Source organism: Mammaliicoccus sp. FSL K6-3158, assembly GCF_038005105.1.
GTDB classification, from domain to species: Bacteria; Bacillota; Bacilli; order Staphylococcales; family Staphylococcaceae; genus Mammaliicoccus; species Mammaliicoccus sciuri.
In genome coordinates this window covers 2,018,499-2,249,184 of record NZ_JBBOSL010000001.1, presented here as the reverse complement: position 1 = coordinate 2,249,184, position 230,686 = coordinate 2,018,499, and the positions used below count along the sequence as shown (strand labels likewise).

The window sequence follows — 230,686 nt, the reverse complement described above, 5'->3', positions numbered from 1 at the left end:
TTGGTTCTAGATTATCAGGTGTGTTATATGTGCTAGATGAGCCTTCTATCGGTTTACATCAAAGAGACAATGATCGATTAATTGATACATTGAAATCTATGAGAGATATGGGTAATACATTAATTGTCGTTGAACATGATGAAGACACGATGAAAGCGGCGGATTATTTAATTGATATAGGTCCAAAAGCAGGTGTACATGGTGGTGAAGTAGTTGCGAGTGGTACACCTGAAGAAGTTATGGCAAATGAACAATCTTTAACAGGTAAATACTTAAGTGGTAAAGAGAAAGTCTTTGTACCGTCTAAACGAAGAAAAATCACGAAACGTAAAATATCTGTTAAAGGTGCGACAAGTAATAACTTGAAAAATGTCGATGTAGATTTCCCATTATCAGTTATGACATGTGTAACAGGTGTTTCAGGTTCTGGTAAAAGTTCATTAGTAAATGAAGTATTATACAAAGGTTTGCAAAAACAATTGTATAACACGAAAACAAAACCAGGTGAACATAAATCTATAAAAGGTGTAAATGAAATTGAAAAAATTATAGATATTGACCAATCACCAATTGGTAGAACGCCACGTTCAAACCCTGCAACTTATACAGGCGTATTTGATGATATTAGAGATGTATTTAGCCAAACGAATGAGGCAAAAGTGAGAGGCTATCAAAAAGGAAGATTCAGTTTTAATGTTAAAGGTGGCCGTTGTGAAGCTTGTAAAGGTGACGGAATCATTAAAATTGAAATGCATTTCTTACCAGATGTATACGTACCATGTGAAGTTTGCGATGGAAAACGTTATAATAGAGAAACATTAGAAGTAACTTATAAAGGAAAAAGTATTTCTGATGTATTAGAAATGACAGTAGAAGATGCTTATCACTTTTTCGAAAGTTTACCTAAGATAAATAGAAAATTAAAAACAATAGTAGATGTTGGTTTAGGATATGTTAAACTAGGTCAACCTGCAACAACTTTATCAGGCGGTGAAGCACAACGTGTGAAACTTGCTTCAGAACTTCATAGACGATCTAATGGTAAGTCTTTATATATACTTGATGAACCAACAACAGGTTTACATGTAGATGATATTAAGCGTTTATTAAGTGTGTTAAATAGACTCGTTGAAAATGGCGACTCTGTTATCATTATTGAACATAATTTAGATGTCATTAAAACAGCAGACTATATTATAGATTTAGGTCCAGAAGGTGGAGATGGTGGCGGTGAAATAATTGCTACTGGAACACCAGAAGACATTGTTGAAGTAGAAGCATCTTATACTGGTAAATATTTAAAACCAATTTTAGAACGAGATCGATCATAAACCAGGAGGGGTTATTTATGAACGAAGTACAATTAAAAATTTTAGACCTTATTGAAGGTGGGAAAATTACTGTTGATGAAGCGGTGAAGTTACTTGATGCAACATCGAATAATCAAAAATCATCATCACCTTTTGATAAGAAATCTAAAGAAAATGTAGAAAATTTATTTGAAGACTTATTAGATAAATTTAAGACAACTGCCAAATCAGGTAAAACTGAATTTGAAAAGCAGTTTAAGGATAATGAAGGATCAGGTCAAGATCCTATTCAACAATTAGATGAATCATTAAGAAATATCATTAGAAATTTCAACAAAAATAACGACCAAAACAAAGATATTTAATTTTAAACCCTAGAAACGATAAAAAGTTTCTAGGGTTTTTATATTTGCTGAAACTGTTGTAATATTGATAATGATTGCAGTTAAGGTTAAAGTTCATTAGAATTAACATATATTAACCTAGAGGTGAACCCTATGATATCAAGTAGTAAATTAATAGAGCAATTTAATTTGGAAGTTATTGCCGGGAAAAATGGCTTACATCGTAAAGTAACAGAAACAGATATATCACGTCCTGGTCTAGAAATGGCTGGGTATTTTTCACATTATTCATCAGATAGAATTCAAGTATTAGGCACAACTGAGTTGTCATTTTATAATTTGTTGCCTGATGAAGAGAAAAAAGGTAGAATGGCTAAATTGTGTAGACCCGAAACACCAGCTATCATTATCACACGAGGCCTAGATGCACCAGAAGAACTCATTCAAAGTTGTAATGAAAGCAATACACCACTTTTAAAAAGTGAGTCTTCAACAACTAAATTGATGGGGCAAGTAACCGGATATTTAGAACGTGAACTAGCACCTGAAACATCATTACATGGCGTACTCGTAGATGTTTACGGTGTAGGTGTATTAATTACTGGTGATAGTGGTGTCGGTAAAAGTGAAACTGCATTAGAACTTGTTAAACGAGGTCACAGACTTGTTGCTGATGATAATGTTGAAATTAAAGAAATCAATAAAAATGAATTAATTGGTAAAGCACCTAAGATCATCGAACATTTACTTGAAATACGAGGTCTTGGTATTATTAATGTTATGACTTTATTTGGTGCGGGATCTATCTTGATGGAGAAAAGAATCAAGTTAAACATCAATTTAGAAACATGGAACAAAGAAAAAATATATGACAGAGTTGGATTGAATGAAGAAACTTTAAAAATATTAGATTCAAAAATAACTAAAAAGACAATTCCTGTTAGACCTGGTAGAAACTTAGCAGTCATCATTGAAGTTGCTGCAATGAACTACCGTTTAAATAATATGGGTATTAATACTGCTGAAGAGTTTAATAATCGTCTTAATGCAGAAATTTTGAAAAATGCACGTAAGGAGAATGAATAATGGAAGTGTTAGGCATTGATCCCGTAGCCATACAATTAGGGCCGCTAGCAATAAGATGGTATGGTATTATCATAGCTTCAGGTATATTAATTGGATATCTTATCGCACAAAGAACTGCTAAAAAAGTTGGAATAAAAGAAGAATCACTTATAGATTTAATTATATGGTGTGTCGTAATGGCAATTATCTGTGCACGTATTTATTACGTAGCGTTTGAATGGGATTATTACAGTCAACATTTAGCAGAGATACCACTTATTATGAATGGTGGTATAGCTATTCATGGTGGATTGATTGGTGCCTTTTTAACAGGTTTCATCATATGTCGTAAAAAGAATTTATCATTCTTCCAAATGGTTGATATTGTTGCGCCAAGTATTATTTTAGCACAAGCGATTGGTAGATGGGGTAACTTTATGAATCAAGAAGCTCACGGTGGACCTGTTTCACGTAGTTTCCTTGAAAATTTACATATACCTGAATTTATCATTAACCATATGCAAATAGATGGTATTTATTACCAACCAACATTCTTATATGAATCTATTTGGAATATAATCGGCTTTGTCATTTTATTACTCATTAGACCTCAATTGAAAATTGGGGAGACATTCTTTGCTTATTTAATTTATTATTCAATTGGTAGATTCTATATAGAAGGTTTAAGAACGGATAGCTTGATGCTTACTGAACATTTAAGAATTGCTCAAGTTATCTCTATTGTAATTATTGTTGTTTCTATTGCTTGTATTATATATAGAAGAGTACGTTATAATCCGAAAAAATTCAGAGATGTTAAAGGTTATTATCATAACTAATGTGAAAGAAGTGTTTACGTGAGAGCATTAAAGACTAAAAAAGTAGATGGTGAGAATCCATTATGGAAAATGTATGAAACAGTACGTTTTATAAAAGTATTTAAAAATGTTATTATCATTGAAATTAGTAGATATTTACCGAGTGTTAAATGGAAACATTTTCTATACAGAAAAGGGCTTAAGATGAAAATTGGACAAAAGACAGCTTTTGCATTTAAAGCAACGCCTGATATTATGTATCCTGAACTTATAACTATCGGTAAAAACTGTGTAATAGGATATAATGCAACCATTCTATGTCATGAATATTTAGTCGAAGAATATAGAATTGGCCGTGTAAACATTGGAGATAATGTATTAGTTGGTGCAAATGCCACTATACTTGCAGGCGTGAGTATAGGTGATAATGCTGTTATAGCAAGTGGTACAATCGTGATGAAAGATGTACCTGATGATATGATGGCATATGGCAATCCTATGGAACTTAAAAAAAGGCGGTGAGTCAGTCGTTGGGAGAAAATTCAAATGTCATACACGTAAAGTTTGATAAAGACTTCTATTATCATAAAGCAATGGAAAAAATGAGAGAACAAGATTTCGGATATGCCGAGTCTTTATTTAAAAAAGCGCTTGAACTATCACCTAATGATTTTGTTATTATACCGCCTTATGCTGAATGTCTTGTAGAGCTGAATAAAAATACCGAAGCAGAAGAAATGATGTTCAATCAAATTGTGAAAGAAAATTTTGTAACGGATTATTATTTTTATTTAAGTCAAATGTATATAAAGACGAATGAACCTAATAAAGCATTTTTATTTGGTTTAAGGTATGTAACAGAAGAGGACGACCAAGATTATTTTGAAGAAATGATTCAAATGTTTGAAGTAAAGTATGATGATCAAACAATTGTGGAAGAAGAAGCGGAAAGATTTGTTATTCAACATATTTTTCAATACTTATTTTCACATGGTAGGTTACAAGAAGCGAATGAATATATTGATAGACAACGTGCTAAAATACAAGAAGATAAGCATATTATGAATTTAAAAGCGATGTCTATGTTATACAATAGTCAATATGACGAAGCGGAGATATTATTACAAACGATATTGGAAGATAATCCTTCTGATATTTACGCTTTATGTCATATGACATTATTGCTTTATAACACGCAACAGATAGAACGTTATGAGCAATATCTGAATCAATTAAGTAAATTACATCCTATTAACGATGAAGAATCTTTTAAATTGGGTGTTGTTCTAAGCTATTTAGGAAAGCATAAACCTTCTAATCAATTATTAGTGCCTCTTCTAAAAAAAGCACAAGCTGCTACGCCACAACTACACCACGCCTTAAGTTACAACTTCTATCATTTAGGTTATTTAGATGAAGCGAAAAGACATTGGCAAAGATTTGAAGATAGTGTACAATATCATAGTCAATTGCCACCTTGGAAAATTGACGAACTAAAAGATATGTTAGATCGTCATGTATTACCTTTATTAAAAGACGAAGACTATCGATATAGATTATATGGCATATTTTTATTAGGATATATGAAACATAGAGAACTCGTTATGTCTCATGAAATATGGGAAGTTCTAGAAAGTTTACCAGACTATGAAAGGTTATATATAACGTATACTTTTCAAGATTTACACTTAAATAAGTTAGGCTTTATTGATAAAGGTATGAAGCTTATCGAACAATCCATATATCAGAAATATGGAAAAGAGATTTTTGTATCATGGATTGAACATGCAGAAATGCTCATTGCAGATAATGAATCGATTGAACAAGTTGAACATTATGTTGCAGCATCCATTTATATTTATTTAAAGATGTTAAATAAAAAAATAACTAAAAAAGAGATTAAAGATACATTTCATATTACTACGTATCGTTTGAATAAAGCGATCAATGCTATTTTGAGCATATAGTTATGAATAGTAATGATTATGATGTACAATTCTACTGAATTAATAAGAGGAGGCAGTTTATAAATGACTACACAAGTAGATTATGATGTAATTATAGTTGGGGCAGGACCAGCAGGAATGACTGCTGCAGTGTATGCTTCAAGAGCAAATTTATCAACTGTAATGATAGAACGAGGTATGCCAGGTGGACAAATGGCAAACACTGAAGATGTAGAGAACTTCCCTGGCTTTGATTTAATAACAGGTCCAGACTTATCAACTAAAATGTTTACACATGCACAAAAATTTGGTGCTAAATATGAATATGGTGACATTAAAGAAATAGAAGATAAAGGTTCTTATAAAGTTGTAAATATGGGTGACAAAACATTAACAGCTCGTGCAATTATCATTGCAACTGGTGCAGAATACAAAAAAATAGGTGTGCCAGGTGAACAAGAATTAGGCGGACGCGGTGTAAGTTACTGTGCAGTATGTGACGGTGCATTCTTTAAAGGGAAAAACTTATACGTAATCGGTGGCGGAGATTCAGCTGTCGAAGAAGGTATTTTCTTAACTAAATTTGCAGACAAAGTTACAATTGTTCACAGAAGAGACGAATTAAGAGCTCAAAAAATCATTCAAGACCGTGCATTTAAAAATGATAAAATTGATTTCATTTGGAACACTACATTAAAAACAATTAATGAAAAAGATGGTAAAGTAGGATCAGTAACATTAGTTTCAACTGAAGACGGATCTGAGTCAGAACACCAAGCTGACGGTGTATTCATCTATATCGGTATGAAACCATTAACTAAACCATTTGAATCATTAGGTATTTTAAATGAAAATGGCTATATCGAAACAAATGATGAAATGGAAACTAAAGTGCCAGGTGTATATGCAGCAGGCGATGTTCGTGAAAAAACTTTACGTCAAATCGTTACAGCAACAGGTGACGGAAGTATCGCAGCACAAAATGCACAAGCATATATCGAATCATTAGAAGACGAAGAACAATTAATATAATTTGAGTAGTGAAGAGGCGAGGACACATGTCCCGCCTCTTTTTTTATGTGGATGGTAGGGTGCGGATTGTGATTATCGGTCCAGAAATGAGATTTACAGGCCGATAAAAATAATTATAGACCTGAAAACAGGATTTACAGGCCGATAAAAATAATTATAGACCCGAAAATAGGATTTACAGGCCGATAAAAATAATTATAGACCCGAAAATAGGATTTTCAGGCCGATAAAAATAATTATAGACCCGAAAACAGGATTTACAGGCCGATAAAAATAATTATAGACCCGAAAACAGGATTTACAGGCCGATAAATAAAATTACCGACCCGAAAACGTAACATCAATATAATCAACTCTATTTCATAAGTGATTACTACCTTTATATAACGGGAAAGATACACTTGTATTGGCCATTTATTTAATGTTTTTTATGGTGTAATCATGTAAGATAAAGGTATATATGATCGTTAAAGGAGAACTGTTATGCAACCTATCGACAAAACTAATGTAAAAAATGAACTTCTTGTAGTTACAGGAATGTCCGGTGCGGGTAAATCAGTCGCACTACAAGCTTTAGAAGATTTAGGATATTTTTGTGTTGATAATTTACCGCCTATATTATTGCAAAAATTTGTTGATTTAATGGACCAGGGTAATCCTTCTTTATCAAAAGTTGCAATTGGTATCGATTTAAGAGGTAAGGATTTCTTTGGAGATTTAAGAGATGAATTAGATTATATACAAAGTGAGAAAAGAGTCTTAGTAGACATTATCTTTTTAGAAGCAAGTGATAAAAAATTAATTTCTAGATATAAAGAAACGAGAAGAACACATCCTTTAAGTGAGGAAGGTAGTTTATTATCTGCAATTGAAAGAGAAAGGGCTTTACTAAGTGATATTAAAGGTATCAGTAACTTTGTGATTGATACGACTGAAATGAAGCCTAAAGAATTGAAACAAGAACTTGTAGAAATATTTGAAGAAGATCCTTCTACAACATTTCAAGTAAGAGTGATGAGCTTTGGTTTCAAACATGGTATGCCTATTGATGCAGATATAGTCTTTGATGTACGATTTTTGCCAAATCCATATTATGTTGAAGAATTAAGACCTATGACAGGTCTCGACGATGAAGTTTATCAATATGTTATGAAATGGAAAGAGACGAATACATTTTATAAAAAGTTTAGTGATCTGTTAATGTTTATGTTGCCTGGTTATAAGAAAGAAGGGAAATCTCAATTGACGATTGCAATTGGTTGTACAGGTGGTCAACATAGATCTGTAGCACTTGCAAAACGTTTAGGGGAAGATATTAAAGAGAACTTTGACTATGTTGTGTATACATCACATCGCGATGCACATATTGAAAGTAAGCCAAGAACATGAAAAGATTAAAAGTCGTCTTAATTGGCGGAGGAACCGGCCTTTCTGTATTAGCAAGAGGGTTAAAGGATTATCCAATAGATATTACAGCCATCGTAACTGTAGCAGATGATGGCGGTAGTACTGGTAAAATTCGTGATGTGATGGATATACCTGCTCCTGGCGATATCAGAAATGTATTAGCAGCACTTAGTGACACAGAACCAATGCTTGAAAAGTTATTCCAATATCGTTTTGAAGAAGAAGAACTTGGTAGTCATTCAATCGGAAATTTATTGTTAGCAGCTATGACAAATATTACGGATGATTTTGGACATGCTGTAAAAGAATTGAGTAAGTTATTGAATATTAAAGGGCAAGTCATTCCATCCACAACGAGAAGTGTCGTGTTAAATGCAGTTATGTCAGATGGTGAAATCATTGTTGGGGAATCTAATATTCCTAAGACTGAAAAGAAAATTGAAAAAGTATTTTTGACACCTCAAGATATTGAACCGATGAAAGAAGCAATAGATGCGATTGAAGAAGCAGATTTAATCGTTATGGGACCAGGTTCTTTATATACAAGTATTATGCCTAATTTAATTTTGAATAAAGTTAAAGATGCCATTGTTAATACTGAAGCAGAAAGACTATATGTATGTAACCTTATGACTCAAAAAGGTGAGACAACGGGTTATTCAGTTAGTGATCATGTTAAAGCGATTCATGACCATGTAGGTGCATCATTCATTGACTTTGTTATATGTCAAAATGAGCGTTTCAATAAAGATATCCTATTAAGATATGAACAGGAAGAAGCTAAACAAGTTGAATTTGATGGTGAGAAGTTGAAAGACATGGGTGTACAGTGTATTCATGATAATGAATTAGTGAGTATCACACCTCATCAATACATTAGACATAACAATAAAGTGTTGGCACAACTCATTTACGAAATTGCCTTAAGAGAAATCAGTACAATCCAATACAAGAAAGATAAATAATCATTTCGTCTAGAGAAAACAGACAAACTTAAAAAATGATATTACATGAAGCAAATGTGGCATGAATGATTGTCAATTTGCTTCATTTTTTTATGGAAATCAAGTAATATAAATGTAAGGGTTTTCAATTTGGAGTGATGGGTCATGAAAAGAGTTCAGATATTAATGGTGATTATAGGCTGTATATTTTTACTCATAGGTTTAATCGCAAATCAGCAGATAGGTATTACTTTTTTAATCATTGGTTTAGCGATGATATTATTTGGCGTTATTAAAGAGCCTTCAAGTAAAACATAAAAAGTTCAAGTTTAAAAACTTGATACGCCCGGCTATTCCGTGTAATATGAAATAGATACAAAACGTATGATATGTCTTTTGGCATATCATTATTTTTATGTGCTTATAAACTAAGAAAGGATGATCTGCTGTGAGCTTTGCTTCAGAAATGAAAAATGAATTAACAAGAATTGAAGTAGATGATTGTTGCGCCAAGGCAGAACTTTCAGCTTTGATTAGAATGAATGGTAATTTAAGCATATCTAATCAGCAATTTGTTATAAATGTACAAACTGAAAATGCAGCGATAGCACGTCGAATATTTTCATTAATAAAAAAATGCTTCGGTGTTGAAGTTGAATTATTAGTGAGAAAGAAAATGAAACTTAAGAAAAATAATATATATATTAGTCGAATAAAAGTAAAAGCTAAAGAAATATTAGATGAACTTGGTATTTTACAAGATGGCATGTTTAAACATGAAATAGATAAAGATATTTTACAAAAAGATTGTTGTAAAAGAAGTTATTTAAGAGGTGCATTTCTAGCAGGAGGTTCTGTTAATAACCCAGAAACTTCTTCATATCATCTTGAAGTCTTTTCATTATATGAAGAACATTCAGCAGATTTAACCGCACTCATGAATCAATATGATTTAAATGCTAAATTATTAGAGCGCAAAAAAGGTTTTATCAGTTATTTGAAAGAAGCTGAAAAAATTTCCGATTTCTTAAGTTTGATTGGTGGCTATCAAGCGTTATTGAAGTTTGAAGATGTGAGAATTATTCGAGATATGAGAAATTCAGTAAATCGATTAGTCAATTGTGAGACGGCTAACTTGAACAAAACAGTGAGCGCCGCCATGAAACAAGTTGAGAGCATTCAGCTCATCGATAAAGAAATTGGTATTGATAACTTGCCAGATCGCTTAAGAGAAGTTGCAAGACTTAGAATAGATAATCAAGATGTTTCAATTAAAGAATTAGGTGAAATGGTAAGCACAGGTAAAATTTCTAAATCAGGTATTAATCATAGATTACGTAAATTAAATGAAATGGCTGATAAAATTAGAAACGGCGAGACAATTCAACAATAAAAGAAGCACCTGGGACAATTCCTGTCTCAGGTGCTTCTATTTTTATGAATTATTTAATATCTTCTGGATGCATAACATCATCGATTAAACCGTATTCTTTAGCTTCTTCAGCTGTTAAGAAGTTATCACGATCTGTGTCTTTTTCAATTTTTTCAATTGGTTGTCCAGTTCTTTCAGATAATATTTTATTTAATTTCTCACGTGTACGTAAAATATGACGAGCTGCAATTTCAATTTCAGTAGCTTGTCCTTGTGCACCGCCAAGTGGTTGGTGAATCATAACTTCACTATTTGGTAATGCATAACGTTTACCTTTAGCACCAGCTGCTAGTAAGAATGAACCCATAGATGCTGCCATACCGATACAAATAGTTTGAACATCAGGTTTGATGTGTTGAATTGTATCGTAAATAGCAAATCCTGCTGTTACACTACCACCTGGAGAGTTGATATATAAGTAAATATCTTTCTCAGAATCTTGAGCTTGTAAGAATAGTAATTGTGAAACGATTGAGTTTGCTACATTGTCATCGATAGCTGACCCTAACATAATAATGCGGTCTTTCAATAAACGTGAATAAATATCATAAGCGCGTTCTCCGCGATTTGTTGTTTCAATAACTGTTGGTATTAAATTCATCAGTTAATCCTCCTTTGAATATCTTAATGACCATATCATACACTACAAAGTCAAACATGGTCAAAAAATATGACCTACTGATGAATATTATAACTTAAATAGCTGATTTATACACTGGGAATTTGTGATATGAGTTGTCAATGTTAGCATAAATGATATAATAGTTTCCGTAATCAACGAGCTGTGTGCAGTGAATTTGTGTGACTTCTATATTAAAATAGTCACATCTTTTTCTGATGAAATACTCCCTTTGAGTTGTATTCATATTGCTTCACTCCTTAATGGTTGATAATTCTATTATATCGACAATATATTAAGTAGATATAAAGTATTTATTAAGACTTATCTCTCCGTAGTGTAACGGATAACACGCAAGATTCCGGTTCTTGAAATGGGCGTTCGATTCGTCTCGGGGAGGCTTTATTATGTAAAGGGTGATTTGGATGGCAATTAAATTTTATGTTGGGACAAATTGTGGTTTATGTGAAGATGCTAAGATTCAAATTGAATTTTTTAAAGAATCGTACGATCATGAAATAAAAATAGATACTATTAATATTGAAGAAGATGATACATTACTTGAAAAATATATGTTAAGGATACCTGTTGTTGAATACGATGGGCAAGTTTTACAAGAAGGGAATATCGATTTCATCACATTGACAGAGGCATATAATCAAATGAAATAATAGGAAACGCTTTTAACTTGCATTCTATATATAAGGGGTGTATTATAAAACTGTAAACAGATATTATTTTTTTGACCCGCATGGGACAAAAAACGTCTAACCCAGGTTAGAAATTGCCCATCTGTTAATCTTTGAGGAGGCGACTTGTTTATGGAAGATTTACTAAAAGTACAACATAGACTAGTTCCTGATTTGATTGACAAGATGTATCGACGCTTTAATATTTTATCGACAATCGAGAAGAAGCAGCCTATAGGTCGAAGAACGTTGAGTGATGTTATGAATGTCACTGAACGGGTATTGAGAACTGAAATAGAAATTTTAAAACAACAAGATTTAATCAGCGTTCGGTCAACTGGTATGAAATTGACTGAAACAGGCGAGCAAACGCTTGATTCTTTATCACATTATTTAACACTTTATTCTAGTTTTAATCATATCGAAGAAGAAATTTTCAATCGATATGGTGTCAAAGCTCATATAGTGAGAGGTAATTCGGATTTAGATGAGATGGTTAAAGCAGAAATGGGTAATGTTACAGCTGAATTACTAGAACAGTCATTATACGATCATGCTTCTGTATCAGTAACTGGTGGTTCAACAATGGCAAGAGTAAGTGAGTCATTACATCCATTAGATAAAGACATTTTGTTCACGCCAGCGCGTGGTGGTTTGGGTGAAAACGTTGTGTTTCAAGCAAATACAATTTGTGCAAGTATGGCAAATCGTACAGGTGGGTCATATAAAGTCTTGTATGTTCCAGACCAAGTGAGTGAAAGTTCATACGAAACTTTGCTGAAAGAACCTGCAGTAATTGAGGTGCTAGATGCAATACGTCGTTCAGATTTTATTATTCACGGTATTGGTGATGCGCTGAAGATGGCGGAAAGAAGGAAGACTTCTGAAGCAGTATTAAGTCAATTGAAACATCATCATGCTGTCGGAGAAGCTTTTGGTTATTATTTTAATGACAAAGGTGAGGTCGTACATCGTGTTAAGACAATCGGTTTGCAACTAGAAGACTTAACAACAAAGACAAACATTTTTGCAGTAGCAGGTGGGACATCTAAAGCAGAAGCGATAAAAGCTTATCTTGAGATTGCGCCTAAGAATACAATTCTTATTACCGACGAAGGTGCTGCAAAAGCAATAATCAATTTGGAATAAAAGGTTATTTAACCTTTTTGAAATAAAAAATTAAAAGGAGGCCATCATAATGGCAACTAAAGTAGCAATTAATGGTTTTGGTAGAATAGGTCGTTTAGCATTTAGAAGATTACAAGAAGTTGAAAATATCGAAGTAGTAGCAATCAACGATTTAACAGATGACGCAATGTTAGCTCATTTATTAAAATATGATTCAACACAAGGTCGTTTCAAAGACGAAGTAGAAGTTATCGAAGGCGGATTCCGCGTAAACGGTAGAGAAATCAAAACTTTCGAAAATCCTAATCCTAAAGAATTACCATGGGGCGATTTAGATATCGATGTAGTATTAGAATGTACTGGTTTCTTCGCTGACAAAGACAAAGCTTCAGCTCACATCGAAGCAGGTGCTAAAAAAGTATTAATTTCAGCTCCAGCATCAGGTGACTTAAAAACTATCGTTTATAACGTTAACCATGACGAATTAGACGGATCTGAAGAAATCGTTTCAGGTGCATCTTGTACAACTAACTGTTTAGCTCCAATGGCTAAAGTATTAAATGATGAATTCGGTATCGTTGAAGGTTTAATGATGACAATTCACGCTTACACTGGTGACCAAAATACTTTAGATGCTCCACATGCTAAAGGTGACTTCCGTCGTGCTCGTGCAGCTGCTCAAAACATCGTGCCTAACTCAACTGGTGCTGCTAAAGCAATCGGTTTAGTAATTCCAGAATTAAAAGGTAAATTAGATGGATCAGCTCAACGTGTTCCAGTAGCAACTGGTTCAGTAACAGAATTAACAGCTGTATTGGACAAAGAAGTTTCAGTTGAAGAAATCAATGCAGCAATGAAAAATGCTACAAATGATTCATTCGGTTACACTGAAGACGAAATCGTATCTTCTGATATCATTGGTATCACTTACGGTTCATTATTTGATGCAACTCAAACTCGTGTTATGACAGTTGGAGATCGCCAATTAGTTAAAACTGTATCTTGGTATGACAATGAAATGTCTTACACTTCACAATTAGTTCGTACTTTAGAATATTTAGCAGCTCAAGCTAACAAATAATTTAAATAATTGAACTAAATAGGTTATGCTTATGAGTAAGCGGGGAGCACAACGCTTCTCCGCTTATTTTTAATCGTAAAGTATTTTCTATTATCTAGAGGAGGAAGACAAGTCATGGCAAAGAAGAATGTTAAAGACGTAGAATTAAAAGGTAAAAAAGTACTTGTAAGAGCAGATTTTAATGTACCAATGAAAGATGGTGCAATTACAAACGATAACAGAATCGTTCAAGCGCTTCCTACAATAAAATACATTATCGAGCAAGGCGGTAAAGTTATTTTATTCTCACATTTAGGTAAAGTGAAAACTGAAGAAGATAAACAAGGATTGTCACTTAAACCAGTAGCAGAACGCTTAAGTGAATTATTAAATAAAGAAGTAACATTTGTACCAGAAACTCGTGGTGAAGCGTTAGAAAGCGCAATCGACGGATTATCTGAAGGCGATGTATTAGTATTTGAAAATACTCGTTTTGAAGATATTGATGGTAAGAAAGAATCTAAAAATGATCCTGAATTAGGTAAATACTGGGCTTCATTAGGTGATGTATTTATCAATGATGCATTCGGTACAGCTCACCGTGAACATGCGTCTAACGTAGGTATTGCATCTAATATTGAAACAGCATCAGGTTTCTTAATGGATAAAGAAATCAAATTTATCGGCGGCGTTGTAAGTGAACCTGAACGTCCGTTAGTAGCAATTTTAGGTGGCGCGAAAGTGTCTGATAAAATTGGTGTTATCGAAAACTTATTAACAATTGCTGATAAAGTTATCATCGGTGGAGGAATGGCATATACATTCTTCAAAGCACAAGGTAAAGAAATCGGCTTATCACTTCTTGAAGAAGACAAAGTAGATTTTGCTAAAGATTTACTTGAACGTGCTGGCGATAAAATTATTTTGCCGGTTGATTGTAAAGTAGCTAAAGAATTTTCAAATGACGCTGAAATTACAGTTGTTTCTGCAGATGAAATTCCTACTGATCAAGAAGCAATGGATATCGGTCCTAAATCAGTTGAAGTATTTAGTGAAGCTCTACAAGGTTCAAATACAGTTGTTTGGAATGGTCCAATGGGCGTATTCGAATTTAGTAACTTTGCACAAGGTACAATTGGCGTATGTAAAGCAATCGCTAACTTAAAAGATGCTACAACAATTATCGGTGGTGGAGATTCAGCTGCAGCAGCGATGGACTTAGGATTTGCTGATGATTTTACACACATTTCTACAGGTGGCGGAGCTTCTCTAGAATATCTAGAAGGTAAAGCATTACCAGGTATCGAAGCAATTTCTGAAAAATAATCATAAAAGGAGTTTATATATCATGAGAAAACCAATTATCGCAGGTAACTGGAAAATGAATAAAACAGTTCAAGAAGCAAAAGACTTTGTTAATGAACTTCCAGCATTACCAGATACTAATGAGGTAGATTCAGTAATTTGTGCACCAACTTTACAATTAGATGCACTTGTTAACTTAACTAAAGAAGGCGTAGCACAAGGCTTACAAATTGGTGCGCAAAATGCATACTTTGAAGATAATGGTGCTTTCACTGGTGAAACATCTCCAGCAGCACTTGAAGATTTAGGTGTTAAGTATGTCGTTTTAGGACATTCTGAACGTCGTGAATACTTCCACGAAACTGACGAAGATGTTAATAAAAAAGCATTAGCTGTATTTTCTCATAATATGACACCAATTATTTGTGTTGGTGAAACATTAGAAGAAAGAGAAGCAGGTAAAGCTGAATCAGTAGTAGGTGGTCAAGTTGAAGCAGCACTTAAAGGCTTCACAGAAGATCAAGTTAAAGCGACAGTAATCGCTTATGAACCTATCTGGGCAATTGGTACTGGTAAATCTTCTACTTCTGAAGATGCTAACCAAATGTGTGCACACGTACGTAACGTTGTTGCAGGTGCTTTCTCTCAAGAAGCTGCTGATGCTTTACGTGTACAATACGGTGGTAGTGTTAAACCAGAAAATATTAAAGAATATATGGCTCAATCAGATATCGATGGCGCATTAGTTGGCGGCGCTTCATTAAAAGTTGATTCATTCGTAGCATTATTAGAAGGTGCTAAATAATGGCTAAACAACCAACAGCACTTATCATTCTTGATGGTTTTGCTAATCGTGAAGAAGAGCATGGTAATGCGGTAAAACAAGCCAACAAACCAAATTTTGATAGATATTACAACAAATATCCACATAACGAATTATCAGCATGTGGTTTAGATGTAGGTCTACCAGAAGGTCAAATGGGTAACTCTGAAGTAGGTCACTTAAACATTGGTGCAGGAAGAATTGTTTATCAAAGTTTAACTAGAATCAATAAATCAATTGAAGATGGCGATTTCTTTGAAATTGACGCACTTAAACAAGCAATGGATCACGTTGTAAAAAATGATTCAACGCTACATTTAATGGGACTTCTATCAGATGGTGGTGTTCACAGTCACTACAAACATCTATTTGCATTATTAGAATTAGCCAAAAAACAAGGTGTTAAAAAAGTTTATGTTCACGGATTCTTAGACGGACGTGACGTTGATCAAAAATCAGCACTTAAATATATTGAAGAAACTGAAAATAAATTTAAAGAGCTAGGTATTGGTCAATTCGCTTCTATTTCTGGTCGTTATTACGCTATGGATAGAGATAAACGTTGGGATCGTGAAGAGAAAGCTTATGATGCAATGTCTAATGGCGTTGGACCTGTATATGCAACTGCAGTTGAAGGTGTAGAAGCTAATTATCAAGAAGGTCTAACAGATGAATTTGTTGTTCCATTTATCGTTAAAGACGAAGAAAAAGGTGTGGAAAACACTGGCGTAAATAGCCATGACGCTATGATATTCTTTAACTTCCGTCCAGATAGAGCAGCACAACTTAGCCAAGTATATACAAATGAAAAATTCGAAGGTTTTGAAATTAAACGTAAACTTGATGATTTATTCTTTGTTACTTTTACAAACTATAGTGATGATGTTATTGCCGAAGTTGCTTTTAAACCAGTAGATATTAAAAATACAATCGGTGAAGTAGCTGAGAAAAATAATTTAAATCAATTAAGAATTGCTGAAACAGAAAAATTCCCTCATGTTACTTATTTCATGAGTGGTGGTAATCATGCAGAGTTTAAAGGTGAAAGAAGAGTATTAATCGATTCACCAAAAGTCGCAACATACGACTTGAAACCTGAAATGAGTGCATATGAAGTAAAAGATGCTTTAATCAGTGAGTTAGATAAAGGTGATTTAGATTTAATTATCTTAAACTTTGCGAACCCTGATATGGTTGGTCATAGTGGTATGCTTGAACCAACAATTAAAGCAATTGAAGCAGTTGATGAATGTTTAGGTGAAGTTGTTGATAAAATTTTATCAATGAATGGTACAGCTATCATTACAGCAGACCATGGTAACTCTGATGAAGTGTTAACAGATAACGAATCACCTATGACAACTCATACAACAAACCCAGTTCCTGTTATTGTGACAAAAGAAGGAGTAGAAGTAAGAAGTGGAGGTCGCTTAGCAGACTTAGCACCAACACTTATAGATTTACTTGGAGTAGAAAAACCAGAAGATATGACTGGTGAATCATTAATTAAATAATAAATTATAAATTTATAAAGGAGTTTTAATTATGCCAATTATTACAGATATTTATGCACGCGAAGTATTAGACTCTCGTGGTAATCCAACAGTAGAAGTAGAAGTATTAACTGAAAGCGGTGCTTTTGGTAGAGCTTTAGTACCATCAGGTGCTTCAACAGGTGAATATGAAGCAGTAGAATTACGTGACGGAGACAAAGATCGTTACTTAGGTAAAGGTGTTCTTAAAGCTGTAGAAAACGTTAACGAAATCATTGCACCTGAAATCATTGAAGGTGAATTTTCAGTATTAGAACAAGTTTCTATCGACAAATTAATGATCGCTTTAGACGGTACACCAAACAAAGCTAAATTAGGTGCTAATGCTATCTTAGGTGTTTCTATCGCAGTAGCTCGTGCTGCAGCTGACTTCTTAGGTCAACCATTATACAAATATCTTGGTGGATTCAACGGTGTTCAATTACCAGTACCAATGATGAACATTGTTAACGGTGGTTCTCACTCAGATGCACCAATCGCATTCCAAGAGTTCATGATTTTACCAGTAGGTGCTGAATCATTCAAAGAAGCTTTACGTTGGGGAGCAGAAATCTTCCATAACTTAGCTAAAATCTTAAAATCTCGTGGTTTAGTAACTGCAGTAGGTGACGAAGGTGGTTTCGCTCCTAAATTTGAAGGTACTGAAGACGGTGTTGAAACAATTTTAGAAGCAATTAAAGCAGTTGGTTTAGAACCAGGTAAAGATGTATTCTTAGGATTCGACTGTGCAGCATCAGAATTCTACGAAAATGGCGTATACGACTATGCTAAATTCGAAGGTGAAAATGGTGCTAAACGTTCTTCTGAAGAACAAGTAGACTTCCTTGAAGAATTAGTAAACAAATACCCAATCATCACTATCGAAGATGGTATGGATGAAAATGACTGGGACGGCTGGAAACTTCTTACTGACCGTATCGGCGACCGCGTACAATTAGTAGGTGATGATTTATTCGTAACAAACACTGAAAAATTATCTGAAGGTATCGAAAAAGGTATCGGTAACTCAATCTTAATTAAAGTTAACCAAATTGGTACTTTAACAGAAACATTCGAAGCAATCGAAATGGCTCAAAAAGCTGGTTACACTGCAGTTGTATCACACCGTTCAGGTGAAACAGAAGATACTACAATCTCTGATATCGCAGTTGCAACTAATGCTGGCCAAATCAAAACAGGTTCATTATCAAGAACTGACCGTATTGCTAAATACAACCAATTATTACGTATCGAAGACGAATTATTCGAAACAGGTAAATTCGAAGGAATCAAAGCTTTCTATAACTTATCAAAATAATTGAGCATATAAATAAAATGGTTCACATAAAGCCCAAAGATGTCGTCACATCTTTTGGGCTTTTTATAGTTGTAATAGAAATTTTGGTAGGTAAGGCAGGTTAGAGTTTGATAGAGAAAATGGATAGAGCAAGGTTGGAGCGGTCGGAGCAGTTGGGGGAGTATCAGAGTATCGGGAGATGTGAGTTAAAGAAGTAGTAAACACACATCATTTCAAAATTTAAAATGATTATATAGGAATGAGCACTTTTGATTACTTAAAAATCATCCAAATCGTAGCTTAACTATCGAATAAAGCCAAGAGATGGTCTAAGTCATGGCTTAACTTTTTAATAAAGCCAAGAGATCCTACTCTACACAATTTAATCCACACACTATATACCTCCCATCTCCCACATCACCCAATAAATTCTTTAACGCTTTAAATCAATAATATTTTATCATTTCATTCTATTTGAAAATGTTCTATAATAGAGGCAATGAATTTTATAGGAGGATCATAATGACGATTAATTTAAAAAGTGCAAAATCACCTTGGTCTAGTTTAGATGGTGTGGATCAATTAACTCTTCATCCTATTAAAAAAGCATTCAATAAAGAAGTCATGATTCCAGGTAGTAAGAGTGTGACGAATCGTGCTTTTATTTTGGCTGGTTTTAGTAAGGGTACTTCTAAATTATCTGGATACTTAAAGAGTGATGACACATACTGGTGTATGGAAACAATTAAAAAACTAGGTGCTACTGTTGAAGCTGTAGGTGATGAACTTCATATTACAGGTATTAATCGTTCAGAGTTACCTGAGAAACAACAAGTATTTATTGGTTCTGCTGGTACAACGGCTCGATTCTTACCAGGTATTTTAGGTACTCAAGAGAAAAGTGAAATCACAATTACTTCAACTGAACAACTTGCTGGTAGACCTCATAAGACTTTACACGATGCGTTAAAACAATTAGGTGTTAAACTAACGTATCTTGAAAAGGAAGGTCAGTTACCTGTGACAATCAAAGGTGCACCAGAAACGGGCGGAAAAGTTTCAATTGCTGGTAATCAATCAAGTCAATTTATAAGTGGTTTATTAATGGCGGCACCTTTATTTAACAAACCAACTGAAATTGAACTTACGACTAAGATTGTTCAAAGCGCCTATGTGGATATTACAATTGAAATGATGAAACAATTTGGCATACATGTAGATGTATCAGATGATTATACACATATGAAAGTAGAACAAGGTGAGTATGAAGCGGCTACTCTACCATTAGAAGCTGACTTATCAACAGCATGCTATTTCATGGCATTAGCAGCACTTAATAAGTCTACGATTAAAATTAATCATTTAAATATGGAAAGTCATCAACCTGATTTAGAAGTTGTCGATATTCTTGAAAAAATGGGTGCAACTGTTGAAAAAGGTACTGATTATGTTGTGATTTCTGGTCCTGAACAATTAAAAGGGAACTTAACAATTGATATGAATGCTTGCTCAGACCAAGCTTTAACAATTGGTAGTTTAGCTGTATTTGCTGATGGTCCAATTACAATTACAGGTGTAGAACATATACGTCATCATGAATGTAATCGTGTAACTGCATTAACAGAAAGTTTAACAAAATTAGGTATTGAAGTTACTGAACATCAAGATGGGTGGACTATCACACCGGGTGATGTTAAGCCAACAACATTAGATACTTATGATGATCACCGTGTTGCAATGTCTTTAAGTTTAATGGGGACTAAAGTAGATGGGATTAAATTATTAGACCCTTCATGCGTATCAAAGACTTGTCCAACATATTTTGAAATGTTAGCATCGTTAGGTATATTGGTTGAGTATCATTAATGAAAACTTGAGTGCATATTGTAAATATGCTATAATGCTACTGTTATAATAGACAGGAGGACCGAGTCCATGCATACATTTTTAATCGTCTTATTAATCATCGTTTGTATTGCATTGATTACCGTCGTATTACTTCAAGAAGGTAAGAGTACTGGTTTATCTGGTGCAATTAGTGGCGGAGCAGAACAATTATTTGGAAAACAAAAACAACGTGGAATAGATTTGATTTTACACAGAGTTACAATTATTTTAGCAATTTTATTTTTCTTATTAATGTTAGCAATTACTTACTTCAAAATGTAGTGGTCCGACTGTATTGTCGGACTTTTTTATTTATATACAAGTAAAAAAACGATACAATAGAACTAGATTATGTTAAAGGATGGTCATTCATGAGAATTCAATTACCTAAACCTTTCTTTTTTGAAGAAGGAAAAAGAGCAGTATTACTTTTACATGGATTTACAGGTAATTCATCAGATGTTAGACAATTAGGACGTTACTTACAGAAAAAAGGGTATACATCATATGCTCCGCATTATGAAGGTCATGGTAGACCACCAGAAGAGATATTGGAATCAAGTCCATATGTATGGTTTAAAGACTGTTTAGATGCATATGATTTTTTAGAAGAAAAAGGATATACTGAAATAGCAGTAGCTGGATTATCATTAGGTGGCGTCTTTAGTTTGAAATTAAGTTTAAACAGAGATGTAAAAGGTATTGTAACTATGTGCTCACCTATGTATATAAAAACTGAAGGCACGATGTTTGAAGGTGTATTAGATTATGCTAGAGAATTTAAAAAGTATGAAGGCAAAACACCTGAACAAATTGAAGAAGAAATGAAACATTTTCATCCTACGAATACTTTGAAAGATTTACAAGAAACAATTCAAGGTGTGAGAAATCAAGTAGACGAAGTATTTGATCCATTGTTTGTTGTACAAGGTAAACTAGATGAAATGATTAACCCTGATTCAGCTAATATTATTTATAATGAATCATCTTCTGATGACAAAAATATTAAATGGTATGAAGAATCTGGTCATGTTATAACAATCGGACAAGAAAAAGAACAAGTATTTGAAGACGTATATCAATTCTTAGAATCATTAGATTGGTCCGAGTAACACACATAATATAAAAGAGAAGGGAGGCCCACTATGAATCTAAGAGAAGAAGTTGAAGAAATCATCAATGATAAAGAATACAGTCCTATGACAGTAAGTGAATTTCAAGATGTAATGGGACTTAGTAATGCTGATTCATTTAAAGAATTAATTAAAGTTCTAGTTGATTTAGAACAGACGGGTCAACTAGAAAGAACAAAAACGGATAGATATAAGAAGAAAAGTAACAAATCAGACCTTGTAAAAGGTACTTTGAGTCAGCACAAAAAAGGATTTGCCTTTTTAAGACCTGAAGATGACACAATAGAAGACATCTTTATCCCACCTAATCAGATTAATAAAGCGATGGATGGCGATGAAGTATTAGTAGAAGTTGTGCCATCTCGTGGAGATCATAAAGGTAAGATTGAAGGTAGAGTTAAAGCAATTACGACACGTAATATTACGCAAGTCGTTGGTACTTATACAGAAGCGAAACATTTCGGTTTCGTATTACCAGATGACAAACGTATTACACAAGATATCTTTATTCCTAAAGGTAAAAATCTTGGTGCAATTGAAGGTCACAAAGTACTAGTAGAAATTACAGAATATGCTGATGGTACACATAATCCAGAAGGTCATGTTAAAGCGATTCTAGGTCATAAGAATGATCCAGGTGTCGATATTTTATCTATCATATATCAACATGGTATTAATATTGAATTTCCTGATAATGTTATTCAAGAAGCTGAAAATGTACCAGATCAAATTAGTCCAGACGAAATTAAAGGTAGAAGAGATTTAAGAGACGAACTTACAATCACGATAGATGGTGCAGATGCGAAAGATTTAGATGACGCTGTCTCTGTAAAAGCTTTAGACAATGGTTTAACAGAACTTACAGTTAGCATTGCTGATGTCAGCTACTATGTAACAGAAAATAGTGAGTTAGACAAAGAAGCATATGACAGAGCAACAAGTGTATATCTTGTCGATAGAGTAATTCCTATGATTCCGCATAGATTAAGTAATGGTATTTGTTCATTAAACCCTCATGAAGATAGATTAACATTGAGTTGTAGAATGGAAATAGACCAACAAGGTGAAGTCATTAGACATGATATCTTTGAAAGTGTTATTCACTCAGATTATAGAATGACATATTCAGATGTAAATGCCATTATTGAAAATGACGATCAAGAAATTCGTGAAAAGTATTCAGAAATTACACCAATGCTTGATTTAGCACAACAACTATCAAAACAATTAATCGCTAAACGTAAAAGACGTGGGGAAATTGATTTTGATATTAAAGAAGCACAAGTATTGGTAGATGAAGATGGTATACCTACAGACATTAAAGTGAGAGAAAGAAATGATGCAGAGCGATTAATCGAAAGCTTTATGTTATCTGCTAACGAAACAATTGCTGAACACTTTAGTAAACTCGAAGTGCCATTTATCTATCGTGTCCATGAGAATCCAAAAGCAGAAAGATTAAACCAATTCTTTGAATTTATTTCAAACTTTGGACTTGCTGTTAAAGGTTCAAGTGAAGACATACACCCTGCAACATTACAGAAAATTGTAGAAGAAGTTGCTGGACAGAAAGAAGAAATGGTTATTTCTACTTTAATGTTAAGAAGTATGCAACAAGCTAGATATAGCGAAGATAATTTAGGTCACTTTGGTTTGTCAGCAGATTACTATACACATTTCACATCGCCAATCAGAAGATATCCTGACTTGATCGTGCATAGATTAATTCGTAAATATTTAATTGAAAAATCTATGAACAGTAAACAAATTAGACATTGGGAAGAAATGTTGCCAGATATCGCTGACCATACTTCTAAACGTGAGCGTAGAGCAATTGACGCTGAACGAGATACAGATGACTTGAAGAAGTCAGAGTATATGATTCAACACGTTGGAGAAGTGTTTACAGGTATTATCAGTTCAGTAGCGAACTTTGGTATGTTTGTAGAGCTAGAGAACACAATTGAAGGTATGGTTCATATCTCTAACTTAACAGATGACTACTACAACTTTGATGAGCGTAATATGGCAATTATAGGTGAGCGCCAAGCTAAAGTATTTAGAATTGGTGACAAAGTCGAAGTTAAAGTAATTAATGTTAACGTTGATGAGCGTATGATTGATTTTCAAATTGTTGGTATGCCAATAGCTGAAAAGAATAGAGAACGTTTAGCAAGAGAAAAAACAATCAAAGCTAAAAAACGTGGTACAGCTAAAGAACAAGATAAACCTAATAAGCATAAAAAAGGTAGAGCTAATGGTAAACAAGGCGGCAATCAAGGTAAACAAGGTAAGAAAGATAAAAAGCCTTATTACAAAGCAAAAGCTGTGAAAAACAAAGCAAGACGAAAGAAAAAATAGAAAGTAGGTGATGGATGTGCCAAAAGTTCAAAGTAAACCATTAGCACAAAATCGTAAAGCAAGCCATGATTACACAATAGAAGATACGGTTGAAGCGGGTATTGTACTTCAAGGTACTGAAATCAAATCCATTCGCCGAGGTAGTGCAAACTTAAAAGATTCATATGCGCGTGTATTTAATGGAGAAATGTATGTATATAACATGCATATCGCGCCATATGAAGAAGGTAACCGATTTAATCATGATCCATTGAGAAACCGTAAATTACTTTTAAAAAGAAAAGAAATCGATAAACTCTTTGGTATTACAAGAGAAAAAGGGTATGCATTAATCCCACTTAAACTCTACATTAAAAACGGTTACTGCAAAGTTCTTTTAGGAGTAGCTAAAGGTAAACGTGACTATGATAAGCGACATGCATTAAAAGCAAAAGAAGCAAAGCGTGACGTTGAAAGAGCAATGAAACAACGATATTAAGTAATTTGTATTGAAAAATCAATCAAAAATTGTTAAGATTAAATATACTTCTGTTAAAAGGAAGTATATTTCTTATTGAGGGGACGTTACGGATTCGACAGGGGTCCCCGAGCTTATGAAGCGTGTCGGAGGGTTGTCTTCGTCATCAACACAACAGTTATAATAACTGGCAAACAAGATAATTTAGCAGTAGCTGCGTAATAGCACTCTGCATCACCTAACCGCATCGCCTATGTGCCGTTAACGTGATTCAACTTAAGTAGGATACGCTCGTCACTGCCGTTTGAAGTCTGACGAGAAGAGATTAATCAAGCTAGCATTGTCTTCGGGTGTCAGTCCCCTGAGACAACGCGAAACCTTAACGACTAGACTACACACGTAGAAACATTTGTATCAGGATCTCTGGACGCGGGTTCAACTCCCGCCGTCTCCATATTTCACCCCATATATGACGGGGTTTGACCTAACAGGTGTCAAAAAGGTGTCAAGAGAATAATTCTCTTACTTTTTGACCCTGTTTTTTTATATTCATCAAGTAAATGTGAGAAAGTATCAAGTATTTGTGAAATTGTTTCATGTCCCAATCCCTTACTAATATATTCAACAGGCCGCAGCTAAAAAGAAACCAGGTTTAAACGCAACAGCATTACCATCATCAAATAATATATTAGCAGGTCAATATATCAACTTCTTCTCAGTAACTAAAAAAGATGGCTACTGGTGGGCAGAGTTTGAATACCCAACCAATACTAAGGCTGGTTTTCTTTATTGTACATTAGGATCTAGTACACACAAAGATGAGAGGTTAGAAAAAGAAACAAAATTATGGTTTAACTTGAAGACTACAAGCCAGAAATAGGTGTGATATAATTTTATAAGAGAAGCATTTTTTGCTTCTCTTAATTTTATTTAAAGGAGCAAAATTAAGTGAAAACTAAAATATTCAGTTTTATATTTGTTATTTTATTATCGTCTTCAACGTTATTTGAAGTAAATGCAGCAGAAATTCCTGTGCAAAATAATGATAATAGTAATTTAAGTACTAGATTTTATGTAGATACATATGCGAGTGGAACATCAAAAACTAAAAACCAAGCTATAGGTTACATAAATTCTTTAGAGGGTAAAGGTTGGGATTTTGATGGATACTATGGATGGCAATGTTTTGATTTAGTAAACTATTATTGGAACTATTTATATGGTCATGGTTTAAAAGGCGCTTATGCAAAGGACATACCATTTGAAAATAATTTTAATGGTGAGGCAACTGTATATAAAAATACACCAAGTTTTATTGCACAGCCAGGTGACTTAGCAGTTTTTAATAGTAATTATGGTCAAGGAGCAGGTCATACTTCAATTGTGACGAATGGTAATATTGATGGTAATTTGTTGAAGTTCCAAAGCTTAGATCAAAATTGGTATGGTGGAGGATTAAACAAAACCGAAGTAGCCCAAAGAGTCAATCATAACTATGATACAGAAATGTGGTTTATAAGACCGATGTTTAATAATAAATCGACAAGTGGTTGGCAACAAAACCAATATGGTACTTGGTTTAAATCAGAGTCAGCAACATTTACATCTAACACTTTAATTATTAAGAGGTATGATGGTCCTTTTAGAAGTATGCCACAGGCTGGAAGTATTACTTCAGGTCAATCAGTAAAATATGATGAAGTATGTTTACAAGATGGACATGTTTGGGTAGGTTATACAGATAGTAAAGGCAAACGTACTTATATCCCAATACGTACATGGAATGGAGTAAATCCACCAAATCACGGAGTTGGTTCGTTATGGGGTACAATAAAATAATTTATTATGGTTTAACTTGAAGACTACAAGTAAAAAGTAGTATTATAGATTTACTCTATTTAGTTTAACCACTAGGTAGTTCATACACACAAACTCCACTTCTTTTACGCAGAGTGGGGTTATTTTTTGTTATAGTATTCATAGCAACCTTTTGGTTACAAATGAAATAGTATAAAACCCTATCTGGTCGTAAACTAGCTAGGGTTATCTATATGAAAGTAATAAATTATTTCATAAAAGAAATTTTCCGAAATTAAAGTTATAAAAAAAGTTAATAGGGTATCTACTTATTATATCTTTTAATTGGGAGTGGTGTTATGAGCCAAGTTTTGATTGCTTTAAAGGGAAATAATTATTTTTTAGCTAATGAGGACTTAACTGAATTATATGATAAAGTAAAAAACATAAAAAATTCTAAGGAGAAAGCTGTATTAGTATTTGGGAGATTTGTAAACAGTGATGAACAAAATTATGATAATGGTAGTCATACAACAGCACTTCTGATGGTGGATAAAATAATAGGATGGAGAACTTTAGATTAATATAAGTCATTCTGTTATTAAATTATGAATCATTCTGAAATTAACTAATTATTTTTGTTTATTAGGTGAAGAAGTGGGTATTTATAACTTGTATCTATAATATATACAAGTATAGTTGAAGGGACCAATTTTATGAAAGAAATTAACTATCAAGATTTAAGTGATGATTTATTGTATGTTTCTACATTATTAAATCAAAAATTAAATGGAGACTTCAATAATGATGTAGAAATAGCGATATTAGAAGATTGCATTACTAAATTAAAAAGCACTATTATACAAAGTCCTGATTTTAAAAGAAAAGTGTGATTGAGTATGCTAAACTAACTTTAGACATATTAAACACATATGACTGCGAGCCTGCTTATATAAATAAGTAGGTTTTTAATTTCAATAAATAATTTTAATGATACAATAATTATAGTTTGAATCTATTATCTCCGTTTTAGATTTAAACTCATATTTAAAAATCCTTTGCAACTCACAAATAAGTGGGGTGTTATTTTAAAAAATGCAAGGTTGGTGTGCTTATGAAATTAGGTAAATATAAAATTGATTCTGTTTGGTCAAGTATTATAGGTGGATTTTTTGTTGTATCAGTATTCTTTCCATTTATGTGGGTTTCTATTTTAGTTTTACTTGTTTTTGCGATTAAGAAAGATAATGAATGATTAATTTATCATTAAACTTATATTATATTTGAAATTCAAGTTGCAAGCGAAATTACCCTTTGTAACACCTTGTGATATATCTGTACTCAATAACACTTTCTTACCATTCTCTGACACCTCTAACTTATTAATCTCACATTCAATCGTTTTATAATATCCATCTTCACAATACTTAATTGTAGCTGGTGCATCATAAAATAATTTTTGTGCGAACACATCGTTCAAATCACGTAAAGCTAATTTATCGAACACAGGCTTATCTACTTTGTTTTGGTCTTCGATAAAACCGTTAATCGTTTTATATTGTTGTGACATCGTCGCGAATGACACCCACTTAATCATCTTAAGTCATTCTGGGATATTACTATTCAAATACTTTTTAGGTATCTTACGATAATCCGTTTCATACTTATAAGGCTCTGGCATACTATGAGTAATGATTTTCAATTTAAACATCTTACGTATAGTTAGTAATTTTATTATTCGAACAAAGATTCTTTTTTTGTAAAGTTGATTTATTCGCTCAAGTGTCAAACGCGTATTAATTTAGTTATGATTAGTGATATTTCTATACAAAGTTAAATTCTTATAAACGTTAAACTTACAACATTTTACTACCATTTACATACACTAAAAAAGGATGCCGTCTGCATTATATAGCCTATAACCCTTGTGGTTATGGGCTTTTTATTTTTCATTTCCTAGTTACGCCCCAACATATAAAAATACACCCAAGATCACATTAGATTTTAGAGTGTAACAATTATAAATATTTTACTATTTCTTTTCGTGTACTAGGGTACAATGGAAATTTTAGTGAAGAATAGAAGGTTCAGCTCAAGCTTCATATGAAAGTTCTAAAGGAATTCAAAATGGAAAAGCAGACAAAGACCAACTAGCAGAAAGGTATCAATCATGGGTTAATACTGGTTTAATGACTTAAGAAGAATTAGTGAATTAACCAACCAACCTCCCACTACGTGAGGTTTTCTTATAAGGAGGAATAATGATAGAAAGGAAAAATTTCTATAAATGTTAGAATTTTGAGTGATATTTATTATGTTTTGTGATACTAATCACAATTGTTTATTCTTATGTATAATGGGGTATATTTTAAGCTAATATAATTTTATAGAAAACATGAGGAGATAACAGTGAAAAATAAAATTAAAAATACATTCGATAAATTAGTTAAAAACGGTCAACTTGAAAAAGGATTACACAAAGCAAACGATATGTATAAAAAGAAAAGTGGAAAAGACTATTCGAAGTATATAGACAAAGGCATGGATAAATTAAAGAAATAATACAAAATTTTGCGATGTAAATTTGTATATGGTAAATTAGCTCTACTTAACATTTATATAGAACTTTAAATCCTATCTAGCAGAAAAACTAGGTAGGTTATTTTATATGCATCTCAATAGTGTACAGTGATATGAAAATTGTGTTATGTTAGCTTTAAAATATTTTTGGAGGTTTGTATATGAAACAATTAGGTTTTAAGCAAGTTGATGTATTCGCGAATGAACCATTTAAGGGAAATCCTGTTGCAGTGATTTTTGATGCTGATGACTTAACAGATGAACAAATGAAAGATATAGCTAGTTGGACTAATTTATCTGAAACTACTTTTGTTTGTAAGCCTGAAGATGAACAAGCAGATTACAAATTAAGGATTTTTACTCCTAACAATGAATTGTCTTTTGCTGGTCATCCAACCATTGGATCTTCTTATGCAGTATTACAAAATGGTTTAATATCTAAAAACAAAGGTTATCTTGTACAAGAATGTGGAGTTGGTTTAGTAAAGATAGATTATACGGAAGAAAGAACATATTTTAGCTTACCTAAACCAAAAATTAGTGATATAGAACTAAAGCAACTAGATGGAATAATAGATAGCTTAGGTATAAATGGTGAAGATGTAATTCACTCTAAAAAAGTTAACATAGGAGCTGAATGGCTAACTCTACATATAAAAAATTCTAGTATTGTTAAAAGAATTGAACCTAATTTTGAGCAAATGAAAAATTACATATACGAAGGAACGACTGGTGTAACGATTTTTGGTGAAAACGAAGATGATAAAGATACAACTTTTGAAGTTCGATCATTTGCACCTAACGAAGGCGTAAATGAAGATCCTGTATGTGGAAGTGGTAATGGGTGTGTTGCAGCAGTGAATGAACTATATGGTTTGATAGTAAATAAAGAGTACTCCAATTCACAAGGAGAATGTATAAACCGAAATGGCAGAGTTTATATTAAGCAAGAAGATGGATTGAAACTTGGTGGAATTTCAAAAATCGTAATTGATGGAAAAATTAGAATAGAGAATTAAAATTTAATGAATAGGATTATATTTGCTTATTTTATAAAAGTGTAGTATTACTATATATAAGCACTTTTTAGTGCTAGTATTTCTTAATACAACTTCCAATACTTGCCCTTTCACTTTATGTGATGGGGGTTTATGATATATTTAATTAGGTGGAAGAGGTTTAACTATATAAGAGGCAGACTGCTACAGGCAGCATCCTCTTTTTTAATCTTCTAATATCTCATCTATATCTTCAATTTCTTTTACATCTACTATCTCTTCTTCAATAATCGAATCTAATCTTTTGCTAATCTCATCTTCAGACCAACCAGTTTCTTTAAGTGGCTTACTAATTTTCATAATATATTCTCCTTAGTGTGTTAGTTAATTATACACTATATCAATTAGATTAATATAGTTTTTAAAATATCTCAATAATACAAACTATTTATAATTTTAAAATATTCATTGTAGCTATATACATTTTGTGCATAATTGGTATATAATGTAAAAAGTTGATGTGATAAAATTTTAAAGGAGAATACATATGAATTTTAAAGGTTTTGAAATTCAAGTAAACTATAAAGGAAATTATGATTTTTTTACTAGTGATAATAAAGCACTTATTCTTAATCAAGATGGTGAAATATCTATATCGTTTAAAGTAATTGGTGATAGTATTTCAATTACTAGTACAAATTATGATACTGAGATTATTATTGATACAGCGAATAAAAAAGTTGAAATAAATATTCCTGATCCATTGGAATTTGAGTAAGTTAGAAAGATTAGCCCACCATAATTGGTGGGCTTTTTTTATGTATTTTTAAAAATTAACATAAAATGTATGATTAATATAGAAGGACTTCAGGAAGTGTTTTAAGATGAGTAGTTTTATAAAAAATGTTATTAAAATTATAATTCTTATTTTAATGATAATAGTTTTAGTTTCTTTTGTTCAAGGTAATATAAATACAGTAATTTTCGGGATATTTTACTTTGTTTTTATTTTTATTCTAATTTATATTGATAAATTTAGCAAAAGGAGAAGATAGTAATGAAAAAGTTATGTCTAAGTATCGTAGCAACTTCTGTTTTGTTAAGCACCTTAAGTACGGGATTACATAGTGCAAAAGCTCAGGTAACACCTATTGAAGAAAAAACTTATATTCAGGGTAATAAAATCTCTTCACAAAATATTAATGATGGAACAACATACTATGTTAAAGAAGAATTTACTGGAGATTACTCAGTTGAGACAAAAATATATAAAAATAATACCTCGACAGCTAATTCTCAAAAAGATATTGTATTGATGGCTAAAAAGAAAGCAAAATCGTACAATCAGGAAAAGCATGGAGTGGTAGTAATAAAGCTAAAAAACTTACTATCGGTGCATTAGCCATTACTATAGCAGCAATTACAAAAGTACCTGCAACTTATGCATGGGTAATTAATATCGCGAATTTCTTTTATCAAAGTACAGCGAGAACAGTTTATTATAAAGCTGTTCCTTATAGAGATGCAAATAGTTCTAAATATAGACCAACTGTTATGACTAAATATACTTTTTATAAAGATAGGGCTCATAAGAAGAAAATGGGCGCTAGAAATGTAGTTTTCAGACCATAATAAGTATTATATTTTTTTATGAAAAAGAATGGATCAGAATATAAATTATAGTTTTTAGTAATTTTATTATACGAACAAATATTCTGATTTTTTGAAGTAAATTTATTCGCTCAAGTGTCAAATATGTGTCAATTGAGTTATGATTAGTGATATTCTTTACAAAGTTAAACTCTTATAAACGTTGTACTTACAACGTTTTACTACCATTTACATATTCTATAAAAGGACGTCGTCTCCAATATATAGCCTATAACCCTTTATGCCTCAGTAAAACCCTCTCAACCGCAATGGTTGAGAGGGTTTTTGTCTTATTATTATGTACTTGTGTTTAATTTTTTAAATTTACTTTTGTAAAAAGTTACCAATACTAATGATAACCAAGATAGAATAATCACTATTTTAATAGACCAAATAATATGTGCATTATTAATATATAAGCTTGCCAATGAACTTACATTTGTAAATATTATAAGACCTCCAACACCTATTGCAAGGACACTAACTGGAAGTGATTTTACTAACCAAGCAGATATAGGAGCAGCTACTACGCCACCTAAGCTTAAGGATAATACTAAAATCCAATTGATTGATGACCAATCTAAAAATATTAAAAATCCTATCGAAGAGGCTACGGTAACAAAAAATTCACTTGCTGAAACTGTACCAACAACGTACCTTGGTTCTATTTTTTTACTTGATAATAACATAGGTGTGTTTACGGGTCCCCAGCCACCACCTCCAATTGAATCAAGTAATCCAGCTACTGCAGCTTGTGGTACTAAAACAAAATTAGATATCTTTTTTACACCAGTAATTTTTGGTTCATCTGGTTTATTTTTAAATAGAAATTGGTAAATGATATAAATACCTAAAGATAATAAGAAAATTGAGATAAATGGTTTGATGAAATCACCATTAATATTACTTAAAAAGAATGCACCTATAAATGCAGCAATTGAACCAGGGATAGCAAGTTTCAAGACTGATGGCTTGTGGACATTTTTAAATTTTAAATGTGATGTTCCAGCTGCGGCAGTAGTTAAGATTTCGGCAAAATGGACTGTTGCTGATGCTATAGCAGGGGCAACTCCAAATGTAAGTAACACTGATGCAGATGAAGCGCCATATCCCATTCCAAGGGAACCATCTACTAATTCTGCTAAAAATCCAGCTAAAGCAAATATAATAATTTTATTCATGTAATAGCCTCCAGTTAATCATTAATTATATTAATCCTATCTGTTTACTAAGGATTAGTATAAATAGTATCTTTTATTTATATTTATGTCAATAATAAATATAGATATGTTAGATGTAGATATTTATAAACTATTTAAAGTATGATGTATTTACAGTTAAATTTACTATAGTAAAACCCCTCTCAACCGCAATGGTTGAGAGGGGTCTGGCCAAACAATTATATTTAACACAAATATTTCGATAAAAAGAATTATAAATTTTAATTTTCTACTATACATATTGTTCATTATGATTATCTATAACGGAACATATGTTGCTACGAAATATATTCATGTTTTAACAATGCCATGATATATGCATCTTTGTATTTACCTTTTGTATAAAATTGTTCTTTAAGTAATCCTTCTATATTGAAACCTTGAGATTCGTATATATGAACTGCTTTTTCATTATCTGTATCAACATATAAATAGATCTTATGCATGTTTAATATATCAAATGCATAGCTCGTTGCTTTTTCGAAAGCAAATTTAGCATATCCTTTACCATTAAACTCTGGTTTAATAATTATTTGAATTTCACAATTACGATGAATATAATTAATTTCGACTAATTCTACTATTCCCACAACTTGATTCTCATCTTCTACAATAAAACGTCTTTCAGATTCGTCTAACAAATGCTTATCAAATAAATATTGAAGTTCTGTTAAAGATTCATAAGGCTCTTCAAACCAATAAGACATGATTGAATATTCATTGTTCAATTTATGGACAAATGGTAAATCACTAACTTCTAGTGCTCTAAGTTTCATATTAACACTCCTATATTTTTCTATTTCTAGTTTAACGAATGATTATAATCATTAGCAAATATATAGGGAATTTAATTTTTTTTGATTCTCTTTATTTAAATGTAATCTATTAATGTAGCTATATCATTGTCAGTTGTTGACCAACTTGTAGCGAAGCGAACTATTTTATGGTTATGATCGTATTTTTCCCATTGTGAGAATTTAACATGTTGGCTCAGTTGTTTGATTTTGTCATTGTGCATTACAAAAAATTGCTGATTCGTAGGTGAGTCTAAGTATAATTGATACCCTTTGTTAATAAAGGCTTGTTTTAATTTTAACGCCATATCTATCGCGTGTTTGCTGATTTTAAAGTATAAATTGTCAGTAAATAGTTCTGTAAATTGTACGCCTATTAATCTACTTTTAGCTAACAATGCGCCATGTTGTTTGATTAATGTCGTAAAGTGTTTAGGTTCGTATTGATTTGTGAATATAATAGCTTCACCACATAATGCACCAATTTTAGTTCCTCCAATATAAAAGATATCTGCAATGTTAGCAATATCCTCTATCGTTAAATCTGCTTCTTCACTTGCTAATCCATACCCTAAGCGAGCGCCGTCTATATATAATGGTATATCGTAAGATCTACAAACGTTGGATAACTCTTTGAGTTCTTGTTTACTATACAATGTGCCATATTCGGTAGGGTATGAGATGTAAACCATTCCAGGGTATACCATATGTTCATGATTGGCATCTTCATAAAAAGTCTCAATATAGTCTTTAACTTGTTGAGATGATATTTTGCCAAGAGTTGAAAGAAGTGTTAATACTTTATATCCACTGTGCTCTATTGCGCCAGCTTCGTGAGTACTTATATGTCCAGTGTCGGCGGCGATTACCCCTTCATATGGTTTAAGTACTGAATTGATAACGACTTGATTAGTTTGAGTACCGCCTACTAGGAAATATATAGAAGCATTTGGAGATTTTATAACTTCTTTAATTTTATCTTTAGCTTCTGCAGTAAATTGATCATTTCCATAACCAGATCCTTGTACATAATTAGTATCGATTAATCTTTGTAAAACCTTCTCATGCGCACCAGCTAAATAATCATTTTCAAAAGAAATCATTTAATTATTCCTCCAATTTAATGTGTTTATTTAAAATATTTTCAATATTATTCATTGAATCTTGAAGTTCTTTAATTTCGTTTTCATCTAAGTCCTTAATTAGTTCTTGAATCTTATCATCTGACGCTTTCTCAACATAATCATTTAACTTCACACCTTCATTTGTTAATGAAAGGTAAAAATATCTATTATCCTGTTCACTACGTTCTCTATAAACTAAGTTTTCTTTTATAAGCTTATTAATAATTCTACTTAAGTAACTTTTATCAATATTAAGTATTTTACAAAGGGATTGAGCAGTAACTTTATCGTGTCTTCCAATTTCACCTAAAGTTCTCATTTCAATTAATGAATATTTTAATTTAAATACATTATTATCGAATATCCCTAGGACTCTAGTGTAGTAACGATTAAAATGTCTAATATCTTTGATAGCCAAAACGTCCACTCCTTAATAGTTGAATTATACAACTATATAAGCATAAAATTAATAGTTGATTTTGTCAACTATTATATGAGCATTGAATAATTTAAGATTAAAATAAATAGAAAAATTGTAAGTTATTTAATTACTGATGTATTTATACTGAGTAATCATATTAAATTTTAAAAATTAAATTTAGTGCTTTCATTTTTGAGAAAATAGGTTATTATTATAGAGAATATGAAACTATTTAAGAAATATGTAATGGGAAAGAATACTGCTTTTTAGTTCTTCAATATAAAAATATATTACATGGCGGAAAGCGGAATGGATGAAATGCAAAAAAGGGAATGGGAAGAATTCCAAAATTACAAGAAAAATAAAGGGAAAAATAAAAAGAGATGGTTATGGGGTTGTGGCGGTTTCTTAGGTATTTTTATTATTTTAGCAATAATTTTTGGGGCATGCTCAATGATGTTCAGTAATGTAGATTTTGAAAGTAATGGGAATAATACCAATACGACTACTAAAAAGTCAGATGATGTAGATGAAAATAATAATGACACAAATGATGATTTATCAGATAGTAACAATGATAATGAATCTGATTCATCAAGTAATGATAATAATGATGATGATGTGAGTAGAGAATTTAAAAATGCATTAAAAAGCGCACAAGATTATCAAGAATTTATGCCTATGTCTGACAAAGAGTTATTTGATCAATTAACTTCAGATGCAGGTGATCAATATACACAAGAAGAAGCACAATATGCTATAGATAATATTGAAAACCATATATCAGATGAAGGTTCAGATGATGAAGATACTGACGATGAATATGATACTGTCACACGTAGTAATGTAATGGACATAGTAGAAGAATATGAAGGAAGTTCATTAGATACTGATACTTATACGTATAGAGAACCTGAAAAGAGAGATGACGGAAGTTGGGGATTTGCATTTTATACTAAAGACGATGAACTTGCAGGTTCATATATAGTAGATGAAGATGGCATTGTCACTAAATATGATGAAGATGGTGTAGAAGAATAAATTGAATTTGTATGATTAATAAAAAAGTCCAAGCTAATTTGATTAGTTAGGACTTTTTAAAGGCTATAACTGTATTTGAAAATGTAGTTGATTAGGGTGCCTGAAATACAGTTTAATGCAGCATTTATTTATATAAAATATTATGCTAATTTTATAAAATAAAAAAGTGAGCAAGTTAGGTAGTTGATGACTAATCTCTTATAAAGGGGTGATGCCTATGGTTATAGTTGTTACTCCTAAAAAGGAATAACATGTCGGACTATGAGATTTTAATGATAGTCTTTACTGTCATTGCTTTAGTCATGATTAAAGAAAACCAAAAAAAATAACCATCACTAACTTTGACCGAGTTTGATGGTTATTTAAGCATTTTTACAAAGTCACTGTCTTTTTAACGTACTCACTTGGGTGATGCACAATATGTGTGTCACCTTTTTTCTATATAAATATTATTATATTTCATTTATGTTGTCTGTTTCAATTGATATGTGGAAGATGTAGAAAAATAAATATAAAAAGTATATACTAATCAATTGTAATTAGATTATAATCAAGTTAATAACATTTTACTTATATAAGGGGGAGAAATATGAAAAAGCTAATTGTTTTATTTTTAACATCATTACTAATTTTAGGAGCTTGTGGAGAGAAAAAAGAAGAATCAATATTAGATCCTGCACCAAAAGAAGCGAAAAAAGACAAGAAAGAAACTAAAAAAGAAGATAAAGAAAAGAATGATTCAAAAGACAAAGAAACAACTAAGGAATCAGAACCTAATACAGAAGAAGAGTCTACTGAAGAAAATATAACTAATGAACAACAGGTCACAGAAGAAGTAAATACTACAGAACAACCACTTCAAGAACAACAAAGTGTTGAACAGCCAGTTGAACAAGAGCAAGTTTCACAGAATCAGTATAGTCAAGCTAATGAATTGAATGATTTTTGTGCTAATGCCTATCCTGAAATACCAGAACCATGTAGAACACCTGCTATTGAAGAAGCTGGAAAACAAAAATATGAAATGGAAATGCAAGCAATGGAAGATAGAGATAATGGCGTAATTTCTGAAGAAGAAAGTATGAGAAGACAAGAAGAAGCAACTCAAATTTTAGTAGATGCTCAAAGAAGTGAATTTGGTCGACCAACTAATTAAAAAATAAATTTTTATAAAATATCTGATTAACAAAAGTCCTAGCTGAATAGTTAGGACTTTTTGTTAAATAAATGACTTTAATTTATTTATAAAGATATTAAAGGATTTCTTAGTAACATTCATACGTACTGAAAATCCGGATTCAGTAGCCATATTCATGTGATTTAATCCAGAATCAAAATTTATATATATACCTAATTCTTTCTTATTTAATTGAATAATTGTAAACCAAAAATCTGGTTCATTAAAGAAATAGTCTGGAGAATTATTGGTGAAATTACTAAGTTTTAAGTTTTGAATATCATCCTCGAATAAAAGGATTTCTTTTTCAATACTAGTATTTTCATAATTTATTATCATCTTGAAAAAGTTATATTTTATATCATCGATAGTTATAGACTTAATGTGTTCAAGTGATAATAGTATATTATTTACTTTAAAATCAATATCCTTTAATGTTATAGAGCTCATAACAATATTTAATACTCCTTTCTGAAAAAGTTTAACCGCTTATAAAATTTGTAAAAATATGTATAACTACTCTTCCTATTATATAATAATCTTATGAGTTTGAAATAAATTAATAGCTCTTAATGAGATAACCTATTGGGGGTGCTACTTTTGACAAATAAAGAATATGTTGAATTTTATATAGATTGGTATTGTATGTTTTATGACTTGTATGAATATGAAGTGAACTTTGGATCTGGCTTATATGGAGATTTTAGAAAAGAATTTCAGCCATATTTTCATATGATTCGAAATGATGTAGAGCATACTAGTTTTTTCGGTGTTAATAAAGAGCAGTCAGAAGAACGGGTAAAGAAAATAAAAAACAATACTAATCATTGTTTATATGAGTTGTATCACATATTAAAAGGCAAAAAAATATATGATTTATTATTTGACCCAAAAGAACATTTTATTGAATTCCAAAGTAACCAACCAAGCTATTGTAATAGAGTATTACATGATTTAGTAAATGATTATTTCAATAGCGAACCTTATTACCCTTATTCTGAGATACTGAATGTACCTGTAACAGATGCAGATCAGGAGATTATTGATGCGTTTAGAAAAGTTTTTGCAGGGGTCGATGTAAAGACTTATCTTTCCATAGATGAATATACGAATAAAACATTTGAATTACATATTACTTTAGATAAAGAAGACGAGAGTCGCCAGAAAATTGAAGATTATGAAAAGGAAAATAATATATTATTATAAGTATTTTCCTAACTATAGATACTAGAGTAATTGAAGAATAAAATGAATGTTTATATTTAACAAAAGTCCTAGCTATTTTATTAGCCAGGACTTTACTTATATTAAAAAACTACTTTTGCTTTTGAAGTATGACAATTGGAATTAATATTAATGAAAGTATGCCACCCCATATAGAAAGGAATGCATAGCTACTATTTGCTACTATCATACCTGATATTGCACCACCTGTTGCTCCGGAAAGTGCGATGAATATATCAATTTTACCTTGTATTTTTGCTCTGTTATTCGGTGTTGTGGAATTTACTATTTGGGTTGTCCCACTAATAAGTCCGAAATTCCATCCGATTCCTAATAATGAAAGGGCTATTGAAAGAGCGATAATAGAGTGTTCAGGTGCTAATGCAGCTAGTATTCCTGACGCTAATAATGTAATAGCTGATGCTATACTCATTTTTGTCAAACCAATTTTATCTACTAATGTTCCAGTTATAAGTGAAGGTAAGTACATTGAACCAATGTGAATACCGATAACCATCCCTATTGATGATAACGAATGTCCATTGTGTTGCATATGAATAGGTGTCATTGTCATTATTGCAATCATAATCATTTGCGTTAAAATCATTACAAATGCGCCAATGATAATACCTTTCTGATTATTATTTAATGGTGAAGTAAGATCATTCTTCTTATTATTTCGTATATATTTTGACACTAAATATGGATCAGGTCTTAACATTATAAATAGAATTGTACCAGCAATAATATAGGCAGCTGCTGCAAGTATAAATGGACCGGATAATGGTGGTAAATTGATAAGTTTTGCAAAATTACCGGTCGTTTCTGCTAAGTTAGGTCCTAATACAGCACCAAAAGTAGTCATAACCATTGTCGTACTAATGGCTTTACCTCTTTGTTTAGGGTGAGCTAAATCTGTTCCAGCATATCTAGCTTGAAGGTTACTTGCAGAACCTGATCCATAAATGAGTAATGATATAAATAGTAACCAAATATTTTCAGTTATTGCTGAAATAATAACGCTGATTGCGCCAAGTCCACCTAAAGTAAAGCCAAAGGATAATCCTATTCTTCTCCCATATTTTTGAGATAATAACCCTACTAAATATGCAGCGCCAGCTGAACCAAACGTAAATAAAGCAGTGGGGATTCCTGTGTATGCATCTGTACCTATTATATCCTTAGCTATTAAAGCACCTACTGTTAAACCAGCAGCTAATCCAGCACCTCCAAATATTTGTGATAAGCTAACAATAAAGAGTATTTTTTTATAATACTTTTGACGTTCGTCTAAATTAGTGCTTAAAATTTCTATATATTTATTGTGTTTATTCATTGCTTTCCTCCCTTATTAAAAAGTTAATGAAATATATACTTTTTTAAAAATTATATATCAATGTTAACAATTAAGATATAGATTAATTATAAAGTATTAGGTATTAGAGGTAATCAATCAAAAAAAGACAAGAAAACTGTTCATAGCAGAATTCTTGTCTAGGTATAGAGTTTATTATTTCTCCAATCTAAATATACTAATGGCTAAGCCGATTAAGACGGTGCCTATTGCATAATCGAGGATGGATTTAAATTTGTGGTTATTAAATAATTGTCTTATGTAGTTAAATAGAAAGCTACAGATAAAGAACCACACAAAAACTGTGATGATAAATAAAGAGGATAAAATAATTATTGTCATTGATCCGTCTTGTTTTGTAATAAATTGAGGTAATATACTCACATAAAATAGTATTGCCTTTGGATTAAAAATTGTACTTAAAAATCCTTGTTTATATGATGATGTCAGACTAATATTCGACTGTATTGTAGGTTCAGTTGTAATGTTAAAAGTCTTTTTAGCATTTAAAATGGTCTTAACGCCTAAATAAGCAATATAAATAGAACCTAATATTTTGATAGCACTAAATACATAATATGATGTTGTTAATATAAAAATTAATCCAAATGCTGCTAAAGCTGAATAAAAAACATGTGCACTTGATATACCTAAACCTGCCATAATGCCATTTTTAGCATTTCCTTTTAAAGTATTATTCAATACAATGAAGAAATCTGGTCCTGGAATAATAATGATCATTAATGCAATAACTACGAAACTTAACCAATTATCCATATATGCAACACCTCTTATTGATGATTTGTTTTAAATAATATAACAAAGAAATATTAAAATAACTATACTATTTTATAATTAAGTGGTATATTTCGCTGAATTTAAAGGATATCTTAGGAGAGTAGTTATATGAATATTGGTGGATATAGAAGCGGTGCTATTGAAGAAGATTTATATTTTTACGTAAAACTTGTTATGATCATATGATTAGTTTTTTATATTAAATTTAAAAGGAGGTTTAACAAAGAACCTAAAGTTAATAAAATTCCTAAAGCAAATATAAATATATTGAAGAAACTTTTGCCTTCCCAGATAAATATGATAATGCTTATAAGTATTAGCGTAATGCCACATATTAAGTACATAGTGCCTCCGTCTGGTCAGAATGAATGTTTTTTGAATAATATTATTTTATCATAAACTGTTAAGATATTAATGTGAAATCCTTACTTTATTTTACATATCCATTCTTATCTAAAAATTAATAAAAATATTCGAAGGGCAATGTGTTTCGACATGTTGCCCTTATTTCATAAGTATATTACTATTATTCCATAACTAATGTTATTTATTAATTGTAGAATTAATTAAAATACTAAAGGTGATTAAATGAAAGCATTCATTTTGTTGATGGCATTTATTTTTGAAGGTTTACTGATATTACTAGGAATAGGCTTTGATCTTTATACTGAACATATCGGGATTAGAGATGCATTTTATGATACATGGATTACGAGTCACTTTCCTACTAAAAGGAATGCGTTAGGTACGTTAACAGCAGTGGCTTTTGCTTATCTTTCTTTAATGACAATGTTTATTATTGTCCATATTGTTTATAGAGAAAAGGGAGAAAAAATTAAAATAATGTCTGCTTTATTTATTTTAGGCACTATGGCTTATGCATTTTATATATTTATAAAAGGTATCAATTATCTAGTTGAATTTGTTTTAGTACATTTATAAATTAAGATAGGAGGCGTCATATGGGTAAAGAAAATAAAAAACATAAAGCTGATAAATTATCTTTTGGAGATTTTTTAGAAGGCTTCTTTTATATAGGAGATATTATCAGAGCAATATTCGTGACAATTCCAAGAGCTATAGGCTGGATATTTAGAATCATATTTCGGTTATTTGACTAAAAACATCGTAAAGGTGTTTTTTATTTTTTTGAGATTATAGCCATTGTATATTCCTTGTTAATACATATAATAACCTTGATATTTTAAGGTAAATTAATTAAATAGAGTGAAATTCCAAAGTATTATTATAAAATATTTGGAATTTGGTATAATAAGTAAAATGAATATTTAAGTAGGAGTAAGTGTTATGAAAAAAATTATATTGTTATGTGTAAGTATTTTATTCTTAGCAACCATTGCAAGTGGTTGTAGTAATGGAAGTACTGATAATAGTGAAAAAGAAAAAGTAAAACAAGAGAATACAGCTTTAAAAAGTAAACAAAAAGAATTAGAAGAGACAAATAAAAAGCTGAAGGAAAAAATAGAGAATTCCGAGAAACATTCAAATAATAATGAGAAATCTAGTCAAAATAGTACTCAAGAAAAATCATACAAACCTGGTACGACAGACAGAATTCCAGTTGATTTAGCGGGTACAGTTGATGGAGATACTGCAAAATTTATTTATAATGGCAGTCAAAAATCATTTAGATTTTTACTGATTGATACACCTGAAACGAAACACCCAAGATTAGGTAAACAGCCATTTGGTCAAGAAGCATCAGATAGAACGAAAGAATTGTTAACTAATGCAAATAAAATTGAAGTAGAGTTTGATGTAGGTGGACAAACAGATAAATATCAACGTTATTTAGCATACATATATGTAGATGGTAAAATGCTTAATGAAATATTGGTCAGAGAAGGATTAGCTAAAGTAGCATATGTATATCCACCTAATACAAGATACTTAGATCAATTAGAAAGTGCACAAGAAAAAGCAAAAGAAGAAAAATTAGGTATTTGGAGTTTAGGAAGTGCATTTGAAGATAATCAAGCAAGTACACAACAACATACAACTGAGCAACCAGCATCAAGTAATACGCAAAGTTCAAATGGAGTAGGAAGTGCTACAACACAAACACCAAATAATACTTCTCAAAATGCAGGGTCAGAATATTATCCAAACTGTACGGCACTTAGAAAAGTATATCCAAATGGCGTACCAAGCACACATCCAGCATACAATGCTAAACTAGATAGAGATAAAGATAACTTTGCATGTGAAGCAAATTAAATTTATTTTTATGTATCTTAGTTAAAGTAGATCATTATGTATAATAACATTATATTTTTTATCTTAAGGTTATTAATCTATTTCTTAGCTATTTGGGGATGTACCACTTTAACTAATTATTTGGAATTAGGATATGTTTGGAGTTTAGTTGTACTATTAATCGTAATGACTTTAATTAGTATTGTTGTTGAAACGGTATCCATTAGAATTAGAAATAATAGATAATTAACCACACTAAAAAACCCCCTTATTTTCACGGAATAAGGGGGTTTGGTGTTGACCATGATGGAAGCTATCATGTTTGTAATATATTGAAATATTATACAATAATGTTAAGTCCAATTCGAAAGCTTTCTTTTCAATTATAAATGTATATATACTGAAATTTAGCGTGTTATGTACCGTTATAAGTGATACAATAGTTTTTAAATTATTTAATGTGAGGTTTGAATGATGACAAATGTATATTTTTTAAGACATGGTGAAACGGATTGGAATTTAGAAGGTAGAACTCAAGGTAGAACGGATATTCCTTTGAATCATAATGGCGAATTACAAGCAAAGGAAAGCGGTGCTGCTTTAAAAGATAAAGAAATTGATGTGATTATTACGAGTCCTTTAAAAAGAGCTAAAAAAACTGCTGAAATTGTGCAAGAACAATTGAATGTAGATTTGATTGAAAGAGAAGCGTTTATTGAATTATCATTTGGTGACGCTGAAGGTATGACGCTTGCTGAAAAACTCGAACGCTTCCCAGATCGAATATATCCTAATAGTGAAGTTGGGGCTAGCATCGAGCGTAGATTTTTAACAGGATTAGCTGAAATACATGATAAATATCATAATCAAAATGTAGTAGTCGTATCACATGGTGCCTTCATTAATGCCATATTATATCATTATTCAAATGGAGAAACAGGGACAGGAAAAATTAAACTTGCAAACGGTGGTATTACATCATTAAAAATATCAGACGATAAAGTAGAAATATTAGAATGTAATCAAGTGAACCACTTGTCTCAATATAAGAAAATTGGTGAGATATAAAGGATGATTGTATGAAAATTAGAATGTTCGATTTAAAAGATGCTAAAGCAGTTAGTGAAATGATTATTCACACATTGAGAACAACTAATGTAAAAGACGAACCTGTTGATGAAATTGAAAAAGTTGTGAGTAGCATGACACCTGAAGCAATAATTAAAAGAGCAAGTTTTACAAATTTTTATATATTTGAAGAAAATAATCAAATAATAGCAACAGGTGCAATAGGACCGTATTGGGATAGCCAAACTGAAAGTAGCTTGTTTACCATTTTTGTATCACCAGATCATCAAGGAAGAGGTATAGGTAAGCTTATAATAGAAACCCTTGAAAATGACTATTATTATAAACGTGCACAATGTATAGAGGTTCCAGCATCTGTTACAGCAGTAGAATTCTATAGAAAGTATGGTTATGATTTCAAGAATGGTATCAAATTTCAAGATGATGAAGGTATTTATAGAATGGAAAAATTTAATAAAACTACCTAAGCTTTAGTTATCTATATTTCTATATTCATAACTTAAACTTATCATTCAAAATACTAAATTTGTCATATTTATTATGATTCATTTGTGATAGTTTGAATATAAAGGAAATATAGAAAGAAAGAGGATATTATGTTTGTTTTTATTTTAACGGAAGTGTTATTGCCGCTTCTTATTTTAATTTTTGTTGGTTTTTTATTACAGAGAAAGTTTGCATTTAATTTAAAACATTTTTCTACACTTATTACTTATTGTTTAATGCCTGTTGCGGTTTTTGCGAATATTTATGATATTACGATTCAATTGGATTTGTTGTTAAAGGTTCTTTACTATATTGTAGTTTATAGTTTAGTTATGATCTTAATTGGGAATTTATTTGCTAAAGTATTGAACCTTCAAAAAGGTGAGAGTGCAGCCTTAAAGAATAGCATTTCTTTAATGAATTCTGGTAACTATGGTTTGCCGGTCAGTCAATTAATTTTTAGTCAAAATCCTATTGGTGTTGCGGTACAAATCTTCGTGCTTATTTTTCAAAATCTACTTACGTATTCTTATGGTATGTATAATTTACTTTCCACTACTAAAAGTTTAAAAGATATTGTCATTTCTTTTTTGAAGCTACCTGTTTTTCATGCACTGATTTTAGGTATTATATTTCAAGTAGGGCATATTAAATTATCTCAAGTGTTTCTAATTCCTATCCACCAAATTTCAGATAGTTTTGCGCCAATTGCTTTAATTTTATTAGGTGCTCAATTAGCGCATATTAAATTGAAATTATTGCATAGAGCGATTATGGGATCGTTGATTGGTAGGTTGATAATTGGACCGCTTATTGCACTTAGTTTAATTTATTTATTCCATATTGATGGCGTTATTGCACAATCTTTATTTATAGCTAGTGCCTTTCCAACTTCAAGAAATACATCAACGATTGCTTTTGAATATGATGTGGAGCCAGAACTACATGCTCAAATTGTATTATTCTCTACATTATTAAGCTCAGTCACAGTTTCAATTGTTATTTATTTGTCATATATACTATTTACTTAAGTAAAAATCGTTTAAATTTATAATGTCCATGCTTACTATGATGTAAGCGCGGACATTTTTTATTTGTATACCATTAGATGAAAAGTGTATATTATTATATTTAAATATTAAGTTGACACTATAAAAAAGTGAGCGTATACTCTTTAAACATGAAAAGGAGCTGTATACGTTTGAAGTTTAATAAAAAGAAAATCAACGTCGTAGATATCGGTATGGCAAAGAAAAGTGTGTTTGCTACTGGTATTGGTAATGCAATGGAATGGTTTGACTTTGCTCTATATTCTTACCTTGCAGTTATCATTAGTAAGAATTTCTTCAGTCCAGTTCAAAATGATGAATTAAAATTAATTTTCACTTTTGCAACATTTGCGATAGCATTCTTACTTAGACCAGTGGGAGGCATTGTCTTTGGTAAAATAGGTGACAAGCTAGGTAGAAAAGTTGTCTTAACATTTACAATTATTATGATGGCAATTTCTACTTTGATTATTGGACTATTACCTACATATGATCAAATCGGAATTTGGGCACCAATTTTATTATTGCTAGCTCGTATTTTACAAGGTTTCTCAGTAGGTGGGGAATATGCTGGTGCGATGGTTTATATCGCAGAGTCTTCACCGGATAATAAAAGAATTAGATTAGGTAGTGGTTTAGAAATCGGTACTTTATCTGGTTATATTGTGGCATCTATCCTTGTTACAGTATTATTCTGGACACTATCGGACGCTCAAATGAATTCTTGGGGTTGGAGAATTCCATTCTTCTTAAGTGCACCAATTGGATTGATTGGTCTTTACTTGAGAACACATTTAGAAGAAACACCAATTTTTGAAAATGATATCGCTGATCAAAAAGATCAACTAAGCGTTATTGAAATTATAAAACAATATAAAAAAGATATCTTATTATGTATTGTGTTTGTAGCCTTCTTCAACATTACAAATTATGTATTATTAGGTTACATGCCTTCATACCTAGATGAAACGGTTGGTATTAGTGATCGTATTAGTACACCGATAACAGCGGTTGTATTACTGATTATGGTACCATTCGCGCTTACATTTGGTAGACTTGGTGATAAAATAGGTAATAAGAAAGTGATATCTTTCGGTTTAATCTTAGGTATATTAGTATCTGTCGTTTCATTCCAATTCTTAAATATTGGTGGACTTGGTTTCTTATTCCTTGGATTACTATTGTTAGGTATCGTATTGTCAGTCTACGAAGGTACAATGCCAGGTTCATTACCAACATTGTTCCATACAGATATTCGTTATAGAACATTATCATGGACATTTAATATTTCAGTTTCGTTATTTGGTGGTACAACACCATTAGTAGCTTCATGGTTAGTACACGTGACAGGTAATAATTTAGCACCTGCATTCTACTTACTAGGTGTGAGTGTCATTGGCCTTATCGTTGTCTTAACATTATTTGAAGATACTTCTAAAAAATCATTAAAAGGATCTTATCCAACTGTAGCATCGAAAAAAGAATTTGTTCATGCTGTAGAAAATCCGAAAGATTCATTATGGTGGCATAACGAAAGTACAAAATCATAATTTATATTAAAGAGTCTGGGACAGAAATGTTCTAGACTCTTTTTCATATTTTTAGAAATAAGGTCTGAATATTGCAAGTGAGGTGTGACAAGCAATGTTGAGGACCCTGTATTTATCAAGACTGACGAAACAAGATAAATAGACGCTTCGTATTTATCAAGACATGCGAAACAAGATAAATAGGCGCCTCTGTTGTTGCAAGACACATCAAACAAGCAACACAGAGCCTCACGTTTATATTGATTTTTCCATATAAAAAAGACTGGGACATAATGTAATGTCTCAGTCTCTTGTAATATCTTATCAGTAGATGACTGAATTGAAATACGCTTGTACCAAGCTTTTTTAACTCTAGTCATCCTTGCCGGGGCGGGACTACGAAATCTTTTTATTATATGTGTAATGAAAGACTTAATTGGGTAAAGTAGTGAAGAAGTAATAGTAAATGATATAGAGTAAGAGGAGCTGATAAGGATGGGAAACGTAGTAAAACGTATTTTAAGATATGTTGGTACAGTTCTAATCATGAGACTTATAAGAAATCTTTTTAGTAAAGGTTCTAATAAACGTTAAAAATTCATGGATTTCTTTAGATTATTATTAAAATAATGTTTAGAGTTTATATACGTCGGGTATTTTATTATTACAAAGCTATTTACCTAGAGTGGTTTTGAAAATATTTATTCGTATATGACATAAGCACTGCACAAATTTGTGTGGTGCTTCTATTTGTTAGATATATATGTATTAAAAAAAGAAGTATATCACGAAATCAATTAAGTGATATACTTCTTTATATTTATTGTACTTTCTATTTTTTAATTGCTTTTAAAATGAATGAAAGTATCAAGATTAAGATGATTGAACCGATTAATGCTGGAATAATTGCAATTCCACCTATTACTGGTCCCATATCTCCTAATAATTTACCACCAATTGCTGAACCGATAATACCTGCGATAATGTTACCAATAATACCGCCTGGAATATCTTTACCTAAAATAACGCCTGCTAGCCAGCCGATTAAACCGCCGACGATTAACATTAATATAAAGCCCATATATGATTACCTCCTATTTTTACACTTCTTTATATATATCCAAAGTGAAGATACGTTAAACACTTATAAAGAAAATATTTGGTAAAATTAAACAATAATTGTAGTAAATAGTTGTTTTTTTAAAATATTGGTATTATTTTATGAGCTTGGAGGATATCTTTAGTCCAAAAATATTGTTTGCCTTGTCCTGTATATGCTGGTACTAATACATCATTTCTAATACAAGCATAGAACCATTCTGGATGGACTCCACTATATAATAAAGTTTGGTATTCAATAAAATCTGCTTCCCAGTTTATATTAAGTTCTTTCATTACAATACACTCCATAAATATTAAGCTTTATGACCTGCAATTAAACCTTTTCTTTCTAATAATGTTCCACTATTTAATAGGCTTGAACCGCGCATAACAACATCCTTACCATATTTCATACGTATAAAATCTAAATGATTTTCGAGCGTCTCTGTCTTAATTTGATACGGATCATCGAATAAAGATAATTGCTTAATTTGGTTCGGAATAAATTTACCAAATGATATAGCCATTGTTCTATAAAGTCTGTCCGGTTCTAACCATTGAGATAAATAATCCCATAATAATTGTGTGATAACATAAGTATTCATAAATCCCGTTTTGTTTGTAAATTGTTTCCGCACACCTCCAACGTCTGCATAACCGACACTCACGCTAATACGTGTAGGGTATAAATTGAGTTTTCTAGAACGAAAGTAAACTTCATCTACTTGTTCATTTAATACGGTCTTAAGTTCATTCATACTGTAATCACGCATAAGTATTTGGGACTTACCTAAAGATTTATCATATATACGATGAGGATTTCTAATGACACTTTCATCAATACCATTAGCATGCAAATGAAGGTCAACGCCAATAACGCCAAAGTCCCGCTTCAAATATTCCACAGGATAGTTAGCTAAGTGTCCAATCGTAAATATACCTTTCTTATTAAGCTTAGCTTCTGTACGTCGATTGATTCCCCACATGTCTCGTAAAGGTTGAATGGCCCAAACTTTAGACGGCACATCTTCATAGCGCCATTCTGATATCCCAAGACTTGTATGCTTAGCATCAATATCCATTGAAAGCTTAGCAAGTAATAAATTAGAGCCAATACCAATCGTGCTACGAATTTGAGTATAATTAAATATACGCTCTTGAAGTTGCATCGCTAATGAAAAGGGAGAATGTGCAAATAAATGATAAGACTCTGATACATCCATAAAGAATTCATCAATACTATATTGATGAAAATCTTCAGGTGCAACATAATCCAAAGCAATTTTGCTAATTTGTGTTGATAATTGTATATAGTTCTTCATAGATGGATTAATAACATAGATATCTTTACGTTGAGGTATTTCAAATAAACGAGAACCTGTTTTAATGCCAATTGCTTTTAAAGGTGGTGTAGCTGCCAGGACAACAGAACCTTTACGCTTCGTATCAGCCACAACAGCAAGCTTAGTCGTTAACGGGTTCAAACCTTTCTCAATACATGAGACAGACGCAAAGAAACTCTTTAAATCCACACATATAATATCCCGATTTAGACAATAACTGTAGTCATACATAAAAATCACCCTAGTCATATTGTACTTTCATTATACGAACATATGTTCTTATTTGTAAAGTATAAACTTGTATAAAAGCACAATATGTTATCATTTTATGATTGTTATGTACTAGATTAAGACTTTAAATCTTGCCATTCTTCCCGTAAAAGACCCATTCTAATAGAGTCGTAATAAGTCCCGTTATAATATCTTACTTTTCTAATTCTAGCTTCCATAGTCATACCAAGACGTTCTCCAATTTTAATCATGCCTTTGTTCGCTGACCAAGTCGTATAACCGACGCGAACAATATCTAAAGTATTGAATAAATGATCAATCCACATACGCATGACATTTGTGCCAATGCCTTTACCCCAATTATCAGATTGATAGATTGAAATACCCATCTCTAGCCACTTAGAAGGTTCATGTTCCCAATAATAAGAGACTGTACCAATAACTTTGTCGTTGTAAATTACAGCCCATCTATTCGGAACATTGATCCAATCATCCTTTTGGAGCAAAAAATCATCATACGACATAGCATGATGAGGAAAATAAGGCGCATCCCATAACTTCCATTCAGGATTTGAGTCCTTAAAAGCCATCTGCCATATACTCTTTAAATCTTCTAATTTAATAGGTCTAATATATAATTTACGATTTTCATCCATGTTATCCCTCTGTTCTGTATAAAATAATTAAAATAATTTTATCATGCAAATTGGAAAAAATATATTTCTTTGAAGTTTACGTTTTGAAAATAAGCTATATGAATTATTAAGAATATGTAGCCAAGCAATATAATCTAATAAAAATGGTTACTTTCCATCGCATAATTTTAAAATACAGTTTTTGACAATTATATTTATAAATTATAAAATATAAAAAGAGAGGTGATCATTATGTCAGAATATGTTACGAGAAATGAATTTGAACAATATGAAAAGCGTGTTGATGAACGCTTCGATACTTTGAACAATAAGATTGATCATTTGCCAAATATCATTCAAGACAAAATAACAATTTCAATGAACAACCTTGAAAGAAGTATTAATGAAACCAATAAGAAAAATAGAAAAGCGGTTATTACATCTGTTCTATCGGGTGTAGGTGTATTAATAACACTAGCAGGGTTAATTGGAAATATATTAGGTGTGTTTTAATAAGAGAGACTTAATATTACAAAATTGTAAGCTTAGAAACCTGTTGTGACAACAATGTTAGGACTATTTCAAGTGATATGATGCTATCATTTTACTTGAAAGGAGAGATAACATTGAAAGGTTTATTAAAAGGTATTGTTTTTCTAGTTATATTTGTTATTTTATGTTGTTGTTTATTAATCGTTATATTTAGTACATCTGGGTCAAGTGAAATTAAAGGTGTATCAGATCAATTAAATCCATTTATGAAAGAAAAATACGCTTATGTAAAGACAAAGCTACCTGATGCTGTTGAAGAACATAATATTAGAAGATATAAGCAAGATATTGTAGATGAAGATGGTAAACGTACAAAAGTGGAATTTATATCATCAGATGAACTTAAAACAAATCACTATTTAAAAATTAATCATAAAGGGACACATGTGGAATCATTTGAAGAAGTTGATAAAAGTGAAATACCAAAGAAAGCTCTAAACGCTATAGAATAAATGAGAACGAGATAATCAATTTATCTCGTTCTTTTATAATTTGTAATAAATATTTAATATAACGAAATATTCTTCAGGTGTATTAATTAATTATAGTTTGTAATACAATATAAAAATAAAATATAAGGGGGATTATTATGAAGTACAAGTTTGGAACAGCAATAATTTTGACGACAAGTGTATTATTTTCTCAATCTGTTGGATATTTAAATGCAGAAGAACATCAAAGTGAACAAACAGAGAACACAAGCAAATCGATTAGTTTTGAACAAGCACAAAAGATGAACCCGAAAGAATTAACAGGCTTGCTGACGGATGAAGATCTCAAATTACATAATAAAGATGCAGAAGAAAATTCTACAGAAATAGAATCAAATCAACATACAAATGAAGCTTATCAAAATGTTAATAATTATATTGCTAAAAATAATATTAAGCCGTCTACAATCACACAAGATTCTAGAATGGATAGCTTGCCGAAGTATGATTATAAATCAGATAAGTTTATCGGTGTGATTATACATGAAACAGCTAATCCTGATAGCACAATAGATGAAGAAATCAATTACATGTATAACAATTATGAAAGCGCGTTTGTTCATGCTTATGCAAGTAGTAGTAAAATTGTTCAAACAGCATCTAGTGATTATTTAGCTTGGGGTGCAGGCGCAAAAGCCAATCCATATTTCTATCAAATAGAATTGGCTCAATCAAGTACATTTGACCAGTTTGCGAAATCGGTCAATAATCAAGCATATTTAACTGCGAAAATGTTACACCAAAATGGACTGAAACCATCATTAGCCGATAATAATGAGGGAACAGGTACAGTTATCAGTCACAATGCCATTAGTCAATATTATGGCGGAACAGATCATACAGATCCAATCAATTACTTTAGTCAGTGGGGCTACGATATGAATCAATTTTATAGTCTCGTTCAAAAGCATTATAATGATTTAAATGAAACAAGTGATAATATAACAGGCGATACACATACTGTTGTTTCTGGAGATACGTTGTATAATATATCTCAAAGAAGCGGCGTAAGTGTAGCTAAACTTAAATCATTAAATAATTTAAGTTCAAATGATATAAGTGTAGGACAAGTATTGAAACTGAAATAATTAAAAACACCTCTGAAGTGCAAGCGTTACTGTAACTTTAGAGGTGTTTTTCTATTTAAATTTAGGTATCAATTTAATATAGAATAGTTCGCCAATAAGCTCGACAAGTGTTTGTGTGACGATAACAGTTGTTACAATTGTTGACCAATTGTCTGGTAGAGATAAAGCTAATGGCAAGACAACTAATGCATTTCTTGTGCTAGAACTAAAAGCAATCGTGCGTTTTAAATCTGAAGGTAAAACAAAGATTTTACCAGAAAGATAACCAATAAAAGGCGCAATAATCATAAAACAAATGTAAACAGGAACAACTATCCATACGACGTGTAAATCATTAAAGATTTTTGAAATTTGAGAGCCTATAACCGTCATTAATACGAGTCCCATAAAAGGAACAGGCAACCATTCTGATAAAGATAAAATGTTCGACATAGTAGCGGACTTTTTACTTAAAACTTGCATAAAAATAGCTATGATTAAAGGTACCAGAATAAGATATACAAAAGTCTTTATAAAAGGTATAAAGTCAATGTATTCCGAGAAATCTTGGTTAAAAAATATTACAAAATATATCGGTAATAAGATGATTTGTAAAATAAATAAAATAGGTGTAGCAATCAACAAAAAGCTTTCATTTCCATGACCTAACTTCGTAAAAACAATCACATAATCAATACAAGGTGTCAGTAATACTAAGTAAATTCCGATTAGAAGCGGTGTAGATGTAATATGAAAGGCTGTGACAATTAGAAAAACAAGAATAGGAATAAAAATAAAATTAGAAATAATAAGTGCCACAAGAAATTTAAAATTTAATGCCTTTTGACGTAAAGATAAAAAAGGAATTTGAGCAAACATACTAAACAATAGAATTGCAATTAAAATAGAAATAAAAGGTTCAAAAATAAGGCTAGCACGGTCAAACAATAGACCGAAACTCACGCCCATCATAATAAATAAAAGATATATATAAATTTGTTTATCCTCTAAAAAAGATTTCAAGTAAGACATCATAACCTCCTGTAAACCACTTAATATAAATCATAGTATGAAGTAGAAATTAATTCAATTGAATAAAAAGATGATGAATATTGTTATAATATGAATACTAATACTATATTTATTGATATTTGTAAGGGGATAAACACATGAAATCTATTTTTATGATGGATGAGCTAAATGATATTGAAGAAACTCAAAAAACAGCAAAATATTTTATAGATAAAATTGAAAATTATATTGATGTTCTGAAAAAAGATTACGAATTAAATGACATGCCAGAACACGTCATATGGACAAGTGATTATGTAATGACGCATGTATTTAAGAAGAATGTACCAGCGTTTACAAATGAAAAAGGTATATTTATGAATATTGAAAAAGAAAGCTGGAAGACCTTTTTAAATGGTCAAATCAAAAGTGACATGTCTGAAAAGACTCAAAAAATATTTAATAACTATTTAGAAAAAGAAATATTGTGCATATTAGGTCATGAAATTACGCACCATTGTGACTTCTTTTTAACAGAATTTGATGATCTTGATATATCATCAGATGACTTATGGTTTGAAGAAGGATTGGTTACTTTCTTACCAAGGTATTATTTATATAATGACAAAGAATTTAAAGAAATTATACAGTATGAAACAGAATTATTTAATTACTACAAATCAAAATATGATGAAAATAATTTAGAATCATTCACATATGAAATTTATAAAAGTAATGATAATGCATATGTCATGTTTCATTACTGGAAAAGCTTTTTAGCAATAGTTGATTTAGTTGAAAACTACTATGAAGGCAACATTCATAAGATGATCAAACAATATCAACAATGGAATAAAGAAGGAAAAAAACAAAAATTAAGTGAATACCTATTTAGGAAATAAGGGAGTATTATATGGATAAAATATATATAAATCAAGATTTAATATTAAGAAATGCAGAAACAAAAGATATAGATGATTATCTTTCAGTTCCTTTTAATAAAGAACTATTAATGATGTATGGATCAACAATGGATTATAGAACTTCAAAATCAAAGGAAAAAGCAGCTTTATTAATTAAAGAAATTCAGAGTGAACCCTACGAATGGGCAATTGTATGCCAAGATAAATTTATAGGGCAAGTTAGATTAGTTATTGATGATATTAATAACAAAGCAAAATTTGCAATAGGGATATTTAATCCAGAATATTGGTCTATGGGAATTGGAACTAAAGTTTCAGCAGCTGTAGTAAATTATGGGTTTGAATATTTGAAATTACATAAAATTTACTTAAGAGTATTGAAATATAATGCTCGCGCAATTAAGGCATATGAAAAAGTAGGATTTATAATTGAGGGAGAAGAACGTGATAGTGCATTTATAAAAGGTGAATACTATAACGATATTCATATGGGTATTCTAAAATCTGAATTTAATATCAATCAATTGTAGCAAGAGACCAATCATACTAATAAATTACAAGAAGAAGCGATGGAAAATGACAAAAGTTATTATAATTAGAGGGAATTCAGGAAGTGGGAAGTCATCTTTAGCAAAAGAATTACAAAACAGAATAGGATTTCAAACTTTGTTAATTTCTCAAGATACGATTAGAAGAGAAATGTTATATGATAAACCTGATAATAAGACAGTGGAACTTATCGATTATTTAATCAGATATGGATTGGAAAATTGTGATTATATGATTATTGAGGGCATCCTTAAAGAGCATAGGTATGGAAATATGCTGAGAAAACATTTTGCAGGCAAGAAAAATGTGTTTACGTATTACTATGATATCTCTTTTGAAGAAACGTTAAGAAGACATAAGAATAAGAAAAATGCTGAATTTGGTAAGGAAGAAATGAGTAACTGGTTTGTTGCTCATGATTACTTAGGTTTAGAAAATGAAAAAATAATAAAAGAACATATAAGTTTAAACGATATGGTGGAAAAAGTGTTGGAAGATATTAATTTTAAAGAATAACAGCAACTTTTCAATAAAAAAATTTAATATTTGCCTATCTTTTATATAGCAACTGGTTTAACGCTTTCATACTTTAGCATAATATTGATTTATTTCGAAAACTGAAACAAAATAGATGAAATATTAGCTGAGATGCTCTAATATGTACAAATATGATAGTGAATAAATCAAGGGAGTAATGAAAATGGAAAGTTTTATATTTAGCGTTATTGGAGTTGTAGTATTAATAGCTTTTATTGTGATGTTAGGCACGACGGTTGTTAAAGCGATTAGAGATACTAGGTTCAGGATTCCGTTGCTAAGTACCATTATATTATTCTTTTTAACTTTAGGTTGTGCTGTTGGAATTGTTTCAACTGAACCTGTCCAAGATAATCATTCAAAAATTAAGTTCGATGACCACGTAGCAGAAGCACAAGCGAATGAATATGTTCAGAAAAAAATGAACCATTCTAAAGAGATTAATTATGACAAGTATAATAATGAAACATACAGCCATAACGAATTGTTAAAAATCACAAATGCTAAGGTTGATAAAATTAGCCATAGTGAAGCAGGTGATAAAATCGTCGAAGTTACAAAAGGTAGTGGGGACGATAAAGTGTCATATTATATTATAGATTATGATCATAAAAAACTTGAAGAAGGCAAAAGCTATACTTTTTATGGTAAAGAAGATTTGAAATATGATGCAAACAGCCAATTACATGGATTTAATGTATGGAAAGTTGAATAGAGATAAGCAGAGTCTAGGACATATTACGTTGTCTTAGACTCTGTTTTTTTAATTCTAATTATCAATTCTAAATGAAAAATATAAATTGGGGCTTGCCAAATAAAAAATCATGTATTATAGTTAAAACGTAGTCATTACGATTTACCTCCGGAAATGAGATGACTACTTTACTTACTTAATATACGATTTCAAAAGAGTGAGACATCATTTGCCGTCTCACTCTTTATATCTAATGATTTATTTCAAAAATTTTAATAGTAAAAGGAGTATATAAAATGGCGAAAAAGTCAAAAATTGCCAAAGAGCAAAAAAGAATTCAAATAGTTGAAAAATACCGTGAAAAACGTGAAGAATTAAAGGCTAATAAAGATTATGAAGGTTTGAAAAAACTACCTAGAGACGCTTCTCCTACACGTATTACACGTAGATGCCAAGTGACTGGCAGACCAAGAGGTGTATATAGAAAATTTGGTATGTCTAGAATCGCTTTAAGAGAATACGCACATAAAGGTCAAATACCTGGATTGAAAAAATCGAGTTGGTAAGATTTTATGCTTATATGGGATAAATAGATAAAAGGTAGGGGAAATGTGTTGAATAAAATACCAGTTACAGTGTTGAGTGGTTATTTAGGATCTGGAAAGACAACGCTGCTCAATAATATTTTGAAAAATAGAGAAGGATTAAAAATTGCAGTCATTGTAAATGATATGAGTGAAATTAATATAGATAAAGATTTAGTCATTCAAGGCGGAGGTATTTCACGAACTGACGAAAAATTAGTAGAGTTATCGAATGGCTGTATTTGCTGTACTTTAAGAGAAGACTTATTAATAGAAGTCGAAAAGATAGCTAAACGAGGAGATGTTGAGCAAATCGTAATAGAATCAACTGGTATTTCAGAGCCGGTACCTGTTGCCCAAACTTTCTCATATATAGATGATGAATTAGGTATTGATTTAACAAGTATATGTCGTTTAGATACGATGGTTACAGTTGTAGATGCACATAGATTTGTTCATGATATGTATTCTGAAGATTTATTGAAAGATAGAGATCAAGGTATAAGTGAAGAAGATGAACGTTCTATTTCAGACTTGTTGATTGACCAAATTGAATTTTGTGATGTACTTATCTTAAATAAAGCTGATTTAGTAGAAGAAAAGGATTTAAAGCAATTGGAAATCGTTTTGAAAAAGTTACAGCCTAAAGCGAAATTTATCAAAACAAGTTTTGCAGATGTACCGCTTCAAGAAGTGCTCAATACAGGTTTATTTAATTTTGAAGATGCAAGTCAATCAGCTGGGTGGATTAAAGAATTAACAGAGGGTGGCCATGCACATCATACGCCAGAAACTGAAGAATATGGTATATCATCATTTGTCTACAAGAGAAGACTGCCATTTCATGCAGAAAGATTTAATCAATGGATGGAAAATATGCCAACGAATATTATAAGAGCTAAAGGTATCGTTTGGTTAGCTCAGTATAATTATGTAGCTTGTTTGTTTTCTCAGGCAGGCTCTTTTGTAAATATTCACCCAATTAAATTTTGGGTTGATGCGATGAAAGAAGAAGAGAAACAAGAAATACTCAGATCTAGACCAGAAGTTAAAGAAAATTGGGATCCAGAATATGGTGACAGAGAAACACAATTTGTGATTATCGGAAGTGACTTAAATAAAGAAGAAATTACAAAAGCATTAGATCAATGCTTATTGAATTCAGAAGAAATCGACACAGATTGGACTAAGCTAAACGAACCTTACCAATGGCAACTAGCAAAAGTATAAGTTAAAAGCATGAGCATAAGTAACTGCTCATGCTTTTTTGTATGCATAAAAATTTCTATGACCTCCCAATATGAGATGCTTAATGTTATGATATTAAATAACTAAATTGTAACTAAAAAGGAGTCATTACAATGATATTAGAAACGGAACGAATCAAGCTCGTACCCCCAGCATATACATATCTTGAAAAATTATTTGAAGTCCATCATGATCCAGCAAATCAAAAATACAACCCAGCAGGTCCAGCAACAACAATACAAGCATTTAGAGAAACATTAGATCAATGGATTAAGCATTATGAAGACCATGGATTTGGATATTACGTCTTGATTAAGAAAGACCACTATCTCCCATTTGGTGTATGTGGGTTGCAGTATAAAGAAATATTAGGACAAACATATTTGAATATTTACTATCGAATAGAAGCTGCAGAAACACAACAAGGACTCGTATCAGAAGCAAGTAGAAAAATAATTGAACATGTCAAAGAATTAACAAATAATCAATATAAAATTGTAGCATTAACTAAAAAAGAAAATATACCTTCAATAAAAACAGCAGAAAAACTAGGATTCAAACATAATCCAGAACTAGATAATTACGACGGAGAAGGCAACGTGTATTACTTTAGTAAATAAGGAGTGGTGGGATGGATTATATATCGAGTTTACGAGATAAAGTCGGACATACTCCAGTTATTTTAGTTGGAGCTTTAGTTCTGATATTTAATAAAGATAAACAAGTATTGTTACAGTTAAGAAGGGATAATGAAAGTTGGGGTTTACCAGGAGGAAAAATGGAACTCGGAGAATCTTTTGAAGAAGCGGCAACTAGAGAAGTATATGAAGAAACTAATTTGGAAATACAAAACCTTAAATTTATTAGAAATTTTTCAGGTAAAGATTATCACATGGTCTATCCGAATGGAGATGAAGCATATACTGTAACAGCATTATTTGAAAGTGAAGAATATGAAGGAGAGCTTAGTGCCGATATTAAAGAAACTCAGAACTTAAAATTCTTTGATTTAGATAAATTGCCTCAAAATATAAGCCCACCAGTAAAAATGAAAGAATTTATACTAAACTATTTATCACAAAAATAAAGGAGTGGTGGGATGGAAGTAAGATTGAGTGATTTTAATAAAGATTGGAGAAATATGTATTTAGAAGAATGTAGAATGATTAAGTCTATATTAGAAGATGAAGTTATTAGGTTTGAACACTTTGGTAGTACATCAATTGAAGGTATGAAAGCAAAACCAGTTATAGATATGATGGTAATTGTAAATAATATAGAAAAAATTGATTTATTTGATGATGAGTTTTTGAGTAGAGGTTACGATTTAGCTGGAGAATGGGGAATAAAAGGAAGAAGACTCATTCGAAAGGGAGGAATTAATCGAACACATCATATACATATTTATGAACAAAGTAACCCTGAAATAGATAGACATTTAATATTACGAGATTATCTAAGAGAACATAGAGAAGCGGCTATAGAATATAGTAACTATAAAGAAAAATTAGCTGAAGAATATAATGAAACAGCTGGTTATAGTAAAGCGAAAAAATCATATGTTAAAAATTTAGAACAACAAGCAATCAGGTGGTATAAAGAAAAATAAAGGAGTGGTGGCATGGAAGTAAGGTTACTAAATAAAAATGATGTAAATGCATTTAGAAGTCTTAGATTACTAAGTTTGCAGACAGATCCATCTGCGTTTGCGTCTTTATATGATATAGAAATAAATTATCCGGTTAGTAAATTTGAACAGCGATTAGAATGTAGTGATGCAAAATTTACTATGGGTGGTTTTGAAGATGAAAACTTGGTTTGTGTAGCTACTTTTTATAGAGAAGCGGTTAAGAAGATGCATCATAAAGGAAATTTAGTGGCGATGTATTGTCATCCTGATTATCGAGGTACAGGTATTGCTGAAAAAGTAGTCGATAAATTGATTATTGAAGCATCCAAGTTAACAGGTTTAAAGTATATTGATTTAAGTGTCCTTTGTAATAATCAACGCGCAGTAGAATTTTATAATAAAGTCGGCTTTGACAAATATGCTACTGAACCAAATGCAATATTTGATGGAAAAGATTATTATGATGAAGTCATGATGAGATATGAAATAGAGTGAAGAGAATAGATAGAGAAATATGGACCGATAAAATAAATTAACGGTCCAGAAATGAGAAATATGGACCGATAAAAATAATTACCGGTCCAGAAATGGGAAATATGGACCGATAAATAAAATTATCGACCCGAAAACGAGATTTGCAGGCCGATAAATAAAAATATCGACCCGAAAACGAGATTTACAGGCCGATAAAAATAAATATCGACCCGAAAACGAGATTTGCAGGCCGATAAAAAAATATCGACCCGAAAAATGTAATAAGCTGAATTGTCTATAAGACGATTCAGCTTATTTTCATCTTATCCGCTTCTACAAACTACATAACAGTTCGTTATTGTTGTTATATTAAATTAATCGAACATAATCAATTGAATATTCAAAATATTGTGTTAAAATAAACACAATTAAACATTATCAAACAAACAAAGGGGATTGATTTGATGAAAAATATTTACAAAGTGGGGATTTATGTATTAGTGTTAGCGTTATTTTTAGCTGGTTGTAGTAGTGGCGGGGATAGTGATGGTGCAAGTGGTGATTCAAAGGATACGCTACGTTTAATTGCACCATCTGATTTAACGACATTAGATTCTAGTTTGGCTGTTGAAGCTGGTGCTTTTGAAGTGATGAATGCGACACAAGAGGGATTATATCGTTTAGACAAAGATGATAAAGCAGAACCAGCGATTGCAACTGGTGATCCTAAAAAATCAAATGATGGGAAGACTTGGACATTTAAATTACGAGAAGATGCGAAATGGTCTAATGGAGATCCTATTACTGCACATGATTTTGTTTATTCATGGAGAAGAGTTGTAGATCCAAAGACTGCATCAGAATATGCGTACATTATGTATGATATTAAAAATGCCGAAGCGATTAACAAAAGTGAGAAAAAACCTGAAGAATTGGGTGTAAAAGCAATTGATGATCATACTTTACAGTTAACGCTCAATCAAGAGTTACCTTATTATAAAGAACTGTTAACGTTTGGAACATTCATGCCGTTGAATGAGAAGTTTGTTAAAAAGCAAGGCAGTAAGTATGGGACGACTGTTGATAAGACATTATATAGTGGACCATTTGTAATGAAGAGTTGGAAAGTTGAAGATAATTACTCGCTTAAGAAAAACAAACATTATTGGGATAAAGATCATGTATCACTTAAAGGTATTAATTATAGAGTCATTAAAGACGAACAAACGGCACTCAATTTATATAATAATGATAAAGTGGATACAACAGAATTGAGTTCTCAAAATGTCGAATCTAACAAAGATAAAGAAGGTTTCAATACGAATTTAGAATCTGCTACTTATTATATTCAAATTAATACGCAAACGAATAAAGACTTACAAAATAAAGATTTACGAGCTGCACTTGCTCAAGCAATCGATAAAAAATCTTACGTAGAACATAATTTAAATGATGGTTCTAAACCGATAGATACATTTACGCCTGAAAAAGTGTTTACTAATGAGAAAAAAGAAGATTATAACAAGTTAGTAAATGCACCTTATACGTATGATGTTAAAAAGGCACAAGCTTCATTGAAAAAAGCTAAAAAAGCATTAGGCAAAGATAAAATTGATATAGAATTTTTAACATTTGATCAAGATAATGCTAAGAAAGATGCAGAGTATTTTAAAGAACAAGTTGAAAAACATTTACCTGGTGTAACAATGTCGATTAAACAACAACCGAACAAACAGAAAATAGCACTGACTAAAAAGGGTGATTATGATGTAGCAATTACTGGTTGGGGACCAGATTATCCAGATCCAATGACATTTTTAGATTTATTCCATAGTGAAACGACTAAAGGTGAAACGGGATATGATAATCCTGAATACGACAAAATTATCAACGAAGGTAAATCTTCGTTACTTCAAGACCCAGACAAGAGATGGCAAGAACTCGCAAGAGGTGAAGAAATGTTATTGAATGATGGTATGGTTATCCCACTTTATCAAAAAGGTAAAGCGCGATTAACGAAAAAAGAAGTTCACGGACGTATCATTCATTACGTAGGTACGAAAGAGTACAAACATGTAAAATTAGATAGATAATTTATTTATTGCTAGGGCATGATTTAATGTCCTAGCACTTTATTTTTCATAAAGTTGAGTAATATTATAAGAATAGTTTTGTATGGATTGGAAATTATGATAAGATATTCCCAATCATTAAATTACATATCATCATGGGAGGATTTTAAATGGATTACTATACTAGAGATTTGAAACAATCAGATATAGAAGATATTCATGCATATAATGCTTTACCTGAAGTGAGTAAATATCAAGCATGGGATCCACAAACATATGAAGAAACAGAAGCATTTGTTGAGATGTTATTAAATCGAGATGAAAATTGGATGTACAATGTCATAGTAGATGCAGACTATGATAAAGTCATTGGCGCAGTGCAATTAGTATGTGATACGAAAAATAATAGTGGAGAACTTGGCTATATCATACATCCTGATTATTGGGGTAACGGTATTGCAACTGATATTGGTAGAACGATTATTAAGTATGGTTTTAAAGTATTGAAACTTAATAGAATTTGGGCATCAACAGATATTCGTAATACAGCATCTGAAATTGTTCTACAAAAGTTAGGTATGAAACATGAAGCCATCTTAAGACAAGATACAAAGCTTAAAGATGGCTACAGAGATTCATTGATTTATAGCATTTTAAAAGAAGAATATTAAAATGAAACAACAAAAGGTTCAGTACGATTTAAACAGTACTCGAACCTTTCTTTAAAGTTTTTCCAAGTAACCATATTCATAACCTCATCATAAGTAAAAAAGCCTACCTCTAAACTTTCATCACTTGTTTGAAGTGTGCCACCTGTATAACGCGCTAAAAATAAAGTATTGAAGATAGAACTTTTCGTATTTTGAAAGAAACCACAAAATCTTGTAATTTCGATATCAGCACCAGATTCTTCTTTAACTTCGCGAATTGCAGCATCATATAAAGGCTCGTCCAATTCAACTTGACCACCAGGCATTTCCCAGCCACGTTTAGGACCTTTAATGAGCAATATTTTATCTTCGTCATTTAATACAATACAAGCTGCAGAAACAATATGTTTTGGAACCATAAGTATCCTCCTATAAAAATTAGATTCTATATAATCAAAAGTTATACAAATATTATTTTATGATTAAATGACTAAAATGTCATATAATTACTTTAAATGTATATAAATATACGTCATTTTATAAAGGAGAGATTTTTATGACTATTAAAGTAGAACAGCTAAATATAAATTTTGATTATGAAGGAGAAAACTATGAAATACATCCTACACTTATCATCCAGGACGAAGAATTGATACTTGTTGATACGGGTTATCCAGGTTTCATGGAAAAGATTGAACTAGAAATTAAACGATTAAATTACAATATAGAAAATTTAAAAAATATTATTATCACACATTATGATGATGACCACATTGGTGCGTTAAAAGCTTTTAAAGATAAATATCCTAATACACAAATTATAAGTAGCTTTGTAGAAGGTAAATATATAGGTGGTCATTCTAAATCAGAAAGGTTGATTCAAGCTGAAGATTTATTAAATAAAATGTCAGATGATGAAAAACCATATGGCGAAGAATTTGTTAATATGCTACAAGAATTAGAACATGTCGATGTTGATGTAGAAGTCACAAATGGGGCACTAATATTAAATAATGAAGTGGAAGTTATTGCGACACCAGGACATACGTCAGGGCATATTTCATTATACATACAATCAGTCAATAGCGTTATTACAGGAGATGCTGCTGTGAAAGAAGGCGAAAGCTTAAACGTTGCAAATCCTGAATATAGTATGAGTATTGAAGACGCGAAAAACTCTCTAAAGAAAATTAAAGATTTAAATGCTGATAAATATTATTGTTTCCACGGAGGATTGTTAGAGAAATCTTGAAGATAATAAATCTATGATTTACACCTATACAAATGGGTATAATTTAGGACAAGGTTATATTGTGAGGTGAGCGTATGATTAATATTATTCAAGCGATTGGTTCTATAGGTACATTTATTATGGCGATTCTATATTTTATATCCGTCATGATTCAAATTCGCCAAATTAAAATATCATTTATTCCTTATTTATCTTTTGATCAGATTATCCTGGAGAAGAAACAAAGTGGTATTAAAGTGATGAATTTAACTTCATCTGATCATGAATATTTAAATACGGCTTTTAAGCTGTTAAATTTAGGCGGGGGTTCTGCTAAAAATATTGAGGTCGTGTTAAAGTTAAATGGTGACGAAGTATTGCAACGTAAACGTATAAATATTTTACCTAATAATCAATTTTATTTAATTCCAATTAACCAAAAAGTCTTTAATGAATTTAAAAATACAATAGAAAATCGTTATTTTGAAACGAATATGACGATTGAGTTAAAGTATGATGGTCAGGTTTCTAAAAAGCGATCTTCTAATGAGTATAGAATTTCAATTGATGATTTTGTAAATATGGATGAAAAAGACTTATATGAAATAACATTTGAAAAATTAGAAGAATAAAGGTATGACATAAACAGGTTTTAAAATTATTTTTTAACCTGTATTTTTTAAGTGAAATCATATTTAGATAGGTCAGTTATAGTTAATAATTATTTGATTTTGTACTATTATTTTGATTAATTCATGCTATGATGAAATTATTAATCATTTGTAGAGGAGAGAAAAAATGAGTAGCCTACTTTTCGCGTTATTATGGGTTGTTATTTCGATTGCCTTTATAACGACTTTGATTATTACAGTCGTTAAATATGCTAAAGAAAAGCAGTATAGTAGCTATTTAGTGAGCACAATTTTACTATTTGTAATAGGTGTGATTAGTTTTGTATGTATATTTGTAAGTCTTTCATTTGATAAAGAATATTCATATCAACAATTATTTAAAGAGGATAAGCCTAAAGCAGTTAAACATGTTTCAGATACACCTAAGAAAGATTTGAAAAATATTAAACTCGGTGAGAAAATTATAGTTGATGGTTTAGAAGTGACTGTTACGAAAGCTGAAGTTGTTCAACCAGATGACGGTTATTCTTATTCGCAAAATGGCAAAATTCTTAAAATCAATTATAAGTTCAAAAATTTAGAAAAAGGTAAAAAATTAATCGATAATTCTAATTTTCAACTTACGATTGATGATGAGGTACAACCTCAATTTAATGGTATGAAAGACAATAAAGGTGGATTTCAACATCAACTTGATAAAGGTGAAAGTAAAACAAGTTATTTATACTATGATGTAGCGGAATCTGATAAATATGAAGTCAAAATGAATTATGAAACTTCTAAGAAAACGTATCATGCTAATTGGCGCATTAATGATAAAGACATTAAAGATAATACATCTGAAGAAAATCCAACTGAAGAAATCAATTCGACACAAGAAGCGCCAACTTATGAACAAAGAACAATTCAACAACCAAATAATAACGCTGATGAAGAGAAGAAAGCTACAGAAGATGAGAAAAAACGTAAACAAGAAGAAGCGGATAAAGCTGCAAAAGAAAAAGCAGATAAAGAAGCAGCAGATAAGAAAGCGGAAGAAGAAAAGGCAGCTAAAGAGGAAGAAGAAAAACGTCAAGAAGAAGCGAATAAAAAAGCCGAAGAAGCTGAACAGAAACAAGAAGAAGCTGCAAAAGAAAAAGCTCAACAAGCAGCTGAACAGAAAAAAAGTGATGAACAAGCAGCAGCTGAACGTGAAAAACAACAACAGCAACAACAAAGAGATCAAGAGGCCCAAAGAGAGAAAGATCGTGCAGCTCAAGATGCAGCACAAAAAGCAAAAGAAAGATCAACAGAGCAAAGACAATCTCAAAATAATTCAAATGAACAAAAAGAACGCTAGTTAAATAAATGAACAATTTATGCGTAACATAAGAAAGAGGTAACTAAATGACGACAGTATATTTCAACCATGATGGTGGCGTAGATGATTTAATTTCATTATTTTTATTATTACAGATGGAAGACGTTAATTTAATTGGTGTAAGTGCAATTGGCGCAGATAGCTATGTAGAACCTGCAACAAATGCTTCTTGTAAGATTATCAACCGATTTTCATCACAAAAACTAAATATTGCAGCTTCGAAAGAAAGAGGGAAAAATCCATTTCCTAAAGATTGGAGAATGCATGCATTCTTTGTAGATGCGATGCCAATATTAAATGAAGATGTTGAAGTAAATTCTACAATTTCTGAAAAAGAAGCATATGAAGATATCATTGAAAAAGTAATGAATAGTTCTGAAAAGGTAACGATGCTGTTTACGGGACCGTTAACAGATTTAGCAAAAAGTTTGAAAGTTGAACCAAGAATTGAAAGTCGTATTGAAAGAGTTGTATGGATGGGTGGCACATTGCTGAATAAAGGTAATGTTGAAGAACCTGAACATGATGGTACAGCTGAATGGAATGCTTTTTGGGATCCAGAAGCAGTGAAGACTGTTTTTGATACGTCATTACCGATTGATATTGTAGCATTAGAAAGTACGAATAAAGTACCTTTAACACCAGATGTACGTAAACGATGGGCGAATGAAAGACAATATGAAGGTGTTGATTTCTTAGGTATATGTTATGCGCTAGTGCCACCATTAACGCATTTTGTAACAAATTCAACTTATTTCTTATGGGATGTATTAACAACAGCTTACGTAGGGAAACCTGAACTCGTTAAGAAAGAATCGCAAAAAGTATCCGTCATTACAGATGGCCCTAGTCAAGGTAGAACATTCAAAAGTGATGAAGGTAGAATGATTAATATCATTAATGATGTTGATAGAGATGGATTCTTTGATTACATGACAGAATTAGCTAAAAAAATATAACACAATAAGCACTTCATTCGGTGTCGTTACGTAAAAATAACGAGTTGAATGAAGTTTTTTTATGAAAAAATTAAAATTTTAAATTGCATAATGATAGGGCTCAACACTGTTCAACTAATAAAATATTGAATTTTCTGATTAAAACCATTTTATTAGGTTATATGATTATATAGACAAAATGGGGAGTGTTTATAATTATGAAGTTTAAAAGAAAGAACGTTAATGTTGTCGACGCCAGTAAAACGAAAAAAACGGTCGTTGCAACAGGTATTGGTAATGCGATAGAGTGGTTTGACTTCGGTCTATACGCTCAGCTAGCCGTCATTATCAGTATGAATTTCTTTGGTAATATGCCGAAAGAAATTCAACTTGCATCAACATTTGCGGTATTTGCTTTTGCATTTATAGTAAGACCGATTGGTGGTATATTCTTTAGTCATTTAGGAGATAAACATGGTCGTAAAGTCGTCCTTTCAACTACAATAATTATGATGGCTTTATCTACACTTGCTCTAGGACTATTACCGACACAACACCAAATCGGTATTTGGGCACCAATTTTATTATTAATTATTAGAATGATTCAATCATTCTCTACTGGTGGTGAGTATGCTGGTGCGATGACATATATTGCAGAAATATCACCAGATAAGACGAGAGGTAGACTCGGTAGTGGACTTGAAATTGGTACTTTATCAGGTAGTATTTTAGCGGCTGCTTTAGTAGGAATTATGTATGCACTATTAAGTGATGATCAAATGGCAGCTTGGGGTTGGAGAATCCCATTCATTATAGCTGCACCACTTGGTATTATAGGTGTGTATTTAAGAAATAATTTAGATGAAAGTCCAGCTTATGAAACAACGCTTGAAGAACAAGAAGAGCTTGAATACTCTTATAAAGATATCTTCAGAAAATATTGGAGAGATATCATAGTATGTTTCGCTGGTGTAGCTTTTTTAAACGTTGCTAATTACATGGTATTATCATATATGCCGTCATTCTTAAATGGCACTTTAGATTTAGGTGGTACGATGAGTAGTTTATTAAGTACGTTAACGATGGCAGCAATGATCCCAGCAGTATTCTTCTTTGGTTGGTACAGTGATAAAGTTGGGAATAAAAACACCATTTTATTTGGATTAATAGGATTTAGTTTATTCTCAGTACTAGCCTTCTGGTTAATGAGTATTCCTTCAATACCAGTTGTTATTTTAGGACTATTTATCATTGCACTGTTTATGTCTACATTTGAAGGTGTTATGCCATCTGTATTACCAAGTATTTTCTATACAAAAGTGAGACTAAGAACATTATCACTTGTTTACAATATTGGTGCAGCGATATTTGGTGGTTTAACACCATTTATTTTAACAACATTAGTCGAAACAACTGGTCAAAAAATTGCACCATCTTATTATTTAACATTGATTAATGTCGTTGGACTTGTCATCTTCTTATTTATGTTTAAGACAACGTCTAATAAGTCATTAAGAGGATCTTATCCAAATGTTGATAATAAAGAAGACTTACAAGAAGTATATGAAAATCCGAAAGATGCACTTTGGTGGAATCACGAAGAAACAAATAAATCATAAAAAAATAAAGGCTGAGACAAAATTTGTCTCAGTCTTTATTTATGTGACTTATATTCAATTAAACAGCTTCTACTTCTAAATTCACGTCAATATTTCCACGTGTTGCTTTAGAGTATGGGCAGAAATCGTGCGCTGCTTTTAAATATTTTTCTGCGTCTTCTTGAGATACGTTTTTTACTTTTGCGGCAATATCTACTTCTAATTTAGGACTTTCAGCATTTTCGTCATCTACTAAACGAACTGTTAACGTAACTTCTGGTTCAGCATCACGAACTTTGTTTTGTTTTAAAATTAAATCAAAAGCACCGTTGAAGCATGAAGCGTAGCCTGCTGCGAAAAGTTGTTCTGGATTAGTGGCATTACCATCTGCTTGTTGTGGTGGTAGTACATCTACATCGATTGCTTTATCGTCAGTGTAAACATGACCTTTACGTCCACCTGTGTTTGTAGCTTTTGTTTCATAATGAGTTGCCATAAAAAAATACCTCCTTTAAAGTATATTATCTATTTACCCGTATATTATTTTTTAAATCATCTATAAATTATAAATTAGCATATATAAATTGTCGGAAATATGAAATAATATACAATATCAAAATAAGAGAGGTCACAACATGAAAGCAATCTTAATAGGTGTCTTGGCAGCTTTATTTTTTGCAGTTACATTTGTCGTTAATCATATGATGGCTAATGATGGCGGAAGTTGGTATTTTAGTTCCTCTTTACGTTTTATTTTTATGCTGCCATTTTTATATTTGTTTGTACTCATTAAGGGAAGAACAAAATTTGTTTTAAAGCATATTCAACAAAAGAAAAAGGCTTGGTTCATATGGAGTACAGTAGGTTTTGTATTATTTTATGTACCTATAACTTTTTCAGCAGAGTATAGCCCGGGGTGGTTGATTTCAGGTACTTGGCAAATAACAATTATTTGTGGCATGATATTGGCGCCATTATTTGTAGAGACAGTTGTGATAAATGGTAAAGAAACAATCGTTAGACATAAAATCCCATGGCGATCATTATTGATTTCAAGCATTATGTTTATCGGTATTATCATTATCCAAATTCCTCAAGCAAGTCAGATTAAATTGAACTTATTTTTATTAGGTTTCTTACCGATATTAATTGCAGCATTTAGTTATCCTTTGGGAAATAGAAAAATGATGCAAGTTGTGAACGGTGAGCTCGGTACAATTGAACGTGTATTTGGTATGACTTTAGTCACATTGCCTATTTGGATTGTTATATTTGTTGTTGGCGTACTTAAAGAAGGATTACCTTCTTCTAGTCAAGTTGTACAAGCATTTATCGTCGCACTATTTTCAGGCATTATCGCAACAATTCTATTTTTCTATGCTACAAATATTGTAAAGGATAACCAAGAACAATTAGCAGCAGTTGAAGCAACGCAGTCATTAGAAGTTGTATTTGCCATTATTGGTGAAATGATACTACTAGGCTTACCGTTACCAAATGGTTTAAGTATGATAGGTGTAGCGCTCATTATAATAGGTATGTTTATATATAGTTTTATCGATCATATTTCTTTTGGGAAATTTTTCAAAAAAATATGACGTGAGGTGTTTAAAAATCCTTTCACAGGGTAAAACATAAATGAATGGTCAATCATTCAATAAAGTTTAATGAAGGGTGATATAAAATGGCAGACGAAAACAAATTCGAACAAGCAAAAGGTAACATTAAAGAAACAGTTGGTAATGCAACAGATAACAAAGACTTAGAAACTGAAGGTAAAAAAGATAAAGCTTCAGGTAAAGCTAAAGAAGCAGTAGAAAATGTTAAAGATAAAGCAAACGAAGTTATCGATAAATTTAAGAAATAAAACATTTTTAACATAAGAAAAGCCATTAGACACGTTGACTGTCTAATGGCTTTTTAGTTACTTTACATCGTCTTTATCGATTTCCCATTTCATTTTGTAACGTTTATCTGATGAACGTAATTGTAATTGTACGTCATATTGATCCGCTTCAGGAACATCGTAGTATACATACCCAGTGTCAGATTCTCCAGGTTTAAGACTGAATGAGAATCCGTCATTTTTGTCATTCATACCATAGTATTTTGAAACTCTGCTTCCATCAGCTGTAACACCGAAGTTAGCATCTCCAACGATTAAGCTAGAGTTATTAATGTTTTCAAGTTTGTAGTTAACTTTTAATATTTTATCTTTTAATGGTTTAGTACCATCAGATGGTGGGTTAACATATTCGGCTCTTTCAACTGTAATCTTAGTACCGATTGCACTAATCCCGTTACCAACTGATGTTTGTCTATCGACGATAGATGAATCGTTATCATCTTCATCTGTATTTTCTTCTGTTGTAGATTCTTCAGTAGTAGACTCTTCAGTCGTTTCTTCCTCAGTAGACTCCTCAGTTGTTTCTTCTTCTGTTGAGTTCTCTTCAGTTGATTTTTCTTCTGTTTTGTTCGTAAACTCATCGATTTGGTCTTTGATTGGACCAGCAGCACATGCGCCTAAAATAACAGCTAAAATAATGAATATAACTAAACATCCACCACAGCCGAATAACCAAGGTTTCATACTAGAGCCATTACCGTCTCCCGATTGTTGTTGCTGATTATTACCATTTGTTTCGTTAAATGGATTATTTTGTTGTTCTGAGGTGTTTTGATTAAAAGGATTCTGATCTGATTGATTAGAATTAGCCATAATATTTCCCCCTTATTCATTACTTTATTTTAATAAAAAATTATTGTTTTCATATAATCGAAATTCTTGTGCGAAAGTTTTCAACTATTGATAAACAATTGTGTTAATTATTAATTGTTTTTAGTTTATAGTAAACTGGGAAATAAATCTAGACTTATTATTAAATTTATAAAAATTTAATAGTACTTTAATATTTAATGATTTTGTAGAATATGAATATTTGTAAATTTTATGCAAAAAGGGGTAATATAGTTATAAAGGAGTGATAAATATGTATAAAAATATTTTGTTTGGCATTGATACAGAAATGAAAAATCAAAAGGTTTTAGAACAAATTAATCACCTTGTCGGAGAAGGTTCTGAAGTTACATTACTTAATGTGGTCGCTGATAAAGACCTACAAGCTTCAGTTAGAATGGGTGTTCATTTAGATGAAATACAAGAAAAACGTCAAGAATCGATGAAGCATATCTTAGACTATTTTCATGAACACAACATTCAATATAAAATTGAATTTGCGAAAGGAAATCCTAAAACAGAATTAGTGCATAGAGCAAATAGTGGTGATTTTGATATTATTGTGTTAAGTAATAGAAAAGCAGAAGACACAGATAAAATGGTATTAGGTAGTGTCAGCCATAAAGTAGCTAAAAGAGCTAAAATTCCTGTATTAATTGTTAAATAGTAAGAGTATATTGATTTAAGTAATAGATTTCTTGAATCATCATGCATCGTTTCATAGAAAAAAGTCCTCGACTCATGTAAAATGAAAATAGAAGCATATTGGAGGAATGACTATGACTGATGGACAAAAGAAAGCGTTTCCGTATATCGTTGCAACGATTTCATTAGAAACTCAAGATGATATTGAAAAAACAGTGCAAGAACTCAATGCTCACAAAGATTCAATAGATATTGTTGAATTTAGAGCAGATACTTTAAAAAATACTTCAATTGAAAACATTAACGAAACATTAGAGCAATTTAAAAGTGCATATCATGATGCGCCAATTTTGTTCACTTATCGTTCAGTAGGACAAGGCGGTCATGGTGACTTTGATCATGAAACATATTACAAGATTATGCAAGATATTATATGTAACAAAAAAGCTGAATACGTCGATATTCAACTCGATACGTATGAAGATAATCTTATGAATTGTATTACAAAAGCTCAGCATCATGATGTTAAAATTATTATTTCACATCATGACTTTAAGTCGACGCCAGATGTTGAAGAAATGTTTGTCACATATGAGAAAATGGCAGAGTTAGGTGCGAATATTGGCAAGTTAGCCGTGATGCCACAAAATGAACGTCATTTATTATCGATGTTAAATGCTATGAATAGAGCTTATCATAAGTTGGATATTGATGTGATCGGTATCTCGATGGGTGAATTAGGTAAGATGACAAGAATTACTGGTGGTATGTTTGGATCTAAATTTACTTACGGTTTTGTTGGTAAAGAAGCAGCACCAGGTCAAATTCATGTTAAAGATATTAAAGAGCAGTTAGCTTTATATCAAAATTAATCACTGCATTATGCATAATAATTATGAAGCGAGTGTAGAAATCTTTTGAGACAATTTTAGATTTCTATCTCGCTTCTTTATTTTATGATACAATTGATAATAATTATCAATGAATTAGGAGTGTAAATAATGGAATTAAAGAAAGCGATTAAAGAAAGAAGAAGCGTCAAAAATTATGATTATGAAATGTATATAGACGAAGAAAAAGTATTTTCTTTAGTTGATTTAGCAACATACGCGCCGAACCATGGTATGAGAGAACCTTGGAGACTTGTGTATATTCATAAAAAACAAATTCCTGAATTTGCTGAAGAAGTTGCTGAATCGGCATTTGTTAATGATTCAGCTAAACAAGAAAAATATATTAATAAAGTTACTAAAGTTGGTGGCATGTTTGTCATATTGTCAAAACGAGACTCAAGACAAAAAGAAAACCTTGAAAATCAAATGGCAATCGGCGCATTTGTACAAAACTTAATGTTACTAATGCATGATGAGGGAATGGGCTCATGTTGGAAAACACCTGCATTTATCTTTAATCCATCATTTAGAAAAACAGTCGGCGCTCATGATGATGAAGATGTATGTGGATTTTTATATTTAACTGAAAAAGATTCAAGTGTTAAAGTGATGGAAAGAAAAAATAAATCATTAATTACTGAATGGTAAAAAGAAAACCCACAAATGAGTTCGTGAGCTCAATTGTGGGTTTTAATATGATTATTTTAAGTTCTCAGCTAAGAATGCTTTAACATCTTCTGGTGTTTTTGCATTTGCTGAATGTAAGTGTGCAAGTTTTTCGTTGTTTTTAAATACTAATAAACTTGGAATACCCATTACATCATTTTCAGTTGCTGCTTCAGGAACTTGGTCACGATTAATTTGATACCAATTGTATTGATTGTATTCATCAATAATTGGATCGATCCACTGATTCATTCTAGTGCAATCTGGGCACCAATCTGCGAAGAATTTAACGACAACTGGTTCATCACTTTGTGTAATCTCTTCAAATTCAGCATATTGACTTATTGTTCTCATATTTATTCTGCTCCTTAGAAATAATAATTATAAGGTAAGTATATCTTATTTCTAATATTTAAAAAAATATTTAACTCATTACTACATGTTCTGTACTAATATTGTTATAATGAAATTAAATAGACATATGGAGGTAAAGACATGATAAAATTTTATCAATATCCTAATTGTACAACTTGTAAAAAAGCAGCAAAGTTCTTAGAAATGAACGGTGCCAGTTTTGAACCGATTGATATTACTCAATTAACACCAACAGCTAAAGAATTAAAAGATATCATTGATGGGACAGACATCAATGTAAATCAATTATTTAATACTCGAGGCGCTAAATATCGCGAATTGGGATTAAAAGATAAAATGGATGATTTATCAGACAACGAAAAGTTTGATTTATTAGCATCTGATGGCATGTTAATTAAAAGACCTTTAGCCGTTTTAGGAAATAAAGTGACACTTGGTTTTAATGAAGACGAATATCGTCAAACTTGGTTATAAAAATAGTTGCTTGAATAATGGCTTTATGTCATGATTATAATTGAATTACATATAGGAGGGGATTACTTTGACAGTGCCTAGTGAGTTAAAATATTCAAAAGAACATGAATGGGTAAAAGTAGATGGAGATATCGTAACTATCGGTATTACTGATTTTGCTCAATCAGAATTAGGGGACATTGTGTTTGTTGAGTTGCCAGAAGAAGGTGACGAATTAACTAGTGGAGATTCATTCGGTAGTGTAGAATCTGTTAAAACAGTTTCTGAACTATATGCACCATTATCTGGTAAAGTCGTTGAAGTAAACGAAGAACTAGAAGACAGCCCTGAGTTTGTTAATGAATCATCATATGATAAAGCTTGGATGGTCAAAGTTGAACTATCTGATAAAGCTCAATTAGATGAATTATTAGATGCAGACGCTTATAGTGAAATGATAGGTGAATAACATAACATTAAACTCCACGATACTGATGTGTCATGGAGTTTTTTTGAAATATTTATTATGAAACTGAACAGCAATACTATCTCATTTGTAGAAGGTGATATTCATGGCGATGATTAAAAAGATTATAATCGTAGAAGGTATTTCTGATAAAAAACGAGTGGAAGAAGTATTAAATGATCATGTTCATATCATTTGTACCCATGGAACGATGGGTGTCGAAAAAATGGATGAGCTACTTGAAGAGATATATGGTTCTCAAGTATATGTCTTAGTAGATCAAGATAAAGAAGGTAAGAAAATTAGAAAATGGTTTAAGAAATATGCAAGTGAAAGTCAGCATATTTATATAGATTCTACATTTTCTGAAGTAGCGCGCTGTCCAAGACAATATTTAGCGAATGTGTTAAACTATCATGGATTTATTGTTAAGAATGATTTTGTATTGAAAGGGAAGTATCGTTACCATGAAACACACAGAAATATTGAACGATATATACAAGCATTTTGATAAAGATATCCATTTATTATTTGGATATACGCCAACATGTGGAACGTGCAAAATATCAGAACGCATGTTAGATATTGCAAACCAAGTGACACAATTACCTATTAATAAGTGTGACTTGAATTTTTACCCAGAATTCTGTAAAGAATTTGAAATCATGTCAGTACCCGTACTTTTTATCATGCATAAAGATCAAGTTATCCGTCGCATTTATGCCTTTCAGTCTGTTCCGTATATTGTAGAGAATATTCAAAAAGTTATTGACGATAAAAACTTATCATGATAGTATGAATTTAATTAAATACGTAATAACTCTTATCAAGAGTGGTGGAGGGATGTGCCCTTTGAAGCCCGGCAACCGTCATATAAATATGAAATGGTGCCAATTCACAAAAAGTGTTAACTTTTGGAGATGAGAGAAAGACAATTTTTGACGCCTTTCTCTTATTTTAAAGAGTGAGGCGTTTTTAATTTAGAGATTAGGAGGCAGCAGATTTGATCGAATTAAATAAAGTTGTTAAAACTTTCAAAACAAAAAAAGGTAACATAACAGCTGTTGACCATGTTGACTTAAACATAGATAAAGGAAGTATATATGGTGTAATTGGTTTTTCTGGTGCAGGTAAAAGTACGCTTATACGTATGTTTAATGGCCTAGAAACACCAACTGAGGGAGAAGTAATTGTAGACGGTGCGAATATCGGTCAATTATCAAAGCAAGACCTCAGATTAAAAAGACAAAAAGTAAGCATGATTTTCCAACATTTCAACTTACTTTGGTCTAGAACAGTTAAAGATAACATCGCATTTCCATTAGAAATCGCTGGTGTATCTAAAAGTGAAATTAATGAGAGAACAAAGGCACTCATTAAAAGAGTTGGATTAGAAGGACGCGAGAATGCATATCCTTCACAATTATCAGGAGGGCAAAAACAAAGAGTTGGTATTGCCCGTGCACTAGCTAATGATCCACATGTCTTATTATGTGACGAAGCAACAAGTGCACTCGATCCGCAAACTACTGATGAAATATTAGATTTATTAGTAGATATTAATAAAGAACTGGATTTAACTATCATATTAATCACACATGAAATGCATGTCATTAGAAAAATTTGTGACCACGTAGCAGTCATGGAGAACGGTAAGTTTGTTGAAGAGGGAGAAGTTATTAACGTATTTAATAACCCTCAAACTTATGTTACACAACGATTCGTTAAAGATGATCTTAAAGCAGATGATTTACAAAGAACTTTACATGACTTTAAGAAAGAACAATCAAATGGTGAAATTTGGAAATTAAACTTCGTTGGTGGAACAAGTTCTGATCCAGTGTTAGCGAAAATTATAAAAACTTATAATATCGATATTAACGTTATCGAAGGTGACGTTAAATTAACTCAAAATGGTACATTTGGACATATGATCGTTCATTTACCTCAAGGAGATTATTCTAAAGAAGCAATTAAGCAAGAATTGAATAATCTAGGCGTGAAAGTAGAGGTGAACGTAGGTGAATAAATCATTTGGAGATATCATAACAGAAATGGTCACGATGCCTAACGTACGATGGGATGCTGTATGGGAAGCATTGTATGAAACGTTATATATGACGATTATTTCTACAGTATTTACTTTAGTATTTGGATTAATCTTAGGAACTTTACTATTTTTAACATCAAGAGGAACATCTAAAAGTTCACGTGTATTCTATTCAATCGTTTCATTTGTTGTGAACCTATTTAGAGCTATTCCATTTATCATTTTAATATTATTATTACTACCTTTTACGGACATCTTACTAGGTACAATTAGTGGACCTAAAGGCGCTTTACCAGCATTGATTATTGGTGCATCACCATTTTATGCGCGACTTGTTGAAATCGGCATGAAAGAAATTGATAAAGGTGTTATTGAAGCGGCAGTTTCAATGGGTGCTACTACTTGGACAGTCGTTCGAAAAGTATTAATAAAAGAATCATTACCTGCTTTAGTATCGGGAATCACAGTTACAGCTATTGCTTTAGTTGGATCAACTGCTATAGCCGGTGTAATTGGTGCAGGGGGGTTAGGTAACTTAGCTTACCTAACTGGATTTACACGAAATCAAAATGACGTCATTTTAATTTCAACAATCTTTATTTTAATTATTGTTTTTGTCATCCAATTTATTGGAGATTTAATTGTAAAAAGAATTGATAAACGTTAAGGAGTGTTTTTTATGAAAAAAGTATTTGGGTTATTATTTATTTCAATTTTAACAGTCGTACTAGTAGCATGTGGTGGCGGTAGTGGCGACAAGAAAGAAAAGAACGAAACAATTAAAATTGGTGCATCACCAGCACCTCATGCTGAAATTTTAGAAGAAGCTAAACCACTTCTTAAAAAAGAAGGTTATGACTTAGAAATCAAGACAATCAATGATTACACAACACCTAACAAATTATTAGATAAAGGTGAACTTGATGCTAACTTCTTCCAACATACACCATACTTAAAAACTGAATCAAAAGAAAAAGGATATAAAATTGAATCAGCAGGTAACGTACATTTAGAGCCAATGGCAGTTTACTCTAAGAAATATAAAAAATTATCTGACTTACCAAAAAATGCAACAGTTTATGTTTCAAACAATCCAGCTGAAGAAGGTAGATTCTTATCATTCTTCGTTAAAGAAGGACTAATCAAAATTAAAGATGGCGTTAAACCAGTTGACGCAACATTTGATGATATTGTAGAAAACAAGAAAAATATTAAATTCAACAATAAACAATCAGCAGAATTTTTACCTAAATCTTATCAAGCAGACGAAGGTGACGCTACAATCATCAACTCTAACTTTGCAATCGAACAAGGATTAAATCCACTTAAAGATTCAATTGCAGTAGAAGGAAAAGATTCACCATATGCAAACTTAATTGCAGTTCAAAAAGGTCATAAAGACGACAAACAAATTAAAGCTTTAATGAAAGTCTTACAATCTAAAGAAATTAAAGACTTCATCAACAAGAAATACGACGGAGCTGTAATCGCAGCTAAGTAATAAGTTTGAAAAAACATCTAGCCATAAGGTTAGATGTTTTTTGTATAATGACTCATCTTTGAACATTATGTTTGTGTATGCTTTCATTTATAGATAAAATTTATTTAATTAAATGAAAAGGTGGTAAATTATGAAGATTATATTAGTTGGTGCTAATGGTACTATTGGTTCAGCAGTGGCAGAAGAGCTTGCGTCAAATGGACATGAAGTTGTGAAAGTTGGACGTAATTCAGGTGACTATCAAATGGATATGTCGAATGTAGAAGATATTAAGTTAATGTTTGAACAAATTCAAAATGTAGATGCAGTTGTTTCTACTGCAGGTGCAGCGAATTTTGATGATTTATCTGACTTAACACCTGAATCAAATGAAGTTGCAGTTACAAGTAAATTACTTGGACAAATCAACTTAGTACTGATCGGACAACATTATATTAATGATGGTGGAAGTTTCACATTAACAACTGGTGTTATTATGGACGAACCAATCAAAGGTGGCGTTTCATCAGCAATGGCTGGTGGTGGTATTCAAGCATTTGTGAAATCAGCTGCATATGAATTAAAACGTGATTTAAGAATTAATAATGTAAGTCCAAATGTAATTGAAGAAGCACTCGAAGATTATGGTGATTTCTTTAAAGGTTATCAAGCAGTCCCAGCTAAAAAAGCCGCTAAAGCATACTTGAAAAGTGTAGAAGGTATTCATTCCGGACAAACATACCGAATTTATGAATAATATTTTATAAAAAGCAGTCGTTCTCCCTTGGTAAATGGAGAGTCGACTGCTTTTTGTTTTGATAAGGATGAAAATATGGGGGAAGCTGCACGAAGACTGGTAGATATCGTGCGCAAGGGTATAAAATTAGGACCAACTGCACGAAGACTGGTAGATATCGTGCGCAAGGGTACGAAAATAGGGCAAAACGCACGAAGACTGAGAGATATCGTGCGAAAGGGGTAAAAATAAAGCCGAACTGCACGAAGACTGGTAAATATCGTGAGATAATCAAAACTTAAATATATCCGTTAAAGAAATAAATAATCAGCATAAATACCGCAATGGCATATAATATGATACCGACAAATCTGTAATTCCTAACGTTGAATGTAGCGATTGTAATAATAGTAGCAGCAGTTAATAATGTGTTTAAGAGACTACTCAAATTAATAACATTGACTAAATTTAATAAAAGTATAAATGCGCATATTGCACTTATAACGAATGCAAATTGTTCATAGCGTTTCATGTAATTTTCCTTTCATAAACTGCATATTTATTTATCATCATTATAGTATATATTGGATAGAAAGGCATTCGGAAGACGTTGAAATAGAATATTTATAAATTGAGAATTAATTGAAATGATTATCATTTGAAAAACATTTCAGAAAAATACTTTATATGAACAGTTTCTTCTATATAAATAAAGCGAAAATGTTTATTTGCCCGTGTAACTACGTTATAATATTAAGGGTAAAGATTCACAGCAAACTTTGACGTTACATTAAAATTATTATAAACTAGAAAAGATAATGTAGGGTTATCTTTTTTAAATGTGAATAAATTCTCTGGAGGGAAAAATAATATGGCATCAATATTAGAAATCAAAGATTTACACGTAGAAATCGAAGGTAAGAAAATTCTTAAAGGTGTAGATTTAACTATCAAACAAGGCGAAATCCACGCAATCATGGGACCTAACGGTACTGGTAAATCAACTTTATCATCAGCAATCATGGGCCATCCTAGTTATGAAGTAACACAAGGTGAAGTTCTTCTTGATGGTGAAAATGTATTAGAAATGGAAGTTGACGAGCGTGCACAAGCTGGTTTATTCCTAGCTATGCAATACCCATCAGAAATTTCTGGTGTAACAAATGCTGATTTCTTACGTTCTGCAATTAACGCTAAACGTGAAGAAGGCGACGAAATTAACTTAATGCAATTCATTAAGCAATTAGATAAACAAATGGATCTATTAGAAATGGACCAAGATATGGCTCAAAGATACCTAAATGAAGGTTTCTCTGGCGGTGAGAAGAAACGTAACGAAATTCTTCAATTAATGATGTTAGAACCTAAATTTGCAATTTTAGATGAAATTGACTCAGGTTTAGATATTGACGCATTAAAAGTTGTATCAAAAGGTATTAACAAAATGCGTGGAGAAGACTTTGGTTGTTTAATTATTACTCACTATCAAAGATTATTAAACTATATTACGCCTGACTTTGTACACGTTATGATGCAAGGTAGAGTTGTTAAATCAGGTGGCGAAGAATTAGCAAAACGTCTTGAAGAAGAAGGTTACGAGTGGATTAAAGAAGAACTTAATATTGAAGACGAAACAATTAACGCTGAATAATATATGATCATGATAGTCAAGTAGGAGGAGTATAAATGGCAACTGAAACAAAGTTAAATATTAACGTTGAAGACTTAGTTAATTATTCAGCATCTCAAAATGAACCACAATGGATGACTGATTTAAGAAAAGAAAGTTTTCAAAAATTAGATACATTAGAAATGCCTAAACCAGACAAAACAAAAATTGACAGATGGGATTTTGATTCATTCAAAACACATGCTGTTACAAGTGAAACATTTGATACTATCGACAATTTACCAGAATCAGTTCGTAAAATTATCGATACTGAAAATGCTACAAACTTAATTGTTCAACATAATAATACACCTGCTTTTACTAAAGTAGATGAAAAATTAGTCGAACAAGGCGTTGTTATTAAAGATTTAAAAACAGCTTTAATTGAAAATAGTGAATTAGTACAAAAATACTTCATGACTGACGCAGTTAAAGTTGATGAACATAGATTAACAGCTTTACACGCAGCATTAGTTAACGGTGGTGTATTTGTATATGTACCTAAAAATGTTGTTGTAGAAGATCCTGTTCAATACGTTGTATTACATGATGATAGTGATGCAAGTTTCTTCAACCATGCGATTATCGTAACTGAAGAAAGTGCAGAATTAACATACGTTGAAAACTATTTATCTACAGTATCTTCAAACGAAGGTCAATTAAACATCGTTTCTGAAGTAATTGCTGGTGCAAACTCAAACATTACTTATGGTACAGTTGATTTCATGGATAAAGGCTTTACTGGTCACATTATCCGTCGTGGTACAGCAGCAGCTGATGCTACAATTGATTGGGCTTTAGGTTTAATGAATGATGGTAGTACAATTAACGACAACACGACTTATTTAATGGGTGATCGTTCAAACTGTAACTTAAAAACAGTCGTAGTTGGTCGTGGAGAACAAAAACAAAACTTTACAACACAAATTATTCAATATGGTAAAGAATCTAATGGCCATATATTGAAACATGGTGTTATGAAAGATAGTTCTTCTTCAATCTTTAATGGTATTGGTTATATCAAACACGGTGGTACGAAAGCAGATGCTCAACAAGAATCTCGTGTTCTTATGTTATCTGAAAAAGCACGTGGAGATGCAAACCCAATCTTATTAATTGATGAAGATGATGTAACAGCAGGACACGCAGCTTCAGTAGGTAGAGTAGATCCAACTCAACTTTATTACTTAATGAGTAGAGGTATTTCTCGTGAAGAAGCAGAACGTTTAGTTATTCACGGTTTCCTTGATCCAGTTGTATCTGCATTGCCAATCGAAGACGTTAAACGTCAATTACGTGAAGTTATTGAATTAAAAGTAACAACACAAATATAAAAAAGGCACAGAAAGGTCTGATAATGTGGCCGAATCAACATTTAATGTAGAAAAAATTATAAAAGATTTTCCGATATTAGAACAACAAGTTAACGGTAGTAGACTCGTGTATTTAGATTCATCAGCCACAAGTCAAACACCTACTCAAGTCACTGATAGCATTGTAGATTACTATAACCGTTATAATTCTAATGTTCACCGAGGTGTGCATACACTTGGTACACTTGCTACGGATGCTTATGAAAAAGCACGAGAAACTGTTAGAAGATTTATAAATGCACAATATTTTGAAGAAGTTGTGTTCACAAGAGGAACTACAACTGCAATCAACTTAGTGGCGCATAGTTACGGTGATGCAAATATTTCTGAAGATGATGAAATTGTCGTCACACAAATGGAACATCATGCGAATATCGTGCCATGGCAACAACTTGCTAAAAGAACAGGTGCTAAACTTAAATTTATTCCAATGTCAGAAAGTGGCGAACTTGAAAGAGACGCAATCGAAAGTACGATAAATGATCGAACTAAAATTGTCGCAGTCGCTCATGTGTCTAACGTATTAGGTACAATCAATGATGTTAAATATATTGCAGAAGTCGCACATCGTCATAATGCTGTTATTGCAGTAGATGGTGCGCAGTCAGCACCACATATGAAAGTGGATGTTCAAGATTTAGATGTAGACTTCTTTAGCTTTAGTGGTCATAAAATGTTAGGCCCTACTGGTATAGGTGTCTTATATGGTAAACGTGATTTATTAGATAAGATGGAACCAATCGAATTTGGTGGAGATATGATTGATTTTGTTGGATTAGAAGATGCAACATGGACAGACTTACCAACGAAATTCGAAGCTGGTACACCGCTTATTGCAGAAGCAATTGCTTTAGCTGAAGCGATTAAATATATTGATGCTATCGGTTTAGATAACATTCATCAACATGAGTATGATCTTGTGAATTATGCTTACAATGAAATGTCTAAAATTGATGGACTTGAAATATATGGACCTACACCTGAAAAAAGAGCTGGATTAATTACATTTAATGTAGAAGGTGTTCACCCACATGATTTAGCAACAGCATTAGATTCTGAAGGCGTAGCTGTAAGAGCAGGTCACCACTGTGCACAACCATTAATGAAATGGTTAAACCAATCTTCAACAGCAAGAGCAAGTTTCTATATTTATAATACTACTGAAGATGTTGACCAACTCATTCAGGCACTAAATGGCGCGAAGGAGTTTTTCTCTTATGAATTTTAACAATTTAGATCAACTATACCGTTCTGTCATTATGGATCACTATAAGAATCCTCGTAATAAAGGCGTTCTTGAAGATGGCTCTCTAACAATAGATATGAACAATCCGACATGTGGAGATCGCATCCGCTTAACATTAGATGTAGAAGATAATGTTATTAAAGATGCTAAGTTTGAAGGTGAAGGTTGCTCTATTTCAATGTCTAGCGCATCTATGATGACTGAAGCGGTTAAAGGTCATACAATTGAAGAAGCATTAGAAATGAGTCAAGAATTCTCAAACATGATGCTTGGTGAATCCTACGAAATTACAGAAGAAATGGGAGATATAGAAGCACTATCAGGTGTATCTAAATTCCCAGCAAGAATCAAATGCGCTACTTTAGCATGGAAAGCATTTGAAAAAGGAACAAAAGAGCAAAATAACGCGTAACTTTTGAAAAATGGGCGAACGCTATTATAAAAGAGGAGTGAAGAAAATGGCTAAAAAATCACCAGAAGTTGGAGATTATAAATATGGCTTCCATGATGAAGACGTTTCTATTTTCCGTTCAGGTAGAGGTTTAACAGAAGAAATCGTTAAAAAAATATCTGAAATGAAAGACGAACCACAATGGATGCTTGATTTTCGTTTGAAATCATTAAAACAATTTTACAAAATGCCAATGCCAATGTGGGGTGGCGATTTAACAGAGTTAAACTTTGATGAAATCACATACTACGTTAAACCATCAGAACGTTCAGAGCGTTCATGGGATGAAGTACCAGAAGAAATCAAAAATACTTTCGATAAATTAGGTATTCCTGAAGCAGAGCAAAAATATCTTGCAGGTGTATCTGCGCAATATGAATCAGAAGTTGTTTACCATAACATGGAACAAGACTTAGAAGAACAAGGTATTATCTTCAAAGATACTGATTCAGCATTACGTGAAAATGAAGAATTATTCAAAGAATATTTCGCAAGTGTTATTCCAGCTGCAGATAATAAATTCTCAGCATTAAACTCAGCAGTTTGGTCTGGTGGATCATTCATTTACGTACCAAAAGGCGTAAAATTAGAAACACCACTTCAAGCTTACTTCAGAATTAACTCTGAAAACATGGGTCAATTTGAAAGAACATTAATTATTGCTGATGAAGGTTCTTCAGTACACTATGTAGAAGGTTGTACAGCACCTGTTTATACGACTAATTCATTACACTCAGCTGTAGTTGAAATTATCGTTAAGAAAGATGCATACTGCCGTTATACAACAATCCAAAACTGGGCTAACAATGTTTATAACTTAGTTACAAAACGTACTTTCGTATATGAGAATGGTACGATGGAATGGATTGATGGTAACTTAGGATCTAAGTTAACAATGAAATACCCATCTTGTTTCTTACTTGAAGAAGGCGCTAGAGGTATGACTTTATCTATCGCACTTGCAGGTAAAGGACAAGTTCAAGACGCTGGTGCAAAAATGATTCATAAAGCACCAAATACGTCATCAACAATTGTTTCTAAATCAATTTCTAAAAATGGCGGTAAAGTTGTTTACCGTGGTCAAGTACACTTCGGACGTAAAGCAACTGGCGCACGTTCAAACATTGAATGTGACACATTAATTATGGATAACGAATCTACATCAGATACAATTCCTTACAATGAAATCATGAACGATAACATTTCATTAGAACACGAAGCGAAAGTTTCTAAAGTATCTGAAGAACAATTATTCTACCTAATGAGCCGTGGTATTTCAGAAGAAGAAGCAACTGAAATGATCGTAATGGGCTTCATCGAACCATTTACAAAAGAATTACCAATGGAATACGCAGTAGAAATGAACCGTCTAATCAAATTCGAAATGGAAGGTTCAATTGGATAATATCAATTAAACTGTGTAAGACAATATTTATAGATAAAATAACCCTGTATAAGTTCTTGGTCATAAGAACTTATACAGGTTTTTTCTATTTCTTAATCTATTTTAGATAATGTGTTTATAAAGTAATCTACGATTTTGTTCGTGCATGCTTGCCTAGGGTATGGTTCGGGCCTGTAGTCTCTCACGCATACTATTCCCTCAGGCGTCAGCACTTAACAAAATCGATGCGAGATATTTAGATATAGAAAATATATACCGTTTTATGTTTTTATGGTATTATTTTTACAAATTAAGGAAATATAAAATAAAGTCTAACTAGGTTATCATAATGAGGTGGTCAACGTTGAATAACTTAAAAGAAATTTTTAAAAATATAACAATGTTAGAAATTATATGCTTTATACCATTTATGTTTTTGTTTTCGTATTTACCTAATTCGAATATGATATGTATAATTTTTAATATAGTTATAGTCATTTTTTGTTGCTTAGGTGCTTCACATTTATTTTGTTTAATCAATGATTATAAAAAGAATAAAGCTAACAAGTAATATGATAATAGAAAAGAAGTGAATTTTGGATTTATAATACTACCAGATAAAGAAAGACCCGTAGAATTTCTACGGGGTTTTCCTATTCCTTAATCTATTTTAGATAATGTAACGGATGATGTTCTATTTCTTAAGTCTACTTCGATTTCTTCAAGGCTTCTACCTCTTGTTTCTGGTAAGTATTTGATGACAAATATCATTGCGAGTATACCGATAACTGCAAAGATTAGAAATACTTGTTCGATTCCCATCACTGATGTGAGTAGTGGGAAGAATTGTGCAACTAATAAACTGCCTATTGATAAGGATAATGTCGCGATACCTGTTGCTGCGCCTCTTGCTCTCATTGGGAATAGTTCTGGTAACATGATCCATAAGATTGGTCCCCAAGTGAATGCGAAGAAGACAATGAATAATGTTAAACATGCGACAATAATCCATGCACCGACTGTTGAGTGTAATCCGATTGTCCATACGAGTGTTGCCATAATAAGTAATGAGCAAACCATGCCGATATTACCTGTAATAAGTAGTTTTTTACGGTCAATTTTATCCATTATATATATTGCAAATATCGTTACAATTACATTGACTGATCCGATGCCGACTGTTCCAAGAATAGCTGTTGCATCTCCTAAACCTGCTTTACTAAAGATTGTTGGTGCATAGTAAATGATGGCATTAATACCGATGATTTGTTGGAGTAGTGCAAATATACAGCCTATAACAAGTACGGGTCTTAGCCAAACAGATTTTAAGACTGTCCATGTACTTTCTGATATATGAATGATTTCTTTCATTTCGTCAATTTCTTTATCAATTTCTGATTGTTTTCTTGTAATGGCCATAACTTTTCTAGCGGCTTTTTCACTTTTATGTTCAAGTAACCATCTAGGGCTCTCTGGCATAAAGTAAACACCGATCATTAAGATGACAGAAGGGACAACTGCTAATCCAACCATCCATCTCCAAGCCTCCATATCTGCAAAAGCATAGTTAACTAAATATGAAGCGAGAATCCCGATAGTAATCATCAGTTGGTTTAATGAACTTAAAGAACCTCTTGTGTCAGTAGGTGCCATTTCTGATAAATAGACAGGCACGATTGCAGTAGAGCCTCCGACTGCTAATCCGATTATAAATCTACCTATGACTAGGATAACCATTGATTGTGCTAATGATAGAATTAATGCGCCCACGATAAAGACAATCGCAATAACAAATACGAGCTTTCTTCGTCCAAGTTTATCCGATAGTGGTCCACTGAATCCTGAACCAAATATTGCACCGACTAACATTGAACTCACGACTAAACCTTCAGTGAAACTTGTGAGTGGTATATCATTTTTTATAAAAAGCAACGCGCCAGATATAACACCCGTGTCATACCCGTAAAGCAATCCTCCTAGAGCACCTAGGAAGAAAATTAACTTCGTTCTATAATTGCTTGCTTCCATTTTATTACCCCCATGTAATTTTAATAACGCCATCAGAAACTTTAGTTAAAATAAAATTTTGAGGTTCGTTGATGATATTTAATTATTTAAGATAACTAAAAAAGTTGTAATTACTCTTTGAATCTGATTTAATTATTAATGTAAGCCTTTTCAAATAGAAAATCAAGTAAAATACGAATAAAAATATTTATTTTAGTTATTATAAATTACTTAAAGTTAAGGAGGGTTGTCGTGAAGCAATCATCTCGGATCAATATTAATTTAATGAAAGATTATAATAAGCAACTTGTTTTAAGGACGATTCAAAAGTATGGACCAATCTCTAGAGTAGAAATTGCGAATAGAATTGATTTATCAAGACCTTCAGTTTCAGAAATTGTTTCAATATTAATTGATGAACAATGGATAGAAGAGAAGGCAATGGAAAGAAAAGTTAGAGGCAGACAACCTATACCACTTGATATTAATAAAGAGAAAAAAGTGATGATTGGTTTAGAAATTGGTGCATATAGAACGAGTATAATTGTCAGTAATTTGAGAGCAGAAATCTTATTTGAGAAACAAATAGAAATGGATTTACGAAAAGGTCCGAATGACATGATTGTTTATTTAGGACAAGAAATTCGTTTAATTGCAGAAGAATATTCAGCACAACAAATTGAAGTACTTGGTATTGGAGTAGGTATGCACGGGTTGGTCGATACTCAAAATGGTACAAATATCTTTGCGCCAAACTTAGGATGGAGAAATATCGAAATTAAATCGATATTAGAATCTCAAACAGACTTGATGGTCGTAATTGATAATGATTGTAATAGTGCAGCACTTGCGGAAATGTGGTTTGGCCAAGGTAAAGAAGAAACAAACTTTATATCGGTCATCGTGGACTATGGTGTAGGTGCAAGTATTATCAATAATGGATCGATTTTAAAAGGCAATCACCACATTACAGGTCAAATTGGACATGTCACGATAGATCCAGACGGTCCATTATGTTCTTGTGGTAACTATGGCTGTTTAGAAACGTTGACTTCAGAAACAGCAATTTTAAAAATGATTAAGCGTCAATTAAAAATTGGTCGTAAAAGTCAATTATTAAATATGCAGTCTGAAATTGATGAATTAAGTATTGAAGATTTTTATGAGGCAGTGAATCAAGGCGATGAATTATGTGTCCAAATTGCTAAAGAAGTTGGTAGGAACCTTGGTTTAGGCTTTGCAATATTAATAAATTTATTTGGACCAAAATTTATTGTATTAGGTGGTAGTTTAACAAAAATTAGTCATCTCTTACTAACAGAAATTAAAGCAATCATTCGGTTAAAAGTAATGGGTGAAGATGCGAAAGAGACTCCAATCGTAACTTCTGCTTTAGGGGACGATTTATATACGATTGGCGCAGCATCTTTAATAGTAGAAGAAATATTCTCACTACCAAAACCAAATAAATGATTATAAGGAGGAATTATAAATGAGTGAATTAAATGAACAAGTCATTATTGTAACTGGCGCAGGAAAAGGAATCGGTAAAGGGATTGCAAAACAACTTGGCAGTAAAGGAGCAAAGATTGTCGTTGCTACAATTGATCCAGAGTTTGGTAAAGAAACAGTAGCAGAAATAATCGATAACGGTGGCGACGCATACTTTGTTGAAACAGATGTATCTAAAGAAGAAAGTATTATTAATATGGTTAATGAAACAGTAAATCATTATGGAAAAATCAACACACTCGTTAATAATGCAGGTATCACAGTGTTTAAATCAATTGAAGAAGCAACAGTTGAAGATTGGGATTCTATTATCAATATTGATTTAAGAGGCACATTCTTATGTTCGAAACATGTCATCCCTGAAATGAAGAAACAAGGTGGCGGTTCAATTATCAATATTTCTTCAAACCATTCAATCGCGACTTTACCAGATACTGATATGTATGCTGCTGCTAAAGGTGGCGTTAATGCGATGACAAGAGGTATGGCGTTAAGTTTAGGTAAATACAATATTCGTGTAAATGCGATATGTCCTGGATTTACGAACACATCACATTTGAAAAATTGGTTTGATTCAATGGAAAACGAAGATGAAGTGAGACAAGGCGTCTTAGATTTACACGCGACATCAAGAATTAATGAACCAGAAGATATTGGTAAATTAGCGCAATATTTAGCATCTGATGATTCTGAAATGATGACTGGTGAACACTTAGTCATTGATGGTGGTTTATCTGCACGTTTATACAACGCAAACGGCTATTAAGTTATAAGGAGGGTCATGAAGATGGATGTATTGTCTATTGGAGAAACGATGGTTGTGTTTGCACCTAAAGGAGTAGGACCAATGAGATATGCTCAAGACTTTTCAACGCATATAGCTGGGGCTGAAACAAATACGCTTATTGGGTTAGAAAAGCTTGGTGTTAAAACTGGCTGGATCAGTCAATTAGGTAATGATGAATTAGGGCAGAAGATTTTAAATTTTGTTCGTGGTGAAGGTATTAATGTAGATTCTGTAAAATTAATATCTGAAGCACCGACTGGCATTTTTCTTAAAGAGAAATTTCGACAAGATCAAACACGCGTCCATTATTATAGAAAAGGTTCAGCAGCCAGTCTAATGTCTGAAGCAAATATAGATGAAAGTTATGTCGCTCAATTTAAATATTTATATGTCACAGGTATTACACCTGCTTTAAGTGCATCTTGTAAAAAAACAATATTTAAACTCATTTCGACAGCAAAATCATTAGGCTTACAAATTGTTTTCGATCCAAACTTAAGACTCAAATTATGGTCTGAAGATGAAGCGAAAGAGACATTAAAACAATTAATCGCTTTAAGTGATATTGTGTTGCCAGGAACGAGTGAAGGGGCATTTTTATTCAATACACAATCTGAAGAAGAAATCGCTCAAAAGATTATAAATTTAGGTGCATCAACAGTAGTTGTTAAATTAGGAAGTAAAGGTGCTTACTATGTACATGAAGATATTTCAGGTTATGCAAAAGCTTCAAAAGAAATAGAAGTCGTTGATCCTGTTGGTGCTGGAGATGGCTTTGCGGCAGGTTTAATTGCAGGTATTATCGAAGGATTATCCATTCATGAAGCATCAGAACAAGCTTGCAATGCAGGAGCACTCGTGACAACGGTTAAAGGGGATGTTGAAGGCTTACCAACTAAAGAAGAAATTGAACAAATGAAACATACAGGTCATGTAGATGATGTGATTAGATAAGGAGGCGTCTAAAATAGATACATTACAAACAATCAAAGAAACTAAATTAATCGCAATTTTACGAAATGCAAATCCCAATGATATTTTACCAATCGTAGAAACATTATATAAAGCAGGTATTCGTGCGATAGAGGTTACGATGAATTCACCTAAAGCGTTAGAATCTATTGAACTGATCTCTAATGAAATGAAGGGAAAAGTTGTAGTCGGAGCAGGTACAGTCTTAGATGCGGAATCGGCAAGGTTAGCTATTTTAAGTGGTGCAACGTTTATACTGTCGCCAACGGTAGATAAAGATACGATTCGCATGAGTAAAAAATATGGTACCGTAAGTATACCAGGTGCTATGACACCAACAGAAATTCTAGAAGCTTATGAATACGGTGGAGATATTATTAAAGTCTTTCCAACAACAAGTTTAGGTCCTGAATATATTAAAGATTTACAAGGTCCACTACCGCATATCCCACTTTTACCAACAGGTGGTGTAAGTATAGACAATGTTACAGACTTTATTGAAGCGGGAGCTGTTGGCGTCGGTTTAGGAAGTGCTTTAGTAAATACGAAAGTAGAAACGAATAAAGCGTATTTTGAGGAACTAGAACAAAAAGCACAAGCATTTTATAACAAAGTACATTAAAGAGGAGTGCTAACATGAAGATTGTAGACTATGAGTTGTTTCAAGTACCACCGCGTTGGTTGTTTCTAAAAATTACAACGGATGAAGGTATCGTCGGATGGGGCGAACCTGTAATTGAAGGTAAAGCTCAGACTGTTGGTGCAGCGGTTGATGAATTTATGCAACAGTTGATTGGCAAAAATCCTTTAAATATTGAAGATCATTGGAACATGATGTATAGAAGTAGCTTTTATAGAGGTGGTCCAATTTTAATGAGTGCCATTTCAGGTATAGACCAAGCATTGTGGGATATTAAAGGTAAATATTATAACGCGCCTGTTCATGAATTATTAGGTGGGGCATGTAGAGAATCTATGAAAGTATATTCATGGGTTGGTGGTGATAGACCTCAAGATACTGCAAACGCTGCTAAAAAAGCTTTTGAAAATGGTTTTGAAGCAATCAAAATGAATGCAACTGAAGAATTACAGTATATAGATAGTTATGACAAGATAGAAAGTGTTGTTCAACGTGTTGCTGGTATTAGAGAAGCGGTTGGCAATCAGTTAGGTATTGGAATTGATTTTCACGGGCGTGTTCATAAACCAATGGCTAAAGTATTAGCTAAAGAATTAGAGCCATACAATCCAATGTTTATAGAAGAACCTGTATTAAGTGAAAATATAGAAGCGGTTAGAGAAATTAGTCAAACGACAACTATTCCAATAGCGCTTGGTGAAAGGCTATTTTCTAGATGGGATTTCAAACCTATTTTAGAAAGTGGATTTGTCGATATCATTCAACCTGATTTATCACATGCTGGTGGTATAACGGAATGTAAAAAAATTATTTCTATGGGAGAAGCTTATGATGTAGGTGCTGCACCTCATTGTCCACTTGGACCTATTGCTTTAGCATCATGTTTACAAGTGGATGCAACTTGTCACAATGCTTTTATACAAGAACAAAGCTTAGGCATTCATTATAATAAAGACAGTGATATTCTAGATTATATTACGAACAAAGAAGTATTTGAGTTTAAAGATGGATATGTAGATATTCCTAAAAAGCCTGGCCTTGGTGTAGAAATTGATGAAGCACATGTTAGAAAAATGGCGGAAGTCGGGCATGATTGGCATAACCCAATTTGGAGACATAAAGATGGAAGCATTGCAGAATGGTAAATATAACGTTTGTTCATAACATGATTAAAGGCTGAGACAATGACGTCTCAGCCTTTAATTGATTTCTCTATATTCATAAACTTGAAGTGGATTGAACTTTATTAAATAATGATCATACCATGTGCTTAATCCATATTTTTGTTTGTAATGTTCTAAAGCTTCATCTATATACCCTTCAGATACGTCTAAATAATTACTCAGTTCAAATTTATTATGGACGCCTGATTGGTACGCTTGCACAATACTTTTTAGAGGTATAATTTTTTCAAATCCTAATCTTCTTGCTTTATGCTCAAATTTCCATTTCCATAATTCACTTGTATCGAGAATATCTCCATAAGATATATCATGATGGGCTAACTCTTCTCCTAGCACTTCTAACTTTTCTTTGTTAGATAAATCATCTTTCAATAAAATTAATCCATCTACATATAAACCTTTCAGTTGATTCGGAAGGTTACTTGTTTCTTTAATCACGATGTGTTCATTATTGATAAGTGTTTTTTCATATCTATTCAAATTATCCCCACCATATTTTCCGTTTAATAAATCATTTGTTTTGATGCTTTAGAAAATCAACATATTCTAATACTTTCTTCAATTCTTCTTCTGTTAATTCTCCATCTAAATGTGCGGCAATCGTTTCTGCAGTAGAGTTATAAGTTTGTTTAGCTTCCCCGTCTAAAATATAACTGACACTTACATCAAATAACTTTGCCATTTCTTCTATTTTCTTCATCTTTGGTGCTTTTCTTCCTGTTTCCCAATATGAAATGGATTGTTTTGAAACTTGTAACGCATCTGCTAATTTTTGTTGCGTCCATCCATTTTTCGTTCTTAATAAACTTATTTGTTCAGAGAGTTTATTTTGAGACACCATAAGTTTCCCGCTCCTTATATGATTGATACTATTATTATAACCTATAGTTATATTTTATCAATAATTTTGCAGAAAAATATAACTAAAAGTTATTGACGTCAACCGAAAGTTATATTATAGTGTAACCAAGGAGGTGATACACATGGTTAAAATGAACTTCAAAACAGATAAAGTGAATTTGAATTATTCCGAAGAAGATAACAGAATCCCAATTGAACCAGACAAAGTTAAACAATTTATCGCAATGATAGGTGGGTTCTTAGGTGCACTATATTTAGCATTGAATGCATCTGGTTTTTCGGTAGAATGGTTGAACCCTCAAAAGTTAAATGCATGGATGAACGTATTAAACACAGGGATACCTATTGTATTTGTGCTTTATGGTATTTGGAAAAACACATTCATTTTTACAAATCAATCACGTGAACAAGAAAAGTTCTTAAAACAATCTGGTAAAAAATAAAAATGAGAAAGGATGATTGAATGTTAACAGCTATAACATATTTAACTAAAAAAGGATGGGAAATTTCATCAGACCCAAGAACGTACAATCAATATCCAAAAAACTATGGATATAGAAATTACACAGAAGATGGCATAAATTATGATGCCTATTGTAGTGGTTATCATAGAGCATTTGATGTCTATAGTAATGAAACGAATCAAATTCCAGCAGTTACTAGTGGAACAGTTATATTAAGTGAACCATTTGGTAATTTCGGAGGCACAATTGAAATTAGAGATAATAATGGCAATGATTGGATTTACGGGCATATGCAAAGAGATACATTGCAATTTTCTAAAGGTGATAAAGTCATTCAAGGTGACATTATTGGATTACAAGGCAATAGTAATTATGACAATAATCCGATGAGTGAACATTTGCATATCCAATTACGTCAAAAAGGTGAAGACATTTCTAAAGAAGTAACAAGAGTGTGTAGTGGTATGCCAATTGAAAATTATGACATATCCAAACTCAATCAAAAATTAGATCAATCTAACAATAAAGGAGCCGTTAAAATGAGTAGAAAAATTATGATTGTAGCAGGGCACGGGTATAATGATCCAGGCGCAGTAGGAAATGGAACAAATGAAAGAGATTTTATTAGAACGAATATCGTAGACAGAGTAGCAAATTATTTAAAACAAGCAGGCCATAAAGTTGCAGTATACGGCAAAGACCAAGATATGTATCAAGATACAGCATACGGTGATCAGGTCGGAAATAAAAAAGATTACGGATTATACTGGGTTAAATCACAAGGTTATGAAATTGTAGTAGAATTTCATTTAGATTCAGCAGCCGCATCAGCTACAGGAGGTCATGTTATTATTCCAAGTGGATTAGCAGCAGACAGTATTGATAAAGCATTACAAGCAGCCGTGAAAAAACATGTAGGTACTATTAGAGGCATTACAGAAAGAAGTGACCTATTACATTGCAACGTAGCTAAAGCAGAATATATCAATTATCGATTAGTAGAGTTAGGATTTATTACCTCAACAAAAGATATGAATTACATTAAAAATAATTTAAATGCATATACAAAATCACTAGCAGAAGCCATCAATGGAGGAGCCATCAATACGAATCCAACAACCTATACAGTCGTAGCCGGAGATACACTATGGAGTATCAGTCAAAAAACAGGCGTTACCGTAGCAACATTAAAGAAATTGAACGGATTAACATCAGATGTCATACAAATCGGACAAGTATTGAAGTTAAAATAGGAGACAAAACGATGAATAAAAAAGCAGAAAAAAATACCTTAACCATAAAATTTATACAATGACGGCCATCATTAAATAAAATTATGTAAGGTATCCGAATAAATTAAATATAACACAAAACCCTCGCTATCAACAAACAAATAGCGAGGGTTTTAAATGTAAAAAATTGTATAAAAAGTAATTGACAGAATATTATGAACTAAATATATTATTCTTAAGACGTCTTGAATTTTGAAAAATGGGAGTGTTTATTAATGAAAAAATTTTTTATAACATTATTATTAACAATTATAATTGCTTCTGGTGCAGGGATTGTTAAAGCATACCAAGTTAATGTTGATGGTGGTACATGGAATTATGGTGTTTCAAGTCAATATGTATGGTCTAATTATTACCATGGAAAGAAAACACATTATACGAGTGTAAGAGGGCGTTATTGGGCTACTTCAGGTTATACACCTAAAGGAAGATGGTCTAAGGTATCGGCTCAAAAACGACCAGGTTGGCAAATTTGGAAAGTAAATAAAGCATATTACGGCTTCTATTAATGAATTTTATTAATGAGGCTATTAAATGAAGAAAATTACAAAGATAACTATATTTCTTATATTCTGTATTATAACTTTTATATTCTTAAATTTTTATAATTATATAGATGATATTAAATTGCCAGGATACAACAAGGCATTAGTCATAGAAAAGTGGGACAAGAAACATAATAAAGAAGAAATAAATAGGTTATTAGTTAAGCTTTCTACTGAACATAATATTTCGATGATTCGAGTAAATGGGAATTATGATGATAATGGTAAAACTAAATATTTATCTCAATATAATTTGAACGAGAAACTTAATTTTAATGAAAAAGCATTTAATCGTAACAAGAAATATCAAATTATAAAACCAGATAATAAAATTTTGGGTAAATTAAATTTGGTTGGAACAACTTTTTTTATAAAAGAGAATCCCAAGAGTGATTTTTATGAAACATTAGAAGAAAAAGGTTTAACTACTAAAGATTATGAATTTCCATTACATTTAATAATATTGGAATATATAAGTACCCATCAATTACCTTCTACTTTCATAATTTTATTAGTAATAATTTTCATAGCTATTTTATATGATCAACTTGCTTCAGTGAAAGAAATGTCTATTAAACGAATACATGGATTCACATCGGCAAAAATTATAGCTTTACAATTATTAAAAATTACAAAAATCTTTGTTTCACATTTCATAATAATAACTTTAATAGTAACTATTGGATTATATTTATATAATCAATTGGCACAAATTAGATATATTTTTTGGTCATATTTAATTTGTGTAGTAATTTTTTATATTATTTTGATTATGGTATCGCTAATGTCTTACTGGCTAGTATCTAAACAAACTTTTAATATTCAAAAATATATAAAATTTGAAGGTGTCGGCAATAGGTTTCAATACTTGCCAAATATAATTAAGTTAATAGTAACTTTAACTTTACTCAATGTTATATCGATTTCAATACATAACTACATAGAAGCGTTTGACATTGTGAACAGTGAAAAGCATTGGTTTAAGAATAAAGATTTATATATTGCTGAATTGACAACAAATGAAATAGAAACAAGTAAGAAACAGTTTAAATATTCAGATCAAGAAGTGATAAATTTATTAAACAAAATTCCTGAAAAGAATTGGATGCTTACATTTCATAGACATTATAATTGGAAAAAATCTGGGGAGAAATATGATTTAGATAATGCTATCTATGTAAATAAGACTTTTATTGATAGAAATAAAATTAGTATAGAAAACAAAGAATCAGTAGATTTTTCAAAAATTACAGCACTAATTCCTGATAAAGGATTTTCCAAAGAGAATATAAATAAAATTAAAAAAGATTTACAAGAAGAGATTGAATTTTATGATGAAATTGAGAAAGTTCCTAATAAACAAAGGTATCTAGATATCAAAGTTCATAAAATAAAAAATAATTATAATTTATTTAACTATAGTACAGGTGTATATAGTAAAGAGGTTATATCTTATAATCCAGTAATAATAATATTACCTAAAGGTTATTATCCAATTTCTTTCTATAGTTCTGCTACATCACAAGGGTTATTGCTCTTTAATGATTATGATCTAATTAAAAGTAAACTAGATCATAATAAGTTTGATACAGAAATTCAAGGTTTGACTAATGCTTATAGTAGTGTATTGACTGAATATAATAAAATAAAACGTAATCTATTTGTTTCTGTTACTACCTCTATACTAGGAATCATAATATTAATTTCAGTATATCTATTTATTATTAATATTTATTGTGATAGAGAGAAAAAAGTGATATTTGTAAGAACTATTCATGGAGATTCTTTTTTTAAAAAGCATATAAGTTTTGTGATAAATAGTTTAGTTTCTACTTTTATAGCATTATTTATTGTGAATTTTTTTGATATTGTAGAAATTTCATTCAAATTAATGATTTCAATTATTCTATTCGAATTACTTACTGTCATGATTTTTATTAATCGATATGAATATCATTTGTTGAAAGATGCAAGAAGAGGTGAGACTCAATAATGAAAAAGTTAATTTATACATTAATAGCAAGCATTATGATAATTTGTATAATTTTATTTACGATGAAAAATATTGATGAAAAATTGGATGTAGTAAATCCCTTTGTTAAAAGAGGTTGGAGTTATGCTAAGGTTCCATATAGCAGCGATGCTGAACATTTAAGTAAGCAAGAAATTATAAATATCCAAGATTATAAAGATATTGAATCTTATGATGAAAATGGTCGTAAAAATAACTACTTATTGGACTTTAAAGGTTATAGCCCTTCTGAACAATATGTCAAAATTGATCACAAAGGTAAATGGGTTTATTTTATAGAATATATCAGTAAATCTGAGTATGAGAAGATGATTAAACAATGATCCGTTTAAATAATTTAAGAAAACAATTTAATGGTGTTAATTTATTTAGTGATTTGAGTTTGAATATTAACAAAGGTGAAATGGTCGCCATAACTGGGAGAAGTGGTTCGGGAAAATCTACTTTATTGGGTTGTATGTGTGGCTTAGAAAAAATTGATGGTGGTACTATTTATATTGATGGTGATGACATAACTAAGATGAAACGTAAACATAAGATGCTATTGTATCGAAATAAGTTAGGCTATTTGTTTCAAAACTACGCACTTATCACACATGAAACGATTGAATATAATTTGGACATCGTACTAACTTATAAAAAATTGAGTAAATCTCAGAAAAAAGTATTGAAAAATGATGTCATGAAAAAAGTAGGATTAAATAAACCACTTAATACTAAGATTTATACGTTAAGCGGAGGAGAACAACAAAGAGTCGCAATTGCTAGGTTACTATTAAAAGAACCTCTAATAATTTTTGCAGATGAGCCAACAGGTGCTTTAGACAATGATAATAAATATAAAATACTTGAACTTTTATCAGAATTTAAAGGTAAATCTACTATATTAATTGTTACGCATGACGAGGAAGTTATGAAATATTGTGATAGAAATATACAACTTGCTACATGAATGAGTTGATACACATATAAAACGGCTAGGACATTATTATTTGTCATAGCCGTTATTTTTTATGAATTGAAAAGAATGGTGGGTTTAGTAACAAAAGTCGTAGGAAGTGTAACTAAGGAGGTCCATAGTAACAAAAATCGTACGAAGTGTAACTAAGACAGCCTATAATTACAAAACGCATAAGAAGTATAACGAACGACATACAATTCTTTACTGCTCATTCATAGTTTTACATAATTTTAATCAAACAAACTGAACTAAAAATACTCTGTGTGGTATGATGAGTATGGTGATGAGATATGATAAAAATTGGCCTAACTGGATGGGGAGATCATGATTCTTTATATGAAGACCTGTCTAATAAAAAAGATAAGTTAAAAGCATATGCTGCTCATTTTCCTATTGTGGAATTAGATGCAACTTATTATGCGATTCAACCGCAACGAAATATTGAAAAATGGATTCGGGAAACGCCTAATAATTTTAAGTTTGTTGTTAAGATTCATCAGGCGTTAACAGGTCATGCTGAGGTAACTGATTTTGCTGAAGACAAAATGACATTGTTTAATTTATTTAAAGATTCGATGGCACCGTTAAAAGCATCAGGAAAGTTAGCGATGATTCTCGTACAGTTTCCACCTTGGTTTGATTTACAACCTCAAAATATTAATTATTTACGTTATGTACGTGAGCAATTAAAAGATTTTGATGTTTGTATCGAATTCCGTAATCGTACTTGGTTTAAAGAAGATGTTAAAGAGTATACGTTGGAATTTTTAACCGAAATGAAATTTATTCATAGCGTTTGTGATGAACCGCAGAGTGGAGAAGGGTCTATACCACTTATAAATCGTATTACGCATGATGTTGCTTTCGTCCGTTACCATGGTAGAAATGTAAACGGATGGACGAAGAAAGATATGACAGATCAAGAGTGGCGTGATGTCAGATATTTATATAATTATAATGAAGCAGAACTTAAAGAGTTAGCTGATAAAGTTAAAATTTTAGAGCATAAAGCGAAAGATGTTTATGTAGTATTTAATAATAATTCTGGTGGACATGCTGCACAAAATGCCAAAACTTACCAAAAGTTATTAGATATAGAATACGAAGGTTTAGCGCCTAAGCAACTTAAATTATTTTAGAGGTGACAGGTATGGCATATTTAGTGTTAATTATTATAGGTGTATCGTCTGCAATATTAGGGGCGCTAGTTGGAATTGGTGGCGGAATTATTATTGTTCCTTCACTCGTATACTTTGGTATAGACCATCAATTATTGTCTGGTATGACACCACAAAGAGCGATTGGTACATCATCTGTTATATTAATTACAACGGGTTTAACAGCAACATTAGGCTATTTGAAAACGAAGCAAGTTGATGTAAAAAATGGATTAATATTCTTGATTGGTATTATTCCAGGGGCTTTACTTGGTGCATATTTAAGTAAGTATTTTACTTTAGATTCATTTAATTTGTACTTTGGTATTTTCTTAATCTTTATTTCTATCGTATTAATGATACGTAATCATGTGAAACCAATAAAGTACTTCCAACGAGAAAAGTATTTAAAATCATTTACAGATAGATATGGTGAACATCATAAATACGGTGTTCCACCGTTTGTCGCTATTGTTTCATCATTTATTGTTGGTATAACGACTGGTTTATTCGGTATCGGTGGGGGTGCACTGATGACACCTTTAATGATTATTGTATTTAGATTCCCACCACATGTTGCTGTTGGTACAAGTATGATGATGATATTCTTTTCAAGTTTATCAAGTTCTGTCAGCCACATTGTGCAAGGTAATGTACTTTGGGTACATGCGATTGTATTGATTATTTCAAGTTACTTTGGTGCAAAAATTGGTGTAAGAATAAATAGTAGAATGAAGTCAGACACTGTCGTTTTAATTTTAAGATTTACAATGTTAATCTTAGGTATATATTTGATTATAAAAAGTGTTTTATAAGGAGTTGGATTTGTGAAGCTCACGATATTTCATACAAATGATATACACAGTCATTTAAATACATATGCCAAAATATCTCAGTATATTAAAGATGAAAGAAGTCGATGTCAGCATGATACACTATATATTGATATAGGTGATCATATAGATTTATTTCATCCTTTAACAGAAGCATCACAAGGTAGAGAAAATGTTAATATTTTAAATGATAGTCACGTAGATGTTGTCACAATAGGTAATAATGAAGGTATGACGATATCTCATGATGCTTTGAATCACTTATATGATGAAGCTCAGTTCGATGTTACTTGTTGTAATTTATTTGATTTAGATGGCAATTTACCGAATCATATAACTTCTCATGTTGTTAAAGATATTAATGGTATTAAAGTATGTATGATTGGTTTGACAGCACCTTTTAATCATATTTATGAAAGACTTGATTGGAAAGTGACGTCACCATTACTTGCACTAAAGAACGAAATAGAACAAGTGAAAGAAGCATATGATGTACTGCTCGTTTTAAGTCATGTCGGTATCTTCTTTGATGAGCAAATTTGCAAAGAATGTCCGGAAGTAGACATTATTTTCGGCGCACATACACATCATTATTTTGAAAATGGTGAAGAACAAAATGGTGTGTTGATGGCTGCAGCTGGTAAATATGGGCATTATGTTGGTAAAGTAGATTTAGTTATTGAAAATCAAAAAGTTATTCATAAAGAAGCGGAAATTATTAATTCTGACTTAATTGAAGAAGTACCAAATGATTATGAAGAAAAAGGTAAGGCATTATTAAATAAACCGATACTTAAAGGTATTTTTTCATTACCACGTCGTCTTAACAGTGCAAGTTATACAACGGACTTATTATGCGAAAGTGTATTAGATTTTACAGGAGCAGACTGTGCAATTATTAATGCAGGTCTTATCGTTAAAGGTAAGACGGGTAATGAGTTAACAGAATACGATATTCATCAAATGTTACCGCATCCTATAAACACTGTTTCAGTAGATTTAAGAGGCGCGGAACTTAAACAAATTATATATAAAGCGATGGAACAGTCCTATATGGATGAAGTAGCATTTGGATTTGGCTTTAGAGGAGATATTTTTGGAGGATATGTATTTAAAAATATCGGCTATATTGAGTCTACAGGTCAATGTTTTGTGAATGGAAAAGAAATAGAAGATCACGAACAATATAAGCTCGGTACTATTGATATGTACACATTCGGAAGATACTTCCCAATATTGAAAGATATGAATGTAAATTATATTATGCCAGAGTTTTTAAGAAATATTTTTGAACAAAAGTTATTACAACATAAAAAGAAAGTGTAATGAGCATTTAAATTTATATGTATATTCGTTATAATATATAAAGATGAAAATTAATAATAGAAGGGTGTTCACGTATATGGCTACTAAAAATGAAGAAATATTACGTAAACCAGACTGGTTAAAAATAAAATTAAACACGAATAAGAACTACACAGGCTTGAAAAAAATGATGCGTGAGAAGAATCTTCATACAGTTTGTGAAGAAGCTAAATGTCCAAATATTCACGAATGTTGGGGAGAAAGACGTACAGCTACATTTATGATTTTAGGTGCAGTTTGTACGAGAGCATGTCGTTTCTGTGCAGTTAAAACAGGTCTTCCAAATGAGTTAGATCTAGATGAACCACAACGTGTAGCAGAATCAGTTCAACTTATGAACTTAAAACACGTTGTTATTACAGCAGTAGCAAGAGATGACTTGAAAGATGCTGGTTCTAACGTTTATGCAGAAACAGTACGTAAAGTAAGAGAGTTAAATCCATATACAACGATTGAAATTTTACCATCAGATATGGGTGGTAGTTATGAAGCATTAGAAACATTAATGGCTTCTAAACCAGATATTTTAAACCACAATATCGAAACAGTTAGACGCTTAACACCAAGAGTTAGAGCACGTGCAAAATATGATCGTACATTAGAATTCTTAAGAAGATCTAAAGAAATGTACCCAGATATTCCTACAAAATCTAGCTTAATGGTTGGACTTGGTGAAACAGTTGAAGAAATTTATGAAACAATGGATGATTTACGTGCAAACGACGTAGATATTATGACAATCGGTCAATATTTACAACCATCACGTAAACATTTAAATGTGCAAAAATACTACACACCTTTAGAATTTGGTAAATTAAGAAAAGTAGCTATGGAAAAAGGCTTTAAACATTGCCAAGCTGGTCCAATGGTACGTAGTTCTTATCACGCAGATGAACAAGTTAATGAAGCTGCTAAACAAAAACATATTCTAGGTGAACAAGCACTTAATAACTAATAAGGTGATTGAATGTTAACTAAAATAGAAAATAACTATTTTGAAGTGATTAAAGATGATCAGAAATCTTTCAATGAAGAACAATTTACATCACGTTATTCTGAAATTCTAGATAAATATGATTTTATTGTTGGTGACTTTGGTTATGAGCAACTTCGTTTAAAAGGCTTTTATCATGATTCTAATAAAAAAAGTGATGCAAATAAGCGATTCTCTGCTATTCAAGATTATATATTAGAGTATTGTAATTTTGGATGTAAATATTTTGTGTTGAGACGATTATCTAAATCTGAGATATCTAAATTAACAGCAGAAGAAGCAACTTTCATAGATGAAGAACATAAATTAGAAGATGTTAAAATAGAGCCAACAATTCAGCAAAATACTAAACAAGAGCAACAAAACAAACAACAAGAAGCTGAAACAGTAGAAATAGAAGAAGACGCAATTGAAGAACAACCTACATCTAAAAATACTTTAAAAGATTATTTATAAACGAAAGAGCCCGGAATTTTTCCGGGCTCTTTTGTATTGAGCTATAGCGAGATTGTGAATATTTTTGTATGAAGTTGTTTATATAATATAGGTGCGTTAGTAACAAAAATCGGTCGAAGTGTAACTATGAAGTGTCTTATTTACAAAACTACTGAGAATTGTAATTACTGGACTTCTTATTTGCACTTTCGACCAGAACTGCAAATAACGCTCACACTATATTAATTACAAATGCAATTCAATTTTATATATCTATAACATCATGTAAATATTCTGTTACTTCTTCGCCTTCTTCTTTTGTTAAACCGAGGATGTGACTTATATAGCCATCTTCTTCTAAGTCATCCTTACCGATAATACCAAATGTATTGTTTTGGGTATTAAGTACCATTGTTTTTCCATAATGTCTATCTGTATAAATCAGTGTTAAGTCATAGCGACTGTGTTCACCGACAAATCCTACAAATTGTATTTTCGCTTCATCTTGCTCGTCATATAAGAACATATCTATCATGTTTAGCGACTCCTTTTTAAAAATCTTTCTTTACTTGTATAGTATACAGAGCAATGCCCTACAATTCAAAATTATGATATGATGATATATGGATAGGAGGTCTTCTACATGTATTTCGTAGATAGCAAAACTTTAACTTTAAAACTAAATTATTTAGAAAAATTAACGGTAGATTTTGAAACCGAGAAAAATTCTCCATATGCTTTAGAAAGAATCGCACATATGATGATTGAATCTGTAGTTGATATTGGGAATTTGATTATTGATGCATTTATTTTAAGAGATCCTGGTAATTATAAAGATGTGATTGATATTATGGAACTTGAAAAAGTCTTCCAACCTTCATCTGCTGAAGCGATTAGAACATCTATTGATTACAGAAAAGAACTTATTAGAAATTATGAAAATATTGATCATGATCAATTAAGAAAAGCTTTTGAAATTGCGACGCCATTTTATAAACAAGCAATTGAAGATACAAAACATTTTTTAGAAAATGAAAATGTTCCCGTAACAGCTTTTGGTGAAGGAGATAAAAATGAAAGATTATAAAGGTTATTTTATTGATATAGACGGTACAATGTATAAAGGTACGGAAGTTATTGAAGGTGCAATCGAATTTATAAATTATTTAAATGAAAATAATAAAGATTATTTATTCGTTACGAATAACTCTTCAAAAACACCTGCTGAAGTAGCAGAAAAATTAAATAATATGGGTTTTCATACTTCAAGTGAACATGTGATTACTTCTGCAATGGCAACTGCTGGATATATAAGTGAAGCTTTTCCTGGCGCATCAGTATATATGGTAGGCGGAAGTGGATTAGAAACTTCTTTAAAAGATGCTGGCTTAGTTGTGAAAGAAGATGAACATGTTGATTATGTCGTAATGGGCTTAGATGTGAATATTTCTTATGAAAAGCTTTCAGTAGCATGTTTAGCCGTTAGAAATGGTGCGAAATTCATATCTACAAATAAAGATTTTTCGATTCCAAATGAAAGAGGATTTTTACCTGGAAATGGTTCGTTGACAAGCGTTGTAAGTGTATCGACTGGACAGACGCCAGTATTCATCGGTAAACCAGAAACAATAATTATGGAACAAGCAATTGAAAAAATTGGTCATGCTAAAGAAGATTGTGTAATGATTGGTGACTTATATGACACTGATATTTTAGCTGGAATCAATAGTGGCATTGATACATTACATGTACAAACTGGTGTAACTTCTTTAGAAGAAATTAATAAAAAAGAAGTATTACCAACATATAGCGTTAAGAATTTATTTGAAGTGATTAAGTAAATTCACATAAGGAGCTGAGAACATGAATGAGAAAGTACTTGTTGCAAGACAATTACCAGAAAAGTTTATCAATCAGATTAAAGAATATGCAGAAGTAGATGTTTGGAACAGCGAATTAGAACCAATGCCTCGAGAAGCATTTTTAGAACGTTCTCAAGACGCTACAATTGTCATTACGACATTAAGCGAGCAAATTGATGAAACATTTTTTAACAATGCAACGCACATAAAAGGTGTCGTCAATTTAGCTGTTGGCTTTGATAATATTGATGTGAAAATTGCTGAAGAAAAAGGTGTTGTTGTTACAAATACACCAGAAGTTTTAACAGAAACGACTGCCGAATTAGGCTTTACGTTAATGTTAACAGCAGCAAGAAGAATTGTTGAAGCGGTTCAATATGTACATAATGGTGAATGGAAAAGTTGGGGTCCATATCTTTTAGCAGGAAAAGATGTCCACGGCTCAACAGTTGGTATTTATGGAATGGGCTCAATTGGAGAAGCTTTTGCTAGAAGATTGAAAGGCTTTAATTGTAAAGTACTTTATCATAATCGTTCTCGAAAAGAAGAAGCTGAACAGCAATTAAATGTTGAATATCGTACAATGGATGAATTGCTTAATGAAAGTGATTTCGTAGTTTGTACGGCGCCATTAACACCTGAAACAAAAGGTATATTCAATCGAGAAACTTTTAAAAAAATGAAAAACTCAGCAATTTTAATTAATATTGGACGTGGTGGTCACATCGTAGAATCTGATTTAATTGAAGCAATTGAACAACAAGAAATTTTAGGTGCAGCATTAGACGTTGTTGAAAATGAGCCTATTTCAGATGATCATCCATTTTTAAAAATGGATCAAGTTATCGTTGTGCCACACATCGGCAGTAGTTCAATTGCAACACGAGATAAAATGGTGCAGCTATGCGTGGATAATGCTAAACAAATTATGTCTAACCAAGATCCAATAACGCCGGTTAAGTTAAAATAATCAAACGAAATTAATAAAGAAAAAACAGGCTGGGACATAATGTCTCAGTCTGTTTTAGTCTCTTGGCAGTAGATGACTGAGTTGAAATACGCTTGTATCAAGCTTTTTCAACTCTAGTCATCCTTGCCGTGGCAAGACTACGAAATCTTTTTTACAAAGTAGATTTCTGTTCCACTCATTTTTTATTGCCATATATTGCTAAAATTTTACATATAATTCTTGATATTCGATTACGTATAGAATATAATGATGAAATAGAATAATTATAAAATTAAAACACAAGGAGATTAACAATGGAAAAAATTAGGGACATTATAAACTCTGAAAACTTTAAATTGATTGGTTTGACGATTTTCTATTTACTAATCATGATTGTGTTATTTTGGATTTATGCTGGTGGAAGTGCAAGTAATGATTTTATATATAATGAATTTTGATGAAGGAGAAAGTTTATGAGGGACATCTTAGAAAAAGTAACATTTATGAATAAGTGGCATGCTGATAAGGTTGCGATAAACTATAGAGATGAAGTAATGACTTATGGTGAATTAGATCTTTATTCTAATAAATTAGCTACTTTAATTAAAGGTTCTGAAAAGCCTATAGTACTTTATGGTCATATGTCACCTTATATGATTGTGGGAATGATCGCGAGTATGAAAGCAGGCATTGGTTACGTTCCAATTGATACTTCTATTCCATTAGAAAGAATAGAGCATATCATTGAGAAGGTTGAGCCTGTTTTTATTTTGAACACAACTGGAAATTTATTGAATAATTTACATGTAAAGCAAATAACGATAGAAGAAATACTTGCTGTTGAATCAGTGGATCAAGACTTCAAGAGAATAATTGATAAAGACATTGTTTATACAATATTTACATCTGGATCTACAGGATTACCAAAAGGTGTACAAATAAGATATGAAAGTCTTGTTGATTTTACAGAATGGATGCTGGAATTAAATCAAATAGGCGAGCATAGAATGTGGTTAAATCAAGCGCCGTTTTCTTTTGACTTGTCTGTTATGGCCATTTATCCGTGTTTAATGACTGGCGGTACACTTCAACTTGTCGATAAGAAGATGATTGAAAAGCCTAAACAATTATATGAATTACTCGAACATAAAGCAATAGAAAGCTGGGTATCTACACCTTCATTTTTAGAAATGTGTCTGTTATTGCCTAATTTTAATGAAACACATCATCCGAAATTAAAGCAGTTCTTCTTCTGTGGAGAGATATTAAGTCATAAAACAGCACAGAAATTACATGATTTGTTTACGACATCAACTATTTATAATACATATGGACCAACTGAAGCTACAGTTGCTGTAACGAGTATACAAATCACGCAAGAAATACTGGATCAATTTAAACCTTTACCAATAGGCAAAGTACGCCCAAATAGTGAATTGAAGTTAACAGATGAAGGTGAATTAATTATTATAGGCAAAAGTGTGAGCCAAGGTTACTTAAAAGATGAAGAAAAACATAATAAAGTGTTTAAAATCATTGATGGCCAATTAAATTATCATACAGGTGACAAAGCAACTTATCGAGATGGTTATTGGTTCATTAACGGAAGAATTGATTTTCAAATTAAGATCAATGGTTATCGTATGGAACTTGAAGAAATTGAAAGCGTACTTGAACACTTACCAGATGTTAAACAAGCTGTCATTTCACCAATCAAACAGGGTGAGAAAATCCAATATTTACATGCAACAATTGTGCCGATAGCTGATGAGTTAGAAAGTGAAAATGATATGACAATGCATTTGAAACATGAATTGAAATTACATTTACCTGAATACATGATTCCTAGAAAATTTAGCTATGCTAAACAGCTACCTTTAACGTCTAACGGTAAATTAGATCGCAACAAAGTATTAGAGAGGTTAAATTCATGACACCATATGGAGATTTTACTTATTTCTACATCTGTTTAATCTTAATGTTACCCGTTATTATTTTAGGATTAATCGGTAAGAAAAGTCTTATATACAATAGAGTAATAACCTTAATTATGCTTGTTTTAATATTTTCGGATGACAGTAAAAATTTATTCGATAATCAATATTTAAGTTATCAACTCATTTTCTTTGCACTGTATGTATGTTATCAAGTTGTTTTGATTAGAACTTATAACACGCTCGTAAAGAAAACAAACAACTTTAAGTTATATGTGAGTGCAATATTTTTATCTATATTACCGTTAATTATTGTCAAAGTATTACAAAGTAGTTGGCTTGGAACACATCAACTTACAATACATGGTAATAGAGTCATTGAATTTATTGGATTTTTAGGAATTTCTTATATTGCATTTAAGAGCATTCAACTCATTATGGAAATTCGTGATAGTCGAATTAAGTCTATTGATACGATGAAATTAATCGATTTTATTACATTCTTTCCAACAATCTCATCTGGTCCAATAGATCGATATAAACGCTTTATTAAAGATGAAGAGAAGACAATAGAACCTGAAAAGTACTATGACATGCTTATCAAAGCCATACATATGGTGTTTATGGGATTCTTGTATAAATATATCATTGCTTATTACATAAATGAGTATGTAATAAAAGTTGTACCAATAGACACGGATCCAACATTTTTAAATTACTTATATTATATGTATGGTTATAGTTTCTATTTATTCTTTGATTTTGCAGGATACAGTTTATTTGCAATTGCATTTAGTTATTTATTTGGTGTGCAAACACCTGTTAACTTTAACCAACCATTTAAAGCTAAAAATATTAAAGATTTCTGGAATAGATGGCATATGAGTTTATCATTTTGGTTTAGAGATTGCGTATATATGCGATTTGTATTTTGGGTATCTAAAGAAAAATTATTAAAAGATAAATTATTAATATCTAATTTAGGATTTTTCTTGAATTTCTTTATTATGGGTATTTGGCATGGTATTGAATGGCATTATATTTTGTATGGTTTATATCATGCATTGCTATTTATTGGGTATGGCTATTACGAACAATGGCGTAAAAAACATCCTATAAAGATGAATCCAAGCATTATGAACATAGTAGCAATTTTAATTACATTCCATTGTATAGCATTTGGATTTTTACTTTTCTCAGGCAAGTTAATACATTAAATAAGGGAGTTATATTATGAATTTTGAAGAGAGTGTTTTAAATATTTTAGCAGAAGTTGCAGAAAATGATATCGTTAAAGAAAATCCTGATATTGAAATATTTGAAGAAGGCATTATCGATTCATTTGCGACAGTAGGGTTATTATTAGAAATTCAAAATAATTTAGGCATTGATGTAACAATTACTGATTTTGATAGAGATGAGTGGGCAACACCAAATAAAATTATAGCAGTACTTAAGGAATTACAATGAAATTAAAGTTATTGTTACCATTATTAATAAGTGGTTTATTATTCGGTTTATTTTTACTCGTACCAGTAGAATGGATTAAATCATTTTCAAAGTATGACAGTATTAATAACGAAGCGATATCTTTAGATGATACAGTACTAAAAGGTGTGCACTCACAAGAAGAAATGTTATTAAGTAAAAATTTCTATCCAATCTTTGGGTCAAGTGAATTGGAAAAACAAGACATCTTCCATCCAGCGTATATCTTGAATGACAAAAAAGCGAAATTGCAACCATATCTAATAGGTACGGGTGGATCAACTGATTTAATTCATGCAATTAATATGGGAAGCCAAGCACATAATCTAAAAGGTAAAAAAATAGCGATTATTATTTCGCCACAATGGTTTACAGATCATGGACTGACAAATGATAACTTTAGTGCTCGCTTTTCACCATTACAAGCTGATCACTTATTTAAAAATAAAGTGTTAAGTCCAGAAATTAAAGATCGTTTTGCTAAAAGATTAGCGCAATTTAAACAATTAAAATCAGACCCATACTTGAAATCAGTCATAGGAAAAGAAAATCATCATTATGATGAAGGTACATTTATGAATGATTTTGAAAAAAATATCTATGAAAAACACGACGCTTTGAAATCAATTTTTGGACAAGAAAAAGCAAAGTTACATAGAAAAGAACACCATCATTTTAATCATATGAATTGGAATGACTTGAAGTTATACGCATCAGAATATGGCGCACAACATTCAAGAACAAACAAATTTGGTATGAATGATAAATATTGGCATTTATTAAAACAGCAACGTAAAAGATATAATCGTAATTACGAGTTTAATATGCATTCGAAAGAATTTGATGATTTACAATTATTAATCGATACTTTAAAAGAAGCTAAAGCAGACCCATTGTTTATTGTGATTCCAGCAAATGGAAAATGGTATGATCATATTCATGTGGATAAAGAAAAACGTGAAGCGGTATATGAGAAAATCAATCACATGATTCAAAAGAATGATATGAAAGTATACGATTTAACCGATAAAGAATATGAACCGTATGTAATAACAGACGCCGTTCATATAGGATGGAAAGGCTGGGTATATATTAATGAACAAATGATACAACATATCAATGGAACATATGATGGAAAAGTGAGTAGACAGTATCATTAATATTACCTAGGAAATAAAAAACAGGACATCGTTTATAAACGATGTCCTGTTTTTTATTAATTATGAAGTTAGAATACTTGTTCTACTTCCACTACGCCAGGTACTTCTTCTAATAAAGCACGTTCTATGCCAGCTTTTAGCGTAATAGTAGAACTTGGGCAAGTACCACAAGCACCAAGTAGACGTAATTTAACAATCCCGTCATCAACATCTACTAATTCACAGTCGCCACCATCACGTAATAAGAATGGTCTTAACTTTTCGAGTACATCACTAACTTGATCAAACATTGTTTGTTGTTCGGTAGCCATATATATTAATACTCCTCTCATCAAGTGTTATTAGATACATTAATCTTATTTATCTATTATAATAGAAATAAGGTAAAAAATCTATTCATGAAACTAGGGGGATGCTAAAATGTCCAAGGCAAGTATAGTAATTTATGGAGCTGATGTTGTATGTGCAAGTTGTGTAAATGCACCATCATCTAAAGACACATTTGAATGGTTACAAGCAATTTTAGGAAGAAAATATCCAGAGTTAAACCTTGAATACACATATATTGATATTATGAAACAAACAGAAAATTTAACAGATCACGACCAACAATTTATCGAAAGAATAAACGAAGACGAACTTTTCTATCCACTTGTAACAATCAATGATGAATACGTAGCAGATGGTTATGTTCAATTAAAGCCAGTAACAAAATTTATAGATGAACACGTAGCAGTAGAACAATAAAAATGAATAATTTAGGGAGTTAATTGGGGACAGGTGAGTTGGGTAGAGTATAGATGTGAGAAAAGTCAAGTCATGGCTTAACTCCTGAATAAAGCCAAGAGCTCGCCAAAGATGTGAGTTAAAGAGGCAGTTAACTCACATCTTCACTTCCAACCACCCCCCCACATACAATAGAAAAAAAGTAGCAGAGTAATCTGCTACTTTTTTCTTATCCGTTATGATATTTATATAACCATAGAACACCTGATTTAATGACTCTTGCTAAACGACCTGTTACGGTTTGTTCCATTAAATAAGCGAAGCCTTGTTTTTCACCAAGTGAACCTACAAATCCTTGTGGTTTCAATTCTGGCATCTTTTCAGGTAATGGTTTGTTTGCCCATTGTAATTTCATGACTTCAGCGATTTGATCAGCTTGTATTTCTGCTAAATATGCGCTTGGTGCATGAGGTAATGCTGCACAATCGCCTACAATATATACATTTGGATATGTTGGAATTTGATGATATTGATTTACGATAACCCTTCTACCGTCGTTTGTATCAACTGGAAGATTTCTAACGATTTCAACTGGTTGTATACCGGCAGTCCATACAACTAAATCAACGTTATGAATATCTTCATTGTTATAAAGTTGTCCGGGTTCAACTTTAGTGATATTTGAATTTGGTACAACTTCTACATTATGTTTATCAAACCATTTTTTTACGTATTTACTTAATTTCTCTGGGAATGCAGGTAAAATTCGTGAACCTCTATCAAAAAGTTTAATTTTAATATCTTGTCTACTTTCACGTAATTCACTTGCAAGTTCTATACCACTTAATCCTGCACCGACGATACCTACAGTTGCATCACTTGGTAAGTCACATATTGCTTGGTATGTTTTGCGTGCGTTTTGTACAGTTTGAATACTATAGGTATATTCTTTTGCGCCAGGTACGTTGTGATATTTGTCTTCACAACCTAGACCTATTACAAGTTCATCATAATCAACTCGTGTATCTCCAACTGAAACAATTTGATTGTCTAAATCAATATCAGTAATTTCCCCGTATACTGTATTAATTTTTTTATCTTTTGGAAATTGAACACGAATATCTTTATCTGGTTTTGTGCCTGCTGCTAATGCGTAGAACTCTGTTTTTAAACCGTGAAATGGCATACGATCAATCAGCGTAATTGAATAATCGGAAGGTAATGTGCTAGGAAGTATTTCTTTCATTAAGCGCATATTACCGTATCCGCCCCCTAATAATACTAAGCTTTTCATCGTTATTCTCCTTTGTCCATAAATCAAATTTCTACAAATTTGTATGTATATATTTTATAATATATAAGTATACTTTTAGTATAATCGTTTTTGGCATAAACTACAATGAATGTTAAAATAGTTTAATGAATAAAAAGTGAGTAGGTGAACACATTGAACCCAATTGTCGAATTTTGTATTTCAAACTTGGCCAAAGGTGCTGATGTAGTGTTTAACAAGCTCGACAATGATCCAGAAGTAGATGTATTGGAATACGGTTGTCTACAAAATTGTGGACCATGTGCTAGAGGGTTATATGCATTAGTCAATGGAGATATGGTCAAGGGAGAAACACCAGAAGAATTACTTGAAAATATATATAGTCATATAGAAGAAAATTGGATTTTTTAGGAGGAATAAATATGTCAACTGTTATATTAACTGAAGCAGCAGCTTATGAAGTTAAAGATATGATGAAAAATAACGATATGCCAAATGGTTATTTGAAAGTATCTGTTAAAGGTGGCGGTTGTACAGGACTTTCTTACGGAATGTCAGCAGAAGAAGAACCGGCTGAGAATGATGAAGTTCTAGAGTTTTATGGTGTGAAAGTGTTAGTAGATAAAAACGATGCACCAATTTTAAATGGTACAACAATTGACTTTAAGACATCTTTAATGGGTGGCGGATTTGCGATTGAAAACCCTAATGCTATTGCAGCTTGTGGTTGCGGAAGTTCATTTAAGACAAGAGACGTTTCAGGTACGCCAGAACAATGCTAAGGAATTGATATGTCACACTTGAATTTATCTTTATAAAAATATACAATAAAACTTGTATGTAAATAGTATTATCTTTATTTGTGAGGAAAAACACAAAGTGACACAACTTTCCTATAAGTGTCAAACAAAATTTAGAAAGTATAGGTGAAAATAATGGGATTTGAACGTAAAAAAGTTCTAGTATTAGGGGCAGGATACGCTGGCTTACAAACAGTAACTAAATTGCAAAAATTAGTTTCAAACCAAGACGTTGATGTTACATTAATCAACAAAAACGATTATCACTACGAAGCTACATGGTTACACGAAGCTTCTGCAGGTACTTTAAACTATGAGGATGCTTTATACCCAATTACAAATGTAATCGACAGAAATAAAGTAAACTTCGTTAAAGCAGAAGTAACAAAAATCAACAAAGATGCTAAAACAGTTGAAACATCTAACGGTGTATTCGAATATGATATTCTTGTTGTTGCATTAGGATTTGAAAGTGAAACATTCGGTATTGAAGGTATGAAAGAACATGCTTTACAAATCGAAAACATTAACACTTCTCGTCGTATTGCTAAACATATCGAAGATAAATTTGCTAATTATGCTGCATCTAAAGAAAAAGATGAAAATGATTTAGCAATCTTAGTAGGTGGCGCTGGATTCACTGGTGTTGAATTATTAGGTGAATTAACAGAACGTATTCCTGAATTATGTAAAAAATACGGTGTAGATCAATCTAAAGTTAAAATCACTTGTGTTGAAGCTGCTCCAAAAATGTTACCTATGTTCTCTGAAAACTTAGTGAACTACGTTGTTAAATATTTAGAAGAACGTGGCGTTGAATTCAAAATTTCTACTCCAATCGTTGCTTGTAATGAAAAAGGTTTCGTAGTTAAAGTTAATGACGAAGAACAAACTTTAGAAGCTAACACAGCTATTTGGGCTGCAGGTGTTAGAGGTAGTAAATTGATGGAAGAATCATTTGACGGCGTTAAACGTGGTCGTATCGTAGTTAAAGATGATTTATCAATCGACAACTATGATGATATCTTCGTAATTGGTGACTGTTCAGCTGTTATGGCTGGTGAAGGAGACAACAAGCGTCCACTTCCAACAACAGCACAAATCGCTATGCAACAAGGTGAACACCTTGCTAAAAACATTAAAAACATCTTCAATGGTGAGAAAACAGAGCCATTCGCATACGATGACAAAGGTACTGTATGTTCATTAGGTAGCCATGATGGTGTTGGTGTTGTTATGGGTCGTGAAATTACTGGTAAAAAAGCAGCATTCATGAAAAAAGTTATCGATACTCGTGCAATTTTCAAAATTGGTGGTATCGGATTAGCCTATAAAAAAGGTAAATTCTAATTGATTCATTATTAAGTGTAGAGACCTGCTATTAGGCGGGTCTCTTTTTTTAAAGGAGGTTAGCTATGATATCTTTACCGCAAGTTATTATATCTATGGCATTATTTTTTGTTCTGTTTTTTGGAATCGCTTTTATATTAAATATGCTATTAAAAGGTACTTGGTTAATGGTCGTACTTTATCCATTTGTTATTTTTGCAATTGTAGATAAAATTTCCACTGCTATGTACTTTACAGATCCAGCAACTGCATTTTCAAAACTTATTACAGGTTTAACACATATACATACTGCGGATATATTAATGCTTGGTTCAGGATGGATTGGCGCTATTGTCGCAGGATTTGTTATAAGGAATTTACGAAGAAGCGGTTATTCAATGTTTTAACAAAGGGGATAATAATGATGAATATAAAAATTAAAGAAACATATTCTTATAATGAACTTCCGATTGTAATCGGTTGTCCAAGTCACTTAAATCAAATGCACAATTTTGATGAAATTAATCAAATTTTAGACGGACAACTTGAAAATTTAAAAAAACAACAAATTATTAGTAGTGAGCTTGGTAAAATCACAAGTACAGCGATTATCATAAATGGACAAGTCGTTAAATTAATTGCAGTAGGGTTAAGTAACTTAAAAGAAATTAAAGAAAATGACTATCAAATTGTGTACGGAAATTTAAGCAGATATTTACAAAGTAATAGAATTGAAGAAGTACATCTATTAGATGATACGTTTGTATCACAAAATGTATCTAATCAAGAACGTGCTTATCGTTTTGGTTGGTTATTCACACAAGCTACATTTGTATTTGATACGTATAAATCAAACAAATCAGCAAATGTTAACACAGTTATTAACTATGTTACAACGACAACTGAAGATGTCACGACATTTATTAATCAAGGTGAAATTTTAGGAGAGAGTGTTAATTTAGCGAGAACATATTCACAAACACCACCGAATATTTTAACACCAGATTATTTCGCAAACGAAATTGAACAACACTTTAAAGATTCAGAAGTAAATGTCACGATTAAAAATGAAGATGAAATTAGAGAAGAAGGTATTGGTTTATTAGATGCAGTTGGTAAAGGATCTATAAATCCACCTCGTTTAGTCGTGCTTGAATATAAAGGTTCAACACAAGATCCAATTGCGCTTGTAGGTAAAGGTGTAACATACGATTCAGGTGGTTACCAAATTAAATCTAAAACAGGTATGCCAACGATGAAATATGACATGAGTGGTGCAAGTAACGTAGTAGGTATGATGCATGCTATCAACAAATTACAATTACCAATTCATGTAGTAGCAGTATTACCATTAGCTGAAAATATGATTTCAAGCAATGCAATGAAACCAGATGATGTATATACTGCATTAAGTGGAGAAACAGTTGAAATAACAAATACGGATGCTGAAGGAAGATTAGTATTAGGTGATGCTGTTTCATTCGTTAAACAATATAAGCCAGAACTTATTATGAACTTTGCGACATTAACAGGAGCTGTCGTTGCAGCATTAGGTTTAGGGAAAACGGGGATATTCTCAAGCGATGCTGATCAATACATTGATGATGTGAAACAAGCTGCAAAATATTCAAATGAAGTAAGTTTTGAATTACCAATAACAGATGAAGAGAAACAAGATATTAAATCTTCAGAAGTTGCAGATTTAACTAACTGTATTTTAAATAAAAACGGTAAAGCTTTATTTGCAGCAGCATTTGTAACACATTTTAGTGATGAAATACCACACTTACACTTTGATATTGCCGGTTCAGGGGAAACAGAGACTGATTCATTCAAAGGTCCAAAGGGTGCGACTGGTGCTATGATACCAACAGTACTTCATTTCTTAAAAAATAAATAAAATCAGTCAATCATATATAAAGCGGGATAAAAAATCTATGGACTATGATAGGTTTGGATCCCGCTTTAATTATGACTAAATCTGATTCTGAATATTCGGACTAATTATTGAGATGTTGACATGCTATTTCTCAACTGATATGATAAATTCATTATTTCACTTTATCGTGGTAGAGAACTAAAGAATGGAGAGGGTCTTTTTGGAAATAAATGCAGTATTAGTAGCTGTTATTGTGATGATTATACTTTGTTTAATGCGTTTAAATGTTGTACTAAGTATATTCATAGGTGCATTAACAGGTGGTTTATTAAGTGGAATGTCTGTTGATAAAGTCATTTCCACATTTGGTAAAACAATCGTTGATGGTTCAGAAGTTGCATTGTCTTATGCATTATTAGGTGGATTTGCAGCACTGATTTCTTATAGTGGTATAACTGACTACATCGTAGGAAAAATCATTACATCAATGAAAAAAGAAAATTCACAGAAAAGTAGATTAAAAATAAAAATATTATTAGTAGCTGTATTACTAGTAATTTCAGTACTCAGTCAAAATATCATACCTGTCCATATCGCATTTATACCTATTCTTATACCACCATTACTAAGCTTATTTAATGAACTACAAATGGATAGAAGATTAATTGCTACAGTTATTGGTTTCGGACTATGTTTCCCTTATATTTTATTCCCTTATGGTTATGGTCATATATTCCAATCTATTATCTTTGATGCATTTGGAAAAGCAAATGTAGATATAGAATTCAATAGTATTTGGAAAGCGATGTTAATTCCTTCAATGGGCTATGTATTTGGATTAATTGTTGCGATTATTATGTACTGGAAACCTAGAACATATAAAACAATTAAAGTAGAAGAAGACGAAGAAACGAAGACATTAAAGCCATATCCATTAATTGTGACGGGCTTAGCAATTTTAGGAACATTCGTTGTTCAAACATTAACGGAATCTATGATTTTTGGTGCATTAGCAGGGATCTTAATATTCTTCTTCTCAGGATTATATAACTGGAGAGAATTAGATGCTAAATTAGTTGAAGGTATTCAAATCATGGCATACATTGGTGTTGTGATTTTAACTGCAAACGGATTTGCAGGTGTGATGAGCGCTACAAATGAAGTAGGTTCACTAGTTGAAAGTCTAGCATCAATTACAGGAGATAATAAAGCATTCAGTATTATAATGATGTACGTTATTGGTCTTGTTGTAACACTAGGCATAGGATCATCATTTGCGACAATTCCAATTATTGCTAGTTTATTTATTCCATTTGGACAAGAAATTGGACTTAGCACTATGGCATTAATCGCAGTTATCGGAACAGCAGGCGCGTTAGGTGATTCAGGTAGTCCTGCAAGTGATTCAACTTTAGGACCAACAGCTGGTTTAAATGTTGACGGTGAACACGATCATATTAGAGATACATGTATACCGAACTTCTTAATATATAATATCCCGTTAATTATTTTTGGATTTATTGCTGCAATGGTATTATAGTATGATTAAGGGGGATTAATCATATGGATTTAATAGAGAACTTTGGAATAGAAACAATCGAATCAAGACATGGCTATATCGAAATGACGATGCCAGTAACGGATAAAGTTAAACAACCATTCGGATTCCTACATGGCGGTGCAACAATAGCATTAGCAGAAACAGCAGCATCAATGGGTGCTCATTACGCTTCAAGTGAAGACGAAATTCCGTTAGGATTAGAAATCAACGCAAATCATATAAAGTCAACTCGATCAGGTACAGTTCGAGCAATAGGTCAAGCACTTCATATTGGAAGAACAACACAAGTATGGGATGTTAAAGTTATTGACGAAAAAGAACAACTTATTTCCATAGTAAGAGCAACAATAGCAATTAAACAAAAAAGATAATTTAATCATATAAAAAGCGAACAATCATATATTTGTATTGATCGCTTTTTATTCTTATTGGTATATATATTTTTAAATATCTCAATAAAGGGTATACATATAGTATATATAATTTAAGGAGGATATATTATGACTAAGCACAATCCTTTAACAGCTTACTATTATGACCAATATGATAAACAACCACAAAATTATCCAGGTATTCAGAAAAATATGAATCCTGTTCCAGATTGTGGTGAAGAGTCCTATTTAGGTTCAGAGAAATTGAAAGGTAAGAAAGCACTTGTAACTGGAGGAGATTCTGGAATAGGTCGTGCTGCTGCAATCGCTTATGGTAAAGAAGGTGCAGATGTCGCGATTAATTATATTCAAGATGAAAAAGAAGATGCTGAAGAAGTAAAAAGTATTATAGAAAAAGCTGGTCAAAAATGTGTACTAATTCCTGGAGATTTAAGAAATCGAAACTTCCCTAAGCAACTCGTCCAAGAAGCGCAAAATAAATTAGGTGGCTTGGACATAGTTGTACTGAACGCAGGTATACAACAATATGAATATGACATTCAAAATTTATCAGAAGATAATCTTAGAGATACATTCGAAGTGAATGTTTTTTCTGGTATAGCTACAATACAAGAATCGCTTCAATATTTAAAAGAAGGTAGTAGTATTATTATTACATCATCTATACAAGGGTTTAAACCAAGTGCCCATTTGGTAGATTATGCGATGACAAAAAGTTGCAATATATCATTAACGAAAAGTTTAGCTGCTCAACTTGGAGAAAAAGGCATTCGTGTGAATAGTGTTGCACCTGGACCAATATGGACACCATTACAAATATCAGGTGGTCAACCACAGGATAACATACCAGACTTTGGAAAAAATCAGCCTTTACAAAGAGCAGGTCAACCAGTCGAATTAGCAGAAGTGTATGTTTTACTTGCATCAGATAGTGCAAGTTATATCACAGGACAAGTATATGGTGTAACTGGTGGCGCACCAATAAATTAATATAAATAAAAAGTTGTTGCTAGTGAAATAATCACTGCAACAACTTTTTTATTTTGCATCTTTTAAATCATCGCGAATTGTTCTTTCACTAGGTCTAACGCCCATATAGTAAGCACTTCTTGAAACTAAGTGACCTGCTAACGGACCTGTTATGAATATAAAGATAATACCTAGTAGTAGTTGAACATTGAAATGTCCTTCTTTAGCGATAAAGTATATCAATACACCTAACAAGATAAGCATAACGCCTAATGTAGAAGCTTTTCCAGAGGCGTGTGCACGAGAAAAGACATCTGGTAATCTTAGAATACCTAACGCTGCGAAAAAGCTAAAGCAAGCACCTATGACCATCATAAAAATTGAGATACTAATAAGAATCGTTTCTATCATTTTCAATGATCTCTCCTTTATCCATAAATTTCGCAAATGCTGCAGTACCTAAGAATGCTAATATACCTATTAATAAAAGTATAACGAATAAATATCTAGTATGAGTTAATACTGAGAATAAAGCTATTATGGCCATTAATGTAATACCTAATGCGTCGAGCGCAATGACTCTATCAGCTAGAGTAGGACCAATAATGACACGAATCAGCATACCAATCATAGAGAGTGCAACGATGATAATCGCAATAATAACGAATATATTTGTCATCGTATGCTCACCTCCTTGATAGCTTTTTCAAATGAATCTTTAATCGCACTAACTTCAGAATCAATATCTGAAAAATCAATTGAATGAATATAAAGTGTTTTTTTGTCATCTGAAATTGCTACGACGATTGTTCCTGGTGTTAAAGTGATTAATTGTGATAATAAACTAATTTCCCAATCCTTATCTAAATCTGTAGGATAAGCGAAAAATGCCGGCTTATTATGGATTTCTTTTTGTATAACTATTCGAATAACATCTATATTCGCTAAAATTAATTCTTTCATAAATATAACTGCTAAAATAAGTGATTTCCAAACAGGACGTAAGTATAAATGTTTGCCTGGAAGAAGCGGTAAGGCTACTAAGACGAACAATATACCAAATAGATAACCAAATACAAATGCACCAAATGTATAAGTATCTGAAAGCATCATCCATAATGCAGCTAAAAGAACATTTATGAGTACTTGTATCGCCATTAATAATCGCCTCCTAACGCATTAACATAAGTTTCTGGGTTATAGAATGGTAATGCAGCTTTTTCCACTAATGGATATAAGTAGTCTGCTCCAAGTCCAAATAGAATGGCTACTATTGTAATGGCTACTGATGCAATCATTAATTTATTGATTGGTAGTTTAGGGTTATAAATATAACCTTTTTCTTCACCCCAAAATGCCATTAAGAAAATGCGCATTACAGAATAGAGTACACATAAACTTGATAAAAGAACGATAATACCACTTATGTAATAACCATTTTCAAATGTAGACATTACGATGATATATTTACCATAGAATCCACTTAATGGTGGTATACCAGCTAACGACAGGGCAGCTATAAAATAAATCCAACCAAGAACTGGATAGTGATTGATTAATCCACTGAACTTTCTTAAATCAGGCGTACCAGTTATTTTAATAATGACCCCAATTAATAAGAATAAAGCAGCTTTGATAATCATGTCATGTAGCAAGTAATAGATACTTCCCATCATGCCGTTTTTATCCATCATTGCAGCGCCAATTAGGATAACACCAATCGCGATCATAATATTATAAATGATAATCTTTTTAACATCGTAATAGGCAATAGCACCAATACAACCCATGATGATTGTTAGGATTGACAGAACAATTAACGTTTGCGTAATAAATTCACTATTCGTTGAATAGAATAAGCTAAACGTACGCATAATTGCATATACACCAACTTTAGTTAATAAAGCACCAAATAGTGCGATAATCGGAATTGGTGGTGCATAATATGCTCCAGGTAACCAGAAATACAGTGGGAACATACCTGCTTTAGTCGCAAATACGAATAGAAACATGATAAATGTAATAACAACGATATTTAAATTTGTTCCTGAAAGTTCTGCGAATTTAACATGTAGATCTCCCATATTTAATGTGCCAGTAATTGAGTAAAGCATACCGACACCTAATACAAAGAATGCAGATGTTAATACATTAACGAGTATATATTTAATACTTTCTTGTAGTTGGATTTTAGTACCACCAATAACAAGTAATAAATATGATGACATTAAAAATACTTCGAAAAATACGAATAAGTTAAATAAGTCACCAGTCATAAATGCGCCGTTAACACCTGTAACCATCATTGAAACACCAAAGTAATAAAAATATCTTTCACGATGGAGACCAATTGATTGGTGAGAGTATATGAGTACGATAAGCGTAATCAGTAAACTCACAGTTACGAGTAGTGCACTTAACATATCCACATATATAACAATGCTGTATGGAACGGGCCAGCTACCTAAGTTTAAAGTTTGTGTTCCATTCATATATATGTGGTAGAGGTTGTATAAACTCACTAATAATGCTAACGAGAACCCTGTTAATACCACTTTACGTTTAACATAAGGTCTGTGACCGACAAAAATTAACGTAACGGCAGTTAAAAATGTAATGACAAGAGGTACAATAATCAAATTACTCATCTTTCGGTACCTCCTTCATCTCTTCTAAATTATCAGTTCCCAATTCCTTATAACTTCTAAAAGCTAATACTAAGAAGAATGCTGTAACAGCGAAAGCTATTACGATGGCAGTTAAGATCAATGCTTGTGGTAATGGGTCAACATAGTTCTTAATACCTTCTTCTTCAATAGGTAAGGCACCTTTTTTCAATCCGCCCATTGTCAGTAACATTAAATGTACGCCATGGGATAGTAATGTAGTACCAATAATAATCCTAATTAAACTTTTAGAGAGAACAAGGTACACTGATACGGATATAATAATACCTGCAACGAAAATCATTAATATTTCCATTATTCATTCTCTCCAATCGCTAATATGATAGTAATGGCAGTACCCACAACAGCTAGTAATACACCTAAATCAAATAGCATTGCTGTATGCCAATGAACTTCACCAAAGATAGGAAGATGAAATTCTCCAAATTTATGTGTGAAAAATGTTTTGTTATATGTCCAACTTAAGATTGGTGTTAGAACACAGAAGAACAAACCAGTTGCTGTTACTAATTTAAAGTCAAATGGGAACATTTTCTTTAAAGTTTTAGTATCAAAGGCTATACCGATAATAATGACTGCAGATGAAAGTAATAATCCACCTACAAAACCGCCGCCTGGTGTATAGTGTCCACCAAAGAAGATAGAAACAGCATACATCATAATAATTAGGAAAATGATAATGGCATTAAACTGAAAGAATACATCATTTGATTGTTTCTTCATGTTCTTCACCTCCATCTTTATCCTTGTCTCTTAATTTAACTAATGTGTAAATACCTAATCCTGCAATACCTAAAACAGCTGACTCGAATAATGTATCGAATCCACGGAAGTCAACAAGAATAACGTTTACCATGTTTTTCCCAGCGGCTAGATCGTATACATTATCTATATAATATTGAGAAATAGAATCAAAATGTCTATTTCCATATGAAATTAATCCGATTGTAATAACTCCAATTCCAACACAAATCGCAATGATAAAGTTACCGATTTTAAAGTTTCTATTTTCATCATGTCTACTCATTTTAGGTAAATGATAGAAACATAGTAAGAATAGGGCAGTTGAAATTGTTTCAATTGATAATTGTGTCAGTGCTAAGTCTGGCGCACCAAAGAATACAAAGAATAAAGCAACTGAATAACCAACTGCAGCTAACATAATGATGCTAAATAGTCTTGACTTAGCTAATACGATACAGAATGTACTTACTAAAATTAAACCCATTAAAATGACTTCATATGGTCTAATTTCGCTTATATTATCGAATGCAACACTTACAGGATGTGTAAATAACGTGAGTGCAGTCATAATGATAAAGAATGCGAAAATATACATTAAATATGATCTGATAAATCCAGTCATATAGCTTTGCGTTATTTTGTTTGAAATATAAGAACTTAATTGAATACCTCTGTCGTAATAATAATTAAACGTTAAGTATTCAGGTTGAATGCTATAAATATTGAACCATTTTTCTACTGATTTAAATAATATAAAACCTATAATAAATACGATTAACGTACCTATTAAAGCAGGTGTTATACCGTGCCAATGAGATATATGAACATCAGGCGCATCAGCGAATGGTGCAATTGCTCTTACTGCTGGTGCAATAATACTGTTGCTTAATATATTTGGGAATAAACCAAATAACACAACTAAGAATGTCAAAATACCTGTCGGCAATAACATAAGTAACGGTGCTTCGTGTGGTTTCTTAGGTAAAGCTTCAGGTTTATAGTCTCCAAAGAATATTTCATGTACATATTTAAATGAATATACAAACGTAAAGATACTACCAACAATCGCAACTATCGGTAATAAGTACCCAAGTGTTGATAAACCAAATATATCAGCTTGATGACTATCAAACATTGCTGTTAAGAACATTTCCTTAGATAAGAAACCATTAAATGGTGGAACACCCGCCATGCTTAAAGCAGTAATAATTGTGAACGTACAAGAAATTGGCATGATGGTCATTAAACCGCCTAATTTTTTAATGTCTCTTGTACCAACTTCATGATCGATTGTTCCCGTAATCATGAATAATGCACCTTTAAATGTTGCGTGGTTAATTAAATGGAATACTGCAGCGATAATACTAGCTAAGAATAATTGACTTTCTTCACCAGAATAATGATAACTGACAGCACCGATTCCAAGCATGGACATAATCATACCGAGCTGTGAAACTGTTGAGAATGCTAAAATACCTTTTAAATCTTGTTGTTTTACAGCGTTAAATGATGCCCAGAACAATGTGATTAATCCGATAGCAGTTACCGCCCAAACAAATCCAGCACTTGCTGCAAAAATTGGTGTTGTACGAGCAACTAAATATATACCTGCTTTAACCATTGTTGCTGAATGCAAATAGGCACTGACTGGTGTAGGTGCTTCCATTGCATCTGGTAACCAAATATGAAATGGAAATTGTGCAGATTTAGTCATAGCACCAATTAAAATTAAAATCATTGCAAAAATAAAGTAAGGTGAACTTTGAATTTCAGCGGCATTTTGTACTAAAGAGGTAATACTCCAAGAATTACCTGCAATTGCGATACAAATAAATCCACCTAGTAACATTAAGCCACCAAACACTGTAATTAATAATGACTTTTGCGCACCATATATTGACGATTGTTTATGGCGCCAATAAGCGATAAGTAAGAAACTTGAAATAGATGTTAATTCCCAGAATAGGTAAAGCATTAATAGATTATCTGATAATACAACACCTAACATAGCTCCCATAAACATAAGTAAATAACAATAAAAATTACCGAGTGATTCATTTTTACTTAAATATGTAATGGAATATAATACAACGATCGCACCAATCCCTGTAATTAATGATGCGAATAATAAACTTAGTCCGTCTAAATGAACGGAGAAGTTCATACCTAATCTAGGCATGAAATCCCATATTACAATGAATGGTTTTTCCGAATCTGGAACATTTATGTATGACATAAAATAACTAAATATAATAATCGGAATAGGTAGTACAAACCATCCTAGATGTATACCTTTATAAAATCTGTATAAAATTGGTATTATGATTGCAAAGATTAAAGGTAACAAAATCATAATATGTATCAAACTCATTTAATAACCTCCTTCCAAAAATCTTATAAATATTATTATACACAATAAAGTTATTGCTTGAAAATACTATCAAGTCAATCTTTCAGAATTTTTAGGCTATTTTTAAATATGAAGAAACACGTTATAAATTTTTATAATTTTTTTAAGTTTGCTAAAAATTTGCCTTGTATTGACGTGAATAATCTATTTTTAATTGTTCAATACACTTCAAAGCTTGTTCACTATATGCATTATTTCTTTTAATCATTTTTTCTTCAAGTTCGGCTAATGATGATTTTAATGAATCAATGTAATTTGGAACATCATGTGGATACTCTTTTAAAAACTGTGCAGTTGTATATCTTTTTTCGAATTGGCTTAAAGCTTTTCTTTCATGGAAAAAAACATTTTCAACTTCATTTGGACTATGTAAATCTCCTTGTCGAGGATGTTTGAGAACAGCTAATACTTTAACAAGAAACTGGTCTCCTTTTTCTTCAACTATTTCTACGACATATTGACCTGTTTTGTGTGGAAATTGATAATACATGTTGATATCCCCTTTCTAAAAAATTATGTTATGATATCACTATTGTAATTATTTTAACATGAATGGAGAATATTAAATGACAAACTATCCTCAATTAACAAATGAAATATTAGAAGGTGAAAGAGTTGTAGAAATTAAAACAACTAAAGGAAACATGACATTCAAGTTATTTCCTGAATTAGCACCTAAAACTGTTGAAAACTTCATCGGTTTAGCTGAGAAAAAATATTATGATGGCATCATTTTCCATAGAGTTATCAATGACTTCATGGTACAAGGTGGAGACCCAACTGGTACAGGTATGGGTGGCGAAAGTATTTATGGAAGTGCTTTTGAAGATGAATTCTCATTACAAGCATTTAACTTATACGGTGCGTTATCTATGGCTAATGCTGGACCAAACACAAACGGTTCACAATTTTTCATTGTACAAATGAAAGAAGTACCAGCAAATATGTTATCTCAACTTAAAGATGGTGGTTGGCCTGAAGAAATCGTTGATCGTTATGCAGAAAAAGGCGGTACACCTTGGTTAGACCAAAAACACTCTGTATTTGGTCAAATTGTTGAAGGTGAATCAGTTCTTGAAGAAATCGCAAACGTTAAAGTTGGCGCTAACGATAAACCAGTTGAAGACGTAGTAATTGAAACAATTGAAATTATAAAATAAATCGACATTCAATTGTCATAAAAAAATCAATGCATTCGACTCAATCTTTGGTATAATTTAGTTGCTAAGGGAGTGGTCGGCTTATGATGGAATTTCTTTATTTTCCAGATAATAAATTAGAATATATTCCTGCTGTTGCTACGTTGATATTATTTATGATTTTGGCGTATATCGTATTTATGATGTTCCGTAAAAAATCTAAAAAAGACGAAGAAAAAATGAAATCATTTGAAAAACAAGTAATGGATCATTTAGAGCAAGAGGAGAAAAAGAACAATAAGAAGTAAATAAAGCATTCCAAACGAATACTATATATAGGAAGAGACTGAGGCATATGTATGTCGAAGTCTCTTTTTTATATGTAATGTTGAGTTGAGGGGTGGGCGCTAACGATCAAGACTCAAAAACAAGATCGTTAGAAATTCTAACGTTCAAGAAATCAAAACAAGATCGTTAGCGCCCAACATATCTCACAAAATCCCAATACAAATCCTACAACAAATAAAAAATCTTTAATCTATTTTCGCCATAGAATACTTATTTCTTAATCTAATAATAAATTCATGAATTTATAGATGATTTATATTTATGCATAATATTTTCAGAATTATATATCAAATTAATGGTTTAATAAAAATAACTATGCTATGATGAAATAGTTAATAACTTCAAGTACAAGGGGTTTTCTAAAAGTGAGAGAACAATATAAAGTTGGTCAGTTTGTAAAGGTAAAAGTGACTGGCATTCAGCCATATGGCGCCTTTGTTGAAACCCCTGATCATGTGGAAGGTCTCATTCATATTTCTGAAGTGATGAATGATTACGTGCACAACCTTAATCAATTTGTTAGTGTTGGCCAGATAGTAAAAGCTAAAATAATTAAAGTTGAAGCGGATGGCAAGTTGAATTTATCACTTAAAGATAATGAATATTTCAAAAGACAAGAACGTAAGAAAGAAAAGCGCTCAGTTCTAGATGAAATTAGAGAGACAGAAAAATACGGGTTTCAACCTTTAGAAGAAAGGTTGCCTAAGTGGATTAAACAATCAAATAAACATTTTGAAGACGAATAAATGATCTATCGTCTTTATAAGCTGGATATCTTACATGATAATCCGGCTTTTTTTATACGAAAAATCACTTCATTGAATGAACATTTAAACGGCTTTTTGAATAATTATTTGAAGTAAATTTACAACTTATTTTTATTGTAAAAATTCAGAAAAAAATAGCTTGAAGTAATCTATAAAAGTGTGTCATTATAGGAATGTAAGGGGTTTCTTAATACCCCGTATAAACATAGGGAGGTTTACTTTAATGATTCCATACAAACACGAACCATTTACTGATTTTACGAAAGAGGAGAATAAGGCTGCTTATTTAGATGGTCTTAAAACAGTTGAAGGATATTTAGGAAAAGAGTATCCAATTATTGTTGGAGGAGAACGTATATTTACAGAAGATAAAACACGTTCATATAATCCATCAAATATTGAAGAAACAGTAGGATTAGTTTCTAAAGCAAGCAAAGAACATGCTGAAAAGGCAATGGAAGCTGCTAAAGAAGCCTTTAAAACATGGAGAGATACTGATCCAAGTGTCCGTGCTGACGTTTTATTCAGAGCAGCAGCAATTACGAGACGTCGTAAACACGAATTCTCAGCTTTACTTTCTAAAGAAGGTGGTAAACCATGGAAAGAAGCAGATGCAGATACTGCTGAAGCAATCGACTTTATGGAATACTATGCGCGTCAAATGCTTGAATTAAAAGACGGTAAAAAAGTAGAAAGTCGTCCAGGAGAATATAATAAATATAATTATTTACCAGTTGGTGTAAGTGTTGTTATTTCACCATGGAACTTCGCATTTGCAATCATGGCTGGTACAACTGTAGCACCAGTCGTAACAGGAAACACTGTGTTATTAAAACCATCATCTAAAACGCCAGTTATCGCTTATAAATTTATGGAAGTTTTAGAAGAAGCAGGTTTACCAAAAGGGGTGGTAAACTACATTCCAGGTTCATCAAGTGAAATCGGTGATTATTTAATTGATCATAAAGATACAAGTCTTATTTCATTCACTGGTTCTCGTGATGTAGGTGTTTCTATTTATGAAAGAGCTGCAAAAGTTCAAAAAGGCCAAACACACCTTAAACGCGTTATTGCAGAAATGGGTGGTAAAGATACAATTATTGTTGATTCAGAAGGTGACTTAGATTTAGCAGCTGATTCAATTGTACAATCAGCATTTGGATTCTCAGGTCAAAAATGTTCAGCATGTTCACGTGTCATTGCAGTTGAAGATATTTATGATGAATTATTAGATAAAGTAGTTGAACGTACAGAAAAATTAACTGTCGGTGATTCAACTGATCAAGCTAATTATATGGGTCCAGTAATTGACGAAAACTCATTAAACAAAATTAAAAAATATATCGAAATCGGTAAAAAAGAAGGCCGTATAGTAGCAGGTGGTACAACTGACGAAGAAAAAGGACATTTCGTTAACCCAACTGTCATTGCTGATTTAAAACATGACGACAGAGTCATGCAAGAAGAAATCTTCGGACCAGTTGTTGGTTTCAGCAAAGCAAAAGATTTTGATCAAGCAATTGAATTTGCGAATGATACAGAATACGGTTTAACAGGTGGCGTTATTACAAATAACCGCTCTAAATTAGAACAAGCACGTAGAGACTTTATGGTAGGTAACTTATACTTCAATAGAGGATGTACAGGTGCTATTGTAGGTTACCAACCATTTGGTGGCTTTAAAATGTCAGGCACAGATTCTAAAGCAGGTGGACCAGACTACTTAGTACTTCACTTACAAGGACGTACGACATCAGAAATGTTATAATATTGTTGAAATAATAAAAATACAGTAGGGCGTTTACATGCTCTACTGTTTTAATGGGAGGAGATTTAATATGACAAAGTCACAAGAAATCATTGAACAAACAAATACATTTGGTGCGCCGAACTATTTGCCATTACCAATTGTAATTTCAGAAGCGGAAGGTATTTGGGTTAAAGATCCAGAGGGCAATCGCTATTTAGATATGTTATCTGCTTATTCTGCAGTTAACCAAGGTCATCGTCATCCGAAAATTATCCAAGCATTAAAAGATCAAGCAGATCGTGTAACACTTACTTCACGCGCATTCCATAGTGATCAATTAGGTCCTTGGTATGAAAAAATTTGTAAACTAGCAAACAAAGAAATGGTATTACCAATGAACACAGGTGCAGAAGCTGTTGAAACAGCGATTAAAGCTGCAAGACGTTGGGCTTATGATGTGAAAGGTGTAGAAGATAACAAAGCAGAAATCATTGCGATGAATGGTAACTTCCATGGTCGTACAATGGCTGCAGTTTCACTTTCTTCAGAAAAAGAATACCAAAGAGGTTATGGTCCATTATTAGGTGGATTCAAACTTGTTGATTTCGGTGATATTGAACAAATTAAATCTGCTATTACACCAAATACAGCAGCCGTATTAATTGAACCTATTCAAGGTGAAGCGGGTATTAATGTACCTGAAGACGGCTATTTAAAACAAATTAGAGAAATTTGTGATGAAAACAATGTATTATTCATTGCAGATGAAATTCAAGCTGGTCTTGGTAGAACAGGTAAATTATTCGCAACAGATTGGGATAATGTACAACCAGATATGTATATCTTAGGTAAAGCGTTAGGTGGAGGCGTATTCCCAATTTCATGTATTGTTGGTAATAAAGAAATTCTAGAAGTATTTAACCCAGGTTCACATGGTTCTACTTTTGGTGGTAACCCTCTAGCATGTGCGGTATCTGTTGCAGCATTAGACGTACTAATTGATGAAAAATTATCTGAGCGTTCTTTAGAATTAGGAACTTATTTCAAAGAAGAATTACAAAAAATTGATCATCCATCAATTAAAGAAGTAAGAGGTAAAGGTTTATTCATCGGTATCGAATTAACTGAAGATGCAAGACCATATTGTGAAAAATTAAAAGAATTAGGTCTGTTATGTAAAGAAACTCATGATACAGTTATTCGTTTTGCACCACCACTTATTATCGAAAAAGAAGATTTAGATTGGGCACTTGATCAAGTTAAGTCTGTTTTTAAATAAAAAAACTGATAACGTTTACAAAAAAACGTTTAAGACCTTTTAAAAATAATCAATTATGTTACAATTATTTAGAGATTAAAAGTATTTAAAAAAGAGGCGAAGAGGATCATGAGCGAAAATTTAAATTTAGTTTCATCGACACAAGAAATTATTGGTGAAGCCCTTAATAAATTAGGTTTTGACGAGGGAATGTACGATTTAATTAAGGAACCAATGAGATTATTAACAGTGCGTATACCTGTTAGAATGGATGACGGTTCTGTTAAGACATTTACTGGTTATCGAGCACAACATAATGATGCAGTTGGACCAACTAAAGGTGGGGTTCGTTTCCACCCAGATGTTGATGTTGAAGAAGTAACAGCATTATCTATGTGGATGACGTTAAAATGTGGAATTGTAGATTTACCATATGGTGGTGGTAAAGGTGGTATTGTCTGTGACCCAAGACAAATGAGTATTCATGAAGTAGAAAGATTATCTCGTGGATATGTTCGTGCTATTTCTCAAATAGTAGGTCCTACAAAAGATATTCCAGCACCAGACGTATTTACAAACTCACAAATTATGGCTTGGATGATGGATGAATATAGTCAAATGGATGAATTTAATTCTCCAGGATTTATTACTGGTAAACCTATTGTTTTAGGTGGTTCTCAAGGTAGAGATCGTTCTACTGCATTAGGTGTTGTTATTGCAATTGAAGAAGCAGCTAAGAGACGTGGAAAAACAATCGAAGGTTCAAGAGTCGTTATTCAAGGATTTGGTAACGCAGGAAGCTTTTTAGCGAAATTCTTATATGATCAAGGCGCTAAAATAGTAGGTATTTCAGATGCTTATGGTGCACTTCATGATCCTGAAGGTTTAGATATCGATTATTTATTAGATCGTCGTGATAGCTTCGGAACAGTTACAAATTTATTTGATGATACAATTTCTAATAAAGAATTATTTGAAATTGATTGTGATATCCTTGTTCCAGCAGCGATTTCAAATCAAATTACAGAAGATAATGCTAATGATATTAAAGCTGAAATTGTAGTAGAAGCAGCTAATGGTCCAACTACAATGGCAGCAACTAAAATATTAAGTGAGCGTGGCGTTCTTCTTGTGCCAGACGTATTAGCAAGTGCTGGTGGTGTAACAGTTTCATACTTCGAGTGGGTACAAAATAACCAAGGTTATTACTGGACTGAAGAAGAAGTTAACGAAAAACTACGTGAAAAATTAGTTAAAGCTTTTGATACAATTTATAACTTAGCAGAAAATAGAAAAATAGATATGAGATTAGCAGCTTATATTGTAGGTATTAAACGTACAGCTGAAGCGGCTAGATATAGAGGTTGGGCATAAGCCTTAACCAATAAAAACACACCATTTTGCATGGTGTGTTTTTTGATTATATGAGTTTTTTAGCGACATTAATTTGATGTTGGACGGACTCTTGACCTGTTGAACCATAACTTTTTCTACGGTTTAAACAGTTTTCAGGTTTTAAGTAATCAAATACATTTTCTTGTATACGTTCGTTGTAAGATTGATATTGTTCTAATGGTACATCTAATAAATATTTTCCATTTTGAATGCACCATAATACAATTTTACCTACAATCTCATGTGCTTCTCTAAAAGGTATATTTTGTTCTACTAAATAATCAGCTAGCTCAGTAGCATTAGAAAAATCTTTATGCACTGTTTCATTTAAACGCTCTTTATTCACTTGCATAGTAGATATCATACCTTCAAAAATACGCAATGAGCCTTTAATCGTATGAATGGCATCAAACAGTCCTTCTTTATCTTCTTGCATATCTTTATTATATGCTAATGGTAAGCCTTTTAAAGTAACGAGCATACTCATTAAATGACCCGTTGTTCTGCCAACTTTTCCTCTAATCAATTCTGCCATATCAGGGTTTTTCTTCTGCGGCATAATCGATGATCCAGTAGAAAAACTATCTGATAGTGTAATGAATTTAGCTTCGTCAGTAGACCAGAAAATAATTTCTTCAGCAAATCTTGATAGGTGAACCATCGTTAATGAAATATTATGCAAAGTTTCAACGATATAATCACGGTCACTAACTGCATCAAGACTATTTTCATATAAACTGCTAAAGTTTAAAAGTTCTTGTGTACGATGTCTATCAATAGGGTGCGTTGTACCACTTAAAGCTGCAGCACCTAGTGGACTGATGTCGATTCTTTTTAAACTATCATTAAATCTCGATTTATCACGCTCTAACATCCAGAAATAAGTCATGATATGATGCGCGAAAGATATAGGTTGCGCTCTTTGTAAGTGCGTGTAACCGGGCATGATGGTATGCACATGTTCATCAGCAATATGAAGAATTGATTTTTGAAGAGATTCTATAAGTGTAAGAATCTCTTGAACATGTTGTTTCGTATAAAGGTGCATATCCGTTGCAACTTGATCATTTCTACTTCTACCAGTATGCAATTTACCGCCTACTTGACCAATTTTCTGAATTAAAGCATGTTCAATATTTAAATGAATATCTTCAAGTGATTCAGACAGCTCAAGATTACCGTTATAATAGTCGGCTTGGATATCTTTTAGACCTTGAATAATTTGATTTGATTCTTCAGTTTTGATAATATTTTGCTCTGCTAACATTGTTGCATGTGCAATACTACCTTGAATATCTTGATCAATTAAATTTTTATCAAAATGGATAGATGCATTAAATGCATCTACCCATGATTCAGGGTTAGACTCGAATCTTCCACCCCATGCTTTTTTTGTCATTTTAAAACACCCTCTGTTTCTAATAATGCTTTAACCTTAGTAGGTAAACCGAAGATTTCAATGAATCCTACAGCTGCTTCTTGGTTAAATGCGTCTTCTTTAGTGTACGTTGCAAGTGCTTCATTGTATAAACTAAATGGAGATTTACGTCCATTAACGATTACATTTCCTTTAAATAGTTTAACACGTACTGTACCTGTTACTTGAGTTTGTGTAGAATCGATAAATTGTTTTAAGCTATCTGTTAATGGAGAGAACCATAATCCATTATAGATTTGTTCAGCTAATTGTTTTTCGATTACAGGTTTAAAGTGTGCAACGTCTTTAGTTAAAGTAATCGTTTCTAATGCTTTATGTGCTTCCATTATAACCTTTGCACCTGGTGTTTCATAGACTTCACGTGATTTAATACCAACTAAACGGTTTTCTACGTGATCGATTCTGCCGATACCATGTAAACCAGCAATTTCATTAAGTTGTAAGATTAATTCATCTAACGGATATGATTTATTATTGATTGAAATAGGTAAACCTTTTTCAAATACAATTTCAAGTTCTTCTGATGTATCAGGTGTTTCTTCAATTGGTTTCGTTAAATCATAAGCATCTTCTGGTGGTGTCGCAAATGGATCTTCAAGAATACCACACTCATTACTACGACCCCATAAATTTTGGTCAATTGAATATGGAGAATCTAAATTGATAGGAATTGGAATGTTATGTTTTTTAGCATAATCAATTTCTTCCTCACGACTCCAAGACCATTCACGTACTGGCGCTAATACTTTAATATGAGGCGCTAATGCTTTAATAGCTACTTCAAAACGTACTTGGTCATTCCCCTTACCAGTACATCCGTGTGCTATTGCAATCGCATCTTCTTCTTGAGCGATTTCAACTAATTTCTTAGATATAAGTGGTCTACTCAATGCAGAAACAAGTGGATAACTACCTTCATACATTGTATTACCTTTAATTGCATAACCAACAAAATCTTCACTGAATTCTTTTGTTGCGTCTATTACATATGATTTTTCTGCACCCATATCATATGCTTTTTGTTTAACTAGTTCTAAATCTTTACCTTCACCAACATCTAAACAACATGCAATTACTGTATATCCTTTTTCAATTAGCCATTTTACTGCAACACTCGTATCCAACCCGCCTGAGTATGCCAATACAACTTTGTTAGTCATTAAAAAAACCTCGCTTTTGTATTAATATTTAATATTTTGTATATTTAATCGATAAACATACAATATCATATTAGGAATGAATGTTCAATAGTTATTTTAAATATTTATGCATGTAAAAGTATATCGTTGCATTTCAATTGAAAGCCTATGAAAACTAGAGTAAAATAAAGACGTTGTTGAAATTAAATATAGATTACATAGGAGGATATTATGTCACATATTCAATTTGATTATAAAAAAGCTTTAACATTTTTTGGTGAACATGAGTTAGAACAATCACGTGATCTAGTAAAAAATATACATCATGTTATACATGAAAAGACTGGAGCAGGTAGCGACTTTTTAGGATGGGTTGACCTTCCTGTAGATTATGACAAAGAAGAGTTCGATAGAATTCTAGCTGCTTCTAAACGTATCAAAGAACAATCTGAAGTATTACTTGTAATTGGTATTGGTGGTTCATATTTAGGTGCTCGTGCAGCAGTTGAAATGTTAAATTCTACATTTGCTAATTATGAAAAAGGTGAGAATCCTCAAATTATATTTGTAGGGCATCATTTATCTTCATCTTATGTACATGATTTAATTGAGTATATAGATGGTAAAGATTTCTCTATTAACGTTATTTCTAAATCAGGTACAACGACTGAACCTGCAGTAGCATTTAGAATCTTTAAGAAAATTTTAGAAGAAAAATACGGTAAAGAAGAAGCTAAAAACCGTATCTTTGCTACAACTGATAAAGAAAAAGGTGCTTTAAAAGATTTAGCTACTGGTGAAGGTTATGAAACATTTGTCGTACCAGATGATGTTGGTGGTAGATATTCAGTATTAACAGCAGTTGGTTTATTACCAATCGCAGCAAGTGGTATTGATATACAAGATATGATGAAAGGTGCTGCAGCTGCGCGTGAAGATTTATCATCTTCAGAACTTGATGACAATATTGCATATCAATATGCAGCAATTCGTAATATCTTATATGCAAAAGGATATTCAACAGAAATGTTAATCAACTACGAACCAGCTTTACAATACTTCAGTGAATGGTGGAAACAATTATTCGGTGAATCTGAAGGTAAAGACTTCAAAGGTATTTATCCATCAAGTGCTAATTTCACTTCTGACTTACATTCACTTGGTCAATATGTACAAGAAGGCCGTCGTTTCTTATTTGAAACAGTTGTAAAAGTTGAAAGTCCTAAACATGATATTACAATTGAAGAAGATAAAGACGATTTAGACGGTTTAAACTTCTTAGCAGGTGAAACAGTTGACTTCGTTAATACGAAAGCATTCCAAGGAACATTATTAGCACATACAGATGGTGGCGTACCAAACTTAGTTGTTAAAGTTCCTCAATTAGATGCATATACATTCGGTTATGTTGTATACTTCTTCGAATTAGCATGTGCTATGAGTGGTTATATGTTAGGCGTGAATCCATTTAACCAACCAGGTGTTGAAGCATACAAACAAAATATGTTCGCATTACTTGGTAAACCAGGATTCGAAGACTTGAAAAAAGAATTAGAAGATAGACTATAATATGAAACGTATTTTAGAAAAAAGTCCCCAAATTTAATTTGGAGGACTTTTTTTATTTTGAATTTGAATTTTTTGAAGAAATGAGTGATATTTTATGAAAATACGTAAAAATTTATTTTTAACTTATATTGATGCATTGCAAAATAGGGTGGATGAGTTACCTGAAAATATAGATGAACAATACCAAGTCACAAAGCAAGGGTACGAAGGCGAAAAAGCATTCGCTCAAATACTTGAAAGCTATGGGGCAGAATGGTGGCTGTATGATTTACAGATTAAAAATTATAATCACATTCAATTTGATTTTGTAGTCATAACAGACGATGCCATCATCCAATTTGAAATTAAAAATTATACAGGTGACTATTATTTTGAAAATCATAAACTATATAGAAGTACAGGTTTTGTATCTAAAGATCTTATTAATCAATATGAAGTCGCTCAAGAAGGCTTAAAAAGAATCGTTGAGAAATATAAATTAAAACGCAAAGTAGAAAGCTATGTTGTTTTTATACATCCAACTTTCACGTTACATGGTGATTTACGATCACGAATGAATATTATTTTAAAAAGTGAGGTACATAAAATAAAAGATATGGTATCACAAAACTTTAAATATGAAGAGAATAAATGGATATACTGTAAACTAAAAAGCCTACACGAACCATTTTTAAATACAAATCAAATACCAAATTTGAATATAGAATATAAAGATTTAAAAAGAGGCGTTCGATGTACAAACTGTCGAAAGTTGATTCGAGTAGATGAATTATTTAATAAGCGAAAATATTTGAAATGTCATCATTGTAAGAGAGCATTGAATAGAACGAATATTATTATTCAATCATTAGAAGAATTATATTTATTAAAAGGCGCACCATTTTCAGTAAAAGAAGCAGAAATGTGGACAGGGGTCTCAAATAGCGCGATTAAAAGAATACTATATAAAAATTTCAAAAGAGTTGGTAAAGCAAAATCAACGAAATATATGTCTTATGAATAAATATCGACCTGAAAACGAGAATTTCAGGCCGATAAATAAAAATAGCGACCCGAAAACAGGAGCATTATCTCCATAAACTAAATTCCTCCTACTGAGCAATCATTACCCCCTACCAACCAATGAATTCCTTCTCATTCCTAAAGATACGACTTTTGTATGATGTCAATTTACTTTTCTATTTACACATTTATCGGTATAATTAATCTAAATTTAAGAAGGAAGTTGCGTTACATGTTAATACAAGATTTAATGAATTGGTTTAGTGAAGAGAACATTACTGAATTAATTGAAACGTTTAGATCGTTCGGGATATTCATAGCATTTTTATTACCATTTATTGAGGCATTCTTACCGTTTTTGCCAATCATTCTATTTGTAATTGCTAATGTAAATGCTTATGGATTATTGTTAGGTTTTATCATTACATGGGCTGGTACTGTTTCGGGAAGTTATATAGTCTTTATAATCTTTAGAGTAATTTCTAAAAAGCCTTTTATGAAAAGGGTTATTGAACAGCCTAGAGTTGTAAGATTTATTCAGTGGATTGATGAACATGGATTCGGACCACTGTTTATTTTGTTGTGCTTTCCATTTACGCCAGGTGCTTTAGTTAATATGGTTAGTGCCTTTTCAAACATTAGTAAACAAGTCTATTTAATCGCGTTAATTTTATCAAAAGCCATTATGATATTTACATTAAGTTTCATTGGTGCCGATATAAATTCCTTTTTTGCAAGTCCTAAAAAGAGTATAATAGTAGTCGTGATTATATTTGTGCTCTGGCTAGTTGGAAAAGGCTTAGAAAAATATTTTGATAAACGCTTAAAAAATAGGAGTCAAAAATGAAAAAAATATTCGAATGGATAATTGCAATTATAATTGCGTTAGTATTATTATTTATTGTAAGAACATTTTTATTCATCGGTTATGTTGTAGACGGAGACTCAATGAAACCAACTTTTCATGATAATGATAGAGTAATTGTTAATAAGCTTGTTAAGAATTTTGGACAAATTAATAACGGTGATGTTATCGTTTTTCATGCGAATAAAAATGCTGATTATATTAAAAGAGTTATCGGGTTGCCAGGCGACACAGTTGAAATGAAAAACAACAAACTGTATATTAATGGTACTCATGTAAATGAGCGTTATTTAAATGATAATATAAAGACTGATGATTTTAGTACAAGAACCATTCAAGGCTCTAAAAGTGATGTTATTCCTAATGGTGAATATCTAGTATTAGGTGACAATCGTAGCAATAGCAGAGACTCAAGAGAAATTGGTTTTGTACATGAAGATGATATCGTTGGTACTGTGAATTTAAGATATTATCCATTTAATCAAATAGATGTGAATTTTGATAAATAATAATAATGAGGTGGCATTTTTGAAAAAAGAAATATTTGAATGGGTTGTGGCGATTGCAGTAGCAGTTGTATGTGTATTACTGATACAGAAATTCTTATTTGTAACATATACAGTTTCTGGCGATTCTATGTACCCAACTTTAAAAAATAGTGAAAAAGTAATCGTTAACAAAATTGGATATAAAGTGGGAGATATTGATAACGGAGATGTTATTGTATTCCACGCAAACAAGAATGATGATTATGTGAAACGTGTTATCGGTAAACCTGGTGATACAGTGAAATATGAAAATGATCAATTATATGTAAATGATAAAAAAGTACCTGAAGAATACTTGAAAGCAAACAAAGCGAATAAGTCACGTGATTTATTGACAGAGAATTTTGAAGTGAAAGATTTAGTGAATTCAAATGGTGCCAATAAAATTCCTAAAGATGAATATTTAGTCTTAGGAGATAATCGTGAAGTAAGTAAAGATGGTCGTTCATTTGGTTTGATTGATAAAGATGTCATTGTTGGTGAAGTTGCATTAAGATTCTGGCCAATTAACCAATTCCATTATAATTTTGATCCATCTACAAACTAATATAAAAGATCTTAAACACCTTGCTTTGAAATTAAGTGAGGTGTTCTTTTTATGTTAAAATAAATGAATAAGAGAACGTAAGGGAGGTAGAAATAAATGCAATTAAATGTATGGATTGGACGAAGTGGGACCGGGAAAACGAATCAAATGCTTAATCAAATGACTAAAGCTATGATTGAAAATCCATTAGGAGACCCAATTATATTTTTGACACCAACTCAAAATACCTTCCAATATGAACAAGCATTTGTTAAAAATCCTAATTTAAAAGGAAGTATACGTACTTCAGTATTCGGATTTGAAAGATTAAGTTGGAGAGTTTTAAGTGATGAAGGTGGTCTTGTTGAACAACAAATTTCAGATGAAGCATTAGAAATGCTGACATATCACTTATTACATACACATAAAAAACAGTTAAATTTATATCAGTCTACTATTCAACATTATGGATTTAGTCATAAAATGATGAATGAGATTAAAGACTTTAAAAAATATAATGTAAGTCCTGATGATTTATCACATTATATTGAATACAACGAAACGATTCCTAAAAGAATGAAAGATAAACTTAGTGATATCGAAACAATATATAAAGCGTTAGAGGATCAATTAAACGGCCGCTATGTACAAGCAGAAGATGTCTTGTATAAATTAATTGAGAAAATACCAAATTCAGACTACATCAAACAAGCAGATATTTATATAGATGGTTTTCATAACTTTTCAACACTCGAATATCGCGTTATTGAAGCCTTAGTTAAATATAGTAAGTCGGTTACAATCGGTTTAACGACAGATGGAGACAAAGATCCATTTAGCTTATTTAGAAAAACATCGGAATCTCTCAATCACGTTGAAGACATTGCGGATGCATTACAAATTAAGATTAATTATACGCACTTTAAGACAACGGAACGATTCAATAATCAAAAAGTATTAAAGCATTTGGAAAGTCAATTTGATGCATTGCTACCGAATACTATTGATAGTGAAGGTTTAAAAATTATTGAAACATCCAATATGAGAGACGAAGTGCAATACGTTGCGAGAGAGATATTAAGACGTTCGAGAGAAGAACATTTATCTTACAAAGACATAGCGATACTTTATCGTGATCCAGGTTATGAGCAGCTGATTGAAACGGTATTACCGCATTTTAATATTGCTTATAATCATGACGCGAAAAAGAAAATGGCATATCATCCGTTCATTGAATGTTTAAGATCAATGTTAGAAGTTATTCAAACTGGATGGAGATTTGAACCTGTCATGCGCATGTTGAAGACAGGTATCTTAACAAGCCATATCCCAAATGCGTCATACTTAATTGATATATTAGAAAACTATGCATTTGAAAGAGGGATATCTGGTAAGAGATGGACGAATCCAGAATTTTTCACAGTTGAATCTTTTGAAAAACTCGGCAAAAAATCATTAAGAAAAGAAGAAGATACATTTATAGAAGAAGATAGAAAAACAATTCAGAGTGTTATCGACTTAAAAGATTATGTTGTGAATCGAATTGAAAAGTTGAACGAAGCTTTAGCTGATAGTCAAACAGTGGAAGACTTTACGAGTCGATTATATGGCGTTATCGAACAGTTTGATTTACCTACGCACTTAATGACGATGCGCGACGAATTAGAAATAAAGCATCAGTTTGAAGAAGCAGAGGAAATTGACCAAGTATGGGAAGGTACAATACGCATATTTGATGACATCGTAGAAGTGTTAGGTGATGTAACACTTTCTTTAAATGAATACATTGAAATATTGGATAGAGGACTAGATGAATTAGAATTCTCAATGATTCCGCAAACATTAGATGAAGTAACAGTCGGTAATATGGATTTAGCCAAAGTGGATAATAAAGAAATTGTATTCTTGCTTGGTATGAATGACGGTGTCTTACCGAAAGTATCTAATCAAATGTTGTTATTAACAGACGATGAGAAAAAAGAATTAGCAACTTCAAGCGGTTTAGAATTAAGCCCGACGAGTGATATTTTACAGATGGATGAAGCGTTTGTATGTTATATTGCGATGACACGAGCTAAGAAAGAAGTTGTATTCACATATAGTTTAATGTCCGATGGTGGAGAAATTAGAGAAAAGAGTCCATTTATCAATACGATTCAATCATTATTTACAAATCTTGAAGTTCAATCTCTAAAATCAAATATAGAGCATAATCCTATTCAATTATTAGAACATGAACATCAAAGTCAAATGCATATATTTGAACATTTAAATGATTGGATGAATGATGAGATTGTTAATGATATATGGCTAGATGCGTATCATGCTTTATTAGATATTCATCATTTAGACCATACTGTTCAATTTTTAACATCAGCTTTAACGTATAAAAATGATACAGTCCAATTAAATACAGATGTATCAGAATCGCTTTACGGTCAGAAAATAAATGCCAGTGTATCAAGGTTTGAAACGTATAATCAATGTCCGTTTAAACATTATGTTTCACATGGTTTAAAATTAAACGAACGTACGAAATATCAAATTCAAAGTGTCGATATCGGTAATATATTCCATCAAACATTGAAATATATTTCAGATGAAGTAAATGGTGACTTTAGTAAGTTATCAGCACAATCCATGGCCAAATTAATAAACGAAGCTATCGATGAAAGCTTGCCTAAAATTCAATTTGATGTACTACATCGTACTGCTCATTATAGATATTTAAAATTACGCATCCAAAATATTTTGAAATCTACATTAGAAGCAATGAAGTATCAAACAAGTCATTCAAAATTCAAAGCCTATCAATTTGAATTAAACTTTGGTGCAACATCTAAACATCAATTAAAAACGACGCCTTTATCAACGAAACGAAAAATTCCAATTAATATTAGAGGTCAAATTGATAGATTGGATGTATATAAAGGTAAAGATAAAGATTATGTGTCTATTATTGACTATAAGTCATCGGAGACAAGCTTAGATTTAACTAAAGTAATGTATGGTATGCAAATGCAAATGTTTACGTATTTAGATGTCGTACTCCAAAATAAAACTTTGTTAAATCTACAAGATAACGTATCACCTGGTGCATTATTGTATTTCCATGTGCATGAACCTGAAATTAAAGCAACAAGTTGGGGAGAAATTCCAGAAGTAGATGATATTTATCAACAAACTATTGAAAAATTCAAAATGGATGGATATGTGAATAGAAATCCTGAAGTAGTCGATGCGCTTGATGATAAATTGATAGACCAATTAAAATCTGACATGATCCCTGTTACGAAAAAGAAAAATGGTGAATTAAATAGTTATAGTAAAGCTTTAGATGAAGAACTATTTTTCAAATTAATGAATAAAAATAGAGAAAACTTTGTTGAAACAGCTACACAAATTATGGATGGGCATACAGAAGTTTCGCCTATGCGATATCAAAAGAGGTTACCATGCCAATTTTGTGAATTTAAATCAGTTTGTCACATCGATCCTATAACTGATACAGAGCAATATAGAGAAATCGAACATTCATTAACGAAAGATGAAATCATCGAAATGTTGAGAGAGGAGGCGGAAGAATGACATTGCCAGAAAAACCGATAGATGTACAGTGGACGGATGATCAATGGAAAGCGATATATAGCGAAGGGAAAGATATCCTTGTTGCAGCAGCAGCGGGAAGCGGTAAGACAGCTGTGCTTGTTGAACGTATAATTCAAAAAATTATGCGTAACAAACAAGACGTTAATAGGCTGCTTGTTGTAACCTTCACTAACGCAAGTGCGAGAGAAATGAAAGCAAGAGTCAATGCTGCGATTCAAAAAGAAAGTATTAAATATCCTGAAGATGAACATTTGAAGTCACAAAGAATTAAAATTCATCAAGCTCAAATTTCTACACTTCATAGCTTTTGTTTAACATTAATTAAATCACATTATGACACGATTGATATTGACCCAAACTTTAGAACTGCAAATGAAGTTGAGAGTATTGTTTTATTAGAACAGGCAATAGATGATGTGTTAGAAAGCTATTATGAAAAGAATGAACAGACATTTTTAGCAATCGTTGAGCATCTATCAAATGACCGTTCTGACGAGCCTTTAAGAGCATTATTGAACCGTCTATATCGATTTAGTATTGCACATGCAGATCCTTTCGCGTGGTTAAATGAATTGGCTCAACCATATGATCAAATTGATGAAAATCACGCTTATTTTAAAATGTTTGACCAACTTATTTATCGTAAATTAGATAGTGCTAAAAATGCTTTGTATCAGTCAATAGATTGCTATCAACACTTGAATGAAGTCGATAAACATGTGACGTATCTTGAAGGTGAACGCATTTGGTTAGAGCGCGTATTTGAAGGTAGTAAGCTACTTGATCAAATACATTTAGATATGGCAGCAAAGAAATTACCGACAAATAGTGCGAAGATTAAGTCTGAAAATGAAGGATCAGAGCAATTACTGGAACTAGGTAAAGACTATCATAAAGCCTATCTTGACCACTTAAAAGAACTGACTGAAGGTTATCTCAGCAGAAGTAGAGAAGATTTAATTCAAGATATGAAAGATATGGGACCAAGAGTGAAAGTGATTGCGGATATCACTAAAGATGTCATTAAATATTTCCAATCACTTAAACAACAAAAAAGGATTATTGATTTCTCTGATTATGAACATTTAGCTTTAGATATTTTGACAGATGATGATGGCAACCCTTCAGAAATTGCTTTGCAATATCGAGATTACTTTGATGAAATTTTAGTAGATGAATATCAAGATACCAATAGAGTACAAGAGGCTATTATCAGTTGTATTAAACGCGGAGAAGAGCATAATGGTAACTTATTTATGGTTGGTGATGTGAAGCAATCCATTTATAAATTTAGGCAAGCTGAGCCAGAATTATTTATAGAAAAATATAAACGATTTAATAATCAGGAAATAGCATCAGGTGAAGTGATCGATTTATCTAAGAACTTTAGATCTAGAAAAGAAGTGCTCGATAATACGAATTATATTTTTTCTCATATGATGGATGAAGTTGTAGGTGAAATTGAATATAACGATGAAGCTAAATTGTATTACGGTGCAGATTATGAATCACAACATACGCCACTAGAAATGGATATTATCGTCCAAGATTCTTTTAAAGTAGAAGATAATAATCTGATTGAAGCAAAGGCTATTGTAGATAAAGTGCAATATATATTAGATAACAAACGCGTATATGATCGAAAAACGCAAAGTTATCGACTAGCAACATTCAAAGATATTGTAATTCTTGAGAGAAGTTATAGTAATGCGATGCACTTGCAACAACAATTTAAAGAAGTGAATATTCCGTTCTATGTAGAATCGAAAAAAGGCTACTTCGAACAAAATGAAATTAGATTGATGCTTTCATTTTTACGTGTGATAGATAACCCATTGCAAGATAAATATTTAGTCGGTGTTATGCGGTCAATCGCTTTTCAGTTTAAAGAAGATGAGCTTGCTGAAATTAGAAATAAAGCGCCACAAGAAATTTACTATATTGATTCTATTTATAAATATATTTCAAATGCAGAAGCGGATGCAGCACTAGTAGAAAAGCTTAATCAATTTTTAACGCAATTGAAAAACTATCAAGCATATAGTAAATCTGTTCCGGTATGGCAACTGTTGGATAAATTATATAATGACTATTATTTAATTTCTTACTTTAGTGGCCTTACTGGTGGTGTTCAAAGAAGACAGAATTTATATGGTTTATTAAATAAAGCAATACAATTTGAAGCATCTAGTTTAAGAGGTATCTTCCAATTTATTAGATTTATTGATGAATTAATCGAACGTGGCCAAGATTTCGGACAAGAAAGTGTGATAGGTCCTAATGATGATGTTGTACGTATGATGACGATTCATAGTAGTAAAGGGCTAGAATTTCCATTTGTTATTTATTCAGGTATTACACGTGAATTTAACCGTACTGAGTTAAGAGAGCATGTTATCTTAAATAATCGATATGGATTAGCTTTATCATATTTCAATATTGAAAAAGAAGTCTCATTCCCAACACTAGCATCTATTATATTTAAAAATATAAATGAAACAGAAATGATTTCTGAAGAAATGAGATTGATTTATGTCGCATTAACAAGAGCCAAAGAGGGATTATATCTTATTGGTCGTGTTAAAAGTGATAAAGCACTTGAAAAAATAGGGCTTGTGAGTGCAGATCAAGATGAAATGATTGAATCTGAATATAGAGTGAAGGCGAAATCACCATTTGATCTTATCTCCTCAGTTCTTGCTAAATCGAAAGATAATGGTCTATCACACTCAATGCCATTTAAATCTGAACGAAGTGAATCTTTTAATATCAATATCATACGTGACGAAGAACAAGATGAAGAACAAGATATCTCATACGAAAAGCCAACACTAGATACACTCATGAATTATATACCTTCTGAGAAAAAGGATGAAATTTATAATCAGATGGTGTACAAATATCCTGATGAACAATTGTTAAATATTGCAGCAAAACAATCTGTTTCTGAAATTAAACGTCAACGCGAAACTGAAGAAGCAGGAACGGATTATCAAATTGTAAGACAATATCAGCTTGGTACTAAATCATATGACAGACCTAAGTTTATGACTAAACAAAAAAGACAAAGTGCCGAAATTGGTACTTTGATGCATGCAGTTATGCAACATCTTCCTTTAAAACAAGAAGGTTTAACTGTAGAAGATTTACAAAATCTTGTACACGAGTTGATGGATAAAGAAATACTACCTGATGACGCTATGCAAGATTTAGATTTATCATTAATAGAAGTGTTTACAAAGTCTGATTTATACAAAAGGTTAGTCAATGCGGATAAAGTTATGAGAGAGGTACCTTTTGTAGTTGGTCAAGATGATATCGATCAAGGTTTATCTTTCGATGTTTCTGAAAAAGATAATAAACCGATTATCCAAGGGATGATAGATTGTATTTTTATTGAAGGAGATACAGTATCATTTATAGATTATAAAACAGATGCATTTATCGTTCGTAGAGGTAAAACAAAAGAAGAAGTAGCAGAAACGATGAAACAAAAATATGACGTTCAAATGCGTTATTATCAAAATACTTTAGAAACAATATTGAAGAAACCAGTTGAAGGTTATTTATACTTCTTTCAATATGGAACGAAACACATCAAGGAGAATCATTAATGGCAAAACAAAGAATATTTAGTATTGATGCATTAAGAGGGTTTAGTTTACTAGGTATATTACTTATGAATATTTTAACCTTTGCATATCCATATCAAATCATCAATCCGTTCGAATTTTTTCAACATCAAGATGGTGCATGGTTTAAAATCAGTTCATTATTTATAATCGCTTCATTTTATCCAATATTTGCATTTCTATTTGGTTACGGTTTATCCATCATGTATCAAAATAGTTTGGATAAGGGATTAAACTACTATCCAATGATTACAAGAAGATTATTATTTTTATTACTGCTAGGTATCATTCATGGCGTATTCATTTTTTATGGTGATATATTATCAACATATGCATTGTTAGGTTTAATAGCAATCATATTTGTGCGCTTAAAACCACAATATACATTAGTTGCACTATCAATAGGAATCGGCATATTTGTACTGTTATATTTACTGCCAATGATTTTATTAAAAGATGTCACGCAAATAGAAAGCTTTGTAGGATTACAAGAATTAGAAAGAGTTAATAATATATTATCAAGTGCTGATTATGTATCGATTATTGGCTTTAATTTGAAATATTTTGGTATGAATATTGCGAACGCCATTCTAGTAGGACCATTTTCTATTTTACCGATTATGCTATTCGGCATTTATGCACATCAAATTAATTGGTTTAACAAAATTAAACAACATAAAAATCTATATATGGTGATAGGGGTTGTTGTATTAATTTTAGGTTTAGCAATTAAAATGATTCAAATCGTGTTAGAAGGTTCTGTAACATCACAATTAATGAGTCAGATGATTGGTGGTCCAATTGTTGCATTGAGCTATATTATGTTCTTTGTCATCTTATGTGAAGATCAAACAGTTAGAAAAATTTTAACGCCATTACAATCTATCGGAAAACTAAGCTTAACGACTTATATTTCACAAAGCATAATATGTATTTTAATATTCTATGGTGTTGGTTTAAATTACTACGGTAAGTTACCTGTCTTAACCATTTATATCATAGGTATTGTTATTTATTGCGTGCAACTTATCTTAAGCTATCTGTATTTATTAAAATTTAAACAAGGACCATTGGAAAAATTATGGAGAAAAGTAACATATTTAAAATAATCGATTGAAAAGCATGCGATTTATCTAAAAATTCGGTATAATCGAAATTAAGAATAAGAAGGAGTTGACAGAGTGAATGAAATTTTTAACTTTTAAACATAAAGATATCACTTCATACGGTGTGAAAGTAAAACGCGAAGAAGCGGTTTGGGATCTACGCAAAGTATTTGCAGACTTTGGAGAAGAAGGTTTTAATCCTAAGACATTATTAGAAGGTTTACAATTAAATATAAATGTTGATTTCCAAGAAGCAGTTCGTAAAGCAGTCGTTAAAGTAGAAGAATCTGCTGAGAAAGACGATTATAAATATAGCTTTGAGGATATCGAGTTTTTACCACCTGTAACACCTACAAATAATGTAATTGCTTTTGGACGTAATTACAAAAAACACGCTGAAGAATTAAATAATAAAGTTAATAGATTATATGTATTCACTAAAGCAGCATCATCTTTAACTGGTGATAACGCAGAAATTCCGAATCATAAAGATGTAACAGACAAGTTAGATTATGAAGGTGAATTAGGCGTTGTAATCGGTAAACATGGAGAAAAAATCCCACGTGGATTAGCTTTAGATTATGTATATGGTTATACAATCATCAATGACATTACAGATAGAAATGCTCAAAAGGAACATGATCAAGCATTCCTTTCTAAATCATTAACAGGTGGATGTCCAATGGGTCCATATATCGTAACTAAAGATGAGTTACCATTACCTGAAGATGTTAACATTGTTACTAAAGTGAACAATGAAATTCGTCAAGATGGTAATACAAATGAAATGATCTTAAAAATCGACGAATTAATTGCTGAAATTTCTAAATATGTAGCATTGCATCCAGGGGATATCATTGCTACTGGTACACCAGCTGGAGTTGGTGCTGGTATGAACCCACCACAATTTTTACAACCTGGTGATGAAATTAAAGTTACAATTGATGGTATCGGAACATTAACAACATTCATTAGTGAAAAATAATTAAAGTAATATATAAGAGTACCTTCTAAACCAAGTGTTAGAAACTTGGAATAGGGGGTATTCTTTTTAGTAGGACGAACATTTGAATAAATTGTGAATTATGGGCTAACTTTAATATTTGCTTTTTAAAAAATGAGCTTATTCTAATTGTTCCTATGTTATAATGCTATTGGAAAAGAAATATGAATATTTGGGGGGAACTAAATATGATACATTTCCATATTTTTAGCTGGTTAGTTACGATTATCTTATTCTTCGTTGTATACATGAAAGTTACAAATAAACCAGTGCATATGGTCTTAAGATTATTCATGGTATTTACTTTAATTTCTGGTTTTGTTATTTTCATGCAAGCTATGGGAATTAACGGTATGCTTTATGGTATTAAATTTATTCTTGGACTTGCAGTTCTTGGTTTAATTGAAGTGACAATTGCTAAGAAGAAAAAGAATAAAAACAGCCAAGGATTATTCATTGCAACAATTGTTGTAATGGTATTAACGATTTTATTAGGTAGTTATTTACCAATGGGCGTATTACACTTTGGTTAATAGCCACTTTACAATCCATTCATGATTTTGTAATTACAAGACATGACTGGATTTTTTTATTGAATTTATTTATGACAATTTCATGTAGTTCTATCAGTTAAGTAAACGTTTTAGTATAATAGAATTAATTGGGTAATAAAGAGGGTTGTATAAATGAATAAATGGACAAAGATAATCATATCGATTATATTAATCGCACCACTTTTTAGTAGCTATGTTTTTGCGAAAGATAAAGAATACGAGGATGTTAAATACCCTAGAATTTATAGTTTAGTGGTTGATCGTTTTATGAATGGAAATAACGACAACAATAAGATGATTAAAAATAATAATCAATCGAATGATTTACCACTTGGAGGGGATTTCCAAGGGATTGAATCAAAGCTAGACTATATTCATGATATGGGATTTAATACGATACATATTTCACCAGTCTTTTCACATGATCAGAATGATTTTTTAGGATATAAAGTAAAAAACTATGATGATATCGACAAAGTTCTAGGTGGAGAAAAAGCATTTAAATCATTAGTTGATAAAGTACATCATAAAGATATGAAAATCATCGTTGATATGCCCGTTACATATACAGATGATTTTAAGCTATCTACAGATGGTGATTTAAATCAAATTCAAAAATCATATTTCAAGAATGATCAGTTCATAGATTTAAAGAATAGTGAGAATCAAAGTATTTACAAAGCGAAAGTTAAAAATTTTGTTGATAAATATCATATCGATGGTGTTTCGATGAATATCGTTCAAGATGGTATAGATGCTGAAGCTTTCCTACCAGAAGGATTGGATACATACGGCATCATAAATAAAGACGGTATAAACGCAAAGAACTTTAAACATTTATCGACAAATGCAACTCGTACCGCTATTCAAAATGCATTTAAAACTGAAAATACGGAAATTCCTACTTATAATCAGAAAGGTGAAGTACTCATTGCAGATACTTGGTTTACAGAACGTTTCACAAAACATGCTGCAGATGAGAACAAATTCCCTGGAACACGTATTAAACAATTAATGACATATATGTGGGGATATAAAGGTCCAGTTATAATGAACTATGGTACAGAAATAGCTGTAAACGGTTCGAAAATCGAAACAATCAATCAGCTACAGAACTTTAGAACGGATAAAGAAGTTATCAAATATTTAGAAAAAATTGCTGATACCTTTAAACAATATCAAGAATTGTATGAAGGTAAAGTGAAAGTATTGCCGCATGACAAAGGCACAAACTTGTTTTATTATGACACAAATACAATTGATTATATCTTGAATATTAACGATAGCAGTAAGTCTAAAAAAGTTACATTAGATGATAAGCTTATTGAAAAAAATAAAATGTTATCGGGTCTTATATTAGGAGATAATATTAAAGGTAAAGATAATCGATATAACTTAATTACGGATAGAGAAGAAAGTGAACTATATGCAATAATTAATGAAAGAGGACTGAATAATAGTTATTTAGTAGCAGCAGTACTTGTAATCCTATTATTTGGATTATTTATCTTCTTAGTATCAAGAAGAAGTAAACGACAAAAGAATAATCAATAATTTGTAAAGCTGGGACATCCGTGTCCCAGCTTTTTCATTGTTAGAGCTAGTAGGGGGTGTGTTTCTGGACCGATAAAATAAATTACCGGTCCAGAAATCAGAAATATGGACCGATAAAAAAATTTACCGGTCTAGAAACGAGGAATATGGACCGATAAAAAAATTTACCGGTCTAGAAACAGGAAATATGGACCGATAAATAAAATTAGCGATCCGAAAACGGGATTACCAGGCCGATAATAAAATTTATCGACCCGAAAACGGGATTATCAGACCGATAAAATAAATTAGCGACCTGAAAACATCATTTTCAGGTCGCTCTACTAATATTCACATGCTTTTATTTTGATTGTGCTTTATAACCAATCATATTAACAATATCTTTTGGACTAGAGAATGGTGGTGCATAAGCGATCTCGATATCACGTAGTTCGTCTACAGTTAGGTCTCCTATTATTGCTGTAGATATGATATCGATTCGTTTGTCAGCACCATCTTTACCGACTGCACATGCACGTAATATTTTGCGTGTTGCTTTATCAAAATAAACACGTAATGTAAGTGGTTCGGCACTTGGATAATAGCCAGCATGTTGTTTTTGAGTTTGTTCAACTACTTCATAATCATAATTTGAGAGTTCACTTTCTGAAACGCCAACACTGCCTAATGCATAATCAAACATTTTTACAATATTTGTACCAAGTAAACCTTTGAAAGTGGCTTTAGAACTTGATGATTTTGATGTAATGTTTTCGGCGATTAATGCTGCTGCTCTATGGGCACCCCAAGCTAAAGTAACACTAGTTGGTTTCTTTGTATGTCTATAGAATGTTTCGATTACATCACCTAATGCATATACATCTTCTAAATTCGTTTCGAAATATTCATTTACTGGGATATAGCCTTTTTCATTTAATTTAAGTGAAGATGATTTTAACCAATCACTATTCGGTTCAATTCCGACTCCAGTTATGACTAAATCATATGATTCTGTTTTCCCTGATTTAAAAGTTACTTCTCGTCCTGAAATATCTGCAATTTCTTCATTTAATCTATATGGAATATGTCTTTTTTCTAACTCATCAAATATGACTTTATTTAAATCTTTATCCATACTCTTATTAATGTGGTCGCTACGATGAATCAAAGTTGTCTGGATATTTCTATTATATAAATTCTCCAAAATTTCTAGACTCACATAACCAGCACCGACAATTAATGCTGATTGGACATTTTCTCTTTGAATAAAGTCTTCTATTTTGTCAGTATCTACTAAGTTTCTTAATGTAAATACACGGTCAGATTGAAAACCTAAATGTCTTGCACGACAACCCGGACTTAAAATAAGTTTGTCATATGAATCTTCAAAAATTTCACCAGTTTCATGATTTTTAATCGTGATTGTTTTTTTAGTATCATTTAATTCAATGGCTTCGTGATACGTTTTGACTGTAATATGTTTTTTGTCTTTAAATTGTTCAGGTGTTGCTGATAACATCATATTTCTATCTTCTACAACTTCTCCTAAATAATAGGGAAGGCCACAGTTTGCAAAACTCATATCTCTATCTTTTTCATAAACTGTTATGTCACTATCCGGGTCAAGTCGTCGAATTTGCGATGCAACTGTTGCGCCTCCAGCAACTGCACCGATTACGATAATTTTAGCCACTTACATCACTCCTTATAATAGAATATAGCGACTGTGCCACTACCAGTATGTGAACATATAACTGGGCCAATATTTGAAATGACAACATCTTGAGGTGAAAGTGATGATTGTATCAGTGCTTTAATTTTTTCAGCTTCTTCAATATCATCAGCATGTGTCATATAAATAATATCATCAGAGTAATCACTATTTTCGTTTTGCATTTTATCTATAATGGCATGCCATAATTTTTTAGAACCACGAAATTTCTCAATCGGAACAAGTTTGCCTTCTTCAACATGAAGAAGTGGCTTGATATTTAATAAGTTACCTAAAAATGCTTGTCCTTTAGAAAGTCTGCCACCACTTGCTAAATAGTTTAAATCTTTAACTGTAAATAGGTGTCTAATTTTATCAATGCGTTCTTTAATATAAGCATCAAGCTCTTCAAAAGTATATGACTGTTCAATTTTATCTTGTACATCGAGAATTAATTTACCGCATCCCATTGATGCACTTAGTGTGTCGTATATTGTTAAATCAAGGTCTGGGTATGTTTCTTTCACTTGTTCTTTAACTAAACAAGCCGTTTGATATGTCCCGCTTAAAGCACTACTAAAAGCTAAGTAAATGGCTTTTTCTTTCTTTTCAGCAACTTCAGTAAATACTTTTGTCATTTGTTCCATAGTAGCTTGATTCGTTTTTGGATGTTTATTGTTTTTGATTGCTGCTAATACTTCTTCGTTTGAGATTTCATATTGATCAACTTTATTTTGATCATCAATGACAATTCCGAAAGGTAAGAAGTAAAATCCTTTTTCTTCAATTTGAGATAACGTTATATCTGAACCACTATCTACGATCATTTTCATGTAAAAACCCCCTTACATATTTAAGTCAAAATGTTTGTTTAAGTATTTTCCGATACCATCATTATTATTAGTGTCTGTAACTTCTGTTGCAATTTCTTTAAGTTCTGGAATAGCATTTCCCATTGCGATACCATAATTGGCAAATTGAATCATTTCAAAATCATTATCTTCATCACCAAAAGCAATAATATTATCAAAATCTATATCTAAATATTCAGCGACATATTTTACCGCTTTACCTTTGTTAATACCCTTTTTAACAATTTCAATAACAGGAAATGGAGCGCCCCAACGACGATGTTCTATAAATTCAGCATAGTGCCTATTTAAATGTCTTTTAATACGTGGAATCTCACTTTCTTCTGCTTGAATTAATAGACTCGTAGGAGATTCAGGAAGTAATTGATCAAGTTCTCCATATTTTATTTCAGGATTCCCCATGCTGAATCCTTCAAATAGTGATTGATCATAGTTGTTGATATACACTTGGTCTTTAACTTCAGCAATAATATTTTTAATATCAAGTTGACTAATATCTTTATAAATTTTGTATGCGATACGAGTATCAAATTGCTCATGTTTCGTTGGGAACCTATTATCTGTTGGATGATGAATATAAGCACCATTAAAATTAATGATAGGGGTATTCATATTCATTGCGTTGTAATAATCCACACTTGCTCGATATGGTCTACCAGTTGAAATCATAATTTCATGACCGGATTTTTTTAAATACTGTAATACTCTTTTAGTAAAAGGTGAGATGCGCTTTTCATCGTTTAACAATGTGCCATCTAAATCTAAACAAATTAAATGTTTTTCCATATCGATAACTCCTTACCATTTTTTCTTTATGATACATACAATAATATCATATCATTTTCTTTAACCCATGCTTTAAATTTGATATATTATATATAGTAACTTTTAGAATGAGGTGAAAATATGGAAGAAGCAATGAAAGATAGTATTATCGGTGCACTTGAAAATGTAATTGACCCTGAATTAGGAATTGACATAGTTAACTTAGGTCTTGTATATAACGTTGACTTAGACGACGAAGGATTATGCACAGTAGAAATGACGTTAACTTCTATGGGTTGTCCAATGGGGCCACAAATTATAGATCAGGTTAAAACTGCATTAGCAGAATTACCTGAAATTAAAGAAACAGAAGTTAACATTGTCTGGAATCCACCATGGGGCAAAGACAAAATGTCACGTTACGCTAAAATTGCATTAGGTGTAAGCTAAAAGTAATCAAAAAGCAGTAGAGCATCATGTTTAGAACATGCATCTCTACTGCTTTTGTTGTTTATAGTTACTTGAATGAAATTAATTATTAGTAGACTTTGTTTTCTTATACTTATCTGAAATCAAAGCATAAATGATATAAAATATAACGAATATCAATATGATAGTAGTAACAGGATTCAAAGGCTTGTTATTAAAAATGGCATTATAAAATAAATCTATAGAATAGGCTAAACAACATAAACCTAGAATAATCCAGATTAAGTTTTTCATTGATATCCTCCTTATTGAATAAAGGTTTTAAAATCTTAATACTTATTCTATCCTACATATAGATAAAGGACAATTTTCGCAATTGATGGCTCTCTTTAAATAATCTAAGTCGTGTATGGTGATTTTTTTATGATTGATGGAGACGATTTTCTCTTTCTTTAAATTACTCAACATACGGTTAACACTTTCTCTTGTTACATTACAAAAATTGGCTAATTCATGATTAGTTAAATCTACATTGATCAAAATGCTATTACCATCTTGTATGCCATAGGTATTTGCTAATTTAATCAATATCGAATAGAACGCACCCGTTTTCCCAAGTGTATATACATCTCTAATTTGATATTCATTTTTTTCGTTTTCATTCTGTACCCATAGTAACCATTCATATTTAAGCACTTCATCGTTTAAAATGGCTTCTTCGAATTGTACTTTAGGAATACTAAATACGACAGCTGCTTCTTTTACTCTTGCTGAAAGGCTATGTGTCTTTCTTCCACAAAATAATGTTGTCGACCCGAAAATACTATGCCTGCCTAATAGTTTAGTATTAAATTCTTTCCCGTCTTCCATTACGCGATGTGTAATGACTTTTCCCTCTACAATTACATAAATATGATTACATAAGTCTCCAGTATGGTATATATAATGGTGGGCATTAAAATGGTGTCGTTGACCATGTTGAATAATATACTCAATAATTGAAGTTGCCTCTATATATGTAGTTTGCAAAAGATCACTTCCCCTTATGATTTCACTTATAGTTTACCATAAAATGTCATAAAAAAGGTTTGTAATTTTGGTGCTTTATATTTGTCAAAGAAGGTCAAAAGGTATATAATCAAATTAAGGTCAAAGATAGTCAAACTATCGGCCGTTGAAAATTTAAAGAGGTGATACATTTGGATATTAATCAGATGACATATTCCGTACAAAGTGCAATTGAACAAGCACAACAATTATCACAATCATATCAACTACAAAATATTGAAATAGAAGCTGTATTACTAGCAGCATTAAATGAAGATGAAAGTATTTATAAAAGAACGCTTGAAAGAGCAAATATTGATACAGAAATTTTAAAAGATAAATATGAACAAAAGCTAAAACAATATTCTGTAGTTAAAGGTGATAACGTCCAATATGGACAATATATTTCGCCAAAGCTTAATGAATTATTTATTAAAGCAGATAAAATTAAAGAAGAAATGCAAGACGACTATATGTCTATGGAGCATATTTTAAAAGCAGCCATCGAAGTTGACCAAACAACAATCGATATTGTAGGCAATAAAAAAGAAGTCGTTAATGAAATTATTAATAAAATAAGAGGAGGGAATCGTGTGACATCACAAAATCCTGAAGTACAATACGAAGCACTATCTAAATATGGTAGAGATTTAGTCGAAGAAGTTCGAAAAGGGAAAATGGATCCTGTAATCGGTAGAGATGAGGAAATTCGTAATACGATTCGTATATTAAGTAGAAAAACTAAAAATAACCCAGTATTAATAGGCGAGCCTGGTGTTGGTAAAACAGCCATTGTAGAAGGACTTGCTCAACGAATTGTTAAAAGAGATGTTCCTGAATCACTATTAGATAAAACAATTTTTGAATTAGATTTATCAGCACTAGTAGCTGGTGCCAAATTCCGTGGTGAATTTGAAGAAAGATTAAAAGCAGTCTTAAAAGAAGTTAAAGAATCTGAAGGAAGAATTTTATTATTCATTGATGAAATTCACATGTTAGTTGGCGCAGGTAAAACAGATGGTGCAATGGATGCAGGTAACATGCTTAAACCAATGTTAGCAAGAGGTGAGTTACACTGTATCGGTGCAACAACTTTAAATGAATATCGTCAATACATTGAAAAAGACTCAGCATTAGAAAGACGTTTCCAAAAAGTAAACGTTAAAGAACCTGACTTAGAAGATACTATATCAATTTTAAGAGGTTTGAAAGAAAGATATGAAGTACACCATGGTGTTCGTATTCAAGATAGAGCATTAGTGGCAGCAACGGAATTATCAGATAGATATATTACAGATAGATTCTTACCAGACAAAGCGATAGATTTAGTAGACCAAGCTTGTGCAACAATACGTACAGAAATGGGTTCTAATCCAACTGAATTAGATGCTGTAAATAGACGTGTGATGCAGTTAGAAATTGAAGAAAATGCACTTAAATCAGAATCTGATCAAAGCAGTCAAATTCGTCTAGAAGAATTACAAAAAGAATTAGCCGATGAAAAAGAAAAACAACAACAATTACAAAGTAAAGTTGAACAAGAGAAAGAACAAATCAAATCATTACAAGATAAAAGAGCAGAATTAGATGAAAGTAAACAAGCGCTCGAAAATGCAGAAAATCAATATGATTTAGCTAAAGCAGCAGAACTTAAACACGGCAAGATTCCACAAATAGAAGCAGAATTAAAAGAATTAGAAGAAGCATTTGCTGAAGAAACAGGTTCAGATCATGACCGACTTATTAGAGAAGTTGTAACAGATGAAGAAATTGGTTATATCGTCAGTCAATGGACAGGTATTCCAGTATCAAGACTTGTTGAAACTGAAAGAGAAAAATTACTTAAACTTTCAGACATTCTACATGAAAGAGTTGTCGGTCAAGATGAAGCAGTAGATTTAGTGTCAGATGCTGTTGTAAGAGCAAGAGCAGGTATTAAAGATCCGAATAGACCAATTGGTAGTTTCTTATTCTTAGGTCCTACTGGTGTCGGTAAAACTGAATTAGCTAAGACATTAGCAGCAACATTATTCGATTCTGAAAAACATATGATCAGAATAGATATGAGTGAATATATGGAAAAACACTCTGTAGCACGTTTGATTGGTGCTCCTCCAGGTTATGTAGGTTATGAAGAAGGTGGCCAATTAACAGAAGCGGTTAGAAGACAACCATATTCAGTTATTTTATTAGATGAAATTGAAAAAGCACACAATGATGTGTTTAATGTACTACTTCAATTATTAGATGAAGGCAGATTGACAGATGCAAAAGGTCGCAGTGTTGATTTTAAAAATACAATTATCATTATGACAAGTAACATTGGATCACAATATTTATTAGATGGCGTTACTGAAAATGGTGAAATTGAAGAATCAGCTAAAAAACAAGTGAACGACAGCTTACATGCTTACTTTAAACCAGAAATATTAAACAGAATGGATGATATTGTATTATTCAAACCACTTTCTATTAAAGATATGAGTCATATCGTAGATCATATTATTACAAACTTAAACATTCGATTAGTAGACCAACACATCAAAGTGAGTGTAGATCAAGATGTGAAAGAGTGGATAGCTGAAGAAGCATATGAACCACAATTTGGTGCAAGACCATTGAAACGATTTGTACAACGACAAATTGAAACTCCTTTAGCAAGATTAATGATCGGTCAAGAATTAAAAGAAGGTACAATAGTAAACGTACACTTAGTAGATGGTGAAGTTAAATTTGAAGTAAATGCATAATAAAGAATCCCGTCATGTAATTGGCGGGATTTTTTTGGTGATGTGTATAAGATAGTTAAGAAGTAATTAGCAAGTTTGGTAAGAAGTGTTCACAACGCCCCAGTTATGAACAAGTTTGGTAAGAAGTGTTCACAACGCCTCAGTTATGAACAAGTTTGGCGAGAAGTGTTCACTAGACCCTCGTTATGAACAAGTTTGGCGAGAAGTGTTCACAAGACCCCCGTTATGAACAAGTTTGGTAAGAAGTGTTCACAACGCCTCAGTTATGAACAAGTTTGGTAAGAAGTGTTCACAACGCCCACGTTCACACGTTGAATATCAGCTAAAAATTATATAGTTGATGACAAACAAAAAATCCCGTCATATAATTGACGGGATTTTTTATGAATGTTGTGTACTTTGTTTATCCGAAGTAGATTTACCAACTAAAGCATCTAAAAGAATAATAACAACTGTAAAAATGATTGCATAAATAGTTGGACTAACAAAATTTAGCGCTTCATCTGAACCACCTAAACTATGTAAAACAAAGTTTATCATTTGTGATAATAAGAATGCCCATATAAAAGTTAAGATGTATTGCATTTTTTATCCTCCGTAACTGTTAATGTCATATCATTTATTATAATTAACTTTTTATAAATTGTATACCTTATATGATGAAAACGATTTAAATATTTTTAAAAGTGAGTCTGTGCTTGTGTAAAATGGTACAAGTATGTTAAATTAGTACCTGATAATAACAACAGATTATAAGAAGGTGTCAATATAATGGATATTGGTATAAAAGGTTTTGGTGCATATGCGCCTAAACGAGTGGTAAAAAATGAACATTTTGAAAGTTATTTAGATACATCAGATGAATGGATTACAAAAATGACAGGAATAAAAGAAAGACGTTTTGCTGATGATACTGAAGATACTAGTGATTTGGCATATGAAGCTGCGGTTAGAGCGATTGAAGATTCAGGTATAGATAAAGAAGAAATCGAAATGATCATCGTAGCAACTTCAACAGGGGATAAACCATTTCCAACTGTAGCAACAACGTTACAGAAGAGATTAGGTTTAAATAAAGTACCTTCTATGGATCAACTTGCTGCATGTACTGGTTTTATTTATGGTATAGTAACTGCACAACAATTTGTACAATCTGGTCTTTATAAAAATGTATTAGTAGTTGGTGCTGATAAACTAACGAAAATTACAGATATGAATGACAGAAGTACAGCGATATTATTTGGTGATGGTGCTGGCGCAGCAATCATTGGCGAAGTATCAGAAGGTAAAGGTATACTAAGTGTCGAGCTTGGTTCAGATGGTAATGGTGGACCATACCTATATCAAGATATGGATGCTAATACAATCCAAATGAATGGACGAGAAGTCTTTAAGTTTGCAGTTAGAATTATGGGTGAAGCATCAACTAAAGCAGTAGAAAAAGCAGGTCTACAATCAGATGACATCGATATGTTTGTGCCACATCAAGCTAATATTAGAATTATGGAATCTGCTCGTGAAAGATTAGGTATTGCTAAAGAGAAGATGAGTGTAACTGTAGATAGATACGGGAATACATCTGCAGCTTCAATACCCTTAAGTATTGCATATGAATTAGAACAAGGTAAAATAAAAGATAACGATACAATAGTCCTAGTTGGATTTGGTGGCGGCCTGACTTGGGGTGCCATAACGTTACGCTGGGGTAAATAGGAGGAAATTGGATAATGACAGAGAAAAAACGTGTTGTAATGACTGGTTTAGGTACATTAAATCCTTTAGGAAATGACGTGCCTACTACTTGGGAAAATGCAATTAACGGTAAAAACGGCATAGACGAAGTAACAAGGATTGATGTTTCTGAATTTCCAGCTAAATTAGCGGGTGAATTGAAAGATTTCAATATTGATGATCATATTCCGAAAAAAGATGCTCGTAAAATGGATAGATTTACGCAATATGCAATTGTGGCCGCTCGTGAAGCGCTAAAAGATTCTAAATATGAAATTACAGATGAAAATAGTCACCGTGTAGGTGTTTGGATTGGTTCAGGTATTGGTGGTATGGAAACATTCGAATACTCACACAATATGCTTTTAAAACGTGGTCCAAAACGTGTAAGTCCTTTCTTCGTACCAATGATGATTCCAGATATGGCAACTGGTCAAGTATCTATAGATTTAGGTGCTAAAGGACCAAACGGTTGTACAGTTACAGCTTGTGCAACAGGTACAAACTCTATTGGTGATGCATTCAAAATCATCCAACGTGGTGATGCTGATGTTATGTTAGCTGGTGGAACAGAGGCACCTATAACAGAAATGGCTATGGCAGGTTTCAGTGCGAATAAAGCATTATCTACAAATCCTGATAAAAATACAGCGTGTCGTCCTTTCCAAGAAGGAAGAGATGGCTTCATCATGGGTGAAGGTGCTGGTGTAGTCGTATTAGAATCATTAGAATCAGCTGAAGCACGTGGTGCACATATTTATGCTGAGGTTGTAGGTTATGGATCAACTGGGGATGCATTCCATATAACAGCACCATCTCCAAATGGAGAAGGCGGTGCTCGTGCAATGCAAGAAGCCATTAAAGATGCTGGTATTAAACCAGAAGATATCCAATATTTAAATGCACACGGAACAAGTACGCCAATTGGTGATTTATATGAAGTATTAGCTATTAAATCAACTTTCGGTGATGCAGCTAAGAACTTAAAAGTAAGTTCAACTAAATCAATGATGGGTCATTTACTTGGTGCAACTGGTGCAGTTGAATCAATCTTAACGGCTTTATCAATTGAAAATAGTATTGTTGCTCCGACAATTAATGCAAATACACCAGATCCAGAAATCGATTTAGACTATACGCCTAATGAAGCGGCTAAGTTAGATATTGAGTACGCTATGAGTAACAGTCTAGGCTTTGGTGGGCATAATGCAGTATTAGTATTCAAGAAATATCAAAAATAGACTATAAAAAAAGCAGAAATACCAATAAAAGTTGGTGTTTCTGCTTTTTATTTATGAAAATTATTAAACGATAAACCCTAGAAAGATTGAGATAATAAAAAATAACGTACTTAATACGACAAAAGGTAATACCCAGTTATGTATTGTTCTTTCTTTTAAATGTAGTTCTTTCATATTTGGATTCATGATTTCATCGTCTTTCAAATAATCTTGTGACGCTTTAGATTTCATATGAAAATTAAACTTCCGAACTGCTTGTCTAGAAACTTCTCCAACGCCATCTTGTTTCATCGCAACAATCCAACTTGCCGCAAAAGCAAATGTCATGATGTAAAAGTATATATTAGCTGCTTGATATAGGTCTTTTAAAAAGATAAGACAAAGGACAGCGAATAGGCCAATATAACCTATAGTAAAAATACCCCAAAATTTCATTATTACCTACCTCTTATTATTAGATTTAAGTGTATTATAACAGATTAGAAAAAAATATTTATGTTTTGTGGAACTTAATAAAAAAATAAGTGTAATTTTACTTATGTATAATTATTGTATGCTACTACATAGTAAATGACTGAAAATTAGAAAAAATAGGTAATAAGTAATAATATACTGTATATTTATTCCTTATAAGTGAATATTACTGTCGCGTTGTCGCTTTATCGTAATAAATTAATTGGCTTTTTTGATTAGTTTCATATTCAAAATTCTGAATATTCGTGTTGATTTACATTGTATAAATTCTGTATAATGTATATAAATATTTCTGAATATTAAAAGAAATATGAATTCGATAAGGGGATTGGAGGCAAAACAATGGTTAGGTATACTTTGAAACGTATTATTTATATGTTCATATCATTGTTTTTAATTATGACGATAACATTTTTCTTAATGAAATTGTTACCGGGTTCACCGTACAACGATGAGAAATTATCAGAAGAGCAGAAGGTTATTATAAATGAAAAGTATGGTTTGAATGATCCTGTACCAGTACAATACGCGAACTATTTAAAAAATGTCGCGAAAGGTGATTTTGGTATTTCATTCCAATACGATAACAGAGAGGTTTGGAGTTTAATTAAACCTAGACTTGGACCATCTGTAGAAATGGGTACATATGCGATGATTTTAGGAACTATTACTGGTTTATTATTAGGTATAGTTGCTGCAATCAGGCAAAATACAATAGTAGACTATGGGGCCACCTTCCTATCGGTAATATTTATTTCAGTTCCATCATTCGTTCTAGCTGTATTACTACAATATGTATTTGCTGTTGAATGGCAAATATTCCCTGTAGCAGGTTGGAGTGGATTTATGACTGCTGTATTACCATCAATTGCATTAGCAGCAGGTGTAACAGCAACAATTGCACGTTATATTCGTTCTGAAATGATTGAGGTCCTAAGTTCTGATTACATAGAATTAGCAAGAGCTAAGGGGATGTCAAGTGCACGTGTTATCTTTGGACATGCAGTACGTAATGGATTAATTCCTATTATTACAATTATCGTGCCAATGCTAGCCGGTATCTTAACAGGTACTTTGACAATTGAAAATATATTCGGCGTTCCTGGTTTAGGTGACCAATTCGTTCGATCAATACAAACAAATGACTATCCAGTCATTATGGCTTTAACGCTACTATTCAGTTTCTTATTTATTATTTCAATCTTTTTAGTTGATGTACTTTACGGATTAGTAGATCCAAGAATCCGTGTTGAAGGAGGTAAAAAATAATGGCTAATAATGATGATAACAAGTTAAATAATAGCGGTTATGATAACGCCTCTGTCACACACTCAACACAAGGTATGCCAGCAGAAAGCTTCGTATTACATGGAAGAGATAAAGTAGTAGAAGAGAAATTTGAAAGAAAAAGTCGTACATTTTGGCAAGATGCTTGGAAACAACTTGTAGGGAACAGACTAGCGATTATTGGTTTAATATTCCTTGTCTTACTGACAGTTATTTCTTTAGTAGGTCCTTTAATGAATGATCATAAGTTTAGTGATCAAAACGTTTCACATGCGAACTTACCACCGAAAATACCAGTATTAGATAAAGTACCGTTCTTACCATTTGATGGGACGGATAGAGATGGCTTTGACTTATATGAAAGTCAAAACGTTCAAGAAAATTACTGGTTCGGTACGGATGAACTTGGACGTGACTTATGGACACGTACTTGGAGAGGTACACAAGTATCCTTATTCATAGGTGTTGTTGCAGCAGCTTTAGATATCTTTATCGGTGTTATTTATGGTGCTGTATCAGGTTACTTCGGGGGAAGAATAGATGATATTTTACAACGTATTGTAGAAATACTTTCTTCTATTCCAAACTTAATTGTCGTAATTTTATTCGTATTACTATTTGATCCATCTATTTGGACAATTATTTTAGCCATGTCTGTAACAGGTTGGCTCGGCATGAGTCGTATTGTACGTGGACAATTCTTGAAAATTAAAGAACAAGAATTCGTAATGGCATCTAGAACATTAGGGGTTTCTAACTTTAAATTAATCTTTAAACATATTTTACCGAATACACTTGGCCCAATTATTGTAACATCTATGTTTACTGTTCCAAGTGCAATTTTCTTCGAAGCATTCTTAAGCTTCATTGGATTAGGTATTCCTGCACCACAAGCATCACTAGGTTCATTAGTTGATACAGGTAGAAAAATGTTGCTGATTTACCCACATGAATTATTCGTACCAGCAACAGTATTAAGTTTATTAATCTTATTCTTCTACTTATTCAGTGATGGTTTAAGAGATGCGTTTGACCCTAAAATGCGTAAATAAGGAGGAAATTAATTATGGCTAAGAGAATATTAGAAGTAAATAACTTACATGTTTCCTTCGACATTGACGCGGGGGAAGTACAAGCAGTAAGAGGTGTAGACTTTTATTTAGATAAAGGGGAAACACTAGCAATAGTTGGAGAATCAGGTTCTGGTAAATCTGTTACGACTAAAGCATTAACACGCTTACTGCCGAAAAAAGTAGGTAGAATTAAAGATGGTTCCATTTTGTTTGACGGGAAAGATATTGCAAAATTAAGCGAAAAAGAAATGCAGAAGATTCGTGGTAAAGAGATTGGTATGATATTCCAAGATCCTATGACTTCACTCAACCCAACAATGAAAATTGGTAAGCAAGTCATGGAACCACTTATTAAGCATCAAAAATTATCGAAACAAGATGCGAAAAAACGTGCATTAGATATTTTAAATTTAGTAGGTTTACCGAAAGCAAAAGAAAGATTTAATAACTATCCTCACCAATTTTCAGGTGGTCAAAGACAAAGGATTGTTATTGCAACAGCATTAGCTTGTGACCCTAAAATCTTAATTGCAGATGAACCTACAACAGCATTAGACGTAACCATTCAAGCACAAATTTTAGAATTGATGAAAGAATTACAACATAAAATAGATACTTCTATTATCTTTATTACACATGACTTAGGTGTAGTAGCAAACGTGGCAGATAGAGTAGCAGTTATGTATGGTGGACAAATTGTAGAAACAGGTTCAGTTGATGAAATTTTCTATAATCCTAAACATCCATACACATGGGGTTTACTATCATCAATGCCAAGTTTAGAAACATCTCATGATACTGAACTTTTGGCTATTCCTGGAACACCACCAGATTTAATCAAGCCACCTGTTGGAGATGCATTTGCTAGACGTAGTGAATATGCCTTAGATATTGACTTTAAGGAAGAGCCACCTTGGTTCCAAATTTCACCTACACACTTTGTGAAGTCATGGTTGTTAGATGAAAGAGCACCTAAAGTAGAATTACCAGAAGCTGTTAAATTAAAACAAAAAGCAACACCAGATCAATTTGACAAGCCAAAACGTGTAGAAAGGGTGACGTTCTAATGGCTGATAAAAAAGAAGTACTCATTGATGTTCAAAATTTAAAGCAATATTTCAACGTAGGGAAGAAAAATGAGGTAAAAGCAGTAGATGATATATCATTTCAAATATTTAAAGGTGAAACATTAGGTTTAGTTGGCGAGTCTGGTTGTGGTAAATCTACAACGGGGCGCACACTTATTAAACTATATGATGCAACTGACGGGAAAGTCATCTTTGATAACGTTGATATACAAAATATCAAAAAGCGTAAAGACTTATTACGATTTAATCGTCGTATGCAAATGATTTTTCAAGATCCATATGCATCATTAAATCCACGTCTTAAAGTTATGGATATTATTGCTGAAGGATTAGATGTTCACAAACTAGTTTCAAGTAAAGAAGAAAGAAAAAAACGTGTTTACGAGTTGCTTGAAACAGTTGGTTTAAATAAAGAGCATGCTAATAGATATCCACATGAGTTCTCTGGTGGACAAAGACAAAGGTTAGGAATTGCGCGTGCATTAGCTGTTGAACCAGAATTCATTATTGCAGATGAACCAATCTCTGCACTTGATGTTTCGATTCAAGCACAAGTTGTTAACTTAATGCAAAAGCTACAAGATGAAAAAGGCATTACGTTCTTATTCATCGCCCATGATTTATCAATGGTTAAATATATTTCAGATAGAATTGGTGTGATGTACTTTGGTAAATTGGTTGAACTTGGACCATCTGACCAAATTTATAAGCATCCTCAACATGAATATACAAAATCATTATTATCAGCGATTCCGTTACCAGACCCTGATTCGGAACGAACAAGAACAAGATCTTCGTATAATCCAGATATACATAAATATGAAGACGACGACAAACTAGAATTAAGAGAAGTAGGTCCGGATCACTTTGTATATTGTTCTGAAAAAGAATTTGCTGAGAAGAAAGCCAACTATAATAAAGACTTCGATTTAACAGAAGCATAACTTTATATTAAAAATAATATTATATTCATTTTTTAGATTTATAAGGTTTTTGAAGGTTTTATTTTGCATTATTTCAATTGTTTGAAAATTGTATGGATTACTATTGTTTTTCATACATTTTTAAAATATAATAAAATTACAAATCTTCTGAATAATTCAGGAGAAAGAAAACAAGGGGGAAAAGCTATATGAGGAAAAAGATTTCGGTTTTATTGTCAATACTCGTTGCAGCTGTTTTAACGTTAGCAGCATGTAGTGGTGGCGGTTCTAAAAGTGACGAAGGTGGTAAAGGCGGCGTTAAGAGCGAAAAGTCTGAAAACGTCTTAAACTTATCTTCAACATCAGATATTCCAACTATGGATTCATCTTTAGCTACAGACCAAGTATCATTCTTTACATTTAACCAAACTTTAGAAGGATTATATGTATTAGATAAAGATGATAATCCTGCACCAGGTGTAGCAGAAGCAGATCCAGAAAAATCTGCAGACGGCAAAACTTGGACGATTAAATTAAGAGACAATGCAAAATGGTCAAATGGTGATCCAGTAACAGCGCATGACTTCGTTTATGCTTGGCAAAGAACTGTAGATCCAGACACAGCAGCTGAATATGCATATATGTTTGAAAATATCGAGAATGCTAAAGACATCACTGCAGGTAAGAAAAAACCTGAAGAATTAGGTGTTAAAGCAATTGATGATAAAACTTTAGAAATTAAATTAATTAAAGACGTTCCATGGATGCAAAGTCTATTTGCTTTCGGTTCATTCATGCCTCAAAATGAAAAATTCGTTGAGAAGCAAGGTAAGAAATTCGGGACTACTGCAGATGCTACTTTATCAAACGGTCCATTCATTATGAAAGAATGGAAAACTGAAGATAACTGGAAGCTTGTACCTAACAAAGAATATTGGGATAAAGACAAAGTTAAACTTAAAGAAGTTAACTATAAAGTTGTAAAAGAAGTTCAAACAGCTATCAACATGTACCAAACTGGTAAATTAGATACTGTTGGATTAGATGCATCAAACGTTACAAAATACAAAGACAGAGAAGATTTCTCTACTCAATTAAATTCTTCAAACTATTTCTTTAGAATTAACAAAACTAAGAATAAAGATTTAGCAAATGAAGATTTAAGAAAAGCATTCGCAAAATCTATTGATAAAGAACAATATGTTAAATCATTATTAAACAACGGTTCTGTACCTTCAGATAAATTAATGGTTAAAGATTTTGTTAAAGATGAAGACGGTAAAGACTACATCGATGGCGTTAAATCTCCATTGGGCTATGACAAAGAAGAAGCTAAGAAATTATTAGAAAAAGCTAAAAAAGCAACTGGTAAAGATAAATTCAACATCGAATTATTAACTTATGATGCTGATGAATCTAAAAAAGCAGCTGAATTCGTTAAAGAGCAAGTTGAGAAAAACTTACCAGGTGTAACATTAAAAATTAAACAACAACCGTTCAAACAAAAATTAGCATTAGAATCTAAAGGCGATTATGACATTTCATTTGCTGGTTGGGGTCCTGACTATCCAGACTCAACTACGTTCTTAGATTTATTTAAGAAAAATAGTCCACATAACCAAACAGGATATGCAAATGCTGAGTACGATAAAGCATTAGAAGAAGCTAATTCTGATGAAATGTTAAAAGATGAAAATAGTGAAAAACGTACTAAATTATTACAAGATGCAGAAACTAAATTCTTAGACTCAGCTTCAATTGGACCACTTTACCAACAAGGTGTCGCACGTTTACGTCAACCTTACGTTAAAAACTGGCAACCACATAAATTCGGTGGAGACTACTCACTTAAAGAAGTAGAAATCGCTGGAGCTAAATAAAAGTGAATGAAAGCAATCAATGGAAACATTGGTTGCTTTTCTTTATATTTTCACGATGTTTGACACAATAATGAGGAGGCGCATTAAAAATGAAAAAGTATAAAGTTATATTTATGATAGTTGTCTCATTAATGCTTATTTTGTCAGCGTGTAGTAATGATAAAGATGAAAAAGGTAGCAATATTAAACAATCCAAATCTAAAAATGAGCTGAATTTATCATCAGGTGATGATATACCAACTATGGATCCATCATTAGCGGCTGACCAAGTATCATTTACAACTTTTGCTCAAACATTAGAAGGCTTATACGTATTAGATAAAAATGATAAACCTATACCAGGTATTGCAAAAGATAAACCTAAAAAGTCTAGCGATGGGAAAACATGGACGATTCAATTAAGAGATAATGCTAAATGGTCTAACGGAGATCCAGTAACTGCACATGATTTTGTATATGCATGGCAAAGGTCAGTGGACCCAGATACAGCTGCAGAATTTGCATATATGTTTGAAAATATAGAGAATGCAAAAGAGATTACACAAGGTGATAAAAAGCCTGAAGAATTAGGTGTTAAAGCGATTGATGATCACACACTTCAAATTAAACTCATTAAAGATGTGCCTTGGATGGAAAGTTTATTAGCATTCGGTTCATATATGCCTCAAAATGAAAAATTTGTTGAAAAGCAAGGTGACAAATTTGGAACAACAGCTAAGACGACATTATCTAATGGACCATATAAATTAACAGAGTGGAAACCAGAAGATAAATGGAAGCTTGAAAAGAATGACGAATATTGGGATAAAGATAAAGTAAAAGTTAAAGACGTGAACGTTAAAGTTGTTAAAAATACGCAAACGGCCATTAATATGTATCAAACAGGTAAGTTAGACATGGTTGGGTTAGATGCACAAAACATTAAAAAATATAAAGACAGAGAAGATTTTTCTACTGAAGCAACATCAGGTAGTTACTTCTTCAGAATTAATAAAGAGAAAAATGAGAACTTAAAAAATGAAGATTTAAGAAAAGCAATCGCGAAATCAATAGATAAGAAATCTTATGTGAATTCGTTGTTGAATAATGGTTCTAAACCGTTAGATACATTAATGATTAAAGACTTCGTGAAAGATAGCGACGATAAAGATTATACAGAAGGTGTGAAGTCGTCTCTAAGCTATAACAAAAAAGATGCAAAAGAACATCTTGAAAAAGCGAAAAAAGACTTAGGTAAAGATAAATTTACAATTGAATTGCTAACGTATGATGAAGACGAATCTAAAAAAGCAGGAGAATTTGTAAAAGAACAAGTTGAGAAAAATTTACCTGGTGTAACGTTAAAAATTAAACAACAACCATTTAAACAAAAACTCGCACTTGAGTCTAAAAAAGACTTTGATATTTCATTTGCAGGTTGGTTCCCAGATTATCCAGATCCAACAACATTCTTAGATTTATTTACATCAGATTCACCGCATAACCAAACAGGGTATGCTAACAAAGCATATGATAAAGCGTTAGAAGAAGCCAATTCAGATGAAATGTTGAAACCAGAAAATAGCGATAAACGTATTAAAGCATTACAAGATGCAGAATCAGAATTTTTAGATTCAGCATCTATATCTCCATTATTCCAAACAGGTTCTGCAAGATTAAGACAGCCATATATTAAAAATTGGCAAAATCATAAATACGGTGGAGATTACACATTAAAAGGCGTTGAAATAGAAGGCGCAAAATAAACACTAGGAATAAACCTTACAAATACACAATATTTGTAAGGTTTATTTTATAATATTATTTCATAATCTTTATTAAATCCTAAAAATTGTATTTCTTGATAACTTATGTTGCGACACAAACAAATTAACATTATAATTGAAGAAAGTTCAGAAATGACTGAATTTTCAAAAATTGAATAAGGGGAAATGTTTATGAAAAACAAACATGCAAGGTGGAGCTTTTTAGTATTTCTGTCGATAATTTTACTTTTATCGGCATGTAGTGGTGGAAACGGAAAGGATAAAAGTGACAGTTCTGCAGGGGATGGCAAAAAGTTACGATTAATTTCTATTTCGGATATTCCATCAATGGATTCATCTTTAGCAACTGATGCTGTGTCTTTTGATGCATTAAATAATACGATGGAAGGGTTGTATAAGTTAGACAAAAATGACAAAGCGATTCCGGGTATTGCAAAGGGTGATCCTAAAAAATCTAAAGACGGTTTGACATGGACGATTGAATTAAGAGATGCAAAGTGGTCGAATGGCGATAAAGTTACTGCAGATGATTTCGTATATGCTTGGCGTAAATTAGTTGATCCAAAGACTGCTTCTGAGTATGCATTTATTATGTTTGATATTGAAAATGCCGAAGATATTAACAAAGGTGATAAGAAGCCTGAAGAATTAGGTGTTAAAGCGATTGATGACAAAACATTAGAAATTAAACTTAATCGTGAATTACCTTATTACCAAGAATTATTGTCATTCGGTTCATTTTTACCGCAAAATGAAAAATTCGTAAAAGAAAAAGGCGATAAATACGGTACAACTGCTGAAGATACTCTATACAATGGACCGTTTACGTTATCTGACTGGAAGACAGAAGATAATTATACTTTAACTAAGAACAAAGAATATTGGGATAAAGGTAATGTGAAATTAGATAGTGTGAATTTTAAAGTTGTTAAAGAGCCTCAAACAGCTCTAAATATGTATAACGCAGGGGATGTAGATGAAGCACTTATCCCAGCAGAAAATGTTAAGAAATATAAAAATGATAAAGCTTATAACACAGAACTTGAATCAAGAGTTTACTTTATGAGAATGAATCAAAAAGATGTACCTGAATTCAAAAATAAAGATTTAAGAATGGCAATCGCACAATCAATTGATAGAGAACAATATGTTAAGAGTAATTTAAACAATGGTTCTAAAGCAGCAAACTCATTAGTACCTACAGAATTTGTAAAGGATACTAAAGGAGAAGACTATACAAAAGGTGTTAAAACAGATAATAAATTCAATAAAGCAGAAGCTAAGAAACATTTAGAAGCTGCTAAGAAAGAACTTGGTAAAGATGAATTTACTTTTGAATTATTAACTTATGACCAAGACAACGCTAAAAAAGATGCTGAATACTTTAAAGAGCAAATTGAGCAAAACTTACCAGGTGTAACAATCAAAGTTAAACAACAGCCTTATAAGCAAAAATTAAAATTAGAAGCAAACATGGATTATCAAATTTCATTCGGTAGATGGGGCCCAGATTACCCAGATGCTATGACGTTCTTAGAATTATTTACAAGTGATAATGTGATGAATGAAACTGGTTGGAAGAATAAAGAATATGATAGCAAAATTAACGATGCGGGAGATAAATTGTTAGATAAAGAACAAGAACGTGTTGAAGCTATGCAAGATGCTGAATCATTATTGTTAGATGAAGCGGTTATTGTACCTATTTATCAACAAGGGAATGCAAGATTAACGCAAAGTTATGTGAAAGATATTGAAAGACATAAGTTTGGTGGAGATACAGATTTAAAACATGCCTATGTTCAAAAGTAACAAATCTGTAGTTTAACTAAATATAAACTAAGGGGATGAGTTACATGTCTAAAATATTAAAAGTTTTAACAATGATGTTAGTAGCGGTACTCATATTGAGTGCATGTTCGTCGGGTGGCGGTAGTAAGGGTAAGAGTGATGAAACGCTAGACTTACAAATTAATGGTGATGTACCCACGATGGATTCAGCTATGGCAACAGATGGTTTATCATTTGATATGTTCTTCCAAACAATGGAAGGTCTCTACACATTAGATAAAGATGATAAAGCAATACCAGCAGTAGCAAAAGGTGACCCGAAAATTATGAACGATGGTAAGAAGTGGACGATTAAATTAAGAGATGATGCAAAATGGTCAAATGGCGATCCAGTAACGGCACATGATTTTGTCTTTGCTTGGAGAAAAGTTGTAGATCCAGATACTGCATCTGAATATGCATATATCTTATACGATATTAAAAATGCAGAAGAAATTAATTCAGGAGATAAAAAGCCTGAAGAACTTGGTGTTAAAGCAGTAGATGATCATACATTAGAATTTGAACTAACGAAATCATTACCATACTATAAAGAATTATTGTCATTCGGTACATTTATGCCACAAAATGAAAAATTCGTTAAAAAACAAGGTGACAAGTATGGTACAACAGTCAAAACAACATTATATAATGGACCATTCAAAATGACTGACTGGAAAACAGATGATAAAGTTACGTTAGAAAAAAATGATGATTACTGGGATAAAGATAAAGTTAAATTAAATAAAGTTAACTACAAAGTCGTTAAAGAAGCTTCAACAGCTGTAAATTTATATGAAACTAATAAATTGGATATTGTAGATTTACCAGCAGAGCAAGTTAAGAAATATAAAGATGACAAAGCATTTAATACAGAATTAGATACCGTAACGTATTACTTCAAATTAAATGAAGATACAGTACCTGAATTCAAGAATGAAGACTTTAGACTAGCATTTGCTAAAGCAATTGATAAAGAAGCATACGTAAAAAATAACTTGAACAACGGTTCTATTCCAACAGATAACTTTGTACCAAAAGATTTTGTTAAAGATAGTAAAGGTAAGGAATATCAAGATGGCGTGAAAAATACGAACCAATATAATGTTAAAGAAGCAAAAGAACATTATGAAAAAGCTAAAAAAGCATTAGGTAAAGATAAATTTACAATTGAGCTTATGACTTATGATAAAGATACAGCTAAACGAGATGCTGAATACTTTAAAGAACAATTAGAGAAGAATTTAGATGGTGTTACGATTAAAATTAAACAACAACCATTTAAACAAAAACTTGATCTTGTATCAAAAGGTGAATATGAAATGTCACTAGAAAACTGGATTCCAGATTATCCAGATCCAATGACATTCTTAGAACTTTATGTTACAGACGGTTCTCATAATAATACTGGCTGGTCTAATAAAGAATATGATAGTATTATTAAAGCAGCAGACTCATCATTAGCAAGCAATCCTGACAAACGACTTTCAGAATTACAAAGAGCTGAAGGTATGTTATTAAATGAAGCGGGTATTGTACCACTTTATCAAGTAGGTGTAGCACAACTTCAAAAACCTAACGTTAAAAACGTAGTGAACCACCAATTCGGAGGCGTTTCTACATTAAAAGAAGCTTATATTGAAAAATAGGACATTAAAAAAGCAGTAGAAATTCACTTAAATGTGAGTTTCTACTGCTTTTTATATTGGAGATGAATCTGGTAGTTTGGCACGCACGAAGACTGAGAAATATCGTGCGCTAGGGTACAAAATCAGGGTGTAACGCACGAAGACTAGGAGATATCATGCGTTATAGGGTGAAAAAAGGGTGTAACGCACGAAGACTGAGAGATATCGTGCGTTATAGGGTGAAAAAGGGGTGTAACGCACGAAGACTGAGAGATATCGTGCGTTATAATAATCAAATATAATCTAGCATAAAAAAAAGAGATGGTCACGACCATCTCTTTTTATAATTATTTTCTTTTTCTACCTAATCCTATAGCGTTTTCCATCTTTTTCAATGTTTTATTGGCTACGAAACTTGCTTTATCTCTTCCTTTATCAAGTATTTCATCTAATACTTCTTTGTTTTCATAATAATAATTGAATTTTTCTTGGAATTCTACAAGGAATTTCTTAACTTCTTCAGCTAAGTCTCCTTTGAAATCGCCATATCCTTTATCAGCATATTGTGCTTCTAATTCTTCAATTGATTGACCTGATAGGCTAGAGTATATCACGAGTAAATTACTGATACCTGGTTTGTTTTCTTTATCATATTTAACGATGCCATCAGAATCTGTAACAGCACTTTTAATTTTCTTAGCTGCAACGTTTGGCTCATCTAATAATGAGATGAAGTTTTTTTGATTGTCATCACTTTTACTCATTTTTTTAGTTGGGTCCTGTAAGCTCATAATTCTAGCACCAAACTTAGGCATGTGAATTTCTGGCTTAATTAAAACATCATTATATTTCGTATTAAAGCGATCAACAACATTACGTGTTAATTCAATATGTTGTTTTTGGTCATCACCGACAGGTACGATATTCGTATTATATAGTACAATATCTGCTGCCATTAATGGTGGATAAGTTAATAGACCTGCTGGAATACCTTGAGATTGTTTTTGTGCTTTATCTTTATATTGCGTCATTCTTTCAAGTTCACCAATTGAACTGATTGTTGTTAATATCCAACCTGCTTGAATGTGTGCTGGTACTTCTGATTGGATGAATAGCGTTACTTTTTCTGGGTCTAGTCCAGATGCTAAGTAAATCGCAGCTAATTTACGAGTGTTTTCTCTTAATTTAAGTCTATCTTGAGGTACTGTAATTGCATGCTGATCTACGATGCAAAAAAAGCAGTCATAGTCGTGTTGAATCTCATTAAATTGTTTTAATGCGCCAATGTAGTTGCCTAAAGTAGGGATACCACTTGGTTGGATACCTGAAAATAAAGTTTCCATTAAAATTGCCTCTTTTCTACAAAATTTCTTTATATCATTATAACAGTATTTTATTCATTTGTAAGTTGTGTTATTCTAGTAATTAGATAAATATGTCGTCATAAACATATTCATCTATAATTTATGTGCTTTTTAATGAATTATTAGCAGTTTCTCATTTAATTTTAATCTTTGAGTTATATAATATATTTATAGCAATTAGATAAAGATTAAACCAAGTGAGCAATATATGTTTAACCTAGTAATATATAGGGTATATATAATTAAGTGTATTTTATCTTATAAGTTCACTGACGTTTAACATAAATAATATTCAATTAGGAGAGTGAGATGTATGGTAACATTATTTACTTCACCAAGTTGCACATCTTGCCGTAAAGCGAAAGCATGGTTACAAGAACATGACATTCCGTATACGGAGCGTAATATTTTTTCAGAACACTTAACATTAGATGAAATTAAATCAATCTTAAAGATGACAGAAGATGGAACAGACGAAATTATTTCAACTCGTTCTAAAACATATCAAAAATTAAATGTAGATATCGATGCATTACCTCTACAAGAATTATATACAATTATACAAGACAACCCAGGTTTATTACGTCGACCTATTATTTTAGATGATAAACGTTTACAAGTTGGTTATAACGAAGATGAAATTCGTCGTTTCTTACCAAGAAAAGTGCGTACATTCCAATTAATGGAAGCACAACGTATGGTTGACTAATTTAGTCTAATATTAACATTATAGCTCCTGTTTACAGGGGCTATTTTTGTACAATAAATTAATTGTGAATAGTTCGAACAAATTACTGTTAAAATGTACTTGTTTATAATACAATGAATGTACTATTCCTAGAGTAAGGGAGTGTGACATTATGAGAATAGAACGAATTGATGAAACAACGGTAAAATTATTTATAACTTATCAAGATATCGAAGCAAGAGGTTTCAAACGTGAAGATTTATGGACAAATCGTAAACGTGGCGAAGAATTTTTCTGGTCTATGATGGATGAAATCAATGATGAGGAAGAATTTGTCGTTGAAGGACCTTTGTGGATCCAAGTGCATGCATTTGAAAAGGGTGTTGAAGTAACAGTTTCTAAATCTAAAGGTGACGAACTGTTAAATATGACTGACGAGGAATCTAATGATCAATTAGAGTATCAAGTCAATGATTTCTTATCTCAAGCACTCGATTCTGATCAGAATATTGGAGATCTCTTGAATGATGAGAAAGAAGCTGAAAAACAATTTGTCCCTAAAGACATAGGCTTACTTGTAAGATTCGAAGAGTTAGAAGATATTATTGAATATGCACATTATAATGAACATAAAGATATTGTATTTACAGACTTATTATACATGTTAGATAACAAATATTATTATTATGTACAATTTGATCAAATAGATAGTGAAGACATTATTAATGACTTCTACGGACAATTACTTGAATATGCAAATCCAACTCAAGTGTCTAAATTATATCTAGATGATTATGCGAAAGTTGTCATGAGTTATAATGTTACGGGTCAAGTGAGAAGATATTTTGAACCTAAAAATTAAATAAGTAATTTTAGTACCTCTTTACGTTTTATATAGTAAAGAGGTGTTTTTTATGTTAATGGGACTTAATCAACATAATCAGTTAATATATGCACAACACGCTAAGACCAATGAAATTTATAGGTGCCCGGATTGTTTATCTGAACTCGTTATCAAGAAAGGAAAACATACTGTAGCGCACTTTGCTCATAAAGTAGATAGTTATTGTTTAAGAAATAGTTATAAGAAAGAATCTCTTGATCACATATCATCTAAACATCATATTTATGCATGCTTAAATGGGAAAGTTAACATAGATATGGAATATTATATATCTGAAATTGAACAAATTCCCGACATTATGATTAATAAAAATATTGTTGTCGAATTTCAATATTCACCTATTAGCTTTGATTTATTAATGGATAGGAGTGAAGGATTTCGATTAATGAATATAAAAGTGATTTGGATTGGTAAAAATATTAAATATCTGAATGGTATATTAACCCTCAGTTATTTTGAAGCAGCACTCATTAATCATAAAGAAAGAACACTTATAACTTATAATCCTGAAGAGCGTTTATTAATAAGATATGAATGTTTACAATCAATTGATAAACATAGATTTATCGGTTATAGACGGGAAATTCAATGGGACCATTTATTAGAAGATTATCCGTTAAAGAAAATACCAAATTTAGCATTAACGGATATGGCTTACCAAGAATATTTAACTAAATGTAGGAAACAGAAGAATGTATTAGAACCGACGCTATCGTTATTATATAATGCTCGCTTAATACATAAGAAGAGACGCCCGATTATTGGCATTATTGTACCTGAACAAATATATTTTTTAACACATTGTATTACATGGCAATCATACTTATTTTTAGAAATGAAAAATAAGACATTTACTTTTGAAAAATTTTATCAGTTCATAGAATTTAGATCATTTTATGATTGTCATTATTCTAAGAAAGAAATCCTATTGAGCGCCTTTTACTCATATATTTCAATTATAAAACGAAAGGCTATTTCACGTGCAAAATGGACTAATTAATGAGAAAATTATAAATATGAAATATTAAGGAGGCTATTAAGATGGCGAAGTTAATTACAAGGGAAGAACAACAAGAACAATATACATGGGACTTAACAACTATCTTTTCTTCTGACGAAGCATATGAAGAAGCTTTTAAAGAGTTAGAAGGCTATTTAGGTAAAGAAGAACAATTCAAAGGTCACTTGAAAGATAGTGCAGAAACATTGTATAAAGCGTTATTACTTGATAGTGAAATAGATGAGAAACTAGGTAAGGTTTATGTTTATGCTCATTTGAAACATGATCAAGACACAGCAAATGATAAATACGCTGGATATGAAGCGAAGGCAGCAACACTTGCTAATAAATTTGCGAGTGCATGGAGCTTCATTTTGCCTGAATTAATGTCTATTGATGAAGCAACATTAAATGAATTTGTTGAATCAAACGATGATTTAAAAAGATATCAATTTGATATTGAGAAACTTAATAAGAAAAGACCTCACATTTTAAGCGATAAAGAAGAAAAGATTTTAGCTGAAGCAGGGGAAGCATTACAAACACCTAGTAATGTATTTGGTATGTTTAATAATGCTGACTTAACATTTAAACCAGCTGTCGATAAAGATGGTAATGAACATGAACTGACACAAGGCACATATACTAAATTGTTAGAATCTGAAGATCGCGTTTTAAGAAAATCTGCTTATGATAATGTTTATGAAGCATATGGAAGTCATAACAATACATTAACTGCAACGTTAAGTGGGAAAGTTAAGACTGCTATATTTAGTTCAAAAGTTCGCAAGTATAACTCAGCTCGTGAACAAGCGCTATCAAATAACTTTATTCCAGAAGAAGTATACGATAACTTAATTGCCACTGTACATAAGCATTTACCATTGTTACATCGTTATACTGCTTTAAGAAAAGAGTTACTTGGTTTAGATGAAATGCATATGTATGATATGTATACACCACTAGTTAAAAACTCTTCATTTGAGATGCCATATGAAGAAGCTAAAGACTGGATGGTTAAAGCGTTACAACCTATGGGTCAAACGTACATAGATGTAGTTGAAGAAGGTTTAAATAATAGATGGGTAGATGTTTATGAGAATAAAGGTAAACGCTCTGGTGGCTATTCTTCAGGCGCTCACTTAACAAATCCATTTATTTTACTTAACTGGACAGATTCTATTTCTGATTTATTTACGTTAATTCATGAATTTGGACATTCTGCACACAGTTATTTCAGTAGAAAACATCAACAATCAAATGAAAGTGATTATTCAATCTTTGTGGCAGAAGTTGCTTCAACAACTAACGAAGCATTGTTAAGTGAATATATGGATAAGAACTTAGAAGATCCTGAAAAGCGTAAATATTTACTAAACCAAGAGTTAGAAAGATTTAGAGCAACATTATTTAGACAAACAATGTTCGCTGAGTTTGAATATCTTATTCATAAAATTGTAGAAGATGGTGAACCATTAACTGCAGATCGTTTAAACTCTGAGTATGCAGAACTTAATAAAAAATATTTCGGCGATGCTGTTGTGACAGATGAGAATATTGCCAAAGAATGGTCACGTATTCCTCATTTCTATTATAATTTCTATGTTTATCAATATGCTACAGGTTATAGTGCAGCACAAGCATTAAGTAAACAAATATTAGAAGAAGGCGAACCAGCAGTTGAGAGATATATTAATGAATTCTTAAAAGCAGGTAGCTCAGATTATCCGATAGAAGTATTGAAAAAAGCTGGTGTCGATATGACATCTAAACAACCAATAGAAGAGGCAATGGAAGTCTTTGAACAGAAACTAAATGCCTTTGAAAAGCTTGTAAAAGAGAAATAAATGTATGTAGACGTTTCCAATATGACAACTGTGTGACAAATTAAAAAAACCGATGTTTTTTGTTGAATTTAGTGTACAGAGCATGTTATATTACATACATGAAATTAATCACATAACAAACATACCCCTTTGTTTGAAGTGAAAAATTTCTCCCATCCCCTTTGTTTAAGCACCGTGTAATCAGACACGGTGTTTTTTATTTATTTGTTCATTCATAGTTAACATCCCAAAAGTTATCTATTAAGTGGTGAGTATAAGTTATAAGGACGTATATTTAACCATAAAGTATGAATCTTAATTTTTATGCTAAAAATTGAGTAGGGCATAAAAGTCCAAAAAAACAGCAGTTATTCATCTTTAATGATGGATGACTGCTGTTTTTTTATTTTACGACTTTATTCTAAAACATAAAAATAACATCTCATTTTTAACTGGATGAACCAGTGAAATGAGATGCTATTTAATTTAAGTAAGGATACAGATCCTAATACTTATCATTATTTACTTTTCTTAAATTTCCAAAAATCTCCGTGTACAGAATCTTGTTGTTCTATATAATTTTGGAGTTGTAATTTTTTTAATTCGCGTTTGACAATTTTCTCTGGCCATTCATATATTGTCGCAATTTCTTGTTCAGAAATAATTGATTGCGATTGTATATAGTCGAGTAATTTTGGAGGAAGTTGCTTCTCAACTTCTGTTCCAATAAGTTCTTGAATGATATACGTATAAATATGATATGGGTATAAACCTTCTACTTTAAGTCCTTCAGAATGTACATCTTCATTAAAGAACACAAGTGATGGTGTCATATTGATATCCATCTCACGCGAAATATGCAAATCTGTTTGTAAACTATCAGTCAATGACTGCTCTTTCAAGTCTTTAATAAATACAGATAAATCAATTCCAGATTTGTACGCACACTTTCTAATCAGCTCAGTTGTAATGATTTTTTCATGAGGTATAATTTCATTCTGAATTAAGTTTAGAAATCTGCTCGCTCTATTATGTCCTTGTAATTCTGCTGCTTTAAATGCTAAAGCTACATTATCAAATTCACATGTGCTTTGAGCCTGACATTTAGTCAAAACTTTTAGAGAGGGATTCAAAATCTGACGAATTTTAACATATTTTTGATATTCAATTTTTAACTTTGCTAATGTAGCTGATAGATTAAAACAATCTTCGCAAAATGGATCAAAAAATGAATAAATTTCGATTTTGCTTACAGGTGTTAAATCTATATTATTTTGTTCATTAGCATGGATTAGTCTTAATTCTTCGGCCATATTATCCACCTTCAACTATATTAAGCGTTAACCATGTGGTTTGCAGTTAGCTTGAGTCTTTCATATAAATATTCTTGTATATCTTTATTTAATCGAGATTGGGTAAGGGCTTCAAGCATATTCTCTAGCCAGGCATCTCTTTCTTTATTCGTAATTCTGAAAGGTAAATGACGTTGTCGTAACATCGGATGACCGTGTTCTTCTGTATATAATGCTGAACCACCCAAAAACTGCGTTAAAAACTGTTTCTGTTTACGACTCGTTTCTGCAAAGTCACCAGGGAAAAGATGATTAATACGATTATCGCGTTCTACGAGATAATAAAAGTGATCAATCATGTCGTACAAATCTTGGGGGTCGATTACTTCATATGGGGTCATAATTTCACCTTTTCTTGCTTATTTCATTATCGATAATATTAATATAACATGTTCTTAAATTTTTAAAAGTATTTCGACTTGTAACGAAAGTAAATTCATGTTCTTTTGCGATCTGCATTGAAAAAGCGTACCACTTTATTATTTGGAATATTTCTTTCTATATTCAAGTCATTCAAAATTTTATTAAAAGCTATTTCGCCTTTATCATAGTCCTTAACTTCGAATTCTAATTCATAATCTTCAATACCTAAATAAATACTATGATCCAATACTAAAAGTCCTGTGCCAATATCTTTTTCTAACCTATAAGTCGTTAAATCACCAAGTTGTCTCAGGTCATTTAGTGGAATATTAAACTTATTTAATATTTCAGTAATGTTTTCTGGAAGATATTGTTTGTTTAAACGTTCACCTTGTTTAGGAATATCCTCAACTATTTCGTTATATTCTAGAAGACCAACTTCTTGTGGGACTTTTAAAGTCATTTCATAATTATGATTCTTTTCACGTATTCGTAGTGCCATTTTTTGTGACATAATATCATGATTATTTGTATCTATATAGTAATTTGTTTGTTTAAAAGGCTCACTTTGTTTAAAATAATATTGTTTGATTAATTCATAATCTTCAAGCGTGAGCATATTCTTGAATTCAATTTCGAGTTCTTGTCCCATTTTGATATACACTTCCTTTTACACTATTATTATAGAAGATTTACGGGTAAACAAGTAATTATACAAAATTGACTTGATGATATGAATGTTTAAATTAAAATGTGTTAAAATAGATTGGAATAAGGAGGAACAACAATGCGTATTTATGTAAATGAAATTAAAATAAATGACAATCAAATCAAATGTTATACAGACCAACCAACTGAGGGATTAGAACCAGCAGAGCATATGATTGTAGATAGCGATAATCATGCATTTGTATATATGCTTGATAGCGGTGAACAATACCATTATTTATTATTTGTAGAGGAAACATGGTCAATGATTCATGAACACTTCGACAAAGAGGTCATCGTCAACGATCATTTAGTATTAACTTCATTTAAAGAAGAAATGGAATTTTTATTAGATAACATCGCAGATAATCACAACTATGGTAAAGCGTTTGTAGCTTCGGTAGAGGAAGCATTTGAATTAAACAAAGCGGAGTGATGGTTATGAATCAATGGGAAGAATTTTTGGCACCATATAAACAAGCAATTGACGAATTAAAGATTAAATTGAAGGGGTTACGTAAACAATATGAATCTTCAGATAAACCTTCGCCAATTGAGTTTGTTACAGGTCGTGTTAAACCCATCTCAAGTATTATAGATAAAGCAAATCAACGTGATATTCCTTTTGATCGATTAAGAGAGGAAATGTATGATATTGCGGGTTTAAGAATGATGTGTCAGTTTGTTGATGATATAGATATCGTTGTAGAACTATTAAGACAACGACAAGATTTTGAAGTTGTAGAAGAACGAAATTATATCGAATATACAAAAGAAAGTGGATATCGTTCGTATCATGTAATTATCAGTTATCCAATTGAAACGTTACATGGTCAAACGAATATTTTGGCAGAAATTCAAATTAGAACATTAGCGATGAATTTCTGGGCGACGATTGAACATACCTTAAGATATAAGTATGATGGTGATTATCCTCCTGAAATAAGAAATAGACTTGAGAGAGCAGCTGAGGCAGCATTTTTATTAGATGAAGAAATGTCTGAAATACGTGAAGAAATTCAAGAAGCACAGAAATATTATTCCAGACAGAAAAGTAATAAACACAAACACGATTAGGGGTGAATGCTTTGAAATATAATATATTATCAAAAGGTGATTCAAAATCGAATGCTTTAATGTATAAAATGAAAAATCATATGAATGACTTTAATATGGTTGAAGACAAAGAATCACCCGATATCGTAATTTCTGTTGGTGGAGATGGTACTTTATTACAAGCATTTCACCAATATAGTCATATGTTAGGAGATGTCAGTTTCGTAGGTGTACATACTGGACATTTAGGTTTCTATGCTGATTGGTTGCCACATGAAGTTGAAAAACTCATTATTGAAATTAACAATTCAACTTATCAAGTTATAGAATATCCATTATTAGAAGTTATAATTCGCTACAAAAAAGGCGGATATGAAACGAGATATTTAGCTTTAAATGAAGCAACTATTAAAACTGATAATGGCGCAACACTAGTTGTAGATTTAGTATTAAGAGGCGAGCAGTTTGAAAGATTTAGAGGTGATGGTTTATGTGTTTCAACACCATCTGGTTCAACGGCTTATAATAAAGCTTTAGGTGGGGCACTTATACATCCATCACTAGAAGCTATGCAAATAGCTGAAATAGCTTCTATTAATAACCGTGTCTTTAGAACGGTTGGTTCTCCGCTTGTATTACCTAAACATCACGTTTGTCATATACATCCAGTAAATCACGATACATTACAAGTTACGATTGATCATGTAAATGTTAAACATAAAAATATTGAATCTATTCAATATAGAGTAGCAAATGAAAAAGTCCGCTTTGCGAGATTTAGACCATTTCCTTTCTGGAAAAGAGTACATGATTCATTTATTTCAAATGAGGATTAAACATGAAAGTATTACAATATCGAGCAGCTTCTTCAATGATTTTGAAGACATTCTTATATGATAAAGGCATTTCTAAAAAGAGTTTAAGCGCCATTAAGCAGAATGGCGCTTTATTAGTGAATAAAGAACACGCTACCGTTAGAAAAGAAATTCATGAAGGTGACGAAATTGAGATTCACTTACCAAATGAATCTCCTAGTCATAATTTAGAACCATTTACGTTTGATTTAAATATTTTGTTTGAAGATGAATGGTTTATCATCGTTTCTAAACCTGCCATGATGAATACAGCGCCTTCTAGAGAACATCCTCATAATAGTTTAGTTGAAGCGGTGTTAAGCTATATGCTAATGAATGGTGAACGAACAATTCCACATATAGTGACACGTTTAGATCGCGGTACAAGTGGTATAGTTATATTTGCGAAGCATCAATTATTACATCACATGGTTTCAAATACGACAATAAGTAAATACTATGTTGCACTTGTACATGGTGTTGTTGCACCGAAGAAAGGTGTTATTAAAGCACCAATTGCACGTGCTAAACATTCTATTATAGAAAGAGAAGTTTCTGAAGAAGGTAAGTTTGCACATACAGAATATGAATATTTAGATGGTCATTCTGAAAATAGCATGCTTAAATTACAACTTTTTACAGGTAGAACACATCAAATAAGAGTACATCTTGCACATATTGGTTATCCAATTATAGGTGATAGTTTATATGGATATGAAGATGGTCAATATGATCATCAATTACTGCAGTGCAATCATATAGAATTTATACATCCAATCACTTTGAAACAATTGCATATTGTTGATGAAATGCACTATAACCTAAGCGGTGTAGGTATGATATAATAAATTGTATTTTTATGAGGAGGTGGCAAAGTTGGTTAATGAAAATAATGAAAATTACATCGAAGACGAAGCTTTTGATAAAGAAAAGTTAGACGAACTATTAGCAAATGATGAAATAGACCAATTTAGAGAAGAATTTTTAAATATGCATACATATGACCAAGGTGAATACTTTGAAATATGTGATAATGAGCTCAAACAAAAAATATATCAATTCCTTTCACCGTTAGAAGTAGCTGACTTCTTTGAAACGACTGAGTTAGATGATGAAGAATACGAAGAAATTTTTCAAAATATGAATGCTAATTATGCAAGTCAAATGTTAAGTGACATGTCATACGATAACGCAGTTGATATTTTGAATGTATTATCTAAAAGTAAAATAGCCACTTTACTCACACTCATGAATCGTGAAGATGCTAGAGAAATTAAAGCATTACTTCATTATGAAGAAGATACTGCCGGTGGTATTATGACCACTGAGTTTATTTCAGTATATTCAACAATGTCTGTTAAAGAAGCGATGTTCTATGTTAAAGAACAAGCACCTGAAGCGGAAACAATATATGTTATTTTCGTTGTAGACGAAAATAAAAAATTAGCAGGCGTTATCTCATTAAGAGACTTAATTGTCGCTGAAAATGATGCATATATTGAAGAAATTATGAGTGAACGTGTTATCAGTTCTAATGTAGCTGATGACCAAGAAGACGTCGCACAAACAATGCGAGATTATGACTTGATTGCGTTACCTGTAATCGATTATCAAGATCATTTATTAGGTATCATTACAATTGATGATATCTTGGACGTTATGGATGAAGAAGCAAGTGAAGACTACTCTAAATTAGCGGGTGTATCTGACATCGACTCTACAAATGATTCAGTCTTCCAAACAGCTATGAAACGTTTACCTTGGTTATTAATATTAACGGTTTTAGGCATGATCACAGCATCCATACTAGGACAATTTGAAGATACACTTTCACAAGTTGCACTTCTTGCAGCATTTATACCTATCATTAGTGGTATGAGTGGTAACTCAGGTACACAATCTCTTGCCGTATCTGTACGTAATATATCAACAGGTGAAATAAATGAACAAAGCAAATTTAAGCTCGCACTTCGTGAATCTGGTTCAGGACTACTGACTGGTTTCTTCTGTGCAATAAGTTTATTCATTATAATTGTCTTATTATATCGTGAACCTGTATTGGCGCTTATCGTTTCAGTTAGTTTAACAATAGCGATGACTGTAGGTACTTTAATGGGTGCAATTATACCGATGTTTATGAATAAAATGAATATTGACCCTGCAGTTGCAAGTGGACCATTCATTACGACAATAAACGACATTGTCAGTATGTTAATTTACTTTGGTTTAGCAACAGCATTTATGTCTTATCTAATATAAGGAGAATAATATGGAGCATTCTAGTTTTACATCTCTAGTTATTGTTGTTATTGCTGCATTTTTAACACCTATACTTGTAAATAGGTTGAAAATTTCTTTCTTACCTGTTGTCGTTGCTGAAATCATAATGGGGATAATCATAGGTGACTCTTTATTTGGATTAGTAAAAGAAGATGCATGGTTATCTATCTTATCGACGTTAGGTTTTATATTTTTAATGTTCTTAAGTGGTTTAGAAATTGATTTTAACGCGTTTAAGACGAAACAAACTTCTGATGAACAAGAAGGAAATAATATTCCAAGTAATTTATATTTAACGGGCGTCGTATTTTCTTTAATTATGGTTTTATCTATTTTATTAGCCTTTATATTCAAATGGACTGGTTTAATAGACGACGTATTATTGATGGTTATCATCATCTCGACAATTAGTTTGGGCGTAGTTGTACCAACAATAAAAGAAATGAATATTATGCATACAAGCATCGGACAGTTTATCTTGTTAGTTGCAGTTGTAGCAGATTTAGCAACAATGTTACTATTAACAGTTTACGGTACAATAAATGCTAAAGGTGATTCACCGTTATGGCTTATAGGTATTCTAATCGTCTTTAGTTTTATCTTTTATATTATGGGTGGTTTATTTAAAAAATCACCATTCTTAAAAAAATTAACTTCAGGTACAACTCAAATAGGTATTCGTGCAGTGTTTGCACTCATTATTCTACTCGTTGGTTTAGCTGAAGGAGTAGGCGCTGAAAATATATTAGGTGCCTTCCTAGCAGGAGTTATCGTATCGTTATTAGGGCCTGACCAAGATATGGTAGAGAAATTAGACTCATTTGGATATGGTTTCTTTATTCCAATATTCTTCATTATGGTAGGTGTGAATTTAAACATTCCGTCACTTGTGCAAGAGCCAGGTTTATTAATTATCATACCTTTACTGTTTATTGCCTTTTTAATTTCTAAGCTGATTCCAGTAGCATTTATAGGTAAATGGTATGACCGTAAAACGACAATTTCTTCGGCATTCCTATTAACTTCAACATTGTCACTTGTAATCGCAGCAGCAAAAATCGCTGAACAACTTGGAACAATCAGTTCAGAAATATCTGGCATACTTATTCTAAGTGCGGTTATCACATGTGTCTTTGTACCGATTGTATTTAAGAAGATGTTCCCAATGCCTGAAGAAACTAAGAAAATTGTTAAAGTGAGCTTTATTGGTAAAAACCAATTATCGATCCCAGTTGCTCAAAGTATACATTCTCACATTTATCAAACTTCAATGTTCTTTAGAAAAGATCTTTCAGATAATAGAAAGCTAGATGAAAGTATTAAAACATTTGAGTTAGATGATTATATTGAAGAGGAACTATTAGAATTAGGCTTATTTGATTCAGATATCATTGTATGTTCAGCAAATGATGATCAAATCAACAAACAAGTTGCTTTAATGGCGCATAATCATGGCGTTAAAAGAATTATTTGTAAACAAGAAAATGGTAGTGAAGATGAAGCATTTGAAGGTAAAAATATTGAATTCTTTAGTAGTTTCTTAAGTAATAAAATCTTACTTAAAGGATTAATTGAATCTCCAAATATGCTGAACTTATTAAGTAACGTGGAAACTTCTCTATATGAGATAGAGATGAAGAACCATAGTTATCATAATGTATTGTTAAGATCATTCCCATTTGCTGGGGACGTAATCTTTGTACGTATTATTAGAGGCAAAGATTCAATCGTACCTCATGGTGATACTGAATTACAATATGGAGATAAGTTAATTGTGACAGGATCAAAAGAATATGTTTCACAATTAAAACAAGATATGGAATTTATTTAATAAACTTTGTAAAAATGAGGTTGTAGTATAGACCTCATTTTTACTTTTTATTCAATATAAAATAAAAGTATAATGCTTGTCAGGTGGTCTGACCAGTGTTATTATAACGAGTGAATGTTTAGTATAATATACATATTAAAGGAGTATAGTGAATGTTTAATTTAGAAGGTAAAACATATGTAATCATGGGTATTGCGAACAAAAGAAGTATTGGCTTTGGTGTAGCTAAAGTGTTAGACGAACTAGGTGCTAACTTAGTATTCACATACAGAAAAGAACGTAGTAAAGATCAACTTGTTAAATTATTTGAAGAATTAAAAAATCAAAAAGGACAACATATTTTTGAATGTGATGTTCAAAAAGACGATCACGTTGTAAATGCTTTTGAACAAATTGGAGAAAAATTTGGTTATATAGATGGTGTTTACCATTCAATCGCTTTTGCTAATATGGAAGACTTAAGAGGAAGATTTACTGATACATCTCGTGAAGGTTTCTTATTAGCACAAGATATTAGTTCTTATTCATTAACAATCGTTGCAAGAGAAGCTAAAAAATTAATGCCAGAAGGTGGCAGCATCGTTGCAACAACTTATTTAGGCGGAGAATATGCAGTACCTAACTACAATGTAATGGGTGTAGCTAAAGCAAGTTTAGAAGCAAACGTTAAATATTTAGCACGTGACTTAGGAGAAGATAACATTCGAGTAAATGCTATCTCTGCAGGTCCAATCCGTACATTAAGTGCAAAAGGTGTAGGTGGATTCAATGCGATCCTTAAAGAAATTGAAGAACGTTCACCATTAAAACGTAATGTAGATATTATAGAAGTAGGTAAAACAGCAGCTTATCTATTAAGTGACTACTCAAGCGGTGTAACAGGTGAGAATATTCATGTAGACTCAGGTTACCATGTTGTAAGATAATTTAGAGAACCAACAAAATCTATGATTTTGTTGGTTTTTTGTATATGTAGTGACAAAAAGGTGGGGAATTTTAACTAAGGACGTCTATATTAACAAAACTTGGCGGAATTGTAACTTAGAGCGGCCATAATTACATACACTACATATCTTCCACACCAAACAAAAAACTGAAACCGCATTGGTTTCAGTTTTTTGTTTATTTTAAGTTGTTATCATGTATTGGATCGTCTTCAACTGTACGGTTCGCACTTGAACTAATAGATTGTCTATGTGTGTATACATTTCGAACGATTGTCTTAAGTACTGCGTATGTTGGTACGGCTATTAAGATAGCTACGAAACCGCCTAAATTACCTGCAGCTAATATAACAGTAATGATTGTAAGTGGGTGAATGTTTAATGATTTACCCATAATGTTTGGTGTAATCACGTTCCCTTCAAGTTGCTGACAAATTAATGTGATAATACTTACCCAAACGAGCATCATAGGATCTTGTATGAGTGCGATTGTTGCTGCTGGTATAAATGCTAACCATGGTCCTAGGAATGGAATCATGTTTGTGATGAGTGCCAATAAAGCTAAAAGTAATGCATAATCCAAACCTACAAATGTATAACCTAAGTACAATAGTACACCTAATATAACACTAACTGTAACTTGACCTTGTATATATGATTGCAATGTTTGATTAATGTCTTTACTTAAATTAACGACAAACCATTTTGTACGACCTTTGAAAGGTCTAGCTATAAATGGAATAAATCTTTCGTGATCTTTTAACATATATATTAAGAAGAAAGGCACTAAGATTAATAAGAACATTGTTGAAACAAATGATGATATATAACTAAATAGGTTTGTTAACATATCTGTTACGATACCGCTTATACTTTCGATTGAATCATTAATTTTTTGTGATATATTTTCTGGTAATCGATCTCTTTGTTGTAAAGCATAATCTACAACATGCTGAATTTCACGTTGTATATAGGGAATATTCTTGATTAAATTATTAATTTGATTTGTTAGAACTGGTGCAATGATTGAGATAAATAATACAACAATCAGTATTAATGCAACGATGATGATCGAAATACTTCCCCATCTGGGTACTTTTCTTTTCTCTAACATTTTTTGAAAAGGTAAACAAATATAGAATAAGAATCCACCTAATAATAATGGTAGTAATATGGATTTTACGATAATGATGATTGGATAAAATATTTCATTTATTTCCATAAAGATTTTTATAATTAGAAACGTAAGGAGAATAGCTATTCCTGTACGAAACCATGCTTTATTTAACAATAGAAGTCCTCCTTATCAAACTTTCTCATACTTTTATATTATAAGCGAAATTACAGAATTAACAATGATAAATAAAATAGTTTCTAGAATTCGTGTAATGTTTAAAAGTTTATATTTTTATATATTATTTTAAGTTGTACGGATTAGAATAATTATAACGTATTTGTGAATATATGAATTTGTGTGCATTTATACTTACTATTTCTAAAAAGCTTTTTTAACAATATAGTAAGCGCTTACAATTTGTGTTAAGAGCATTTCAAAAAAATATTGATTGTGTATTTATACATGGTATAATCATAACAAGGTAATTTCAAAATTTTCTGAACATGAAGTTATCTTAAGGCTTACAACAAAGGGGAGATTAATTATGGAATCTATTGTTAGCTTTGCGAATGAGATTGTATGGAGTAAAGCGTTAGTGTATGGTCTTTTACTGACTGGTGTTTTATTTTCATTTATGATGAGGTTCTTCCAAGTCAGGCACTTTAAAGAAATGATTCGTTTAATGTTTCAAGGGGAAAAGTCACCAACTGGTATTTCTTCTTTCCAAGCAATTGCAGTATCATTAGCAGGTCGTGTTGGTACAGGTAATATTGTTGGTGTTTCAACAGCAATCTTTATCGGTGGTCCTGGTGCAGTATTCTGGATGTGGGCTACAGCATTTCTAGGTGCGAGTTCGGCATTTATCGAATCAACACTTGGTCAAATTTATAAAAGAGAAATAAATGGTCAATATCGTGGTGGACCAGCATACTACATAGAATCAGGTATAAAAGGTAAAGCTGGTAAAATATATGCAATTATATTTGCACTTGTTACAGTACTATCTGTAGGTCTATTGCTTCCGGGTGTTCAATCAAATGCCATTGCCTCTTCAATGAAAAATGCATTTGGATTAAATCCTTGGGTTATTGCTATAGTATTAGCTGTATTATTAGCACTTATCATTTTCGGTGGTATCAAAGCAATTGCAAATGTTGCGACAGCCGTTGTACCTTTTATGGCTATTGTTTACATAGGTTTAGCAGTTGTTATTATTATATTAAATATTGAAGCAGTTCCAGGTTTAATCGCATTAATTTTCAAATCTGCATTTGGTGTAGAAGCTGCTTTTGGTGGGATATTCGGTGCGATGATTGAAATTGGTGTTAAACGAGGACTTTATTCAAACGAAGCAGGTCAAGGTACTGGACCACATGCTGCTGCAGCTGCAGAAGTATCACATCCAGCTAAACAAGGACTTGTACAAGCATTCTCAGTTTATGTAGATACTTTATTAGTATGTACAGCAACAGCATTAATGATTTTAATGTCAGGTACATTTAATACGACAGACGGTGGAACAAATAAAGATGGTTCGCCACATTTAATTCAAGACAATGGTATTTATGTTCAAGGTCCAGATGGTAGTAAGGACGTATCAGGTACAGCGATGTATGCTCAAGCAGGGATTGATAAAGCATTCTCTGGAGACAACTACACGTTTGATCCAGCATACTCAGGTTTCGGTTCTTACTTTATTGCGTTAGCATTGTTCTTCTTCGCATTTACAACGATACTGGCATATTACTATATCGCAGAGACTAACGTAAGTTATATCATACCGTCCGATAAACAGAAGATATGGATTATATTAGTACGGTTAGTTCTCATAGGTGCTACAATATACGGATGTGTTAAAACAGCTGATGTAGCGTGGGCAATGGGTGACTTAGGTGTAGGTATGATGGCATGGTTAAATATCATTGCAATTTGGATACTCCATAAACCAGCCTTAAGAGCATTACGTGACTTTGAAATTCAGAAAAAACAAAAAGGGTCAGGTTATTATGCGATATATAGACCAGAACCAGATGAAGTGCCAACAGCAAAATTCTGGCATGAAGATTATCCTAAACGTTTAAAAGAATATAACTTGGATGATAAATAATTAAACAATATCAAACGCTTTCAAATATACGCTCTCTACTGTACAATAAAATTATATGTACAGTTGGGAGCGTTCTTTATGGATAAAAAAATAGGTCTTGTTGACCAAATAAAACTTGAAAGTAAATTTTTGAAAAGGGAAGTGACAATCTCAATTTACTTACCTAAAGACTATACAGATCTATATAAACATCATGTGATTATTACATTTGACGGTAGGGACTTTTTCCAATTTGGTCAAATTCATCGGGCATACGAGAAATTAAGAACAAATGATGAGATAGAAAGGGCAATTATTGTCGGTGTTCACTATGAAGATGTAGATAAGAGAAGAACAGAATTTCATCCCGATGGAGAATATCGAAAAGAAACGTCACAATTTGTGGTGAAAGAGCTATGTCCTTATATTGATAAAACATTCTCAACTTTGAAAGTAGGTAATGCAAGAATGTTACTAGGCGATAGTCTAGCAGCAAGTATCGCTTTAATGACATGTTTAGAATACCCGCATCATTTTAGTCAAGCAGGACTGTTCAGTCCACTAATCAACGATACAGTAATAGAAGCATTTAATAATTGCTCATCTAAACATCTATTAACAATCAAACATTATATAGGTAAAGAAGAAGATTCTTTCAAACTTATTAGTGGAGATATGGCAGACTTTTTAACACCGAATCGATCATTCAGTGAACGAGTTAAACAGGAAGATTTAACATATGAATACACTGAATTAGATGGTGGACATACATGGAAAACATGGAAGCCTGAATTACCAAATATGTTAAGTTACTTTTTAAGTCATCAAAATCAAAAAAATTTGATATAATAATAATGTAGAAAAACAAAGGAGGAAGTATCATTATGAAATTAGGCATCGTACTTATTCCGTCTAAACCATTCCAAGAAAAAGTGAATGCATATCGTAAGAGATATGACAAACACTATGCGTTAATTGCACCGCATATTACAATTAAAGAGAAATTTGAAATTGAAGATAGTAAATTAAATGAAGTGAAATCACAATTAGAAACAACAGCTAAGGAATTTGAACCATTAAATATTCAAGTGTCTAAGGCATCTAGCTTTGCACCTACTAAAAACGTTATTTATTTTAAAGTGACTAAAACGGATGAATTAGAATCTTTATTTAGTAAATTTAATAATGAAGCATTCTATGGTGAGAGTACACATCCATTCGTACCACACTTTACAATTGCACAAGGGCTTTCAAGCCAAGAATTTGAAGATATTTATGGTCAAGTAAGAATGGCTGGTATAGATCATTCAGAAACAATTGATACAATTAAACTTATGAAGCAAAATGAAGACGAAACTTGGTCTGAAGAAGCTTCATATACTTTAGGATAAATTTCAATTTATCTTATATAAAAAAGGAAGCAGAAGGTATTAATTTAATCCCTTCTGCTTCCTTTTATTTTATGCTGATTTTCTTTTTCTATAATTTATAATAAAGAATGTGCCGTAGAATAATGCTAAGAATAAGAACATAATACTTGAAGCATAAATTGTATAATATACATCTCTAAATACTTCAGATATTAACCCACCTAATACGGGGCCAATCATTGTTCCAAATCCTTGAACACTATTGAAGACACCCCATGTTTCTTCTTGCACTTTATTATGAATTTGACCAGCCATAAATGTGTTCCATGCTGGTAAGAGTAGCCCATAAATCGTACCAATGAGTAAAGCAATCAATAGAACGATAAATAATTGTGTTAATACGGTTAATCCAAATATAAATGAGCTATATGCTAAAAATCCTATAAAAATCACAAGGTGTGTAAATGCTTTAGAATGTTTGTCCATCAATTTAGAAAAGAATAACATCGAAATGGTACATCCAATACCGCCAACAATGAGTAAAAGTGTATATTCTAGTGTCGTAACACCCATATGTTTTGTTGCGTATGTTGGCAATATAGGGACAAGCATGCCGATTGCAGATCCTTGTAAAAAGATACCTGGAAATAGCAATAAATGTCTTCTTGTTACTTGTACGATTTCACGTAGTTGTTTTTTAACAGATTTACTTTCGTAATTTGTGAGCTGTACTTTAACAAAATAGAATAATATCCATGCAACAAGTACACATAAAGCCATCATAAATGTAAATCTCGTAGGATGTAGTTTAAATAGTAAATTCATGAAAATCATACCTGATAATAATCCAACTAACCAACTGAAATAAACATATCCCATTTGTTTACCTCTAGATACTTCGTCAACACTGGATAACATAATGACCCAAATTGGACTAACTGCGATACCTAATAATATGGCACTTAAAATAAATACGATAGGTGATGGTATGAAAATAATGAGTGCTAAACTCGTAAATGCTAATATAAATCCACACGTTAATATAACTGTTGGACCAAATCGTTTTAGAAGAAAACCTATTACGAAATTCGTTAATGCATCACTAATAAAGTGTAAAGAAATAGCTAAAGAAGTAATACCAACAGTCACTTTAGCAGTGGTTGTTGGTAGAATTGGTAAATAACTTAAAATGTACATTCCTCTCGCAAATTCCATCATAAATAATATGATGAGCATTAACCGAAAATCTTTTTTGTGAAATGTTTTATCTGATGAAGTATTTGGCATACATAGGAACCTTTCCATAAACTTCATTATAAGAAAGTGAATCACTTAATAATGAAAGTAAGTCTTTGCAAATATTTTCTGTTGATTTTTCAATATAATTTTCTTCTAGTAGTTGTGTCATTTCTTTAAGTCTAGATGGTTGATTCATGAGTGAAATAACGAGTTTAGTCGCTTCTTCTGGCGTGTGTGCTATTTTACCGTATCCTTTTTGTCTAAAATACTCAGCATTTTCTAACTCTTGTCCAGGTGCTGGATTTAAGAATATAAGTGGTAAATGTCTAGAGAACGCCTCTGAAATAGTGATACCACCTGGTTTAGTAATCATAAGTTGGCTAGATGCCATCCATTCATTCATATGTTTCGTATAGCCGAGTATCAGCACATTATCATTATCTTTAAAATGATGTCTAAGTTCATTTTTCAAGCTTTTACTATTACCACATATCATGACAACTTGAGTGTCTTTAGCATACATATCTATTTTACTAATCATAGTTGAGAAACCTGTTGATACACCGAAAGCACCAGCAGACATTAAAATAACTTTCTTGTCTGGATCTAGTTTGTGTTTCGTTAACCAGTGATATCGATCGATTGGTTGCTCAAATTGTTTAGAAATAGGTATGCCTGTTACTTTGATTGCATCGCTTTCTACACCGATAGATTCAATTTCATTTTTCAAATCTTTCGTTGCTACATAGTATCTATTTGAGTGTGGTGTTACCCAGTTCTTGTGTAAACGATAGTCTGTCATAACTGTAGCAATAGGTATATTTAAATTGAATTGTTCCGTTAAAACTGATACAACTGGTGTCGGAAAAGTTAACAAAATCAAATCAGGCTTTTCTTTTATAAGTAAATTCAATAATTTATTTAATCCATAGTATTTGTAGAAACATTTATCAATTTGTTCAGGTCTACTATAGTAGAAGAACTTATACATATTTCTGAAATACTTAAAGCTGTTTATATACCATTGTTTCGCAATTGAAGTCATAATAGGGTGTGCTTCCAAAAATAAATCATGCTCAATAACAGTTAAATGATTTAAATTCATTTCACCAAATTGTTTCACAATACTATTCGTAACTTGTAGATGACCATTACCGAAAGAACCTGTAATAATCAATAATTTTTTGTTTTGAGAAACCATTAGCCACACTCCGTATTTGTATTTAATTTCTATGATAGTTTAACGCATTTTAGCTATTTTGTGAAAAGATATTGCATATAATTACAAAATTAATATAAAAACTTTATACTATATCAATGTTTTAGTTGGAGATATTTAACAAATTATACGTGATTATGCATGTGATTTGGTTAAACTTTTCTGTATCGATTCATACCAATCATATTTAATACTAACAGTAAGAAGAATATACCTAATAGTATTATCCAATTCATATAAATATCTGATAAGTGATAGCCTCTTAACATAACATTTTGAATGGTATCACCTGCATAATATAACGGCATGATATGTGCGATATATACGAGTACTTTATGCATGCTTTCCACTGGTATGATTCCTGCAAAAAAGACTTGAGGAATCACAACTAAAGGAATAAATTGAATCATTTGAAATTCTGATGATGCGAATGTCGATAACAATAAACCAAGTGTAAGTGCTATAAATGACATGAGTACATTCGTAATAAATACTAATAATATGTTGCCTTCAGTAACCATTTGTAATACATAAATAGCATATAAAACAATCAAAGTTGTTTGTATGATGGCAAATGTACCATAACCTATTATATAACCTAAAATAATTTCATGTTTTTTAATAGGTGATGATAATGTTCTTTCTAAAGTTCCAGATGTTCTTTCTTTGAGTAATGAAATACCTGAAATTAAGAATGTAAAGAAGAATACGAAAAATGCGATTAAAATAGGACTTATAGTATCAAAATAATTTGTATCTTTATCACCATGTAAATAATACTCTTTGGCATCTAACTTTGTTATATGATTTGGGTATTTAGCCGAAACTTGAGACTTTTCGGCTTTTGGTAGTTGTTGAGTTATAGACTGAATGATTTTCCCTTGTTGATTAACGACAGATGACAATTGTTTTGTGCTTTGCATGATGATCAATTTATTGATGGTTAACTTTAATTGACTCGTTTTGCTTGGATCAGTATTTTCGTAAGTAATATTTAGTTTGTTATCGTCTAATGATAGAAAACCGTCTAAATGATCAGCTTTAAATTTATGTTTTAAATCTAGTTGATTTGAATAAGTCTGAATGTTAATATCTTGGTTTTTGAGGGTTGAAATGATTTGATCGTTTACTTGATATGTACCCACTTTTAGATCAGTTGACTCATCTGAATAGTTAAATAAAAAATAAATCAACGTCATTATTAATAACGGTGCAACGAGTAAGAGCATAAGGGTACGTTTATCTCTTATGACTTGTTTGAAAATTCGCGTGGCAATATTAATCATGTACACCATCTCCTAACGCTAGAAAGACATCTTCAATCGTATTTACGTTATATGATGATTTAATTTCATTTGGCGTACCATAAGAAATAATTTGGCCTTCTCTCATTAGTAATAAACAATCACATTTATCAGCCTCATCTAATACATGTGTTGTAATAAGAATTGTCTTGCCTTCATCTCTAAATTGAAACAAATCATTCCATATTGATTTTCTTAATCTAGGGTCGATGCCAACTGTTGGCTCATCTAAAATCAATATGTCTGGATTTTGAATCATACTAATTGCAAGAGATAATCTGCGTTTCGTACCTCCAGAAAATGCTTTAACTTTTTTATGTTTTTCGTGTGTTAAGTTGACAATTTTCAGCGTGCGTTCGATTTGTTCGTTGATATCTAATTTAAGTGCTTTATGAATATATAATTTCGCAAAGAATTTCAAATTTTCAACAGCTGTTAAATCATCAAATAAAGCATCACTTTGAGACATGTAACCAATAGACCTTAAAATTTCTCTGTTAGGAATACGATTGCCATTGATCGTAATTGTACCAGAATCCATAGTTGTCATGCCTAAAATACATTTGATTAAAGTCGTCTTGCCTGCACCTGATGGGCCAATTAAACCTGTTATTAAACCAGGTTCAAATTGAGTTGTTACATCTTTTAAAATAACTGCTTTTCCATAAGATTTGGATATGGATTGAATATTAATCATAAAAGCACCCCTTTATTTAAAAGTAAACGCTCACTTATTTTATAATTGTTTATAGTTATAGTCTAAGCTATAAAATCAACATAAGAAAGTGTATAATAAACCTATTGAAAATAAAGGAGCAATAACGATGAATGTTAAAACGTTATTAAATAAAATAAAAATTAAACAAACTTACGGTCAAATTGACCAAGAAGTTCATGATATTACGACAGATTCAAGAAATGCTCAAGAAAGCTCTATATTTGTGGCATCAAAAGGATATACGGTAGATAGTCATAAATTTATACCGAATGTGGTTGAGCAAGGATGTAGTGTCATTGTGAGTGATCGTTATGTAGAATTAAATGATGAGGTATTATTAATTGTGGTTAAGGATACATTGAAAGTGGCAAGTATCTTTAGTCATGTATTATTTGATTTTCCTAGTCAAAAATTAACGACAATTGGCGTAACTGGTACAAATGGTAAGACGACAATTGCGACAATGATTCATCATTTAACGAGAGGTTTAGGTAAAAATAGTGCATATTTAGGAACAAACGGTTTTCAAATTAATGAAACAGTTACAAAAGGTGTCAATACAACTCCAGAAACCGTTACTTTAACGAAACATATCGTTGAAGCGGTTGATAAAGAATGTGAGAGTATGACATTTGAAGTCTCAAGTCACGGGTTAGTTATCGGTAGACTTCGAGGGTTAGAATTTGATATCGCTATTTTTTCAAATTTAACACAAGATCATTTAGATTTTCATGGTACGATGGAAGCTTACGGACATGCTAAATCATTATTATTTAGCCAATTAGGTCAAGACTACAGAAAAGACAAATATGTCATATTGAATGCAGATGATCCATTTATAAAAGAATTAATACCAGTATCACCGTTCGAAATATTTACATATGGCATTGATAACGATGCGGATTTTATGGCTAAAGATATAGAAGAATCTATAAGCGGTGTGCGTTTTACACTTGTAACACCATTTGGTTCTTACAAGGTACAGTCACCTTATTTAGGTAAATTTAATGTCCTTAATTTATTAGCGAGCATTATAGGTTTGTGGGCACAAGGTTATGAATTAAACGATATTACTAAAGCAGTTGGAAATATGCCTGCAGTTGAAGGGCGTTTAGAAGTATTAGATAGAAACTTACCAATAGATTTAATTATTGATTATGCACATACACCAGATGGAATGGATAAATTAATAGATGCAGTGAAACCATTTGTAAAACAAAAATTAATATTCTTAGTTGGCATGGCAGGAGAAAGAGACTTAACAAAAACACCAGAAATGGGTAAAATAAGTTGTCGAGCAGATTATGTGATATTTACGCCAGATAATCCTGCAAATGATGATCCTAAAATGTTAACAGCAGAATTAGCTAAAGGAGCGACACATAATAATTATGTAGAATTTGAAGATAGAGCAGAAGGCATTAAACATGCAATAGAAATTTCTGAGCCAGGTGATACAGTTGTTCTCGCATCTAAAGGGAGAGAACCATATCAAATCATGCCTGGACATATTAAAGTGCCTCATAGAGATGATTTAATCGGTTTAGAGGCAGCATATGAAAAATATGGAGGAAAGCCAAGTGAAGATTAGAGAAAGTCATTCGCAAAACTTAAATTGTAAAGTTTATATATATGAAAATAAAAAAGAAGAATATTTTGTGATTTCGATTCCGGATTTATTTTGGTCTATTGAAGTAGATTACGATTTATACGGAGAATCTTTAATTGAGCATTTGTACTTGCATTTGTTTAATGTACTTGATGAAGATGAAGCAAATGAATTAGCAAATAGAATTAGCCAATGGACATCCGAATTATAAGGAGAAATGAATTGTGACGATTAAACAAGAAGTAGAAAGTAGAAAGACATTTGCGATAATATCCCACCCAGATGCTGGTAAAACAACATTGACTGAAAAATTATTACTTTTTGGTGGTGCGATTAGACAAGCAGGTACCGTTAAAGGTAAAAAGACAGGGAAGTTTGCGACAAGTGACTGGATGAAAGTAGAACAAGAGCGTGGTATTTCTGTTACAAGTTCAGTTATGCAATTTGATTATGATCATTACAACATAAATATATTAGATACACCAGGACATGAAGACTTTTCTGAAGATACGTATAGAACATTAATGGCTGTAGATAGTGCTGTAATGGTTATTGACTGTGCGAAAGGTATCGAACCGCAAACGTTGAAATTGTTTAAAGTATGTAAAATGAGAGGTATTCCTATTTTTACATTTATTAACAAATTAGACAGAATGGGTAAAGAGCCTTTTGAACTTTTAGAAGAAATTGAGAAAACATTAGAAATTGAAACTTATCCTATGAATTGGCCAATTGGAATGGGACAGAATTTCTTTGGAATTATCGATAGATCCGATAAGACAATTGAGCCATTCAGAGATGAAGAGAATATCTTACATTTAAATGACGACTATGAATTAGAAGAAGATCATCCAATCAAAAATGATTCACAATTTGCACAGGCAATTGATGAGTTAATGCTTGTAGATGAAGTCGGTGAACAATTTGATGAAGAATTATTGTTAGCTGGAGAGTTAACACCGGTATTTTTCGGCTCAGCATTAGCGAATTTCGGTGTTCAAAATTTCCTTAATGCGTATGTTGATTATGCGCCAATGCCAAGTGGCCGCAAGACTGAAGAAGGAGATGTTGTTGATCCGTTCGATCCAGACTTCTCAGGATTTATCTTTAAGATACAAGCTAACATGGATCCAAGACATAGAGATAGAATCGCATTTATGAGAGTCGTGAGTGGTGCATTCGAAAGAGGCATGGATGTTACACTTCAACGTAATAAGAAAAAACAAAAAATCACACGTTCAACTTCATTTATGGCAGATGATACACAAACTGTAAACCATGCTGTTAGTGGTGATATTATAGGGTTATATGACACTGGAAATTATCAAATTGGTGATACGCTTGTAGGCGGAAATCAAAAATTCCATTTTGAATCCTTACCTCAATTTACCCCTGAAATATTTATGAAAGTTAGCGCTAAAAATGTCATGAAACAAAAGCATTTCCATAAAGGGATTGAACAATTAGTTCAAGAAGGAGCGATTCAACTTTATAAAACTTTGCACACGAATCAAATCATATTGGGTGCAGTTGGACAATTACAATTTGAAGTGTTCGAGCATCGTATGAAAAATGAATATAATGTTGATGTTGTTATGGAACAAGTTGGTAAGAAAATAGCAAGATGGATTGAAAATGAAAAAGATATTACGGACAATATGAATTCAAGTCGATCTATTTTAGTTAAAGACCGATATGATCAATATGTATTCTTGTTTGAAAATGAATTTGCAACTAGATGGTTTGAAGATAAATTCCCAGAAATTAAATTATTTAGTTTGTTATAATGAACAAAACATTGTATAATAATTAAGTAAAACTAAATAGACCTACGACTTTGTCGAAGGGGAGTAACTTTAGAACTTAAAAATTCTAGCATATTATCGTCATTACGAAACGTAAGTTTCCGGTAATATGGACATCATATAAATGTTAAGTGAGACCTTTGCCTTTTATTAGGCATGGTCTCTTTTGTTTTTTACAAAAAAAAGAATGGAGTGTGAATAGATGGATCCGAGTTTGTTAATTAGTTACGGTTGGGTATTAGTTGTATTAATATTTCTGGAAGGATTATTAGCTGCAGATAATGCTGTTGTTATGGCCGTAATGGTCAAACATTTACCAGAAGATTTAAGGAAAAAAGCATTGTTCTATGGCTTATTAGGAGCGTTTGTGTTTAGATTTTTATCATTATTCTTAATTAGTTTCTTAGCTAACTTCTGGCCAATTCAAGCGGCAGGGGCATTATATTTAATTTATATGTCTATTAAGAATTTGATAGACTTTAGAAAGCATAAAGGTGAAGAGCTCAAGACGCCAGACGACGTAGAAGCTAAAGATGATTTCTCTGAATCAGAATTTCCTTCAGATGGACACGGTCATCATAAATTGAAAAAGAACTTCTGGATGACGGTATTAAAAGTAGAATTTGCGGATATAGCATTTGCAATTGACTCAATGTTAGCAGCTTTCGCTATCGCGGTGACACTACCAGCACTAGGTATACACTTTGGTGGTATGGATGCTGGTCAGTTTGGTGTTATGTTTGTTGGTGGTATTATTGGTGTTGTTATTATGAGATTTGCAGCAACATACTTTGTTGAATTATTAAATAAATATCCAAATTTAGAAGCGGCAGCATTTGCTATTGTAGGTTGGGTAGGTATTAAACTGTTTGTGATTGTATTGGCACATGATGAAATTGGTGTATTACCTCATGATTTCCCACATGGCATATTATGGCAATCAATATTCTGGTCAGTATTATTATTACTCGTTATTATTGGCTGGATCACTTCAGTACGTAATAATAAAAAGACAACAAATTAATATTTATTAGACAAAACACCAACAAAGTTTATAGTTGACTTTGTTGGTGTTTTTTATGTTTTTTTAAAATAAATAATTCATATTGAATGAATTTGCAAATATATGTAAAAATAGGTGTATAATATTGAGAATTACAATGGTTTTATGTTAATAAATTTAGTATTATATGGCATAATAGATACATTAAGTGTTTAGATTGAGGAGGGCAATAAATGTCACGAAAAAAGCATGTCATTCCTAGAAATGAATATAAGAGACAGCGACGTGAATTTTTTCATAATGAAGAACGTGAAAAAAGAATCGAACAAGAGAAAAAAGAAAATGAAATAAAAAAAGCGAATGAACGAGAACTTCAAAAGAAAAATGAATTACGTGTTAAGGAAAATATGCAAAAAGCACGTATTGAAAAATTAACAAAAGAAGAAATCAAAAAACAAGAAGAAGAATCTAAATCGCATCCAACAATTGATTTAGATGATGACCGACTTGCTGAATCACATCAAGAATATAGTGAACAAGATGAAGTATTACATAAAGATGAAGTTCAAACAGATGATGAACACCACGGAATAGACTCTGAAGAAGAACCTGAAGAGATTAGATATGAAAAAGTAAGTGAACAAAAACAGGCAGAGACGGGTAAAACTTTTTCTAAAGATAATGACTTTGAAATAAATAAACAGCTCGGCGCTAAACATGATGAAAAAGTAGAACAAAAATCTCAAAATAAAAATAGTTTTCTCAATACATTTTTAACTAAAATAGAAAAACATTGGCCAATCATTGCAATCATTTTAGCAATCATATTAATATTTATTTTAGTGTGGAGTATATTCCAAAATGTAAATCCTCCTAACGAAAGTAGAAAAACAATTGAAGAAAAGCAATCTCAAAAAGGATTCCAAAAACCAATTACGAATGTTATGGAAGCTGTAGAGAAATCTAAAAACTCAGTCGTGGGTGTATCTCATGAAGATTCAGATGTATCTAGTAAGAAAGAATCTTCAGCTAAGGAAAAAGAAGAAAATAGCGGCGTCGGTTCAGGCGTCGTTTATAAAGTTGAAAATAAAAAAGCATACATAGTAACAAACGCACATGTTGTATCAACTGATAAGAAACCAATTATTACAACAGCAAATGGTAAAAAGTATGACGGTAAAGTATTAGGTTCAGATCAATGGTCTGATATTGCAGTCTTAACGATTCCAATCGAAAAAACTGAAGATTTTAAACCAATTAAATTTGAGGACTCAGACAATTTGATTTTAGGTGAAACAGCTATTGTAATAGGTAGTCCGTTAGGTTCTGAATTTCAAAATAGTATTTCTACAGGCGTTGTTTCAGGTCTAGACAGAAAAGTTCCTGTTGATTTTAATGGTGATGACGAGTATGATTGGGAAATTAAAGCTATCCAAACAGATGCTGCAGTCAATCCTGGTAACTCAGGTGGACCTATATTAGACTCACAAGGTAATTTAATAGGTATCGTATCGTTGAAAATCGATATGCCTAATGTAGAAGGTATGGCTTTTGCAATTCCTTCTAATGACACTACTGACTACATTAATAAATTAGAGAAAAACGGTAAAATTGAACGTCCAGAATTAGGTATCATGGCTCAAAACTATTCTAAAATGAGTGATAGTGAAAAGTCACAAATATCTTTACCCGATAAATATAAATCAGGAATGGCCATTACTGGTGTTACAAAAGACGGTAATGCGGACAAAGCTGGCGTTAAATTTAATGATGTAATCGTTGGTATTAACGATACAAAAATTGAAAATAATCTTGAATTTAGAAAAGAATTATATAATAATCATAAAAAAGGCGACAGTGTTAACTTGAAGCTTATCCGAGATGGAAAAGAAATAACGAAAAAATTAACATTGAAATAATAAGAGGTGACAATTTGTGTCCATTATAAAATACTTTTTTCAAAAAATGACTCCACAGCAGGGTATTGTATTATATTATTTGGGCGCAATTATTGTCGCCTTTTTATTATTAAATTTACCTTATGTTGTTAAACCTGGTGTTAAAATCGCACCAGTTGATACATTATTTGTTGCTGTATCTGGTGTCAGTGTAACGGGGTTAACGCCTGTTACAATTGAAGATACATTTACCACATTTGGACAAGCTATCATCCTTATTATTCTTAATATCGGTGGCATAGGTGTAATGGCAATTGGTACATTACTTTGGGTCATTTTAGGTAAACATATCGGCTTACGTGAACGCCAATTAATTATGTTAGATAGCAATTCAAATGCTATGAATGGTGTTGTTAAGTTAATATTAGATATTGTGAGAACAATTTTAATGATTGAAGTCATTGGTGCGATATTGTTATCATTTTATTTCTATAAAGATATTGGATCGGTGAAAGAAGCGATACATCACGGTATCTTTGCATCTGTTTCTGCAACTACAAATGGTGGTCTTGATATTACGGGCGAATCATTAGCACCTTATGCTAATGATTATTTCGTTCAAACAATCATTATGTTACTTATTATGTTAGGTGCAATAGGGTTCCCTGTGTTGATTGAAGTCAAAACATACATGAAAAATACAATTCCAAACTTTAGGTTCTCGCTTTTCACAAAAATAGCGAGTGCCACTTATTTGTTTTTATTTTTACTAGGCACAATCGTGATTTATTTATTTGAGTTTTCAAATGCATTTAAAGATGTTTCGTGGCATAAAGCTTTATTCTATGCTATGTTCCAATCTTCATCTACAAGAAGTGCTGGACTTTCAACTATAGATTTAAGTCATTTTACTGAAGCAACAAACTTTTTTTTAGGCGGGCTAATGTTTATAGGGTCTTCACCAAGTTCAGTAGGTGGCGGTATAAGAACGACAACATTTACGATACTGATATTATATTTAGTGAACTTTAGTAATGGTCGAACAACGATAAAAGCTTTCAATAGAGAAATACATCCAATTGATATACAAAGATCATTTGCAGTTATTTCACTTGCATTAGCGATAACGTTTGTTGGTGTACTATCTGTCGTTCGGTTTGAAGATGGTAAACATGATTTGTTATCTATATTCTTTGAAACGATGTCAGCATTTGGGACATGTGGTTTATCAATGGGCATTACAGATGGCTTACAATTAGGATCTAAAATCGTTATCATGATGTTGATGTTTATAGGTCGGGTAGGACTATTATGTTTCGTCGTCATGTTAGGTGGAAAATCAACACCTGATAAATTCCATTATCCTAAAGAACGTATACAAATAGGTTAAATATAAAAAGCAAGCGACTATGCCGCTTGCTTTTTATTATGGATTAATAGTAGGTATGGTGATTATAAACGTAGTACCTTTAGTCATATTCGTAAATACGCTAATTTCGCCTTCCCAATCTTCAATGAGTTTCTTACTTAAGTATAAACCGAGGCCACTACCAGATTCTTTCGTTGTAAAGAAAGGATCAAATATCTTTTGTTGTGTTTCTTTAGACATACCGGCACCGTTATCTTTAAATATAATAGTAGCTTGGTTTGCATGTGTACGTTGTAATTGAATTTCAATTTCTGGTTGTTTTATATCTAATAAGGCATCTTTAGCATTTTGAATAAGATTGATGAGAATTTGTTTTAATTGATCTTCTGAAATAAATGCAACAATAGGAGAACCTGGTAATGTTAAAGTAATATTAATGTTATGTTGTTCAAGCTCATACTTCAAAAATTGTGAAACTTCTTTGATAGATTGATTAATGTCTACATTTGAATAGGTAAGGTTGGTTGGCTTTCCTAAAAATAAAAATTGTGTAACGATATTATTAATTCTATCTAGTTCTTCTGAAATAATATTAAAATGATAGTCTTGTTTATCTCTATCATATTTCATTCTAGTTAGTTCAATAAATCCATTAATGCTAGTAAGTGGATTTTTAATTTCATGTGCTGTATTGGCAGCGAGTGTACCAATTAGTCTAAGCTTTTCACTATTTGCTTGTTCAATTACTTTTTCATGTTCTAATCGTTCGGATCTATTTTTGAATATAAGTGTAACAATAGATAATAATAAAAATACAACTAAAAATATAAAAATACTCGGTAAAATAATGCGCGTCATAAAGTTATATTGTCCGCTAATTGTTAATGAGATAGGTAATTGATCATATAAATAATTTATGGATTTAGAATGCTTATATTTTTTTCCAACTTGATAAATTTCAGTACCATCGATACCATTAACTTGAATATGATATCTTTTAGAGATTAAATTAATTTCATTCTTAAATGATGACATATTTATTTCTGAAGCAACAGTGTAGTCTTTGTTTTGTACTTTTAAATGATTGGTTAATAATAATGTATTGGCATTTTTTAATGAAACTTTTTCACTACTTAAACTTGAATTAGCTGTAAAAGGAAAATGAAATTTATATTTGTTAAAATCTTTAAGAGAGGTATAATCAGTTCCTTTAGAATCATAAACGATTTGTTTTTGATCATTCAAAATATAAATATGGTCAATCCAAGTATACCTTGCGTGATTATCCTCTAAAAACTGATTAATAAATTTTTCGTTTCGGCTGTTAGATAAAATGGTTGTTAAAGATTCAGAAATGCTATTTGATTCATTTATAAAGGTATTAATTTTTAAGTTTACAATTTCTTTTGTCGTTTCTAATCTTTGATTAACTCTATTTGTATAATTTTTACTTATAATAATACCAATCATTAATGAAATGACTAAAGCGATAGCAAAATTAATGATAATTAATTTATTAAATGATTTCATTATTGCCTCCAAGTTTATTGATTACTAATAGAGTATATTATGATTAACAATTATTGCCAATACATATTAAATAAATTTTCCATCCAAATGTTCTTATACTGCCCTAACAGTATTTAAAAATGGTAAAATAAATAAAAAAGGTGGGGATAGCATTGAATATGAATGAAACCATAACAATTGATTTATTAGCTACTTCTGACTTACATGGACAAATAGGAAAAAGTGGTATTAGTGGTAACATTCTAAAGATGGCCACTTACGTTAAACATAAACGCAAAACAAATCACCATGTCTTATTGTTAGATAATGGTGGCATGTTATCAGGTTCAATGTTTGCTTTTTATTATGCCCAAATTGCCCCATATAAGAGAAATCCAATGATTAAAGTGATGAATGAAATGCAATTTGATGCAAGTGGTGTTAGCCCTGACGAATTCAACTTTGGGTTAGACTTCTTAAATAAATCTATTGCATTAAGTAGATTTCCTTGGTTAGCAGCAAATATTGAACATAGTAAAACACGTGAACCATATTTTACAACACCTTATACGATTAAATATGTAGAGGGTATAAAAATAGGTATCATAGGATTTACATCTAGTGGCCTTATGGAAAACAAAAATGTTGAGTTTGAAGACGAAGTGCTTGTTGGTGAGTCCATGACGACAGCTAAAAAATGGGTGAGATATTTACATGAAAAAGAAAGCCCTGACTTCTTAATTATGTTATACCATGGTGGTTTGCACACTTATACAGATAAAAATAATTATAGATCATATTATAGTAATAATGCAGAAAGTATGACGAAAAGTACGGAAGGTGTAAATGTTATTATTACTGGACATCAAGAACATATTGTTGATCTAAAAGTTGAAGAAACACAGTTTATACAACCAGGTAAAGATGCTACAAATATTGTAGACATGTCAATTCAATTCAAGAAAAGAGCTAATTCAGTAGAAATTATCGATACGTCTATTAAGCACGTAGAAATCTCAAGTTATCCTGAAGATAGAGATTTATTAGAGTTAACGTATTTCGACCAAAAAGCTGTCCAACATTGGTCTGAACAAAGCGTCGTTGACGTACCTGTTGTGCTAGATTATAAACATTTAACGGACTTATTTATTAAACCGCATAAGTTTATGGAATGTATTCAACAGAGTATGACGAGAGCATTTAAAGAATCTGATTTTGTTTGTGCGCAAATTGGGAATCCGACAGGTAACGGTTTACGTGGCGAGCTACAAGTTAAAGATGTCTATCAATCATATGTACATACTGATAAACCGGTCAAAATTAATTTATCTGGTGCTGAAATAAAGCGCATTATAGAAAGAACAGCTACAGCACTGTATAAAGAAGGGGACACGGTTAAATATAATGACCATATTTTAGAACCGACACTTATGACTGTATGGAAAGGCTTTGAATATACGATTGATTTGAGTAAACCTGTAGGCAGTAGAGTTAACATAGATAGTATTGATTTAGAAGATTCATATTCAGTTATTATGACAGATTATTTATTTAGACACGTAAATAAAATTATTTCTGAATCCACGTATGAGAGAGCGAAGAAGACAGTCATTGAATATATGATTGAAGAACTAACAGAATCAAAGGGTAAATATGATTTAGAACATCATTTTAAAGTTATCTAGTATAAAATAACCCCAAAAAATTTAGCATAATTGCTAAACTTTTTTGGGGTTATTTTTTAGTAAATGTATTAACTAAAAATTATAACGAGTATGATGATTGCTGCAATTTGAGCAACATAAGATGTTACGATTCTTTTCGTATAGAAATACAGTGTAGATAATATGAGTTGTGCTAAAAATATAAACATAAATATAGCTAAATTATCTAAATATAAAAATAGTGAACTAGATGCAAGGGCACTCACAACGATTGCAATAATAGGTTGTGAGAATTTCAGTTGCAACTGATTTTGTAATATTGTTCTAATATATAACTCATGACAAGGTATTGCAATTACAATTGTTACTAGCATTTGCCACTTATAAAATACGCCAGCATGCATTAATTCTTTTAATAAGGATGCATATGACAAGCCATTATAAATTTGTGATAATAATAGCTGAAGTAGAACTAATATAATGGCACCAATGAGACCATATCCAATTGATTGAAGTAATCGTTTAGATTTGATGTCACGTTGATAAAAGACATAGCTAATGCCCGCAATCAGCATAATACCAGTATATAAGTACCAGAATACTTCTTTTTCACCTTGCATAATGAATAAAATAATGTGAAAAATAATGAAACTAGATATGAACCATATTAATTGAGGATTAATTTGTCTCTTCACTATTATCCCTCTTCAGAAATTATTGAATAACGCTTATGATTCACTACAGTTTTTTCAGGTAACTCTAAACTTTCAAAGTTATCCATAATTGTGATATCTACGATAACTGAGTTTTCATTAATTTTTTCAACTCTACCTCTTAATCCATCTTGAAACTCTATGATATTTCCAACTTCTGCGATTGTCATCTTATTCCTCCTAAATAATACTATGAAACATTATACTAAATAATGCTCAGTTTATAAAGTATTAACAAATATACTTTATTTTAACATAAACATATCATACATATGATTAATCAAACATATGGTACTATATACTTGAGGCTATTTGGGGAGAAAAGAAGGAGGAAATATAATGAAATTTGTAAGTAATAATGGTATTAATGATCCTATGATTAATTTAGCTATGGAGGAATATGTCTTAACTTCTCTTCCTAAAGATGATAGTTATTTCCTATTCTATATTAATCAACCATCCATTATTGTAGGAAAAAATCAAAATACAATCGAAGAAGTTAACCAAGAGTATGTTGAGAAAAATAATATCAAAGTTGTAAGAAGAATTTCTGGTGGTGGAGCTGTATATCATGATTTAGGTAATTTAAACTTTAGCTTTGTTACAAAAGATGATGAAGACAGTTTCCATAACTTTGCAAAATTTACGCAACCAATTGTTGATGCTTTAAATGAAATGGGTGTTAAAGCAGAATTATCTGGTAGAAATGATATACAAGTCGGGGAAAGAAAAATATCAGGTAATGCAATGGTTAAACAAAAAGATCGTATGTTCTCACATGGAACATTGATGTTAAATAGTGAAATCGAAGAGGTTGTAAATGCACTTCGCGTTAGCGAAGCGAAAATAAAATCTAAAGGTATCAAATCTATAAGATCACGTGTCGCAAACATACAAGAGTTTTTAGAAGAGCCAATGGATATTGAAACATTTAAACAACGTATACTTACATCTATCTTTAAACAACAGGGTAGTGAAGATGTTGAAGAATATCACTTAACTGATGAAGATTGGGATAACATAAATGAACTAAGTAAAAATAAATACCAAAAATGGGAATGGAATTATGGTAAGAATCCTAAATACAATTTTGAAAGAAGTCATAAATTTGATAGAGGACTTGTCCAAATTAAATTAGATGTTAAAAAAGGTAAAATAGAACACGCAGCAATATTCGGTGATTTCTTTGGTGTCGGAGACGTAAAAGATATTGAAGAAGCATTAATAGGTGTTCAACATCAAAAATCATCAATTCAAGAAGCATTAAAAGATATTGATGTTTATCACTATTTTGGAGATATCGCTAAAGAAGAAATTATTAATTTAATGCTATAAACAAATAAAAGAGACTATTTTTGAATGTTTTCAAAAGTAGTCTCTCATTATGTGTTAAATTTTAAATGACAACTCACGATTGCAAATCCTCCAACTGAATTAATTCTTCACTGTATTGTTCAAATAAAGTATTATTACGATTCGCAAGTGCTTCATCAATTAAAACCATTAATTCTCTTTTACGATTTTCACGTAAAGCAGAGTCAATCACAAGCTCAACTGATAAATCATTTAAGTTATTAACAAAAGTTTCTAAACTCTGGTGCTTAACTTGAGAATATTGTTTCATTTTAAACAACCCCTTGACTTTATTTGTTAAAATTATAGCGTATTTATTTTCTAAATGCAATGAATATTCAGAAATTTTAAAAAGTAAATTTATAATTCGAAATCAGTGATAAACTTACTCTATAAATTCATTATATGTTACTATAATCTAATTTCAAATTATTTTGCTCACAATTCAGAATACGGTTGTGAAAGATTTGAGTAATCGAATCATATTTAATAAAAATACTAAAGGAGAATCATAATGTATCAATTAAAAATGTGGGACCATGTACAATTATCAGCACCTAAAGGATCAGAAGATAAAGCACGATATTTTTACTGTAATCAATTGGGATTCAATGAAGTAGAAAAGCCTGAATCACTGAGAGGTAACGGAGGCGTTTGGTTTAATGTTAATCAAAATGATTTACACATTGGTATTGAAGAAGAGTTCGAACCATTAAAAAAAGCACATCCTGCTATTAATGTTGAAAATCTAGAAGATTTAAAAGAACATTTAACGAATGAAAAAATAGAGTACAAAGCAGATAAACGTTTTCCTGGCGCAAATAGAATCCATTTATTAGATCCTTTTGGAAATCGATTGGAATTTATAGAAAAACAATAGAATTTATTTTGAAAAGTATTGACTTATATTTAAATAGGTATTATATTTTATGTAATTACAATAAATGTAAATATATTCGTTGTAATTACATAAAAATTTGAAAGGAGCATGCTATGAGTAAGTATGTTATTAAACAAAACACTATGTATATTAGAGGAGTCAAAGTAGATGATCACACTATTCATACTGAGGTGTCTGAAGCGGGTAAAGAACCGTTCATCGTTAAACAGAAACCTCAAGAAATTATGAATCAGTCATGTCGCTTTTATGGCGAACACTTCAATGAAAGAAAGCTTTTTACAAAAAGGTTAACCAGAATCACGAGCAAACCCCCGATTTTAGTATCCGCAGTAACTTCTACTTATTTTTTCTGCACAGGTTCCGAAAGGTCAATAGACAACACTTGGATAAATATACTCTACGTTAAAGATTTTAAAGAATATAATGGCAATAAGACCAAGATATTTTTAGAACAAGATCAAATCCTCGTTTTTCCAATCTCATACCACGTAATTAATCACCAATACTTAAACTGTTTATGTTTGTACTATAGAAATCACCGAAATAATATCTTTATTAAACAGCTAAATACACCAAATATAGATTTAACTCAAGATGGATATAGTGTACTTGATGTTATAAAGATGTATTTGAAAAATCAATATTAGCATACTAAAATAAATATTAACGGAACAAGTGCAACTAAAGTGTAAATGTTCCGTTAATTTTTTTAGGTTTTCTCTTGAAAATATTAAGATGCTTGATATAATAGTATTTGTGCTTGATAAAAATTTAATTATTCCACAGTAGCTCAGTGGTAGAGCTATCGGCTGTTAACCGATCGGTCGTAGGTTCGAGTCCTACCTGTGGAGCCATGGAGATGTACTCAAGTTGGCTGAAGAGGCGCCCCTGCTAAGGGTGTAGGTCGTTCTGCGGCGCGAGGGTTCGAATCCCTCCATCTCCGTATTTTACGATATTAGTTAATGATATCTTACTTAAAAACCTTGATAAATCAGGGTTTTTTATTTTATATAAAACTTCTAATTATGGTTGATTTAAAATTTTTGGTCACAACGTGGTCACATTAGCACCGGTTTTTATTCTTGTGACCAAATTTGTGACCACTATAAATTATCCATGACATTTCTGAGTTTAACAGTTTCTTCATTTTCTACTTCTTCTAATAAATGGCTGTATATTGATAGGGTAGTAGTCACATTAGCATGACCTAATCTTTTACTTATATAATGAATAGACACACCTTTATGCAATAGGTAAGAACAATGCGTATGCCTTATACTATGCAACGTATATGCGCCAATTTGATGTTCCAAGCAAAATTTATTTAATACTTTGGTCACGGCATTATTTGTTATTAAACCTTTTCCAGTATTGAATATGTGACCATCTATTTGTATTGGTCGTTCTTTTAGATTATTTAATAAATATTTCATCTCTTTATCGGTAATAGGTATAGTCCTATCAGATGTTTCTGTTTTAGTTCCAGGTAAATGTATCATATTGTCTTTCTTTATTAGATCGCTATATTTTAATTTCTGTACTTCTCCAAATCTCGCACCCGTAATTATCAAAATATATATGAACAAATATGATAGTTCTTTTCTACCTGTTACATAATCTTTCAAACTAGTATAATTATCTATCGTCATAAATTTAGTACTTTCATGTTGTGATGATTTAGTACCATATGGCTTGGCTTTATATGTTGGGTCTTTAAATATTAGCCCTTCACTAACTGCATCTTGTAACGCTGCTCTTAAACATAAATGTAATTTTTGTACACTATTTGTAGTTCGCCCACCTTTTCGTGGAGTTAAATATAAACCTTCACCATATTCTTTAAGTAGTTCTCTATATTTCAACTGTGTTAATTTATTAATAGGTAAGTCACCAAACTTTTCTTCAAATACGTCTATAGAAGATTTATAACGTAACATAGATTTTTCTGAAATTTGTCCTTCTTTATTAACGCTTAACCAACTATTGTAATAATCTACAAAAGGAACATCATTTGTTAAATCAAAACCTTTTGTTAATTGATTGTATAATTCATTACCTTTTTCAGTTGCTTCTCTTTTAGTCAAAAATCCACCTTTTCGATAACGATTTCCATCATATCTGAAATCATATTGCCAAGTTTTACCTCGTTTAGTAATATTCATCATTTCACTCCTTAAAATTGGTTAAATAAAAAGGGCATTACTGCCCTAAACCTGTAGCATCTATATATTCATTACCATCTTCATCTGTTTTTAATTCGCCTTGTGTTTCTTTAGAAATAGAAGGGTCAAAAGCAGATGGATGTCCCCCTTGACCACCTTGTGGTTGTTCCTCCATTTGTGACTCGTCGTGAGTTGTCGTTTTAGTACGATCATATTCTTCTTCGGTTATTCCTTCTTGTTTATCCTCAAGCGATTTAGGCTCTTGTTGTGTTTGTGTAGTAGTATTTTCTTGTTGAGGTGCAGGTTGTTCAGTTGTTTCATTACTTTGAGTTTGGTTTTGAGTATCTATAGTTGTCGTATGGTCAAATCTTTCTAAATCAGATAATTTGTACGTCTTCTTACCTAATTCTTTGTCTGTATTACCTTGAATTACTTTTAATGTTACATCGTTATCATCTTCTAAATTATATGCAACTACACCTTTAGCTTTACCGTTTTTCTTAATAGTATCTGTCATATTTTCAAAGTATTCTTTATATTTTCCTGTTGTAGGTGTAGAACCAACTTCAAGTTTGTTTTCAGTGTTTTTATTTTCTTGATAAACTTTCATTGCAGCAATCCAAAAGGCTTGTGCAGAAAAATCTTCATCAGTTTTATTAGTAGCTTCATATGTGAATACAATCGTTTCTTTACCATCTGTTTCATCACTTGCATTACGCAATTTAACATCTAAGATTTTTATGCTACCTTTATTTAAAGTAACTAAATCATTTTTAAAACCAACTTCGTCTTTTTTAGACTCTGTTTTGTTTTCGGAGTCTTTAATTGTTTCTTTCTCACCTTTTTCGCCACACGCAGATAATAATAATATTGCAGCGAATAGAATAACGATAACTCTTTTCATTCCACATCTCTCCTTTATTCGAATTGTATATGTTTAAACACCTGTAATGGACTAAACTTAATCACATAGCCATTGTGGTAGGTGGATAATCCAAATTTCATTTTATAATGTTCTAAAACATCATTAATGTAATTTTCACTTACCTCGAAATAATTTGCCATTTCAAAAATATTATGAACCCCATCATTATAAGCTGAAATAATACCATCTAAAGAAATTAGCAATTCATATCCATATCTTCTTGCTTTTAATTCATACTTTCTATTCATTAATATTTTTTGATCAGTAATATTCCCATATGTTAATTCGTGGTGTCCTATCTCTTCAGCTAGAGTTTCGTGCTTTTTTATAGAATTCATTTTAGTTTTTATATAAATTGTACCATCATAATATAAACCACTTTGAAAAGAAGGTAAGTGATTAGTTTCATATATCTCGATGTCTTGATTTATTAATAGTTGTTCATACCCCATGTAATCACCCTTTGCGTCTGTTTTTAACAAATTCAATAAATTGTTCTACTTCTTTCATCTCTTCTTCTGTAAGGTCAGATTTATCAAAATGTGCTGCAACTGTAGGTTGCTCTTCTACTTCTTCAAAACCCATAATATATGAAGGTGATACTTTCAATGCTTTAGCTAACTTTACTATTTTATCTCTTTTCATGTTTTCGATGTCGCCAGTTTCCCATTTTCTAACTGTAGATTTTCCAACTCCGACAATATTACCTACTTCTTCTAAAGTTAATCCTAATTCAAGTCTTCTTGCTTTTATGTCTGGTTTCATAATATTTGTCCTCCTAATTGGTATGTTTCAATTATAATATTAAAGTTTCTTAAAAGCAACACTTAAATAGGAAATAACTAAAAAAGTTTCTTAAAAAGACACTTTTGTGTTGACATAGTATTATATCAAGGTTAAGATAAATGTATCCTTTAAGACACAAAGGTGGTGGCAAAATGCATCCGAATAAACTGAAATCTCAAATGGCTTTAAAAGAAATATCAGTTAATGAATTACTAGATCTAATTAATAAAAAAGGTATTAAGATGTCTAGGAATTCATTCTACAGACGAATGAACAAAGTTCATGAATTTGATAGAGCAGAAATATTAGCTATTGTAGATATTTTAAAGTTATCTGAGAAAGAAATGTTAGATATTTTTTTTAAACAATAAGTGTCCTAAAAGAAACTTAAAGGTAATGGATACTTAAACGAATTCAGCACTCACATAGAGCATTTACGAGCGAGAGTAGGCGATGATACGAGCCACACCAAAATACATTAAATGGTCATTGCGATAACTAAATGTTGTATGTGGGTGCTGAAGTAACTAAGGAGGGATATTGATGAACACTCTACTAAACATTGATTTACTCAATGAACTCATTGACCAACGTGTAGAAGAGAAACTAAAAGAATTACGCAATGAACAGTTACCTAGAGAAATGACGATGAAAGAATTAGTCAAAGAAACTGGGTGGAGTGAATACTACATCAAGAAAAACATTATTAATCGCAATTACTTTAGAAGAAAAATTGAACCATTTACTACATTCAGTAAAAACGGTAGAGGTAAGTTCAGTTTTGACAGAAGAAAAATGATTGAGTTTATCGAAGAGTACAAAGAAGAAATTATAGAAAGGGCGAAAAACGGATGAAATATATCACATTAACAATGTTCCTAGTACTAGAGTTCTTCATCATCGCAGCATTTAGCGTAACACCGTTTGAACATTCATTCCTATTCTGGTTGCTCACAGTGATGTTGTTTGAAGTGTGGGACCAAGTAAAAGAAATGGAGCGTGATCAATTGAATGAGTAAAATGACAGTCAAAAATTTAGTTACAAAAGGATGGTCTGATAGACAAATTGCAGAGTTTTACAACATCGATAGAACGTCAGTTATCTATTTTAGAAAAAAATTTGGTATTAAACGCGAAACTACAGTCGGAAGAAAGGGAGAGCTTATAGCAATCAAAATGCTAGAAGAAAAAGGTTATGAAGTAAAAGATATGAACTTGGTAGATAAAACTGCACCGTATGATTTGTTGGTAAACAATGAAATCAGAGTTGAAGTAAAAACAGCAAGTTTATTAGGTAAAAACCAGTCCTACAAATTTATACTAACTAACCCACCGAGTTCCAGATGTATAGAAAGTGAAATACGAACAATTTTAAATAGTGGAAGATCTCTAAAACACTATGACAAAACATGCGACATTATGATGTTTGTTGGAATAACTGAAGAATTGGTATGGATAATGCCTTCTAAAGTAATGGAAAGCAGAATAGGTACAGTTAGTCTCAACACTAGAAGAACAAGATATGCAGGTTACTTAAATAACTTTGAAGAAATAGAAAAAGCCCTTGAATTAAGCGCCAACTTAAAACAGGACTTTAACAAATATTAATATGTGGTCTTCTTTTAATACGAACACTTAAAAGATACCACAGAAATGTGGAGGAATCAATATGGATAAAGCAAGACTTGTAAATTTAGCGACTGATTTAATTATTAAGCAAATATATTCAGGTTTGGAATGTAGCGTATCAAATTGGTTATTCGATGATGGAACGTATTCAGTACAACTCACACACTTTGATGATAGATATCCGAATGGAAATAGAACGCTAAGAATATATCAATGGCAAAGTGATGAACAAATATTATCGGCATTCGAACAAATGAAAGACGTCATTGCTGGTGAAGGGTTGATTGAAAATGAGTGAAAAAGTAGAAGTGACGTACAGAGTTATAGAGGAAGCGAGTGGAAATTATTTACTTAATTATCCTACTACTCCAGAAGATGCTACTTACGGAAAGAGATTCAGCAAAGCAGCCAAATTATCAGGCTTTCAGAAAATCAAATTAGATTGGGAAAAGCACCTAATTCAAGTTAACGAAAGAACGATTATAGATAAGTATAAAACTGTAAGAATGTCAGATTTGGAGGAGATTGAGAATGACTGAAACATTATTTAACCAACTGAACAAGTTGAATGTAAATGAACACATTGAAAAGAAGAATGGACTAAGTTATTTGTCTTGGTCATGGGCGCACCAACAACTTAAATCAATTGATCCAGATTATAAAGTTGAAATTCATACTTTCCCACACCCAGACATCACAAATGAACAAGTATTTGTACCTTATCTTGCTACACCAGAAGGTTATTTTGTACAAGTATCCGTAACTATTAAAGGTAAAACTGAAACTGAATTGTTACCAGTATTGGATTTTAAGAATAAATCATTGGCTAAAGGTTCAGCTACTACATTTGATATTAACAAAGCACATAAACGTTGCTTCGTTAAAGCAGCTGCTCTTCATGGTCTAGGTCTGTATATCTACAACGGAGAAGATATGCCAGAGTCACCTAAAGCTAGACCAGAACAAATTGAAGACTTGCAAGACAAAATCAAGCAAGCAGTTGAAATTGGTGGCGATGATGCAACTGAACAAAAAGTTATGCAATGGTTAAAAATTAGCGATTACGACACAGTAACGGAGGTACAAATCAATCCGATGATTAAGCGATTGAATGACTTAATCAGTAGTAAGCGAGGTGGGAAGTGATGACGAGCAATAGAAATTATATAGCATCTATAATCACTAAATTTAGTGGTCAAAGTAATGTTATTCCAATACCAGTAATCTATTTAGAAATAACTAAAGATTATCCGACTGCTGCTTTATTAAATCAAATGGTTTATTGGTCTGACAGAACAAAAAGAAGTGACGGATACTTTTACAAATCATATAAAGAGTGGGAAGAAGAACTACATTTATCAAAGTATCAAGTCCGAAGATCTACCGATAAATTAAAAGAATTAAACATAGTTGATACAGCACTTAAAAAAGCTAATGGAGCACCAACTTTACACTACAAAATAGACTTGAACACGCTACAAGACTGGATAGTTAATAAACTTAACAATGGAAAGTTAATAAACTTAACAATGGATAGTGAAGAAACTAGTAAATCCTTAACAGAGATTACTACAGAGAATACTACAGAGAGTATTAGTATGTCAGATAAATCTGACACAGCACCGTATAAAACCATTATTGAATACCTTAATAAGAAAGTTAATAAGAGGTTTAGTTATAAATCAGAATCTAATAGAAAACTAATTAAAGCAAGATTTAATGAAGGATATAAGTTAGAAGACTTTTTAAAAGTAATAGATATCAAAACTAATGAATGGATAAATGATGAAAAGATGAAGAAATATTTACAACCATCAACTTTATTTAGAGGATCTAACTTTGATAAATACCTTAACCAAGAAGTTATTACTAATAAAGATGAGGTTATGTTTGAGGAGTTGTTGTAATGACTAGAGAAGAAGCTAATGAAATAGTGAAACTGATTGCAACTGTATTTAATAACATTAACTTCACTAAAGAAAAAGCAATAACTTGGATAGACATTGTAGAGAAAGGTAACTATCAGAAAACTAAACGAAAGTTAGATAACTATATTGAAAACAATAAATATCCACCAACAATTAGTGATTTCTTAGTAAAAGATGAATATAACCCAGCAGATGATTATAAGAAGAAAATTGAACGAGATAAACAAATTGTGCAACAAGAAATGAATGATCCAGAGAAACGCAAACGTAGAGAACAAAATCTTAAACGTATGCAAAAGATGATGGCTAGATTAAAGGCAGGTGACATTGATGAACAATGAAGATTTAATTGTTGCCTCTTTAATTCAATACCCAGATTTATATAGCAAGTTAGCTTTAACTGATGAAATGTTTGAGGACTATGAACTTAAATTATGTATTCAATATTTTAAACGTGAAAACAAGGCAGACAAACATGGACTATATGCGAAAGCAAAAGCACATCCGAATGATTTTATTAGTCCAGAAAGAGTAAAGGCGTTACTTGATGAAGATTTGGTCGCAAAAGTGTTCTTTGACCAATATCAACATGATGTTTTAGAAGCCTATAAACAACGTGAACGTATTAAAGCAATTGAATTATATAAGACTAGCCCTAATTTGCAAAACAAATCCCATATGGACGATGTAATGAAGTCTTTAGATGAATTAGTCATAAAAGAAAAAGACGGTAAGAAAGACACATTATTAAGCGTTATGGATGACTTGATGGGCAATACAAAACCTAATGTATTAAAAACTGGATTCAATAACTTAGATTTTTTAATAGATGGTTTCCAACCAGGACAACTAAATATGATTGGTGCTCGTCCTTCAGCAGGTAAAACAGCGTTAGCAATTAATTTAGGCGTTAACTTTGCAATGAGCGGATGTGCAGTAACATTCGTTTCACTAGAAACTAACGAACGTAAAATCACTGACAGATTACTATCATCTCTGTCAAAGGTTGAGTTACACAAATTTAAAAATGCAGATTTAATGACTGATGAAGACATTGAGAAAGTAATAGATCAGATAGGCATTTATGAAAAATTAGATTTTAAAGTGATGGATAACAACAATATCACGCCACAAAAAATAAGAAATGTAATATCGCAGAATGAAAAGCAAAACATAGTCATTATTGATTACGTTCAACTTATGAAAGCAGACGGACAATTCAAAGATAGACGTTTAGAAGTGGAGTCAATATCAAGAGAATTGAAGATTTTAGCGAAAGAAACTAATTCAGTAATTATTGCCTTAGCACAATTAAGTCGTGGAGTTGAGCATAGACAAGATAAACGACCAATGATGAGTGACTTAAAAGAAGCTGGTGGGTTAGAGCAAGACGGTGATGTGATTATGCTCTTGTATCGTGATGACTATTACAACAGACCAGAAGAACCTAACTCGTTTGGTAAGTCGGAAGTAGAGTGCATAGTAGCTAAAAACAAAGATGGGGAAGTTGGAACTGTGAAATTAGACTTCTACAAGCCTATACAGAGGTTCTTTGATGCTTAAGATATTTACAGTAGAACAGGCATTACAAGTCGCTAGAAAACTATATAAGAACGAAAGAAACCCACTTGTGAAAGGTTACTATTTAAAGTTTGGCGTAACTATGAAAGAAATGCTCGAACGACAAGAAATTAATGAACTTGATGATTATGACGAAGTAAAAAATAAAATATATAACGAAATGGAGAAATGAAAAATGGCAAACGTAACTTTATTAACAGGAAGAATAACAAAGGATTTAGAACTGAAACAAGCAGGGCAAACAACGGTTACTAATTTTAGTTTAGCAGTAGATAACCCTTTCAAAAAAGATGATACTTCATTCTTTGATGTAGTTGCTTTCGGTAAAACAGCAGAACTTTTGAACAATTATTGCAGTAAAGGTAGCAAAATTTTAGTTGAAGGCAACTTAAAACAAGATAGATTCACAGACAAAGAAGGTAATAACCGTTCAGTAGTAAGAGTGGTAGCTAACAGAGTTGAGTTTTTAGACTCAAAAGGTAGCAATCAAGGTCAATCAGCACCAAAACAACAAGCTAACGATCCATTCGCTAATACAAATGGTGGTCCAGTAAATATTACAGACGAAGATTTACCATTCTAAATGAGGTGAGTACATGTCAAAAGTGACAAAGTACAAACAAAGTAACGGACATTATTCAGTAGTAGTTGAAGGTGTCGATTTACCAGATGATGCCTTACTACTACTAGATAACAATTATCCATTAGACGTGAATTTTGAAGTAGTAGACGGAAAGAAAATAACAGTAAAACAACGTAAAAAGATATTTGCATTACTAAACGATATTTACTTATTCACTGGTCAACCTCAAGAAGATTTAAGACAACAATTTCAATTCTATCTAGAAATAATTAAAGGATATGAACAAATAAGTTTAACAGATACGACAAGGCGTGTTGCAAGTGAATTAATCGAAGTGATATTAGCTTGGGTGTTCCAACATGATATACCACTAAATTATAAAACTAGCGACTTAATGAAAGATGATAACTACTTTATATATTTATCGACTATCAATAGAACGTGTGTGATATGTGGCAAGAAGAACAGTGATTTAGCACATAGATATGCAGTAGGTCGGGGACGAAACAGAAATAAGATAGATCATTACGGAAATGAAGTGCTTGCGTTATGCAGAAGTCATCATAACGAGCAACATCAAATAGGTATAGACACTTTCAATACTAAATACCACTTAACAGATAGCTTGGTGCAAGTAGATGAAAGACTAAACAAAATGTTAAAGGGTGAACGGGTTGAGTAAATACAACGCTAAGAAAGTTGAATATAAAGGAATAACGTTTGATAGCACGGTTGAGTGTGATTTTTACAAATTCCTAGAGAAACAAATCAATGTAGGTAAGTTCGACCACATAGAGGTACAACCAAGGTATGAATTGATACCGAAAATCGATAAACAACGTAAAACAGAATATATAGCAGACTTCGCATTGTGGAAAAATGACGAATTAATCGAAGTCATAGACGTTAAAGGAATGGCAACGGAAACTGCGAAGTTGAAAGCTAAGTTATTCAGATACAAATATCCAGACGTACAGCTTACATGGATATGCAAAGCACCTAAGTATACCGGCAAAGACTGGATAGAATACGACGATTTGAAAAAGGTAAGACGAGAACGTAAGAAAGCTAAGGAGTGATCCAGTGGAACAAAAATATAAAAATGTATCAATGGATGTAACAGCGAAAATACGTGTTGAAATGCAAGTGCCTGCTAATACAACAGAAGAAGCAGAGCAATATGTACAAGACTTAGCAGACGGGAAATTCAGTGACTTAATAGACGGAAAAATAAAAGAACTTGAACCAGAAATATTATGGGTTAATTAAGGAGGAATACAAATGCTAGCTAGAAAAGCACATCATGCACCAGTCATTTACTGGCATGAAAGTAAACCAAAGAAGAAAGTTAATTACAAGAAAGCAGAAACTAAACCAGTACCGAGGAGTAAATACTATAACAACTTATTTTATTCGTACTTTAAGGGGTGGGCGTAATGGCTAGAAAAGAACGTGCAGGCAAAACAGTTTACTTGTATGAACCACTCTACAACAAACTTACGCCAACAACTTATAAAGAGATAGCAGGGTGGCTAGGAGTAGAGCCAAGCTCAGTTAAGTCTTATGGTGCTAAAGGGTTATATCACAATAAATTAGAGGCATACATTTTAAATGCGAAACCAAATGTTACCGCTAAAAGAGATATGAATATAAAACTAAAAGTAAAAGGTGAAGTGTGGAAGAAAACAAGCATATATGGTTTGAAGGTAAGCAATTTAGGCAGATTTAAAGGGACTAACATATACGGTAATGAATATTTTGTATTACCTAACATGGTTAACGGCAGCATGTACATCATATACAAAGGAAAAACAATGAACGCACGAACTTTTGTTTATAAAGCATTTGTTGGAACGATCAAAGAAGGCAATCAAGTTTTTGTGAAAAACGAACCTAAACATAATATTGGTGCAGATAATCTAATGCAAATGACATTTGATGAATATGTAGCACGCATGAACCGTAAGAAAAGATGTAAACCAGTAGTATTCCTAGATGAAAACGGTCAATTGATAGACGAATACAAGAGTACAGTTCAAGCAGCAGAAGAAACGTTGTACGACAGAAAAATGATTAGCAAAGTTTGTAAAGGTGAATTGAAAGTCCCATACACTGTCGGTTATGCAAACGCATTTATGTGGGCAGATGAATATTATGAGAAAGAAGGTATATGCTAATGGAATTCAAAGCAGGCGATAGAGTACACGTTAAAAGGTTAGATTGGGAAGATGTAGATTTTTTCGCAACTTTAGAAAAAACGAGAAAAGATGGTGTGCTTCGTTTAATCGATTGTTCTTTAAAAGAGTATTCACGTAGAGCAGTTTTAGCATCACATAGAGGTGGTTTTGGAAATGAAGACTACTACACCCTAGCAACAGACGAAGAAGATACAGAAGAACCAGTTATTCAGCGTATAGAACACATTAACAAAGCTATTGAAGAAACAAAAAAATATATCGAGCAAGCTACACACGATCCAGTGAACAAACCGTCACATTATATGCTAGGAGACATAGAAGTGAAGGACATCATCGCAATTGTGGCTGATAAATATCATAAAGGTTCAGTAGCACATAACGTGGCGAGTGCGTTGGAATATCAAATGAGAGCGCCAGGCAAGAATGGGCTAGAAGATATTAAGAAAGCACGTAAATGCTTAGACTTCGCTATTGAGAATTGGGAGTGAGTGGATGGGACTACTCGATAAATATGATCTATACAATTCAGAAGGCAAAAAGATGTTCACTGTGGTACCTAGTAAAGAAATCAATACTTTATTAGGTATGCCACATACACCATTTGTAAGACAAGAACATAAGTTAACTGATAGTGAGTTAAGACAATTTAAAGCAGCACATGATTTGAAGTTAGAAGAAGAGTTAGGAATGCAGTTAAGCATATTCGATATTTAAGGAAGTGACATCATGATAAAAATTTTAGAGTTGTTCGGTGGCATTGGCGCACCTAGAAAAGCAATGTTAAATCTAGGCTATCCACACAAAGCTATTGATTATGTGGAGATAGATGAAAAGTCTGTTAGAACATACAACGCGCTTTACGAGCATTTACACCAGCCACAATCGGTTGTTGGTTGGAACCTTAAACCAGACATATTGGTACATGGAAGTCCATGCCAAGACTTTAGTCGGGCTGGTACTAGATTAGGTGGTAATGATGAAGATAAAACACGTTCATCGTTGATGTGGGAAACGATACGAATTATCGAAAATATGGGCGTATGGAAACCGAAAGTCGTGATTTGGGAAAACGTCAAAGGTGTGCTAGCAAAAGACATGATCCATAACTTCAACAAATATTTTATTGAAATGGAACGACTAGGTTATACGAGCAATTATGAAGTGTTAGATAGTCGTGAGTTCGGCATACCACAAAAGAGAGAACGTGTATTTGTTATCAGTATGTTAGATGGTCAACGGTTCGACTTCTCGTCATTAAAAGGAAGACCAATGAGGGATGTGAGTGAGTTTTTAGAAACAGATGTTGATGATAAATACACTATCAAATCACCTTCTATGTTAAGTGCGATAAACAAGCGACAAGGTTTTGGTGGAGGACTAAAACCAATTGAAGATTATAGCTGGACGATTACTACAAAACAAAATAGATGTCCGAACAGTGGAATTGTACCAATCGGAAACGGTCAGTATCGATTATTAACTGAACTAGAGTGTTGGCGACTTATGGGCTTTGAAGATGAAGACTATTACAAGGTCGCTAATGAACACCCCACACGCAAGAACACGACAAACGGAACGTTATATAAACAAGCTGGCAACAGTATCGTAGTTCAAGTGTTAGAAGCAATATTTGAAGAAGTGTTGAAAGTGATAAAGGAGGATGCGTTATGCCAACAATAAAAACAAAGAAAGAAATGAATTTACCAGAGTTGATTGAGTGGGCTGAAAAGAACAAAGTTACGAATCAGATATTTAGAGCTGATAAACAATTAATGAACATCCAATTTGACGAAGATGGGGACTTTAAAACATACGGATTTACTGGTAATGATACTACTTTCACAGTAGAAGTTGAAATCGCAAAATGTACAAAGGTTCCTAAATTACTAGCGATTTTTAAATATAACGAGAGGACATATTCAGAAATACATGAGAATAAAAGCATTAATGAAATTTTGCAATTGGATAGAAAGCTTGAAAATAGTTTTACAAGAAGTATTCATATGTTTGAAAATGACGAAACCCTCACACTCATCTGGCGTGACGGAAAGTTGGTGGAGTAGATGGAAGGCAGTAAAGAACAAATAGAGTTGCTGATGATGTATGAAGAAACTAAAAAAGAACGCGATCAGTACAAAACAGCACATGACAAATTAACAGCTGGATTAAAAGAAGCAGTCTCAGAAAGTATTAAGTATAAATGTGAACGTGACTCACTTATTAAAGATGTGGAGAAGTTGAGAAGAAAAGTAGATGAATTGGAAAGCCTAGCATTAGGTAGAAGTAAATATATAGATGCTAAAAATTATGAAATATCTCAACTAGAGAAAGTAAGGAAGAGATATAACAACCTAACTGAACACATCAAAGACAAAGCATTAAATAATCCAAGTGAACATAGATATTTCAGATTAGTACATTTCATTGATGATTTGGAGGCTGATACTCATGATTAGAGAAATATTTCAAGATATCACTGACACATTGGATATGAACCAGTGGAATGTATTGTGGGTGGATGATAAGGGAAAGTCACACGGTAAAAGATTTTATTATAAGCACCATGCTAGAGACTTTTATAATGACCTACCTTATATAAATAAAAAAATGGAAAGAGCGTGAGTGACTATGGCGTATGAGTATGAGAAAAATGTAGTGGCTGAAATAAAAGAGTTAGGTGCTAGATATAAAGCTCCTTCTTTTTACGCAATGGCAGATGAAGTAAGAGAAGTCTACGCTAAAGCAAAAGCGTATGACCAAATAAAAGTGATACACGATAAATGTATATACGATTTTTTGAAAATGAGTGATATAGAATGTATTGAAAAAATTGGAGATATTTTGGAGGACAAACAATGAACAACCTAAACATCAAATTACTATCAGACAACGCAACAACACCAACTAGGGCATACGGTGTGAGTGCAGGACTTGATATATACGCAGCAGAAACAGTAGTTATTGAACCACAAGAAAAGATATTACTTGCTACAGATATAGCGGTAGACATTCCAGAGGGCTATGTAGGGTTATTAACTAGTAGAAGTGGTGTAAGTAGCAAGACACATTTAGTCGTTGAAACTGGCAAGATAGATGCAGGATATAACGGTCATATGAAAGTGAATATTAAGAATGATATGAAACATGGTGGAGGAGGCGTTAAATTCTATAACGCCAACTATTATTTGGATATACAAGGAGAAATTCGGGCTGATTTTACAAAAAACTATTGTCATATGAGTTATACAATCAACAAAGGCGACAAAATAGCACAGTTGGTTATCGTACCAATTGTTACACCAGAAGTAAATGTTGTAGAGGAGTTTGCAAGTGAAAGCGAAAGAGGAACAAACGGTTTTGGATCAAGTGGATATTAAACGTGGCGAAAGTCACCCAGATATTTTAGATAAGGTACGAGAAATACTGAATAGGGAGTGATGGGGAAATGATAACAAAGTATAGATTTTATAATATAAAATTAAACAAAATTTACGAAGTGGTAGCTATAGATTTCTTAAATGAACAAGTAGAATGTATTCTTCCAGAAATGAATGACGACATTGCCAACTGGGACTTTAATGTAGGAGCATTAATGCAATCAAGTAGATTAACAGACTATCACTACAGTGAATATTTTGAGGGAGATATTGCTAGAGATGTTACAAGCGAAGAAATCGGCGTTGTTGAATATTTAGAAGGTGCATTTGTAATGAGATTTACTGGGGGAGATTCGGTGTATTTAAGTGACGTTAAAGATGAATTTGAAATCATAGGTAATAAATTTGAAGATGGTTACTTACTAGGGGAGGACTAACAATGTATAAACTAAAAGAATTCAGAGATGGGTCATCATATGATGAAGATATTGAACAAAAGGCAGTAAACCTAGTGAACAAATTCGTATCCGACAACAACATAAAAGAGTGGTATGTAGAAAGCCATTACGTTGTTAGATATGAACAAAGTAACGAAGATAGAACATATATCTTAATTAGATATAAGGAGGATACCCAATGAAACTATACCTAATCACATTAACAATATCACTTCTAGCATTGTACACGTTCATCAAACGATCATATAAGTATGCGAGTGTGCAGGATGAAGTGGAGGCACCAAATAGTATGCGTGGATTAAAGCAAGGTGATGTATATAAAGATAAAAGTGGCAATCAAGTCATGCTGACTAGCCAAGCACCGTTAGATTATGAAGACACACAAGCTTACAAAGATAACGAGCCGTGGTTCACAGGAATGGGGAGATGTTGAATGACGAGAATATTAGATGCGTGTTGTGGCAGTAGAATGTTCTACTTTGACAAAGAACATGAAGATGTAACTTATATGGATATTAGAGAATTAAATACAAATTTGAGTGACGGTCGTAAGTTAATAGTAGCACCAGACGTTGTGGCCGACTTTAGAAATATGCCATTTGAAGATGAATCTTTTTATATGGTTGTATTTGATCCACCACATTTGATAAGAGGTGGCGATAAAAGTTGGTTAGTACAAAAGTATGGAAGACTTAATGAAACATGGCCAGAAGATTTAAAGCAAGGTTTTGAGGAGTGTATGAGAGTTCTCAAGACGAATGGGACATTAATCTTTAAGTGGAATGAAGAACAAATTAAGTTAGCAGAAGTATTAAAGTGTTTTGAGCAAAAACCTATTCTAGGTAATAAAAGAAGTAAAACTCATTGGTTAGTGTTTATGAAATAGGAGGGATGTTGAATGAAAACATACACTCAAGAACAAGTGGATAAAATCATAGAAGATATGCATGACGGTTATAGAAAAATAATCAAGAAGCATGATGATGAAATGCAAGAATTCACTATTAAGTATATGAAAGGTTTAGCTATTAAATGTGTATTATTAGGTTTACTTAATGGTGTGATTGTCGGTTTAATGTTTGGTAGCTTGTTATGACATTCGGATTAATACTATTCGCAGTTATAGTCATTGCGTTAGTGATAAATGCAGTTAAGGAGTGAGAAGATGAACGATAAATATCAAAATTGGTTAGTTAACATATTAGTAACAATAATATTCGTAGGATTAGGAACGTTGTTTGTATGTGGCATAATTGCTTTAACGATAAAGTTGTGGGATTTCATTTTATAGGAGGGCTGAATAATGAACAAAGAAAAAGTTATCGAGATCATAGATAATAGTAAATATGAATTTGATTTTATCGACTTTTTAATGAAGTCTAAACAAGATATGAACGCTGAAAGCATAGAGTTTATTAAAAATAATGGAGAAGAATTTCAAAAATTCTTTAATAGTACGGTATTACATGTAACGGAAACTTTATCATCTCGTATTAGTAAGGAGGACTGATTGATGTACACACAAGAAGACATTAAAGAAATGTTAAATGATTATTCGTGGATGCTAAACGCTGTAGAGTCCAAAATATTGGCATCAGATAGCACAGGTACTGCTCAATATGGTATAGAAGCTAGTATGCCTAAAGCACAAGGTCAGACGAGTGATAAAGTCAGTAGTATTGTATTAAAGACTATTACACAAGATAGATTTACAATTAAGTGTGCTGAGAAAGTCCAGTTCATAGATAATAATGAACATCATATTACTAAAGCTAAAGATGTATATATCTTAAAGTTGCTTAAAAGAGGATATAGTTACACGAAGATTGGTTTACTTGTAGGATTGCATAAATCACAGGTAGCAAATAGAGTTGATGTGATATGTGGGATACTATCAGAGATATCTAAACAGTCGACGAACTCGACGAATTCTACAAAGATGCAGAGGGATAGGGAAAAGAATTATAATTAGGTTAGTCAATGACTCCATTTCTTTGGTGCATGATTCCTCCCTCTAATATTTATATACAGAGCCATCTAGCATACGCTAGGTGGTTATTTTTATGTTTCAAAAATAAACTAAGCAATTAGCACAAGGGCGTGATTGAATGAGAGAAAAATGAAATTAACTGATAAACAAGAGAAATTTGTTCTAGGACTCATAGAAGGAAAGAGCCAACGAAAAGCATATGTTGACGCAGGGTATTCGACTGAGAATAAGAGTGAAAAAGATATTGATGTATTAGCGAGTAGGATATCGAATAATAGCAAGGTTAGTGCAAGGTTTGAAGAACTGCGCCAAGAAGTAGCTGAAAAATCAAAATGGACACGCCAAAAGGCTTTTGATGAATATGAGTGGTTAAAGAACATAGCGAAGAACGAGATTGATGAAAACGGAATAAAGAAACCAACTGCTGATGCATTCTTACAAAGCTTAGATGGAATGAATCGTATGACATTAGGCAACGAAGAACTAGCTAATCAGAAGATACAAAAAGAAATCGAAATGATGAACAAGAAAATCGAACAAATGGATCGTGGAGATACAGCGCAAGAAGATAAGATTAAGCAATTACACGATGCTATAACGGATGTGATAAGAAATGACTAATTTATCAGCACTATACACAGATAAGCAGATAAACATCCTTAAAGCAACTGAGCGCAGAGACTGGTTCATGTTGATTAATCATGGTGCTAAGCGTACAGGTAAAACAATATTGAACAACGACTTATTTCTACGTGAATTAATAAGAGTTCGAAAGGCAGCAGATGATGAAGGTGTTGAAACACCACAATATATATTAGCTGGCGCAACATTAGGTACGATTCAGAAGAACGTATTAATAGAGTTGACTAATAAATATGGTATTGAATTTAAGTTTGATAAGTACAATTCATTTAACTTATTTGGCGTTCAAGTCGTTCAGACAGGACATAGTAAAGTGAGTGGCATTGGTGCTATACGTGGTATGACTGCTTACGGTGCGTATATCAATGAAGCATCGCTAGCGCATGAGGAAGTATTTGATGAGATTAAATCAAGATGTAGTGGTAGTGGTGCAAGGATAATCGTGGATACTAACCCAGACCACCCAGAACATTGGTTATTGAAGGACTATATCGAAAACAAAGAACCTAAAGCAGGTATATTAGAGTTCTCGTTTCAATTAGATGATAATACATTCTTGAATGAAAGATATAAAGAATCAATTAAAGCATCGACACCTTCTGGTATGTTCTACGAACGTAACATTAATGGTCAATGGGTATCGGGTGACGGTGTTGTGTATTCTGATTTCGATTTAGAGTTAAACACTGTAACCGAAGAAGAACTAAACGATATTCCAATGAAAGAATACTTTGCTGGTGTTGACTGGGGATATGAACATTATGGATCTATCGTTGTGATTGGTAGAAGTATAAAAGGTGATTTTTACTTAATTGAAGAACACGCACATCAATTTAAATTCATAGATGACTGGGTTGAGATAGCAAAAGGTGTAGTCGAGAGATACGGTAATATTAATTTTTATTGCGACACTGCCAGACCAGAATATGTAACTGAATTTAGAAAGCATAGATTAAGAGCAATCAACGCAGACAAAAGTGTTATGTCTGGTATAGAGAACATAGCAAAACTATTCAAGCAACGTAAATTAAAAGTTGTATATGAACAAATGGATAGATTTAAACAAGAAATATATAAGTATGTGTGGCACCCGACTAAAGGAGAGCCAATAAAAGAATTTGATGATGTAATGGATAGTTTGCGTTATGCAATATACACACATCTAAAACCCGAACGATTAAGGAGGGC

General features: G+C 31.9%; 260 protein-coding genes, 2 tRNA genes, 1 other RNA gene, 4 pseudogenes and 1 riboswitch (2 of these 268 only partly in view). Of the genes and pseudogenes, 207 read left to right on the top strand and 60 right to left on the bottom strand.

Annotated features, from left to right (window positions below; genetic code table 11):
* The 11 genes from uvrA to whiA form a co-directional block, all read left to right on the top strand.
* A protein-coding gene (uvrA, locus tag MHH94_RS11380) for an excinuclease ABC subunit UvrA (protein WP_048539914.1) crosses the window boundary here: on the top strand, positions 1 to 1,331 show its 3' end. 1,504 nt of this gene lie to the left of the window's left edge; 1,331 of the gene's 2,835 nt are visible here — the last part of the coding sequence; its start codon lies beyond the left edge, outside the window; it ends in the stop codon at positions 1,329 to 1,331.
* Between the two features lie 17 nt (positions 1,332 to 1,348).
* On the top strand, positions 1,349 to 1,675 hold the full coding sequence (locus tag MHH94_RS11375; RefSeq protein WP_048539913.1) for an SHOCT-like domain-containing protein: 327 nt from the start codon (positions 1,349 to 1,351) through the stop codon (positions 1,673 to 1,675).
* 132 nt (positions 1,676 to 1,807) lie between these two features.
* Positions 1,808 to 2,740 (top strand): HPr(Ser) kinase/phosphatase, encoded by a 933-nt coding sequence (gene hprK, locus MHH94_RS11370; RefSeq protein ID WP_106417543.1) that lies wholly within the window; start codon positions 1,808 to 1,810, stop codon positions 2,738 to 2,740.
* Positions 2,740 to 3,558 (top strand): prolipoprotein diacylglyceryl transferase, encoded by an 819-nt coding sequence (gene lgt / locus MHH94_RS11365; RefSeq protein ID WP_049319741.1) that lies wholly within the window; start codon positions 2,740 to 2,742, stop codon positions 3,556 to 3,558. Before hprK ends, lgt begins: the two co-directional genes overlap by 1 nt.
* Before the next feature lie 18 nt (positions 3,559 to 3,576).
* Complete coding sequence (locus MHH94_RS11360) at positions 3,577 to 4,059, top strand: acyltransferase (RefSeq protein WP_058591608.1); 483 nt, start codon at positions 3,577 to 3,579, stop codon at positions 4,057 to 4,059.
* 8 nt (positions 4,060 to 4,067) lie between these two features.
* Positions 4,068 to 5,504: a tetratricopeptide repeat protein gene (locus tag MHH94_RS11355; protein WP_058591607.1), complete on the top strand. Its 1,437-nt coding sequence runs from the start codon at positions 4,068 to 4,070 to the stop codon at positions 5,502 to 5,504.
* A 63-nt stretch (positions 5,505 to 5,567) separates the two neighbouring features.
* On the top strand, positions 5,568 to 6,515 hold the full coding sequence (gene trxB / locus MHH94_RS11350) for a thioredoxin-disulfide reductase (RefSeq protein WP_048539908.1): 948 nt from the start codon (positions 5,568 to 5,570) through the stop codon (positions 6,513 to 6,515).
* Positions 6,516 to 6,998: 483 nt separating this feature from the next.
* On the top strand, positions 6,999 to 7,904 hold the full coding sequence (gene rapZ / locus MHH94_RS11345; RefSeq protein WP_084755115.1) for an RNase adapter RapZ: 906 nt from the start codon (positions 6,999 to 7,001) through the stop codon (positions 7,902 to 7,904).
* Positions 7,901 to 8,887, top strand: coding sequence for a gluconeogenesis factor YvcK family protein (locus MHH94_RS11340; RefSeq protein ID WP_048539906.1), 987 nt, complete (start codon positions 7,901 to 7,903; stop codon positions 8,885 to 8,887). The genes rapZ and MHH94_RS11340 overlap by 4 nt, the downstream gene beginning before the upstream one ends.
* Before the next feature lie 144 nt (positions 8,888 to 9,031).
* On the top strand, positions 9,032 to 9,184 hold the full coding sequence (locus tag MHH94_RS11335; protein WP_162841914.1) for a hypothetical protein: 153 nt from the start codon (positions 9,032 to 9,034) through the stop codon (positions 9,182 to 9,184).
* A 130-nt stretch (positions 9,185 to 9,314) separates the two neighbouring features.
* Positions 9,315 to 10,259, top strand: coding sequence for a DNA-binding protein WhiA (whiA, locus tag MHH94_RS11330; protein ID WP_088592489.1), 945 nt, complete (start codon positions 9,315 to 9,317; stop codon positions 10,257 to 10,259).
* A 49-nt stretch (positions 10,260 to 10,308) separates the two neighbouring features.
* Here the strand turns inward: whiA and clpP are convergent, their stop codons facing one another.
* Positions 10,309 to 10,899 carry an ATP-dependent Clp endopeptidase proteolytic subunit ClpP gene (gene clpP, locus MHH94_RS11325; RefSeq protein WP_025904542.1) on the bottom strand — a complete coding sequence of 197 codons (591 nt, stop codon included), beginning with the start codon at positions 10,897 to 10,899 and terminating at the stop codon, positions 10,309 to 10,311.
* Between the two features lie 443 nt (positions 10,900 to 11,342).
* Here clpP and MHH94_RS11320 point away from each other — a divergent pair, with 443 nt between their 5' ends.
* From MHH94_RS11320 to ssrA, 13 genes are all read left to right on the top strand, one after another.
* Positions 11,343 to 11,588, top strand: coding sequence for a glutaredoxin family protein (locus MHH94_RS11320; RefSeq protein WP_078355524.1), 246 nt, complete (start codon positions 11,343 to 11,345; stop codon positions 11,586 to 11,588).
* Positions 11,589 to 11,738: 150 nt separating this feature from the next.
* Positions 11,739 to 12,755 (top strand): sugar-binding transcriptional regulator, encoded by a 1,017-nt coding sequence (locus tag MHH94_RS11315; RefSeq protein ID WP_048539903.1) that lies wholly within the window; start codon positions 11,739 to 11,741, stop codon positions 12,753 to 12,755.
* A 49-nt stretch (positions 12,756 to 12,804) separates the two neighbouring features.
* Entirely contained in the window at positions 12,805 to 13,815 is a 1,011-nt protein-coding gene (gap, locus tag MHH94_RS11310; protein WP_025904545.1) for a type I glyceraldehyde-3-phosphate dehydrogenase, read from the top strand.
* Positions 13,816 to 13,929: 114 nt separating this feature from the next.
* Positions 13,930 to 15,120 (top strand): phosphoglycerate kinase, encoded by a 1,191-nt coding sequence (locus MHH94_RS11305; protein ID WP_048539902.1) that lies wholly within the window; start codon positions 13,930 to 13,932, stop codon positions 15,118 to 15,120.
* Between the two features lie 22 nt (positions 15,121 to 15,142).
* A complete protein-coding gene (tpiA, locus tag MHH94_RS11300; protein ID WP_025904547.1) occupies positions 15,143 to 15,904 on the top strand; it encodes a triose-phosphate isomerase in 762 nt (253 codons plus the stop codon).
* A complete protein-coding gene (gpmI, locus tag MHH94_RS11295) occupies positions 15,904 to 17,436 on the top strand; it encodes a 2,3-bisphosphoglycerate-independent phosphoglycerate mutase (protein WP_048539901.1) in 1,533 nt (510 codons plus the stop codon). Before tpiA ends, gpmI begins: the two co-directional genes overlap by 1 nt.
* A gap of 31 nt (positions 17,437 to 17,467) precedes the next feature.
* Complete coding sequence (gene eno, locus MHH94_RS11290) at positions 17,468 to 18,772, top strand: surface-displayed alpha-enolase (protein WP_025904549.1); 1,305 nt, start codon at positions 17,468 to 17,470, stop codon at positions 18,770 to 18,772.
* Positions 18,773 to 19,273: 501 nt separating this feature from the next.
* Positions 19,274 to 20,617, top strand: coding sequence for a 3-phosphoshikimate 1-carboxyvinyltransferase (gene aroA, locus MHH94_RS11285; protein WP_058591603.1), 1,344 nt, complete (start codon positions 19,274 to 19,276; stop codon positions 20,615 to 20,617).
* A 69-nt stretch (positions 20,618 to 20,686) separates the two neighbouring features.
* Complete coding sequence (gene secG / locus MHH94_RS11280) at positions 20,687 to 20,920, top strand: preprotein translocase subunit SecG (RefSeq protein WP_025906376.1); 234 nt, start codon at positions 20,687 to 20,689, stop codon at positions 20,918 to 20,920.
* Between the two features lie 89 nt (positions 20,921 to 21,009).
* Positions 21,010 to 21,750: an alpha/beta hydrolase gene (locus MHH94_RS11275; protein WP_058591602.1), complete on the top strand. Its 741-nt coding sequence runs from the start codon at positions 21,010 to 21,012 to the stop codon at positions 21,748 to 21,750.
* Between the two features lie 33 nt (positions 21,751 to 21,783).
* Positions 21,784 to 24,132 (top strand): ribonuclease R, encoded by a 2,349-nt coding sequence (gene rnr / locus MHH94_RS11270; protein WP_058591601.1) that lies wholly within the window; start codon positions 21,784 to 21,786, stop codon positions 24,130 to 24,132.
* A 16-nt stretch (positions 24,133 to 24,148) separates the two neighbouring features.
* Positions 24,149 to 24,610 carry an SsrA-binding protein SmpB gene (gene smpB, locus MHH94_RS11265; protein WP_025906370.1) on the top strand — a complete coding sequence of 154 codons (462 nt, stop codon included), beginning with the start codon at positions 24,149 to 24,151 and terminating at the stop codon, positions 24,608 to 24,610.
* Between the two features lie 79 nt (positions 24,611 to 24,689).
* Positions 24,690 to 25,046: a transfer-messenger RNA gene (ssrA, locus tag MHH94_RS11260) on the top strand.
* Between the two features lie 48 nt (positions 25,047 to 25,094).
* On the opposite strand, the pseudogene MHH94_RS11255 reads toward ssrA, so the two are convergent.
* Positions 25,095 to 25,218: pseudogene (locus MHH94_RS11255) on the bottom strand (site-specific integrase); the annotation flags it as partial.
* Between MHH94_RS11255 and MHH94_RS14375 the strand changes: the two are divergent.
* From MHH94_RS14375 to MHH94_RS11230, 6 genes and pseudogenes are all read left to right on the top strand, one after another.
* Positions 25,209 to 25,469, top strand: a complete 261-nt coding sequence (locus MHH94_RS14375; RefSeq protein ID WP_445668861.1) for a hypothetical protein — start codon at positions 25,209 to 25,211, stop codon at positions 25,467 to 25,469. The pseudogene MHH94_RS11255 and the gene MHH94_RS14375 overlap by 10 nt on opposite strands.
* A gap of 257 nt (positions 25,470 to 25,726) precedes the next feature.
* Positions 25,727 to 26,113, top strand: a pseudogene (locus MHH94_RS11250) (CHAP domain-containing protein); the annotation flags it as partial.
* Positions 26,096 to 26,428, top strand: coding sequence for an SH3 domain-containing protein (locus tag MHH94_RS11245; protein WP_325888917.1), 333 nt, complete (start codon positions 26,096 to 26,098; stop codon positions 26,426 to 26,428). The pseudogene MHH94_RS11250 and the gene MHH94_RS11245, both read left to right, overlap by 18 nt.
* Before the next feature lie 317 nt (positions 26,429 to 26,745).
* Positions 26,746 to 26,970, top strand: a complete 225-nt coding sequence (locus MHH94_RS11240) for a hypothetical protein (protein ID WP_058591600.1) — start codon at positions 26,746 to 26,748, stop codon at positions 26,968 to 26,970.
* A gap of 132 nt (positions 26,971 to 27,102) precedes the next feature.
* Positions 27,103 to 27,279: a hypothetical protein gene (locus MHH94_RS11235; protein WP_153653758.1), complete on the top strand. Its 177-nt coding sequence runs from the start codon at positions 27,103 to 27,105 to the stop codon at positions 27,277 to 27,279.
* 221 nt (positions 27,280 to 27,500) lie between these two features.
* Entirely contained in the window at positions 27,501 to 27,641 is a 141-nt protein-coding gene (locus tag MHH94_RS11230) for a hypothetical protein (protein ID WP_167401695.1), read from the top strand.
* Here MHH94_RS11230 and MHH94_RS11225 read toward each other — a convergent pair whose 3' ends face one another.
* Positions 27,642 to 27,956 carry a YolD-like family protein gene (locus tag MHH94_RS11225; protein ID WP_058591599.1) on the bottom strand — a complete coding sequence of 105 codons (315 nt, stop codon included), beginning with the start codon at positions 27,954 to 27,956 and terminating at the stop codon, positions 27,642 to 27,644.
* Between the two features lie 839 nt (positions 27,957 to 28,795).
* On the opposite strand from MHH94_RS11225, the gene MHH94_RS11220 reads away from it, so the two are divergent.
* Together MHH94_RS11220 and MHH94_RS11215 are read left to right on the top strand one after the other, a co-directional pair.
* A complete protein-coding gene (locus MHH94_RS11220; RefSeq protein ID WP_075577747.1) occupies positions 28,796 to 28,948 on the top strand; it encodes an Rv0909 family putative TA system antitoxin in 153 nt (50 codons plus the stop codon).
* A 179-nt stretch (positions 28,949 to 29,127) separates the two neighbouring features.
* Positions 29,128 to 29,985 (top strand): PhzF family phenazine biosynthesis protein, encoded by an 858-nt coding sequence (locus MHH94_RS11215; protein WP_078355542.1) that lies wholly within the window; start codon positions 29,128 to 29,130, stop codon positions 29,983 to 29,985.
* A 204-nt stretch (positions 29,986 to 30,189) separates the two neighbouring features.
* Here MHH94_RS11215 and MHH94_RS11210 read toward each other — a convergent pair whose 3' ends face one another.
* On the bottom strand, positions 30,190 to 30,324 hold the full coding sequence (locus tag MHH94_RS11210) for a hypothetical protein (protein WP_255200998.1): 135 nt from the start codon (positions 30,322 to 30,324) through the stop codon (positions 30,190 to 30,192).
* A gap of 187 nt (positions 30,325 to 30,511) precedes the next feature.
* Between MHH94_RS11210 and MHH94_RS11205 the strand changes: the two genes are divergently transcribed.
* A complete protein-coding gene (locus tag MHH94_RS11205; RefSeq protein WP_048539894.1) occupies positions 30,512 to 30,742 on the top strand; it encodes a hypothetical protein in 231 nt (76 codons plus the stop codon).
* Between the two features lie 279 nt (positions 30,743 to 31,021).
* Positions 31,022 to 31,366: a hypothetical protein gene (locus tag MHH94_RS11200; RefSeq protein ID WP_058591597.1), complete on the top strand. Its 345-nt coding sequence runs from the start codon at positions 31,022 to 31,024 to the stop codon at positions 31,364 to 31,366.
* 544 nt (positions 31,367 to 31,910) lie between these two features.
* On the opposite strand, the gene MHH94_RS11195 is transcribed toward MHH94_RS11200, so the two are convergent.
* The 4 genes from MHH94_RS11195 to MHH94_RS11180 form a co-directional block, all read right to left on the bottom strand.
* On the bottom strand, positions 31,911 to 32,795 hold the full coding sequence (locus MHH94_RS11195; RefSeq protein ID WP_058591596.1) for a sulfite exporter TauE/SafE family protein: 885 nt from the start codon (positions 32,793 to 32,795) through the stop codon (positions 31,911 to 31,913).
* Positions 32,796 to 33,112: 317 nt separating this feature from the next.
* Positions 33,113 to 33,610 carry a GNAT family N-acetyltransferase gene (locus tag MHH94_RS11190; protein ID WP_048539890.1) on the bottom strand — a complete coding sequence of 166 codons (498 nt, stop codon included), beginning with the start codon at positions 33,608 to 33,610 and terminating at the stop codon, positions 33,113 to 33,115.
* Between the two features lie 95 nt (positions 33,611 to 33,705).
* Positions 33,706 to 34,731 (bottom strand): threonine aldolase family protein, encoded by a 1,026-nt coding sequence (locus tag MHH94_RS11185; RefSeq protein WP_078355543.1) that lies wholly within the window; start codon positions 34,729 to 34,731, stop codon positions 33,706 to 33,708.
* 4 nt (positions 34,732 to 34,735) lie between these two features.
* Positions 34,736 to 35,170 (bottom strand): MarR family winged helix-turn-helix transcriptional regulator, encoded by a 435-nt coding sequence (locus MHH94_RS11180; RefSeq protein WP_107609521.1) that lies wholly within the window; start codon positions 35,168 to 35,170, stop codon positions 34,736 to 34,738.
* 651 nt (positions 35,171 to 35,821) lie between these two features.
* Here MHH94_RS11180 and MHH94_RS14370 point away from each other — a divergent pair.
* Positions 35,822 to 36,214: pseudogene (locus tag MHH94_RS14370) on the top strand (Ltp family lipoprotein); the annotation flags it as partial.
* Between the two features lie 589 nt (positions 36,215 to 36,803).
* The gene (locus MHH94_RS11170) at positions 36,804 to 37,370 is read left to right on the top strand and encodes a hypothetical protein (protein ID WP_340841131.1); all 567 of its coding nucleotides are present in this window, start codon (positions 36,804 to 36,806) and stop codon (positions 37,368 to 37,370) included.
* Between the two features lie 63 nt (positions 37,371 to 37,433).
* Here the strand turns inward: MHH94_RS11170 and MHH94_RS11165 are convergent, their stop codons facing one another.
* Positions 37,434 to 37,841, bottom strand: a complete 408-nt coding sequence (locus tag MHH94_RS11165) for a hypothetical protein (RefSeq protein ID WP_232156564.1) — start codon at positions 37,839 to 37,841, stop codon at positions 37,434 to 37,436.
* Between the two features lie 150 nt (positions 37,842 to 37,991).
* Between MHH94_RS11165 and MHH94_RS11160 the strand changes: the two genes are divergently transcribed.
* Positions 37,992 to 38,597, top strand: coding sequence for a hypothetical protein (locus tag MHH94_RS11160; RefSeq protein WP_078355550.1), 606 nt, complete (start codon positions 37,992 to 37,994; stop codon positions 38,595 to 38,597).
* 109 nt (positions 38,598 to 38,706) lie between these two features.
* Here the strand turns inward: MHH94_RS11160 and MHH94_RS11155 are convergent, their stop codons facing one another.
* A complete protein-coding gene (locus MHH94_RS11155) occupies positions 38,707 to 39,951 on the bottom strand; it encodes an MFS transporter (protein ID WP_340841128.1) in 1,245 nt (414 codons plus the stop codon).
* A 174-nt stretch (positions 39,952 to 40,125) separates the two neighbouring features.
* A complete protein-coding gene (locus MHH94_RS11150) occupies positions 40,126 to 40,746 on the bottom strand; it encodes a LysE family translocator (RefSeq protein ID WP_058591591.1) in 621 nt (206 codons plus the stop codon).
* A 609-nt stretch (positions 40,747 to 41,355) separates the two neighbouring features.
* Between MHH94_RS11150 and MHH94_RS11145 the strand changes: the two genes are divergently transcribed.
* The 8 genes from MHH94_RS11145 to MHH94_RS11110 all read left to right on the top strand — a co-directional run bounded on the left by MHH94_RS11145 (position 41,356) and on the right by MHH94_RS11110 (position 47,158).
* The gene (locus MHH94_RS11145; protein WP_048539886.1) at positions 41,356 to 41,709 is read left to right on the top strand and encodes a hypothetical protein; all 354 of its coding nucleotides are present in this window, start codon (positions 41,356 to 41,358) and stop codon (positions 41,707 to 41,709) included.
* Between the two features lie 20 nt (positions 41,710 to 41,729).
* A complete protein-coding gene (locus MHH94_RS11140; protein WP_153653764.1) occupies positions 41,730 to 41,888 on the top strand; it encodes a hypothetical protein in 159 nt (52 codons plus the stop codon).
* 187 nt (positions 41,889 to 42,075) lie between these two features.
* Positions 42,076 to 43,005, top strand: a complete 930-nt coding sequence (locus MHH94_RS11135) for a thermonuclease family protein (protein ID WP_084755094.1) — start codon at positions 42,076 to 42,078, stop codon at positions 43,003 to 43,005.
* A 36-nt stretch (positions 43,006 to 43,041) separates the two neighbouring features.
* Complete coding sequence (locus MHH94_RS11130) at positions 43,042 to 43,230, top strand: hypothetical protein (protein ID WP_142242769.1); 189 nt, start codon at positions 43,042 to 43,044, stop codon at positions 43,228 to 43,230.
* Between the two features lie 228 nt (positions 43,231 to 43,458).
* The gene (locus MHH94_RS11125; protein ID WP_119650373.1) at positions 43,459 to 44,052 is read left to right on the top strand and encodes a histidine phosphatase family protein; all 594 of its coding nucleotides are present in this window, start codon (positions 43,459 to 43,461) and stop codon (positions 44,050 to 44,052) included.
* 11 nt (positions 44,053 to 44,063) lie between these two features.
* Positions 44,064 to 44,540, top strand: coding sequence for a GNAT family N-acetyltransferase (locus tag MHH94_RS11120; protein ID WP_340841120.1), 477 nt, complete (start codon positions 44,064 to 44,066; stop codon positions 44,538 to 44,540).
* A 129-nt stretch (positions 44,541 to 44,669) separates the two neighbouring features.
* Positions 44,670 to 45,590 (top strand): AEC family transporter, encoded by a 921-nt coding sequence (locus tag MHH94_RS11115; RefSeq protein WP_088592482.1) that lies wholly within the window; start codon positions 44,670 to 44,672, stop codon positions 45,588 to 45,590.
* Positions 45,591 to 45,760: 170 nt separating this feature from the next.
* Positions 45,761 to 47,158 (top strand): MFS transporter, encoded by a 1,398-nt coding sequence (locus MHH94_RS11110; protein WP_058591585.1) that lies wholly within the window; start codon positions 45,761 to 45,763, stop codon positions 47,156 to 47,158.
* A gap of 811 nt (positions 47,159 to 47,969) precedes the next feature.
* Here the strand turns inward: MHH94_RS11110 and MHH94_RS11105 are convergent.
* The 4 genes from MHH94_RS11105 to MHH94_RS11090 all read right to left on the bottom strand — a co-directional run bounded on the left by MHH94_RS11105 (position 47,970) and on the right by MHH94_RS11090 (position 50,468).
* A complete protein-coding gene (locus tag MHH94_RS11105) occupies positions 47,970 to 48,218 on the bottom strand; it encodes a GlsB/YeaQ/YmgE family stress response membrane protein (RefSeq protein WP_048539880.1) in 249 nt (82 codons plus the stop codon).
* A gap of 119 nt (positions 48,219 to 48,337) precedes the next feature.
* Entirely contained in the window at positions 48,338 to 48,532 is a 195-nt protein-coding gene (locus tag MHH94_RS11100) for a hypothetical protein (protein WP_048539879.1), read from the bottom strand.
* A 20-nt stretch (positions 48,533 to 48,552) separates the two neighbouring features.
* Positions 48,553 to 49,812 carry a Y-family DNA polymerase gene (locus MHH94_RS11095; RefSeq protein ID WP_058591584.1) on the bottom strand — a complete coding sequence of 420 codons (1,260 nt, stop codon included), beginning with the start codon at positions 49,810 to 49,812 and terminating at the stop codon, positions 48,553 to 48,555.
* Positions 49,813 to 49,928: 116 nt separating this feature from the next.
* Positions 49,929 to 50,468 (bottom strand): GNAT family N-acetyltransferase, encoded by a 540-nt coding sequence (locus MHH94_RS11090; RefSeq protein ID WP_340841116.1) that lies wholly within the window; start codon positions 50,466 to 50,468, stop codon positions 49,929 to 49,931.
* Between the two features lie 231 nt (positions 50,469 to 50,699).
* Here MHH94_RS11090 and MHH94_RS11085 point away from each other — a divergent pair, with 231 nt between their 5' ends.
* From MHH94_RS11085 to MHH94_RS11075, 3 genes are all read left to right on the top strand, one after another.
* Positions 50,700 to 50,960: a hypothetical protein gene (locus tag MHH94_RS11085; protein ID WP_058591582.1), complete on the top strand. Its 261-nt coding sequence runs from the start codon at positions 50,700 to 50,702 to the stop codon at positions 50,958 to 50,960.
* Positions 50,961 to 51,073: 113 nt separating this feature from the next.
* Positions 51,074 to 51,451, top strand: coding sequence for a YxeA family protein (locus MHH94_RS11080; protein WP_325888801.1), 378 nt, complete (start codon positions 51,074 to 51,076; stop codon positions 51,449 to 51,451).
* A 137-nt stretch (positions 51,452 to 51,588) separates the two neighbouring features.
* A complete protein-coding gene (locus MHH94_RS11075) occupies positions 51,589 to 52,578 on the top strand; it encodes a LysM peptidoglycan-binding domain-containing protein (RefSeq protein ID WP_078355557.1) in 990 nt (329 codons plus the stop codon).
* A gap of 51 nt (positions 52,579 to 52,629) precedes the next feature.
* Here the strand turns inward: MHH94_RS11075 and MHH94_RS11070 are convergent, their stop codons facing one another.
* The gene (locus MHH94_RS11070) at positions 52,630 to 53,589 is read right to left on the bottom strand and encodes an arsenic resistance protein (RefSeq protein ID WP_325888799.1); all 960 of its coding nucleotides are present in this window, start codon (positions 53,587 to 53,589) and stop codon (positions 52,630 to 52,632) included.
* Positions 53,590 to 53,726: 137 nt separating this feature from the next.
* Here MHH94_RS11070 and MHH94_RS11065 point away from each other — a divergent pair, with 137 nt between their 5' ends.
* From MHH94_RS11065 to MHH94_RS11010, 12 genes are all read left to right on the top strand, one after another.
* Complete coding sequence (locus MHH94_RS11065; RefSeq protein WP_232179426.1) at positions 53,727 to 54,470, top strand: hypothetical protein; 744 nt, start codon at positions 53,727 to 53,729, stop codon at positions 54,468 to 54,470.
* Positions 54,471 to 54,481: 11 nt separating this feature from the next.
* Positions 54,482 to 55,021, top strand: a complete 540-nt coding sequence (locus tag MHH94_RS11060; RefSeq protein WP_119650509.1) for a GNAT family N-acetyltransferase — start codon at positions 54,482 to 54,484, stop codon at positions 55,019 to 55,021.
* Between the two features lie 46 nt (positions 55,022 to 55,067).
* Positions 55,068 to 55,556: an AAA family ATPase gene (locus MHH94_RS11055; protein WP_153653772.1), complete on the top strand. Its 489-nt coding sequence runs from the start codon at positions 55,068 to 55,070 to the stop codon at positions 55,554 to 55,556.
* 184 nt (positions 55,557 to 55,740) lie between these two features.
* Entirely contained in the window at positions 55,741 to 56,292 is a 552-nt protein-coding gene (locus MHH94_RS11050) for a hypothetical protein (RefSeq protein ID WP_048539870.1), read from the top strand.
* Positions 56,293 to 56,567: 275 nt separating this feature from the next.
* Complete coding sequence (rpsN, locus tag MHH94_RS11045) at positions 56,568 to 56,837, top strand: 30S ribosomal protein S14 (protein ID WP_119469692.1); 270 nt, start codon at positions 56,568 to 56,570, stop codon at positions 56,835 to 56,837.
* Between the two features lie 48 nt (positions 56,838 to 56,885).
* A complete protein-coding gene (locus MHH94_RS11040) occupies positions 56,886 to 58,085 on the top strand; it encodes a GTP-binding protein (RefSeq protein WP_340841107.1) in 1,200 nt (399 codons plus the stop codon).
* Positions 58,086 to 58,216: 131 nt separating this feature from the next.
* Positions 58,217 to 58,723 carry a GNAT family N-acetyltransferase gene (locus MHH94_RS11035; RefSeq protein ID WP_232179427.1) on the top strand — a complete coding sequence of 169 codons (507 nt, stop codon included), beginning with the start codon at positions 58,217 to 58,219 and terminating at the stop codon, positions 58,721 to 58,723.
* Positions 58,724 to 58,734: 11 nt separating this feature from the next.
* Positions 58,735 to 59,190: an NUDIX hydrolase gene (locus MHH94_RS11030; protein WP_340841105.1), complete on the top strand. Its 456-nt coding sequence runs from the start codon at positions 58,735 to 58,737 to the stop codon at positions 59,188 to 59,190.
* Positions 59,191 to 59,202: 12 nt separating this feature from the next.
* On the top strand, positions 59,203 to 59,712 hold the full coding sequence (locus MHH94_RS11025) for a GrpB family protein (RefSeq protein ID WP_075577765.1): 510 nt from the start codon (positions 59,203 to 59,205) through the stop codon (positions 59,710 to 59,712).
* 12 nt (positions 59,713 to 59,724) lie between these two features.
* Positions 59,725 to 60,228 (top strand): GNAT family N-acetyltransferase, encoded by a 504-nt coding sequence (locus MHH94_RS11020; RefSeq protein ID WP_106417302.1) that lies wholly within the window; start codon positions 59,725 to 59,727, stop codon positions 60,226 to 60,228.
* A gap of 443 nt (positions 60,229 to 60,671) precedes the next feature.
* Complete coding sequence (locus tag MHH94_RS11015; protein ID WP_048539865.1) at positions 60,672 to 62,300, top strand: peptide ABC transporter substrate-binding protein; 1,629 nt, start codon at positions 60,672 to 60,674, stop codon at positions 62,298 to 62,300.
* A gap of 149 nt (positions 62,301 to 62,449) precedes the next feature.
* Complete coding sequence (locus MHH94_RS11010; protein ID WP_058591571.1) at positions 62,450 to 62,950, top strand: GNAT family N-acetyltransferase; 501 nt, start codon at positions 62,450 to 62,452, stop codon at positions 62,948 to 62,950.
* On the opposite strand, the gene MHH94_RS11005 is transcribed toward MHH94_RS11010, so the two are convergent.
* Complete coding sequence (locus tag MHH94_RS11005; RefSeq protein ID WP_208182791.1) at positions 62,947 to 63,348, bottom strand: NUDIX hydrolase; 402 nt, start codon at positions 63,346 to 63,348, stop codon at positions 62,947 to 62,949. The genes MHH94_RS11010 and MHH94_RS11005 overlap by 4 nt on opposite strands.
* A gap of 143 nt (positions 63,349 to 63,491) precedes the next feature.
* Here MHH94_RS11005 and MHH94_RS11000 point away from each other — a divergent pair, with 143 nt between their 5' ends.
* From MHH94_RS11000 to MHH94_RS10980, 5 genes are all read left to right on the top strand, one after another.
* The gene (locus MHH94_RS11000) at positions 63,492 to 64,181 is read left to right on the top strand and encodes an MBL fold metallo-hydrolase (protein WP_058591763.1); all 690 of its coding nucleotides are present in this window, start codon (positions 63,492 to 63,494) and stop codon (positions 64,179 to 64,181) included.
* Between the two features lie 74 nt (positions 64,182 to 64,255).
* Positions 64,256 to 64,792, top strand: coding sequence for a hypothetical protein (locus MHH94_RS10995; protein WP_048539861.1), 537 nt, complete (start codon positions 64,256 to 64,258; stop codon positions 64,790 to 64,792).
* A gap of 166 nt (positions 64,793 to 64,958) precedes the next feature.
* Entirely contained in the window at positions 64,959 to 66,131 is a 1,173-nt protein-coding gene (locus tag MHH94_RS10990) for a hypothetical protein (RefSeq protein WP_107609185.1), read from the top strand.
* Positions 66,132 to 66,178: 47 nt separating this feature from the next.
* Positions 66,179 to 67,111, top strand: coding sequence for a nucleoside hydrolase (locus tag MHH94_RS10985; protein ID WP_208182792.1), 933 nt, complete (start codon positions 66,179 to 66,181; stop codon positions 67,109 to 67,111).
* A gap of 197 nt (positions 67,112 to 67,308) precedes the next feature.
* Complete coding sequence (locus MHH94_RS10980; protein WP_058591567.1) at positions 67,309 to 68,709, top strand: MFS transporter; 1,401 nt, start codon at positions 67,309 to 67,311, stop codon at positions 68,707 to 68,709.
* Between the two features lie 58 nt (positions 68,710 to 68,767).
* Here MHH94_RS10980 and MHH94_RS10975 read toward each other — a convergent pair whose 3' ends face one another.
* Positions 68,768 to 69,184 (bottom strand): organic hydroperoxide resistance protein, encoded by a 417-nt coding sequence (locus MHH94_RS10975; RefSeq protein WP_025904358.1) that lies wholly within the window; start codon positions 69,182 to 69,184, stop codon positions 68,768 to 68,770.
* Between the two features lie 139 nt (positions 69,185 to 69,323).
* Between MHH94_RS10975 and MHH94_RS10970 the strand changes: the two genes are divergently transcribed.
* Together MHH94_RS10970 and MHH94_RS10965 are read left to right on the top strand one after the other, a co-directional pair.
* A complete protein-coding gene (locus MHH94_RS10970; RefSeq protein WP_208182794.1) occupies positions 69,324 to 70,286 on the top strand; it encodes a DMT family transporter in 963 nt (320 codons plus the stop codon).
* 86 nt (positions 70,287 to 70,372) lie between these two features.
* Positions 70,373 to 70,555 (top strand): CsbD family protein, encoded by a 183-nt coding sequence (locus MHH94_RS10965; RefSeq protein WP_048540227.1) that lies wholly within the window; start codon positions 70,373 to 70,375, stop codon positions 70,553 to 70,555.
* A gap of 57 nt (positions 70,556 to 70,612) precedes the next feature.
* Here MHH94_RS10965 and MHH94_RS10960 read toward each other — a convergent pair whose 3' ends face one another.
* The gene (locus MHH94_RS10960) at positions 70,613 to 71,407 is read right to left on the bottom strand and encodes a DUF4352 domain-containing protein (protein ID WP_048540225.1); all 795 of its coding nucleotides are present in this window, start codon (positions 71,405 to 71,407) and stop codon (positions 70,613 to 70,615) included.
* Positions 71,408 to 71,678: 271 nt separating this feature from the next.
* Between MHH94_RS10960 and MHH94_RS10955 the strand changes: the two genes are divergently transcribed.
* The 3 genes from MHH94_RS10955 (at position 71,679) to MHH94_RS10945 (ending at position 73,611) form a co-directional block, all read left to right on the top strand.
* On the top strand, positions 71,679 to 72,092 hold the full coding sequence (locus MHH94_RS10955; RefSeq protein ID WP_048540223.1) for a universal stress protein: 414 nt from the start codon (positions 71,679 to 71,681) through the stop codon (positions 72,090 to 72,092).
* Positions 72,093 to 72,204: 112 nt separating this feature from the next.
* Positions 72,205 to 72,942: a type I 3-dehydroquinate dehydratase gene (gene aroD, locus MHH94_RS10950; RefSeq protein WP_058591564.1), complete on the top strand. Its 738-nt coding sequence runs from the start codon at positions 72,205 to 72,207 to the stop codon at positions 72,940 to 72,942.
* Positions 72,943 to 73,071: 129 nt separating this feature from the next.
* On the top strand, positions 73,072 to 73,611 hold the full coding sequence (locus MHH94_RS10945; protein WP_325888793.1) for a nitroreductase family protein: 540 nt from the start codon (positions 73,072 to 73,074) through the stop codon (positions 73,609 to 73,611).
* Positions 73,612 to 73,662: 51 nt separating this feature from the next.
* Here the strand turns inward: MHH94_RS10945 and MHH94_RS10940 are convergent, their stop codons facing one another.
* The gene (locus MHH94_RS10940; protein WP_037588811.1) at positions 73,663 to 73,983 is read right to left on the bottom strand and encodes a thioredoxin family protein; all 321 of its coding nucleotides are present in this window, start codon (positions 73,981 to 73,983) and stop codon (positions 73,663 to 73,665) included.
* Positions 73,984 to 74,124: 141 nt separating this feature from the next.
* Here MHH94_RS10940 and MHH94_RS10935 point away from each other — a divergent pair, with 141 nt between their 5' ends.
* From MHH94_RS10935 to MHH94_RS10900, 8 genes are all read left to right on the top strand, one after another.
* Positions 74,125 to 74,478 (top strand): arsenate reductase family protein, encoded by a 354-nt coding sequence (locus tag MHH94_RS10935; protein ID WP_048540217.1) that lies wholly within the window; start codon positions 74,125 to 74,127, stop codon positions 74,476 to 74,478.
* A 67-nt stretch (positions 74,479 to 74,545) separates the two neighbouring features.
* On the top strand, positions 74,546 to 74,926 hold the full coding sequence (gene gcvH, locus MHH94_RS10930) for a glycine cleavage system protein GcvH (RefSeq protein ID WP_025904367.1): 381 nt from the start codon (positions 74,546 to 74,548) through the stop codon (positions 74,924 to 74,926).
* A 103-nt stretch (positions 74,927 to 75,029) separates the two neighbouring features.
* Positions 75,030 to 75,434 carry a toprim domain-containing protein gene (locus MHH94_RS10925; RefSeq protein WP_025904368.1) on the top strand — a complete coding sequence of 135 codons (405 nt, stop codon included), beginning with the start codon at positions 75,030 to 75,032 and terminating at the stop codon, positions 75,432 to 75,434.
* Positions 75,391 to 75,714 carry a thioredoxin family protein gene (locus tag MHH94_RS10920; RefSeq protein WP_048540213.1) on the top strand — a complete coding sequence of 108 codons (324 nt, stop codon included), beginning with the start codon at positions 75,391 to 75,393 and terminating at the stop codon, positions 75,712 to 75,714. The genes MHH94_RS10925 and MHH94_RS10920 overlap by 44 nt, the downstream gene beginning before the upstream one ends.
* Positions 75,715 to 75,743: 29 nt before the next feature.
* Positions 75,744 to 75,850, top strand: a riboswitch (SAM riboswitch).
* 76 nt (positions 75,851 to 75,926) lie between these two features.
* The gene (locus MHH94_RS10915) at positions 75,927 to 76,952 is read left to right on the top strand and encodes a methionine ABC transporter ATP-binding protein (protein ID WP_058591562.1); all 1,026 of its coding nucleotides are present in this window, start codon (positions 75,927 to 75,929) and stop codon (positions 76,950 to 76,952) included.
* Positions 76,945 to 77,640 carry a methionine ABC transporter permease gene (locus MHH94_RS10910; RefSeq protein WP_025904371.1) on the top strand — a complete coding sequence of 232 codons (696 nt, stop codon included), beginning with the start codon at positions 76,945 to 76,947 and terminating at the stop codon, positions 77,638 to 77,640. The genes MHH94_RS10915 and MHH94_RS10910 overlap by 8 nt, the downstream gene beginning before the upstream one ends.
* Before the next feature lie 12 nt (positions 77,641 to 77,652).
* Complete coding sequence (locus tag MHH94_RS10905) at positions 77,653 to 78,474, top strand: MetQ/NlpA family ABC transporter substrate-binding protein (protein ID WP_048540210.1); 822 nt, start codon at positions 77,653 to 77,655, stop codon at positions 78,472 to 78,474.
* Between the two features lie 130 nt (positions 78,475 to 78,604).
* The gene (locus MHH94_RS10900) at positions 78,605 to 79,210 is read left to right on the top strand and encodes a short chain dehydrogenase (protein WP_058591561.1); all 606 of its coding nucleotides are present in this window, start codon (positions 78,605 to 78,607) and stop codon (positions 79,208 to 79,210) included.
* 277 nt (positions 79,211 to 79,487) lie between these two features.
* On the opposite strand, the gene MHH94_RS10895 is transcribed toward MHH94_RS10900, so the two are convergent.
* The gene (locus MHH94_RS10895; RefSeq protein WP_048540205.1) at positions 79,488 to 79,721 is read right to left on the bottom strand and encodes a hypothetical protein; all 234 of its coding nucleotides are present in this window, start codon (positions 79,719 to 79,721) and stop codon (positions 79,488 to 79,490) included.
* Between the two features lie 339 nt (positions 79,722 to 80,060).
* Here MHH94_RS10895 and sufC point away from each other — a divergent pair, with 339 nt between their 5' ends.
* The 6 genes from sufC (at position 80,061) to MHH94_RS10865 (ending at position 85,883) form a co-directional block, all read left to right on the top strand.
* Positions 80,061 to 80,840, top strand: a complete 780-nt coding sequence (sufC, locus tag MHH94_RS10890) for a Fe-S cluster assembly ATPase SufC (RefSeq protein WP_048540204.1) — start codon at positions 80,061 to 80,063, stop codon at positions 80,838 to 80,840.
* A 35-nt stretch (positions 80,841 to 80,875) separates the two neighbouring features.
* Complete coding sequence (sufD, locus tag MHH94_RS10885; protein WP_058591560.1) at positions 80,876 to 82,192, top strand: Fe-S cluster assembly protein SufD; 1,317 nt, start codon at positions 80,876 to 80,878, stop codon at positions 82,190 to 82,192.
* Positions 82,193 to 82,217: 25 nt separating this feature from the next.
* On the top strand, positions 82,218 to 83,459 hold the full coding sequence (locus MHH94_RS10880; protein ID WP_078355570.1) for a cysteine desulfurase: 1,242 nt from the start codon (positions 82,218 to 82,220) through the stop codon (positions 83,457 to 83,459).
* Complete coding sequence (gene sufU, locus MHH94_RS10875; protein ID WP_048540200.1) at positions 83,449 to 83,889, top strand: Fe-S cluster assembly sulfur transfer protein SufU; 441 nt, start codon at positions 83,449 to 83,451, stop codon at positions 83,887 to 83,889. Before MHH94_RS10880 ends, sufU begins: the two co-directional genes overlap by 11 nt.
* A gap of 46 nt (positions 83,890 to 83,935) precedes the next feature.
* On the top strand, positions 83,936 to 85,333 hold the full coding sequence (gene sufB / locus MHH94_RS10870) for a Fe-S cluster assembly protein SufB (RefSeq protein WP_025904379.1): 1,398 nt from the start codon (positions 83,936 to 83,938) through the stop codon (positions 85,331 to 85,333).
* Between the two features lie 328 nt (positions 85,334 to 85,661).
* Positions 85,662 to 85,883 carry a DUF6007 family protein gene (locus MHH94_RS10865; protein ID WP_106417307.1) on the top strand — a complete coding sequence of 74 codons (222 nt, stop codon included), beginning with the start codon at positions 85,662 to 85,664 and terminating at the stop codon, positions 85,881 to 85,883.
* Positions 85,884 to 85,972: 89 nt separating this feature from the next.
* On the opposite strand, the gene MHH94_RS10860 is transcribed toward MHH94_RS10865, so the two are convergent.
* The gene (locus tag MHH94_RS10860) at positions 85,973 to 87,340 is read right to left on the bottom strand and encodes a glucose transporter GlcP (protein ID WP_048540197.1); all 1,368 of its coding nucleotides are present in this window, start codon (positions 87,338 to 87,340) and stop codon (positions 85,973 to 85,975) included.
* A gap of 231 nt (positions 87,341 to 87,571) precedes the next feature.
* On the opposite strand from MHH94_RS10860, the gene MHH94_RS10855 reads away from it, so the two are divergent.
* The 5 genes from MHH94_RS10855 to dgoD are packed head-to-tail and all read left to right on the top strand — an operon-like array spanning position 87,572 to position 92,375.
* Entirely contained in the window at positions 87,572 to 88,792 is a 1,221-nt protein-coding gene (locus MHH94_RS10855; protein WP_084754955.1) for an ROK family transcriptional regulator, read from the top strand.
* A 19-nt stretch (positions 88,793 to 88,811) separates the two neighbouring features.
* A complete protein-coding gene (locus tag MHH94_RS10850) occupies positions 88,812 to 89,597 on the top strand; it encodes an SDR family NAD(P)-dependent oxidoreductase (protein ID WP_058591505.1) in 786 nt (261 codons plus the stop codon).
* A gap of 21 nt (positions 89,598 to 89,618) precedes the next feature.
* On the top strand, positions 89,619 to 90,572 hold the full coding sequence (locus MHH94_RS10845; RefSeq protein WP_078355573.1) for a sugar kinase: 954 nt from the start codon (positions 89,619 to 89,621) through the stop codon (positions 90,570 to 90,572).
* 13 nt (positions 90,573 to 90,585) lie between these two features.
* Positions 90,586 to 91,212, top strand: coding sequence for a bifunctional 4-hydroxy-2-oxoglutarate aldolase/2-dehydro-3-deoxy-phosphogluconate aldolase (locus MHH94_RS10840; protein ID WP_078355574.1), 627 nt, complete (start codon positions 90,586 to 90,588; stop codon positions 91,210 to 91,212).
* Between the two features lie 14 nt (positions 91,213 to 91,226).
* Entirely contained in the window at positions 91,227 to 92,375 is a 1,149-nt protein-coding gene (gene dgoD, locus MHH94_RS10835) for a galactonate dehydratase (protein WP_058591502.1), read from the top strand.
* A gap of 54 nt (positions 92,376 to 92,429) precedes the next feature.
* Here dgoD and MHH94_RS10830 read toward each other — a convergent pair whose 3' ends face one another.
* Both MHH94_RS10830 and MHH94_RS10825 read right to left on the bottom strand, forming a co-directional pair.
* Entirely contained in the window at positions 92,430 to 92,894 is a 465-nt protein-coding gene (locus MHH94_RS10830; RefSeq protein ID WP_025904387.1) for an ImmA/IrrE family metallo-endopeptidase, read from the bottom strand.
* 31 nt (positions 92,895 to 92,925) lie between these two features.
* A complete protein-coding gene (locus tag MHH94_RS10825) occupies positions 92,926 to 93,255 on the bottom strand; it encodes a helix-turn-helix transcriptional regulator (RefSeq protein ID WP_025904388.1) in 330 nt (109 codons plus the stop codon).
* Between the two features lie 142 nt (positions 93,256 to 93,397).
* On the opposite strand from MHH94_RS10825, the gene MHH94_RS10820 reads away from it, so the two are divergent.
* The 11 genes and pseudogenes from MHH94_RS10820 to MHH94_RS10770 form a co-directional block, all read left to right on the top strand.
* Positions 93,398 to 93,718, top strand: a complete 321-nt coding sequence (locus MHH94_RS10820; protein ID WP_078355576.1) for a phage holin — start codon at positions 93,398 to 93,400, stop codon at positions 93,716 to 93,718.
* Between the two features lie 20 nt (positions 93,719 to 93,738).
* Positions 93,739 to 94,992 (top strand): N-acetylmuramoyl-L-alanine amidase, encoded by a 1,254-nt coding sequence (locus MHH94_RS10815; protein WP_084754953.1) that lies wholly within the window; start codon positions 93,739 to 93,741, stop codon positions 94,990 to 94,992.
* 254 nt (positions 94,993 to 95,246) lie between these two features.
* Positions 95,247 to 95,540: a lactococcin 972 family bacteriocin gene (locus tag MHH94_RS10810; RefSeq protein ID WP_058591500.1), complete on the top strand. Its 294-nt coding sequence runs from the start codon at positions 95,247 to 95,249 to the stop codon at positions 95,538 to 95,540.
* A 25-nt stretch (positions 95,541 to 95,565) separates the two neighbouring features.
* Positions 95,566 to 97,569: a hypothetical protein gene (locus MHH94_RS10805; RefSeq protein WP_058591499.1), complete on the top strand. Its 2,004-nt coding sequence runs from the start codon at positions 95,566 to 95,568 to the stop codon at positions 97,567 to 97,569.
* Positions 97,569 to 97,931 carry a YxeA family protein gene (locus MHH94_RS10800; protein ID WP_084754951.1) on the top strand — a complete coding sequence of 121 codons (363 nt, stop codon included), beginning with the start codon at positions 97,569 to 97,571 and terminating at the stop codon, positions 97,929 to 97,931. Before MHH94_RS10805 ends, MHH94_RS10800 begins: the two co-directional genes overlap by 1 nt.
* The gene (locus MHH94_RS10795) at positions 97,928 to 98,560 is read left to right on the top strand and encodes an ATP-binding cassette domain-containing protein (protein WP_084754949.1); all 633 of its coding nucleotides are present in this window, start codon (positions 97,928 to 97,930) and stop codon (positions 98,558 to 98,560) included. Before MHH94_RS10800 ends, MHH94_RS10795 begins: the two co-directional genes overlap by 4 nt.
* Positions 98,561 to 98,859: 299 nt before the next feature.
* On the top strand, positions 98,860 to 99,708 hold the full coding sequence (locus tag MHH94_RS10790; protein ID WP_058591496.1) for a DUF72 domain-containing protein: 849 nt from the start codon (positions 98,860 to 98,862) through the stop codon (positions 99,706 to 99,708).
* Positions 99,709 to 99,719: 11 nt separating this feature from the next.
* Positions 99,720 to 100,541 carry a sulfite exporter TauE/SafE family protein gene (locus MHH94_RS10785; protein ID WP_058591495.1) on the top strand — a complete coding sequence of 274 codons (822 nt, stop codon included), beginning with the start codon at positions 99,720 to 99,722 and terminating at the stop codon, positions 100,539 to 100,541.
* A 12-nt stretch (positions 100,542 to 100,553) separates the two neighbouring features.
* Complete coding sequence (locus MHH94_RS10780) at positions 100,554 to 101,885, top strand: bifunctional metallophosphatase/5'-nucleotidase (protein ID WP_078355583.1); 1,332 nt, start codon at positions 100,554 to 100,556, stop codon at positions 101,883 to 101,885.
* 76 nt (positions 101,886 to 101,961) lie between these two features.
* Positions 101,962 to 102,879: a lipoyl synthase gene (gene lipA, locus MHH94_RS10775; RefSeq protein ID WP_048540168.1), complete on the top strand. Its 918-nt coding sequence runs from the start codon at positions 101,962 to 101,964 to the stop codon at positions 102,877 to 102,879.
* 12 nt (positions 102,880 to 102,891) lie between these two features.
* Positions 102,892 to 103,269 (top strand): annotated as a pseudogene (locus MHH94_RS10770) (YutD family protein); the annotation flags it as partial.
* A 349-nt stretch (positions 103,270 to 103,618) separates the two neighbouring features.
* Here MHH94_RS10770 and MHH94_RS10765 read toward each other — a convergent pair.
* Entirely contained in the window at positions 103,619 to 103,888 is a 270-nt protein-coding gene (locus MHH94_RS10765; RefSeq protein ID WP_048540166.1) for a DUF3055 domain-containing protein, read from the bottom strand.
* A gap of 108 nt (positions 103,889 to 103,996) precedes the next feature.
* Here MHH94_RS10765 and MHH94_RS10760 point away from each other — a divergent pair, with 108 nt between their 5' ends.
* The 8 genes from MHH94_RS10760 to dltD all read left to right on the top strand — a co-directional run bounded on the left by MHH94_RS10760 (position 103,997) and on the right by dltD (position 110,746).
* Positions 103,997 to 104,440 (top strand): DUF86 domain-containing protein, encoded by a 444-nt coding sequence (locus tag MHH94_RS10760; RefSeq protein WP_078355585.1) that lies wholly within the window; start codon positions 103,997 to 103,999, stop codon positions 104,438 to 104,440.
* Positions 104,427 to 105,194: a TIGR01457 family HAD-type hydrolase gene (locus MHH94_RS10755; RefSeq protein ID WP_340841076.1), complete on the top strand. Its 768-nt coding sequence runs from the start codon at positions 104,427 to 104,429 to the stop codon at positions 105,192 to 105,194. The genes MHH94_RS10760 and MHH94_RS10755 overlap by 14 nt, the downstream gene beginning before the upstream one ends.
* Positions 105,195 to 105,216: 22 nt before the next feature.
* Entirely contained in the window at positions 105,217 to 106,185 is a 969-nt protein-coding gene (locus MHH94_RS10750; protein ID WP_325888790.1) for a 2-hydroxyacid dehydrogenase, read from the top strand.
* 293 nt (positions 106,186 to 106,478) lie between these two features.
* Positions 106,479 to 106,622 (top strand): teichoic acid D-Ala incorporation-associated protein DltX, encoded by a 144-nt coding sequence (locus MHH94_RS10745; RefSeq protein ID WP_075577785.1) that lies wholly within the window; start codon positions 106,479 to 106,481, stop codon positions 106,620 to 106,622.
* Positions 106,623 to 106,637: 15 nt separating this feature from the next.
* Positions 106,638 to 108,098 carry a D-alanine--poly(phosphoribitol) ligase subunit DltA gene (gene dltA, locus MHH94_RS10740; RefSeq protein ID WP_088592462.1) on the top strand — a complete coding sequence of 487 codons (1,461 nt, stop codon included), beginning with the start codon at positions 106,638 to 106,640 and terminating at the stop codon, positions 108,096 to 108,098.
* Positions 108,095 to 109,315: a D-alanyl-lipoteichoic acid biosynthesis protein DltB gene (gene dltB, locus MHH94_RS10735; RefSeq protein WP_058591489.1), complete on the top strand. Its 1,221-nt coding sequence runs from the start codon at positions 108,095 to 108,097 to the stop codon at positions 109,313 to 109,315. The genes dltA and dltB overlap by 4 nt, the downstream gene beginning before the upstream one ends.
* A gap of 16 nt (positions 109,316 to 109,331) precedes the next feature.
* Complete coding sequence (gene dltC, locus MHH94_RS10730; RefSeq protein WP_048540156.1) at positions 109,332 to 109,568, top strand: D-alanine--poly(phosphoribitol) ligase subunit 2; 237 nt, start codon at positions 109,332 to 109,334, stop codon at positions 109,566 to 109,568.
* Positions 109,565 to 110,746 (top strand): D-alanyl-lipoteichoic acid biosynthesis protein DltD, encoded by a 1,182-nt coding sequence (dltD, locus tag MHH94_RS10725; protein ID WP_088592460.1) that lies wholly within the window; start codon positions 109,565 to 109,567, stop codon positions 110,744 to 110,746. The genes dltC and dltD overlap by 4 nt, the downstream gene beginning before the upstream one ends.
* A gap of 68 nt (positions 110,747 to 110,814) precedes the next feature.
* Here the strand turns inward: dltD and MHH94_RS10720 are convergent, their stop codons facing one another.
* Complete coding sequence (locus MHH94_RS10720; RefSeq protein ID WP_025904405.1) at positions 110,815 to 111,057, bottom strand: NifU family protein; 243 nt, start codon at positions 111,055 to 111,057, stop codon at positions 110,815 to 110,817.
* A 109-nt stretch (positions 111,058 to 111,166) separates the two neighbouring features.
* Between MHH94_RS10720 and MHH94_RS10715 the strand changes: the two genes are divergently transcribed.
* Complete coding sequence (locus tag MHH94_RS10715; RefSeq protein WP_048540152.1) at positions 111,167 to 111,493, top strand: YuzD family protein; 327 nt, start codon at positions 111,167 to 111,169, stop codon at positions 111,491 to 111,493.
* 208 nt (positions 111,494 to 111,701) lie between these two features.
* On the opposite strand, the gene MHH94_RS10710 is transcribed toward MHH94_RS10715, so the two are convergent.
* The gene (locus tag MHH94_RS10710; RefSeq protein WP_058591486.1) at positions 111,702 to 112,766 is read right to left on the bottom strand and encodes an NAD(P)/FAD-dependent oxidoreductase; all 1,065 of its coding nucleotides are present in this window, start codon (positions 112,764 to 112,766) and stop codon (positions 111,702 to 111,704) included.
* Positions 112,767 to 112,919: 153 nt separating this feature from the next.
* On the opposite strand from MHH94_RS10710, the gene MHH94_RS10705 reads away from it, so the two are divergent.
* The 8 genes from MHH94_RS10705 to MHH94_RS10670 all read left to right on the top strand — a co-directional run bounded on the left by MHH94_RS10705 (position 112,920) and on the right by MHH94_RS10670 (position 119,696).
* Positions 112,920 to 113,156, top strand: a complete 237-nt coding sequence (locus MHH94_RS10705) for a YuzB family protein (RefSeq protein WP_025904683.1) — start codon at positions 112,920 to 112,922, stop codon at positions 113,154 to 113,156.
* Between the two features lie 11 nt (positions 113,157 to 113,167).
* Entirely contained in the window at positions 113,168 to 113,527 is a 360-nt protein-coding gene (locus MHH94_RS10700; RefSeq protein ID WP_048540148.1) for a HesB/IscA family protein, read from the top strand.
* A gap of 153 nt (positions 113,528 to 113,680) precedes the next feature.
* Positions 113,681 to 114,895, top strand: coding sequence for an NAD(P)/FAD-dependent oxidoreductase (locus MHH94_RS10695; protein WP_048540146.1), 1,215 nt, complete (start codon positions 113,681 to 113,683; stop codon positions 114,893 to 114,895).
* 65 nt (positions 114,896 to 114,960) lie between these two features.
* Positions 114,961 to 115,281 (top strand): YuiB family protein, encoded by a 321-nt coding sequence (locus tag MHH94_RS10690; RefSeq protein ID WP_025904686.1) that lies wholly within the window; start codon positions 114,961 to 114,963, stop codon positions 115,279 to 115,281.
* Positions 115,282 to 115,298: 17 nt separating this feature from the next.
* On the top strand, positions 115,299 to 116,774 hold the full coding sequence (locus tag MHH94_RS10685) for a M17 family metallopeptidase (RefSeq protein WP_208182991.1): 1,476 nt from the start codon (positions 115,299 to 115,301) through the stop codon (positions 116,772 to 116,774).
* A 205-nt stretch (positions 116,775 to 116,979) separates the two neighbouring features.
* Complete coding sequence (locus MHH94_RS10680; protein WP_256891563.1) at positions 116,980 to 118,293, top strand: Na+/H+ antiporter family protein; 1,314 nt, start codon at positions 116,980 to 116,982, stop codon at positions 118,291 to 118,293.
* A gap of 23 nt (positions 118,294 to 118,316) precedes the next feature.
* The gene (locus MHH94_RS10675; protein WP_058591484.1) at positions 118,317 to 118,685 is read left to right on the top strand and encodes a PaaI family thioesterase; all 369 of its coding nucleotides are present in this window, start codon (positions 118,317 to 118,319) and stop codon (positions 118,683 to 118,685) included.
* Positions 118,686 to 118,814: 129 nt separating this feature from the next.
* Complete coding sequence (locus MHH94_RS10670; RefSeq protein WP_058591483.1) at positions 118,815 to 119,696, top strand: SDR family oxidoreductase; 882 nt, start codon at positions 118,815 to 118,817, stop codon at positions 119,694 to 119,696.
* Between the two features lie 48 nt (positions 119,697 to 119,744).
* Here the strand turns inward: MHH94_RS10670 and mnhG are convergent, their stop codons facing one another.
* From mnhG to kapB, 8 genes are all read right to left on the bottom strand, one after another.
* Positions 119,745 to 120,086: a monovalent cation/H(+) antiporter subunit G gene (gene mnhG, locus MHH94_RS10665; protein ID WP_025904690.1), complete on the bottom strand. Its 342-nt coding sequence runs from the start codon at positions 120,084 to 120,086 to the stop codon at positions 119,745 to 119,747.
* Positions 120,064 to 120,354: a Na(+)/H(+) antiporter subunit F1 gene (locus MHH94_RS10660; protein ID WP_048540139.1), complete on the bottom strand. Its 291-nt coding sequence runs from the start codon at positions 120,352 to 120,354 to the stop codon at positions 120,064 to 120,066. The genes mnhG and MHH94_RS10660 overlap by 23 nt, the downstream gene beginning before the upstream one ends.
* Complete coding sequence (locus MHH94_RS10655) at positions 120,351 to 120,833, bottom strand: Na+/H+ antiporter subunit E (protein ID WP_025904692.1); 483 nt, start codon at positions 120,831 to 120,833, stop codon at positions 120,351 to 120,353. The genes MHH94_RS10660 and MHH94_RS10655 overlap by 4 nt, the downstream gene beginning before the upstream one ends.
* Complete coding sequence (locus MHH94_RS10650) at positions 120,833 to 122,323, bottom strand: Na+/H+ antiporter subunit D (protein ID WP_048540137.1); 1,491 nt, start codon at positions 122,321 to 122,323, stop codon at positions 120,833 to 120,835. Before MHH94_RS10650 ends, MHH94_RS10655 begins: the two co-directional genes overlap by 1 nt.
* Positions 122,316 to 122,657 carry a Na(+)/H(+) antiporter subunit C gene (locus MHH94_RS10645; protein WP_025904694.1) on the bottom strand — a complete coding sequence of 114 codons (342 nt, stop codon included), beginning with the start codon at positions 122,655 to 122,657 and terminating at the stop codon, positions 122,316 to 122,318. Before MHH94_RS10645 ends, MHH94_RS10650 begins: the two co-directional genes overlap by 8 nt.
* The gene (locus MHH94_RS10640; RefSeq protein ID WP_025904695.1) at positions 122,657 to 123,085 is read right to left on the bottom strand and encodes a Na(+)/H(+) antiporter subunit B; all 429 of its coding nucleotides are present in this window, start codon (positions 123,083 to 123,085) and stop codon (positions 122,657 to 122,659) included. The genes MHH94_RS10645 and MHH94_RS10640 overlap by 1 nt, the downstream gene beginning before the upstream one ends.
* Positions 123,066 to 125,477, bottom strand: coding sequence for a Na+/H+ antiporter subunit A (locus MHH94_RS10635; RefSeq protein WP_340841065.1), 2,412 nt, complete (start codon positions 125,475 to 125,477; stop codon positions 123,066 to 123,068). Before MHH94_RS10635 ends, MHH94_RS10640 begins: the two co-directional genes overlap by 20 nt.
* Positions 125,478 to 125,628: 151 nt before the next feature.
* The gene (gene kapB, locus MHH94_RS10630) at positions 125,629 to 126,006 is read right to left on the bottom strand and encodes a sporulation phosphorelay system protein KapB (protein WP_058591480.1); all 378 of its coding nucleotides are present in this window, start codon (positions 126,004 to 126,006) and stop codon (positions 125,629 to 125,631) included.
* A gap of 76 nt (positions 126,007 to 126,082) precedes the next feature.
* Between kapB and MHH94_RS10625 the strand changes: the two genes are divergently transcribed.
* From MHH94_RS10625 to MHH94_RS10600, 6 genes are all read left to right on the top strand, one after another.
* Positions 126,083 to 126,676 carry a peptidylprolyl isomerase gene (locus MHH94_RS10625; RefSeq protein WP_048540134.1) on the top strand — a complete coding sequence of 198 codons (594 nt, stop codon included), beginning with the start codon at positions 126,083 to 126,085 and terminating at the stop codon, positions 126,674 to 126,676.
* An 83-nt stretch (positions 126,677 to 126,759) separates the two neighbouring features.
* Positions 126,760 to 126,963 (top strand): hypothetical protein, encoded by a 204-nt coding sequence (locus MHH94_RS10620; protein ID WP_025904699.1) that lies wholly within the window; start codon positions 126,760 to 126,762, stop codon positions 126,961 to 126,963.
* Positions 126,964 to 127,368: 405 nt separating this feature from the next.
* Positions 127,369 to 127,749 carry a S1 domain-containing post-transcriptional regulator Ygs gene (gene ygs, locus MHH94_RS10615; RefSeq protein WP_325888788.1) on the top strand — a complete coding sequence of 127 codons (381 nt, stop codon included), beginning with the start codon at positions 127,369 to 127,371 and terminating at the stop codon, positions 127,747 to 127,749.
* A 244-nt stretch (positions 127,750 to 127,993) separates the two neighbouring features.
* The gene (gene pruA, locus MHH94_RS10610) at positions 127,994 to 129,538 is read left to right on the top strand and encodes an L-glutamate gamma-semialdehyde dehydrogenase (RefSeq protein WP_325888787.1); all 1,545 of its coding nucleotides are present in this window, start codon (positions 127,994 to 127,996) and stop codon (positions 129,536 to 129,538) included.
* 70 nt (positions 129,539 to 129,608) lie between these two features.
* Positions 129,609 to 130,799 carry an ornithine--oxo-acid transaminase gene (locus tag MHH94_RS10605; RefSeq protein WP_049319830.1) on the top strand — a complete coding sequence of 397 codons (1,191 nt, stop codon included), beginning with the start codon at positions 129,609 to 129,611 and terminating at the stop codon, positions 130,797 to 130,799.
* A gap of 108 nt (positions 130,800 to 130,907) precedes the next feature.
* Positions 130,908 to 132,152 (top strand): Glu/Leu/Phe/Val family dehydrogenase, encoded by a 1,245-nt coding sequence (locus tag MHH94_RS10600; RefSeq protein WP_048540128.1) that lies wholly within the window; start codon positions 130,908 to 130,910, stop codon positions 132,150 to 132,152.
* A gap of 46 nt (positions 132,153 to 132,198) precedes the next feature.
* On the opposite strand, the gene argH is transcribed toward MHH94_RS10600, so the two are convergent.
* Positions 132,199 to 133,572 carry an argininosuccinate lyase gene (argH, locus tag MHH94_RS10595; protein ID WP_058591478.1) on the bottom strand — a complete coding sequence of 458 codons (1,374 nt, stop codon included), beginning with the start codon at positions 133,570 to 133,572 and terminating at the stop codon, positions 132,199 to 132,201.
* On the bottom strand, positions 133,569 to 134,771 hold the full coding sequence (locus MHH94_RS10590) for an argininosuccinate synthase (RefSeq protein WP_058591477.1): 1,203 nt from the start codon (positions 134,769 to 134,771) through the stop codon (positions 133,569 to 133,571). Before MHH94_RS10590 ends, argH begins: the two co-directional genes overlap by 4 nt.
* Before the next feature lie 210 nt (positions 134,772 to 134,981).
* Here MHH94_RS10590 and MHH94_RS10585 point away from each other — a divergent pair, with 210 nt between their 5' ends.
* The 11 genes from MHH94_RS10585 (at position 134,982) to MHH94_RS10535 (ending at position 150,718) form a co-directional block, all read left to right on the top strand.
* A complete protein-coding gene (locus MHH94_RS10585) occupies positions 134,982 to 136,319 on the top strand; it encodes a glucose-6-phosphate isomerase (RefSeq protein ID WP_058591476.1) in 1,338 nt (445 codons plus the stop codon).
* A 94-nt stretch (positions 136,320 to 136,413) separates the two neighbouring features.
* Entirely contained in the window at positions 136,414 to 137,322 is a 909-nt protein-coding gene (locus MHH94_RS10580) for a nuclease-related domain-containing protein (protein ID WP_084754932.1), read from the top strand.
* A 231-nt stretch (positions 137,323 to 137,553) separates the two neighbouring features.
* Complete coding sequence (locus tag MHH94_RS10575) at positions 137,554 to 138,168, top strand: TVP38/TMEM64 family protein (protein ID WP_048540123.1); 615 nt, start codon at positions 137,554 to 137,556, stop codon at positions 138,166 to 138,168.
* Positions 138,165 to 138,695 carry a signal peptidase I gene (gene lepB / locus MHH94_RS10570; protein WP_048540121.1) on the top strand — a complete coding sequence of 177 codons (531 nt, stop codon included), beginning with the start codon at positions 138,165 to 138,167 and terminating at the stop codon, positions 138,693 to 138,695. The genes MHH94_RS10575 and lepB (MHH94_RS10570) overlap by 4 nt, the downstream gene beginning before the upstream one ends.
* A 19-nt stretch (positions 138,696 to 138,714) precedes the next feature.
* Positions 138,715 to 139,281, top strand: coding sequence for a signal peptidase I (lepB, locus tag MHH94_RS10565; RefSeq protein WP_048540120.1), 567 nt, complete (start codon positions 138,715 to 138,717; stop codon positions 139,279 to 139,281).
* A gap of 96 nt (positions 139,282 to 139,377) precedes the next feature.
* Positions 139,378 to 142,848, top strand: coding sequence for a helicase-exonuclease AddAB subunit AddB (gene addB / locus MHH94_RS10560; protein WP_106417870.1), 3,471 nt, complete (start codon positions 139,378 to 139,380; stop codon positions 142,846 to 142,848).
* Entirely contained in the window at positions 142,845 to 146,483 is a 3,639-nt protein-coding gene (gene addA / locus MHH94_RS10555; protein ID WP_340841049.1) for a helicase-exonuclease AddAB subunit AddA, read from the top strand. Before addB ends, addA begins: the two co-directional genes overlap by 4 nt.
* Positions 146,483 to 147,610 (top strand): DUF418 domain-containing protein, encoded by a 1,128-nt coding sequence (locus tag MHH94_RS10550; RefSeq protein WP_078355596.1) that lies wholly within the window; start codon positions 146,483 to 146,485, stop codon positions 147,608 to 147,610. The genes addA and MHH94_RS10550 overlap by 1 nt, the downstream gene beginning before the upstream one ends.
* 76 nt (positions 147,611 to 147,686) lie before the next feature.
* A complete protein-coding gene (locus MHH94_RS10545; RefSeq protein ID WP_037588862.1) occupies positions 147,687 to 148,592 on the top strand; it encodes a fumarylacetoacetate hydrolase family protein in 906 nt (301 codons plus the stop codon).
* Between the two features lie 206 nt (positions 148,593 to 148,798).
* The gene (locus tag MHH94_RS10540) at positions 148,799 to 149,143 is read left to right on the top strand and encodes a YisL family protein (RefSeq protein WP_037588863.1); all 345 of its coding nucleotides are present in this window, start codon (positions 148,799 to 148,801) and stop codon (positions 149,141 to 149,143) included.
* A gap of 153 nt (positions 149,144 to 149,296) precedes the next feature.
* Positions 149,297 to 150,718, top strand: a complete 1,422-nt coding sequence (locus tag MHH94_RS10535) for an alpha-amylase family glycosyl hydrolase (RefSeq protein ID WP_106417737.1) — start codon at positions 149,297 to 149,299, stop codon at positions 150,716 to 150,718.
* Between the two features lie 340 nt (positions 150,719 to 151,058).
* Here MHH94_RS10535 and MHH94_RS10530 read toward each other — a convergent pair whose 3' ends face one another.
* Genes MHH94_RS10530 through MHH94_RS10520 form a run of 3 tightly spaced genes read right to left on the bottom strand, consistent with a single transcriptional unit; the run spans position 151,059 to position 154,066 of the window.
* Positions 151,059 to 152,390, bottom strand: a complete 1,332-nt coding sequence (locus tag MHH94_RS10530) for a CoA-disulfide reductase (protein WP_088592453.1) — start codon at positions 152,388 to 152,390, stop codon at positions 151,059 to 151,061.
* A gap of 5 nt (positions 152,391 to 152,395) precedes the next feature.
* A complete protein-coding gene (locus tag MHH94_RS10525; protein WP_088592452.1) occupies positions 152,396 to 153,241 on the bottom strand; it encodes a DegV family protein in 846 nt (281 codons plus the stop codon).
* Positions 153,242 to 153,253: 12 nt separating this feature from the next.
* Entirely contained in the window at positions 153,254 to 154,066 is an 813-nt protein-coding gene (locus MHH94_RS10520; protein ID WP_058591468.1) for a Cof-type HAD-IIB family hydrolase, read from the bottom strand.
* A gap of 120 nt (positions 154,067 to 154,186) precedes the next feature.
* Between MHH94_RS10520 and MHH94_RS10515 the strand changes: the two genes are divergently transcribed.
* A complete protein-coding gene (locus MHH94_RS10515) occupies positions 154,187 to 154,495 on the top strand; it encodes a metal-sulfur cluster assembly factor (RefSeq protein ID WP_037588867.1) in 309 nt (102 codons plus the stop codon).
* Between the two features lie 315 nt (positions 154,496 to 154,810).
* On the opposite strand, the gene MHH94_RS10510 is transcribed toward MHH94_RS10515, so the two are convergent.
* Entirely contained in the window at positions 154,811 to 155,503 is a 693-nt protein-coding gene (locus MHH94_RS10510) for a Crp/Fnr family transcriptional regulator (protein ID WP_058591467.1), read from the bottom strand.
* A gap of 170 nt (positions 155,504 to 155,673) precedes the next feature.
* On the opposite strand from MHH94_RS10510, the gene clpB reads away from it, so the two are divergent.
* Positions 155,674 to 158,271, top strand: a complete 2,598-nt coding sequence (clpB, locus tag MHH94_RS10505; protein WP_058591466.1) for an ATP-dependent chaperone ClpB — start codon at positions 155,674 to 155,676, stop codon at positions 158,269 to 158,271.
* Positions 158,272 to 158,652: 381 nt separating this feature from the next.
* Here clpB and MHH94_RS10500 read toward each other — a convergent pair whose 3' ends face one another.
* Positions 158,653 to 158,856 carry a YjzD family protein gene (locus MHH94_RS10500; RefSeq protein ID WP_048541988.1) on the bottom strand — a complete coding sequence of 68 codons (204 nt, stop codon included), beginning with the start codon at positions 158,854 to 158,856 and terminating at the stop codon, positions 158,653 to 158,655.
* A 186-nt stretch (positions 158,857 to 159,042) separates the two neighbouring features.
* On the opposite strand from MHH94_RS10500, the gene MHH94_RS10495 reads away from it, so the two are divergent.
* Positions 159,043 to 159,984, top strand: coding sequence for a beta-ketoacyl-ACP synthase III (locus MHH94_RS10495; protein ID WP_058592522.1), 942 nt, complete (start codon positions 159,043 to 159,045; stop codon positions 159,982 to 159,984).
* A gap of 14 nt (positions 159,985 to 159,998) precedes the next feature.
* Positions 159,999 to 161,243: a beta-ketoacyl-ACP synthase II gene (gene fabF / locus MHH94_RS10490; RefSeq protein ID WP_058592521.1), complete on the top strand. Its 1,245-nt coding sequence runs from the start codon at positions 159,999 to 160,001 to the stop codon at positions 161,241 to 161,243.
* A 63-nt stretch (positions 161,244 to 161,306) separates the two neighbouring features.
* Here the strand turns inward: fabF and MHH94_RS10485 are convergent, their stop codons facing one another.
* Positions 161,307 to 161,678 carry a DUF3899 domain-containing protein gene (locus MHH94_RS10485; RefSeq protein WP_106417729.1) on the bottom strand — a complete coding sequence of 124 codons (372 nt, stop codon included), beginning with the start codon at positions 161,676 to 161,678 and terminating at the stop codon, positions 161,307 to 161,309.
* Positions 161,679 to 162,059: 381 nt separating this feature from the next.
* Between MHH94_RS10485 and opp3b the strand changes: the two genes are divergently transcribed.
* The 8 genes from opp3b to MHH94_RS10445 all read left to right on the top strand — a co-directional run bounded on the left by opp3b (position 162,060) and on the right by MHH94_RS10445 (position 173,213).
* The gene (gene opp3b / locus MHH94_RS10480; protein WP_025905684.1) at positions 162,060 to 162,986 is read left to right on the top strand and encodes an oligopeptide ABC transporter permease; all 927 of its coding nucleotides are present in this window, start codon (positions 162,060 to 162,062) and stop codon (positions 162,984 to 162,986) included.
* On the top strand, positions 162,986 to 164,056 hold the full coding sequence (gene opp3C / locus MHH94_RS10475; RefSeq protein ID WP_058592519.1) for an oligopeptide ABC transporter permease: 1,071 nt from the start codon (positions 162,986 to 162,988) through the stop codon (positions 164,054 to 164,056). Before opp3b ends, opp3C begins: the two co-directional genes overlap by 1 nt.
* A 14-nt stretch (positions 164,057 to 164,070) precedes the next feature.
* Positions 164,071 to 165,144 (top strand): ABC transporter ATP-binding protein, encoded by a 1,074-nt coding sequence (locus MHH94_RS10470; RefSeq protein ID WP_049319851.1) that lies wholly within the window; start codon positions 164,071 to 164,073, stop codon positions 165,142 to 165,144.
* Positions 165,144 to 166,109 carry an ABC transporter ATP-binding protein gene (locus MHH94_RS10465; protein WP_048541993.1) on the top strand — a complete coding sequence of 322 codons (966 nt, stop codon included), beginning with the start codon at positions 165,144 to 165,146 and terminating at the stop codon, positions 166,107 to 166,109. The genes MHH94_RS10470 and MHH94_RS10465 overlap by 1 nt, the downstream gene beginning before the upstream one ends.
* Positions 166,110 to 166,297: 188 nt before the next feature.
* Positions 166,298 to 167,968 (top strand): peptide ABC transporter substrate-binding protein, encoded by a 1,671-nt coding sequence (locus MHH94_RS10460; RefSeq protein ID WP_058592518.1) that lies wholly within the window; start codon positions 166,298 to 166,300, stop codon positions 167,966 to 167,968.
* A gap of 89 nt (positions 167,969 to 168,057) precedes the next feature.
* Positions 168,058 to 169,713: a peptide ABC transporter substrate-binding protein gene (locus MHH94_RS10455; protein WP_107609412.1), complete on the top strand. Its 1,656-nt coding sequence runs from the start codon at positions 168,058 to 168,060 to the stop codon at positions 169,711 to 169,713.
* Between the two features lie 192 nt (positions 169,714 to 169,905).
* Positions 169,906 to 171,546, top strand: a complete 1,641-nt coding sequence (locus MHH94_RS10450) for a peptide ABC transporter substrate-binding protein (RefSeq protein WP_340841031.1) — start codon at positions 169,906 to 169,908, stop codon at positions 171,544 to 171,546.
* A 44-nt stretch (positions 171,547 to 171,590) separates the two neighbouring features.
* Positions 171,591 to 173,213: a peptide ABC transporter substrate-binding protein gene (locus MHH94_RS10445; protein WP_078355603.1), complete on the top strand. Its 1,623-nt coding sequence runs from the start codon at positions 171,591 to 171,593 to the stop codon at positions 173,211 to 173,213.
* 326 nt (positions 173,214 to 173,539) lie between these two features.
* On the opposite strand, the gene trpS is transcribed toward MHH94_RS10445, so the two are convergent.
* Complete coding sequence (gene trpS / locus MHH94_RS10440) at positions 173,540 to 174,535, bottom strand: tryptophan--tRNA ligase (protein ID WP_048542003.1); 996 nt, start codon at positions 174,533 to 174,535, stop codon at positions 173,540 to 173,542.
* Between the two features lie 334 nt (positions 174,536 to 174,869).
* Here trpS and spxA point away from each other — a divergent pair, with 334 nt between their 5' ends.
* From spxA to pepF, 4 genes are all read left to right on the top strand, one after another.
* A complete protein-coding gene (gene spxA, locus MHH94_RS10435) occupies positions 174,870 to 175,265 on the top strand; it encodes a transcriptional regulator SpxA (RefSeq protein ID WP_025905673.1) in 396 nt (131 codons plus the stop codon).
* A gap of 151 nt (positions 175,266 to 175,416) precedes the next feature.
* Positions 175,417 to 176,106: an adaptor protein MecA gene (gene mecA / locus MHH94_RS10430; protein WP_048542004.1), complete on the top strand. Its 690-nt coding sequence runs from the start codon at positions 175,417 to 175,419 to the stop codon at positions 176,104 to 176,106.
* Between the two features lie 52 nt (positions 176,107 to 176,158).
* The gene (locus tag MHH94_RS10425) at positions 176,159 to 177,148 is read left to right on the top strand and encodes a competence protein CoiA (RefSeq protein WP_058592512.1); all 990 of its coding nucleotides are present in this window, start codon (positions 176,159 to 176,161) and stop codon (positions 177,146 to 177,148) included.
* 41 nt (positions 177,149 to 177,189) lie between these two features.
* A complete protein-coding gene (gene pepF / locus MHH94_RS10420; RefSeq protein WP_078355604.1) occupies positions 177,190 to 178,995 on the top strand; it encodes an oligoendopeptidase F in 1,806 nt (601 codons plus the stop codon).
* A gap of 497 nt (positions 178,996 to 179,492) precedes the next feature.
* Here pepF and MHH94_RS10415 read toward each other — a convergent pair whose 3' ends face one another.
* The 3 genes from MHH94_RS10415 to MHH94_RS10405 all read right to left on the bottom strand — a co-directional run bounded on the left by MHH94_RS10415 (position 179,493) and on the right by MHH94_RS10405 (position 181,341).
* The gene (locus MHH94_RS10415; protein WP_058592510.1) at positions 179,493 to 180,287 is read right to left on the bottom strand and encodes a DsbA family protein; all 795 of its coding nucleotides are present in this window, start codon (positions 180,285 to 180,287) and stop codon (positions 179,493 to 179,495) included.
* Positions 180,288 to 180,307: 20 nt separating this feature from the next.
* Positions 180,308 to 180,667 carry a globin domain-containing protein gene (locus MHH94_RS10410; protein ID WP_207593082.1) on the bottom strand — a complete coding sequence of 120 codons (360 nt, stop codon included), beginning with the start codon at positions 180,665 to 180,667 and terminating at the stop codon, positions 180,308 to 180,310.
* A gap of 95 nt (positions 180,668 to 180,762) precedes the next feature.
* Positions 180,763 to 181,341: a CYTH domain-containing protein gene (locus MHH94_RS10405; RefSeq protein ID WP_048542012.1), complete on the bottom strand. Its 579-nt coding sequence runs from the start codon at positions 181,339 to 181,341 to the stop codon at positions 180,763 to 180,765.
* A gap of 135 nt (positions 181,342 to 181,476) precedes the next feature.
* Here MHH94_RS10405 and MHH94_RS10400 point away from each other — a divergent pair, with 135 nt between their 5' ends.
* The 7 genes from MHH94_RS10400 (at position 181,477) to fabI (ending at position 188,344) form a co-directional block, all read left to right on the top strand.
* Complete coding sequence (locus tag MHH94_RS10400; protein WP_025905666.1) at positions 181,477 to 181,833, top strand: UPF0738 family protein; 357 nt, start codon at positions 181,477 to 181,479, stop codon at positions 181,831 to 181,833.
* Positions 181,834 to 181,838: 5 nt separating this feature from the next.
* Positions 181,839 to 182,474 (top strand): GTP pyrophosphokinase, encoded by a 636-nt coding sequence (locus tag MHH94_RS10395; protein ID WP_048542741.1) that lies wholly within the window; start codon positions 181,839 to 181,841, stop codon positions 182,472 to 182,474.
* 11 nt (positions 182,475 to 182,485) lie between these two features.
* On the top strand, positions 182,486 to 183,289 hold the full coding sequence (locus MHH94_RS10390) for an NAD kinase (RefSeq protein ID WP_048542013.1): 804 nt from the start codon (positions 182,486 to 182,488) through the stop codon (positions 183,287 to 183,289).
* A 2-nt stretch (positions 183,290 to 183,291) separates the two neighbouring features.
* Positions 183,292 to 184,152 carry an RluA family pseudouridine synthase gene (locus MHH94_RS10385; RefSeq protein ID WP_207593083.1) on the top strand — a complete coding sequence of 287 codons (861 nt, stop codon included), beginning with the start codon at positions 183,292 to 183,294 and terminating at the stop codon, positions 184,150 to 184,152.
* 31 nt (positions 184,153 to 184,183) lie between these two features.
* Positions 184,184 to 185,566, top strand: a complete 1,383-nt coding sequence (gene mgtE / locus MHH94_RS10380; protein WP_025905662.1) for a magnesium transporter — start codon at positions 184,184 to 184,186, stop codon at positions 185,564 to 185,566.
* Between the two features lie 10 nt (positions 185,567 to 185,576).
* The gene (locus tag MHH94_RS10375; protein WP_058592506.1) at positions 185,577 to 187,418 is read left to right on the top strand and encodes a cation:proton antiporter family protein; all 1,842 of its coding nucleotides are present in this window, start codon (positions 185,577 to 185,579) and stop codon (positions 187,416 to 187,418) included.
* 152 nt (positions 187,419 to 187,570) lie between these two features.
* Positions 187,571 to 188,344: an enoyl-ACP reductase FabI gene (fabI, locus tag MHH94_RS10370; protein WP_106417841.1), complete on the top strand. Its 774-nt coding sequence runs from the start codon at positions 187,571 to 187,573 to the stop codon at positions 188,342 to 188,344.
* A 196-nt stretch (positions 188,345 to 188,540) separates the two neighbouring features.
* On the opposite strand, the gene MHH94_RS10365 is transcribed toward fabI, so the two are convergent.
* On the bottom strand, positions 188,541 to 189,653 hold the full coding sequence (locus tag MHH94_RS10365; protein ID WP_048542020.1) for an AI-2E family transporter: 1,113 nt from the start codon (positions 189,651 to 189,653) through the stop codon (positions 188,541 to 188,543).
* 367 nt (positions 189,654 to 190,020) lie between these two features.
* On the opposite strand from MHH94_RS10365, the gene MHH94_RS10360 reads away from it, so the two are divergent.
* The 3 genes from MHH94_RS10360 (at position 190,021) to MHH94_RS10350 (ending at position 192,956) form a co-directional block, all read left to right on the top strand.
* Positions 190,021 to 191,586, top strand: a complete 1,566-nt coding sequence (locus tag MHH94_RS10360) for an alanine/glycine:cation symporter family protein (protein ID WP_078355969.1) — start codon at positions 190,021 to 190,023, stop codon at positions 191,584 to 191,586.
* A gap of 78 nt (positions 191,587 to 191,664) precedes the next feature.
* Positions 191,665 to 192,414: an esterase family protein gene (locus MHH94_RS10355; protein ID WP_078355608.1), complete on the top strand. Its 750-nt coding sequence runs from the start codon at positions 191,665 to 191,667 to the stop codon at positions 192,412 to 192,414.
* Positions 192,415 to 192,449: 35 nt separating this feature from the next.
* The gene (locus tag MHH94_RS10350; RefSeq protein WP_048542024.1) at positions 192,450 to 192,956 is read left to right on the top strand and encodes a YjcG family protein; all 507 of its coding nucleotides are present in this window, start codon (positions 192,450 to 192,452) and stop codon (positions 192,954 to 192,956) included.
* A gap of 69 nt (positions 192,957 to 193,025) precedes the next feature.
* Here the strand turns inward: MHH94_RS10350 and ltaA are convergent, their stop codons facing one another.
* From ltaA to MHH94_RS10330, 4 genes are all read right to left on the bottom strand, one after another.
* Complete coding sequence (gene ltaA / locus MHH94_RS10345) at positions 193,026 to 194,222, bottom strand: lipoteichoic acid biosynthesis MFS flippase LtaA (protein ID WP_119469820.1); 1,197 nt, start codon at positions 194,220 to 194,222, stop codon at positions 193,026 to 193,028.
* Positions 194,200 to 195,375 carry a diglucosyl diacylglycerol synthase gene (locus MHH94_RS10340; RefSeq protein WP_058592504.1) on the bottom strand — a complete coding sequence of 392 codons (1,176 nt, stop codon included), beginning with the start codon at positions 195,373 to 195,375 and terminating at the stop codon, positions 194,200 to 194,202. Before MHH94_RS10340 ends, ltaA begins: the two co-directional genes overlap by 23 nt.
* A 170-nt stretch (positions 195,376 to 195,545) precedes the next feature.
* Complete coding sequence (locus MHH94_RS10335; protein ID WP_232156538.1) at positions 195,546 to 196,679, bottom strand: ABC transporter permease; 1,134 nt, start codon at positions 196,677 to 196,679, stop codon at positions 195,546 to 195,548.
* Positions 196,672 to 197,394 (bottom strand): ABC transporter ATP-binding protein, encoded by a 723-nt coding sequence (locus MHH94_RS10330; RefSeq protein ID WP_267749030.1) that lies wholly within the window; start codon positions 197,392 to 197,394, stop codon positions 196,672 to 196,674. Before MHH94_RS10330 ends, MHH94_RS10335 begins: the two co-directional genes overlap by 8 nt.
* 127 nt (positions 197,395 to 197,521) lie before the next feature.
* On the opposite strand from MHH94_RS10330, the gene MHH94_RS10325 reads away from it, so the two are divergent.
* The 6 genes from MHH94_RS10325 to MHH94_RS10300 all read left to right on the top strand — a co-directional run bounded on the left by MHH94_RS10325 (position 197,522) and on the right by MHH94_RS10300 (position 205,120).
* Positions 197,522 to 199,006: a UDP-N-acetylmuramoyl-L-alanyl-D-glutamate--L-lysine ligase gene (locus tag MHH94_RS10325; protein WP_325867784.1), complete on the top strand. Its 1,485-nt coding sequence runs from the start codon at positions 197,522 to 197,524 to the stop codon at positions 199,004 to 199,006.
* Positions 198,996 to 199,235, top strand: a complete 240-nt coding sequence (locus tag MHH94_RS10320; RefSeq protein ID WP_025905650.1) for a YueH family protein — start codon at positions 198,996 to 198,998, stop codon at positions 199,233 to 199,235. Before MHH94_RS10325 ends, MHH94_RS10320 begins: the two co-directional genes overlap by 11 nt.
* 13 nt (positions 199,236 to 199,248) lie before the next feature.
* Positions 199,249 to 200,811 (top strand): peptide chain release factor 3, encoded by a 1,563-nt coding sequence (locus MHH94_RS10315; RefSeq protein WP_058592500.1) that lies wholly within the window; start codon positions 199,249 to 199,251, stop codon positions 200,809 to 200,811.
* Between the two features lie 220 nt (positions 200,812 to 201,031).
* A complete protein-coding gene (locus MHH94_RS10310; protein ID WP_058592499.1) occupies positions 201,032 to 201,853 on the top strand; it encodes a TerC family protein in 822 nt (273 codons plus the stop codon).
* Positions 201,854 to 202,065: 212 nt separating this feature from the next.
* Positions 202,066 to 203,751, top strand: a complete 1,686-nt coding sequence (locus MHH94_RS10305) for a S1C family serine protease (protein ID WP_048542038.1) — start codon at positions 202,066 to 202,068, stop codon at positions 203,749 to 203,751.
* A 16-nt stretch (positions 203,752 to 203,767) separates the two neighbouring features.
* Positions 203,768 to 205,120 carry a TrkH family potassium uptake protein gene (locus tag MHH94_RS10300; RefSeq protein WP_058592497.1) on the top strand — a complete coding sequence of 451 codons (1,353 nt, stop codon included), beginning with the start codon at positions 203,768 to 203,770 and terminating at the stop codon, positions 205,118 to 205,120.
* Between the two features lie 36 nt (positions 205,121 to 205,156).
* Here MHH94_RS10300 and MHH94_RS10295 read toward each other — a convergent pair whose 3' ends face one another.
* On the bottom strand, positions 205,157 to 206,629 hold the full coding sequence (locus MHH94_RS10295; RefSeq protein ID WP_058592496.1) for an ATP-binding protein: 1,473 nt from the start codon (positions 206,627 to 206,629) through the stop codon (positions 205,157 to 205,159).
* A gap of 158 nt (positions 206,630 to 206,787) precedes the next feature.
* Between MHH94_RS10295 and MHH94_RS10290 the strand changes: the two genes are divergently transcribed.
* Positions 206,788 to 208,293, top strand: coding sequence for a bifunctional metallophosphatase/5'-nucleotidase (locus tag MHH94_RS10290; RefSeq protein ID WP_258175255.1), 1,506 nt, complete (start codon positions 206,788 to 206,790; stop codon positions 208,291 to 208,293).
* 68 nt (positions 208,294 to 208,361) lie between these two features.
* Here the strand turns inward: MHH94_RS10290 and MHH94_RS10285 are convergent, their stop codons facing one another.
* The gene (locus MHH94_RS10285) at positions 208,362 to 208,967 is read right to left on the bottom strand and encodes a CPBP family glutamic-type intramembrane protease (protein ID WP_025905643.1); all 606 of its coding nucleotides are present in this window, start codon (positions 208,965 to 208,967) and stop codon (positions 208,362 to 208,364) included.
* A gap of 2 nt (positions 208,968 to 208,969) precedes the next feature.
* Complete coding sequence (locus tag MHH94_RS10280) at positions 208,970 to 209,155, bottom strand: YkvS family protein (protein ID WP_340840996.1); 186 nt, start codon at positions 209,153 to 209,155, stop codon at positions 208,970 to 208,972.
* A 169-nt stretch (positions 209,156 to 209,324) separates the two neighbouring features.
* On the opposite strand from MHH94_RS10280, the gene MHH94_RS10275 reads away from it, so the two are divergent.
* Positions 209,325 to 210,320, top strand: coding sequence for a lipoate--protein ligase (locus MHH94_RS10275; protein ID WP_084754900.1), 996 nt, complete (start codon positions 209,325 to 209,327; stop codon positions 210,318 to 210,320).
* A gap of 73 nt (positions 210,321 to 210,393) precedes the next feature.
* Here MHH94_RS10275 and MHH94_RS10270 read toward each other — a convergent pair whose 3' ends face one another.
* Positions 210,394 to 210,609, bottom strand: coding sequence for an IDEAL domain-containing protein (locus MHH94_RS10270; RefSeq protein ID WP_016911637.1), 216 nt, complete (start codon positions 210,607 to 210,609; stop codon positions 210,394 to 210,396).
* A 243-nt stretch (positions 210,610 to 210,852) separates the two neighbouring features.
* On the opposite strand from MHH94_RS10270, the gene MHH94_RS10265 reads away from it, so the two are divergent.
* From MHH94_RS10265 to MHH94_RS10250, 4 genes are all read left to right on the top strand, one after another.
* On the top strand, positions 210,853 to 211,218 hold the full coding sequence (locus MHH94_RS10265; protein ID WP_232156528.1) for a VOC family protein: 366 nt from the start codon (positions 210,853 to 210,855) through the stop codon (positions 211,216 to 211,218).
* A 113-nt stretch (positions 211,219 to 211,331) separates the two neighbouring features.
* Entirely contained in the window at positions 211,332 to 211,886 is a 555-nt protein-coding gene (locus MHH94_RS10260) for a competence protein ComK (RefSeq protein WP_058592492.1), read from the top strand.
* A 132-nt stretch (positions 211,887 to 212,018) separates the two neighbouring features.
* A tRNA-Asn gene (locus tag MHH94_RS10255) sits at positions 212,019 to 212,093 on the top strand.
* A gap of 1 nt (position 212,094) precedes the next feature.
* Positions 212,095 to 212,182 (top strand) — tRNA-Ser (locus MHH94_RS10250).
* Positions 212,183 to 212,342: 160 nt separating this feature from the next.
* Here the strand turns inward: MHH94_RS10250 and MHH94_RS10245 are convergent.
* The 4 genes from MHH94_RS10245 to MHH94_RS10230 are packed head-to-tail and all read right to left on the bottom strand — an operon-like array spanning position 212,343 to position 215,091.
* Positions 212,343 to 213,401 (bottom strand): tyrosine-type recombinase/integrase, encoded by a 1,059-nt coding sequence (locus MHH94_RS10245; RefSeq protein ID WP_340840985.1) that lies wholly within the window; start codon positions 213,399 to 213,401, stop codon positions 212,343 to 212,345.
* A gap of 37 nt (positions 213,402 to 213,438) precedes the next feature.
* Positions 213,439 to 214,305 (bottom strand): DUF5067 domain-containing protein, encoded by an 867-nt coding sequence (locus MHH94_RS10240; RefSeq protein ID WP_340840983.1) that lies wholly within the window; start codon positions 214,303 to 214,305, stop codon positions 213,439 to 213,441.
* Positions 214,306 to 214,319: 14 nt separating this feature from the next.
* On the bottom strand, positions 214,320 to 214,778 hold the full coding sequence (locus tag MHH94_RS10235) for an ImmA/IrrE family metallo-endopeptidase (RefSeq protein ID WP_340840981.1): 459 nt from the start codon (positions 214,776 to 214,778) through the stop codon (positions 214,320 to 214,322).
* 4 nt (positions 214,779 to 214,782) lie between these two features.
* Positions 214,783 to 215,091, bottom strand: a complete 309-nt coding sequence (locus MHH94_RS10230; RefSeq protein WP_119493493.1) for a helix-turn-helix domain-containing protein — start codon at positions 215,089 to 215,091, stop codon at positions 214,783 to 214,785.
* 173 nt (positions 215,092 to 215,264) lie between these two features.
* On the opposite strand from MHH94_RS10230, the gene MHH94_RS10225 reads away from it, so the two are divergent.
* The 35 genes from MHH94_RS10225 to MHH94_RS10055 all read left to right on the top strand — a co-directional run.
* Positions 215,265 to 215,483, top strand: a complete 219-nt coding sequence (locus MHH94_RS10225; protein WP_119493494.1) for a BetR domain protein — start codon at positions 215,265 to 215,267, stop codon at positions 215,481 to 215,483.
* A gap of 172 nt (positions 215,484 to 215,655) precedes the next feature.
* Positions 215,656 to 215,967, top strand: a complete 312-nt coding sequence (locus MHH94_RS10220) for a DUF771 domain-containing protein (RefSeq protein WP_191835762.1) — start codon at positions 215,656 to 215,658, stop codon at positions 215,965 to 215,967.
* Positions 215,964 to 216,131 (top strand): hypothetical protein, encoded by a 168-nt coding sequence (locus MHH94_RS10215; RefSeq protein WP_191835763.1) that lies wholly within the window; start codon positions 215,964 to 215,966, stop codon positions 216,129 to 216,131. The genes MHH94_RS10220 and MHH94_RS10215 overlap by 4 nt, the downstream gene beginning before the upstream one ends.
* Positions 216,124 to 216,720 carry a hypothetical protein gene (locus MHH94_RS10210; protein ID WP_340840974.1) on the top strand — a complete coding sequence of 199 codons (597 nt, stop codon included), beginning with the start codon at positions 216,124 to 216,126 and terminating at the stop codon, positions 216,718 to 216,720. The genes MHH94_RS10215 and MHH94_RS10210 overlap by 8 nt, the downstream gene beginning before the upstream one ends.
* A 61-nt stretch (positions 216,721 to 216,781) precedes the next feature.
* Positions 216,782 to 217,039, top strand: coding sequence for a hypothetical protein (locus MHH94_RS10205; RefSeq protein ID WP_340840972.1), 258 nt, complete (start codon positions 216,782 to 216,784; stop codon positions 217,037 to 217,039).
* Entirely contained in the window at positions 217,032 to 217,280 is a 249-nt protein-coding gene (locus MHH94_RS10200) for a DUF2483 family protein (RefSeq protein WP_340840970.1), read from the top strand. The genes MHH94_RS10205 and MHH94_RS10200 overlap by 8 nt, the downstream gene beginning before the upstream one ends.
* Entirely contained in the window at positions 217,273 to 217,887 is a 615-nt protein-coding gene (locus MHH94_RS10195; RefSeq protein ID WP_340840968.1) for a Sak single strand annealing protein, read from the top strand. Before MHH94_RS10200 ends, MHH94_RS10195 begins: the two co-directional genes overlap by 8 nt.
* Positions 217,887 to 218,648: a conserved phage C-terminal domain-containing protein gene (locus tag MHH94_RS10190; protein ID WP_340840966.1), complete on the top strand. Its 762-nt coding sequence runs from the start codon at positions 217,887 to 217,889 to the stop codon at positions 218,646 to 218,648. The genes MHH94_RS10195 and MHH94_RS10190 overlap by 1 nt, the downstream gene beginning before the upstream one ends.
* A complete protein-coding gene (locus MHH94_RS10185; RefSeq protein WP_340840965.1) occupies positions 218,648 to 219,010 on the top strand; it encodes a hypothetical protein in 363 nt (120 codons plus the stop codon). The genes MHH94_RS10190 and MHH94_RS10185 overlap by 1 nt, the downstream gene beginning before the upstream one ends.
* Positions 219,000 to 220,232 (top strand): DnaB helicase C-terminal domain-containing protein, encoded by a 1,233-nt coding sequence (locus MHH94_RS10180; protein ID WP_340840963.1) that lies wholly within the window; start codon positions 219,000 to 219,002, stop codon positions 220,230 to 220,232. The genes MHH94_RS10185 and MHH94_RS10180 overlap by 11 nt, the downstream gene beginning before the upstream one ends.
* Positions 220,225 to 220,422 (top strand): hypothetical protein, encoded by a 198-nt coding sequence (locus tag MHH94_RS10175; RefSeq protein ID WP_340840961.1) that lies wholly within the window; start codon positions 220,225 to 220,227, stop codon positions 220,420 to 220,422. Before MHH94_RS10180 ends, MHH94_RS10175 begins: the two co-directional genes overlap by 8 nt.
* A gap of 3 nt (positions 220,423 to 220,425) precedes the next feature.
* Positions 220,426 to 220,833: a single-stranded DNA-binding protein gene (locus MHH94_RS10170; protein WP_340840959.1), complete on the top strand. Its 408-nt coding sequence runs from the start codon at positions 220,426 to 220,428 to the stop codon at positions 220,831 to 220,833.
* Positions 220,834 to 220,846: 13 nt separating this feature from the next.
* Entirely contained in the window at positions 220,847 to 221,515 is a 669-nt protein-coding gene (locus MHH94_RS10165; protein WP_340840957.1) for a putative HNHc nuclease, read from the top strand.
* A complete protein-coding gene (locus tag MHH94_RS10160; RefSeq protein WP_218696677.1) occupies positions 221,508 to 221,912 on the top strand; it encodes a DUF1064 domain-containing protein in 405 nt (134 codons plus the stop codon). The genes MHH94_RS10165 and MHH94_RS10160 overlap by 8 nt, the downstream gene beginning before the upstream one ends.
* A 4-nt stretch (positions 221,913 to 221,916) precedes the next feature.
* Entirely contained in the window at positions 221,917 to 222,102 is a 186-nt protein-coding gene (locus MHH94_RS10155) for a hypothetical protein (RefSeq protein ID WP_204200851.1), read from the top strand.
* A 12-nt stretch (positions 222,103 to 222,114) separates the two neighbouring features.
* Positions 222,115 to 222,270: a hypothetical protein gene (locus MHH94_RS10150; protein WP_191835774.1), complete on the top strand. Its 156-nt coding sequence runs from the start codon at positions 222,115 to 222,117 to the stop codon at positions 222,268 to 222,270.
* Complete coding sequence (locus tag MHH94_RS10145) at positions 222,270 to 223,010, top strand: hypothetical protein (RefSeq protein ID WP_340840953.1); 741 nt, start codon at positions 222,270 to 222,272, stop codon at positions 223,008 to 223,010. Before MHH94_RS10150 ends, MHH94_RS10145 begins: the two co-directional genes overlap by 1 nt.
* Positions 223,010 to 223,519, top strand: coding sequence for a DUF3310 domain-containing protein (locus MHH94_RS10140; RefSeq protein WP_340840951.1), 510 nt, complete (start codon positions 223,010 to 223,012; stop codon positions 223,517 to 223,519). The genes MHH94_RS10145 and MHH94_RS10140 overlap by 1 nt, the downstream gene beginning before the upstream one ends.
* A gap of 4 nt (positions 223,520 to 223,523) precedes the next feature.
* The gene (locus MHH94_RS10135) at positions 223,524 to 223,745 is read left to right on the top strand and encodes a DUF3269 family protein (RefSeq protein WP_340840949.1); all 222 of its coding nucleotides are present in this window, start codon (positions 223,524 to 223,526) and stop codon (positions 223,743 to 223,745) included.
* Positions 223,746 to 223,757: 12 nt separating this feature from the next.
* Positions 223,758 to 224,711, top strand: a complete 954-nt coding sequence (locus MHH94_RS10130; RefSeq protein WP_340840947.1) for a DNA cytosine methyltransferase — start codon at positions 223,758 to 223,760, stop codon at positions 224,709 to 224,711.
* Positions 224,699 to 225,094, top strand: coding sequence for a hypothetical protein (locus MHH94_RS10125; protein ID WP_340840945.1), 396 nt, complete (start codon positions 224,699 to 224,701; stop codon positions 225,092 to 225,094). Before MHH94_RS10130 ends, MHH94_RS10125 begins: the two co-directional genes overlap by 13 nt.
* The gene (locus MHH94_RS10120) at positions 225,095 to 225,487 is read left to right on the top strand and encodes a hypothetical protein (protein WP_340840943.1); all 393 of its coding nucleotides are present in this window, start codon (positions 225,095 to 225,097) and stop codon (positions 225,485 to 225,487) included.
* A complete protein-coding gene (locus tag MHH94_RS10115; RefSeq protein ID WP_340840940.1) occupies positions 225,480 to 225,653 on the top strand; it encodes a hypothetical protein in 174 nt (57 codons plus the stop codon). Before MHH94_RS10120 ends, MHH94_RS10115 begins: the two co-directional genes overlap by 8 nt.
* Before the next feature lie 33 nt (positions 225,654 to 225,686).
* The gene (locus MHH94_RS10110; RefSeq protein WP_340840938.1) at positions 225,687 to 225,890 is read left to right on the top strand and encodes a hypothetical protein; all 204 of its coding nucleotides are present in this window, start codon (positions 225,687 to 225,689) and stop codon (positions 225,888 to 225,890) included.
* Positions 225,887 to 226,408 (top strand): dUTP diphosphatase, encoded by a 522-nt coding sequence (locus tag MHH94_RS10105; RefSeq protein WP_311403861.1) that lies wholly within the window; start codon positions 225,887 to 225,889, stop codon positions 226,406 to 226,408. The genes MHH94_RS10110 and MHH94_RS10105 overlap by 4 nt, the downstream gene beginning before the upstream one ends.
* Positions 226,409 to 226,476: 68 nt before the next feature.
* Positions 226,477 to 226,845, top strand: a complete 369-nt coding sequence (locus MHH94_RS10100) for a YopX family protein (protein ID WP_340840934.1) — start codon at positions 226,477 to 226,479, stop codon at positions 226,843 to 226,845.
* A gap of 2 nt (positions 226,846 to 226,847) precedes the next feature.
* Positions 226,848 to 227,048 (top strand): hypothetical protein, encoded by a 201-nt coding sequence (locus tag MHH94_RS10095; protein WP_340840932.1) that lies wholly within the window; start codon positions 226,848 to 226,850, stop codon positions 227,046 to 227,048.
* The gene (locus tag MHH94_RS10090) at positions 227,045 to 227,299 is read left to right on the top strand and encodes a hypothetical protein (RefSeq protein ID WP_340840930.1); all 255 of its coding nucleotides are present in this window, start codon (positions 227,045 to 227,047) and stop codon (positions 227,297 to 227,299) included. The genes MHH94_RS10095 and MHH94_RS10090 overlap by 4 nt, the downstream gene beginning before the upstream one ends.
* Entirely contained in the window at positions 227,300 to 227,752 is a 453-nt protein-coding gene (locus tag MHH94_RS10085) for a class I SAM-dependent methyltransferase (protein ID WP_340840928.1), read from the top strand.
* A 12-nt stretch (positions 227,753 to 227,764) separates the two neighbouring features.
* The gene (locus MHH94_RS10080; protein WP_340840926.1) at positions 227,765 to 227,962 is read left to right on the top strand and encodes a hypothetical protein; all 198 of its coding nucleotides are present in this window, start codon (positions 227,765 to 227,767) and stop codon (positions 227,960 to 227,962) included.
* 69 nt (positions 227,963 to 228,031) lie between these two features.
* On the top strand, positions 228,032 to 228,157 hold the full coding sequence (locus MHH94_RS10075; RefSeq protein WP_340840925.1) for a hypothetical protein: 126 nt from the start codon (positions 228,032 to 228,034) through the stop codon (positions 228,155 to 228,157).
* A 12-nt stretch (positions 228,158 to 228,169) separates the two neighbouring features.
* Complete coding sequence (locus MHH94_RS10070; RefSeq protein ID WP_340840924.1) at positions 228,170 to 228,376, top strand: hypothetical protein; 207 nt, start codon at positions 228,170 to 228,172, stop codon at positions 228,374 to 228,376.
* Positions 228,377 to 228,379: 3 nt separating this feature from the next.
* Positions 228,380 to 228,838, top strand: a complete 459-nt coding sequence (locus MHH94_RS10065) for a hypothetical protein (protein ID WP_135015900.1) — start codon at positions 228,380 to 228,382, stop codon at positions 228,836 to 228,838.
* Positions 228,839 to 228,985: 147 nt separating this feature from the next.
* Positions 228,986 to 229,477 carry a terminase small subunit gene (locus MHH94_RS10060; RefSeq protein ID WP_204200757.1) on the top strand — a complete coding sequence of 164 codons (492 nt, stop codon included), beginning with the start codon at positions 228,986 to 228,988 and terminating at the stop codon, positions 229,475 to 229,477.
* On the top strand, positions 229,470 to 230,686 hold the 5' portion of the coding sequence (locus MHH94_RS10055; RefSeq protein WP_340840919.1) for a PBSX family phage terminase large subunit. 7 nt of this gene lie beyond the right edge of the window; only the first 1,217 of its 1,224 coding nucleotides appear in the window; the start codon lies at positions 229,470 to 229,472; its stop codon lies off the right edge, out of view. Before MHH94_RS10060 ends, MHH94_RS10055 begins: the two co-directional genes overlap by 8 nt.

Coding starts and splice junctions, on each gene's coding strand:
- MHH94_RS11375 (WP_048539913.1), top strand. CDS start 1,349: ATGAACGAAGTACAATTAAAAATTTTAGACCTTATTGAAGGTGGGAAA.
- hprK (WP_106417543.1), top strand. CDS start 1,808: ATGATATCAAGTAGTAAATTAATAGAGCAATTTAATTTGGAAGTTATT.
- lgt (WP_049319741.1), top strand. CDS start 2,740: ATGGAAGTGTTAGGCATTGATCCCGTAGCCATACAATTAGGGCCGCTA.
- trxB (WP_048539908.1), top strand. CDS start 5,568: ATGACTACACAAGTAGATTATGATGTAATTATAGTTGGGGCAGGACCA.
- rapZ (WP_084755115.1), top strand. CDS start 6,999: ATGCAACCTATCGACAAAACTAATGTAAAAAATGAACTTCTTGTAGTT.
- MHH94_RS11340 (WP_048539906.1), top strand. CDS start 7,901: ATGAAAAGATTAAAAGTCGTCTTAATTGGCGGAGGAACCGGCCTTTCT.
- MHH94_RS11335 (WP_162841914.1), top strand. CDS start 9,032: ATGAAAAGAGTTCAGATATTAATGGTGATTATAGGCTGTATATTTTTA.
- clpP (WP_025904542.1), bottom strand. CDS start 10,899: ATGAATTTAATACCAACAGTTATTGAAACAACAAATCGCGGAGAACGC.
- MHH94_RS11320 (WP_078355524.1), top strand. CDS start 11,343: ATGGCAATTAAATTTTATGTTGGGACAAATTGTGGTTTATGTGAAGAT.
- MHH94_RS11315 (WP_048539903.1), top strand. CDS start 11,739: ATGGAAGATTTACTAAAAGTACAACATAGACTAGTTCCTGATTTGATT.
- gap (WP_025904545.1), top strand. CDS start 12,805: ATGGCAACTAAAGTAGCAATTAATGGTTTTGGTAGAATAGGTCGTTTA.
- MHH94_RS11305 (WP_048539902.1), top strand. CDS start 13,930: ATGGCAAAGAAGAATGTTAAAGACGTAGAATTAAAAGGTAAAAAAGTA.
- tpiA (WP_025904547.1), top strand. CDS start 15,143: ATGAGAAAACCAATTATCGCAGGTAACTGGAAAATGAATAAAACAGTT.
- gpmI (WP_048539901.1), top strand. CDS start 15,904: ATGGCTAAACAACCAACAGCACTTATCATTCTTGATGGTTTTGCTAAT.
- eno (WP_025904549.1), top strand. CDS start 17,468: ATGCCAATTATTACAGATATTTATGCACGCGAAGTATTAGACTCTCGT.
- aroA (WP_058591603.1), top strand. CDS start 19,274: ATGACGATTAATTTAAAAAGTGCAAAATCACCTTGGTCTAGTTTAGAT.
- secG (WP_025906376.1), top strand. CDS start 20,687: ATGCATACATTTTTAATCGTCTTATTAATCATCGTTTGTATTGCATTG.
- MHH94_RS11275 (WP_058591602.1), top strand. CDS start 21,010: ATGAGAATTCAATTACCTAAACCTTTCTTTTTTGAAGAAGGAAAAAGA.
- rnr (WP_058591601.1), top strand. CDS start 21,784: ATGAATCTAAGAGAAGAAGTTGAAGAAATCATCAATGATAAAGAATAC.
- MHH94_RS11245 (WP_325888917.1), top strand. CDS start 26,096: ATGTGGTTTATAAGACCGATGTTTAATAATAAATCGACAAGTGGTTGG.
- MHH94_RS11240 (WP_058591600.1), top strand. CDS start 26,746: ATGAGCCAAGTTTTGATTGCTTTAAAGGGAAATAATTATTTTTTAGCT.
- MHH94_RS11235 (WP_153653758.1), top strand. CDS start 27,103: ATGAAAGAAATTAACTATCAAGATTTAAGTGATGATTTATTGTATGTT.
- MHH94_RS11230 (WP_167401695.1), top strand. CDS start 27,501: ATGAAATTAGGTAAATATAAAATTGATTCTGTTTGGTCAAGTATTATA.
- MHH94_RS11225 (WP_058591599.1), bottom strand. CDS start 27,956: ATGTCACAACAATATAAAACGATTAACGGTTTTATCGAAGACCAAAAC.
- MHH94_RS11215 (WP_078355542.1), top strand. CDS start 29,128: ATGAAACAATTAGGTTTTAAGCAAGTTGATGTATTCGCGAATGAACCA.
- MHH94_RS11210 (WP_255200998.1), bottom strand. CDS start 30,324: ATGAAAATTAGTAAGCCACTTAAAGAAACTGGTTGGTCTGAAGATGAG.
- MHH94_RS11205 (WP_048539894.1), top strand. CDS start 30,512: ATGAATTTTAAAGGTTTTGAAATTCAAGTAAACTATAAAGGAAATTAT.
- MHH94_RS11200 (WP_058591597.1), top strand. CDS start 31,022: ATGAAAAAGTTATGTCTAAGTATCGTAGCAACTTCTGTTTTGTTAAGC.
- MHH94_RS11195 (WP_058591596.1), bottom strand. CDS start 32,795: ATGAATAAAATTATTATATTTGCTTTAGCTGGATTTTTAGCAGAATTA.
- MHH94_RS11190 (WP_048539890.1), bottom strand. CDS start 33,610: ATGAAACTTAGAGCACTAGAAGTTAGTGATTTACCATTTGTCCATAAA.
- MHH94_RS11185 (WP_078355543.1), bottom strand. CDS start 34,731: ATGATTTCTTTTGAAAATGATTATTTAGCTGGTGCGCATGAGAAGGTT.
- MHH94_RS11170 (WP_340841131.1), top strand. CDS start 36,804: ATGAAAAAGCTAATTGTTTTATTTTTAACATCATTACTAATTTTAGGA.
- MHH94_RS11165 (WP_232156564.1), bottom strand. CDS start 37,841: ATGAGCTCTATAACATTAAAGGATATTGATTTTAAAGTAAATAATATA.
- MHH94_RS11155 (WP_340841128.1), bottom strand. CDS start 39,951: ATGAATAAACACAATAAATATATAGAAATTTTAAGCACTAATTTAGAC.
- MHH94_RS11150 (WP_058591591.1), bottom strand. CDS start 40,746: ATGGATAATTGGTTAAGTTTCGTAGTTATTGCATTAATGATCATTATT.
- MHH94_RS11145 (WP_048539886.1), top strand. CDS start 41,356: ATGAAAGCATTCATTTTGTTGATGGCATTTATTTTTGAAGGTTTACTG.
- MHH94_RS11140 (WP_153653764.1), top strand. CDS start 41,730: ATGGGTAAAGAAAATAAAAAACATAAAGCTGATAAATTATCTTTTGGA.
- MHH94_RS11135 (WP_084755094.1), top strand. CDS start 42,076: ATGAAAAAAATTATATTGTTATGTGTAAGTATTTTATTCTTAGCAACC.
- MHH94_RS11130 (WP_142242769.1), top strand. CDS start 43,042: ATGTATAATAACATTATATTTTTTATCTTAAGGTTATTAATCTATTTC.
- MHH94_RS11125 (WP_119650373.1), top strand. CDS start 43,459: ATGACAAATGTATATTTTTTAAGACATGGTGAAACGGATTGGAATTTA.
- MHH94_RS11120 (WP_340841120.1), top strand. CDS start 44,064: ATGAAAATTAGAATGTTCGATTTAAAAGATGCTAAAGCAGTTAGTGAA.
- MHH94_RS11115 (WP_088592482.1), top strand. CDS start 44,670: ATGTTTGTTTTTATTTTAACGGAAGTGTTATTGCCGCTTCTTATTTTA.
- MHH94_RS11105 (WP_048539880.1), bottom strand. CDS start 48,218: ATGGGCTTTATATTAATGTTAATCGTCGGCGGTTTAATCGGCTGGCTA.
- MHH94_RS11100 (WP_048539879.1), bottom strand. CDS start 48,532: ATGAAAGAACTTAATATAAACTGGGAAGCAGATTTTATTGAATACCAA.
- MHH94_RS11095 (WP_058591584.1), bottom strand. CDS start 49,812: ATGTATGACTACAGTTATTGTCTAAATCGGGATATTATATGTGTGGAT.
- MHH94_RS11090 (WP_340841116.1), bottom strand. CDS start 50,468: ATGGATGAAAATCGTAAATTATATATTAGACCTATTAAATTAGAAGAT.
- MHH94_RS11085 (WP_058591582.1), top strand. CDS start 50,700: ATGTCAGAATATGTTACGAGAAATGAATTTGAACAATATGAAAAGCGT.
- MHH94_RS11075 (WP_078355557.1), top strand. CDS start 51,589: ATGAAGTACAAGTTTGGAACAGCAATAATTTTGACGACAAGTGTATTA.
- MHH94_RS11070 (WP_325888799.1), bottom strand. CDS start 53,589: ATGTCTTACTTGAAATCTTTTTTAGAGGATAAACAAATTTATATATAT.
- MHH94_RS11065 (WP_232179426.1), top strand. CDS start 53,727: ATGAAATCTATTTTTATGATGGATGAGCTAAATGATATTGAAGAAACT.
- MHH94_RS11060 (WP_119650509.1), top strand. CDS start 54,482: ATGGATAAAATATATATAAATCAAGATTTAATATTAAGAAATGCAGAA.
- MHH94_RS11055 (WP_153653772.1), top strand. CDS start 55,068: ATGACAAAAGTTATTATAATTAGAGGGAATTCAGGAAGTGGGAAGTCA.
- MHH94_RS11050 (WP_048539870.1), top strand. CDS start 55,741: ATGGAAAGTTTTATATTTAGCGTTATTGGAGTTGTAGTATTAATAGCT.
- rpsN (WP_119469692.1), top strand. CDS start 56,568: ATGGCGAAAAAGTCAAAAATTGCCAAAGAGCAAAAAAGAATTCAAATA.
- MHH94_RS11035 (WP_232179427.1), top strand. CDS start 58,217: ATGATATTAGAAACGGAACGAATCAAGCTCGTACCCCCAGCATATACA.
- MHH94_RS11030 (WP_340841105.1), top strand. CDS start 58,735: ATGGATTATATATCGAGTTTACGAGATAAAGTCGGACATACTCCAGTT.
- MHH94_RS11025 (WP_075577765.1), top strand. CDS start 59,203: ATGGAAGTAAGATTGAGTGATTTTAATAAAGATTGGAGAAATATGTAT.
- MHH94_RS11020 (WP_106417302.1), top strand. CDS start 59,725: ATGGAAGTAAGGTTACTAAATAAAAATGATGTAAATGCATTTAGAAGT.
- MHH94_RS11015 (WP_048539865.1), top strand. CDS start 60,672: ATGAAAAATATTTACAAAGTGGGGATTTATGTATTAGTGTTAGCGTTA.
- MHH94_RS11010 (WP_058591571.1), top strand. CDS start 62,450: ATGGATTACTATACTAGAGATTTGAAACAATCAGATATAGAAGATATT.
- MHH94_RS11005 (WP_208182791.1), bottom strand. CDS start 63,348: ATGGTTCCAAAACATATTGTTTCTGCAGCTTGTATTGTATTAAATGAC.
- MHH94_RS10995 (WP_048539861.1), top strand. CDS start 64,256: ATGATTAATATTATTCAAGCGATTGGTTCTATAGGTACATTTATTATG.
- MHH94_RS10990 (WP_107609185.1), top strand. CDS start 64,959: ATGAGTAGCCTACTTTTCGCGTTATTATGGGTTGTTATTTCGATTGCC.
- MHH94_RS10985 (WP_208182792.1), top strand. CDS start 66,179: ATGACGACAGTATATTTCAACCATGATGGTGGCGTAGATGATTTAATT.
- MHH94_RS10980 (WP_058591567.1), top strand. CDS start 67,309: ATGAAGTTTAAAAGAAAGAACGTTAATGTTGTCGACGCCAGTAAAACG.
- MHH94_RS10975 (WP_025904358.1), bottom strand. CDS start 69,184: ATGGCAACTCATTATGAAACAAAAGCTACAAACACAGGTGGACGTAAA.
- MHH94_RS10970 (WP_208182794.1), top strand. CDS start 69,324: ATGAAAGCAATCTTAATAGGTGTCTTGGCAGCTTTATTTTTTGCAGTT.
- MHH94_RS10965 (WP_048540227.1), top strand. CDS start 70,373: ATGGCAGACGAAAACAAATTCGAACAAGCAAAAGGTAACATTAAAGAA.
- MHH94_RS10960 (WP_048540225.1), bottom strand. CDS start 71,407: ATGGCTAATTCTAATCAATCAGATCAGAATCCTTTTAATCAAAACACC.
- MHH94_RS10955 (WP_048540223.1), top strand. CDS start 71,679: ATGTATAAAAATATTTTGTTTGGCATTGATACAGAAATGAAAAATCAA.
- aroD (WP_058591564.1), top strand. CDS start 72,205: ATGACTGATGGACAAAAGAAAGCGTTTCCGTATATCGTTGCAACGATT.
- MHH94_RS10945 (WP_325888793.1), top strand. CDS start 73,072: ATGGAATTAAAGAAAGCGATTAAAGAAAGAAGAAGCGTCAAAAATTAT.
- MHH94_RS10940 (WP_037588811.1), bottom strand. CDS start 73,983: ATGAGAACAATAAGTCAATATGCTGAATTTGAAGAGATTACACAAAGT.
- MHH94_RS10935 (WP_048540217.1), top strand. CDS start 74,125: ATGATAAAATTTTATCAATATCCTAATTGTACAACTTGTAAAAAAGCA.
- MHH94_RS10925 (WP_025904368.1), top strand. CDS start 75,030: ATGGCGATGATTAAAAAGATTATAATCGTAGAAGGTATTTCTGATAAA.
- MHH94_RS10920 (WP_048540213.1), top strand. CDS start 75,391: ATGAAACACACAGAAATATTGAACGATATATACAAGCATTTTGATAAA.
- MHH94_RS10905 (WP_048540210.1), top strand. CDS start 77,653: ATGAAAAAAGTATTTGGGTTATTATTTATTTCAATTTTAACAGTCGTA.
- MHH94_RS10900 (WP_058591561.1), top strand. CDS start 78,605: ATGAAGATTATATTAGTTGGTGCTAATGGTACTATTGGTTCAGCAGTG.
- MHH94_RS10895 (WP_048540205.1), bottom strand. CDS start 79,721: ATGAAACGCTATGAACAATTTGCATTCGTTATAAGTGCAATATGCGCA.
- sufC (WP_048540204.1), top strand. CDS start 80,061: ATGGCATCAATATTAGAAATCAAAGATTTACACGTAGAAATCGAAGGT.
- sufD (WP_058591560.1), top strand. CDS start 80,876: ATGGCAACTGAAACAAAGTTAAATATTAACGTTGAAGACTTAGTTAAT.
- sufU (WP_048540200.1), top strand. CDS start 83,449: ATGAATTTTAACAATTTAGATCAACTATACCGTTCTGTCATTATGGAT.
- sufB (WP_025904379.1), top strand. CDS start 83,936: ATGGCTAAAAAATCACCAGAAGTTGGAGATTATAAATATGGCTTCCAT.
- MHH94_RS10865 (WP_106417307.1), top strand. CDS start 85,662: ATGAGGTGGTCAACGTTGAATAACTTAAAAGAAATTTTTAAAAATATA.
- MHH94_RS10860 (WP_048540197.1), bottom strand. CDS start 87,340: ATGGAAGCAAGCAATTATAGAACGAAGTTAATTTTCTTCCTAGGTGCT.
- MHH94_RS10850 (WP_058591505.1), top strand. CDS start 88,812: ATGAGTGAATTAAATGAACAAGTCATTATTGTAACTGGCGCAGGAAAA.
- MHH94_RS10845 (WP_078355573.1), top strand. CDS start 89,619: ATGGATGTATTGTCTATTGGAGAAACGATGGTTGTGTTTGCACCTAAA.
- dgoD (WP_058591502.1), top strand. CDS start 91,227: ATGAAGATTGTAGACTATGAGTTGTTTCAAGTACCACCGCGTTGGTTG.
- MHH94_RS10825 (WP_025904388.1), bottom strand. CDS start 93,255: ATGGTGTCTCAAAATAAACTCTCTGAACAAATAAGTTTATTAAGAACG.
- MHH94_RS10820 (WP_078355576.1), top strand. CDS start 93,398: ATGGTTAAAATGAACTTCAAAACAGATAAAGTGAATTTGAATTATTCC.
- MHH94_RS10815 (WP_084754953.1), top strand. CDS start 93,739: ATGTTAACAGCTATAACATATTTAACTAAAAAAGGATGGGAAATTTCA.
- MHH94_RS10810 (WP_058591500.1), top strand. CDS start 95,247: ATGAAAAAATTTTTTATAACATTATTATTAACAATTATAATTGCTTCT.
- MHH94_RS10805 (WP_058591499.1), top strand. CDS start 95,566: ATGAAGAAAATTACAAAGATAACTATATTTCTTATATTCTGTATTATA.
- MHH94_RS10800 (WP_084754951.1), top strand. CDS start 97,569: ATGAAAAAGTTAATTTATACATTAATAGCAAGCATTATGATAATTTGT.
- MHH94_RS10795 (WP_084754949.1), top strand. CDS start 97,928: ATGATCCGTTTAAATAATTTAAGAAAACAATTTAATGGTGTTAATTTA.
- MHH94_RS10790 (WP_058591496.1), top strand. CDS start 98,860: ATGATAAAAATTGGCCTAACTGGATGGGGAGATCATGATTCTTTATAT.
- MHH94_RS10785 (WP_058591495.1), top strand. CDS start 99,720: ATGGCATATTTAGTGTTAATTATTATAGGTGTATCGTCTGCAATATTA.
- lipA (WP_048540168.1), top strand. CDS start 101,962: ATGGCTACTAAAAATGAAGAAATATTACGTAAACCAGACTGGTTAAAA.
- MHH94_RS10765 (WP_048540166.1), bottom strand. CDS start 103,888: ATGATAGATATGTTCTTATATGACGAGCAAGATGAAGCGAAAATACAA.
- MHH94_RS10760 (WP_078355585.1), top strand. CDS start 103,997: ATGTATTTCGTAGATAGCAAAACTTTAACTTTAAAACTAAATTATTTA.
- MHH94_RS10755 (WP_340841076.1), top strand. CDS start 104,427: ATGAAAGATTATAAAGGTTATTTTATTGATATAGACGGTACAATGTAT.
- MHH94_RS10750 (WP_325888790.1), top strand. CDS start 105,217: ATGAATGAGAAAGTACTTGTTGCAAGACAATTACCAGAAAAGTTTATC.
- MHH94_RS10745 (WP_075577785.1), top strand. CDS start 106,479: ATGGAAAAAATTAGGGACATTATAAACTCTGAAAACTTTAAATTGATT.
- dltA (WP_088592462.1), top strand. CDS start 106,638: ATGAGGGACATCTTAGAAAAAGTAACATTTATGAATAAGTGGCATGCT.
- dltB (WP_058591489.1), top strand. CDS start 108,095: ATGACACCATATGGAGATTTTACTTATTTCTACATCTGTTTAATCTTA.
- dltC (WP_048540156.1), top strand. CDS start 109,332: ATGAATTTTGAAGAGAGTGTTTTAAATATTTTAGCAGAAGTTGCAGAA.
- dltD (WP_088592460.1), top strand. CDS start 109,565: ATGAAATTAAAGTTATTGTTACCATTATTAATAAGTGGTTTATTATTC.
- MHH94_RS10720 (WP_025904405.1), bottom strand. CDS start 111,057: ATGGCTACCGAACAACAAACAATGTTTGATCAAGTTAGTGATGTACTC.
- MHH94_RS10715 (WP_048540152.1), top strand. CDS start 111,167: ATGTCCAAGGCAAGTATAGTAATTTATGGAGCTGATGTTGTATGTGCA.
- MHH94_RS10710 (WP_058591486.1), bottom strand. CDS start 112,766: ATGAAAAGCTTAGTATTATTAGGGGGCGGATACGGTAATATGCGCTTA.
- MHH94_RS10700 (WP_048540148.1), top strand. CDS start 113,168: ATGTCAACTGTTATATTAACTGAAGCAGCAGCTTATGAAGTTAAAGAT.
- MHH94_RS10695 (WP_048540146.1), top strand. CDS start 113,681: ATGGGATTTGAACGTAAAAAAGTTCTAGTATTAGGGGCAGGATACGCT.
- MHH94_RS10690 (WP_025904686.1), top strand. CDS start 114,961: ATGATATCTTTACCGCAAGTTATTATATCTATGGCATTATTTTTTGTT.
- MHH94_RS10685 (WP_208182991.1), top strand. CDS start 115,299: ATGAATATAAAAATTAAAGAAACATATTCTTATAATGAACTTCCGATT.
- MHH94_RS10675 (WP_058591484.1), top strand. CDS start 118,317: ATGGATTTAATAGAGAACTTTGGAATAGAAACAATCGAATCAAGACAT.
- MHH94_RS10670 (WP_058591483.1), top strand. CDS start 118,815: ATGACTAAGCACAATCCTTTAACAGCTTACTATTATGACCAATATGAT.
- mnhG (WP_025904690.1), bottom strand. CDS start 120,086: ATGATAGAAACGATTCTTATTAGTATCTCAATTTTTATGATGGTCATA.
- MHH94_RS10660 (WP_048540139.1), bottom strand. CDS start 120,354: ATGACAAATATATTCGTTATTATTGCGATTATCATCGTTGCACTCTCT.
- MHH94_RS10655 (WP_025904692.1), bottom strand. CDS start 120,833: ATGGCGATACAAGTACTCATAAATGTTCTTTTAGCTGCATTATGGATG.
- MHH94_RS10650 (WP_048540137.1), bottom strand. CDS start 122,323: ATGAGTAATTTGATTATTGTACCTCTTGTCATTACATTTTTAACTGCC.
- MHH94_RS10645 (WP_025904694.1), bottom strand. CDS start 122,657: ATGGAAATATTAATGATTTTCGTTGCAGGTATTATTATATCCGTATCA.
- MHH94_RS10640 (WP_025904695.1), bottom strand. CDS start 123,085: ATGAAGAAACAATCAAATGATGTATTCTTTCAGTTTAATGCCATTATC.
- MHH94_RS10635 (WP_340841065.1), bottom strand. CDS start 125,477: ATGAGTTTGATACATATTATGATTTTGTTACCTTTAATCTTTGCAATC.
- kapB (WP_058591480.1), bottom strand. CDS start 126,006: ATGTATTATCAATTTCCACACAAAACAGGTCAATATGTCGTAGAAATA.
- MHH94_RS10625 (WP_048540134.1), top strand. CDS start 126,083: ATGACAAACTATCCTCAATTAACAAATGAAATATTAGAAGGTGAAAGA.
- MHH94_RS10620 (WP_025904699.1), top strand. CDS start 126,760: ATGATGGAATTTCTTTATTTTCCAGATAATAAATTAGAATATATTCCT.
- pruA (WP_325888787.1), top strand. CDS start 127,994: ATGATTCCATACAAACACGAACCATTTACTGATTTTACGAAAGAGGAG.
- MHH94_RS10605 (WP_049319830.1), top strand. CDS start 129,609: ATGACAAAGTCACAAGAAATCATTGAACAAACAAATACATTTGGTGCG.
- MHH94_RS10600 (WP_048540128.1), top strand. CDS start 130,908: ATGAGCGAAAATTTAAATTTAGTTTCATCGACACAAGAAATTATTGGT.
- argH (WP_058591478.1), bottom strand. CDS start 133,572: ATGACAAAAAAAGCATGGGGTGGAAGATTCGAGTCTAACCCTGAATCA.
- MHH94_RS10590 (WP_058591477.1), bottom strand. CDS start 134,771: ATGACTAACAAAGTTGTATTGGCATACTCAGGCGGGTTGGATACGAGT.
- MHH94_RS10585 (WP_058591476.1), top strand. CDS start 134,982: ATGTCACATATTCAATTTGATTATAAAAAAGCTTTAACATTTTTTGGT.
- MHH94_RS10580 (WP_084754932.1), top strand. CDS start 136,414: ATGAAAATACGTAAAAATTTATTTTTAACTTATATTGATGCATTGCAA.
- MHH94_RS10575 (WP_048540123.1), top strand. CDS start 137,554: ATGTTAATACAAGATTTAATGAATTGGTTTAGTGAAGAGAACATTACT.
- lepB (WP_048540121.1), top strand. CDS start 138,165: ATGAAAAAAATATTCGAATGGATAATTGCAATTATAATTGCGTTAGTA.
- addB (WP_106417870.1), top strand. CDS start 139,378: ATGCAATTAAATGTATGGATTGGACGAAGTGGGACCGGGAAAACGAAT.
- addA (WP_340841049.1), top strand. CDS start 142,845: ATGACATTGCCAGAAAAACCGATAGATGTACAGTGGACGGATGATCAA.
- MHH94_RS10550 (WP_078355596.1), top strand. CDS start 146,483: ATGGCAAAACAAAGAATATTTAGTATTGATGCATTAAGAGGGTTTAGT.
- MHH94_RS10545 (WP_037588862.1), top strand. CDS start 147,687: ATGAAATTTTTAACTTTTAAACATAAAGATATCACTTCATACGGTGTG.
- MHH94_RS10540 (WP_037588863.1), top strand. CDS start 148,799: ATGATACATTTCCATATTTTTAGCTGGTTAGTTACGATTATCTTATTC.
- MHH94_RS10535 (WP_106417737.1), top strand. CDS start 149,297: ATGAATAAATGGACAAAGATAATCATATCGATTATATTAATCGCACCA.
- MHH94_RS10525 (WP_088592452.1), bottom strand. CDS start 153,241: ATGAAAATGATCGTAGATAGTGGTTCAGATATAACGTTATCTCAAATT.
- MHH94_RS10520 (WP_058591468.1), bottom strand. CDS start 154,066: ATGGAAAAACATTTAATTTGTTTAGATTTAGATGGCACATTGTTAAAC.
- MHH94_RS10515 (WP_037588867.1), top strand. CDS start 154,187: ATGGAAGAAGCAATGAAAGATAGTATTATCGGTGCACTTGAAAATGTA.
- MHH94_RS10500 (WP_048541988.1), bottom strand. CDS start 158,856: ATGCAATACATCTTAACTTTTATATGGGCATTCTTATTATCACAAATG.
- MHH94_RS10495 (WP_058592522.1), top strand. CDS start 159,043: ATGGATATTGGTATAAAAGGTTTTGGTGCATATGCGCCTAAACGAGTG.
- fabF (WP_058592521.1), top strand. CDS start 159,999: ATGACAGAGAAAAAACGTGTTGTAATGACTGGTTTAGGTACATTAAAT.
- MHH94_RS10485 (WP_106417729.1), bottom strand. CDS start 161,678: ATGAAATTTTGGGGTATTTTTACTATAGGTTATATTGGCCTATTCGCT.
- opp3b (WP_025905684.1), top strand. CDS start 162,060: ATGGTTAGGTATACTTTGAAACGTATTATTTATATGTTCATATCATTG.
- opp3C (WP_058592519.1), top strand. CDS start 162,986: ATGGCTAATAATGATGATAACAAGTTAAATAATAGCGGTTATGATAAC.
- MHH94_RS10470 (WP_049319851.1), top strand. CDS start 164,071: ATGGCTAAGAGAATATTAGAAGTAAATAACTTACATGTTTCCTTCGAC.
- MHH94_RS10465 (WP_048541993.1), top strand. CDS start 165,144: ATGGCTGATAAAAAAGAAGTACTCATTGATGTTCAAAATTTAAAGCAA.
- MHH94_RS10460 (WP_058592518.1), top strand. CDS start 166,298: ATGAGGAAAAAGATTTCGGTTTTATTGTCAATACTCGTTGCAGCTGTT.
- MHH94_RS10455 (WP_107609412.1), top strand. CDS start 168,058: ATGAAAAAGTATAAAGTTATATTTATGATAGTTGTCTCATTAATGCTT.
- MHH94_RS10450 (WP_340841031.1), top strand. CDS start 169,906: ATGAAAAACAAACATGCAAGGTGGAGCTTTTTAGTATTTCTGTCGATA.
- MHH94_RS10445 (WP_078355603.1), top strand. CDS start 171,591: ATGTCTAAAATATTAAAAGTTTTAACAATGATGTTAGTAGCGGTACTC.
- trpS (WP_048542003.1), bottom strand. CDS start 174,535: ATGGAAACTTTATTTTCAGGTATCCAACCAAGTGGTATCCCTACTTTA.
- spxA (WP_025905673.1), top strand. CDS start 174,870: ATGGTAACATTATTTACTTCACCAAGTTGCACATCTTGCCGTAAAGCG.
- mecA (WP_048542004.1), top strand. CDS start 175,417: ATGAGAATAGAACGAATTGATGAAACAACGGTAAAATTATTTATAACT.
- MHH94_RS10425 (WP_058592512.1), top strand. CDS start 176,159: ATGTTAATGGGACTTAATCAACATAATCAGTTAATATATGCACAACAC.
- pepF (WP_078355604.1), top strand. CDS start 177,190: ATGGCGAAGTTAATTACAAGGGAAGAACAACAAGAACAATATACATGG.
- MHH94_RS10415 (WP_058592510.1), bottom strand. CDS start 180,287: ATGGCCGAAGAATTAAGACTAATCCATGCTAATGAACAAAATAATATA.
- MHH94_RS10410 (WP_207593082.1), bottom strand. CDS start 180,667: ATGACCCCATATGAAGTAATCGACCCCCAAGATTTGTACGACATGATT.
- MHH94_RS10405 (WP_048542012.1), bottom strand. CDS start 181,341: ATGGGACAAGAACTCGAAATTGAATTCAAGAATATGCTCACGCTTGAA.
- MHH94_RS10400 (WP_025905666.1), top strand. CDS start 181,477: ATGCGTATTTATGTAAATGAAATTAAAATAAATGACAATCAAATCAAA.
- MHH94_RS10395 (WP_048542741.1), top strand. CDS start 181,839: ATGAATCAATGGGAAGAATTTTTGGCACCATATAAACAAGCAATTGAC.
- MHH94_RS10385 (WP_207593083.1), top strand. CDS start 183,292: ATGAAAGTATTACAATATCGAGCAGCTTCTTCAATGATTTTGAAGACA.
- MHH94_RS10375 (WP_058592506.1), top strand. CDS start 185,577: ATGGAGCATTCTAGTTTTACATCTCTAGTTATTGTTGTTATTGCTGCA.
- fabI (WP_106417841.1), top strand. CDS start 187,571: ATGTTTAATTTAGAAGGTAAAACATATGTAATCATGGGTATTGCGAAC.
- MHH94_RS10355 (WP_078355608.1), top strand. CDS start 191,665: ATGGATAAAAAAATAGGTCTTGTTGACCAAATAAAACTTGAAAGTAAA.
- MHH94_RS10350 (WP_048542024.1), top strand. CDS start 192,450: ATGAAATTAGGCATCGTACTTATTCCGTCTAAACCATTCCAAGAAAAA.
- ltaA (WP_119469820.1), bottom strand. CDS start 194,222: ATGCCAAATACTTCATCAGATAAAACATTTCACAAAAAAGATTTTCGG.
- MHH94_RS10340 (WP_058592504.1), bottom strand. CDS start 195,375: ATGGTTTCTCAAAACAAAAAATTATTGATTATTACAGGTTCTTTCGGT.
- MHH94_RS10335 (WP_232156538.1), bottom strand. CDS start 196,679: ATGATTAATATTGCCACGCGAATTTTCAAACAAGTCATAAGAGATAAA.
- MHH94_RS10330 (WP_267749030.1), bottom strand. CDS start 197,394: ATGATTAATATTCAATCCATATCCAAATCTTATGGAAAAGCAGTTATT.
- MHH94_RS10325 (WP_325867784.1), top strand. CDS start 197,522: ATGAATGTTAAAACGTTATTAAATAAAATAAAAATTAAACAAACTTAC.
- MHH94_RS10310 (WP_058592499.1), top strand. CDS start 201,032: ATGGATCCGAGTTTGTTAATTAGTTACGGTTGGGTATTAGTTGTATTA.
- MHH94_RS10305 (WP_048542038.1), top strand. CDS start 202,066: ATGTCACGAAAAAAGCATGTCATTCCTAGAAATGAATATAAGAGACAG.
- MHH94_RS10295 (WP_058592496.1), bottom strand. CDS start 206,629: ATGAAATCATTTAATAAATTAATTATCATTAATTTTGCTATCGCTTTA.
- MHH94_RS10290 (WP_258175255.1), top strand. CDS start 206,788: ATGAATGAAACCATAACAATTGATTTATTAGCTACTTCTGACTTACAT.
- MHH94_RS10280 (WP_340840996.1), bottom strand. CDS start 209,155: ATGACAATCGCAGAAGTTGGAAATATCATAGAGTTTCAAGATGGATTA.
- MHH94_RS10275 (WP_084754900.1), top strand. CDS start 209,325: ATGAAATTTGTAAGTAATAATGGTATTAATGATCCTATGATTAATTTA.
- MHH94_RS10270 (WP_016911637.1), bottom strand. CDS start 210,609: ATGAAACAATATTCTCAAGTTAAGCACCAGAGTTTAGAAACTTTTGTT.
- MHH94_RS10265 (WP_232156528.1), top strand. CDS start 210,853: ATGTATCAATTAAAAATGTGGGACCATGTACAATTATCAGCACCTAAA.
- MHH94_RS10260 (WP_058592492.1), top strand. CDS start 211,332: ATGAGTAAGTATGTTATTAAACAAAACACTATGTATATTAGAGGAGTC.
- MHH94_RS10245 (WP_340840985.1), bottom strand. CDS start 213,401: ATGAATATTACTAAACGAGGTAAAACTTGGCAATATGATTTCAGATAT.
- MHH94_RS10240 (WP_340840983.1), bottom strand. CDS start 214,305: ATGAAAAGAGTTATCGTTATTCTATTCGCTGCAATATTATTATTATCT.
- MHH94_RS10235 (WP_340840981.1), bottom strand. CDS start 214,778: ATGGGGTATGAACAACTATTAATAAATCAAGACATCGAGATATATGAA.
- MHH94_RS10230 (WP_119493493.1), bottom strand. CDS start 215,091: ATGAAACCAGACATAAAAGCAAGAAGACTTGAATTAGGATTAACTTTA.
- MHH94_RS10225 (WP_119493494.1), top strand. CDS start 215,265: ATGCATCCGAATAAACTGAAATCTCAAATGGCTTTAAAAGAAATATCA.
- MHH94_RS10220 (WP_191835762.1), top strand. CDS start 215,656: ATGAACACTCTACTAAACATTGATTTACTCAATGAACTCATTGACCAA.
- MHH94_RS10215 (WP_191835763.1), top strand. CDS start 215,964: ATGAAATATATCACATTAACAATGTTCCTAGTACTAGAGTTCTTCATC.
- MHH94_RS10210 (WP_340840974.1), top strand. CDS start 216,124: ATGAGTAAAATGACAGTCAAAAATTTAGTTACAAAAGGATGGTCTGAT.
- MHH94_RS10205 (WP_340840972.1), top strand. CDS start 216,782: ATGGATAAAGCAAGACTTGTAAATTTAGCGACTGATTTAATTATTAAG.
- MHH94_RS10200 (WP_340840970.1), top strand. CDS start 217,032: ATGAGTGAAAAAGTAGAAGTGACGTACAGAGTTATAGAGGAAGCGAGT.
- MHH94_RS10195 (WP_340840968.1), top strand. CDS start 217,273: ATGACTGAAACATTATTTAACCAACTGAACAAGTTGAATGTAAATGAA.
- MHH94_RS10190 (WP_340840966.1), top strand. CDS start 217,887: ATGACGAGCAATAGAAATTATATAGCATCTATAATCACTAAATTTAGT.
- MHH94_RS10185 (WP_340840965.1), top strand. CDS start 218,648: ATGACTAGAGAAGAAGCTAATGAAATAGTGAAACTGATTGCAACTGTA.
- MHH94_RS10180 (WP_340840963.1), top strand. CDS start 219,000: ATGAACAATGAAGATTTAATTGTTGCCTCTTTAATTCAATACCCAGAT.
- MHH94_RS10175 (WP_340840961.1), top strand. CDS start 220,225: ATGCTTAAGATATTTACAGTAGAACAGGCATTACAAGTCGCTAGAAAA.
- MHH94_RS10170 (WP_340840959.1), top strand. CDS start 220,426: ATGGCAAACGTAACTTTATTAACAGGAAGAATAACAAAGGATTTAGAA.
- MHH94_RS10165 (WP_340840957.1), top strand. CDS start 220,847: ATGTCAAAAGTGACAAAGTACAAACAAAGTAACGGACATTATTCAGTA.
- MHH94_RS10150 (WP_191835774.1), top strand. CDS start 222,115: ATGCTAGCTAGAAAAGCACATCATGCACCAGTCATTTACTGGCATGAA.
- MHH94_RS10145 (WP_340840953.1), top strand. CDS start 222,270: ATGGCTAGAAAAGAACGTGCAGGCAAAACAGTTTACTTGTATGAACCA.
- MHH94_RS10140 (WP_340840951.1), top strand. CDS start 223,010: ATGGAATTCAAAGCAGGCGATAGAGTACACGTTAAAAGGTTAGATTGG.
- MHH94_RS10135 (WP_340840949.1), top strand. CDS start 223,524: ATGGGACTACTCGATAAATATGATCTATACAATTCAGAAGGCAAAAAG.
- MHH94_RS10130 (WP_340840947.1), top strand. CDS start 223,758: ATGATAAAAATTTTAGAGTTGTTCGGTGGCATTGGCGCACCTAGAAAA.
- MHH94_RS10125 (WP_340840945.1), top strand. CDS start 224,699: ATGCCAACAATAAAAACAAAGAAAGAAATGAATTTACCAGAGTTGATT.
- MHH94_RS10120 (WP_340840943.1), top strand. CDS start 225,095: ATGGAAGGCAGTAAAGAACAAATAGAGTTGCTGATGATGTATGAAGAA.
- MHH94_RS10115 (WP_340840940.1), top strand. CDS start 225,480: ATGATTAGAGAAATATTTCAAGATATCACTGACACATTGGATATGAAC.
- MHH94_RS10105 (WP_311403861.1), top strand. CDS start 225,887: ATGAACAACCTAAACATCAAATTACTATCAGACAACGCAACAACACCA.
- MHH94_RS10100 (WP_340840934.1), top strand. CDS start 226,477: ATGATAACAAAGTATAGATTTTATAATATAAAATTAAACAAAATTTAC.
- MHH94_RS10095 (WP_340840932.1), top strand. CDS start 226,848: ATGTATAAACTAAAAGAATTCAGAGATGGGTCATCATATGATGAAGAT.
- MHH94_RS10090 (WP_340840930.1), top strand. CDS start 227,045: ATGAAACTATACCTAATCACATTAACAATATCACTTCTAGCATTGTAC.
- MHH94_RS10085 (WP_340840928.1), top strand. CDS start 227,300: ATGACGAGAATATTAGATGCGTGTTGTGGCAGTAGAATGTTCTACTTT.
- MHH94_RS10080 (WP_340840926.1), top strand. CDS start 227,765: ATGAAAACATACACTCAAGAACAAGTGGATAAAATCATAGAAGATATG.
- MHH94_RS10075 (WP_340840925.1), top strand. CDS start 228,032: ATGAACGATAAATATCAAAATTGGTTAGTTAACATATTAGTAACAATA.
- MHH94_RS10070 (WP_340840924.1), top strand. CDS start 228,170: ATGAACAAAGAAAAAGTTATCGAGATCATAGATAATAGTAAATATGAA.
- MHH94_RS10065 (WP_135015900.1), top strand. CDS start 228,380: ATGTACACACAAGAAGACATTAAAGAAATGTTAAATGATTATTCGTGG.
- MHH94_RS10060 (WP_204200757.1), top strand. CDS start 228,986: ATGAAATTAACTGATAAACAAGAGAAATTTGTTCTAGGACTCATAGAA.